204 protein-coding genes, 2 tRNA genes and 10 pseudogenes (2 of these 216 only partly in view) are annotated in these 230,686 nt (G+C 60.1%); 154 read left to right on the forward strand and 62 right to left on the reverse strand.

Features of this window, described 5'->3' with window-relative positions:
- Window positions 1-1,111: the 5' portion of an ATP-binding protein gene (locus tag DSC91_RS34245; RefSeq protein WP_115782905.1), read on the reverse strand. Its footprint begins 239 nt before the window's first position; 1,111 of the gene's 1,350 nt are visible here — the first part of the coding sequence; it begins with the start codon at window positions 1,109-1,111; its stop codon lies off the left edge, out of view.
- Window positions 1,112-1,253: 142 nt separating this feature from the next.
- A complete protein-coding gene (gene ompR, locus DSC91_RS34250; RefSeq protein ID WP_006048917.1) occupies window positions 1,254-1,988 on the reverse strand; it encodes an osmolarity response regulator transcription factor OmpR in 735 nt (244 codons plus the stop codon).
- 229 nt (window positions 1,989-2,217) lie between these two features.
- Between ompR and DSC91_RS38425 the strand changes: the two genes are divergently transcribed.
- From DSC91_RS38425 to DSC91_RS34265, 3 genes are all read left to right on the forward strand, one after another.
- A complete protein-coding gene (locus tag DSC91_RS38425) occupies window positions 2,218-2,544 on the forward strand; it encodes a hypothetical protein (RefSeq protein ID WP_115782906.1) in 327 nt (108 codons plus the stop codon).
- Between the two features lie 166 nt (window positions 2,545-2,710).
- Window positions 2,711-4,354: a DUF1800 domain-containing protein gene (locus tag DSC91_RS34260; RefSeq protein WP_115782907.1), complete on the forward strand. Its 1,644-nt coding sequence runs from the start codon at window positions 2,711-2,713 to the stop codon at window positions 4,352-4,354.
- A gap of 147 nt (window positions 4,355-4,501) precedes the next feature.
- Window positions 4,502-5,743: a DUF1501 domain-containing protein gene (locus tag DSC91_RS34265; RefSeq protein WP_115782908.1), complete on the forward strand. Its 1,242-nt coding sequence runs from the start codon at window positions 4,502-4,504 to the stop codon at window positions 5,741-5,743.
- 53 nt (window positions 5,744-5,796) lie between these two features.
- Here DSC91_RS34265 and DSC91_RS34270 read toward each other — a convergent pair whose 3' ends face one another.
- Window positions 5,797-6,621 (reverse strand): squalene/phytoene synthase family protein, encoded by an 825-nt coding sequence (locus DSC91_RS34270; RefSeq protein WP_115783612.1) that lies wholly within the window; start codon window positions 6,619-6,621, stop codon window positions 5,797-5,799.
- A 220-nt stretch (window positions 6,622-6,841) separates the two neighbouring features.
- Between DSC91_RS34270 and DSC91_RS34275 the strand changes: the two genes are divergently transcribed.
- Window positions 6,842-6,928 (forward strand) — tRNA-Leu (locus DSC91_RS34275).
- A 109-nt stretch (window positions 6,929-7,037) separates the two neighbouring features.
- Here the strand turns inward: DSC91_RS34275 and DSC91_RS34280 are convergent.
- Complete coding sequence (locus DSC91_RS34280; protein WP_115782909.1) at window positions 7,038-7,331, reverse strand: hypothetical protein; 294 nt, start codon at window positions 7,329-7,331, stop codon at window positions 7,038-7,040.
- A 395-nt stretch (window positions 7,332-7,726) separates the two neighbouring features.
- Between DSC91_RS34280 and DSC91_RS34285 the strand changes: the two genes are divergently transcribed.
- Window positions 7,727-11,170 (forward strand): DUF2339 domain-containing protein, encoded by a 3,444-nt coding sequence (locus tag DSC91_RS34285; RefSeq protein WP_115782910.1) that lies wholly within the window; start codon window positions 7,727-7,729, stop codon window positions 11,168-11,170.
- The gene (locus tag DSC91_RS34290; RefSeq protein ID WP_115782911.1) at window positions 11,167-12,717 is read left to right on the forward strand and encodes a DUF3999 domain-containing protein; all 1,551 of its coding nucleotides are present in this window, start codon (window positions 11,167-11,169) and stop codon (window positions 12,715-12,717) included. The genes DSC91_RS34285 and DSC91_RS34290 overlap by 4 nt, the downstream gene beginning before the upstream one ends.
- A 197-nt stretch (window positions 12,718-12,914) precedes the next feature.
- Here DSC91_RS34290 and DSC91_RS34295 read toward each other — a convergent pair whose 3' ends face one another.
- Both DSC91_RS34295 and DSC91_RS34300 read right to left on the reverse strand, forming a co-directional pair.
- On the reverse strand, window positions 12,915-13,367 hold the full coding sequence (locus DSC91_RS34295) for a MarR family winged helix-turn-helix transcriptional regulator (RefSeq protein WP_115782912.1): 453 nt from the start codon (window positions 13,365-13,367) through the stop codon (window positions 12,915-12,917).
- Window positions 13,368-13,430: 63 nt separating this feature from the next.
- Window positions 13,431-14,576 carry a glycerate kinase gene (locus tag DSC91_RS34300; RefSeq protein ID WP_115782913.1) on the reverse strand — a complete coding sequence of 382 codons (1,146 nt, stop codon included), beginning with the start codon at window positions 14,574-14,576 and terminating at the stop codon, window positions 13,431-13,433.
- Window positions 14,577-15,147: 571 nt separating this feature from the next.
- Here DSC91_RS34300 and tig point away from each other — a divergent pair.
- The 10 genes from tig to DSC91_RS38700 all read left to right on the forward strand — a co-directional run bounded on the left by tig (window position 15,148) and on the right by DSC91_RS38700 (window position 26,708).
- Window positions 15,148-16,494 (forward strand): trigger factor, encoded by a 1,347-nt coding sequence (gene tig, locus DSC91_RS34305; RefSeq protein ID WP_115782914.1) that lies wholly within the window; start codon window positions 15,148-15,150, stop codon window positions 16,492-16,494.
- A gap of 217 nt (window positions 16,495-16,711) precedes the next feature.
- Window positions 16,712-17,365, forward strand: coding sequence for an ATP-dependent Clp endopeptidase proteolytic subunit ClpP (gene clpP, locus DSC91_RS34310; protein WP_007182010.1), 654 nt, complete (start codon window positions 16,712-16,714; stop codon window positions 17,363-17,365).
- A 197-nt stretch (window positions 17,366-17,562) separates the two neighbouring features.
- Window positions 17,563-18,834 carry an ATP-dependent Clp protease ATP-binding subunit ClpX gene (clpX, locus tag DSC91_RS34315; protein ID WP_006048928.1) on the forward strand — a complete coding sequence of 424 codons (1,272 nt, stop codon included), beginning with the start codon at window positions 17,563-17,565 and terminating at the stop codon, window positions 18,832-18,834.
- 202 nt (window positions 18,835-19,036) lie between these two features.
- The gene (gene lon, locus DSC91_RS34320; protein WP_115782915.1) at window positions 19,037-21,463 is read left to right on the forward strand and encodes an endopeptidase La; all 2,427 of its coding nucleotides are present in this window, start codon (window positions 19,037-19,039) and stop codon (window positions 21,461-21,463) included.
- Between the two features lie 343 nt (window positions 21,464-21,806).
- Window positions 21,807-22,079, forward strand: coding sequence for an HU family DNA-binding protein (locus DSC91_RS34325; RefSeq protein ID WP_007585907.1), 273 nt, complete (start codon window positions 21,807-21,809; stop codon window positions 22,077-22,079).
- A 145-nt stretch (window positions 22,080-22,224) separates the two neighbouring features.
- Window positions 22,225-22,300: transfer RNA gene (locus DSC91_RS34330), tRNA-Val, on the forward strand.
- Between the two features lie 206 nt (window positions 22,301-22,506).
- Complete coding sequence (locus tag DSC91_RS34335; protein ID WP_115782916.1) at window positions 22,507-23,889, forward strand: tyrosine-type recombinase/integrase; 1,383 nt, start codon at window positions 22,507-22,509, stop codon at window positions 23,887-23,889.
- A 767-nt stretch (window positions 23,890-24,656) separates the two neighbouring features.
- Window positions 24,657-24,914: a hypothetical protein gene (locus DSC91_RS37735; RefSeq protein ID WP_162831499.1), complete on the forward strand. Its 258-nt coding sequence runs from the start codon at window positions 24,657-24,659 to the stop codon at window positions 24,912-24,914.
- 38 nt (window positions 24,915-24,952) lie between these two features.
- The gene (locus tag DSC91_RS34340; RefSeq protein ID WP_115782917.1) at window positions 24,953-25,693 is read left to right on the forward strand and encodes a helix-turn-helix transcriptional regulator; all 741 of its coding nucleotides are present in this window, start codon (window positions 24,953-24,955) and stop codon (window positions 25,691-25,693) included.
- A gap of 256 nt (window positions 25,694-25,949) precedes the next feature.
- Window positions 25,950-26,708: a fatty acid desaturase gene (locus DSC91_RS38700; RefSeq protein WP_162831500.1), complete on the forward strand. Its 759-nt coding sequence runs from the start codon at window positions 25,950-25,952 to the stop codon at window positions 26,706-26,708.
- Here DSC91_RS38700 and mnmH read toward each other — a convergent pair.
- Window positions 26,634-27,692 (reverse strand): tRNA 2-selenouridine(34) synthase MnmH, encoded by a 1,059-nt coding sequence (gene mnmH / locus DSC91_RS34350; protein WP_115782919.1) that lies wholly within the window; start codon window positions 27,690-27,692, stop codon window positions 26,634-26,636. The genes DSC91_RS38700 and mnmH overlap by 75 nt on opposite strands.
- Window positions 27,693-28,112: 420 nt before the next feature.
- Here mnmH and DSC91_RS34355 point away from each other — a divergent pair, with 420 nt between their 5' ends.
- The 21 genes from DSC91_RS34355 to DSC91_RS34460 all read left to right on the forward strand — a co-directional run bounded on the left by DSC91_RS34355 (window position 28,113) and on the right by DSC91_RS34460 (window position 48,014).
- Window positions 28,113-28,673 (forward strand): tropomyosin, encoded by a 561-nt coding sequence (locus tag DSC91_RS34355; RefSeq protein WP_229758097.1) that lies wholly within the window; start codon window positions 28,113-28,115, stop codon window positions 28,671-28,673.
- Between the two features lie 103 nt (window positions 28,674-28,776).
- Window positions 28,777-29,028, forward strand: a complete 252-nt coding sequence (locus DSC91_RS34360) for a helix-turn-helix transcriptional regulator (protein ID WP_115782920.1) — start codon at window positions 28,777-28,779, stop codon at window positions 29,026-29,028.
- Window positions 29,015-29,296, forward strand: coding sequence for a hypothetical protein (locus tag DSC91_RS34365; RefSeq protein WP_115782921.1), 282 nt, complete (start codon window positions 29,015-29,017; stop codon window positions 29,294-29,296). The genes DSC91_RS34360 and DSC91_RS34365 overlap by 14 nt, the downstream gene beginning before the upstream one ends.
- A gap of 373 nt (window positions 29,297-29,669) precedes the next feature.
- Window positions 29,670-30,491, forward strand: coding sequence for a ParA family protein (locus DSC91_RS34370; protein WP_115782922.1), 822 nt, complete (start codon window positions 29,670-29,672; stop codon window positions 30,489-30,491).
- Window position 30,492: 1 nt separating this feature from the next.
- Entirely contained in the window at window positions 30,493-31,038 is a 546-nt protein-coding gene (locus DSC91_RS34375; RefSeq protein WP_229758096.1) for a hypothetical protein, read from the forward strand.
- 2 nt (window positions 31,039-31,040) lie between these two features.
- Window positions 31,041-31,682, forward strand: coding sequence for a lytic transglycosylase domain-containing protein (locus tag DSC91_RS34380; protein WP_115782923.1), 642 nt, complete (start codon window positions 31,041-31,043; stop codon window positions 31,680-31,682).
- A 52-nt stretch (window positions 31,683-31,734) separates the two neighbouring features.
- A complete protein-coding gene (locus DSC91_RS34385) occupies window positions 31,735-32,076 on the forward strand; it encodes a TrbC/VirB2 family protein (RefSeq protein ID WP_115782924.1) in 342 nt (113 codons plus the stop codon).
- Window positions 32,077-32,093: 17 nt separating this feature from the next.
- Entirely contained in the window at window positions 32,094-32,414 is a 321-nt protein-coding gene (locus tag DSC91_RS34390) for a VirB3 family type IV secretion system protein (RefSeq protein ID WP_115782925.1), read from the forward strand.
- Window position 32,415: 1 nt separating this feature from the next.
- Complete coding sequence (locus tag DSC91_RS34395; protein WP_115782926.1) at window positions 32,416-34,884, forward strand: VirB4 family type IV secretion/conjugal transfer ATPase; 2,469 nt, start codon at window positions 32,416-32,418, stop codon at window positions 34,882-34,884.
- Complete coding sequence (locus DSC91_RS34400) at window positions 34,881-36,059, forward strand: TrbL/VirB6 family protein (RefSeq protein WP_115782927.1); 1,179 nt, start codon at window positions 34,881-34,883, stop codon at window positions 36,057-36,059. The genes DSC91_RS34395 and DSC91_RS34400 overlap by 4 nt, the downstream gene beginning before the upstream one ends.
- Before the next feature lie 16 nt (window positions 36,060-36,075).
- Entirely contained in the window at window positions 36,076-36,771 is a 696-nt protein-coding gene (gene virB5 / locus DSC91_RS34405; protein ID WP_115783614.1) for a P-type DNA transfer protein VirB5, read from the forward strand.
- Between the two features lie 228 nt (window positions 36,772-36,999).
- Entirely contained in the window at window positions 37,000-37,716 is a 717-nt protein-coding gene (locus DSC91_RS34415; RefSeq protein WP_115782929.1) for a VirB8 family type IV secretion system protein, read from the forward strand.
- On the forward strand, window positions 37,713-38,537 hold the full coding sequence (locus DSC91_RS34420; RefSeq protein ID WP_115782930.1) for a TrbG/VirB9 family P-type conjugative transfer protein: 825 nt from the start codon (window positions 37,713-37,715) through the stop codon (window positions 38,535-38,537). Before DSC91_RS34415 ends, DSC91_RS34420 begins: the two co-directional genes overlap by 4 nt.
- Window positions 38,530-39,762 (forward strand): type IV secretion system protein VirB10, encoded by a 1,233-nt coding sequence (gene virB10 / locus DSC91_RS34425; protein WP_115782931.1) that lies wholly within the window; start codon window positions 38,530-38,532, stop codon window positions 39,760-39,762. Before DSC91_RS34420 ends, virB10 begins: the two co-directional genes overlap by 8 nt.
- On the forward strand, window positions 39,759-40,877 hold the full coding sequence (virB11, locus tag DSC91_RS34430; protein ID WP_115782932.1) for a P-type DNA transfer ATPase VirB11: 1,119 nt from the start codon (window positions 39,759-39,761) through the stop codon (window positions 40,875-40,877). Before virB10 ends, virB11 begins: the two co-directional genes overlap by 4 nt.
- A 12-nt stretch (window positions 40,878-40,889) precedes the next feature.
- Window positions 40,890-41,264: a hypothetical protein gene (locus tag DSC91_RS34435; protein ID WP_115782933.1), complete on the forward strand. Its 375-nt coding sequence runs from the start codon at window positions 40,890-40,892 to the stop codon at window positions 41,262-41,264.
- A 14-nt stretch (window positions 41,265-41,278) separates the two neighbouring features.
- Window positions 41,279-43,000, forward strand: a complete 1,722-nt coding sequence (locus tag DSC91_RS34440; RefSeq protein ID WP_373291809.1) for a type IV secretory system conjugative DNA transfer family protein — start codon at window positions 41,279-41,281, stop codon at window positions 42,998-43,000.
- The gene (locus tag DSC91_RS34445) at window positions 42,997-44,868 is read left to right on the forward strand and encodes a PriCT-2 domain-containing protein (RefSeq protein ID WP_115782935.1); all 1,872 of its coding nucleotides are present in this window, start codon (window positions 42,997-42,999) and stop codon (window positions 44,866-44,868) included. Before DSC91_RS34440 ends, DSC91_RS34445 begins: the two co-directional genes overlap by 4 nt.
- Before the next feature lie 59 nt (window positions 44,869-44,927).
- Entirely contained in the window at window positions 44,928-46,457 is a 1,530-nt protein-coding gene (locus tag DSC91_RS34450; RefSeq protein ID WP_115782936.1) for an LPD7 domain-containing protein, read from the forward strand.
- A gap of 8 nt (window positions 46,458-46,465) precedes the next feature.
- Complete coding sequence (locus tag DSC91_RS34455) at window positions 46,466-46,999, forward strand: plasmid stabilization protein (protein ID WP_115782937.1); 534 nt, start codon at window positions 46,466-46,468, stop codon at window positions 46,997-46,999.
- Between the two features lies 1 nt (window position 47,000).
- Window positions 47,001-48,014 carry a relaxase/mobilization nuclease domain-containing protein gene (locus tag DSC91_RS34460; protein ID WP_115782938.1) on the forward strand — a complete coding sequence of 338 codons (1,014 nt, stop codon included), beginning with the start codon at window positions 47,001-47,003 and terminating at the stop codon, window positions 48,012-48,014.
- Between the two features lie 185 nt (window positions 48,015-48,199).
- Here the strand turns inward: DSC91_RS34460 and DSC91_RS34465 are convergent, their stop codons facing one another.
- A complete protein-coding gene (locus DSC91_RS34465) occupies window positions 48,200-48,628 on the reverse strand; it encodes a hypothetical protein (RefSeq protein ID WP_115782939.1) in 429 nt (142 codons plus the stop codon).
- Window positions 48,629-49,910: 1,282 nt separating this feature from the next.
- On the opposite strand from DSC91_RS34465, the gene DSC91_RS34470 reads away from it, so the two are divergent.
- The 3 genes from DSC91_RS34470 to DSC91_RS34480 all read left to right on the forward strand — a co-directional run bounded on the left by DSC91_RS34470 (window position 49,911) and on the right by DSC91_RS34480 (window position 51,130).
- Window positions 49,911-50,189 carry an HU family DNA-binding protein gene (locus DSC91_RS34470; RefSeq protein ID WP_115782940.1) on the forward strand — a complete coding sequence of 93 codons (279 nt, stop codon included), beginning with the start codon at window positions 49,911-49,913 and terminating at the stop codon, window positions 50,187-50,189.
- A gap of 286 nt (window positions 50,190-50,475) precedes the next feature.
- Window positions 50,476-50,916, forward strand: coding sequence for an SET domain-containing protein (locus DSC91_RS34475; protein ID WP_115782941.1), 441 nt, complete (start codon window positions 50,476-50,478; stop codon window positions 50,914-50,916).
- Window positions 50,917-50,935: 19 nt separating this feature from the next.
- Complete coding sequence (locus tag DSC91_RS34480) at window positions 50,936-51,130, forward strand: hypothetical protein (RefSeq protein ID WP_115782942.1); 195 nt, start codon at window positions 50,936-50,938, stop codon at window positions 51,128-51,130.
- Between the two features lie 1,358 nt (window positions 51,131-52,488).
- Here the strand turns inward: DSC91_RS34480 and DSC91_RS34485 are convergent.
- On the reverse strand, window positions 52,489-53,073 hold the full coding sequence (locus DSC91_RS34485) for a recombinase family protein (RefSeq protein WP_115782943.1): 585 nt from the start codon (window positions 53,071-53,073) through the stop codon (window positions 52,489-52,491).
- A gap of 294 nt (window positions 53,074-53,367) precedes the next feature.
- Between DSC91_RS34485 and DSC91_RS34490 the strand changes: the two genes are divergently transcribed.
- On the forward strand, window positions 53,368-54,102 hold the full coding sequence (locus DSC91_RS34490) for an SDR family oxidoreductase (protein WP_115782944.1): 735 nt from the start codon (window positions 53,368-53,370) through the stop codon (window positions 54,100-54,102).
- Here DSC91_RS34490 and DSC91_RS34495 read toward each other — a convergent pair.
- From DSC91_RS34495 to DSC91_RS34520, 5 genes and pseudogenes are all read right to left on the reverse strand, one after another.
- Window positions 54,037-54,990, reverse strand: coding sequence for a LysR family transcriptional regulator (locus DSC91_RS34495; protein ID WP_115782945.1), 954 nt, complete (start codon window positions 54,988-54,990; stop codon window positions 54,037-54,039). The two genes, DSC91_RS34490 and DSC91_RS34495, sit on opposite strands and share 66 nt — an antisense overlap.
- Before the next feature lie 259 nt (window positions 54,991-55,249).
- Window positions 55,250-55,717: pseudogene (locus tag DSC91_RS34500) on the reverse strand (MFS transporter); the annotation flags it as partial.
- An 87-nt stretch (window positions 55,718-55,804) separates the two neighbouring features.
- A complete protein-coding gene (locus tag DSC91_RS34505; RefSeq protein ID WP_115782946.1) occupies window positions 55,805-56,887 on the reverse strand; it encodes a porin in 1,083 nt (360 codons plus the stop codon).
- Window positions 56,888-56,917: 30 nt separating this feature from the next.
- Complete coding sequence (locus DSC91_RS34510) at window positions 56,918-59,719, reverse strand: glycoside hydrolase family 3 protein (protein ID WP_208645749.1); 2,802 nt, start codon at window positions 59,717-59,719, stop codon at window positions 56,918-56,920.
- Between the two features lie 1,031 nt (window positions 59,720-60,750).
- Window positions 60,751-61,536, reverse strand: coding sequence for an SDR family oxidoreductase (locus DSC91_RS34520; protein WP_115782948.1), 786 nt, complete (start codon window positions 61,534-61,536; stop codon window positions 60,751-60,753).
- A 271-nt stretch (window positions 61,537-61,807) separates the two neighbouring features.
- Between DSC91_RS34520 and DSC91_RS34525 the strand changes: the two genes are divergently transcribed.
- The 37 genes and pseudogenes from DSC91_RS34525 to DSC91_RS34700 all read left to right on the forward strand — a co-directional run bounded on the left by DSC91_RS34525 (window position 61,808) and on the right by DSC91_RS34700 (window position 102,633).
- Window positions 61,808-62,956, forward strand: coding sequence for a trans-sulfuration enzyme family protein (locus tag DSC91_RS34525; protein WP_115782949.1), 1,149 nt, complete (start codon window positions 61,808-61,810; stop codon window positions 62,954-62,956).
- Window positions 62,953-64,092: an NAD(P)/FAD-dependent oxidoreductase gene (locus tag DSC91_RS34530; RefSeq protein ID WP_115782950.1), complete on the forward strand. Its 1,140-nt coding sequence runs from the start codon at window positions 62,953-62,955 to the stop codon at window positions 64,090-64,092. Before DSC91_RS34525 ends, DSC91_RS34530 begins: the two co-directional genes overlap by 4 nt.
- A gap of 43 nt (window positions 64,093-64,135) precedes the next feature.
- Window positions 64,136-64,483, forward strand: a complete 348-nt coding sequence (locus tag DSC91_RS34535) for a RidA family protein (RefSeq protein WP_115782951.1) — start codon at window positions 64,136-64,138, stop codon at window positions 64,481-64,483.
- Between the two features lie 140 nt (window positions 64,484-64,623).
- Window positions 64,624-66,324 carry an ABC transporter substrate-binding protein gene (locus DSC91_RS34540; RefSeq protein ID WP_115782952.1) on the forward strand — a complete coding sequence of 567 codons (1,701 nt, stop codon included), beginning with the start codon at window positions 64,624-64,626 and terminating at the stop codon, window positions 66,322-66,324.
- Between the two features lie 102 nt (window positions 66,325-66,426).
- Window positions 66,427-67,377, forward strand: coding sequence for an ABC transporter permease (locus DSC91_RS34545; protein ID WP_115782953.1), 951 nt, complete (start codon window positions 66,427-66,429; stop codon window positions 67,375-67,377).
- Between the two features lie 10 nt (window positions 67,378-67,387).
- A complete protein-coding gene (locus tag DSC91_RS34550; RefSeq protein WP_208645750.1) occupies window positions 67,388-68,407 on the forward strand; it encodes an ABC transporter permease in 1,020 nt (339 codons plus the stop codon).
- Window positions 68,408-68,419: 12 nt separating this feature from the next.
- Window positions 68,420-70,519, forward strand: a complete 2,100-nt coding sequence (locus tag DSC91_RS34555) for an ABC transporter ATP-binding protein (RefSeq protein WP_115782954.1) — start codon at window positions 68,420-68,422, stop codon at window positions 70,517-70,519.
- A 95-nt stretch (window positions 70,520-70,614) separates the two neighbouring features.
- On the forward strand, window positions 70,615-71,541 hold the full coding sequence (locus DSC91_RS34560) for a nitrilase-related carbon-nitrogen hydrolase (protein WP_115782955.1): 927 nt from the start codon (window positions 70,615-70,617) through the stop codon (window positions 71,539-71,541).
- Window positions 71,542-71,545: 4 nt separating this feature from the next.
- A complete protein-coding gene (locus DSC91_RS34565; RefSeq protein ID WP_208645751.1) occupies window positions 71,546-72,832 on the forward strand; it encodes a hydantoinase/carbamoylase family amidase in 1,287 nt (428 codons plus the stop codon).
- Window positions 72,833-72,842: 10 nt separating this feature from the next.
- Window positions 72,843-73,508: a cysteine hydrolase family protein gene (locus DSC91_RS34570; protein WP_115782956.1), complete on the forward strand. Its 666-nt coding sequence runs from the start codon at window positions 72,843-72,845 to the stop codon at window positions 73,506-73,508.
- A 364-nt stretch (window positions 73,509-73,872) separates the two neighbouring features.
- A complete protein-coding gene (locus DSC91_RS34575) occupies window positions 73,873-75,024 on the forward strand; it encodes a porin (protein ID WP_115782957.1) in 1,152 nt (383 codons plus the stop codon).
- 247 nt (window positions 75,025-75,271) lie between these two features.
- Window positions 75,272-76,144: a LysR family transcriptional regulator gene (locus DSC91_RS34580; RefSeq protein WP_115782958.1), complete on the forward strand. Its 873-nt coding sequence runs from the start codon at window positions 75,272-75,274 to the stop codon at window positions 76,142-76,144.
- Window positions 76,145-76,158: 14 nt separating this feature from the next.
- Window positions 76,159-77,694: an N-acyl-D-amino-acid deacylase family protein gene (locus DSC91_RS34585; protein WP_115782959.1), complete on the forward strand. Its 1,536-nt coding sequence runs from the start codon at window positions 76,159-76,161 to the stop codon at window positions 77,692-77,694.
- 230 nt (window positions 77,695-77,924) lie between these two features.
- Window positions 77,925-78,674 carry an electron transfer flavoprotein subunit beta/FixA family protein gene (locus DSC91_RS34590; protein ID WP_115782960.1) on the forward strand — a complete coding sequence of 250 codons (750 nt, stop codon included), beginning with the start codon at window positions 77,925-77,927 and terminating at the stop codon, window positions 78,672-78,674.
- Window positions 78,675-78,687: 13 nt separating this feature from the next.
- Window positions 78,688-79,635, forward strand: a complete 948-nt coding sequence (locus DSC91_RS34595; RefSeq protein ID WP_115782961.1) for an electron transfer flavoprotein subunit alpha/FixB family protein — start codon at window positions 78,688-78,690, stop codon at window positions 79,633-79,635.
- 557 nt (window positions 79,636-80,192) lie between these two features.
- Entirely contained in the window at window positions 80,193-80,999 is an 807-nt protein-coding gene (locus DSC91_RS34600) for an SDR family oxidoreductase (RefSeq protein ID WP_162831501.1), read from the forward strand.
- A 136-nt stretch (window positions 81,000-81,135) separates the two neighbouring features.
- Window positions 81,136-82,524: a Rieske 2Fe-2S domain-containing protein gene (locus DSC91_RS34605; RefSeq protein WP_208645752.1), complete on the forward strand. Its 1,389-nt coding sequence runs from the start codon at window positions 81,136-81,138 to the stop codon at window positions 82,522-82,524.
- A gap of 51 nt (window positions 82,525-82,575) precedes the next feature.
- A complete protein-coding gene (locus DSC91_RS34610) occupies window positions 82,576-83,124 on the forward strand; it encodes a 3-phenylpropionate/cinnamic acid dioxygenase subunit beta (protein WP_229758095.1) in 549 nt (182 codons plus the stop codon).
- 170 nt (window positions 83,125-83,294) lie between these two features.
- The gene (locus DSC91_RS34615) at window positions 83,295-84,134 is read left to right on the forward strand and encodes a TetR/AcrR family transcriptional regulator (protein ID WP_115782964.1); all 840 of its coding nucleotides are present in this window, start codon (window positions 83,295-83,297) and stop codon (window positions 84,132-84,134) included.
- Window positions 84,135-84,525: 391 nt separating this feature from the next.
- Window positions 84,526-85,746: an acyl-CoA dehydrogenase family protein gene (locus DSC91_RS34620; RefSeq protein WP_115782965.1), complete on the forward strand. Its 1,221-nt coding sequence runs from the start codon at window positions 84,526-84,528 to the stop codon at window positions 85,744-85,746.
- Between the two features lie 76 nt (window positions 85,747-85,822).
- Window positions 85,823-86,680, forward strand: a complete 858-nt coding sequence (locus tag DSC91_RS34625) for a fumarylacetoacetate hydrolase family protein (protein ID WP_115782966.1) — start codon at window positions 85,823-85,825, stop codon at window positions 86,678-86,680.
- A 75-nt stretch (window positions 86,681-86,755) separates the two neighbouring features.
- Window positions 86,756-87,706, forward strand: a complete 951-nt coding sequence (locus DSC91_RS34630) for a VOC family protein (RefSeq protein WP_229758094.1) — start codon at window positions 86,756-86,758, stop codon at window positions 87,704-87,706.
- A gap of 39 nt (window positions 87,707-87,745) precedes the next feature.
- Entirely contained in the window at window positions 87,746-88,192 is a 447-nt protein-coding gene (locus tag DSC91_RS34635) for an ester cyclase (protein ID WP_115782968.1), read from the forward strand.
- Window positions 88,193-88,243: 51 nt separating this feature from the next.
- Window positions 88,244-88,966, forward strand: a complete 723-nt coding sequence (locus DSC91_RS34640) for an alpha/beta hydrolase (protein ID WP_115782969.1) — start codon at window positions 88,244-88,246, stop codon at window positions 88,964-88,966.
- Window positions 88,967-89,061: 95 nt separating this feature from the next.
- The gene (locus tag DSC91_RS34645) at window positions 89,062-90,768 is read left to right on the forward strand and encodes a DUF1302 domain-containing protein (protein ID WP_162831502.1); all 1,707 of its coding nucleotides are present in this window, start codon (window positions 89,062-89,064) and stop codon (window positions 90,766-90,768) included.
- Between the two features lie 21 nt (window positions 90,769-90,789).
- Window positions 90,790-92,154 (forward strand): DUF1329 domain-containing protein, encoded by a 1,365-nt coding sequence (locus tag DSC91_RS34650; protein ID WP_115782971.1) that lies wholly within the window; start codon window positions 90,790-90,792, stop codon window positions 92,152-92,154.
- 85 nt (window positions 92,155-92,239) lie between these two features.
- Entirely contained in the window at window positions 92,240-93,379 is a 1,140-nt protein-coding gene (locus DSC91_RS34655; protein ID WP_115782972.1) for a WD40/YVTN/BNR-like repeat-containing protein, read from the forward strand.
- Window positions 93,380-93,412: 33 nt separating this feature from the next.
- Complete coding sequence (locus tag DSC91_RS34660) at window positions 93,413-95,926, forward strand: efflux RND transporter permease subunit (protein ID WP_115782973.1); 2,514 nt, start codon at window positions 93,413-93,415, stop codon at window positions 95,924-95,926.
- The gene (locus DSC91_RS34665) at window positions 95,919-97,172 is read left to right on the forward strand and encodes an NAD(P)/FAD-dependent oxidoreductase (RefSeq protein WP_115782974.1); all 1,254 of its coding nucleotides are present in this window, start codon (window positions 95,919-95,921) and stop codon (window positions 97,170-97,172) included. The genes DSC91_RS34660 and DSC91_RS34665 overlap by 8 nt, the downstream gene beginning before the upstream one ends.
- A 108-nt stretch (window positions 97,173-97,280) precedes the next feature.
- Window positions 97,281-98,042, forward strand: coding sequence for an SDR family NAD(P)-dependent oxidoreductase (locus tag DSC91_RS34670; RefSeq protein ID WP_115782975.1), 762 nt, complete (start codon window positions 97,281-97,283; stop codon window positions 98,040-98,042).
- 141 nt (window positions 98,043-98,183) lie between these two features.
- Entirely contained in the window at window positions 98,184-99,347 is a 1,164-nt protein-coding gene (locus tag DSC91_RS34675) for an acyl-CoA dehydrogenase family protein (protein WP_115782976.1), read from the forward strand.
- Between the two features lie 42 nt (window positions 99,348-99,389).
- Window positions 99,390-99,851 carry a hypothetical protein gene (locus DSC91_RS38095; protein ID WP_208645753.1) on the forward strand — a complete coding sequence of 154 codons (462 nt, stop codon included), beginning with the start codon at window positions 99,390-99,392 and terminating at the stop codon, window positions 99,849-99,851.
- A complete protein-coding gene (locus DSC91_RS34685) occupies window positions 99,841-100,263 on the forward strand; it encodes a MaoC family dehydratase (RefSeq protein WP_115782977.1) in 423 nt (140 codons plus the stop codon). The genes DSC91_RS38095 and DSC91_RS34685 overlap by 11 nt, the downstream gene beginning before the upstream one ends.
- A gap of 26 nt (window positions 100,264-100,289) precedes the next feature.
- Window positions 100,290-100,799 (forward strand): VOC family protein, encoded by a 510-nt coding sequence (locus tag DSC91_RS34690; protein ID WP_115782978.1) that lies wholly within the window; start codon window positions 100,290-100,292, stop codon window positions 100,797-100,799.
- Window positions 100,800-100,807: 8 nt separating this feature from the next.
- Window positions 100,808-101,134 (forward strand): annotated as a pseudogene (locus DSC91_RS38705) (alcohol dehydrogenase catalytic domain-containing protein); the annotation flags it as partial.
- 66 nt (window positions 101,135-101,200) lie between these two features.
- Entirely contained in the window at window positions 101,201-101,809 is a 609-nt protein-coding gene (locus tag DSC91_RS38710; RefSeq protein WP_425272061.1) for a zinc-binding dehydrogenase, read from the forward strand.
- Between the two features lie 23 nt (window positions 101,810-101,832).
- Window positions 101,833-102,633 carry an SDR family oxidoreductase gene (locus DSC91_RS34700; RefSeq protein WP_208645755.1) on the forward strand — a complete coding sequence of 267 codons (801 nt, stop codon included), beginning with the start codon at window positions 101,833-101,835 and terminating at the stop codon, window positions 102,631-102,633.
- Here DSC91_RS34700 and DSC91_RS34705 read toward each other — a convergent pair.
- The gene (locus DSC91_RS34705) at window positions 102,630-105,359 is read right to left on the reverse strand and encodes a winged helix-turn-helix domain-containing protein (RefSeq protein WP_115782979.1); all 2,730 of its coding nucleotides are present in this window, start codon (window positions 105,357-105,359) and stop codon (window positions 102,630-102,632) included. The two genes, DSC91_RS34700 and DSC91_RS34705, sit on opposite strands and share 4 nt — an antisense overlap.
- A gap of 278 nt (window positions 105,360-105,637) precedes the next feature.
- Between DSC91_RS34705 and DSC91_RS34710 the strand changes: the two genes are divergently transcribed.
- On the forward strand, window positions 105,638-106,429 hold the full coding sequence (locus DSC91_RS34710; RefSeq protein ID WP_115782980.1) for an SDR family NAD(P)-dependent oxidoreductase: 792 nt from the start codon (window positions 105,638-105,640) through the stop codon (window positions 106,427-106,429).
- A 40-nt stretch (window positions 106,430-106,469) separates the two neighbouring features.
- Here the strand turns inward: DSC91_RS34710 and DSC91_RS34715 are convergent, their stop codons facing one another.
- Together DSC91_RS34715 and DSC91_RS34720 are read right to left on the reverse strand one after the other, a co-directional pair.
- Window positions 106,470-107,312: an alpha/beta fold hydrolase gene (locus DSC91_RS34715; protein WP_115782981.1), complete on the reverse strand. Its 843-nt coding sequence runs from the start codon at window positions 107,310-107,312 to the stop codon at window positions 106,470-106,472.
- Entirely contained in the window at window positions 107,309-109,033 is a 1,725-nt protein-coding gene (locus tag DSC91_RS34720; protein ID WP_115782982.1) for a class I adenylate-forming enzyme family protein, read from the reverse strand. The genes DSC91_RS34715 and DSC91_RS34720 overlap by 4 nt, the downstream gene beginning before the upstream one ends.
- Window positions 109,034-109,185: 152 nt before the next feature.
- On the opposite strand from DSC91_RS34720, the gene DSC91_RS34725 reads away from it, so the two are divergent.
- Genes DSC91_RS34725 through DSC91_RS34745 form a run of 5 tightly spaced genes read left to right on the forward strand, consistent with a single transcriptional unit; the run spans window position 109,186 to window position 116,171 of the window.
- The gene (locus DSC91_RS34725) at window positions 109,186-110,394 is read left to right on the forward strand and encodes an acetyl-CoA C-acetyltransferase (RefSeq protein ID WP_115782983.1); all 1,209 of its coding nucleotides are present in this window, start codon (window positions 109,186-109,188) and stop codon (window positions 110,392-110,394) included.
- Between the two features lie 34 nt (window positions 110,395-110,428).
- Window positions 110,429-112,603 (forward strand): 3-hydroxyacyl-CoA dehydrogenase NAD-binding domain-containing protein, encoded by a 2,175-nt coding sequence (locus DSC91_RS34730; protein WP_115782984.1) that lies wholly within the window; start codon window positions 110,429-110,431, stop codon window positions 112,601-112,603.
- 24 nt (window positions 112,604-112,627) lie between these two features.
- Complete coding sequence (locus DSC91_RS34735) at window positions 112,628-113,785, forward strand: acyl-CoA dehydrogenase family protein (protein ID WP_115782985.1); 1,158 nt, start codon at window positions 112,628-112,630, stop codon at window positions 113,783-113,785.
- A gap of 2 nt (window positions 113,786-113,787) precedes the next feature.
- Window positions 113,788-114,948 (forward strand): CaiB/BaiF CoA transferase family protein, encoded by a 1,161-nt coding sequence (locus DSC91_RS34740; RefSeq protein WP_279636331.1) that lies wholly within the window; start codon window positions 113,788-113,790, stop codon window positions 114,946-114,948.
- Window positions 114,945-116,171, forward strand: coding sequence for a cytochrome P450 (locus DSC91_RS34745; protein ID WP_115782986.1), 1,227 nt, complete (start codon window positions 114,945-114,947; stop codon window positions 116,169-116,171). The genes DSC91_RS34740 and DSC91_RS34745 overlap by 4 nt, the downstream gene beginning before the upstream one ends.
- Window positions 116,172-116,234: 63 nt before the next feature.
- Here the strand turns inward: DSC91_RS34745 and kce are convergent, their stop codons facing one another.
- From kce to DSC91_RS34770, 5 genes are all read right to left on the reverse strand, one after another.
- Window positions 116,235-117,167: a 3,5-dioxohexanoate:acetyl-CoA acetone transferase gene (gene kce / locus DSC91_RS34750; protein WP_115782987.1), complete on the reverse strand. Its 933-nt coding sequence runs from the start codon at window positions 117,165-117,167 to the stop codon at window positions 116,235-116,237.
- Window positions 117,168-117,246: 79 nt separating this feature from the next.
- On the reverse strand, window positions 117,247-118,020 hold the full coding sequence (locus DSC91_RS34755; RefSeq protein ID WP_115782988.1) for an SDR family oxidoreductase: 774 nt from the start codon (window positions 118,018-118,020) through the stop codon (window positions 117,247-117,249).
- Window positions 118,021-118,067: 47 nt separating this feature from the next.
- On the reverse strand, window positions 118,068-118,886 hold the full coding sequence (locus DSC91_RS34760) for an SDR family NAD(P)-dependent oxidoreductase (RefSeq protein ID WP_115782989.1): 819 nt from the start codon (window positions 118,884-118,886) through the stop codon (window positions 118,068-118,070).
- Between the two features lie 238 nt (window positions 118,887-119,124).
- Entirely contained in the window at window positions 119,125-120,120 is a 996-nt protein-coding gene (locus DSC91_RS34765) for a flavin reductase (RefSeq protein ID WP_115782990.1), read from the reverse strand.
- A gap of 33 nt (window positions 120,121-120,153) precedes the next feature.
- A complete protein-coding gene (locus tag DSC91_RS34770; protein ID WP_175171798.1) occupies window positions 120,154-120,399 on the reverse strand; it encodes a ferredoxin in 246 nt (81 codons plus the stop codon).
- A gap of 313 nt (window positions 120,400-120,712) precedes the next feature.
- Here DSC91_RS34770 and DSC91_RS34775 point away from each other — a divergent pair, with 313 nt between their 5' ends.
- Together DSC91_RS34775 and DSC91_RS34780 are read left to right on the forward strand one after the other, a co-directional pair.
- The gene (locus DSC91_RS34775) at window positions 120,713-121,360 is read left to right on the forward strand and encodes a TetR/AcrR family transcriptional regulator (RefSeq protein WP_162831503.1); all 648 of its coding nucleotides are present in this window, start codon (window positions 120,713-120,715) and stop codon (window positions 121,358-121,360) included.
- A 73-nt stretch (window positions 121,361-121,433) separates the two neighbouring features.
- A complete protein-coding gene (locus tag DSC91_RS34780; protein WP_115782992.1) occupies window positions 121,434-121,757 on the forward strand; it encodes a 2Fe-2S iron-sulfur cluster-binding protein in 324 nt (107 codons plus the stop codon).
- A 57-nt stretch (window positions 121,758-121,814) separates the two neighbouring features.
- Here the strand turns inward: DSC91_RS34780 and DSC91_RS34785 are convergent, their stop codons facing one another.
- Window positions 121,815-122,552, reverse strand: a complete 738-nt coding sequence (locus DSC91_RS34785) for a TetR/AcrR family transcriptional regulator (RefSeq protein ID WP_162831504.1) — start codon at window positions 122,550-122,552, stop codon at window positions 121,815-121,817.
- Window positions 122,553-122,739: 187 nt separating this feature from the next.
- Here DSC91_RS34785 and DSC91_RS34790 point away from each other — a divergent pair, with 187 nt between their 5' ends.
- Window positions 122,740-123,744, forward strand: a complete 1,005-nt coding sequence (locus DSC91_RS34790; RefSeq protein ID WP_167470539.1) for a Rieske 2Fe-2S domain-containing protein — start codon at window positions 122,740-122,742, stop codon at window positions 123,742-123,744.
- Window positions 123,745-123,763: 19 nt separating this feature from the next.
- Window positions 123,764-124,810: an oxygenase gene (locus tag DSC91_RS34795; RefSeq protein WP_229758093.1), complete on the forward strand. Its 1,047-nt coding sequence runs from the start codon at window positions 123,764-123,766 to the stop codon at window positions 124,808-124,810.
- Between the two features lie 295 nt (window positions 124,811-125,105).
- On the opposite strand, the gene DSC91_RS34800 is transcribed toward DSC91_RS34795, so the two are convergent.
- Window positions 125,106-125,531: a winged helix-turn-helix transcriptional regulator gene (locus DSC91_RS34800; RefSeq protein ID WP_229758092.1), complete on the reverse strand. Its 426-nt coding sequence runs from the start codon at window positions 125,529-125,531 to the stop codon at window positions 125,106-125,108.
- Window positions 125,532-125,662: 131 nt separating this feature from the next.
- On the opposite strand from DSC91_RS34800, the gene DSC91_RS34805 reads away from it, so the two are divergent.
- A complete protein-coding gene (locus tag DSC91_RS34805; RefSeq protein ID WP_115782996.1) occupies window positions 125,663-126,340 on the forward strand; it encodes an FMN-dependent NADH-azoreductase in 678 nt (225 codons plus the stop codon).
- A gap of 35 nt (window positions 126,341-126,375) precedes the next feature.
- A complete protein-coding gene (locus tag DSC91_RS34810; protein WP_115782997.1) occupies window positions 126,376-127,308 on the forward strand; it encodes an NAD(P)-dependent alcohol dehydrogenase in 933 nt (310 codons plus the stop codon).
- 270 nt (window positions 127,309-127,578) lie between these two features.
- On the opposite strand, the gene DSC91_RS34815 is transcribed toward DSC91_RS34810, so the two are convergent.
- Window positions 127,579-128,229, reverse strand: a complete 651-nt coding sequence (locus tag DSC91_RS34815; protein WP_115782998.1) for an enoyl-CoA hydratase/isomerase family protein — start codon at window positions 128,227-128,229, stop codon at window positions 127,579-127,581.
- A gap of 164 nt (window positions 128,230-128,393) precedes the next feature.
- Window positions 128,394-128,867: an MFS transporter gene (locus tag DSC91_RS34820; protein WP_162831505.1), complete on the reverse strand. Its 474-nt coding sequence runs from the start codon at window positions 128,865-128,867 to the stop codon at window positions 128,394-128,396.
- A gap of 59 nt (window positions 128,868-128,926) precedes the next feature.
- On the opposite strand from DSC91_RS34820, the gene DSC91_RS34825 reads away from it, so the two are divergent.
- Together DSC91_RS34825 and DSC91_RS34830 are read left to right on the forward strand one after the other, a co-directional pair.
- The gene (locus tag DSC91_RS34825; protein ID WP_115783000.1) at window positions 128,927-129,289 is read left to right on the forward strand and encodes a BON domain-containing protein; all 363 of its coding nucleotides are present in this window, start codon (window positions 128,927-128,929) and stop codon (window positions 129,287-129,289) included.
- A 77-nt stretch (window positions 129,290-129,366) separates the two neighbouring features.
- Window positions 129,367-130,014, forward strand: a complete 648-nt coding sequence (locus DSC91_RS34830; RefSeq protein WP_115783001.1) for a carboxymuconolactone decarboxylase family protein — start codon at window positions 129,367-129,369, stop codon at window positions 130,012-130,014.
- Window positions 130,015-130,261: 247 nt separating this feature from the next.
- On the opposite strand, the gene DSC91_RS34835 is transcribed toward DSC91_RS34830, so the two are convergent.
- A complete protein-coding gene (locus DSC91_RS34835; protein ID WP_115783002.1) occupies window positions 130,262-131,284 on the reverse strand; it encodes a LacI family DNA-binding transcriptional regulator in 1,023 nt (340 codons plus the stop codon).
- 206 nt (window positions 131,285-131,490) lie between these two features.
- Between DSC91_RS34835 and DSC91_RS34840 the strand changes: the two genes are divergently transcribed.
- The 6 genes from DSC91_RS34840 to mgrA all read left to right on the forward strand — a co-directional run bounded on the left by DSC91_RS34840 (window position 131,491) and on the right by mgrA (window position 138,952).
- Window positions 131,491-132,630 (forward strand): ABC transporter ATP-binding protein, encoded by a 1,140-nt coding sequence (locus DSC91_RS34840; protein ID WP_115783003.1) that lies wholly within the window; start codon window positions 131,491-131,493, stop codon window positions 132,628-132,630.
- Window positions 132,631-132,715: 85 nt separating this feature from the next.
- The gene (locus DSC91_RS34845) at window positions 132,716-133,969 is read left to right on the forward strand and encodes an ABC transporter substrate-binding protein (protein WP_115783004.1); all 1,254 of its coding nucleotides are present in this window, start codon (window positions 132,716-132,718) and stop codon (window positions 133,967-133,969) included.
- 67 nt (window positions 133,970-134,036) lie between these two features.
- Complete coding sequence (locus DSC91_RS34850) at window positions 134,037-134,942, forward strand: carbohydrate ABC transporter permease (RefSeq protein ID WP_115783005.1); 906 nt, start codon at window positions 134,037-134,039, stop codon at window positions 134,940-134,942.
- A 19-nt stretch (window positions 134,943-134,961) separates the two neighbouring features.
- The gene (locus DSC91_RS34855; RefSeq protein ID WP_115783006.1) at window positions 134,962-135,813 is read left to right on the forward strand and encodes a carbohydrate ABC transporter permease; all 852 of its coding nucleotides are present in this window, start codon (window positions 134,962-134,964) and stop codon (window positions 135,811-135,813) included.
- 37 nt (window positions 135,814-135,850) lie between these two features.
- Window positions 135,851-137,845 (forward strand): beta-galactosidase, encoded by a 1,995-nt coding sequence (locus DSC91_RS34860; protein WP_115783007.1) that lies wholly within the window; start codon window positions 135,851-135,853, stop codon window positions 137,843-137,845.
- 63 nt (window positions 137,846-137,908) lie between these two features.
- Window positions 137,909-138,952 (forward strand): L-glyceraldehyde 3-phosphate reductase, encoded by a 1,044-nt coding sequence (gene mgrA, locus DSC91_RS34865; RefSeq protein ID WP_115783008.1) that lies wholly within the window; start codon window positions 137,909-137,911, stop codon window positions 138,950-138,952.
- Between the two features lie 84 nt (window positions 138,953-139,036).
- Here mgrA and DSC91_RS34870 read toward each other — a convergent pair whose 3' ends face one another.
- Complete coding sequence (locus tag DSC91_RS34870) at window positions 139,037-140,233, reverse strand: CoA transferase (protein ID WP_115783009.1); 1,197 nt, start codon at window positions 140,231-140,233, stop codon at window positions 139,037-139,039.
- 147 nt (window positions 140,234-140,380) lie between these two features.
- Window positions 140,381-141,226, reverse strand: coding sequence for an enoyl-CoA hydratase/isomerase family protein (locus tag DSC91_RS34875; protein WP_162831506.1), 846 nt, complete (start codon window positions 141,224-141,226; stop codon window positions 140,381-140,383).
- Window positions 141,227-141,748: 522 nt separating this feature from the next.
- On the opposite strand from DSC91_RS34875, the gene DSC91_RS34880 reads away from it, so the two are divergent.
- Together DSC91_RS34880 and DSC91_RS34885 are read left to right on the forward strand one after the other, a co-directional pair.
- Window positions 141,749-142,699: an amidohydrolase family protein gene (locus tag DSC91_RS34880; RefSeq protein WP_115783011.1), complete on the forward strand. Its 951-nt coding sequence runs from the start codon at window positions 141,749-141,751 to the stop codon at window positions 142,697-142,699.
- Between the two features lie 127 nt (window positions 142,700-142,826).
- Window positions 142,827-144,182: an MFS transporter gene (locus DSC91_RS34885; protein ID WP_115783012.1), complete on the forward strand. Its 1,356-nt coding sequence runs from the start codon at window positions 142,827-142,829 to the stop codon at window positions 144,180-144,182.
- 461 nt (window positions 144,183-144,643) lie between these two features.
- On the opposite strand, the gene DSC91_RS37740 is transcribed toward DSC91_RS34885, so the two are convergent.
- Window positions 144,644-144,826 carry a hypothetical protein gene (locus tag DSC91_RS37740; RefSeq protein ID WP_162831507.1) on the reverse strand — a complete coding sequence of 61 codons (183 nt, stop codon included), beginning with the start codon at window positions 144,824-144,826 and terminating at the stop codon, window positions 144,644-144,646.
- Window positions 144,827-145,166: 340 nt separating this feature from the next.
- Here DSC91_RS37740 and DSC91_RS34890 point away from each other — a divergent pair, with 340 nt between their 5' ends.
- Together DSC91_RS34890 and cysC are read left to right on the forward strand one after the other, a co-directional pair.
- Window positions 145,167-147,362 (forward strand): LamG-like jellyroll fold domain-containing protein, encoded by a 2,196-nt coding sequence (locus tag DSC91_RS34890; protein ID WP_115783013.1) that lies wholly within the window; start codon window positions 145,167-145,169, stop codon window positions 147,360-147,362.
- Window positions 147,363-147,532: 170 nt separating this feature from the next.
- Window positions 147,533-148,171, forward strand: a complete 639-nt coding sequence (cysC, locus tag DSC91_RS34895) for an adenylyl-sulfate kinase (protein WP_115783014.1) — start codon at window positions 147,533-147,535, stop codon at window positions 148,169-148,171.
- A 137-nt stretch (window positions 148,172-148,308) separates the two neighbouring features.
- On the opposite strand, the gene DSC91_RS34900 is transcribed toward cysC, so the two are convergent.
- Window positions 148,309-149,364, reverse strand: coding sequence for an aldo/keto reductase (locus DSC91_RS34900; RefSeq protein ID WP_115783015.1), 1,056 nt, complete (start codon window positions 149,362-149,364; stop codon window positions 148,309-148,311).
- Between the two features lie 214 nt (window positions 149,365-149,578).
- On the opposite strand from DSC91_RS34900, the gene DSC91_RS34905 reads away from it, so the two are divergent.
- On the forward strand, window positions 149,579-150,493 hold the full coding sequence (locus tag DSC91_RS34905; protein WP_115783016.1) for a LysR family transcriptional regulator: 915 nt from the start codon (window positions 149,579-149,581) through the stop codon (window positions 150,491-150,493).
- Between the two features lie 260 nt (window positions 150,494-150,753).
- Here the strand turns inward: DSC91_RS34905 and DSC91_RS34910 are convergent, their stop codons facing one another.
- The 13 genes from DSC91_RS34910 to DSC91_RS34970 all read right to left on the reverse strand — a co-directional run bounded on the left by DSC91_RS34910 (window position 150,754) and on the right by DSC91_RS34970 (window position 163,372).
- A complete protein-coding gene (locus tag DSC91_RS34910; protein WP_115783017.1) occupies window positions 150,754-151,506 on the reverse strand; it encodes an SDR family NAD(P)-dependent oxidoreductase in 753 nt (250 codons plus the stop codon).
- A 115-nt stretch (window positions 151,507-151,621) separates the two neighbouring features.
- Entirely contained in the window at window positions 151,622-152,755 is a 1,134-nt protein-coding gene (locus tag DSC91_RS34915; RefSeq protein WP_115783018.1) for an FAD-dependent oxidoreductase, read from the reverse strand.
- Window positions 152,756-152,789: 34 nt separating this feature from the next.
- Window positions 152,790-153,953, reverse strand: a complete 1,164-nt coding sequence (locus DSC91_RS34920; RefSeq protein ID WP_115783019.1) for an alpha/beta hydrolase family protein — start codon at window positions 153,951-153,953, stop codon at window positions 152,790-152,792.
- 19 nt (window positions 153,954-153,972) lie between these two features.
- The gene (locus DSC91_RS34925) at window positions 153,973-154,332 is read right to left on the reverse strand and encodes a Rieske (2Fe-2S) protein (protein WP_208645757.1); all 360 of its coding nucleotides are present in this window, start codon (window positions 154,330-154,332) and stop codon (window positions 153,973-153,975) included.
- 6 nt (window positions 154,333-154,338) lie between these two features.
- Window positions 154,339-155,280: a VOC family protein gene (locus tag DSC91_RS34930; RefSeq protein WP_115783020.1), complete on the reverse strand. Its 942-nt coding sequence runs from the start codon at window positions 155,278-155,280 to the stop codon at window positions 154,339-154,341.
- A gap of 134 nt (window positions 155,281-155,414) precedes the next feature.
- Window positions 155,415-156,359, reverse strand: coding sequence for an NAD-dependent epimerase/dehydratase family protein (locus DSC91_RS34935; RefSeq protein WP_115783021.1), 945 nt, complete (start codon window positions 156,357-156,359; stop codon window positions 155,415-155,417).
- Window positions 156,356-158,215: a phytoene desaturase family protein gene (locus DSC91_RS34940; protein WP_115783022.1), complete on the reverse strand. Its 1,860-nt coding sequence runs from the start codon at window positions 158,213-158,215 to the stop codon at window positions 156,356-156,358. Before DSC91_RS34940 ends, DSC91_RS34935 begins: the two co-directional genes overlap by 4 nt.
- A complete protein-coding gene (locus DSC91_RS34945; protein ID WP_115783023.1) occupies window positions 158,212-159,219 on the reverse strand; it encodes a fumarylacetoacetate hydrolase family protein in 1,008 nt (335 codons plus the stop codon). Before DSC91_RS34945 ends, DSC91_RS34940 begins: the two co-directional genes overlap by 4 nt.
- A gap of 121 nt (window positions 159,220-159,340) precedes the next feature.
- Window positions 159,341-160,108 carry an SDR family NAD(P)-dependent oxidoreductase gene (locus tag DSC91_RS34950; RefSeq protein WP_208645758.1) on the reverse strand — a complete coding sequence of 256 codons (768 nt, stop codon included), beginning with the start codon at window positions 160,106-160,108 and terminating at the stop codon, window positions 159,341-159,343.
- A gap of 1 nt (window position 160,109) precedes the next feature.
- Window positions 160,110-161,393, reverse strand: coding sequence for a histidinol dehydrogenase (gene hisD / locus DSC91_RS34955; RefSeq protein ID WP_115783024.1), 1,284 nt, complete (start codon window positions 161,391-161,393; stop codon window positions 160,110-160,112).
- Window positions 161,394-161,446: 53 nt separating this feature from the next.
- Window positions 161,447-161,755 (reverse strand): antibiotic biosynthesis monooxygenase family protein, encoded by a 309-nt coding sequence (locus DSC91_RS34960; RefSeq protein WP_115783025.1) that lies wholly within the window; start codon window positions 161,753-161,755, stop codon window positions 161,447-161,449.
- Window positions 161,752-162,780: an SMP-30/gluconolactonase/LRE family protein gene (locus tag DSC91_RS34965; RefSeq protein WP_115783026.1), complete on the reverse strand. Its 1,029-nt coding sequence runs from the start codon at window positions 162,778-162,780 to the stop codon at window positions 161,752-161,754. The genes DSC91_RS34960 and DSC91_RS34965 overlap by 4 nt, the downstream gene beginning before the upstream one ends.
- Before the next feature lie 73 nt (window positions 162,781-162,853).
- Window positions 162,854-163,372: a VOC family protein gene (locus DSC91_RS34970; protein WP_229758090.1), complete on the reverse strand. Its 519-nt coding sequence runs from the start codon at window positions 163,370-163,372 to the stop codon at window positions 162,854-162,856.
- A 153-nt stretch (window positions 163,373-163,525) separates the two neighbouring features.
- On the opposite strand from DSC91_RS34970, the gene DSC91_RS34975 reads away from it, so the two are divergent.
- The 5 genes from DSC91_RS34975 to DSC91_RS35000 all read left to right on the forward strand — a co-directional run bounded on the left by DSC91_RS34975 (window position 163,526) and on the right by DSC91_RS35000 (window position 169,664).
- Window positions 163,526-164,458 carry a LysR family transcriptional regulator gene (locus tag DSC91_RS34975; protein ID WP_115783627.1) on the forward strand — a complete coding sequence of 311 codons (933 nt, stop codon included), beginning with the start codon at window positions 163,526-163,528 and terminating at the stop codon, window positions 164,456-164,458.
- A 188-nt stretch (window positions 164,459-164,646) separates the two neighbouring features.
- On the forward strand, window positions 164,647-165,876 hold the full coding sequence (locus tag DSC91_RS34980) for an MFS transporter (RefSeq protein ID WP_115783027.1): 1,230 nt from the start codon (window positions 164,647-164,649) through the stop codon (window positions 165,874-165,876).
- Between the two features lie 18 nt (window positions 165,877-165,894).
- Complete coding sequence (locus DSC91_RS34985; protein WP_115783028.1) at window positions 165,895-166,701, forward strand: SDR family NAD(P)-dependent oxidoreductase; 807 nt, start codon at window positions 165,895-165,897, stop codon at window positions 166,699-166,701.
- A 95-nt stretch (window positions 166,702-166,796) separates the two neighbouring features.
- The gene (locus tag DSC91_RS34990; protein ID WP_162831508.1) at window positions 166,797-168,497 is read left to right on the forward strand and encodes a carbohydrate porin; all 1,701 of its coding nucleotides are present in this window, start codon (window positions 166,797-166,799) and stop codon (window positions 168,495-168,497) included.
- A 24-nt stretch (window positions 168,498-168,521) separates the two neighbouring features.
- A complete protein-coding gene (locus DSC91_RS35000) occupies window positions 168,522-169,664 on the forward strand; it encodes a DUF8021 domain-containing protein (protein ID WP_162831509.1) in 1,143 nt (380 codons plus the stop codon).
- Between the two features lie 439 nt (window positions 169,665-170,103).
- Here the strand turns inward: DSC91_RS35000 and DSC91_RS35005 are convergent, their stop codons facing one another.
- Entirely contained in the window at window positions 170,104-171,066 is a 963-nt protein-coding gene (locus tag DSC91_RS35005; RefSeq protein WP_115783032.1) for a LysR family transcriptional regulator, read from the reverse strand.
- A gap of 118 nt (window positions 171,067-171,184) precedes the next feature.
- On the opposite strand from DSC91_RS35005, the gene DSC91_RS35010 reads away from it, so the two are divergent.
- A complete protein-coding gene (locus DSC91_RS35010; RefSeq protein WP_162831510.1) occupies window positions 171,185-171,433 on the forward strand; it encodes a DUF4148 domain-containing protein in 249 nt (82 codons plus the stop codon).
- Window positions 171,434-171,576: 143 nt separating this feature from the next.
- On the opposite strand, the gene DSC91_RS35015 is transcribed toward DSC91_RS35010, so the two are convergent.
- The 7 genes and pseudogenes from DSC91_RS35015 to DSC91_RS35045 all read right to left on the reverse strand — a co-directional run bounded on the left by DSC91_RS35015 (window position 171,577) and on the right by DSC91_RS35045 (window position 177,505).
- On the reverse strand, window positions 171,577-172,134 hold the full coding sequence (locus DSC91_RS35015) for a YceI family protein (RefSeq protein WP_115783034.1): 558 nt from the start codon (window positions 172,132-172,134) through the stop codon (window positions 171,577-171,579).
- Between the two features lie 48 nt (window positions 172,135-172,182).
- Complete coding sequence (locus tag DSC91_RS35020) at window positions 172,183-172,743, reverse strand: cytochrome b (protein WP_115783035.1); 561 nt, start codon at window positions 172,741-172,743, stop codon at window positions 172,183-172,185.
- Between the two features lie 39 nt (window positions 172,744-172,782).
- Window positions 172,783-173,191: pseudogene (locus tag DSC91_RS35025) on the reverse strand (enoyl-CoA hydratase-related protein); the annotation flags it as partial.
- 125 nt (window positions 173,192-173,316) lie between these two features.
- Window positions 173,317-174,369, reverse strand: a complete 1,053-nt coding sequence (locus DSC91_RS35030) for a porin (protein WP_115783036.1) — start codon at window positions 174,367-174,369, stop codon at window positions 173,317-173,319.
- 117 nt (window positions 174,370-174,486) lie between these two features.
- Window positions 174,487-175,704, reverse strand: a complete 1,218-nt coding sequence (locus DSC91_RS35035) for an MFS transporter (RefSeq protein WP_115783037.1) — start codon at window positions 175,702-175,704, stop codon at window positions 174,487-174,489.
- A gap of 11 nt (window positions 175,705-175,715) precedes the next feature.
- Window positions 175,716-176,711 (reverse strand): fumarylacetoacetate hydrolase family protein, encoded by a 996-nt coding sequence (locus DSC91_RS35040; RefSeq protein ID WP_115783038.1) that lies wholly within the window; start codon window positions 176,709-176,711, stop codon window positions 175,716-175,718.
- On the reverse strand, window positions 176,708-177,505 hold the full coding sequence (locus DSC91_RS35045; protein WP_115783039.1) for a cyclase family protein: 798 nt from the start codon (window positions 177,503-177,505) through the stop codon (window positions 176,708-176,710). The genes DSC91_RS35040 and DSC91_RS35045 overlap by 4 nt, the downstream gene beginning before the upstream one ends.
- 35 nt (window positions 177,506-177,540) lie before the next feature.
- Between DSC91_RS35045 and DSC91_RS35050 the strand changes: the two genes are divergently transcribed.
- Window positions 177,541-178,332, forward strand: a complete 792-nt coding sequence (locus DSC91_RS35050; protein WP_162831512.1) for a GntR family transcriptional regulator — start codon at window positions 177,541-177,543, stop codon at window positions 178,330-178,332.
- A gap of 580 nt (window positions 178,333-178,912) precedes the next feature.
- On the opposite strand, the pseudogene DSC91_RS38430 reads toward DSC91_RS35050, so the two are convergent.
- A pseudogene (locus DSC91_RS38430) lies at window positions 178,913-179,095 on the reverse strand (aminodeoxychorismate synthase component I); the annotation flags it as partial.
- 176 nt (window positions 179,096-179,271) lie between these two features.
- Between DSC91_RS38430 and DSC91_RS35055 the strand changes: the two are divergent.
- The 5 genes from DSC91_RS35055 (at window position 179,272) to DSC91_RS35075 (ending at window position 183,687) form a co-directional block, all read left to right on the forward strand.
- Entirely contained in the window at window positions 179,272-180,162 is an 891-nt protein-coding gene (locus DSC91_RS35055) for an amino acid ABC transporter substrate-binding protein (RefSeq protein ID WP_115783041.1), read from the forward strand.
- 43 nt (window positions 180,163-180,205) lie between these two features.
- Window positions 180,206-180,931 carry an amino acid ABC transporter permease gene (locus DSC91_RS35060; protein ID WP_115783042.1) on the forward strand — a complete coding sequence of 242 codons (726 nt, stop codon included), beginning with the start codon at window positions 180,206-180,208 and terminating at the stop codon, window positions 180,929-180,931.
- 8 nt (window positions 180,932-180,939) lie between these two features.
- Window positions 180,940-181,668, forward strand: a complete 729-nt coding sequence (locus DSC91_RS35065) for an amino acid ABC transporter permease (RefSeq protein ID WP_115783043.1) — start codon at window positions 180,940-180,942, stop codon at window positions 181,666-181,668.
- A gap of 32 nt (window positions 181,669-181,700) precedes the next feature.
- Window positions 181,701-182,453: an amino acid ABC transporter ATP-binding protein gene (locus DSC91_RS35070; protein ID WP_115783044.1), complete on the forward strand. Its 753-nt coding sequence runs from the start codon at window positions 181,701-181,703 to the stop codon at window positions 182,451-182,453.
- Window positions 182,454-182,553: 100 nt separating this feature from the next.
- Window positions 182,554-183,687 (forward strand): aminotransferase class V-fold PLP-dependent enzyme, encoded by a 1,134-nt coding sequence (locus DSC91_RS35075; protein WP_115783045.1) that lies wholly within the window; start codon window positions 182,554-182,556, stop codon window positions 183,685-183,687.
- 73 nt (window positions 183,688-183,760) lie between these two features.
- Here DSC91_RS35075 and DSC91_RS35080 read toward each other — a convergent pair whose 3' ends face one another.
- Entirely contained in the window at window positions 183,761-184,666 is a 906-nt protein-coding gene (locus DSC91_RS35080; protein ID WP_115783046.1) for a LysR family transcriptional regulator, read from the reverse strand.
- Window positions 184,667-184,882: 216 nt separating this feature from the next.
- Between DSC91_RS35080 and DSC91_RS35085 the strand changes: the two genes are divergently transcribed.
- The 8 genes and pseudogenes from DSC91_RS35085 (at window position 184,883) to DSC91_RS35125 (ending at window position 193,905) form a co-directional block, all read left to right on the forward strand.
- Window positions 184,883-185,773, forward strand: coding sequence for an NAD(P)-dependent oxidoreductase (locus DSC91_RS35085; protein ID WP_115783047.1), 891 nt, complete (start codon window positions 184,883-184,885; stop codon window positions 185,771-185,773).
- A 35-nt stretch (window positions 185,774-185,808) separates the two neighbouring features.
- Window positions 185,809-187,299, forward strand: a complete 1,491-nt coding sequence (locus tag DSC91_RS35090; RefSeq protein WP_115783048.1) for an aldehyde dehydrogenase family protein — start codon at window positions 185,809-185,811, stop codon at window positions 187,297-187,299.
- 77 nt (window positions 187,300-187,376) lie between these two features.
- On the forward strand, window positions 187,377-188,693 hold the full coding sequence (locus DSC91_RS35095) for an MFS transporter (RefSeq protein WP_115783049.1): 1,317 nt from the start codon (window positions 187,377-187,379) through the stop codon (window positions 188,691-188,693).
- Complete coding sequence (locus tag DSC91_RS35100) at window positions 188,674-189,702, forward strand: glutamate cyclase domain-containing protein (RefSeq protein ID WP_115783050.1); 1,029 nt, start codon at window positions 188,674-188,676, stop codon at window positions 189,700-189,702. Before DSC91_RS35095 ends, DSC91_RS35100 begins: the two co-directional genes overlap by 20 nt.
- Before the next feature lie 59 nt (window positions 189,703-189,761).
- On the forward strand, window positions 189,762-191,081 hold the full coding sequence (locus tag DSC91_RS35105; protein WP_115783051.1) for a PLP-dependent aminotransferase family protein: 1,320 nt from the start codon (window positions 189,762-189,764) through the stop codon (window positions 191,079-191,081).
- 2 nt (window positions 191,082-191,083) lie between these two features.
- Window positions 191,084-192,094, forward strand: coding sequence for a glutamate cyclase domain-containing protein (locus DSC91_RS35110; protein WP_115783052.1), 1,011 nt, complete (start codon window positions 191,084-191,086; stop codon window positions 192,092-192,094).
- Between the two features lie 867 nt (window positions 192,095-192,961).
- Window positions 192,962-193,388, forward strand: a pseudogene (locus tag DSC91_RS35120) (NAD(P)/FAD-dependent oxidoreductase); the annotation flags it as partial.
- Between the two features lie 103 nt (window positions 193,389-193,491).
- Window positions 193,492-193,905: a CoA transferase gene (locus DSC91_RS35125; protein ID WP_229758127.1), complete on the forward strand. Its 414-nt coding sequence runs from the start codon at window positions 193,492-193,494 to the stop codon at window positions 193,903-193,905.
- Between the two features lie 572 nt (window positions 193,906-194,477).
- On the opposite strand, the gene DSC91_RS35135 is transcribed toward DSC91_RS35125, so the two are convergent.
- Window positions 194,478-196,088 carry an IclR family transcriptional regulator domain-containing protein gene (locus tag DSC91_RS35135; protein ID WP_115783056.1) on the reverse strand — a complete coding sequence of 537 codons (1,611 nt, stop codon included), beginning with the start codon at window positions 196,086-196,088 and terminating at the stop codon, window positions 194,478-194,480.
- Between the two features lie 164 nt (window positions 196,089-196,252).
- Between DSC91_RS35135 and DSC91_RS35140 the strand changes: the two genes are divergently transcribed.
- The 18 genes from DSC91_RS35140 to DSC91_RS35225 all read left to right on the forward strand — a co-directional run bounded on the left by DSC91_RS35140 (window position 196,253) and on the right by DSC91_RS35225 (window position 213,321).
- Complete coding sequence (locus DSC91_RS35140; protein WP_229758087.1) at window positions 196,253-197,059, forward strand: RraA family protein; 807 nt, start codon at window positions 196,253-196,255, stop codon at window positions 197,057-197,059.
- Between the two features lie 4 nt (window positions 197,060-197,063).
- Window positions 197,064-197,516: a nuclear transport factor 2 family protein gene (locus DSC91_RS35145; RefSeq protein ID WP_167470540.1), complete on the forward strand. Its 453-nt coding sequence runs from the start codon at window positions 197,064-197,066 to the stop codon at window positions 197,514-197,516.
- Entirely contained in the window at window positions 197,513-198,976 is a 1,464-nt protein-coding gene (locus tag DSC91_RS35150; RefSeq protein WP_115783058.1) for an aldehyde dehydrogenase (NADP(+)), read from the forward strand. The genes DSC91_RS35145 and DSC91_RS35150 overlap by 4 nt, the downstream gene beginning before the upstream one ends.
- On the forward strand, window positions 198,973-199,269 hold the full coding sequence (locus DSC91_RS35155) for a Dabb family protein (RefSeq protein ID WP_115783059.1): 297 nt from the start codon (window positions 198,973-198,975) through the stop codon (window positions 199,267-199,269). The genes DSC91_RS35150 and DSC91_RS35155 overlap by 4 nt, the downstream gene beginning before the upstream one ends.
- Before the next feature lie 71 nt (window positions 199,270-199,340).
- The gene (locus DSC91_RS35160; RefSeq protein ID WP_115783060.1) at window positions 199,341-200,114 is read left to right on the forward strand and encodes an SDR family NAD(P)-dependent oxidoreductase; all 774 of its coding nucleotides are present in this window, start codon (window positions 199,341-199,343) and stop codon (window positions 200,112-200,114) included.
- Window positions 200,115-200,124: 10 nt separating this feature from the next.
- Window positions 200,125-200,823, forward strand: coding sequence for an SDR family oxidoreductase (locus DSC91_RS35165; RefSeq protein ID WP_115783061.1), 699 nt, complete (start codon window positions 200,125-200,127; stop codon window positions 200,821-200,823).
- A 55-nt stretch (window positions 200,824-200,878) separates the two neighbouring features.
- Entirely contained in the window at window positions 200,879-202,168 is a 1,290-nt protein-coding gene (locus DSC91_RS35170) for an MFS transporter (RefSeq protein WP_115783062.1), read from the forward strand.
- An 18-nt stretch (window positions 202,169-202,186) separates the two neighbouring features.
- Window positions 202,187-203,326: a mandelate racemase/muconate lactonizing enzyme family protein gene (locus DSC91_RS35175; protein WP_115783063.1), complete on the forward strand. Its 1,140-nt coding sequence runs from the start codon at window positions 202,187-202,189 to the stop codon at window positions 203,324-203,326.
- Complete coding sequence (locus tag DSC91_RS35180; RefSeq protein ID WP_115783064.1) at window positions 203,326-204,303, forward strand: aldose 1-epimerase; 978 nt, start codon at window positions 203,326-203,328, stop codon at window positions 204,301-204,303. The genes DSC91_RS35175 and DSC91_RS35180 overlap by 1 nt, the downstream gene beginning before the upstream one ends.
- 140 nt (window positions 204,304-204,443) lie before the next feature.
- A complete protein-coding gene (locus tag DSC91_RS35185; protein ID WP_115783065.1) occupies window positions 204,444-205,610 on the forward strand; it encodes a porin in 1,167 nt (388 codons plus the stop codon).
- 52 nt (window positions 205,611-205,662) lie between these two features.
- The gene (locus tag DSC91_RS35190) at window positions 205,663-206,988 is read left to right on the forward strand and encodes an MFS transporter (RefSeq protein ID WP_115783066.1); all 1,326 of its coding nucleotides are present in this window, start codon (window positions 205,663-205,665) and stop codon (window positions 206,986-206,988) included.
- A 415-nt stretch (window positions 206,989-207,403) separates the two neighbouring features.
- Complete coding sequence (locus DSC91_RS35195) at window positions 207,404-208,786, forward strand: MFS transporter (protein ID WP_373291804.1); 1,383 nt, start codon at window positions 207,404-207,406, stop codon at window positions 208,784-208,786.
- Between the two features lie 52 nt (window positions 208,787-208,838).
- Window positions 208,839-210,017 (forward strand): L-talarate/galactarate dehydratase, encoded by a 1,179-nt coding sequence (locus DSC91_RS35200; protein WP_229758085.1) that lies wholly within the window; start codon window positions 208,839-208,841, stop codon window positions 210,015-210,017.
- A gap of 74 nt (window positions 210,018-210,091) precedes the next feature.
- Entirely contained in the window at window positions 210,092-211,168 is a 1,077-nt protein-coding gene (gene uxuA / locus DSC91_RS35205; RefSeq protein ID WP_115783068.1) for a mannonate dehydratase, read from the forward strand.
- A 477-nt stretch (window positions 211,169-211,645) separates the two neighbouring features.
- A complete protein-coding gene (locus tag DSC91_RS35215; protein ID WP_115783070.1) occupies window positions 211,646-211,882 on the forward strand; it encodes a beta-propeller fold lactonase family protein in 237 nt (78 codons plus the stop codon).
- Window positions 211,883-211,967: 85 nt separating this feature from the next.
- Entirely contained in the window at window positions 211,968-212,261 is a 294-nt protein-coding gene (locus tag DSC91_RS35220) for a beta-propeller fold lactonase family protein (protein WP_115783071.1), read from the forward strand.
- A complete protein-coding gene (locus DSC91_RS37745) occupies window positions 212,261-212,554 on the forward strand; it encodes a hypothetical protein (protein ID WP_162831513.1) in 294 nt (97 codons plus the stop codon). The genes DSC91_RS35220 and DSC91_RS37745 overlap by 1 nt, the downstream gene beginning before the upstream one ends.
- Window positions 212,518-213,321 (forward strand): mandelate racemase/muconate lactonizing enzyme family protein, encoded by an 804-nt coding sequence (locus DSC91_RS35225; RefSeq protein WP_115783072.1) that lies wholly within the window; start codon window positions 212,518-212,520, stop codon window positions 213,319-213,321. The genes DSC91_RS37745 and DSC91_RS35225 overlap by 37 nt, the downstream gene beginning before the upstream one ends.
- Window positions 213,322-213,398: 77 nt before the next feature.
- Here DSC91_RS35225 and DSC91_RS35230 read toward each other — a convergent pair whose 3' ends face one another.
- From DSC91_RS35230 to DSC91_RS37750, 3 genes are all read right to left on the reverse strand, one after another.
- On the reverse strand, window positions 213,399-213,773 hold the full coding sequence (locus DSC91_RS35230; protein ID WP_115783073.1) for a hypothetical protein: 375 nt from the start codon (window positions 213,771-213,773) through the stop codon (window positions 213,399-213,401).
- 14 nt (window positions 213,774-213,787) lie between these two features.
- Window positions 213,788-215,515, reverse strand: coding sequence for a methyl-accepting chemotaxis protein (locus tag DSC91_RS35235; protein WP_229758084.1), 1,728 nt, complete (start codon window positions 215,513-215,515; stop codon window positions 213,788-213,790).
- A gap of 142 nt (window positions 215,516-215,657) precedes the next feature.
- A complete protein-coding gene (locus DSC91_RS37750; RefSeq protein ID WP_162831514.1) occupies window positions 215,658-216,035 on the reverse strand; it encodes a hypothetical protein in 378 nt (125 codons plus the stop codon).
- A 357-nt stretch (window positions 216,036-216,392) separates the two neighbouring features.
- On the opposite strand from DSC91_RS37750, the gene DSC91_RS35240 reads away from it, so the two are divergent.
- The 5 genes and pseudogenes from DSC91_RS35240 to DSC91_RS35260 all read left to right on the forward strand — a co-directional run bounded on the left by DSC91_RS35240 (window position 216,393) and on the right by DSC91_RS35260 (window position 218,803).
- Window positions 216,393-216,683, forward strand: a complete 291-nt coding sequence (locus tag DSC91_RS35240; RefSeq protein ID WP_115783074.1) for a hypothetical protein — start codon at window positions 216,393-216,395, stop codon at window positions 216,681-216,683.
- Window positions 216,684-216,778: 95 nt separating this feature from the next.
- Window positions 216,779-217,033 (forward strand): annotated as a pseudogene (locus tag DSC91_RS35245) (diguanylate cyclase domain-containing protein); the annotation flags it as partial.
- A 62-nt stretch (window positions 217,034-217,095) separates the two neighbouring features.
- Entirely contained in the window at window positions 217,096-217,245 is a 150-nt protein-coding gene (locus DSC91_RS35250; protein ID WP_162831515.1) for a hypothetical protein, read from the forward strand.
- Window positions 217,242-217,550, forward strand: coding sequence for a hypothetical protein (locus DSC91_RS37755; protein WP_162831516.1), 309 nt, complete (start codon window positions 217,242-217,244; stop codon window positions 217,548-217,550). Before DSC91_RS35250 ends, DSC91_RS37755 begins: the two co-directional genes overlap by 4 nt.
- 191 nt (window positions 217,551-217,741) lie before the next feature.
- Entirely contained in the window at window positions 217,742-218,803 is a 1,062-nt protein-coding gene (locus DSC91_RS35260) for a helix-turn-helix transcriptional regulator (protein ID WP_162831517.1), read from the forward strand.
- Between the two features lie 428 nt (window positions 218,804-219,231).
- Here the strand turns inward: DSC91_RS35260 and DSC91_RS38715 are convergent.
- Window positions 219,232-219,325: pseudogene (locus tag DSC91_RS38715) on the reverse strand (IS5/IS1182 family transposase); the annotation flags it as partial.
- A gap of 169 nt (window positions 219,326-219,494) precedes the next feature.
- Here DSC91_RS38715 and DSC91_RS35270 point away from each other — a divergent pair.
- The 4 genes and pseudogenes from DSC91_RS35270 to DSC91_RS35285 form a co-directional block, all read left to right on the forward strand.
- Window positions 219,495-219,978: pseudogene (locus DSC91_RS35270) on the forward strand (GNAT family N-acetyltransferase).
- Between the two features lie 40 nt (window positions 219,979-220,018).
- Entirely contained in the window at window positions 220,019-220,348 is a 330-nt protein-coding gene (locus tag DSC91_RS35275) for a low molecular weight protein tyrosine phosphatase family protein (RefSeq protein ID WP_115783080.1), read from the forward strand.
- Window positions 220,349-220,451: 103 nt separating this feature from the next.
- Window positions 220,452-221,101 (forward strand): annotated as a pseudogene (locus DSC91_RS35280) (transposase).
- Window positions 221,102-221,121: 20 nt separating this feature from the next.
- A pseudogene (locus tag DSC91_RS35285) lies at window positions 221,122-221,310 on the forward strand (porin); the annotation flags it as partial.
- A 417-nt stretch (window positions 221,311-221,727) separates the two neighbouring features.
- Here DSC91_RS35285 and DSC91_RS35290 read toward each other — a convergent pair.
- Entirely contained in the window at window positions 221,728-222,084 is a 357-nt protein-coding gene (locus tag DSC91_RS35290; protein ID WP_115783082.1) for a hypothetical protein, read from the reverse strand.
- A 32-nt stretch (window positions 222,085-222,116) separates the two neighbouring features.
- On the reverse strand, window positions 222,117-223,838 hold the full coding sequence (locus DSC91_RS35295) for a methyl-accepting chemotaxis protein (protein ID WP_115783083.1): 1,722 nt from the start codon (window positions 223,836-223,838) through the stop codon (window positions 222,117-222,119).
- Between the two features lie 462 nt (window positions 223,839-224,300).
- Between DSC91_RS35295 and DSC91_RS35300 the strand changes: the two genes are divergently transcribed.
- The 4 genes from DSC91_RS35300 (at window position 224,301) to DSC91_RS35315 (ending at window position 230,044) form a co-directional block, all read left to right on the forward strand.
- Window positions 224,301-225,578, forward strand: a complete 1,278-nt coding sequence (locus DSC91_RS35300) for a dicarboxylate/amino acid:cation symporter (RefSeq protein ID WP_115783084.1) — start codon at window positions 224,301-224,303, stop codon at window positions 225,576-225,578.
- Window positions 225,575-226,093 (forward strand): hypothetical protein, encoded by a 519-nt coding sequence (locus DSC91_RS35305; RefSeq protein WP_115783085.1) that lies wholly within the window; start codon window positions 225,575-225,577, stop codon window positions 226,091-226,093. The genes DSC91_RS35300 and DSC91_RS35305 overlap by 4 nt, the downstream gene beginning before the upstream one ends.
- An 86-nt stretch (window positions 226,094-226,179) precedes the next feature.
- Complete coding sequence (locus tag DSC91_RS35310) at window positions 226,180-227,769, forward strand: methyl-accepting chemotaxis protein (protein ID WP_229758081.1); 1,590 nt, start codon at window positions 226,180-226,182, stop codon at window positions 227,767-227,769.
- 1,054 nt (window positions 227,770-228,823) lie between these two features.
- Complete coding sequence (locus DSC91_RS35315; RefSeq protein WP_115783086.1) at window positions 228,824-230,044, forward strand: DNA-binding protein; 1,221 nt, start codon at window positions 228,824-228,826, stop codon at window positions 230,042-230,044.
- Window positions 230,045-230,435: 391 nt separating this feature from the next.
- Here the strand turns inward: DSC91_RS35315 and DSC91_RS35320 are convergent, their stop codons facing one another.
- A protein-coding gene (locus DSC91_RS35320; RefSeq protein ID WP_115783087.1) for a protein phosphatase CheZ crosses the window boundary here: on the reverse strand, window positions 230,436-230,686 show its 3' end. Its footprint extends 463 nt past the window's final position; only the last 251 of its 714 coding nucleotides appear in the window; the start codon falls outside the window, past its right edge; it ends in the stop codon at window positions 230,436-230,438.

Below are 230,686 nucleotides of genomic sequence, written 5' to 3' on the forward strand. Positions count from 1 at the left end.
GCGAGTGCGATACCCGCGTCTCCAGAATCACGTGCGGGATGCCGTCGCCGTCGCTCAAACCATACTTGCGCGCGTTCTCCAGCAGATTGCCGACCACCCGCCGCATATCGGTTTCATCCGCCTCGATCACCGCCGACGGCGCGAGGCGCGTAATCAGCCGCATGCTGTCCTCGCTCTGCATTCGCGCGGCGAGTTCGCCTGCGATCACCGACAGGTCGACGGGCTCCGGTACGCGCTGCACCGGCCGGGCGTAATCGAGGAACCGGCCGATGATCATGTCCATCTGCTCGATATCGTCGACCATCGCGTCTTTCGTGGTCTGGTCGGACGGGCTCATTTCGGTTTCGAGCCGCAGCCGCGCGAGCGGGGTGCGCAGATCGTGCGAAATACCGGCGAGCATCAGCGCGCGGTCGGCCTCGAGCTGTTCGAGGTCCTGCACCATCTGGTTGAAACTGCGATTGGTCTCGGCGGCCACGCCCATGCCGCGCTCGGGCAGCGGCTCAGGAGACTGGCCCGAGCCGACCTTGCGCGCGGCCATGGCGAGCCGGGCGAACGGACGGTTCACGAGACTGGTGATGAAGGCCGCGCCGAACAGCGACAGCGCCAGCGCGAACACGCCCCAGCCGGCCCATTGCAAGCCTGTCGCGTTGTCCAGTTGGTCGCGGTCGAGCGCCACCCAGTAATCGTCGTCGTCGATCTTGAAGCTGATCCAGACGCCGGGGATGTCGTTCACGCTCTGTGCAATGACCGTGTCGTCGCCGAGGCGGCCACGAATGTCGTGTTCGATCAGCCGGTTCAGCGACTCGTCCGGCTGGAGTTTGTACTTGTCGGTGGTTTCGCGCGGATACACGCGCACCCCTTCATTGCTTTCCAGGTCCTGCAGCAGGGCGCGCCGCAGGTCGGGATCGGAATAGAGGAGTGCGGTGCGCGTGAGCTTGACGATGGCGACCAGCTGCAACGCCACGCGCTGTGCGCGCGGCTCGCGTTCGATCACCCGAAAGCTCTGGAACCACGCGGCGAGACTGACTGCGATCAACAGCGCGATCAACAGAAAGGTCCGCCAGAAAAGGCCGCCGAACGCGAGCGTCAGGAGGCGCCGGTCGATCCGCATGGGCCCTTCTTATCTGGAACTATCTTTACGTGGGACCGGAGATAGGGCGCTAAAGCGCGAACTCCGGTCGACCGCTGTGCATGGGACCGGAGTAATCGCGCTAAAGCGCGAACTCCGGTCGACACTGGACGTGGGAGCAAACTCAGGCTGCACCGTCAGGAATGAACACGTAGCCGAGGCCCCAGACGGTTTGGATGAAACGCGGGCTGCCCGGATCAGGTTCGATCAGCTTGCGCAGACGCGAAATCTGCACGTCCAGACTGCGGTCGAACACTTCGTATTCACGGCCGCGCGCCAGCTCCATCAGCTTTTCACGCGACAGCGGCTGGCGCGGGTGACGCGCAAACACCTTCAGCACCGAGAACTCACCCGTGGTCAGCGGAATTTCCTGGCCGGCCTTGGTGAGCGTGCGGGTGGCGAGATTCAGCGCAAACTCGCCGAACTCGAACACCTCGGTGGTTTCGGACGGCGCGCCCGGCAACTCCGACGGCGATTGCCGGCGCAGCACCGCGTGAATCCGCGCGACCAGCTCGCGCGGGTTGAACGGCTTGGGCAGATAGTCGTCGGCGCCCATTTCGAGCCCGACGATACGGTCGACGTCCTCACCCTTGGCCGTCAGCATGATGATCGGCGTGCGGTCGTTGCTGCCGCGCAGGCGGCGGCAGATCGACAGGCCGTCCTCGCCGGGCAGCATCAGATCGAGCACCAGCAAGTCGAAGCGCTCACGCACCCAGAGCTTGTTCATGGACGGCGCGTTCTCGGCAACATAGACATTGAAGCCCTGTTCACCGAGGTAGCGGCGCAGCAGATCGCGCAGGCGTGGATCGTCGTCGACGACGAGGATTTTCGAAGGGTTTTTGGTTTCCATGGTCGGCATCTTAGCGCGATTAGAAAGTAGCGCGCGGTTGCATCATTTATCGGGTTACAGTCAGTTACAAAATTTACCCGCACTGTGGCACGACGTAAAGCACGGGCAGGTAGACTCCTTTACTGAATGCGGCTGTTCGGTGGATACTTCACTCGACTAAAACTCTCGCACCCGGCTCGCTACCGGGGTCTGTATACGCATTTGAGGTAGCCGGTTGCCGCGCCACGAAGGGAACAACATGAAGGGAGGGGTTTGGCCGAATGTGCGCCTAAGCGTAATTACACTGGCGGTAGCCGGGACGCTTGCAGGCACACTGGGACCAACGCTCGCCCACGCCCAGCCTTCGGCGGACAGAGCTGTGAGCGAACGCGCGCCAAAACCGGCCAGCTCCAGGGCGAATCGCCGCAACCCCAGTAACGACAACCCTGCGTCAGACGTGTTGTTGCGCACCGCAGTTCCCCCCGATCTCGATCAACGCCGTCGTGACGGCCATATGACGCCCGACGAACGGCGTCTGTTACGGCAGCACATCGAAGACGCTGTCCGCGAACTCTACAAGAGATAGCGATTCCCGTGCCTGCGCGAGGCACGGCGGCCGCGCTTTCTCCGCGCGTGAAAGATTTCGTTGCACTTCCCTCGTCAACTTCCCTGTTCCATCTGCCGTTGAGCCGCCAGAGCCAAGCACGTTTTGCGTGAATGTCTTTTCGTGACGCCTCGCAACAGGATGACCGATGATGAAAGTGCTGACAGGCGGTAAGGTTGGGCGCTGGCTAGCAGTGACTGCTGCCGCGCTTGCGGCCGTGACGTGGTGTGCGCCGGCACCGGCCGTCCAGCAGGGCGCTTCCCATGCGCCTCATAGCAGGCATCGCGCGCCGGCTGCTGCGTCGGCCGTGTCTCCCGCCGACGAGGACATTCTCGACGCCGACGACGCACGCTTCTTCCTGACGCGCGTCGGCTTTGCGCCCGATAGCGGCGAGCTCGCGCAATACGTTGGACTCACGCGCGAGCAGGCCGTCGACAAAGTGCTGGCGACAGTCCGAACCGAAGCCGTCACACCGCTGCCGGACTGGGTGCTCGAACCGATCCCGACGCGCGAGATTCGCAAGGCGTGGACGGACGATCAACGTCGCGACGAGCAGCGGCTGCGCGGCCAGCGTTACGAAGCATTACGTGCGTGGTGGCTGCGCGAGATGCTGGGCACACCGTCGCCGCTGACCGAGCGCATGACGCTCTTCTGGCACAACCACTTCACGTCCGGCCAGGACAAAGTCCAGTACCCGCAGCAGATGGCGCAACAGAACATGCTGTTGCGCCGCGACGCGCTCGGCAACTTCGGCGAACTGTTGCACGACGTCGCCAAAGATCCAGCGATGCTGCAATACCTGGATGGTGCGGGCAATCGCAAGGGCAAGCCTAATGAAAACTTCGCGCGTGAAGTGATGGAGTTGTTCACGCTAGGAGAGGGGCGTTACACGCAGCGCGACGTATCGGAAGCCGCGCGTGCCTACACGGGCTGGAGCCTCGATCCCGACACCCAGGCGTACGTGTGGCGCGCCAACCAGCACGACGATGGCGAGAAGACCGTGCTCGGTCAAGCTGGTCCGTTCGACGGCGATCAGGTACTCGACATCCTGCTTGCGCAGCCGGAAACCGCGACCTTCGTCACGGCCAAGCTGTGGCGCGAGTTCGTCTCCGATACGCCGGACCCCGCTCGCATCGCACCGATCGCCGCGCAGTTCCGCGCGAGTCACTACGATATCAAGGTCGCGCTACGCGGCCTTTTCATGAGCGACGCGTTCTGGGACGACGGCGATCGCGGCGTCCTCGTGAAATCGCCGGTTGAATTCGTGGTCGGGACGCTGCGCGCGTTCGACATCGGCTACGACAACACGGCGCCGTTCGCCGCGGAGGTTCGCACGCTCGGCGAGAACCTGTTCTACCCGCCCAACGTCAAAGGATGGCCGGGCGGCGCGATATGGATCAATAGTTCGACGCTGCTTGCGCGTAAGCAATTCGTCGAGCAACTGTTCCGCGCGACTGAAACCGCCGGACCGCGGCGCACGAACGACCCGATGAGCGCGAAGATCGCCGCGAGCGGCGTACCAGGCCATATGCAGGCGAATCCGCCGGTGCAGCGCGCAGCGGCGCGGGTCGGCCAGGCGGGCCCGGCGAATCAAGGTGGCGTACGCTTTGACATCGACACGTGGCTGGCGCGTTACAACACCGCGCCGACTGCGAAGCCGGGGCTGTCGGCGGAGCTTCAACTACAGCACGCGGTCTTGCCGCTCACGCCGGTCGACGCGATCGAAACCGATTCGACCGCCAGCGCTTATCTGGAGGCGTTGCTGATGGACCCTGCTTATCAATTGAAGTGAGAACAAGCGCAACCAGCGCAACCGGCACAGGCGACGGAATTGAGCCGCTGAGGAGCCGCTGAGCCGTGTCACGCCGACGAGCCGCTCAAATGAACGATCCGTCGACGGCGGCAAGACAGGCGCCATGCCAATCGAACGAGGTGCAGGATGAAACGACGCAGTTTTCTCTCGATGGGCGCCGCCGCCGGCGCGACGCTCTGGTTGCCCCGTGCGTTCGGTGCGCAGGCGGCGGCAGGCGGTCCAACGAATCGTGGCTACGGCAATCTGCTGATCCTCGTCGAACTGAAGGGCGGCAACGACGGTTTGAATACCGTGATTCCGTTTGCCGATCCCACTTACTATCAGCTGCGTAAAAACATCGGCATCAAGCGCGAGCAGGCGATTCAGCTCGACGAGCGCACCGCGCTGCATCCCTCGTTGCAACCGCTGATGCCGCTTTGGCAAAGCCAGCAACTGGCGATCGTGCAGGGTGTCAGCTACGCGCAACCGAACCTGTCGCATTTCCGCTCGATCGAGATCTGGGACACCGCATCGCGTTCGGATCAATATCTGCGCGAGGGCTGGCTCACCCGCACATTCGCGCAGGCGCCGGTGCCCGCCGGTTTTGCCGCCGACGGCGTGGTGATCGGCAGCGCCGAAATGGGGCCGCTCGCCAACGGCGCACGCGCGATCGCGCTGGTCAATCCGGCCCAGTTCGTCAAGGCTGCACGCCTCGTCACACCGGTGTCGCTGCACGAGCGTAATCCCGAACTGGCGCATATTCTCGACGTCGAGAACGACATCGTGAAAGCCGCCGATCGTCTGCGTCCCACGCAAGGACAGGCGCAATTGAAGACGGTGTTCCCCGGCGGCGCGTTTGGCGGCTCGATCAAGACGGCGATGCAGGTGCTCGCCGCGGGAGACACCCCGAACGAAGCCCCCTTGGGGGGCACGCCGCAACGACAGCCGAAGAGCGGGCAGGGCGTCGCGGTGATCCGTTTGACGCTGAACGGTTTCGATACGCATCAGAACCAGCCCGGTCAGCAGGCGGCGCTGCTCAAGCAACTTGCCGAAGGGTTTGCATCGATGAAGTCGGCGCTGGTGGAACTCGGCCGCTGGGACGAGACGCTGGTGATGACCTATGCCGAGTTCGGCCGGCGTCCGCGTGAGAATCAGAGCAACGGCACCGACCACGGCACCGTGGCGCCGCATTTCGTGATGGGCGGGCGAGTGCGGGGCGGTTTGTATGGCGTGCCGCCCGTGCTCGCGCGGCTCGACGGCAATGGCAACTTGCCGGTCGGGGTCGAATTCCAGCGGCTCTACGCGACCGTGCTCGGGCCGTGGTGGGGACTCGACGCGTCGGCGATCCTGCAGCAGCGGTTCGAGCCGCTGCCGTTGCTACGCGCCTGATGACGGACGGCGCTTCCTTCCTGGCATGAGGTGGCGCCCGTTGTGCCGCCCGCTTAGCGGGCGCGCCATGCGATCCAGAGTTTGCGGATCGGCGTCAACGCGATGCGCTGATGCAGCACGCGATAGTCATCACGTTCGATTTCATCCAGCAACGCGAGAGCGAGTGCCGCCTGGGCCACCAGCGTGCGCTGCGAGCGGCGTTCATTCGCGGGCATGGCGGCGAGCGCCGCATGCAACGCATCGCGGGCCCGCTTGGTCTCGAAGCGCATCAGCTCGGTAAACGCGTCGGAATATTTCCGATTGATCAGATCCGCAGCGGTGACGTTAAAGCGCTGCATTTCGTCGATCGGAATATAGATGCGGCCGTGGCGCGCATCATTGCCCGTTTCGACGACGAACTGCGCAAGCTGCAGCGCCTCGCCGAGCGGTGCGGACCAACTCGACGCCTGCGCGCCGTTTTTCGCGGAAGCGCGTGCGACCAGCGATGCGAAGGTGCCGCCGACGCCTTGCACATAGCGCCGCAGATTCGGGTAGTCGAGGTAGCGCGCCTGGTCGAGGTCCATTTCGAAACCGGCAAGCAACGCCTGCAACTCGGGATACTCAGCCTGCACGGCGGGCAGATAAGCCGCCAGCGCCTTGGAAACCGGATGCGACGGTGAGCCCGACGCCAGCGCGGCGAGTTCGTTTTGCCACCACGCGAGTTTGGTGCGGCCGATGGCCGGGTCGCTGGTTTCCTTGACCGTTTCCTCGAACTCGCGGCGCAGCGCGAACAGCGCGGTCAGGAGCGGCTGGCTTGCCGCGGGCGCCTGCCGAAGCGCATAGTAAATGCTCGATCCGGGCGGCGCCGCTTTCTGCTGGCAGTATTCGTCGAAATTCACGGGATAGTAATGTGGGGAAAAGCCGGCGAAGAGGGGCACGGTGTGCGTGCGTTTAGCCAAAAATTGTAGCATCGACGCCCCTCGGTCCGATGCATGCGCAAATGCAGACAAGCGCGAACCAATCGGTTAGAATCTCGCGCTTACGCTTTCGGGCGCGGGTTTTCGACGCGGCCGCGAGCATGCAGGACATCGGGCAGAACGCGCAGCGCTTTGCCCGGCTGCGAGGGTGGCGAAATTGGTAGACGCACCAGGTTTAGGTCCTGACGCCCGCAAGGGTGTAGGGGTTCGAGTCCCCTCCCTCGCACCATCCGTGTAGTAGAGATCCGGTTAGGCAGAGAACCCCGTTAAGTCTTTGGACTGGCGGGGTTTTTTGTTTTTCGCGTGCATGGCGCCGGGCCTCGCGTGCCCGGCAGCGCTCAGGCGCCAGGCGCTGGCGGTTGCGGTTCGCCTTGGGTGCCCGGCAATTCGGCTTGCACGGCGCCTTCGAGAAAGCGGCGGGTCGATTCGAACGCCTGCAGCATCTGATCGGGCCACGGTGTTTGCAGCATGACTGCCTGGTGGTTTTCGAATGCCGACGACAACAGTTTGGCCAGCTCAGGCGAGCGCAGATGACGCAGCAGCACACTGACGGCGATCGCCGTCGCCTGGCTCGCGCCGGCGGTTTGAAGTTCTGAGGCGGTGAGGGCCGCTACCTGTTTGTTGATGTCCACTGAAACTTCCCTGGATGAATGGGGGTGACTGAAAGCCTGACGGCTGGTGCCGAATTTTGACATGGTTGGCGGGCTGCCGCGAACGCGGCTGCCTGGCCGGGCTTGTTCTGCTCGACGTGCTTAGCCCACCCGCCCGCCTGCGGATTAACCCAGGGAAAATAAGCGGCGTAAAGTTGGGGAAACCCGGTTGGAAAAACCGGTTGGGAAAAACCGACATGCATCAGCAAATAAGCGCGACGATTCGACCACGCCCGCCCGATGGTTCACAAGCGCGATTTGTACGATTTGCGTGGTATTCTGCGCGCCGATTTTCGCTGTATTGCTGACACGATATTCGCGGATTAATCCGTGCGACAAATGGATCTCGCAACAGAAGACAATAAAAGAGGGATGCGATGAGCGTGATATTTGCCGTGATCGGCGCAGTGATCGGGATAATAGCCGCCGTGTCGAACGATTTCTCAATTGGCTTCGGCGCATTGATGGGGGGCGTGGGGGGCGTCGCGCTCGCGCGTCTGCTGCAAAAGAAGTCGCCGGGTACCGTGAGCGAATCCACGTCCAGACCGGTCGCGACCGATCGCTTGAGCCCATCCGGCACATCCGCCAGCCCATCCGGCGAACTGGCCGCGCGCGTCGAGCGACTCGAGCGCGAGATCGTCGCGCTGCGCGGCGAGATTCACGAATTGCGGACCGGCGTCGCCGGCGCATCGACTGAAAGCGCGGATGGCGGGCCTGCGACTTTCAAGCTGGGTCCGGCCGATGTCGTGCCGCGTCCATACGCGGTGCCGCCCGCGGCGGGGCAGACGGCGCGCCGTGAGTCCGAGACAACGTCGGCGCAGGCGGTAGCCGTACGCTCGACGGCGAGCGCCAGCGCGGTGACGCCGCCCGCGATGGCCGGTACGCCCGCATCAAGCGAACCGGGTGCATCGAGCACGCTCAATGTCGAGCCGATCGGCCCAATGGCGTTGCCACCGTCGGCCGGATCACTGCTGCCGCCACCGCTTTCCGCCGAACCACTACCGGCGAAAACCCCGTTCGCGCCACCGTCTCCGCCTGCACCGCCGCGCGGTCCCGGTCTCGCCGAGCGCCTCTTCAAAAGCGCCCGCGACTGGCTATTCGGCGGCAACACGGTCGTGCGGGTCGGCATCATCGTGCTGTTCTTCGGCATTGCGTTCCTGCTCAAATACGCGGCCGACAACAGCCTGCTGCCGATCGAATTCCGCCTCGCCGGCGTCGCGCTTGCCGCGACTGCCTTGCTCGGACTCGGCTGGCGCATCGGCGAGCGCCGCGGTGCGTACGGGCTGGTCCTGCAGGGCGGCGGCGTCGGCGCGCTCTATCTGACGGTGTTCGCCGCGACCCGGCTGTACCACCTGTTGCCGGCGGGCGCGGCCTTGCCGTTGATGATCGCGATCTGCGGCCTGAGCGCGTTTCTGGCGGTGCGGCAGAACGCGTCGTCGCTGGCCTTCATGGGCAGCGCGGGCGGCTTCCTCGCGCCGGTGCTCCTGTCGACGGGCGGCGGCAACCACGTGATGCTGTTCAGCTACTACGCGCTGCTCAACGCGGGCATTTTCGCGATCGCGTGGTTCAAGGCGTGGCGTCCGCTGAATCTGCTCGGCTTCGTGTTCACGTATTCGATCGGCGCCGCGTGGGGGGCGACGGCTTACCGGCCTGAGTTGCTTGCGAGCACCGAGCCGTTCCTGATCTTGTTTTTCCTGATGTATGTCGGCATTGCGTTGCTCTACGCGGTGCGCCGCGAAGTCGCGCTCAAGCATTACGTCGACGGCACGCTGGTGTTCGGCACGCCGCTCGTCGCGATCGGCCTGCAAGCGGCGCTGATGAAAGACACCGAATTCGGCCTCGCGTGGAGCGCGGTGGCGCTGGCCGCGTTCTACCTCGCCGTCGCTGGCGGGCTGGCGCGGCAGCGCGCGCGCCTCGGCATGATGTTCGAAGCCATGCTCGCGCTGGCCGTGATCTTTGCCACGCTCGCCGTGCCGCTCGCTTTCACCGGGCCGACCACGAGCGCGACCTGGGCAATCGAAGGCGCTGCGATCACCTGGCTCGCTGTGCGTCAGCGGCGCCTGATGGCGTTTGGCTTCGGCTTGCTGATGCAACTCGCCGCGGCGGGCGCGTATGGGGTCGGCATGTTCGCGCAGATCGATGGCGCGCACGCGTGGCCAATCCTCAACGGCGCGTACATCGCGAGCGTGCTGATCGCGGTCGCGGGCATCTTCACGGGATGGCGGTTGCATGGGCGCGGCGAGGCGGGCGCGTGGCACGCATGGATGCCGCAGATCGGACTCGTCGCCGGCGTGTGGGGGCTGTGTTGGTGGATCCTGGGCGGCCTTGGCGAAATTCACGCGTACGCGCAGACGCATCTTGCCTACGACCACGACCGTTTCGAGATTGCCGTCGCCGCGCTGTTCGCCGCCTTGACGGCGTGGCTCGCGCACGGCGCGCGGCGCAAGCTGCGTTGGCCGCTCGCCGAACTGCCTGCTCTGGCGCTCGTGCCGGTTCTCGCTCTGCTGACGTTGAATCTGTTCATGCTGGGCAGGGCGCCGGTCAGCGGTTACGGCTGGCTGGTTTGCGCGGTTGTCGCGGCGTCCGTCTACTTGCTGCTGTGGCGTCAGCAGCGTGATGTCGGTGACCGTGTGCTCGCGCCGTTGCATGCGCTGATGTTCTGGACAGCCGGCGCGCTCGCCGCGCTGGAAGGCTATTGGGGCCTGCGCGCCTACGTGCCGGAAGGCGCATGGAGCTGGAGTGCATGGGCCTATGGCTTTGGCACGCTGCTGCTGTTGGTGGCGGGTGTCGGGCACCGTTTGCGCTGGCCGGTCGCGCGCTTCGTAACGGCCTATCAGGTGTGGGCCGCGGCGCCGCTCGCCGCCTTGCTGTGGGGGTGGAGCATCGCAAGCGTGACGAGCGACGGCAGCGCCGCGCCGCTCTTCTGGCTGCCGATCGCGAATCCGTTGGATGTGGCGCAGATCCTCGCCTTCATCGCCTGCGCCGTGTGGCTTCGACGGCTTCGCGCACTAGGCGTGCACTGGCATCCACGGGCGTTCGACTACGCGGTGCTCGCGACGCTGTTCCTATGGTTCAACGCATTGCTGCTGCGCACGCTGCATCATCATTTCCACGCGGCGTACGATGTCGATGCGGTGTTGCAGTCGTTCAATTTCCAGCAGGTGTTTCTGGTCGGCTGGAGCGCGTTCGCATTTGCCGGACTGTGGCTCGCGCGTCGTGACAGCATCGTGCGCTTGTGCGCGATTGCGTCGACGCCGCTCGTGCTGGTGATGTGGGCATGGACGTTCTATGCGAACCTCACGCAAGACGGCGGTGTATGGGCACGGCTGCCGCTGCTCAATCCGCTCGACCTCGTGCAGGCGGTGATTTTTGCGCTGGCGGCGGTGTGGCTCGTCCGCATCAGCCGCCTGGGTGTGCCGGTTGGCGAATACCGTGTGCCGTTGCAGGTGGCGGTCGGCGTGACCGGATTCATCTGGCTCAACGCGATGCTGCTGCGCACGCTGCATCACTGGATCGGCGTGCCGTACCGGCTCGACGAGATGTCGCACTCGATGCTCGTGCAGGCGTCGGTATCGGTGTTCTGGACGGTGTGCGCGTTGGCCATGATGATCTGGGCGACCCGCCGGGCCAGCCGGATATTCTGGTTCATCGGCGGCGGACTGCTGACGGTGACCGTCGTCAAGCTGTTCCTGTTCGATTTGTCGCATGTGACGGGTATCGAGCGGATCGTGTCGTTCATCGGTATCGGCCTGATGTTGCTGCTGATCGGCTACTTCTCGCCGTTGCCGCCCAAGGCGGTAGTTCTGGAAACCAAGCAATGAAGCGTGTGCTGATAGCGACGGGGTGGTGTCTTGCGATCTCGTCCGTGTGGGTGTCGACGGCGGCTCTCGCCGCCGACCGTTTCGCGCAGCGTTTTGCGCTCGAACTCGAAAGCGGCGCGGCGTATTACAGCGTGACGCTTCCAGCCGCCGTCTACGCCGCGAGCCAGCGCAGCGATCTCGGCGACGTGCGCGTCTTCAACGGCGCCGGCGAACCTGTGCCTTATTCGCTCGACACGCCACGTGAATCGGCCCGCGCACCGGCCACATTGCGGCCGGTGCATTGGTTTCCCTTGCCGCCCGCCGCTTCCGGCGGTGCCGGCGCACCACTCGGCGTAACGATCGCGGCCGACGGGTCGCTGCGCGCGACCGCGGCCCCGCCGGCCCGCGCCGAACACAACGCGGATCTGATCGACGTCGGGCGCGAGGCGCGGGGAGAGGCGCGGGGCGAAGCCCGGGTCGAAGCGCGGGTCGAAGCATTGGTCATCCATGTGCGCGACGACAATTACCAGGGGCGCGTCAGCGTCGAAGCGAGTGACGATCTGCGCAACTGGCAGCCCGCCGGCGAGGCGCAACTGCTCAAGGTCAGCTACAACGGCAGCACGCTGAGCCAGGACCGCATCGAGCTCAATGGGATGCGCGCGCGTTACCTGCGCTTGCACTGGCTCGACGGCGCGCCGTACGTCGAGTCGATCGATGCTCAGCTGCGGGCGGCCGGCGCCGGTTCCGAGCAGCGCGCGGATACGCAACGGGCATGGCGCGAAGGCATCGTGGCCCACGCGGGGCCGAAAGCCGGCGAGTATTTCTTCGAGACCGGCGGTCCTTACCCGGTCGATCGTTTGCGTCTGAATCTCCCGCAGCCCAATACCGTGGCGCCGGCCGCCGTCTATTCGCGCACGGGTCTGGAGACCGCGTGGCGAGAGGTATCGAGCGCGACGCTGTTCCGGTTGCACAACGGCACGGTGGAACAAAGCAATCCATTGCTCGAACTGATGCCCGACACGGATCGTCAGTGGCGCGTGGTGGTCGACACGCGCAATGGCGGTTTGGGAAGCGGCACATTGACCGTCGCCGCGGGCTGGCGTCCTGCGACGCTTACTTTTGTCGCGCGCGGCGCCGCGCCGTTTACGCTGGCTGTGGGGAGTGCGGCCGCGGTGTCGTCGGCGGTGAGCCGGGCGGATCTGCTGATGGGGGCTTCGTCGGTTGCGGCGGCGGCGCGGCTGGGCGAGGAACTGCCCGCTGGCCAGGAGGCCGATGCGCAGTGGTCGAAAGACCCGGATGCGATGCGGCGCTATATGTTGTGGGCCGCTTTGCTGCTGGCCGTCGGCTCGCTCGGCGCGATCGCCTGGCGGCTGGCGCGCGGAGCCCAGGTCCAGGCCCAGGCCGGCGGCGTGGCTGGGGGCATGACTGGCGGCGGCAGTGGAGCTGACGGGGTGGGCGGCGCCGATGGGGCCGCGAGTGGTGTGCCCGGCGAATCAGGTGCGGCGAACGCTAAGGTGAAAGACGCAGGCACTGCCGATGCTGACGGTCAAAGCACCGGAAAGAACTGACTTCGGCGCGTGTGTATTTGCGGGGTGAAGGATTGCGCCGCTGATTGCACAGCGGGATTGCAGCGCTGAATGCGCACCGCTGATTGCACCGCTGATTGCACAGCGTGATTGCGCCGCTGATTGCGCAGCGGGATTGCACCGCTGGATTGCACGGCAGGACGTCACAGCGCAGACACCACGCGCGTGCACACTGCTGTTTACTCCTCGCGCTCCGACATCGTGTTGATCACCTTGTCCAGCGCCGCGCCGAACGCGAGCTTTTCCTGTTCGTCGAGGCAGTCGAACATGTCCCCGTTCCACTTGCGCGCGATCGGCATCACCTTGCGAAACAGCGCGCGGCCTTCAGGGGTCAGCGACACCAGCACGACGCGGCCGTCTTCGGCGCTCGGCTCGCGCTTCACGAGTCCCTGCTTGATCAACGCCTCGGCCGCACGGCTCGCCTGACTCTTGTCGAGGTTGGCGTGCCGCGCCAGTTCCATGATCGAAAACGGCCCGAACGAGCCCACCGACGCAACCACCCGTGCTTCAGGCAATGTCACGCCCAATTTGTCCTGATAGCGCTCGCTGATGCCACGCTCGGCGAGTTTGTTCAGGACGTGCAGACGGTACGTGAGGAACTGTTCGAGTCCGGTTCTGGCGGAGGCCTTCATGGTCTTCCCGTGATGAGTGGCGCGGTCGCGGCGCTGTGATTGTTGCCGCAACCGTTCCGCCGGTCAACGCGCGCCGTATTTCAGGCGCGTCAATTGTTCGGCTGCGTCCGCCAGCAAACGCGCCGCATCGCGAATCGCGACCTCGAGGGTGATCGGCCCCGGGGCCGGCGAGAAGCAGCCACTGAAGTATTCGGCGAGGCGCGGCAGCGCCGCGGAGTCGACCGCGCCGGAGAGCAGCGTGGCCGGCACGCCCGCTGCCTGCGCATGACGGCAGGCAATGAACGGCGCCTTGCCGTGCAGCGTTTGCACATCCGAGCGGCCTTCGCCGGTGATCAGCCAGTTTGCGCCCTCGAGCGCCGCGTCCAGGCCGATCTGGCGCGCGACGGTTTCCGCGCCTGGCTCGAAGCGCGCGCCCAGCATGTGCAGGGCAAAGCCGAGACCGCCGGCCGCACCCGCGCCGGCCTGGTCGCGTGCCGTGCGGCCCAGCGCCGCCTCGAGCAGATCGGCGAAGCGGGCGAGGGCGGCGTCGATCGGGGCGACCTGTTCCGGCTTCACGCCCTTTTGCGGACCGAACACCGCAGTCGCGCCATGGTCGCCGGTGAGCGGGTTATCCACGTCCGACATGCCGACGAACTGTGTGTCCTTGAGGCGCGCGTCCAGTTGCGACACGTCGAGGCGCGCCACGCGCGCGAGTTGTTCGGGGGTGGCGTCGAGTTCCTTGTCCTGTGCGTCGAAAAGTTTCAGCCCGAGGCCGGCCAGCAAGCCGGCGCCGCCGTCGTTCGTGCTACTGCCGCCGAGCGCGACGAAAAAGCGCCGCACGCCTGCGTCGAGCAACACGCGAATCGCTTCGCCCATGCCGCGCGTGCTGCGCGCCTCGACGGGCACGCCCATGCCGACCGGGTCGGTAATGCCGACGACTTCCGCCGTCTCGATGATCGCGCTGCCATCGGCAAGCAGGCCGGTGAGTGCCTCGCGCACCGGGCCGGCCGCGCCGCGCACGCTCAGCTTGCGGCGCTCGCCGCCGCTCGTGAGCATGGCGTCGAGCGTGCCTTCGCCGCCGTCGGCCATCGGACAGATGCGCACGCTGGCATCCGGCCGGGCGCGCTGGATGCCGGACGCAATCGCCTGCGCGACCTGTTCCGCGCTGAGCGAACCTTTGAAGGAATCGGGAGCAATGACGACGACAGGCGAGGACGGCAAATTCGGCATGGTGTCTCTGAATGGTTGGAGTCGTTGCGAGGGCGGATATGAACAGAGGGAGGCGCAGCCCCAAGCGCGTCCATTAGCTTATCAGCATGGGCGCGCCGACTGAATATGTCGAACGGCATAGCCGGGATTGTCCGTGGGGGCGCGTACGGGAATCATCGGTAGAAACGCGCGCAGCGAGCGGGGCGCCATTGGCCATGTTGACCTGTGTGGCGGAAGCGGCGCCGCTGAAAGGGACTGTTAGATTGCCGCAAGCAGGCTGAAACCGGCGGGGCATGGGCGCGAAATGAGCAGCGAGCAACCACGGGGCTACCTGCAAACAGGTCAAAAACAGCGTGGAAAGCGGCCCGAACACCGATAAAAACGCGCGCAATCATCGAATCCCGGCTAAGCGCGCAAATAGTTTGCTAAAATATTCGGCTCTTTGGACCCAACCGTGCTGCCGGCGGCCTGCAAGCCCGCGGCGCAGGCGCGCAATCGATGCCGAGCGACGCAAATGCGACATCGGCGACATCGACAAGCGGCACGGAGAAGATAACTGATTCGCTCGAATAATTTTAGGACGATTGAAGCCATGGCTAACGTTGTTGAGAACCTCGGCAAGCTCGAACGCCGCGTAACGATTTCCCTGCCGAAGGACGCCGTGCAGAAGGAAGTGGACTCGCGTATCCGTCAACTCGCGAAGAACGTGCGCATGCCGGGTTTCCGCCCGGGCAAGGTACCGCTCAAGATGGTGACGCAACAGTATTCGGGCCAGGTGGAAGCCGAAGTGCTGAGCGACAAGGTCGGCAAGGAATTTTTCGACATCAGCCGCGCCGAAAACCTGCGCGTCGCCGGTCAGCCGAGCTTCGCGCCGAAGGCCGACGCTGCTGAAGGCGACTACGCGTTCGACGCGACGTTCGAGGTGTATCCGGAAGTGAAGCTGGGCGACGTCGCCACGGCTGAAATCGAACGCACCACGACCACCATCAGCGAAGCGGAAATCGACCGCACGCTGGACATCCTGCGCAAGCAGCGCGTGCATTTCCACGCTCGCGGCGAATCCGGCGAGCACGGCGACGGCGGCGCGGACACGGCCGCTAAAGACGGCGACCGCGTGACGGTCGATTTCGTCGGCAAGATCGACGGTGAAGCGTTCCAGGGCGGCAGCGCCGAAGACTTCGCATTCGTGCTGGGCGAAGGCCGCATGCTGCCGGAATTCGAAAAGGCAGCGCTGGGCCTGAAGGTCGGCGAGTCGAAGGAATTCGATCTGGCTTTCCCGGCTGACTATCACGGCAAGGATGTCGCCGGTAAGACCGCGCAATTCACGATCACGATGAAGAAGATCGAATGGCCGCATCTGCCGGAAATCGACGCTGAATTCGCGAAGTCGCTCGGTATCGAAGACGGCGATCTGGTCAAGATGCGCGCTGAGATCAAAGACAATCTCGAACGCGAAGCGAAGCGCCGCACGCAAGCCATCGTCAAGAATCAGGTGATGGACGCACTGCTGAAGATTTCGGAACTCGACGTGCCGGCCGCATTGATCGCACAGGATCAGGAACGCCTGGTCGGCATGGCGCGTCAGGACCTCGAGCAACGTGGCGTGCCGAACGCCGCCGACGCACCGATCCCGGCTGAAATGTTCAAGGAACAGGCTGAGCGCCGCGTCAAGCTGGGCCTCGTGCTGGCCGAGCTGGTCAAGGCCAACGAACTGCAAGCCAAGCCGGAGCAGATTCGTGCCGAAGTCGACGAATTCGCGAAAAGCTACGAAGACCCGAAGGAAGTCGTCCGCTGGTATTATTCCAATCAGCAGCGCCTTGCAGAAATGGAAGCGTATGTCGTTGAAGCCAACGTCGTCGATTTCGTCCTCAGCAAGGCCAAGGTGACGGACAAGGAAGTAAGCTTCGAAGAACTGGCAAGCGCAACGGCGCAAGCGTAAGCGTCGCTGCAACGGCGTGCCGGCTGTCGGAGCGACGGCTCGCACGCCGTTTTTTTGTGCTGTGAAAGTGCGGTGCGTTTTGCATGGCGCGTTTACACCGTTTCACACCGTGTCGCACGCCGCGTTCGCACTGTGATCGGGCACTTGAATACGGGCTCGTCGACCACACCTGTCTAGCATCTAATATTTAGAATATTTCCAGACAAGGATCCATTGCATGACCTTTCGCGCCCAAATGCTGGACACGTTGACCTCCCAGTCGTCCCGGGATCTCGAAGCGCAGGCGCTCGGACTGGTGCCGATCGTCGTGGAAACGAGCGGCCGGGGCGAGCGCTCGTATGACATCTATTCGCGTCTGTTGAAGGAACGCATCGTGTTCCTGGTCGGCGAGGTGAACGACCAGACGGCTAACCTCGTCGTCGCGCAGATGTTGTTCCTTGAAAGTGAAAATCCGGACAAGGACATCAGCTTCTACATCAACAGTCCGGGCGGGTCGGTGTCGGCCGGGATGGCGATCTACGATACGATGCAGTTCATCAAGCCGGACGTGTCGACGTTGTGCATGGGGCTTGCGGCGAGCATGGGCGCGTTCCTGCTGGCGGCGGGCGCCAAGGGCAAGCGCTTTGCGCTGCCGAATTCGCGTGTGATGATCCACCAGCCGCTGGGCGGCGCGCGTGGCCAGGCGTCGGACATCGAAATCCAGGCGCGTGAGATCCTGTACCTGAAGGAGCGGCTGAATCATCTGCTCGCGCACCATACCGGCCAGCCAGTCGAGCGTATCGCACGCGACACCGACCGCGACAACTTCATGTCCGGCGACGACGCGCAAGCTTACGGTCTGGTTGACCAGGTGGCGCACAAGCGTCCTTGAAGTGTCCATGAATCGCCGATGCGGTCTTGCCCCAAAATGGGGTGAGGCCGTCGTCGGATCGGTTGTGAAATAATCAAGACTCGTCCGAGCGCCTGCGGCAAACGCCGTCACCTTGGCTCAAGCCCAGCCGCGCCCAAACTGCGAGGCCGGGGCAAACGGCGTATCATGTAATCGAGTGTCCGGAGGCTCACACATCTATGGCGGACAAGAAAGGTTCTAACAGCGAAAAGCTGTTGTATTGCTCGTTCTGCGGCAAGAGCCAGCATGAAGTCAAAAAACTGATTGCCGGCCCGTCGGTGTTCATCTGCGATGAATGTATCGACCTGTGCAACGAAATCATCCGCGATGAGGCTGCAGGGGCGGGCATCGAGGCGGGCTTGTCCAAGTCCGATCTGCCGAGTCCGCAGGAAATCCGTGAAATCCTCGACCAGTACGTGATCGGTCAGGAACGCGCGAAGAAGATTCTCGCGGTCGCGGTGTACAACCACTACAAGCGCCTCAAGCACCTCGACAAGAAGGATGAAATCGAGCTGTCCAAGAGCAACATCCTGCTGATCGGGCCGACCGGCTCCGGCAAGACCTTGCTCGCGCAGACGCTCGCACGCCTTCTGAACGTCCCGTTCGTCATTGCCGATGCAACGACGCTGACGGAAGCCGGCTACGTCGGCGAAGACGTCGAGAACATCATTCAGAAGCTGCTGCAGAACTGCAATTACGAAGTCGACAAGGCCCAGCGCGGCATTGTCTACATCGACGAAATCGACAAGATCAGCCGCAAGTCCGACAATCCGTCGATCACCCGCGACGTGTCGGGCGAAGGTGTGCAACAGGCCTTGCTGAAACTGGTCGAAGGCACGATGGCGTCGGTGCCGCCGCAGGGTGGCCGTAAGCATCCGAATCAGGACTTCATTCAGGTCGACACCACCAATATTCTGTTCATTTGCGGTGGCGCATTCGACGGCCTCGAGAAAGTCATCGTTGACCGTACCGAGAAGACCGGTATCGGCTTTGGCGCGAGCGTGAAGAGCAAGCAGGACCGCGACGCCGGCGAAGTGCTGCGCGAAGTGGAGCCGGAAGATCTGATCAAGTTCGGTTTGATTCCCGAACTGATCGGTCGTCTGCCGGTGGTGGCTACGCTCGGCAAGCTCGACGAAGCGGCGTTGATGAAGATCCTCGTCGAACCGAAGAATGCCTTGGTGAAGCAATACCACAAGCTGTTCAACATGGAACGCGTCGAGCTCGAGATTCGCCCGGCTGCGTTGCAGGCCGTTGCACGTAAGGCGATTCGTCGCAAGACGGGCGCTCGCGGCCTGCGCTCCATCCTGGAACAGGCGTTGCTTGACGTGATGTACGACTTGCCGCAGATGAAAGGCGTTAGCAAGGTCATCATCGACGACAACGTGATTGACGGTGACGGTAAACCCCTACTGATCTACGAAGATGCGCCCAAAGTGGCGGGTTCGAACTGATCGGCTTTCGGGTTATGCAAAAAAAGCCGTTCATGGCAACGTGAACGGCTTTTTTCGTTTATCGTGTGGTCAGGATGGTTGTTTTCACTATGGAGTCACTGAACCTTCGGAGTCACTGAACTTTTCCCACACGCGGAGGCTTGCAATCTTTTCTGCCGGCCTCACCTATCGAACGAACTGATTCCACTCATGGGGAAATGAAATGTCAGGAACCCAACTCCTTCCGCCGGAACGCATTACGCTCCCGCTGCTCCCGCTGCGTGACGTAGTCGTCTTCCCGCACATGGTGATTCCGCTCTTCGTAGGCCGCCCGAAGTCGATCAAGGCTCTCGAAGCAGCGATGGAAGGCGGCAAGCACATCATGCTCGTCGCCCAGAAAACGGCTGCGAAAGATGAGCCGACCGAAAAGGACATGTACGAAGTAGGGTGTGTTGCCAACATCCTGCAAATGCTGAAGCTGCCAGACGGCACGGTTAAGGTACTCGTCGAAGGCTTGCAGCGCGCAAAAACGCTTTCCATCGAAGAACAGGAAACGCAGTTTTCGTGCGAAGTCATGCCGCTCGAACCCGACCACGCCGACAGCGCTGAAACTGAAGCGCTGCGCCGCGCGATCGTGTCGCAGTTCGACCAGTATGTGAAGCTGAACAAGAAGATCCCGCCGGAGATCCTGACGTCGCTGTCGGGCATCGACGAGGCGGGTCGTCTGGCCGATACGATCGCGGCGCATCTGCCGCTCAAGCTCGACCAGAAGCAGCACATCCTCGAGATGTTCCCGGTCATCGAGCGCCTCGAGCATCTGCTCGCGCAACTCGAAGCCGAGATCGACATCCTGCAGGTCGAAAAGCGCATCCGCGGGCGTGTGAAACGCCAGATGGAGAAGAGTCAGCGCGAGTACTACCTGAACGAGCAGGTCAAGGCGATCCAGAAGGAACTGGGCGAAGGCGAAGAAGGTGCGGATCTCGAGGAACTCGAGAAGCGCATCACGGCTGCCCGTATGCCGAAGGAAGCCAAGAAGAAGGCCGACGCCGAGCTGAAGAAGCTCAAGCTGATGTCGCCGATGTCCGCTGAAGCGACCGTCGTGCGCAACTACATCGATACGCTGATCGGCTTGCCGTGGCGCAAGAAGAGCAAGGTCAACAACGACCTCTCGAATGCGGAACGCGTGCTCGACGAAGACCACTTCGGTCTCGAGAAAGTGAAGGAACGCATTCTCGAGTATCTCGCGGTCCAGCAACGTGTCGACAAGGTCAAAGCGCCGATTCTGTGCCTCGTTGGGCCTCCGGGTGTCGGTAAGACGTCGCTGGGTCAGTCGATCGCTCGCGCTACGAACCGCAAGTTCGTGCGCATGGCGCTCGGCGGCGTGCGCGACGAAGCCGAGATTCGCGGTCACCGTCGTACGTATATCGGTTCGATGCCCGGCAAGATTCTGCAAAGCCTGACCAAGGTCGGCGTGCGCAATCCGCTCTTCCTGCTCGACGAAGTCGACAAGATGGGCCAGGATTTCCGCGGCGATCCGTCGTCGGCATTGCTCGAAGTGCTCGATCCGGAGCAGAACCATACGTTCGCCGATCACTACGTCGAAGTCGACTTCGATCTGTCGGACGTGATGTTCGTGGCAACGTCGAACTCGCTGAACATTCCGCCGCCGTTGCTCGACCGCATGGAAGTGATCCGTCTGTCGGGTTACACGGAAGACGAGAAGGTCAGCATCGCGCAACGTTATCTTTTGCCCAAGCAGAAGAAGAACAACGGCCTCAAGGATGGCGAGGTCGATGTGACGGAAAGCGCGATCCGCGACATCATTCGTTACTACACGCGTGAAGCGGGCGTCCGTTCGCTCGAGCGTGAAATTTCGAAGATCTGCCGCAAGGTCGTGAAGATGCTTCTGCTGAAGAAGGCGGAAGGCGCGGTGAAGGTCGACGGCAGCAATATCGACACCTTCCTCGGCGTGCGCAAGTATGACTTCGGTCTGGCCGCCAAGGAAAATCAGGTCGGTCAGGTCACGGGTCTTGCGTGGACGGAAGTGGGCGGCGATCTGCTGACCATCGAAGCCGCGGTGATGCCGGGCAAGGGCAATGTGATCCGCACGGGTTCGCTTGGCGACGTAATGAAGGAATCCGTCGAAGCTGCGCGCTCAGTGGTCCGCTCGCGTTCGCGCCGTCTGGGGGTCAAGGACGAAGCGTTCGAGAAGCAGGATATTCACATCCACGTGCCGGAAGGCGCGACGCCGAAGGACGGTCCGTCGGCCGGCATCGCGATGACTACCGCGCTGGTGTCGGTGTTGACCGGTATTCCGGTTCGTGCCGATGTCGCGATGACGGGCGAAATCACGCTGCGTGGCGAAGTCCTGCCGATCGGCGGCTTGAAGGAAAAACTGCTGGCGGCGCATCGCGGCGGCATCAAGCTGGTGCTGATTCCGGAAGAAAACGTCAAGGACTTGACGGAGATTCCGGACAACGTGAAGAACGCGATCGAAATCATGCCGGTCCGCTGGATCGACAGGGTGCTCGAACTTGCGCTCGAACGTGTGCCGCAGGCGTTGCCGGAAGAAGAGTCCAAGCCTGCTGCGCCTGTCGCAGCGGCCGAGCCGGGCAAGGACGCCGGTGCCACGGAAGTCGTGAAGCACTAAGTTAGCCGGCGGCGAAAGCTGTTTGCCGTACAAAAACCCGCGACCCTGGTCGCGGGTTTTTTATTGCCGGCGAGATACCGGAAGTCACGCCAGGCGGGCATGCAATCCCATTTTTTGAGCAAAGAGCGCTCCCAGTCGTGGACTGGTTGCGCGCGCATCGATCTACGGCAGGATTTGGTGATAGGAGGCCGCCCTCCAGAAGCGCTTAAATCAGGCTCAACCCCGCTTGACACAAGGGTTTCGGCCAATTCTAATGAGTCGGCTCGGCGTTACCCGCCAGCCGCGTGATGCCAGGCGCTACAGAGCGCCGTCACGATTGCCATAAACATTCTCGGGGGTTGGAATGAATAAAACGGAATTGATCGATCACATTGCACAGCAAGCCGATATTTCGAAGGCCGCGGCCGGCCGTGCACTTGACGCAGTGATCGGCGGGGTCAAAGGTACGTTGAAGAAGGGCGGTTCGGTGACTTTGGTGGGGTTTGGCACCTTTGCCGTGGGCAAGCGCACCGCGCGTACGGGACGCAATCCGCGCACCGGCGCCGCTATCAAGATCAAGGCAGCGAAGGTTCCTAAATTTAGGCCTGGCAAAGCTCTGAAGGATGCGCTAAACTAATGGGCTTGCTGCTTGAGGAATTGCAGATTCGTCAGAGAGAAATGCGAAGAAGTGCGACGAATTCTGCGTGACTTGGTGTCACACTAGTTGATACGCAAGTTGCTCAGTCAGGCGGCAAAAGCGGAAGCACGCTGAATCGTGAAACGGGTGCTTAGCTCAGTTGGTAGAGCGGCGCCCTTACAAGGCGTAGGTCGGGAGTTCGAGCCTCTCAGCACCCACCATTTCCGTTTCACGAGGATGTCCAGAGGCGTCCATAGATGTCCGGTGCAATCCGCTGAAACCCGCATGGCTAATGGCTCTGCGGGTTTTTTATTGCTTGTCGCCAATCAAAAGACGTCCGACGAAGGCCAGCGAAAGCTGGCCTTTTATCGTTGTATTTTTCGTTGTATTTTGACTCCTGTGTCCGCGACTGCTCAGGTATACAACGATGGCTCGCTCCCCGCTTCACCAACTTACACGGCTCGAGATCGCCAACGCAAAGGCAGCTGCCAGGCCTTACGCTTTGTCGGATGGCGGGCGACTTTACATTCTGATCAAACCGGACGGGGCGAAGCTTTGGCGATGGAATTACGATTTCGCCGGCAAGACCAAAACGATGGCGCTGGGTGGGTGGCCAGAGGTGTCGGAAAAAGAGGCTCGCGCTGCTCATGCTGCGGGCCGTGAACTGCTTCGGCAGGGCATTGATCCGATGCAACGCAGGCGCGAGGCGAAGGCTCAAGCTAGGTTTAACGCCGACGCGACTTTTGAAGCGGTGGCAAAAGTCTGGATCGGGGAGCAGAAAGCGCACTGGTCTGCAGACTATCTGGACAAGATCCAGCGGCGGCTTGCTAAGAACGTCTATCCATGGCTCGGTAATCGCCCGATAGCCCAGATCGCTACGCCAGAGTATGTCGAAATAATCCATCGGGCTCGCGATCGTGGCGTGGTCGACACGGCGAGGCGAGTGCGCGAAACCTGCAATTGCGTATTTCGGCATGCAGTTGAGAATGGGCTGATCAAGTCATCGGAGAATCCGGCAATCGATCCTAAGGTGGGAGGCGTTAGAACGCCGCCCGTGCGGCACTATGCGGCAATTATCGACCCTGACGCGCTGGGTCAGCTGGTGCGTGCGATACGATCCTACAAGGGCACATCTATCGTTCGCGCTGCCTTGCAATTCACCCCGTTGGTATTTCAGAGGCCTGGCCAGGTGAGAGCCGCTCGATGGGAGCAGTTCGATCTGGACAAGGCGCTCTGGACATGTCCGGCAATGATGATGAAGGGAAAGCTGGAGCGTAAGAGAAGCGGGCCGCCGCATCTAGTACCGTTGTCGCGCCAGGCAGTTGAAATACTCCGGGAGTTGTATCCACTGACCGGACCGGAGGGCTACGTCTTCCCGAGCCGCAAGGCTGGCCTGCCGATGTCGGACGGCACTGTCAATGCTGCCTTGCGAACCTTGGGTTATTCGGGGCAGGAAATGACTGGTCACGGCTTTCGTGCAACTGGTCGTACCCTTATTCGAGAGCGCCTCGGGTATGCCAAAGAAATCGTCGAGCGCCATCTTGCGCACGGCAGTGACGAGGAGCTGGGGGATGCGTACGATCGAACTCAGTTCTTTGAGCAGCGGCAACGGATGAGCCAGGACTGGGCTGATTATCTTGATCGTCTTGCTGTCGACAAGACTATCAAAAACGATAGCTCGCCATCGGCCACGCCGGCGAGGAAAAGGGTATTGTCGGCGGACGGCGTCATGACTAGCGGCGAATTGCAACCCGCAGCTGCAAGTCTCGAGTCGACTGTTGATACTCCGAGTGCTGGAGCAGGCGTGTAATCGCACCCGGGCATCGAGCGATCATTTCTAGTTCGACTGCACCAGCACGGACACAGCAAGGCTGCTTCGCCTCGTCGTCATATTTTGCGCAGAGGGGGCTCGTCTGGACTGTAGCAGTCCCGTCGCCCTCCTCGGGCAGGCGATCGCCACCCAGCCGCCGACATATCGCAGCCATGATTTGGCCACGGCCAGATGTGGGGTCCCTGATTATTCGACTACCCAAGTGCACTGCGAGTGGCTGCTTGTTCATGCGCAAGGCAGGGGGACACGAGCCTATCCTATGCAGTTTTGGCATTCATCTGCGCCAGCTAATACGCTTTTTTTGTCGAGAGTTTTAAACGCACTGCGTACCTAGTCTACCGATTTGCCCCTGCAGGCCGTGCAGGCGGAGTTCAGCGTGATGGACGCTCGATTCGACGTGGCCCGCGTTATTTGCGCAGACGAAATAGGACAGTGCTAAGCTAAATCGTGGCTTGTCGTAAAGGGCTTTCGCTTCGGAAAGCTTTCGAACATGACAAACGTAATATCTGAGCTGGGCTTTCTTTGCCCCAAGTGTGGCGTCCCAATGGAGGACGGTTGGGAGATTCTCGCTGCGGGAGAGGTTCACCGCCTCACTTGCCAGTGCTGCGGCACCGAGTTCGACGGTTTGATTGTCGAATGTCTCGCTTGTGGATCCGAAGACTTTATTACGAGCGTCTCGGCAATCGATCCAGAGGAAATCGCCTGCTCTTCATGCGGTCATTGCAATCGTCCTAGCAGAGCTGACGATGAAGAGTCTTGTTTATGAGCGCGGGCTCAATATCGGCGGGGAACACATCGTGCTCAGTTTATTCAAGACAGCGCGCGGTTTTTCTCTCGAGCGACGGGTTATTGAAAGGGATCAAACGGCGTCCGTTCAGGTCCTTCCGATTACTGCCTTGCGGGACTTACATCGATTCGCAAGTGCGGATCCTTATTCGGCAGAACTGGCTCCGTTGTATTACGAAGTTCGGCGTCACCTTGTAGAAAATCGCGTGGCCGAATAGCTAGGCGAGCGCGTGAAGGGGTTGAGGAGGGTGAAGAAATGACTACCCAACAGACGTCCCCTGAAGTAAGCAGGTTTTTCGAAAAAATCATGGTCGCCAAGGACGAATCTGAATTAGCAGATTACGTAAGATCGCTCGTCATTGCGCTTGGCGGGGAGTCGTATGTGTTCGTTTCACTCCATCCCGGTGTTACAACGGCTAGCCGTGCCACACATCGCTTTCTCATTGGTTGCCGCCCCGAATGGTGCCAGATGTATAACGCCAATAAATGGTATATGACCGATCCATTTTTGGAGTATGCGCGAAGCAACACCGCACCGATCACTGGATCGGAGGTAGTCGTTGAAACGCAAGGCCAGCGCGAAATGCTCGCAGCGGCAAGCAAAAACGGGTTCAGAAGCGGGATCGTTGTGCCTGTTCATGCCAGCACGACAGAGCGTATGGGCGTTCTGTACATCGGATCCGACGATAGTCAGGCAGTAGGGGAAAAGAGGCTCACTGCGCAGCGATTGTATTTCAGGGCGCTTGCCATGGAATTGCTCGACTGGTCCATCCGAACGGCGAAACACGAGGTCCTTGAGGCGCATGGTATTACTGAGATGGATCTTCGCGTAGTGGGTTACCTTAAAAGTGGATTTACCGCAGAGGACATTGCTCGTGAGCTTGATGTCTCGGTCCAGACCGTCTACGGAAACTATAAAAAAATAAAGGATAAGCTTGGGGTTTCGCACATCTCAGAAGCGGTTAAGTTCGCGGAAGTGAATGACCTTCTGGCGTAATTCGGGCCGAGCGTTTTGGCTCTCACTCACTTTACCGACGATCGCAGGCGTCTCATTCTCTATCGGATACCCTTGGGCATTTGTGGTTGTGGTCCTGTGCGTTCTTCCTGCACTGGACGCGGCGATAGGGCGAGGTACCCCGCGACTGGGGCAAGCCACCGAGAAGACACACGAAGATCAGGTGCCTTGTTGGTTCGCTCTCACTTGGGCCTCAGCAGTCGCGATCGGCGCGTACCATGCATCAAACGCGTCTTGGATGAAATTGATCGGATTTGCCGTCGCGTGCGGAATGTTAAGCGCGATCGCAATGGCACACCTGCATGAGCTAACGCACCGACAAGCTAGAATATGGCAACAGGTTAGCGACCTGGCATTCGTCATCGCCGGCTATCCGCATTACCGGGTCGCGCACCGATTGCATCATCAGCACGTTGGAGATCCGCAGTTCGGCTCGACGGCGGCATTGGGTACGTCCGTCTGGCGCCATGTTGGACGCTCCTACGCAGCAGCTTTGATAGCGTCGTTTTCGCGGCATTCCTATCCGTGCGGCAGGGTACCGCATAGTGTCTTTCGAAATGCGCTCTTCTCAATACTGTTGCTGGGACTGGCAGCGTTTCTGCAATGGAGGATCGCTTTTTTCTACATCGGATACGCCATTGTCAGCGTGTTTGTCGTTGAGGCCGTCGGGTACATGCAGCACTACGGATTCGCACCGGACTTATCACGTACTGCTATCACCTCGTGGGACGTTGACTTCTGGTTGTCGAACTGCCTCTTGGTGAACAACGGATTCCATAACGCTCATCATCGGGACGGTGAAGTACCCTATCCGGGTCTTGCTGCACAACGAGTCACGCTACCCGGAGGCTACTTTCAGATGCTTTGGTTGACGCTTCTCCCACCGTTTTGGTTTTCGATAATGGACCGGCGAGTTAAAGTCTTACTCAGGCGGGTTCGACGTCAGAACTTCGGTCTCTGCAATCAGGTGTCTCGCGATGTTTGCAAGGTACGTTGAGTCAAGCGTTTCGAGTTGGATTTTGATGGAATACTCGGTATGCACATAATTTTTCTTTGTCGAACGAAGGTACGCGGGGTCATAGTAGTCCCGCATGATGCTCTCAAAGAGAGCGTCGATGTCCTGGCGTTCAGCCATTGATACCCATTTCTCCAGTGTCATACCGCTTAGGAGTGCTTTCAGATAACTAAGTTGGGCGACCAAAGCCACGGGGTCTCTCTCGAAGTGGGGATACTCGTGGCGCCACATGGCGATTCTTTCGGACATTGGGGTCTCGACGGCGAACAGACGTCCACCATGCATTCTGTGAAACAACGTCGCCGGTAGTTGAACGTGCCCAATTCTCTTGCTTTCATTTTCAATCCATACCGGCTTTGCCAGGTCTAGACGACCTATCTCTGCAAGCAGGAGGCTGTCGAACAATTTTTGACTTGGCTGCGCCCGGCCCGGAATCGCCCCGATGATTGACCCTCGGTGTGAGGCAAGAGCCTCCAGATCGATGACCTGCGCACCAGCTTCCCTTAACGCAAGTAGCAGGCGAGTTTTTCCACAACCGGTGGGACCAGAGAGCACATTGAATTGCAAGTGCTTAGGGACTTCGTCAAGGGTTTGACGCACCCAGTTTCGATATCCTTTCCAGCCCGCCGGAAGCCGCTCGACCTTGTAGCCGATTGTTTCGAGCGTGTCTGTCCAAAGCTTGCTTCGCTTCCCGCCACGAAAACAATAAACGAGAATTGACATCCGCCGACTGGTTCGAAAAAACGGAAGCTCGAGGTGCCGAGCGATGTTTTTCAGGGAGTAAGCGACACCGATCTGATACGCACGCATAGGGTCGATGCGGTGCATAGTACCGACTTCCGCATACTCATCGTCGAAGACGACCGGAAGGTTTATGGCTCCTGGCAAATGATCTTCGGCGAATTCGCGCGGGCTTCGAGCGTCGATAACCAGGTCAAATTTTCCCAGAGTATCCAAATCGTACATGTCGAGCTCCGACTATCACGGCATGATCGAAAAGTCAATGCCAAATGGCGTTGCCCCGATCCTAGGAATGCCGGACTAAACTTTCGCTTACTGGGCAGCCAACAGCCGCAACTCTCGCTTCGAGTTGGCAATACTTTCTGCACCGGCGGAATGACCGTTGCGGCTTCGCTCACCTATGTCCAGCGTACGGCGTTGGAAGTCGGAGCAATGGATATTCTGTTTGGAATATAGGCCGGTTTTATGCAGACGGGATCGAAGCATTAGAAAGAAGTTAGACATTGGATGCGTTGTCGCACGATGCGATAGGCCGGTGACCCGTCAACGAAGGCGGCAGCCGACGCGATCATTCCGTAATGGTACAGAGTGCAGCCGGGGGCAAAGATTGATGCAGCGTAACGCTGCAGGCAATGAGGACGTGTCATGGACCACGCACATAATGCATGCCAGCCACCTGTCGCTCGCGACGGAGCTGTCTCAGCGTCTGACACCAACGCGTTGCAGCGACGCTTTGATCAGGCCGAAGCGGATGTTCGTCGGCTAAAAGAGCGGTTAAGTGACAAGGACCGACAGTTAGCCGAAATGGGGAAGGCGCTCCTGCGCACGGTGGCTTTGCATCATGCAATCGAGGAACGGCAGGAGGAAGAACTTGAGTCTTTGCGTGCGATGGTTCCGGCGTGGAAAACCTGCCAGTGCGTATGCGACGGGCCGTCGGAGTATTCCGACGGGATTACGGTTCATCTGCCCTTTATTACCGAAATTCTTTCAGGGATGTTCGATGTGATGCACACTTTCTGGTCTGGTTATGACGAGAACAATCCGCCGAAATCGTCTGTGGTCGCACATGCGATTGACGAACGGTTAAACCTCAGAGCTCAACCCGATGGCGAAGCGTCGCGCAGCGGACAAACGTATGCGTCAGCGATTCGGCCAGACTGGCTCAAGGAAGCCGACAGTCGGCATCACGTGCGGCCGCGGACCTGACGGGGCACCTTGACGGTAAGACGGGTTTGCCCGTCGCTTGATCCCACTACTTGAATGAACCTTGTAGCCCGGTACCTTGCCGGCGACGACAACAGGGTTTGTCATGAGCGAAACAACACGCCATTCGCTTGCGATTCTTCGGCGCAAGCAGGTCGAACGTGAAGTGGGGCTATCGCGATCGACGATCTATCAACGCATCAAAGACGGAACATTTCCGCGACCTGTCCGGCTGGGTATGCGCGCCGTGGGGTGGCGTGCAGGGGACATCGATGACTTTTTGCGTGATCCTGCTGGCTACCGCTCGCCACTGGCATCTGACAGCGGCGGAGGGGAGATGGCCCATGAGCAACACTGACGGTGCAATCCGGCTCGACGAGCGTCTGCGCAACTGGGCCAATGCGGACAAGGCCTGGAGTGACGCCGCGGACGCGGCGTGTGTGGACGCTGCGTTGCGTCGGCTTTCATCGCACCACCAGGAATTGTTACGTATGGCGTACGTGTGGCGCGCTGATCGTGGTGTCATTTGCAGACGCCTGAAAATCCCTCAACGGCCGTGGTGTCGATACGAACTCGAGGTCACGCAAGCGAAGGCCGAGCTCGCGCGATTGCTAAATGATGAGTGAGCATAAAAATATTTTGGAATGCTTCGGAATGGTACAGAACAAATTGGAACTCAGAGAGAAATTAGTCGGGCGAGAAGGCCTTGAAGCACGGATAATTTCCTCCTAAAGTTGATCTCAACAATCTGTCCCGGTCAACGTGCATAGCACGACCGAGTACGCGTTAGCGGCCCCGAAGTACTGACCTATCTGCCAATGGCGTGACTGTCGGAATATGAAGAAAGCCTGCATTCGCAGGCTTTTTTGCGTTCTACCGCACCGGAGATCGAGGTTTCCCTTTGATCCGCGGTTTGTCTCCCGGCGCCACGGGCTTCTTGTCCGTCGTCTGAGATACAGGTTGGTGGTTCGGTGCATCACCTGAGGCGAGTGACTGACCATGAAAACGCTTCTGATCGCCACCGAACAGGGTGGCGCCGGCAAGACGGCGATGCTGTGCCAGTTCGCCCATTACCTGCATTGGGTGCGGCACCTACGGGTGCTCGTTATCGACGCGGCCGAGCCGCCATGCAGCACCGCCTCGCTGGTGCGGGCGTGTAAGGCTGTCGTGCTGCGTGGAGAAAAGTCGATCACACAATCCGAGCGGAGGGATATAGAGGCGCCGGGATTCTGGGTGTTGCCGACGAGTACCGTACCATCGTTGACGCTAGGGCCTGGCGACGACGGGGCGCGCTACTACGCAAATGTCCGGCATTTGCTCTTCGTTTTGGCGACGTTGGCGGATGTCTGCCTGATCGACAGTCCACCACTCCCGGATCTGCGCGCCATTTGTATCGAATCGACGGTCGACGCAATGTTGAGTCCGATCCAACTCAATCGGGAATCGCTTGACGGCGTCGCCGACCTGATCAATGGCCCGCACGGTATGCGGCAGATACGTGCAAAGCTGAACCCCGCACTGCAGTTCGTCGGCCTTCTACCGAACATGGTGGAAGCAACATCGCTGGGACGCGAGAACGCCCGTGCCATCGAGACCCGGTTCGGACCCTGGCTAATTGCTGACCCGGGGAGACCGGGCAGATATCTGCACATCCCACGTTTCGTCGCAATCCAGAGGGCACAAGCGGAAGGTGTGCCAGTTGTAGAGCTTGTCGGAAGGGAACCTACTGCGCGCAGGGCATGGCAGACCATGCTGGCTTGTTTCGAGGCGCTGACTGGGTACTTGCATCTCGATGAGGTCACCTACGATGCGGAGGCCTGACATGCGTGATGCTTTGACACGATACGCCGCAGGTCACTGGTCGTTCGTTGCGGTCGTGCTGGCTGCCGCTTGCGCGTTTGCGCCGGGGATCGCTCATGCTGGCGGCTGGGGTTGCCAGGTGATTCTGTGCCTGTCGAACCCTGGTGGCCCGGAGCAGTACAGCGAATGCGTGCCACCGATCGAAAAACTATGGAGGGCGTTGCGCCACGGCGATCCATTTCCGACCTGCGATTTCGGTGCTGGCAGCTCGCAAGGAACGTTTGCGGGCAACACCTTCGCGAGCAGCGGCTATTGCCGTGAAGACCTGCTCTACTGGGGTGGGGCGGAGCAGAGTGAACTGCTGTGCGGCGCTTCCGGTGCGATTAATGTCGACATCGACAATCAACTCTATACCCGTGTCTGGTGGGGCGTAAGAGGTCAGATGCCGACAATCACCGAATTCTACGGTGCCGGGAGTGCGCAGGTGCCTCACGACCCGACACAGTCCGCAACGCTTTTCCTGCAGCAGATGGAGCAGCAGGAGAACGGTTTCGGCGGAGGGCACTGAAAATGCCGCTCGACTTCATGGCGCTCGCGCAGCAGTGCGCGCCGCAAATCGCCCCGGTCACAATGGCGGCGCTTGTGCGCACTGAGTCTGGATTCAACCCCTACGCGATTGGCATCGTGCACGGCCGGCTGCTGCGGCAACCATCGAATGTGGTCGAAGCGATCGCCACAGCGCACGCACTCGAGGCTGCCGGCTGGAATTTCAGCACAGGACTCGCGCAGGTGAACCGCGCTAATTGGCTCGCGTACGGGTTGACGGAGCAAAATGCATTCGAGCCTTGCCGCAATCTGACCGTCGGCGCAACCATTCTCCAACGTTGCTTCATGTCCGCATATCGTGCACAAGCCGATACCCAAGCGGCGCTTCGGGCAAGTCTGTCCTGCTATGCGAGCGGCGATTTTTCGACGGGATATCGCACGGGTTACGTACAGCGCGTGGTGAAGAGCGCACAGCAGCCCGTTCCGACGTTCACGATCACCGTTCCGTCTATCGCGCCGATCCCGGTGTTGCCCGTCGAGTCCGGAATGCCTGCTAACCCCGGTCGATCGCATCCGGTGGCTCGTCGACCGCTACGGCTCGATCGAGACGATGCATCGTCGGATGGACAGGAAGGTGAACCGGACAATAGCGCAGTAGTGTTCTAATCGGCGATTCAGGTGGTGGCACGCGCAGATAGCAGACGCAAAGGAGTTAGTCATGTATTTAGGAATACGTATAAAAGTATCTAGTCAATGTTTGCAGTTGCTTCGTATCGTCTTGGACTGTCAGTTGGCGAAGAAGCTTGCCATATCGACCTCGACGCTACTGCTCTCGACGTCGGCGTGGGCACAACTCTCGCAAGTTAACACGCTACTGAACACGATCCAGACGACGCTGCTCGGTGTCGGGGGCGTGATCTGTTCGATTTCCATTATCTGGGCGGGTTTTCGGATGATGTTCCAGCACGCCCGGTTCGGCGACATCGCGAACGTCTTCATCGGCGGACTCTTCGTCGGCTGTGCGACGGTGATCGCCGGCATGCTGATCCCGACAAGCTGATTCCTGAGAGTCGAATCATGAATCCTTTCAAGGATCCCGTTTTTAAGGGCTGCACCCGTCCTGCGATGCTGTGGGGCGTGCCACTCGTGCCATTCCTGATGGTCGACGGTGGCATGCTGATTCCGGCCATCTGGGCGTTGCTGGCGAGTCCCTCGCTGGGCGTCGCCATCCTCTTTCTGATGATTCCGGTGTTCGTCGTGATGCGTGTGATCACGCGCCATGACGACCAGCGCTTCGCTCAGTACGCGCTGCGCCTTCGAATGATGCTCCGTCAGGGCAACCGTCGGTTCTGGGGGGCGCACGCCTACGTGCCCGTCCGCCTGAAAAGGAGGGCGTGACATGCCTGCCGAGCCCCAACTCGTCGCCGTGGCGAACAGGGAAGTCCCGCTTGCCGACTACATCCCATACTCGACGCATGTGACGGATTACGTCATCAAGACGCGCGAAGGCGACTACCTCCAGATCTGGAAGGTTGCGGGCATCGCGTTCGAAGCAGCGGATCCGGCCAACATCCTAACGCGTCACGACGGATTCAATCAACTCGTGCGCGGGCTCGCCGGTGGCCATGTGGCGCTGTGGTCGCACCGCATACGTCGGCGTGTGTCGGATCACTTCGCAACGCCCTACGGCAACCGCTTTTGCCAGGAACTGGCCACGCGCTATTACGCGAGCTTCTCCGGCTATCGCATGATGGCGAATGAGCTGTACTTGACGCTCGTATACCGCCCCAACCGGATGAAGCTCGGCCGCGTCTTCAGCCGTGCTGCCCGCCGCACGCGCGACGATATCCGGCGTGGCCAGCACGACGCGCTGAAGGTCATGGTCGAGCTGGCCGCCCAGGTCGAATCGAGTCTCAAACCCTACGATCCGGTCGCGCTGTGCGTTTATACCAGGCAGAGCCACCATGACAGACGTCCGCGCCGATATTCGTCAGCGCTTGAATTGCTTGGTTATCTGGTGAACGCCGCATGGGAGCTCGAGCCGGTTCCGGCTGGTCCGATCCGTGATGCGCTGCCAACGTCACGCTTGTTCGTCAGCGCCGAGAAGGTCGAGATCCGCATGCCAGCCGCGACCCGCTTTGCCGCGATGCTCGACCTCAAGGACTACCCGGAAGACACAGAGCCTGGCGTGCTCAACGGACTGCTATACGGTGATTTCGAGTACATCGAGACGCAGAGCTTCACGATCCTCGACAAGCCCAGCGCGAAAGATGCATTGGAGCGGCAGCGTAACCAGTTGATTGCCGGCGAGGATGTTGCAGTGTCTCAAGTAGAGGCGATGGAAGCGGCGCTTAACGACCTGATCAACGGAGACTTCGTCCTCGGCGAATACCATTATTCGCTCGCTGTGCTCGGCGACACGTCGGATGAAGTTTCCAAAAGCGTGGCGAAGGCGCGTACGCAGTTGGCCGACGCGGGTTTCCAGACGGCACTCATCGATCTCGTTGCGGATGCGGCGTGGTTCGCGCAACTGCCGGGCAACTGGCGTTACAGGCCGCGTGAGGCCAAGCTCACGTCGCGGAACTTCTGCGGACTGGCATGCCTGCATAACTTCGCGACCGGCAAGCGTGATGGTAATCCGTGGGGCGAGGCGATCACGATCGTCAAGACGCCTAGCGGCCAGCCGCTTTATCTGAACTTCCACGTCACGCCCGACAAGAAGGACTCTCTCGACGAGAAGGCGCTCGCCAACACCCAGATTATCGGTCAGGCCGGCGCGGGCAAGACGGTGCTTGAGCTGTTTCTGCTCGCGATGGCGATGAAGTACGGCATCACTGCCGTGCTGTATGACAAGGATCGCGGTACCGAGATTGCGATCCGCGCGATGGGCGGCATGTACACCGTGTTCCGCCGCGGGGAGCCGACCGGTTTGAACCCGTTCCAGATGGAACCAAACGAGGCTGTGCTCGACTTCTGGGAAAGGCTCGTGCGCAAGCTCGTCGATGTCGGCGTGCCGCTGCCCGCTAGGGACGAACTCGATATCTCGCGCGCCGTACGGGAAGTTGCCCGTATGGACAAGCCGCTGCGACGGCTTTCCATGGTGCGGCAACTCCTGCCGAACGTGGGCGAGAACAGCCTGCATGCTCGCCTCGCCAAATGGTGCGCGGGCGGGCGCCTCGGCTGGGCATTCGATAACCCGACCGACCGTATTGATCTCGCGTGCTCGGGACTGTTCGGATTCGACGATACCGAGTTGCTTGACGATGCGGAAGTCTCGACACCGGTCACGATGTACCTGCTGCACCTGACCGAAAATCTGATCGACGGTCGGCGCTTCATCTACGTGATGACCGAATTCTGGAAGCGTCTCTCCGATCCCGTCTTCACCGATTTCGCGAAGAACAAGCAGAAGACGATCCGCAAGCAGAACGGCCTCGGGATTTTCGATACGCAATCGCCTGCGGATGTGCTGCACAGCGAGATTGCCAGTGCGCTGATCGAGCAGAGCGCAACGATCTTCTTCCTGCCGAACCCACGGGCCGATTACGACGATTACGTTTGTGGATTCAAGCTGACCGAATCTGAATTCAACATCGTCCGCAATCTCGGCGAGAACAGTCGGCTGTTCCTGGTCAAGCAGGGCCATCGCTCGGCCATTGGACGGCTTGACCTAGCCGGCCTCGGAGACGTACTCGACGTGCTGTCGGGTACGACCGACAACGTAGAGCTTCTCGACACGATCCGCGCGCAGGTGGGCGATGCACCGGAAGACTGGTTGCCGGTTTTCCACGAGCAGCTTGCCCGGCGGCGCGCGGCGAATGGCGGCCTGCGTTTGCCGTTTCCCCAAGGGGTGGGAGGTGTGCGATGAGCGGCCTCTTTACCGCCGTCGGTGGCACTCTCGAAAACGGTATGTCCACCTACATCACGAACGTGTCATCGGCTTTGTCCAGCGCGCTCGTGCCCGTCGTGACCACGGCCGTTACGATCTGGGTCGTTGCCTACGGTCTGGCAGTGGTGCGGGGCGAGGCCCACGAAGCTGTCCCGGCGTTTGCCTGGCGGGGGCTAAAGGTCGCCATCACGCTCGCGTTCGCGTTGAGCGCCGGCATCTACCAGCAGCGGGTCGTAACGGCGATCAACGGTGCGACGGCCGGGCTCGCCCAGACGATCCAAAACGCAGCTAATACGTCGGGCGGTGGCAATTCAGGATGCGGGTCGGTCAATGGCGGTAGCGTGACAGGGCAGAGCGCGACGAGTATCTACCAGACGCTCGACTGCTACGACCAGCAGATCGACCTCGTGATGGATGCCTACTTCGACAAGGCGACACACGAGGGGATCAGTGTCAGCGGACTTGCCGCCGCCATCGGTGATTTCCTATGCGGGATCATCGCCGCACTCGGCGGTTCGATCTTCCTCATCGTCCTCGCCTTCGAAGTGGCGATGGCGAGGATGCTGCTCGACCTCGTGCTCGGGCTTGGTCCTATCTTCATTGCTTGCGCGGCATTTGCGCCAACCGCGCGCTTCTTCGAGGCATGGACCGCGAAGGTCGCCAATTACGCATTGTTGCAGGTGCTCGTCGCGGCCTTTCTCGGCATGGCGCTCACGGCATTTTCTGCCGATCTAACTCCCCTCAACGCCACTAGTGCGCCTCCCGACGCAGACCCATCGGCTGTGATGCAGGGCATTACCGCTGCTCTCAACGATGCCGCGGCGGGCGCTGCAGCGATCGGCCTGTTCGCAACCGGGGTCTTCCTCGCGATGGTCGGCTGGCAGTTGCCATCGGTTGCATCGGGACTTTCCGGTGGTGCCACGTTGTCCGGGTTTGGCGCGTTCGTGGCGGGTTTTGCCGCACGACGTGTGGCCAGTGCACTCGCGCAGGCGTTCTCTCGCAGCGGTGGTGGCTCATCGCCTGGCGGAAAGATTCGCAACCGTACCGGCTCAGGTGGTGGCAGCAGCGGATCAGGCGGAGGGGCTTCGGCGAACGGCCCCATGCCCGCTTACCAGCGCGCAGCGCGCGCGAATCTGGGTCGGCAGGGCGAATGAATGTGAGGTGATGACCATGACAGGACGAACCAGATTGGCGGGAGCCGCGATCGTGTGGGTGGTGCTCTGTTCCGGCGCTCATGCACAGGGCATTCCGGTGTTCGACGCGCAGAACGTGGTGCAGGCTATCGCGACGGTTGCCCGGCTTGAGCAGGAAGTGCAGCAGGAAATCCAGATCTATCAGTCGACGGTCGGCACGCGTGGCTTTGGCGCGCTGCTGGGCAATCCGGTCGTCGCCAGCTCGCTGCCGTCGAACTGGCAGAGCGTCTATACGGCGATCCAGAACGGTGGCTATGCGGGCTTGACCGGCAGCGCCCAGTCGTTGCGCTCGGCGAGCCAGCTCTACAACTGCCAGGACCAGACCGGCATTGACCAGCAGGTGTGCCAGCGTACGCTGAACAAGCCGTTTCAGGACAAGGCGTTCGGCCTTCAGGCGTACCAGACCGAACTGCATGAGCTGAACCAGATCCAGAGCTTGATGCAGCAGATCGACGTGACGCAGGACCCCAAGGGGGTGGCCGAGTTGCAGGCGCGTATCCAGGCAGAGACCACGACGGTCGGCAACGAAATGACGAAGCTGCAGCTCTTCCGGATGCTGGCCGATTCCGAGGACAAGCTTGTGGCCGAGCAACAAAATGAACTGGCGCTGAGTCGGGCTGGCAACACGGCCCGATTGCAGGACCAGATGGTGCCGGCTTCGTTCGGGAACTGAGGAGGATGCGATGCGTGCGCTTGCCTCCATCGTCCTCGCGGGGTGCTTAGCCTGGAGTCTGGCCGCCTGCAGTAGCGGCCCGTCGAAACCCGTGTTGCCGGACGGTCTGCACCGCGTGCCCGTCAACCGCATTCTGCCTGTGCCTGAAGTGCCAACTTCTGTGCTCCAGGCACCTGCAGCGCCGGCTTCCCAAGATCTGCCCGCGTCGTCGGGCGCAGGAGTCCGATCTTGAGCGCGCCGCACGACTATGGGCGCGTGCTCGATATCGAGGCATCGCTGACCCACCTGCAGGAGCGATCCGAGCGGCGCGCGTGGCATGTCGCCTATGCGGCGCTTGGGGTCGCCGTACTGAGTGCAGCGGCGCTTGCGCTGATGGTGCCGTTCTATCGGGTCGTGCCGCTGCCGATTGAGGTCGATCGCCTGACGGGTGAATCCCAGGTGATCGACGTGCTCGATGCTCGCCACGTACACACGAAGGACATCCAGGATAAGCACTGGGTCGAGGCATATGTGCGTTCGCGCGAGCGGTATGACTGGGGGTTGCTGCAGATGGACTACGACAGCGTGCTCGTCACGAGCGATGACGTGGTTGCGCGCGACTATCGCAGCATCTATGGCGGTCCGGATTCACTGGACCGGCAACTGGGGCCGGGCACCGAGCGGCGCATCCGCATTCTCTCGACCACGCTGCCGCCCGACGAACCTGGACACGCCGTCGTGCATATCGAGCGCACGTCCTTCAGGAACGGAGTGGCGAACGCGGAACCGACGCAACGCTTCGTGATCACGCTCGCCTACACCTACCGGCCACCGGTTTTCACGCGCGACAGCGTCGCGATCGCCAATCCGTTCGGTTTCAAGGTGACAGCCTACAGCCGTGATCCCGAATATACGCCGCCGGCTGCCCCTCTAGCTCCGGCCTCGACGGCGGGAGGCACCCCATGAAAACGCTCGCTCCTGGTGTCGTGCTGGTGGGCCTGCTGCTCACCTACACCGCGAGCGCTGCCGATTTGCCGGGTTGGTTCGGCGACTCGCGCGTGCGGCAGGTGGTGTACCAGCCGGACGATGTCGTGCGTATTCAGGCGCAGCGAGGTTTTGCCACGCATATCGCGCTCGACCCTCACGAACGGATCGAGGTGGTCGCACCTGGTGATCGAGATGGCTGGCAGGTTGTGGCGAACAAAGGCGATCACGACGTGTACCTGAAACCGCAACTCGCTGCGCACGATTCGAATCTGGAGATCCGTACCGACCGTCGCAGCTACAGCTTCGATCTGGTGGTATTGCCGCTCAAGGCGAAGTTCGGCAACCACGACGTGATGTACCGGGTGACCTTCACCTATCCGGATGAAGTGAAGGCGCTGGCACGCGCGAACACGGATGCTGCGCTGGTTGAGCAACGTCTCGCGCAGCCGCCCGTGGTGCGTAACGCCCACTACTCGATGGAGGTGATGCCGCACTCCGACGACATTGCGCCGACGGCGGCGTGGGATGACGGACGGTTCACCTACCTCCGTATCCCGAACAACCGGCGGATGCCGGCGGTTTTCCGGGTGGCCGATGATGACACGGAGAGCGTTGTGGACAAACACGTGCAGGGCGACACGATCGTCGTGCGCGAGGTTGCGAAGCGCTTCGTGCTGCGGCTCGCGGACGAAGTTGTCGGAATCTGGAACGACGCTTTCGACATGGATGGCGTCCCACCCCAAGGCGGGACGACTGCCAGCGGTGTGAAGCGTGTCTTGCGGAGTCAGGGCGATGAATGACGATGCGCCTCGCAATACGATTGAGCCCGATGGTCCGTCAGATCGTGCGCAGTCCGGGCGGGAAAGGGGCGATGCCGATTCGCCAGGGATGTTCGTGGATCGCGGTATGCCGGCGCTGGGCCAATACCGTAGCGCTCGCCCGCGTGCCTGGTGGCTGACGCCGATTGTGTTCGTTCTCATGGTCGGGGCCGGTGCGGTGTGGACCGTGCATGGCTTCCTTGCGCGTCATGACGCAGATGCGAAGGCGCACCGTGATGCCGTGGCCGATACCTCGACCCAGGGGCGTGTGTTCAAGGATGGTCCCGCCTCAGCGGTGGGTGTCGTCGCCTCCGCACCACTTGCCGCAAGCGCCATTGCCGTGCATCCCTTAAAGGTTGCGGGTCCGGGCGCAGCACCGGAGCCGGTCGGCGGCATGCACATTGAGGCACGCCGCAGCTATTACGATGCGCCGTTGCTCGCAGCGGGAGGCGCGGGCAATCAGGATGCGGCGGCGGCCGAGGTTTCGGGTGTTGCGTCGTCGGTCATGGCCACTGTGTCCGGTGGAATCGGGCTGTCTGGACAGAGACTGGCTCAGGCAGGCGGCGCATTGGCGCAGGCGCTGTCGCCGACCGCCACACCACGCGTGCGCGCTGGGACGTTGGGGAATCGCAGTCTCATGCTCGCGCAGGGCGCCAAGATCAATTGTGTGGGCGATACGGCGTTCGATTCCACCGAGGCGGGTATGTCAACCTGCACGGTGACGAAGAGCGTGTATTCCGACGATGGCCGGGTCGTGCTGATCGAACGAGGCTCGCAGATCAACAGCGAGTACCGCTCGAACCTTTCGCCAGGCCAGAAGCGTGTCTTCGTATTGTCTGCACGGATCAAGACGCCGAACGGCGTGACGGTCGAGATAGATTCGCCGGCTGCCGATGCGTTGGGGCGCATGGGTATCGATGGCTATATCAATAACCACTGGGGGCAACGCATCGGTGCGGCGCTGATGCTTGGCATCACTCAGGATGCGATCGGCTATCTAGCCACGCGCGGCGGGAACAGCAACGGGTCGGTCGTCTACGCGAACACGCAGCAGCAGGGCAATGACATGGCCACGCGCGTGCTCGACAGCACGATCAACATCCCGCCGACTCTGACCAAGAATCAGGGCGCGGAGTTCACGATTGTGATCGCGCGCGATCTGGATTTCGGGTCGGTCTATGCGCTGCAGCCAGAGTTCGCACCATGAATGCCTGTACGGGCAGACCGGATCAGGCAGATGACGCCGTGCTGGCGTGCCTGCCCGACGACGCGTCGGTCCGGGAGCTGATGCGGCCGTTCGCGCCGCTGCTCGACGACGCGGATGTGACCGAACTCGTCATCAACCGGCCGCAGCGCGTGCTGATCGAGACACATCGCGGCTGGCATGGACACGATTACCGCGAGCTCGATTTCGAGCGCCTGATGTCGTTTGCGGTGGCGGTGGCCACGCTCACGAACCAGGAGGTTTCAGCCCTGCATCCCGTGCTCTCGGCACTGCTGCCGGGAGACGCACGGATCCAGATCGTAGTGCCGCCGGTTGTGCCGCCGCGCACGGTCTCGATCACAATCCGTCGGCCGTCTGCGGACGAAAAGACCATCGACACGTACCGTGACGAGGGACTGTTCGACGAGACGGTATGGCATCGCCCGAATGGGCTCGACGCAGCGTTGCCCGCGCTACGGCCTAGGGATAGCAGACTCGTGCAGTGCCTGGAGGCACGGGATTGGGGCGCATTCTTTGAACTGGCCGTCACCGGGCGGCTGAACATAGCGATCGTCGGTAACACGGGTTCTGGCAAGACCAGTTTCATAAAAACCCTTACCCGGTTTATCCCGCGGACCGAACGGATCGTGACGATCGAGGATGTCCGCGAGCTTTTTATCCGGCACATCGAAAACTGTGTGCACCTGCTGTACAGCAAGGGCGGTCAAGGTCAGGCGCGCGTCACGCCTGCCGATCTGATCGCGAGCACGATGCGCATGCGCCCGGATCGCGTGCTGCTGGCCGAGCTGCGCGGCGCTGAAGCCTACGACTTCCTCAAGCTTCTGACGACAGGGCACACCGGTTCGATTACGAGCTATCACGCCTCGAATGCGACGGTCGCGATTGAACGCTTTGCACTGATGGCGAAGGAACACCCCGAGGCTGCGGCCTATGACGATGCCGCGCTGAAGCGTTTGCTTTTTCTCACCATCGATATCGTCGCGCACATGGAAGCGCAGCCGATTTTCAGCGGGGCAGGTGAGCAGACCGGCAAGCGTTGGGGCATGACCGAAATCTGGTTCGATCCGGTTCGTAGAGTCCGCACGGCGTTTGCGTAGGAGAGAACGGTCATGGTGAAGCTATCTCTTTTCATCGCCCAACAAGTGCGAACCGCCGTCGTCACGGTGACCGTACTGGCAATCCTACTCGGAGGTTTGGCCGCCGCTCTCTGGCTGGCGTCGTTCTTCCTGTACGCGAGCCTGCGGATGAATCCCTTGCATGCCGGTCTGTGGGGGTGGCTCGACGCGGCACTCGCGAGGCACGACGGTTTGATACCGAATGCCGGACGGCGATTGGCCGGTGCGGCGCTCTTCGGCGTTCTGCTGGCGTTCGGTGGGCCGGCTTTTGGCCTGTATGCCCTGTGGGAGCGGTCCGGCCAGCGACGTCTCTATGGCAGTGCGCGGTTTGCCAGCGACGCGGAAATCCGCGATGCGGGGCTGCTATGAGCACACTCGTAAGCATGGATTCGATGCCTGCCATTGTCGTTGGTGTTTGGCGTGGGCGTTATCTGCGCTTTACCGGTCAGCAGTTCGTCTTGCTGGCGGCGCCCGCGCGTTCGGGCAAGGGCGTTGGCATTGTGATCCCGAATCTGCTCAGTTTCCCCGATTCGGTGGTGGTGCTCGACGTCAAGCAGGAAAACTACGCCATTACCGCAGGCTTCAGGCATGCATACGGGCAGGACGTCTATCTGTTCAACCCGTTCGCGGAAGATGGTCGCACGCATCGGTACAACCCTCTTTCGGCGATCTCGGATGGATTGTTCCGAGTTGGTGAAATTCTCGCGATTGGTTACGCCCTCTATCCGCCGGGTGGACATGACGATTTCTGGAAGGATCAGGCGAGGAACCTGTTTCTTGGCATCGTGCTGCTGCTGTGCGAGTGGCGTGATGCGCGCCGCGCTGGCAAGGGAGCGTCGACTCCGGATTATCCGGTCACAATGGGAGAGGTGTTGCGGCAGTCTTCGGGTAATGGCATGCCAGTGAAAGCCTACCTTCAGCGGGCACTCGTTCAGCATCGTAGTCTGCTGACTGGGCCGTGTATCGATGCGCTGAATCGTTTTCTCTCGAACGACGAAAAGGTGCTGGCCAGCATTCTCGCGACTTTCAATGCGCCGCTGACGATCTGGGCCATTCCCATCGTCGACGCTGCGACGAGCGCCAACGACTTCGATCTGCGTGATGTGCGCAAACGCCGCATGTCGGTCTATATCGGCATCACGCCCGACCACCTGTCGGAGGCTGCGCTGCTCGTAAATCTCGTGTTTTCGCAACTCGTCAATCTCAATACGAAGCAGTTGCCCGAGTCTGATCCAACGCTGAAATTCCAGTGCTTGGTCCTGCTCGACGAAATGACGGCGATCGGGAAAATCCACATCATTGCGCGGGCGGTTGCCTACATGTCGGGCTATAACCTGCGCCTGCTGTCTATCGTCCAGTCGATCGCGCAACTCGAATCTGTCTACGGCCGGGCCGATGCACGCACCTTCGTCACCAATCACGCGATGCAGATTCTCTACGCGCCGCGTGAGCAGAAGGATGCGAACGACTATTCCGAGATGCTCGGCACGTTTACCGATCAGTCACGCAGCGTCAGCCGCTCGAACGCGATCTTCGGTGGTCGCGGTGGATCGAGCGAAAGCGTGTCCGAGCAGCGCCGGCCACTCCTGCTGCCGCAGGAACTGAAGGAACTGGGGCGCGAAAAGGAAATCATCGTGCTCGAAAACACCAAGCCGATCCTGGCCGACAAGATCTGCTACTGGCGCGATCCCGAGTTTGTCTCGCGCGTGATGGCGGCACCCTCGGTGCCAACCATGAATCTGGCGCGCTTCAGCATCGTGGTCGAACGACGGCTGCGCGAGCTGCGGACAGACGAGATCGATTCGGAAGGCACCGGGCTCATCAATCCAGCGGCCGAGTATCTGGAAGTGTTGCAGGCATGGGATCCTCGCGATCTCCCGCCGAGCCTCGATGACATCAGTGAAGACGATGCCGTGGCGTATGTGGAGCGGCATTTTATGCTGCTTGGTGTGCCCGAGGAAAGGGTCCGGAAGGCGACCCGCCGCCTGTCGGTTGCCGATCTCGATGCGGCGGAGCTTTCCTCAATTGAACCATCACGACCCTGCCGGACGTCTGCGCGGCGGGTACCCTCAAATGTTGTGCCGATCCAGGGAGGCGGGCGATGAACGCACCACATGTAGATGAGGCTGCGCGCGCACGCGCGGCGCTGGCGGTGATTCCTGCGGACGATTACGGCACATGGGTGGACATGGCGTTCGCGCTCAAGCAGGGATTCGGCGACGAGGGCTTCGAGATCTGGGATGAGTGGAGCCGCACCGCGGGTAACTATAACGAACGCGCGGCCCACACCACGTGGCGCTCAGCCGATGCGTCGGGCGGCAAGACCCTTGCTTCGTTGTTCTGGCTCGCGCGCCAGCACGGTTTCGATCTGAAGCGCTCGCACTACCCGGACCGGATGGCAACTGCGCCTGTGCTTTCCACTGAAGTGCTCGAGCGGCGCACGCGCGAAGAAGAACGCAGGCGCGCCCGTCATGTCGCGGTGGCCCGCGAGGCGGACGCACTCTGGCAGTGGTCGCGTCCAGTGGGGCCGCAGCATCCTTACTTGACGCGCAAGCGTCTCGATCCGGTCGAGACCTTACGTGAGCTGGATGCGCACGAGTTGCGCGCGCTCCTTGGATACGCACCAATGAGCGAGGAAGAGCCGCTGGTGGGGCGCGTCCTGATTGTGCCGGTCTGGATCGATGCGATCTCCACGCTGGAACTGATCGACGAGCACGGCCGGAAATCATCGCTGGCGGGGGGCGTGAAGAAGGGTGGGTACTGGACCACTGGATCGGTGCCGACACCGGACGAGGCATCTGCGCCGATCCTGATCGGTGAGGGCATGGCGACGGCTCTGTCCACATACCGTGCGACGGGCTGGTTTGCAGCAGCGGCACTTTCGAGTGGGAATCTGGGCCAGGTGGCCGCCTCCTTGCGCGAGCGGTTTCCCGATAGCGATCTGATAGTGCTTGGCGAACTGGGGCGGGGTGACGCGGATGCGCGGCGGGCGGCAGAAGACGCAATGGCGCATCTGGCCTGGCCAGTATTTGCCAAAGACACGTGTATCAACGGGAAGGTGCCGAACGATTTCAGCGACATGGCGATACTGTCGGGTTTCGATGCCGTGGGCGACCATCTGCGTGAAGTGGCCTTGCAGTCCCTTGGGAGAGCGAACAGATTGCGGGATACGGGTGTCGTGTCCGACGTGCAGGTGAGTGAGATGGATGAACGGATTAAGGAGGGAGAAATGGGGCGCTCTAAAGAGAACCCGGTGGACGACACCGAAGGCAGTCATCGTCATCAGTCATCGGAGCGCAGCGTGCCGAAACAGGCGGTGCCCGAATCTACTGAACCGCCTGCGTCCGATGGGCCGACTGTGCCGATCGTCCCCACGGCCGCTGAATCTCTGGGCATGGACTCTTCTGCGAAGACTCCGCCCCCTGCCGCTTCGCCACGGTTTGCGCCGACGCGTGCGCCGGTCGGCGAGCCATTGTTTGGATTGGGTGACGTTCCCAATGAGATGAAGGCACTGGCCGGGCAACGGTTCGGCATACCGCTCAGGATGGGAACGCCGCGCGAGAACGGCGGGCCGTACCGTGGTGAAGTGTTCAACACCGAGCACTACCTGATCCAGGAGGTCGCGACGCGCAGCGTCGTGTTCCACCGGAAGGACCAGATGGCGTTCATCTCCGAGCGTCTGAAATGGATGGACGGGAACGCACGGTTGAACGGCTCCGAGGTGCAGGTCGGGTATGACGGCGATCGACCGAAGGTCTATCCGTGGGATCGTGCGCGCGATCTGCTGGAACGGACGGTCGGTTCGCTGAAGAAGTCTGCACGTGAACTGAATTTCAGTCCGAATCTCGAGACGATGCTCGATCAGCTGCAGGCGAGATCGTGGGCACGGATTAGAGAGGCACGCGCCGCTGCACTGGAGAAGTCGAAGGAACACACATCGTCGCTTGAACCGGCTGCAGACCCTGATCGGTAGCCTATCGCGGTCGCGGTGTTCATTTGCAAAACCTGCCCTGAACAGTATGAGGTTGCATCATGTCACAGACATCTTCGGCGCAGTATTCTGATCCGGTTATCAATGTGATCGAGGAGGATGTGCCGGGCGTGAGTAACGCAGCAGCTCCGTCAAGCGGTAATGGCCGTGATGAGGCATTGAATTCGGCCGCAATGGAAGCGTTGTCGGCACGGCGTCGACGAGAGTTCGATGCGGCGCGGACGAGGCTGCGTGATCAGGCGACTCGCGTCGACGCCGGGGCATTGCGGCAACCCGGAGTAAGAGCGGTCGCTGATGTGCCGCTGCGGCATACCGGTACGGGCCGGGTGCCGATCGAACAACCACCGGAGCGTGTCCGCAAACGGTATCTGCGCGCGGGCAACCAGTACTTCCTGAAGGAGGCACCGTATCAGCTCGCTTTCGAGGATCTGGGGCCATACCTTGTTACCGAGCACAACCGGCCGGACGTGGTGGAGTCGATGGTCGATATGGCGCATGCCAAATCGTGGCAACGCATCCGCGTTTCGGGACACGAGGTGTTCCGTAGCGAGGTGTGGCTGCAGGCCACACTGCTCGGGATCGAGGTGAGCGGCTACGAGCCAAAGGCGGCGGATCTGGCTCGCCTCGCCGACGCCCGGCAGGCGCGGCTGAACAATCGCATTGAAGCTGGTCTGAAGGTAGAGCCAACAGCTGTCGCTGGCTCGAGAGGGAGCGCAGATGAACGTTATGCAGAGTCGCCATCGTCGCAGGCGCGTGCGCGCGCCGCTTCGGATGACGCTCCTGCTGGGCCTGCGCGTAAGGAGAGCCCAGCTCTGCCGCCTGTTCCGGTAAGCCGGAATACTACGAATGACGAGCCGGACGCGCCACGGCGGTACACCGGGGAACTGCGCGAACATGGAGGCGCGCCGTATCAGCACAACCCGGCGCGCAGCGACTCTTACTACGTGGTGTTCCGCGACGAGGCGGGCGCCGATCATGTGGTGTGGGGCGTGGATCTCGAGCGCGCTGTTCTTGAATCGCAGGCCGCGATCGGACAGCAGGTGACGCTAGAAAACCTCGGCAAGCGCCTCGTGACGGTCAAGGTGCCGATTCTGGACGGTGACGGTGTCGTGGTGGGCGAGGAAGAGAAAGACGTGCACCGGAACACGTGGCAGGTGGATGTCGTGCAGCGTGGACGAGTGGCTTCTCAGGCTACCTCGCGAGCCGAAACGCTGTCGGGCGATGGGGCTCAACCGCATGCAGGCCAGCATGTTCAGCCCGCCGCAGAGTCTGTGTCGCAGCGTCATCGTGGCGCGCAGCGGGGAAATGATGGGGGCGTGCTACACCTAGCTGTCCTGACCGCTGCGATGCGGGAACAAGGTTTTAGCGAGCGGTCCATTTCCCGTGTGCAGCAGCATGCCGCACGCATGCTGGATGCTTTCGGGAAGGAGGATATCCCGGTGCCGGCGCCAAAAGTCTTTGATGCAAAAGCGCCTTCGGGCCGTGATCGTCGGATGCGCGCGGTTGCTGAGTGTACATCTGCTCGCGAAGTCGAGCGGGTGCCGGCCGACCCGTCAGTTCCGGCACGTTAGGGTGTGTCGTGAGAGTCCGTGAGCGCCTGTGTGTCGAGCTGGGCGCGATCAGGCCGCGCTGGGATGCCTGGTGCACGCGCCGTGGCGTGACGGCTGGCGACGGCGTGCGACAGTTGATTGCTGCCGCGGTCAACGCAGGGCTTGGCGATCAACCTGTCGCGATCGAATCTGCACTCGTCCAGGCGATAGTCGGAGAATCGCGCAGTAGGATCGAAATCCGGTTGACCGTCGCAGAGCGGAATGCCGTGGAGTTGCGCGCCGCAACGTGGGGCCTGAACAGCAATCGGTGGATCGTGGCGCTGGTCCGTGCGCAGTTGTCGCGGGAGCCGCAATTGGGCGAACAGGAGATGAATTTGCTGTCAGCGTCGAACCTGCAACTCGCTGCCATCAGCCGGACGTTGGGCCAACTTATGCGCGGTGGTGGAGCGGAACTCACGTTCCAGGATCGAGCTGATTTTGGGGGCATCCGGGAACAGATTGACGCGCATCTGCGTGCTGTCGCTGGTGTGATTCGCGCGAATCTCGACCGATGGAGCCGGTGACATGCCCTATCCGAAAATCTACGTCGACGCGATGCTCCTGAACTGGGGTGATCGGCTATTTCACGAACCTTTCTGGCATGCAAAGGCGTCCCGGCGCTCACGGGCGGCCATGCGGGATGAGGCAGCGCGCATGCGCTGCCAACTGGCCCGAACGCTAAAGCGTACCCCGGAGGTGATGGTCAAGATCACCAACAAGGCGTCCAGTGCCCAAGGAATAAGAGCTGTACGTCGGCATCTTCGTTACATCTCGCGTAACGGCCGGGTCGATCTGGAAGATCAGAACGGCGACAAAATTGTCGGCATCGATGCGCTACGCGACCTCACGAAAACCTGGCAGCTTGGCGGATGGGGAATACCGGACAACAGTACTCGCCGCGAAGTATTCAATATCCTTCTGTCGATGCCGCCGGAAACGAATCGGCAGGCCGTGCGCGATGCGGCGCGTGATTTTGCGGCGCTAGAGTTTGGCGATGGACGCGCGTATGTCTTTGCTGCGCACGATGATGAGGCCCATCCGCATGTGCATTTGAGTGTGCAGGTGCGGGGACCGGACGGGCGTCGGTTGAATCCACGTCACAAGGATCTTCAGCGATGGCGTGAATACTTCGCCGAGCAACTTCGGGCGCATGGTGTTGACGCGAACGCCACCTCTCGGCGAACCCGAGGCGTCACACAAAGGTATCCCAAACCTGCAGTCGTGCACATGATGGAACGCGGCGAGACGCCGAGTTTCTGGCGGCTCCTTCCTACCGATGTGCAACGCGAGGCGGGTTGGGTTGCACACGGTGGGGTGTTTGCCGCATGGCGCGAGGTTGCCTACGCGATGGCGACGTCTGGCGCGCGCGGGGATCGTGAGATGGCAGTTGAGATGGCTTATTTCGTTGGCGCCATGCCGGTACAGCGGGACAGGCCTGTGGCGGAACGAGAGCGAATTACCGGACCAGAGCGGCTGGATCGCAGGGTACGGGGAAGCGACGGTCGTTCGAACCAAGTCGAGCCGGATGTGGAACGCTGATCAGCGGAGATGATGATGGGCATCCTGTATACGGACAGAGGCGCAGACAGCACCGATTCGCATAGGGAACTGATCCTCCTCCGTGGGAACCAGTCAGATGACTCGAGGACCTTGTTTCAAGGTGTGGTGCGTGGACTGCGGGGCGGCGCGAATATAGGACGCCGGTGCGGAAGGCTAACCGCCGCTTAGCGATCGGCGAGCCACGCCGGCCCAGCTTTGAAGGACGCGAACAGCACAATTGCCATAGCAATCAGGAGGACCGGGAGGGTGTAAAGTGCCACGGGAAAGAACAATGCCAGCTGCAATGCTGAACCGCCTAGTCCGTGGACAAGGTCCGTTTCACGGATGTTTTCATAGACCATCCAGACAATGAGGACGATGCTTAAAACGACGAGAACGAGTCCATCATTAATGGAAGCATGATTGCGTACGCCGCTTGCATAGAAATAGAATCCCAGCCAAATGAGGTTGATCGCGAGTGCCGCCAGCCAGAATGCGCGAAGCGTGAAAAAGCGATGTCCAAAACGGCGACGGCAGTGGCGGCTGAATAACTGGATACATTTCACAAGGCCAATCAAGGCGCCTACTGTAACGGCACATTTCAGGATTTCCACTACCTCACTCCTCGATCGTTGGACTGTGGAGATATACGGACGACTGCCGATGAGGGGCGTGATTCGGTGCACGCTGTCCTTGCGTTGCTTTTTATCCAATATAGACGGTCGGGTTGGCTCGGACAAAGGCAGTTTGTATCAGTCGCGAAGACGATGGGTATTGCGAACGCGCTGCTAGGGGCTGCCTGAGTGTCGCTATCGACGCACAACAAAGTCTCTACCAATCGGTGACGGTGCGCTCGGTCATGAGCGCACCGGGAAAACCGTGACGCGGAAACAATTGTGCGGATGTGACATTGGTTTTTCGGCTTCGCGCTGATTCAGACGATTAAGAGCCTTGAGAGGCTACGGGCGCCAGCCGTAAGATCTCCGCGGGACTCGCTCGGGCCACATGGGTTGCAGTGACATGCGGGTTATCACCGTTCAGATACGCCATTAAACGCAACTCTGATACGTGGAGTTATCAGGGTTATAAGCATGCAAAAAAATGGCCCGCATCTTCGCGGACCCGGTTCTGGCGGAGCAAGGACGGGCGGCCAGTCTCCCGCCAGCCCCGCCTTGCCCCGTTTTGCGGTCGCATGTCGCTAGCACGGACCACATCTACATCATAGTCACTGCACCGGCACACGGCGGGGTTTTGCAGCAGCGCCGCGGGCAGGCGCCGACTCCACGCGTTCCTTAGGGCGAGGCCTTGCGAAGTATAAGAAATTGAGAAAAACGCAAAAAATGGTGTAAATGAAGGCCCGGAAAGTTGCAGCTATCCGACCCTTCGTTTCTGGACACTGGCCCCAATTCGACCTTTTTCGTTCGGGTATAGCTTACGTCTTTGCGATGGGCGTATCTCACCTGATGACTCACAGGCAATGGCGCGCAACCGGACCCGGCTGTAGGCGGAGAAGTCTTTGGGCGCGTGACCGGACTGGCGCGATGTGACCAAAAGGTCACGCGGCACGCGAGGTCTAGGCAGCAGAAGACGCGGTAGGCCCACCAAGGCGTGTCGGAATGTCGACGGCCTGCGCCGGTCGGAGACTTTGGCGGATCGCTGAGGCTTCGGCACAGAACCATGGACGCTGATCTCTCTCGGCAAGCGGTTCAGTCTTTGCACGTGCAAAGTCGCCCAACATGTATCAGCGGCCGGGCATTGGACACGACATCAATTATGGGCCGGCATCGGTTGGGCGATCTGGCGTGGGTGAATCGGTGCGACGGAGGGCCGATTGCGCAAAGCGGCACGGATCGGGTAGGGTGGCGACATCTTCACAACCTCAACAGGGAAAACGGAATGAACAAGCAGGAACTGGTGGATGCTGTCGCCGCGAAGACCGGCGACAGCAAGGTCGCCACGGGCGAGATGATCGACGCGGTGATCGAGGCCATCACAGGCGAACTGACGAAGGGCAAAACGGTACAGCTGATTGGATTCGGCTCGTTCTCGACGGGGGCGCGCGCCGCACGGGTCGGCCGGAATCCGGCAACCGGCGCCGAGATCCAGATTCCGGCCGCGAAGACGGTGAAGTTCACGGCAGGCAAGGCGTTCAAGGATGCGGTGAAAGGCGCCTGAAACCGAGGCAGGCGGTCGGTCAGATTGCTGCTGACGGCATCCCCGTCGAATCGCCGCGACCGGTGCGCGGCGGTGGCAGTGGAACGTAGTGATCAGGCAGGGGGCCTGCGTCGCTGGGGCGACCGGCGCGCATCCCTGACTGTCGCGGATCAGAGTTTCCTGACGCCCCGGATACAAATGCGGCCGCCAGGCGCGGAACGTGGTGGTAACCGTAGGTTCCTTCCATCAATCGCGATTGAAATTAGCCGCTTTATACTTCCACATCTACCATACTCAGGGCAACAGAATGCGTCGCGTGATCGTCCGGAGATCGCCAGTGCACGGCAACGGTGTATTTGCGATGCGCCCGCTTGCAGCGGGCGAGCGCGTGCTTGAGTACAAAGGTGAAATCACGACCTGGCGGGACGCGTTGCGCCGGCACCGGCGTGAAGGCGTCGCGGGACACACCTTCCTGTTCGGCCTGTCGGACGGACGCGTCATTGATGGCAGCCGGGACGGCAACAGTGCCCGCTGGCTGAACCACGCGTGTGCGCCGAACTGCGAAACCATTGAGGATGATGGTCGGATTTTCATTCACACGCTCCGACCGATCCACGTGGGTGAAGAACTGTTCATTGATTATCTGCTGGCTACCGACGATCCTTCAGATCAGGAGGTTCGGGCCCAGTACGCGTGTGCCTGCTCGGCTGCGGATTGTCGTCGGTCGATGCTGGCCGACGCGGCCTGAACAGGGGGCGGAGGAGCTAGTGGGCAGCATCGCTATCCCGAAAATCGCCGAGAGCCCGAAGCAGGAGAATGATGGATTTGTCCGGCTCGGCGTGGATTTGGTTTTCCACCTCGATGTGCTGAAGCCATGGATGCCAAAGGCAGCAGTATCCGACGGTGCTTCTGGCGCAAACACGAAGAAACAGATGTCGCTGGAGCTTGACGATTGGTGGTGACCTCGACGCCAGGGCGTATCTCTACAGATGCAGGGGAGCAGCTTTATGCAGAAGCGGAAGTTCGCATGAAAGCGAGCAGGGGGAGTGAGTCTGCCGGAGCTGCTGGACTGGCTTGAACTGGCACTGACGAGGGCACCCGCTAGCATGTCCGTCTGTCGGGCGATGTCGGCTCTGAATCGGCGGCTCGGCTCGACCGGCGAGAAAACTGCTGCACGGACCAGTCGGTCCACGTCCCCGCAACGTCGGCGCTAAACCGCCGTCGAATCTTTGCCACTGTTTTCGTGAGCATCGCCCGGGCGCGCAATTGGCACGTCCAACTGAATCGGCTAGGAACATCGAGCGGTTTTCGAAAATTTCTGGTTTGTCGACGTCGTGCGGAGTTCAGCCCAATGATCGCGCCGCGTCCTTCCCCGCTTTGCGGTCTTTCCGGATAAGGCTCACCCAATGATCGCCCCGACGTCGGTCTCGATGTCGCCGAGACAGGCACGGACCAGTTCGCTCACGCGCAGGGCGGCCGCATACGCGATGTCCACGAAACTCCGGCGTTGCGCCGCCGGCGACTCCTAGCCATAAGACAATTCAAGTCTGCGACAATGGAGTGGACGGGCGTCCACTCGCCCTCTGCAAAAGTGTGGGATGTGTCGAGCACGGTTGCGAGACGGGCTCCGCGCACCTTGACGCCAGCGAATGGATTGGCCAGCAGAAAACGCTGCTTCATCAGCCAGCGGAGCATCGGGCCAGGTACCGACACCGTGTAGGCGGCTGTGCGCGCAGCACATTCTCTGCCACCAGGCTGGGCGGGGGGCTTGTACCCCCGAACTGTTGCGTATGGTCCGTGCACTCAAAAAAACGCCTGGCATTGCCAGGCAAAAGGCTCGCGAATTCGAAGCAACTGTTGATGTTCGTTAATTCTGCTTGCCATGTTCACGGCTTTCGCTAGCGAAAGAAGGGCAGCAGCCCGCTCCCGATAAGACTGGAAGGCCAGATTGCCGGTTTTGCCACCCGTTGCGTTTCAGCAACGGGCGAACGGCTGTGTGTCCGCCAATTTTTCTAGCGAGTTCAACGTGTCCTTTAATTCCGCTAATGCGGCTGCTGAGCGACGCAACAGGGTAAACCGGGTAAGGGCAGCGGCGGACGGAAATGTCGACACTTGTTCCTGCGATCATACGGTGCCGCTGGTATCCAGGCGCAGACGAAAAGCAGTGTACTGCAGGGCACTATAGGAGTTACCCGGCGGTCTTCTAGGGGTCGTCTCAGAATTCGGAAAAAATCGCGTGCTAAGCTACTTGCGCGTGGGCGTAGCTGTGATCTTCGGCGATAAATGCTGGGAAATCTCCAGCGCTATTTGACTCATAACGTCAGATCGGCTCAGCCTTTCGCCTTACTCGCATGATGGAATACCGCGTTGTGGCGTAATCGCGCGCGAACTGAGAGATGGATTCGCCCGCTGCCAACCGCTGTATGACTTCGGCCTGCTGCATAGCCGTCAACGCCGGAGGGCGTCCCATTACCGTTCCTTCTGCACGGGCGCGCACGATCCCGGTGTGAGTGCGTTCGATCAGCAAGTCACGCTCGAACTCTGCAACCGCGATGAGAACGCCCATCGTCATCTTCCCGGCGGTACTTGTTAGATCCACGCCTCCAAGCGCGAGGCAATGGACGCGAACGTCATCAATCGCGAGGCGCTCTACCGTCGAGCGTACGTCCATCGCATTGCGGCCGAGGCGATCAAGCTTTGTGACGATGAGCACATCGCCGGGTTCAAGTCGGTTCAGCATGCGAGCGAATTGTGGACGCTCGCTGGCCGTGACGCTGCCACTAATGTTTTCGGTGACGATGCGTCGCTTATCTACCGCAAAGCCTGCGGCCGCCATTTCGCGTACTTGGTTTTCGGTGTTTTGATCTGCGGTGCTGACGCGGGCATAAATGAAATTTCGCGACATCCGGCTCTCCAATGTGTACGAAACCAACGTACGACTATTGAATACCGTTCGATACTGCGAAACACTTACTTTCGTACATACGTGGCGGGGGCTGTACCGAACCGATCGGTTTCGTACATGTGTGTGAGGCCCAGTTCGGCCGAGACGGAATGTACGAATGCTTCGAGCAATGCTCTACCAACCGATGCGTTGCATCGGAAACACCGATGCGACGATCAAAAATTCCTGCTGGTGCGCGAAAGTGTGTCGCGCCAACATAGCTCACTTCAAGTATGGGTTTGAAGGAAGGTGAGCATGGGTAACAGTCTCGAAGGACAACAGATCGTGGTCGTTGGCGGCAACTCGGGCATGGGGTTAGCACTCTGCGCGCAGCTGATGAAAATGCGCTGTGAGGTTCTGATCGTCGGCCGATCAAAAGACAAGCTCGAAGCGGCACGCGAGCAGCTGTGCGAATTCGGCAAGCCACGTCTGCACCAGGCCGATGTGACGCGCGAAGAGGAGGTGCGGCGTCTTTTCGAGGAGGCGGGGACGGTGGACCACCTGGTTTGTACTGCCGCCGACGTCCGCGGCGCATACGAGTTGCTACCGCTACTCGAGTTAGATGCGCTGGATCGCGCAATCCGCTCGAAGGTCGTCGCGCCGATCCTGCTGGCCAAGCACAGCGCGCAGCGAATGCCGGCTCACGGCTCGATCACGCTGACTTCCGGCATCGCGGCCTACCGACCGAGACCGAAGGGTATCGCCGTGGCGGCAATCAATGCTGCACTAGAAGGCGCCGTGCGCGCGATGGCCGTCGAGCTCGCGCCGTTGCGGATCAACGCAGTTTCGCCGGGCTGGGTACACACACCGATCTGGAACAACGTCGCCGGCGCAGACAGTGAACGGCTATTGGCCTCGATGGCGGAGCGACTGCCGGTGGGCAGGATTGGAACTGGCGACGACATTGCCGATGCCATTGTCTTCCTACTTGGTAACGGCTACACGACCGGCACGGTTCTTCACGTCGACGGTGGACATCGGCTCGTCTGATCTTGCTACGGCGAGACGAATCATCTCGATAAATGCTGCCACGTGGCGCGTTGGCTCTCGACCCACGGTGAGAAGACAGATGGGTAGACCTTCGCCAATCGTTGACAGCGCGCGCAACTCGACACGCAGCGCCGTTTCAGCGGTGTCTACGGCCATCCTCGGCAGGATCGATACACCGAGGCCCGCGGACACCATCTGTACCAAGGCTTGCACGCTGTCGGCCACGCCGCGGATACAAGGGCGCACGGGGGCTTCCTGCAACAGGGCATCTAGGTATTCGCGATACCGGCAGCCCTCCATGGTGACGATTAACGGGAATGCCGCCAGCGCATCGGGCTTTACGTCAGCGGCCCTACTGAGTGGATGGCCTGGGGGCATCACGACAACTGGCATGTCCCGTGCGACGAGGTCGGCCTGAAGGTTGGCGTCGTTCGCCGGCCATCCGTGCACCAGACCGAGGTCGGCTGTCCCGCCGAGCACCGCCTGAGCGGTCTCTGAGGAGTTTCTTTCCCGAATCTCGACCCGGGTTCTTGGATGCAGTTCGACAAAGCGGGTGAGCACCGGAATAAGCAAACAGGTGCACAAGGTTTGCGGTGCTGCGACGCGGATCGTGCCCCCTTTCTCGTCGGGATTGTCTCGAACCACCCGGAAGGTATCGTCGGCCATTGCGAGCAACTCGCGTGCACGACCTGCCAGCCTTTCGCCGGCCGCAGTGAGCATCAGGCGGTTGTTTTTGCGAATGAACAGCGGCTGTCCGACACTCTGCTCGAGTGCCCGTACCTGTTCCGTAACGCTTGGTTGCGACAGGTGTACCTGTTTGGCAGCTCTCGTAAAGCTCAAGGTCTCGGCTGCCGCGAGGAAGATTTTCAGTTGCCATAGCTGGAACATGTAGGTCGGGAAGGCGGTTCGCTGACTCAGCTAGCCACAGGCCAGGGCCAAAGCAGTGAACTCCTCGCCCCATGCAAGACCACTGCGTCAAACAGATGGCCACCAAATATTTTATCAAATTTAACGTCAACGGCCCATTCGATGACCGCTTTCCGCAGTCAAGCAGAAATCACCGAAGTCACCCGAAATCCGTCCTAGGCTTTCTGACGGATGCTCTTTGCTGCCGTCCTTCCGCCTCAACCTCGACAAGTTGACAAAGCCCGATGAACGAGCCGAGCGAGTAGAAACCCGCTGCGCGTCTCAGTTTCGACTTTGGGAAAAGGTCCGTGAGCATCGAATAGGTTCCAGGCGACAATGCCGCTTCGCCGACACCCACGCTCATGCGAGCGACGAACATTTGCGTGAAGTTTTGGCCGACTCCGCAAGCCGTGGTGGCGAGACTCCATAGCGCTATGCCGCAAGCAATGATGCGCGGCCGCGCGAAGCGGTCCGTGAGATGCGCGATCGGCATGCCCATCACCGCATAGAGGAGTGAGAAAGCGAACCGGTGCAGAAGGCTGAATTACGCGTCGGTAAGATGGAGGTCGTGCTTGATCGGCTCGATCATAGGCGCAAGCACCTGACGATCGATGAAGGAAAAGACGTAAGCCAGCATGCAGATGGCGACGACGTACCATTCGTACGTATAGCGTTTGCCCGCACGCGTATTTGTGATCGACGGGTTCATCCTGTATCTCCGGTATGTGTGTGCATAAGCATTCGCGCCGGCACGCGCGGCGCGCGGATTCAGAGTAAGGAGTCTACAGACAGGTTATTAAAAGACATGTTCGATGCCCACATAGGCACCCGACTGTGTATGTCCAGGTAGCGGGTTATCGGAGCTTGTCGTCGAGTTCGCTTCGAGGCTGAATTTTGCATTCGCACTGTTTCGTACACTTGCCAACTGGGCGTGCAGTTGCGTCCGTTTCGAGAGGTAGTACACGGTGCCCACGGCGTACATCGTCGCGTTCCCGCCGCCCCCATTGGCATTCACATGGAACACGGCGGCCTTCAGGTCAATGTCGGGCTGTGCCCTCCAGTTGATCGCCGCCCATTCCTGCTGAAGGGTTGTCGTGCTGCCCGAGTCGGCGTGCAGCGTCTGGAAAACGCCCTGCACCTTGAACTGGCCGAGGTACAGATTGGCGCCGACGAAATATTCCCGCGAGTATGAGTAGATATTGTCGAACTTGCCATTCGCCGGGTCCCGGATTTCGTCATAAATGCCCCGCACCAGCATCCACGCCGACGCATATGAAATCTGCAGACCCGCCATGCGGCCTTGGGACGTGGTGCCGTTGCCGTTCCAGTTGGTGGCGTTCGACAACGCATATTGTCCGTATACGTCGATGCCATCTATCTTCGGCGACTGGTACGACACGGCGTTGCTCGCCTTGATCCAGCTTCTGCCACGTGTCAGGGACGTCGATGCCCATGACCCGAGCAGGAACGGATCGAAGCTGACGATGTTGTTGGCGATGAAGAGTTGGCGCCCGATCTGGAACGCTCCGTAGTGGTCGTTCTTCAGTCCGACGCTTGCCCATCGGTTGAACAGCCCGTCAGGCGAACCCTGTCCGGTGGTAGCGAGAAACGCACTTTCCAGATGGAAGGTAGCCTTTGTTCCCCCGCCAATGTCTTCTGAGCCCTCCATGGCGAAATAGCTTCCGCCCCAATTGCCGCTCTCGGCGCGCACGCGTGATGTCGTGCCGCCGCTCGCAGTCGGGATGCCCGACATATATTCGATGCCGTTATCGATCCGGCCATAGAGCGTGACGCTGCTTTGCGCATGGGCGGTGGTTCCGGCGATTGTGCCGGCCGCGGCAGCGATGCACTGTACCGCGAGGAATTTTGCTTTATGCATGGTCTTTTCGTTGAATAACTATCGTCCGAATCAGCCACGCGGTAGCGGGGCGTTCAATCGCAGATCGCGGGAGGAAGTCCCAACAAACACCTGACGTCCATCACGCATGGTCACCCAGCCATCCTGCTTGGTGGACCAGTACTGCAGGCGTCGCGGAGCAACGTGCATCACAACCCGCCTTTGTTCGCCAGGCTTCAGGGCGATGCGGTCGAAAGCCACCAGCGCACGGACCGGGAACTGGGCGTCCTCAGATGTCTCTTGCGGCGCGCCGAGATAGACCTGCGGTACTTCATCGCCCGCCACCAGACCGGTATTGCGGATGTCGACGCCGACATCGATCCCACCGTCCTTCGAATTGCGGACGGTGAGCGACGAGTATTTGAAGCTGGTGTAGGAAAGCCCGTAGCCGAATGCATAGAGGGGCTCGATCTTTTGCCTGTCGAACCACCGATAGCCCACATCGACGCCCTCGGAGAACACGGTCTTGCCGTTTACGCCCTGTCCGGAGCGTTCGGGATGGGCCGGGTCCGTGGCGGCATAGTCCTCCAGGCGACTGGCCCAGGTGAATGGCAGACGGCCCGCAGGGTTACGCTTGCCGAGCAGCACGTTCGCCGTCGCCACGCCACCGAGGTCGCCCGACCACCACATCTCGACCACGGCGCGCGTCTTGTCCAGCCACGGCATTGCGATCGGCTGGCTGGTGTTGAGCACGACGATCGTGTTCGGGTTCACCGCCGCCACTTCCTCGACGAGCGTGTCCTGGTCGGCCGGCAGTCCGAATGCGGGAGCGCCACGGCTCCACAAGAACACCACGGCAGTCTTCGCCTGTTTCGCCGCCGCGATCGCCGCTGCGCGATTGGCCTCGCGTACCTCCGGTGTCACCCAGTTCAGCCGGACCTGTTGAGGCTGGTTGGACGTATCCCCGGAGATCGACACAGTGATTTCATGTGCGCCGGCGGTGAGGTCGACCGCTGCACGTACGTTGTCCAGACCATCGGTAGTCGGCAGAAGGCTATCGAGGTTGGCATGCACGGTGTCGCCATGAAGCGCGCCTGTCATCGAGCCGGTGCCGGAGACGCGCTTGCCGTCGATGAACAGGGTGCCCCGTGCGCCGAGAATCTGCAGATAGAGCCAGTACGGACCCGCCGAAGGCACCGTGAGCGTGCCCTTCCAGGTGACATTGCCGTTTGCAGGCAACGCATTTCCGCCCCGGGTGGTGAAATCGATGGACGGGTCGAGCGTTGTGCCCGCGTTGTCGGCGGCTGTGCGAACAAGGCCCGGTTGGCCGTCGTGAGACAGCAGCGAGGCGGGCACTGGCGAACCCGTCATGTCGTCGTCGACGGCATATGCGATGTTTGCGCCGCGCACATTCGCCGCCAGTTTTCTGATCGCGTCGAGTGGTCCGACCTGATTCGCCAAAATGCCGACGGAACGCTCGCCCGCCTTGCCGATCGCAACAACCTGTCCCGCGCCCGGGCCGATCAACGCCAGCGATTGCAGGTCGCTTGCCTTCAGAGGCAATGCACCGTTCTCGTTGCGCAGCAGTACCGCAGAATCCTCGCTGGTCTTCTGAATGACTGCGTTGACGGGCAGATCCGAGGCTTTCTGCGCGTTGTCGCGGGCTCTGGCGCGCGCGCCGCCGAGGTAGCCGAACCGATCCATCTGGTTCAACACGCGGCCCGCCGCCCGAGTTACCATCGCTTCGTCGGTCGTACCGTCTTTCATTGCGTTCCAGAGGTTCTGCGGATTTTGATCAGCCGGGAACTCGGCCGCCCAATTGACGGGAGGGCGCTTCGGTTCTTCAGGGATGCTTCCTTCGAACAGCGCTGCCAGCACACCGAACGTCGGGTCCATCGCGGCCTGTTTTCCGCTGGCAATGTCGAAGTAAGAGTTCATCATGCCGGCGAACGGGCTCGACGCGGGCACGATGCCGGGCATCTCCATGTCCAGGCCGTTTTTCAGGTAGTCGTTGCCGTGCACGGCGCCCCAGTCGGAAGTGACGAAACCCTTGAAACCCATTTCCTGCTTCAGTACCTTGTTAAGCACCGCGTCGTTGCCGCATGCGAACGCACCATTGATCTTGTTGTAGGAGCACATGATCGACGAGACGCGAACCTTGATGGCGTCGGCAAACGGGGCGAGATAGATCTCGTGCAGCGCTTGTGCGCCGATGGTTACGTCGTGCGCGTTAGTATCGAAGCCGACGAAGTGCTTCGCCTGAGCCATCACGCCCCGGTCCTGGGTCCCGCTGATTTGTGCGGCGCCGATCTCTCCGATGAGAACGGGATCCTCGCCGAACGTGTTGTAGCCGCGCCGGAACGTTATGTCGCGGTCGACATTGATGAACGGTTCGAGTACCACGTCGATGCCGAGGCGCCTGGCTTCCTGCGCAATGACTTCGCCGTTTTTGCGAGCGTCGTTTTTGCTGAAGGTGGCCGCCAGGCCCATGGTCGCGGTCAGCGCGGGCGAGGGAGTGCGGGTCAGGATGCCCGGAGGACCATCGGCGAGACGCAGCGGTGGAATGCCGAGGCGCGGGATGCCCGGCAGATAGCCCGCCTGTCCTTGGTTCGTTGCCGCCGGCTCCGCGATACCACGAATCATGGCTATCTTCTCGCCCAGCGTCATTTGCCCGAGCAAAGCATCGACCTTCGGATTACCCGTGCCGGAAAACGATGTTGCGTCGGTGGCTGCGGCGCAATAGGAGGAAGTCAGCAACATACCTATTACGACCGCGGAACTCTTGATTCTAGTGATTTTCCTTACCGGCGATTCGTAAATATTTTTAGGTATGCGAAATATTATGTTCTGTGCATCGATTTTCGGATTGGTCATTGCGGCTTCCTGTGAATTAGGGGGCGGGGCTGCTACATGCGAAGATAACGGTCGGCCTTGGATCCTCAATGCAGAGGCGGCTTAAATTCTGAAGCGAATTCTGGTGGGATGGCACTCGTGATGGTGAACACCGGGGCATCTCCTTGAAAAGTACTCATGCTGAGTAGTCTAGAAACGCCAAAATTCGTGAACAATTAGGGGATGGCCATGTCGTCTAGGTAGCGCGCAGGGGAAGAGTAAAGAATTCTTTATGGAGGCCCGGGTTCATGCATGCCGTCAATTCGTCGACGTCTCACCAAGCGCGCTTTTTGGCATGATATGGTCCAAGTACCCGGGCGCGTCGGGCTGCGCCTGTTCAGGAAACCACCGCGTACTTCGCCAGGGAGTCGATGTGAGGTATGAGCTTCCCTCGATTTTTCACCTGCAAGTGGTTTCGAACTATGCGGCCGCATCCTTGGTATGCTGAGTTTTGATCCAGTCTTGCAGGAACTGCTTCCGGCGAGCGCTGGTTGGCGAGTGGATCCCGCTGGAAGCGGACGCTTGCGTTATTCGCTTCTGCGAGTGAACCGGCTGATTTCGATTGGATGGATGGCGGTCTCTTGCCGACTTTTGGGTCGAGTCTGCTAGTCACCATTAATTAGTTATCGAGAATGATAGTCAAAACTATGAGGATAGCAGAACGTCGGGTCGCAGGGTCGAGGAGGTCGGGTTTTCGATCCGGCGGGTCACCCCCGCCGACCTTGACGCCGTGCGGATCTGGATCAATAACTGGTAGCGGGCGCTGCCGTACGTCGTGGCCAACCGAGGGCGCGTCCCGGCCTCCCTGCTATCGTTGACGATTCGGTATCCTTATTGATGCAAAACGGACGAACCGAATAACCTCGTCTCTTCAACGACGCAATCGCGTTGGTCTTTGCCCCCGGTGTTTTCCAGATGACCTTGTCGACACGGGGGTGTTCTTGTCTTTATTTTTAGTCACCCGCTTGACGGCTAATGTACGGCCGCTGAACGAGTGGGCGATGTCTGGCACCTCAGCAGCTTGCAATCAAGCCACCGTCCACACGGAACGTCGAGCCAGTCATATAGCTTGCCCGCTCGCTCGCAAGGAATGTAACAACATCCGCATATTCCTGAGGCTCGCCGTAACGTCCCAGTGGAATGGAGGACGTGCTTTCCTCCGACACTGACTCGACGCTCCGCTGTTCGCGTTGAGCCTTCGCGTTGTCAAGGAACCGGATGCGGTCCGTGGCAATACGGCCCGGAACGATGATATTGGTGGTGATCCCATCGCGCGCAACTTCGCGCGATAGCGTCTTGGACCAACCAACGAGCGACATTCTTAACGCGTTCGAAATCCCGAGGTTGGGGATAGGCGCGAGCACGCCCGACGATGCGCTCGTGATCACTCGTCCCCATCCTTTTGCGCGCATTCCCGGCAACACCCTGTCAGTAATCGAGATCACTGACAGGACCATGGACTGGAATGCCTTCTGCCACGTCTCAGGGGACTGTCCCGACGCGGGCGTGGGTGGGGGGCCGCCCGTATTGTTCACAAGTATGTCCACTGAGCCGAAGTGTTCTTCGATCGCGGCAAGTCGCGGCTCGACCAACGTCAGATCGGCCAGGTCCCATATCAACGAAAGCGCTCGCCCACCGGCTTCCTTTACTGCTTCAGCAGTCTTTTGCAGCGCCACTGCATCAATGTCTGCAACCGCAACATTGACGCCTTCACGTGCAAGTGAGACTGCAATCGCACTTCCGAGTCCGCCGCCGCCGCCGAGAACAAGTGCGGTCTTGCCTTCTATCCCTAGCTTCATTGCATGTCCGTGTTGATTTGTATGATGAAAGTTACCAGCGTGGGGGCCTCACGGTCACGCTGATCTGCCTTGCCGCTCACCGCGCCGTTGTTGCCGGCGGCCCGTGCCATTCGCCTCGTCAAAAACGCGTCAGAGGTACGCAAAAGTGCCCGACTTCGCCATCCGTCGCACCATGTCGGTTAAATTCGAATAATCGATAGCATAGTGTTGACAAATGCATTTTGCAAATTTACCTTTGTTGGTAACGGCACGCACACTTGGAGTGGAAACAATGTCGCTGAACGCGTCAGTCGCAAGGCAAACCCTTCTGGCCCAAGCCTTAGGTTGGGTTGATAAACAATCGGATAGCCTCGGGCCATCCATCCACCCCGCGACTTCATTCCTGCGCGATCCGGCCGATCTTCACCGCGCCAGCCGCACCTACAGGCGGGACGACAATCCCACCTTTCTACAGGCTGAGGTGCTGTTGGCAACGCTGGAAGGCGGGGAGGGGTGCCTTCTGTTTTCATCGGGCATGGCAGCGGCAACTGCGGTGATGTCCATGCTTTCGCCCGGTGCGCATGTGGTGGTGTCGACGCGGCTTTACTCGGGGCTGCGGAATTGGCTTTTCTCTCACGGGCGCCGCTGGGGCATCGACATATCCGAGGCTGACTATGAAGACGTCCATGGGTTGAGGGCGATTCTTGAGGCGCGTCCTGCACAGATTGTCTGGATAGAGACCCCGGCCAATCCGCTTTGGCATGTCTCCGATATCCGCGCCATCACTGAACTGGCTCACGAGTGCGGCGCGTTGGTGGTCGCCGACAACACCGTCTCAACGCCGATTCTGACGAGGCCACTCGAACACGGGGTTGATGTCGTGCTTCATTCAGGCAGCAAGTACTTAAATGGCCACGCCGACGTGGTGGCGGGAGCGCTGATCGTTGGACCGCGAAGAGCCGAGCTTCTGCAGCGACTCGCCGACATCCGCAATGACTACGGCGCTGTTCTGGGGCCATTCGAAGCGTGGCTTCTGCTGCGTGGCATGCGCACACTCGAACTGCGAATGAACGCCATTTGCCGGAATGCATTCGAGATTGCGTGTTTTCTGCAGGAACACGAAAGGGTCGTCGAAGTTCTCTATCCCGGGCTCGCTTCGCATCCTGGCCACGTGCTGTCCCGCAAACAGATGCAGGGCGGGTTTGGAGGAATGTTGTCCTTCCGTGTCAAAGGCGGAGAAGAGGTCTCGCGTCGACTGGCAGCATCAACAAAAGTTATTCGTCAGGCTATTTCCTTCGGAGGACTTGAGACAGTCATAGAGATTCGCCGGGGAATGGAGGGGCCTGAAAGCCGAACGCCACCCGATCTTCTTCGTTTATCGGTCGGTACCGAGGCTGTAAAGGATCTCATCGCCGATCTTTCCCAGGCGCTTTCAGCATGAACCAGTCAAAGTCTACTCATGTCGACGTACTCATCATCGGCGGTGGAATTGCCGGTGCAGGCGCCGCCTATGAAATCGCGGCCTTTGCGTCGGTGATCGTCCTGGAGGGCGAGAGCCAGTGTGGATATCATTCGACCGGGCGCTCGGCTGCCAGTTTTACCGAGAACTATGGGAATGCGATCGTTCGGCGACTCGCCATCGGCAGCCGTTCGTTCCTGTCCGATCCGCCCGCCGGGTTTTGCGATCATCCGATCCTCATGCCGCGCGGCATGATCACGGTTGCACGCGGTGACCAGTTGGGCATGCTCGAAAGAGAACTTGAGCGGGCGCGTGCGCTGGTCCCGGCGATCAGGGCGATGACGCCGTCTGAAGCCATTACGCGCGTGCCAATTTTGCGCGCCGATTACGTTGCAGGCGCTTTTTTTGAACCCGACTCCATGGAAGTCGACGTGCACGGCCTTCATCATGGTTTCCTGAAGGCTGCGCGCCAACGTGGCGCTCAAGTGGTCACCGATGCCCGTGTGAGTTCTATTGAGCGCATGAATGGCCAGTGGTCGGTCAAAACTGGAGCGGGCGATTTCTGCGCGCCGGTCATCGTCAACGCGGCGGGCGCATGGGGTGACGAGATAGCGGCGATGGCGGGTGTCGCTCCCCTTGGTCTGATGCCGAAACGCCGCACCGCGTTCAACATCCCGGTTCCCAAAGACATCGACATGTCCGGCTGGCCGTTGATCAACGATGCCGGAGATGAATTTTATTTCAAACCCGACGCCGGTCAGCTTTTTGTCTCTCCTTCGGATGCAACCCCTTCCGTAGCAATGGATGCTTACCCGGACGATATGGATGTCGCCGTAGGAGTCGAGCGCCTCGAGCAGGCGACCACGCTGACGGTGCACCGGGTTTCGCATTCGTGGGCGGGCCTCAGGACCTTCGCGCCAGACTCGTCGCCCGTTGTCGGACCCGATGCTACGGCTGAAGGCTTCTTCTGGCTGGTCGGGCAAGGCGGCTACGGCATCAAGACATCACCTGCGTTATCTCGTATCTGTGCTGCGCTCGTGAGGCAGGAAGGTCTTCCCGAGGACCTGTTGCAGCTTGGAATCACCGAGGCTGATCTTCTGCCGGTGCGCCTGCGTTAGCCCCTCTCGTTATTTTTGGCATCAACAAACAGGACGAAACACCATGACTATTCAACGCTTCGAAAATGGCCAACGCTATTGCCGTGCCCTCAGCCACAACGGAACCGTCTATTTGTCCGGCATGACGGCGGGCGATACGTCCGGAGATGTCGTGGAGCAGACGCGACTCACCTTGGCAAAGATCGACCACTACCTGGAAATGGCAGGATCGGACAAGTCCAAACTGCTCAGCGCCGTGATCTGGCTGCGAGATATCGCCGACTTCGAACTTATGAACAGCGTGTGGGACAACTGGATCGATCTGTCGGCCATGCCTGTGCGCGCCACGGTCGAGGGCCGCCTGGCTGGTGACAGCTATCGGGTGGAAATTATGGTGACCGCGGCGGTCTGAGTCTGACGCTTCAGACGCACGGCGGGCGTCCCGAACGGCACGTCAACCGCGTTGGCCGTGAGAACGAAATCGCATTTGCCTGGGCTGCCCACAGTTCGTTACCAGCACCATGCAGGCAACAACACAAACAGAGGTTCCAGATGACTGAGCGTAAAGACCATCCGTTGTTATCGAATTTACTGGACCAACGGAAAAACGGGAAGACGGACCGCAGAGAGTTCATCCGGCTCGCGGCCCTGCTGGGCGTCACTGCCGGCCTCGCCTGCAAAATGGCGGGGCTGCCGGCATTTGCTGCGGGGAAGGACGCCACGCCGTTTCCCCCGGACGATCCGCAGGCCAGGACGGGCGGCAAGCTTCGCATTGCGCAGTCCGTTGCGAGCATGACGGATCCCGCGACCTATAGCTGGAACGAAATGTCCAACCAGTCGCGTCCGATCATCGAGCACATGATGCTTGTCGGCCCAGACAACATTGTGCGGCCCATGCTGATCGAATCCTGGGAGCCGTCGGTCGATCTCAAGACGTGGACACTGCATGTGCGAAAGGGTGTGATGTGGCACAACGGCGAAGAGTTGACCGCCGACCATATCGCCTGGAATATCCGGCGCTGGACCAACTCGTCGCTAGGCTCGTCCAATCTCGGACTGTCCACCTTTGCCGCACTGGCGCAAGATACCGGGGAGAAGGACGTCAAGGGAAAGCCAGTTCGTGTTCCTGCACAAAATGGCGTCCAGATCATCGATTCGCATACTTTGCGGCTTAACCTGTCGAGGCCGGTGCTGTCGGTTGCGGAGGATTGCGCCGAATATCCGACTCTAATCGTGCACCCGTCGTTCAAGCCGCCATTCTCCGCCGCACCGATTGGTACGGGACCCTATACCTTGGTCGAGTTGAAGGTGGGCGAACGGTGCATTCTCAAGCGCGTCACGAAAATGAGCAATGGCAAGGATTTCCAATATTGGGGCGGAAAGGTTTATCTTGACGAGATTCACTTCTACAACTTTGACCAGGAGAACCAGACGGCAGCTCTCGCATCGGGAACGGTGGACGCCACTTATGAGCTAACCGCAGATCAGCTCGACCTGGCTCATTCGATCGACGGTGCGCAGATCAATTCAGTAGTGTCAGCACAGACCCTGTGCTGCCGGATGCAGGTCGACGTCAAACCTTTCAATGATATCCGCGTGCGCAAGGCAATCGTGATGGCAGCTGACAATGCGGCCACCCAGGCTTTGGTGTTTCCCGCGGGCGGGCGCGTCGCCGAGAACTATCACGTCGCACCCGTGCACCCGGATTACTTCCCGCTGGCTGGCGCGCCGAGAGACGTCAAAGGCGCGAGGCAGCTTCTGAAAGAAGCCGGCTATCCAAACGGTCTGTCTCTCACGATCGACGTAGGCAACACCGATGGGTCATGGGAGCAGGCGGTCTGCGAAGCGTTACGCGACCAGCTGAGCGAGGCTGGTATCAAACTCTCGGTCAATGTGATGCCTAAGACGAAATACTGGGACGTCTGGAACAAGACGCCCTTCGGCGCTACGTCCTGGGCCCACCGACCACTTGGCACCATGGCATTGACGCAGGCGTACCGCACAGGCGTGCCGTGGAATGAAACCCATTTCTCCGATCCGCACTTTGATGAAGCGCTTTCGGATGCCGAAGCAACGCTCGATGTGCGGCAACGCAAGGCGAAGATGGAAAAGGTCGAACGCATATTGCGGGACGCAGCTGTCATGGTTCAGCCAGTATGGCGGCCCGTCTATAACCTGGCGTCCTCCAAAGTGCGCGGCTATAAACCTCATCCGTCGCGCCAGTTACAGCTGACGAAAGTATGGATTGGCTAACGGCAGCGTAGTGCAAGACGCAGCTCCTCGGAAGAACGAGCTGCCCGGTTGCCGTGACTTCTATTGTTGCGTCGGTCCTTTGTGAGCACAGGGTGGTGTTACATGCAAAAACTCATTTTTCGCCGGCTGATGCAGATGCTTCTAATCATGGCAACCGTGTCCTTACTGCTGTTTGCCATCTTCAGTACGGATCAGTTCAGGAAGAGGGTGGCTGTGTCGGAGCTTGGTGGATTCGGAGTGGCCACGCTTTCCGACGGCGACTATAAAGCCTGGCTGGAAAAGAAAGGTCTGAACGAGCCGTTCCCCAAGCTGTACGCGCAGTGGGTCGGTAACGTCTTCGAAGGAAACCTTGGGCACTCGATTGAAAAAAACGAAGACGTCTCGGTCCTGCTCGGCAGCCGGTTGTCACATACGGCTGCACTTGCTTTCTTCGTGTTTCTTTTCATGGTGCCGATTTCTCTCACGTTTGGCGTGCTTGCCGGGATGAACGAGGGAGGACTGCTTGACCGCATCGTTTCTACGCTGGCGGTCTTCACCACGTCCATTCCACAGATCGCCACGGCCGTGCTGCTGACCGTGGTGCTCAGTCTCGGACTCAAATGGGTTCCAACAAAGTCCGCCATGGTTGACGGTTGGTCATTTCGTGAACTGCTGCTGCCGCTGCTCACGCTGCTGCTTTACGACATTGGTTACGTGGTCCGCATGACACGGGCTTCCATGGCGGACGTCATGGGCTCTCACTATATCCGGACCGCCACACTCAAAGGTATGCCTTACCGGCGCGTCATTCTCAAGCATGCGCTGCGCAACGCACTGATTGTTCCCTTCACCCTCATTTTTCTCCAGTTGAACTGGCTTCTGTCGCAAGTCGTCGTCGTGGAGGTCTTCTTTCAGTATGACGGCTTCGGACGGATGCTTTATGACGCATCGGTGTTCGGTGATATCGCCGTGCTGCAGGCCGCAACCCTGGTCGCCGTGGCGGTTGCAGTTACGTCGCAACTGCTTTCCGACGTCGCCTACGTCCTTCTCAATCCGCGCGTACGGTTCCAATAGGAGACTCGCCGTGACTCAACTTGCGGTATTTCGCACCGTGCGCCGCTCTCTACAGATTTCGAGCGTCTGGACCGTTGCGCTGCTGGTCGTCCTGATCTGGGTGGCGCTATGCGCTTACGTGATGTTCCCAAGACAGCTCGGCACCCTCGAAAACTATGTCCTGCTGCCCGCGATCCCGGCCGTTTTGCTGCTTTATTTCATGGCCGTGCGGGCGTGGCGGCAATCCACTATTGCCATCATAGGCGTCACTCTCGTTCTGTTCTGGATACTGATCGCAGTAGCAGTCCCCTATCTGCCACTCCTCGATCCTAACAAACCTGTTGCGCCTTATGCCCCACCGGGAGCGATGAGGCACGGCGTCACCTTCCTGCTTGGTGCCGACATGCGCGGCCGCGATGTTCTCTCGAGGACGTTGTGGGGGTGTCAGCGCGTCATCGTCTGGGGCATCACAGCTACTTCGGTCGCTTACGTCGTCGGTGCTGCGTTTGGCCTGGTTGCAGGTTACGTCGGCGGCTGGTGGGATGAAATTGTTTCATTCATCGGAAACGTGTTGCTATCTTTTCCGGTCATCGTACTTTTCATTCTGGTATTGAACTACCTCGGCCAAAGCGGCTTTAACATCATCATCGCGGTCACCTGTTCCTCCGCGCCGGCGATCATGCGCATTGTTAGAGGTCTCGCGCTCGATGCGAGGACACGTGACTACATCCAGGCCGCGCAAACGCGTGGCGAACACGCGGTATGGATCATGATTATTGAACTGCTTCCCAATGTACGGGGGCCAGTCATTGTCGACGCGTGTCTGCGGCTTGGCTACACCACCGTCGCGATCACCACGCTTACCTTCCTTGGCCTTGGCCTCCAGCCACCGGACCCTGACTGGGGACTGATGATCAAGGAAGCCTCGACCGCAGCACTTCTGTGGAAATACTCCTACATGCTGGTTGTTCCGGCACTTTCCGTCAGCAGTCTGATACTGGGTTTCAACCTGATGGCCGACGGCCTGCGCGAAATGAGTTTGCGCGACTGACAGGAGACTTCGATGGACACGACATATGCCTCAGGCGCCGTACCCGTTCTCGAATGCAGGAACGTATCAATCTCCTACATGACCAGGGCGGGCGAAGTTCCCGCGGTGATTGATTTCAACCTTCGCTTGATGCCAGGCGAGGCGCATGGGCTCGTGGGCGAATCCGGTTGCGGCAAGTCGACCATAGCGCTTGCCATCATGCGCTATCTCGGCAAGAACGGGCGTGTGGTCGGAGGTCAGATCCTGTTCAACGGGCGCGACCTGCTGACCATGAGTGCGGCTGAATTGCGACGGATTCGCGGCGCCCAGATCGCTATGATCTATCAGGAGCCGATGGCCTCTCTCAATCCTTCGATGGTAGTGGGGGAGCAGCTTGCAGAAGTCCCCGTATTTCACGACGGTGTCGGACGTGCCGAAGCGTGGTCAAGGGCGCATGCGATGCTCGAGCGGGTGCGTCTTGCGGACTGCTCGCGCATCATGAGCTCGTACCCGCATCAGCTTTCAGGAGGCCAGCAGCAACGTATTGTCATTGCGATGGCATTGCTTTCCAGTCCAAAGCTGCTGCTGCTCGACGAACCCACGACGGCGCTGGATGTGACCGTGGAAGCCGGTATCGTCGACCTGATCCGGGATCTTTCGGCCCAGTTCGGCATGTCAATGCTGTATATCTCGCACAATCTGGGACTGGTACTGGATACCTGCGAACGTATGACAGTGATGTATTCGGGTGAGGCTGTGGAGGTCGGTCCGGTTCAAACTGTGTTCGACGGCACGCGGCATCCTTATACAAAGGGCCTGTTTTCCTCCATCCCGGTTCCCGGTGCGGACAAGAACAGCCGGCCGCTTGTCCCGATACGCGGGCAATTACCCGCGCCTCATGACCGGCCGCCCGGCTGCAATTTTGGACCGCGCTGCGATTTCTTCGTCTCCGGACAGTGCGATGCGGCGCCTGTTCCCATGGTTCCCATCGTCAATCATCATGCCTCCCGGTGTATCAGGGTGAACGAAATCGGCTGGAACGACATGACGTCTGCGGGTGCGGAGCGAAACCGGGCGCCGCTCGGAGAGGTTGTCCTGCAGGTCAATGATCTGAACAAGCGATACGGAAATATTCGCGCAAACCAGGGCCTGAGCTTCGATGCCCGTCATTCGGAAACGGTCGCCATAGTCGGCGAATCGGGCTGCGGAAAATCAACCTTTGCCCGCATCGCAATGGGACTTGAACGCGCAACGTCAGGTTCCGTCAAGCTGGGGCAGATGGAACTCGGCAACCTGCCCGTCACTCGCCGCAAGAGCGATACGGTCAGAAAGCTGCAGATGATCTTCCAGAATCCGTTCGACACTCTCAACCCAAGTCACACCGTAGGGTTTCAGATCGCCCGCGTGATCCGAAAATTTGGCGTCGAGAAGGACGAAGCGAAGGTTCGGCAACGGGTTCTTGAACTGCTGGATATCGTCAAACTGCCCCGGGAATTCGCCGAACGATTGCCACGCCAGCTCTCGGGTGGGCAGAAGCAGCGTATCGGCATTGCCCGCGCGTTTGCGGGAAATCCATCCGTGGTCGTCGCTGACGAACCAGTCTCGGCTCTCGATGTATCGGTGCAGGCAGCGGTGACCGAGCTTCTGATGGATATCCAGCGGCAACAGGGCACCACGATTCTCTTCATCAGTCACGATCTTTCCGTGGTGCGATATTTGGCTGATCGAGTCGTGGTGATGTATCTCGGGAAGGTGATGGAACAGGGGAGCACCAATGATGTCTTTTCGCCGCCCTATCACCCGTACACCGAAGCGCTTCTCGCCTCGGTGCCGATCGCCGACCTTCGCGCAAAAAAGCGCAAGGTGTCGCTAAACGGCGAGATGCCGTCGCCCAGCGAGCCGCCCCAGGGGTGTCCGTTTTCGACGCGCTGTTCGTACATGATTGCCGGGACCTGTGATCGGATCGAGCCGCCCACTCAGGATTTTGAATCCGGCCATCAGATTGCCTGTCATCTGCCACGCGAACAGTTGCTTGCAATGGAGCCCGTCATCACCTTTGACGAGGCGCTCGCACCCGATCGCGCCTTGTTGAACATGCGTGAACACGCGGTCGATCCACAACCAAGTCACTAAGCGTGCCTGTCGCCGCGGAGTTTACCTGCCATGCCAACACGCATCACTGCGCCGCACCCGCATCTAACTGAACAACTGATGGAGACGATCGCATCGTGACTCGATATCTGACGCTGGCGGCCTGCCAGACCGGCCCCGTTCAACGGAGTACATCCCGGGTGGAAGCCGTTGATCGGCTTATCCACCTCCTGGAGCAGGCGGCGGCGCGCGGCGCCGAACTGGCTGTCTTTCCGGAGATGGCGCTGACGACGTTCTTTCCGCGCTGGAATCTGAACGATGATGCGGAAATCGCGGGCTATTACGAATCGCAATTTCCGGGGCCGCAGACTCAATTGCTATGCGATGCCGCACGCAAGCTGAAAACTGGTTTCGCGCTCGGTTACTCGGAGAGCGTGGAGGAGGGCGGCCGTGTGCGGCGCTTCAACACGATGGCGCTGGTCGGCCAGGATGGCGAGTTGATTGGCCGTTATCGGAAGATGCACATTCCTGGCTCTGAGTCTCCGGAGGAAGGCACGACGGTTCATCTGGAGAGGCGCTATTTCGAACCGGGCAACCTGGGCTTTCCGGTTTTTGCGTATCGCGGGGTTCGGGTTGGACTCGCACTTTGCAACGACCGCAGGTGGCCGGAAACCTGGCGAATGCTCTGCCTTAACGGGGCGCAGGTGGTCCTTGTTGGTTACAACACACCTGTGCTGCTTGACGAAGCGCCGGCGCTAGCTCATCTGCGCATGTTCCACAATCATTTGCCGATGCAGGCAGGGGCTTACCAGAATACCGTGTGGATTGCAGCCTCGGCCAAAGCGGGCCTCGAGGAAGGGCAGGCGTTGCTTGGCGGCTCGTGCATCATCGCGCCGAGCGGCGAGATTGCGTCACTGGCGAGCTCAGTAGGTGATGAGGTAATCACCCATCGTGCTGACCTGGACCTGATCGCCACCTGTCAACGTGTCAACTTCGACTTCGCTCGCTATAGGCGCCCCAGTGAATACGCACTGATATCCGAACGTGCAGGCCCCCTGGAGTGACCTCATGATGACATCAGGTAGTGTCCCGACCCGGCCAACCAGCGGTGGAGTCCTCGCACGCCGGGTTTTGTCGCAACTCAGGCAGGCAACCTTGACACCGCCCGGCGTGACGCGTGCTTCATATGGCGCTGGCGAACATTACGCGCACGATCTGGTGCGCCAGGAAGCCGAGGCGCTAGGCGCGATTGCGCAGGTCGATGCAGCAGGTAACCTCTACCTCACGTTGCCGGGCCGCAATCGATCCCTGCCACGGATCGTGATGGGCTCCCATCTGGATACTGTGCCGCACGGTGGAAACTACGACGGTGCCGCCGGCGTTGTCGCGGGCATTGCGGTCATGGCCGATCTCGTCGAGCAGGGTGCAGTGCCTTCGCGGGACCTTGTCGTCATGGCAATCAGAGCCGAGGAAGCTGCATGGTTTCCGCTGTCCTATCCGGGCAGTCAGGCCGCACTTGGCTTGCTGCATCCGACAGCGCTGCAAGCGCGAAGATCGGACACGGGGAAAACGCTGGCCGAACACATGGAGCTGGCGGGGTTCGATCCTGAAGCGGTGCGTCGGGGCACTACCCTGATCAATGCCAGAGATATCGCCGCTTTCGTTGAAGTACATATCGAACAAGGGCCGCGTTTGCTAGCCCTCGACGCGCCGATCGCTATCGTATCGGCAATTGCAGGCGGGTTTCGTTACGTCGACGCGCGCTGTTTTGGCGCCTACGCGCATTCCGGCGCCGAGCCCCGATTTTCGCGGCGCGATAGCGTGCTGGGCTTCACTGATCTGGTTCAGGGCCTCGAGACGGAGTGGGACTTGCTTGAGCGGGACGGACTGGAGGCGACCATCACTTTCGGACGGGTCGAATCGGATCGGACTCAGCATGGGGGCAGCCGGGTCTTGGGGGAGTTGGGCTTTACGCTCGACGTCCGTAGTGAAGAGCAGGCGGTGCTTGATCATCTCCACCAGCGAATACATACGCTTCAGGCAGACATCGCTGCAAAGCGTAACGTTCGGTTCGAGATGGGACAGAAGTCCGTATGGTCGCCCGCGCGCATGGATGCCGGAGTGATCCAGCGGCTCGAAGCCTCGGCTGCCCAGCTTCAGATGCAACCCCATCGCATGCCAAGTGGGGCAGGCCACGATGCCGCCGCTTTCGCGGCCGCGGGTATCCCGGGCGCGATGGTTTTCGTTCGCAACGAGCATGGCAGTCACAACCCTCACGAAAGCATGCGACCCGAGGATCTGGATCAGGCCATCCACCTGCTCGTGAATTTTGTCACGTCCTTTGACGAACGTTGAGAACACCACAATGGATATAAAGACGTCAGCAATTCTGGTCATCGATCTTCAGAACGAATATCGCAGCGAGGGTGCTTATCCTGTTTCGGATTATGAAGATATTCTTGCTAATGCTGCGGCGATCATCGCTGCTGCACGCCATGGCGCCGTACCCATCATTCATGTTCAGGCCTGGGTCGAGGAAAGCGAGCGCAGTCACTATTCGCTTCTCAATGAGGCACTGGCAGACAACTTAAGGTCCGCGGTCGCGGGCAGTGCCGGTGCCGATATCTGTTCCGAGGTTAGCCCCGAAAGAGATGAGATTGTAATCCGCAAGCGCTGGCCGAGTGCTTTTCAGGATACTGCACTGCACGCTCGCCTGAACGCGCTTGGCGTTAAGGAAATCTTCGCTCTCGGCGTCTGGACTGACAGTTGCGTGAGGGCAACCGTTTTCGATGCTATCTACAAGGGATACCGCGTCTGGTTGGTAAAAGATGCATGTGGTAGCGCTACGGAGACCATGCACCGCGCTGGCATTCTGGATATGGCTAACCGGCTTTATGGGGGCGGCGTGCTACGAAGCGAAGAGGCCGTCAAAGCCTTACGAGGCGAGCCTCATCACTCCTGGCACTGTTCAAGGCCTATAGAGTTTCCCTACACGCTCTCCTCATTGAACCGGCTTTACTGCGACTTGTGAGATCTGTTTGAGGTGTCTTCAGGATTCGGGGCTGTTTCAGCATGGTGGCCGCAAGTTTCAATCAACAGAATCAAAAGCCTATCGTTTCCGAGAGAGCGTAGATGCTATTTCCTGGGCGATACAGCTTCTGTTCAATTGGGTATTTCCGGAAGCCAGTGTAATTCCCGGCCGAGTCCTGAGTGCACCTTCCGGTTCGACGTATTGAATGGTTTTTGCCGCGATCCGGCAACTGCGCATAACCGAGGCTTCCAGCCTGACCCCACGAGGGACCTGACTCGATAAGTTTGTCGGCCCGGTTTTCGACGGTCGTACATATCAGTAAATTTTTCTAAAAAAATACACCTCAATTAATTTGGATAGCTAAATGAAAAATCATATCTCAACAACTGCCTTACTGTTCACGACAATCTCGGTTCCCGTGTTTGCGCAGAATAGTGTCACGCTGTATGGCCTGATTGACGAAGGGTTCAACTACACGAGCAACGTAGGTGGCCACAATGTATACGAGTTGAAGAGTGGCTACGCTCAAGGTAGCCGATGGGGCTTAAGAGGTTCGGAAGATCTTGGCGGTGGCCTGAAGGCTGTATTCCGGCTCGAAAATGGCTTTAACGCCACCAACGGCAAGCTCGGGCAGGGCGGCCTCGAATTCGGTCGGCAAGCTTACGTTGGTGTTTCAGACAGCAGATTCGGTGCTGTTACGCTAGGCCGTCAATATGATTCCCTTGTCGACTATCTCGCACAGACAACGGCCAACGGAAATTGGGCGGGATACCTGTTTTCGCATCCGTACGACAACGACAACACGGACAACACGTTCCGGGTGAACAACACGATCAAGTATACGAGCCCAGATTTTGCCGGGCTGCAGTTCGGCGGCACGTACAGCTTCAGCAACGACACCAACTTCGCGAACAATCGCCAATACAGCTTCGGCGCCCAGTATGCGAATGGTGGCCTGCTGCTGGCGGCAGCTTATCTGCAGGCGAACAATCCGTCGTCGAATGCTGGCGGCGCGATCAATAACGGTGGGGATGAGAATTTCCTTGCGAGCCGGCTGCGGGTATTCGGGGCGGGTATCAACTATACGTTCGGTAGCGCAGCACTCGGCTTCGCATACACGAACACGAACGTCTCTCAGCCGCTTAGCTCGGGCTATGTTGGTGCGATCACCCCGCTCGCAGGCGCGACCCTCTCGTCGCTGAAGTTTGACAACTTCGAAGTCAACGCAAAGTACCAGTTCACGCCGGCATTCTTTGTTGGTGGGCAGTATGTCTACACGCGTACCAGCTTTAATGCCTCAAGCGGAAAGCGTCATCCAAACTACCAGTCCGTCGGATTGATGGCGGACTATAACCTGTCCAAGCGTACCGACGTCTACCTGCAAGGCGCATATCAGCACGCGGGTGGAGACCGGACAGGAACTGTGCTCGATTACGCCTACGTGCCTGGCGCGGACGGCGTGTCCTCCACTGGAAACCAACTCGTCGTGCGCGCAGCAATTCGCCACAAATTCTAAGTTTCCAGGGGCGAGGGGCAAAGTTGCTTTCTTCGGCCGGCGCGGCGTGACAGGTTTTTGGACGTTGCTTGCCGAGAAGGGGTGTTTCTTGTTCATGGAGGCGGGACGTAGTCTTCGCTCGGATCGTGCGTGTACGCTGTGACGCTCAGTGAAATGAAAGTACGGCAGCTTCCGTCACTAGCGTTGCCGTTCCATTTGACATTCCGATTCAAAAGAGTTTTAATATGCAAAAAGGCGATTGATTAATATGAACCTCGATGCTGTTCGCAGTTTTCTCGACGTAGCCGAAACCGGCAGTTTCAGCTTGGCGGCGGCGCGCGTAAACGTCATGCAGTCCACTGTCTCGGGTCGCATCCAGTCCCTGGAGGACGAGCTCGGCGGTCTCCTGTTTAGTCGCGGCAGAAGTGGTGCTGAACTCACTCCTGCCGGTCAGGAATTTCGCGCTTACGCTGAAAAAATTGTGCAGACGTGGGATCAGGCTCGTCAGCAGGTAGCACTTCCGCCCGGGTATTCGGGCATCTTCCGTTTTGGTGGTCCCGTTGCGCTCCAGGATCGGCTCAGTGTTGCCTGGGTGTTGTGGATGAAAGAACATGCCCCAGGAATCGCGCTTCAGCTAGAGGGTGGCTACTCGGACGTTCTGACTGAAAATCTTTCTTCAGGGATTCTGGACGCTGCGGTCATGTATTTGCCGCGGCGGCGCTCGGGGCTGGTCATTGAAGAACTGCTGCAAGAAAATCTGGTGCTGGTACAGCACCCGGAGCTTTCGGGGTCATGGCATGAACACTTTGTTTTTGTAGATTGGGGACACGATTTCCGGGCCAGCTACAGTCAGGCATTTCCGGGCGCTCCTGCGCCAGCGCTTTCAGTGGGACTGGGCGCACTTGGCCTGCAGTACGTGCTTGCGTTAAAGGGAGCCGCTTATCTTCCCTTGGGTTTGGTTGCGCCGCTTCTTGCCGACGGACGGTTGAGCGAAGTCCCCGACGCCCCTGTCTTCCGCCGGCCCATCTACCTGGTCTATCCGTCGCGGAGCCGCAGTCCGGAACTCCTGGAAGTCGCTCTTTCAGGGCTTCGTCATCTGGCGACGATAGTCGATTTGCCCAAACTCGCTTCGATTTACTAACCGATGAATCGACCATGAAATACGACTTCCTGCTTCGCAACGCGACCCTTATAAGCGGTGACGGTTCGCCGCGCTTTTCCGGTGACTTAGCGATCGACGGAGACAGGATTGCCGCAATCGGTGATTTGTCGCTGGCCACGGGAAGCCACGAAATCGACCTTCAAGGCAAAGTCGTGGCGCCTGGCTTTATCGATGTCCATACTCATGATGACGCGGCGCTCCTTGCTGAAGACGGCATGGTTCCCAAGATCAGCCAGGGAGTCACCACGGTCATCACTGGCAATTGCGGCATCAGCCTCGCGCCAGTCACATTCCGAGCATCCCCGCCGCCTCCGTTCACCCTGCTGGGTGGAAATGAAAACTTCCGCTTTGGACGATTCGGTGATTACGTTGCCGAGTTGCGTCGACTAGGTACAGTTACCAATGCCGCGCTGCTGGTGGGCCATACGACGTTGCGGCAGCAGACGATGCCTGTGACCAACCGGGCCGCCAACGATGAAGAAGTGCAGCAGATGCAGGTCGAGTTGGAGCGCGCTATGACCGAGGGCGCGTTTGGCATGAGTACCGGGCTCGACTACCCGCCTGCAATCGCTTCGTCGACAGAAGAGGTCAAAGCGCTTGCTGATACGGCGGCGCGATTGGGTGGCCCTTACGTCACGCACACGCGGAATTATTTCGAGAAGCTGGAAGAGGCCATTGAAGAGGCCATTGACATTGCTGGGCATGCCGGCGGGAAGCTCGTCATTTCTCATCATCAGGTCACCGGCCGCGCCAATTTCGGCAAGAGCAAGCCGACGCTTGAGCGTATTGACAAGGCGCGGGAAAGTCTTGATATCGGCCTCGATGTTTATCCCTACTCTGCCAGTTCAACCGTCCTACGACTGGAGCGCTGCGATACGGGATTGCGCATTTTGATCACCTGGTCGGAGCCTCATCCGGAAATGGCCAACCGGGAATTGAGCGACATCGCTCGTGAGTGGGCGTGCACGGAACGGGCCGCGGCCGAACGCCTCTTGCCAGCGGGCGCGGTCTATTTTCAACTGGACGAGGCTGATGTCCGCCATATTCTTTCTCATCCAAGAACCATGGTCGGCTCTGACGGGTTGCCGCACGACAAGCATCCACATCCTCGTTTGTGGGGAACCTTCCCTCGCGTGCTTGGCCACTACGCGCGGGATGAGAATCTGTTCAGCTTTGAGGAAGCCGTGTTTCGCATGACTGGTCTCCCGGCGCAGGAGTTCGGGTTTGTCGATCGAGGGCTTCTGATGCCCGGAAATTTTGCGGATATCGTCGTGTTCGATCCGGAAACGGTACTCGACCGCGCAACATTCGAGCACCCACAGCAACCCGCGGCCGGCATCGACCAGGTGTTCGTCAATGGCGTTGTTGTGTGGCAGGACGGGGCCTCAACCGGAGCGCGCCCCGGGTCTGTATTGCGGCCAAAGCCGATTGTCCAGAATCACAGCTCGATCGTTTCCGGGCATGGCGCGAATTGTCCGGGGTGCAATCGGGGCGCACTTGGGTATTCAGATGAAAAATACGCCACCTGACTGCAAGGCTGATCGTGAAGGGATTCGCTCGCGCGCGGAGCTGCGTCGACAGCCTGGTACGCGGCCCGACGAGAGGTTAGTGGCCGGATAGTGCGTCCCGATGTCGATGCGAAGAAGGCCGGAGCGGTCAATACCCGACCCGGCACCTCATTTCGTGAGACTGACGCCGGCATGAATCGCCCGCGCGCGCACTTGGTTCGGTGTAGGGCAGTTGCAAATAGGAGCTTGAATTGAAAATCCTGGTGCCAGTCAAGAGAGTGGTCGATTACAACGTGAAGGTCCGGGTGAAGTCGGACGGCACGGGCGTCGACATCGCGAACGTGAAGATGTCGATGAATCCGTTCGACGAAATCGCGGTTGAAGAAGCTGTTCGTCTGCGTGAAGCGGGCGTGGCGACCGAAGTGATTGCTGTGTCGGCCGGTGTGACGCAGGCGCAGGAGACGCTGCGCACGGCGCTGGCGATTGGCGCGGACCGCGCGATCCTGATCGAGTCGGGCGAAGACCTGCAGCCGCTGGCGGTCGCCAAGCTGCTCAAGGCGCTGGTCGACAAGGAACAGCCGCAACTGGTGATCCTCGGCAAGCAGGCCATCGACGACGATTCGAACCAGACTGGCCAGATGCTGGCTGCGCTGGCTAACCTGCCGCAAGCTACCTTCGCCTCGAAGGTTGTCGTGGCGGACGGCAAGGCGACGGTGTCGCGTGAAGTGGACGGCGGTGCGGAAACGCTGTCACTGAGCCTGCCGGCCGTGATCACCACCGACCTGCGCCTGAACGAGCCGCGCTATGTGACGCTGCCGAACATCATGAAGGCGAAGAAGAAGCCGCTGGAAGTCGTCAAGCCGGAAGACCTGGGTGTCGACGTCACGCCGCGCCTGAAGACGTTGAAGGTTGTCGAGCCGCCGAAGCGCTCCGCCGGTGTGAAGGTGCCGGATGTGAAGACGCTGGTCGAGAAGCTGAAGACCGAAGCCAAGGTGCTGTAAGGAGACGGACGAAATGACGAATCTGGTAATTGCTGAACACGACAACGCGTCGATCAAGGCCGCAACGCTGAACACGATTGCAGCGGCGCAGAAGATTGGTGGTGATATTCACGTGCTGGTCGCAGGTCACAACGCACAAGCCGCAGCGGATGCCGCAGCGAAGATCGCAGGCGTTAGCAAAGTGCTGTTGGCCGACGCGCCGCAACTCGCAGCGGGTCTCGCAGAAAACGTCGAATCGACGGTGTTGACGCTTGTGCAAGACCCGGCGAAAAACTACACGCACGTCCTCACGCCGGCGACCGCCTACGGCAAGAATATCGCGCCGCGTATCGCTGCGAAGCTCGACGTCGCGCAGATCAGCGACATCACCGCAGTGGACAGCGCCGATACGTTCGAGCGCCCGATCTATGCCGGTAACGCGATCGCAACGGTTCAGTCTCAAGACCCGATCAAGGTCATCACGGTTCGCACAACCGGTTTCGACCCGGTTGCGGCCGAAGGCGGCAGCGCAACGGTCGAGAAGATCGAAGCCGCAGCCGACACGGGCCTGTCGCAGTTCGTGAGCCGCGAAGTGACGAAGCTGGACCGTCCGGAACTGACCGCGGCGAAGATCATCGTCTCGGGTGGCCGCGGTCTGGGCAACGGCGAGAACTACACCAAGGTTCTGGAGCCGCTGGCGGACAAGCTGAACGCAGCGCTGGGCGCGTCGCGCGCAGCAGTCGATGCCGGCTTCGTGCCGAACGACTACCAGGTGGGCCAGACCGGCAAAATCGTCGCGCCGCAATTGTACGTGGCGGTCGGTATCTCGGGTGCGATCCAGCATCTTGCCGGCATGAAAGACTCGAAGGTGATCGTCGCGATCAATAAAGACGAAGAAGCGCCGATCTTCAGCGTCGCCGATTACGGTCTGGTGGGCGATCTGTTCACAGTCGTGCCGGACCTCGGGGCGACGCTGACTTAAGAAGCAGTCGCGGCGGGAGGCCTAGATTTCGCACTTAGGGAGTGCTGGAACAAAACATCATTGAAATTCGACCTCCAATGCAGGGACAAACAGTGCCATTCCAACGGTAACACGCCGAATATCTCCCGCTCGAACAGATCGAAGGCGCTGGCAGCATTGACTACTGTCGATGTTCGACTCCTGGCATTACAAAAGGCTCACGTGCTGACTGTGCGTGAGCCTTTTTTCATATTTTGCCTCATACATTGGATCAATTTAACTACGACGTCACTATTGGCGGCGAAAGCCCGATCATTGGTCGATGGCTGACTCCTTGGGGCGACGCTTCTCCTTGTCAATTGGAGATAGTCTCCTGACTCTCGAGAGGCAGGAAAGGCGATCCGCTACCCTGATTTGTCGCGACCTGTGCCGATCCAGAGAGGCTACCGATTTCGAGGGCCGATACTCACCGGCTAGCCATGTTGTTCGAGTGACTGCTCTCCAGCCTATCTTCGGATAGTTTTCTCGTCGCCGGAATCCATGGAAAGTGGAACCGCTCAATTGGACGAGGAGACGGTGTGGAACTTGGCATAGCCGGAAAAATAGCGCTGGTCACGGGTGGCAGTAAAGGGATAGGCCGCGAAACCAGCCTGGAGTTGGCACGCGCTGGTTGCCAGGTGCTGGTCGCGGCGCGCGGCAAGGAAGCCATCGACGAAACGGTTGCGGTTATTCGGGGAGTGGGCGGTGTCGCGGCAGGTTTCTCCGGTGACTTCACGGACGTGGAGAACTATCGCCTCGCCGTCGCAGCGGCTAAAGCGGCTTTTGGCTCAGATCCAGACATTGCAGTGTTCAATCTGCAGGCGCCGAAGCCAGGCAGCTTCGAAGAACTCAACGATGACGATTTCCGCTGGGCTTACCACCTCGTGGTTACGTGCTATATGAACCTGGTCCGTGCCGTCGTGCCGTCTATGAAGGAAAGGCGCTGGGGCCGGATTGTCACCATAGGTTCCGGCACGGCCAGAATGGCACTGCGTAGCACGCCGTATTTTTCGTACGTTCTTGCCAATACACATCGCGTGTCGGCCGTGGGTCTGATCAAAACGCTGATGGGTGACTACGGCCCTTTCGGCATCACTTTCAACACCATCGGCGTCGGTTCGATAGAGACTGAGCAGTTCAAAGCCTGGATGCAGAAACGCGCCGACGAAAGCGGAGTTCCGTACGACGACGTTATTCGCGGCTTCGCCGCGGACAATCCTCTGCGCCGGGTGGGCAGGCCGGTTGAGGTCGCGAAGCTGTGTACGTTTCTCTGTTCCGAATACGCCGGCTTCACTACGGGCGAAACCGTGCTGTGCGACGGCGGACAGGTGATCTGCCTGCCCTGAAACGTCGCCTGAATCGACGTAAACCCTGGCTAGGGTAGGCGAGAATACGGCGCATATTGAACAAAATATGACTATATTGTACTTTATGTACTAATGTCATGGCGACCCATGCTGCGTAATAACAAGGAGACAGACTGTGTTGACTAAAGCCAAAGATGTCCTGGCAGACGGCGTTCGCATCGAAGATCTCATTGACGTGGAGCGCAGGGAAGTTGCGCTGCGCGTGATGTCGGATCGCGAGGTCTACGACGTCGAGATGGAGCGAGTGTTCGCCAGAACTTGGGTGCTGCTAGGGCACGAGAGCGAGATTCCCAGCGTCGGCGACTACATGGTCCGATGGATCGGGGAAGACGCGGTCATCGTCGCGCGTGACCGGGAAAACGCGATCCATGTGTCGCTGAATGTCTGCCCGCACCGTGGCATGCGAGTCGCGCTCGGCGAGTACGGCAACGCGCAGACGCACCGCTGTATCTACCACGGCTGGGCATTCAAGCCGAACGGCGATTTCATCGGCGCACCGGTCGAGCGTGAGCAAATGCACGGCGACGTATGCAGTAAGGCGGAGCTTGGCCTCAAGCAGGCGCGCGTCACCGTGTACGGCGGCCTGGTGTTCGCCACTTGGAATATCGACGGCCCCTCGCTGGAAGAGCACCTCGGCGACATCAAGTGGTACCTCGACATGCTGTTCTGCCGGACCGACGCGGGGCTCGAAGTTCTCGGTCCGCCGCAACGGATGCTAATGCGGGCCAACTGGAAAACCGCCGGTGAACAATCCGCATGTGACGGCTTCCATACGCTGACGCTGCATCGCTCGCTGCTCGAGATGGGGCAGATCGGCGGCGACAGCGACACGATATACGACAAGGCACCCGCGATGTATGGCATCAATGTGAGCGCCAATGGCCATTCGCTTCGTTGTATTCCGGCGGAAGTGACGTTCTCGATGGTGATGGGCATGTCCGTCGAAGGACTGGGCGTCGAAGAACGGCTGAAGATTCTGCCACCGCCAGGTATCACCCAGGAACTTCTCCCGCAGGTGAAGGCGCATCTCAGCGTAAGTCAGGTCGAGTTGCTCGCGAAAGCGCCGCCGCAAGTCGGTGGCCTGTTCCCAAACGTGACAATCGCCTTTCTGTACATGCCGCTCGACGACGGCACGATGGGGAGCGCACTGGTGCTTCACACGTTCGTACCGAAGGGACCGGACAGTTTCGAGAACTACAACTGGATCTTCGCCGAGAAGGATGTATCGCCCGAAATCAAGCGCAAGATGCTGGCCACATCGATTCGCGCGACCGGTACCTCCGGCACCATCGAACAGGACGACGCCGATACCTGGCCGCAGATTTCGCTCAACGCGCGTGGCGCGATGGGACGGCACAACACGCTGAAGTATCAGGCGTTGCTTGGCGAGAAAAAACCGGAAAACTGGCCGGGCGGGGGTAAGGTCTATGACGGGTTTTCGAAAGACGATGCGCAATGGGAGTGGTGGCTTGCATATCGCCGTCTGATGAACGCTGGCGCTTGACTGTCCAGCTAATCGTCCCACTAACTGTGCATGCTCTAACGGAGACCGATTGTGAACGACCTGACCCAGCCTGTTGAAACGCGCCGCGTGCCGCATGGTTCGCCGATCCATAACGAAGCAGCCGGTTTCCTGATAGACGAAGCTGCGCTACTCGACCACTTCCGTCTCGCCGAGTGGCTCGAATGCCTGACCGAAGATATCAGTTACAGCGCACCGTTGCGCGTGACGCGGATGAGGGGGGACCCGGGCGAGACTACTGTGCGCTCGGTCCAGCATTTCGACGATAGTTATCGATCGTTGCAAGGACGCGTGTACCGCCTGCTGAACACGAAGAGTGCGTGGGCCGAGGATCCGGTTTCGCGAACGCGCCGCTTCGTCACTAATGTCGCTGTCAGTGAAACTGACCAGCCCGACGAGTACGACGTTGTCAGCTATTTCCTGCTGCTGCGTAACCGTTTCGAGGAAACGTCGATGGGGCAGCTCAGCGGCGAGCGTCATGATCGACTGCGCCGGGTCGATGGCCGTTTCAAACTCGCCCGGCGCGAAATCATTGTCGATATGTCGGTATTGGGGATGTCCAACCTGGCTGTGTTTCTCTGACGGTTATGGTGCAGGGGGTGACCGGGCAGGTCGGAGCAACGCGGCGCTGCCGCCACCGCGTTGCCTCAGGCGGTACAATGCGTGGTGATTGTCGGACCCGGGCTGCAGGACGTGGGGGGTCCGTCGCTGCCAACCCATTGCTGTCTTAACCCTATGCTGGGCATCACTGAATGAGCCTCGACACGACGAAGACCCCGAGAAGGCGGCCGCCCGCTGCGAAGACGTCTACGACCACAAAGAAGACTTCGCCAGCAAAGAAGGCCGTCCCGGCAAAGAAGGTGGCGCCGGCCAGAAAAGGAGCAGCTGCAACGCCACCTGTCGCGCAAAAACGCCCGGTCGCCGCACGCGAGAAAGTCCTTCCCGTCGAAAACAGCGAGGCCGTCGTCGCCGGAAGCTCCGGCCGGTTGCGCCGCAATGGTCCGCGCATGCGTTCCTCGGGACCCGAGCAGAGCGTCGAGCGCATTCTGGCTGCGACGTTCGATGCAATTTCGCGGCACGGCCTGCTGCGTCTGTCGCTAAGCGATGTGTGCCGCGCCGCGGGCGTCGCGCGTGGCACGCTGTACCGGTACTTTCCGACTAAAGAGGATTTGCTCGACGGTCTCGGCGCTCGCACGCGAGAGCGTTTCGAGAGCGCTTTGCGTGATCTGAGGGCGAGCACCGACACGCCCGACGAGCGTCTCGAAGGGGTGCTCCGTATTCTGATCGAGCAGGAGGAAGAGGCGGCGGGCGACCGCATGCTGCAGATTGAACCGCTCTTTGTGCTGGATTTTTTCGGGCGCCTGTTGCCGTACTATTCGGAACTCGTGGCGGCGACGCTGGAACCTTTTTTCGATCAGGTCGAGCGCCAGTTCGACATGAAGATCGACAGGCTTCTGATGTCGGAAGTCCTGCTGCGTGTCCGCCTTTCGCTAATCCTGATGCCACCGCAGGATAATCTCTTCGGCACCCGTTTGCGGGCCGCTTGGAACGCGACGGTCGAACGCCAGATAAAGCGTTCGTCCGGCCGCTGACGCCGCCACATTCCTGTCAATGAACCCCGCTGCGTAGCGGGGTTTTTTCTATTTCCAGCGGCTCTCCCATCACCCTGAAGTCGAGCGATCGCTCATCCGTGCTTCTACGCCGTCTGATCCACGAACTGCTCACTGGCCTCAGCGGCACTCGTTCGCACGCGGTTGTCTGAACGCTTCGAACGTGGTCCGTCGGTAGTTAACCCGTTCGGGAAAATCCTGGTCTTTTTTTCTCCAACGCATTCGATCGTCCAGGACTAAACTGCACACATTGAACAAATTAACCGCTATTTGACTAATATGTGCTTTTCGAGGCAAGGCTTAGTCAGCCGCGTGGATTCCTCCACTGCCTGCGAAGACGCTCGAAACCGATCCTTCCCGAACGAGGTAGCCAATGTTGACGAAAGTAAATCCCGACGCGGGATATAACGACGCCGTTGAGGGCGAACTGCTCGAGCGCGCCCGCGAGATGCGTCCGTTGCTGCTGCGCAATGCGCCGTTGCACGAACGTGAGCGACGTCTGTCGGCGGAAGTGATCGAAGCGATGAGCGCGGCGGGCTTCTGGGCGATGGCCGCGCCGCGTCGCTGGGGTGGCACCGGCACTTCGGCGACCACGATGGCGCGTGTCGGCAAGGAACTCGCGAAGGGCTGCTCGTCGACTGCATGGGTCTACAACATCCTTCACGGCACAACGTGGGTGGCGAGCCTTGGTCCGGATGCGTTGCAGGAAGCGATCTTCGGCGCTAACGCGGACACGCCGCGCATTTGCGGCGCGGTCAATCCGCCGGGAACCGCTATCGCAACGGACGGTGGTTACATTGTCAACGGGCGGTGGCCGTACTCATCCGGTTCACGGCACGCCAACTGGGGGCAATTCGGCTGCAACCTGCACAAGCCGGATGGTACGGTCGAGCCGGGCGGTTTCATGTATTTGCGCATGAGCGAGCTCACGATCGAAGACACGTGGTTCGTTGCCGGCATGAAGGGAACCGGCTCCGAGACCTGTGTGGCGCAAGATGTGTTTGTGCCGACCGAGCGCTTTTTCCATGTCGCAAAGCTGGGCGTCGGCAAGCACGGCGCGGACAAGAAGCATGTCGGCGAACCGTCCGACTTCTGGCCGTTCATGCCTTTTCTGCGTGCAACGGGTCACGGCATTCTGCTCGGCATTGCCGACGCGGTTCTTGAACGCGTCAAGACGGCCACAGGTAAGCCGATTATCTATACGTCATACACGCATCAACGGGATTCGTCAGTGGCACAGCGCGAGATCGGCGAGGCCGCTGCGAAAATTCGCGCCGCCGAACTGCTGATCGAAAGCAACACGCAACTCGTCGACCGGGCGGGCCTGTCGAGAATCCCACTGACAGCCGAAGAGCGGGCTCGCAGCAAAGGCGAAGGCGCGCTGACGGTCGATCTGCTCACCAGCGCGGTCGACAAACTGATGTTCATCGCGGGGGCTGGAGCATTTGCTGAATCGAACGACCTGCAGCGCATGTGGCGCGACCTGAATGTCGGCGCGCGCCACACGGCTAATCTGCCTTATGTCGGATACGAGATATTTGGCCGCTCACAACTCGGCTTCGAGACGAATATCTCGCCGCCGGACTTTATCTGATTGAACGTGCAGCAGCGTGCGGCATGCACGCCTTCGAATAGAACCCCATTCAGCTCCAAGGTATCGAGGACCCGTCATGCGTTTTTTCGAATTCATTCGCGATGGCAAGTTAGGTTTGGCAATTGGACAGGCCGACAGCGAACTTATCGGTTTGTGTGTCGGCGATGCTGGCTACCCAGGCTCGCTTGCAAGTCTCATCGAGGCGGGACCCGAGTCGCTCGCCGCGGCCGCGAGGACTTTGCGCAACGGCGCGCCGATTGCGCTCGACAAGGTTCTGCTACTGCCGCCGGTGCGCGAGCCGGGCAAGATCATCTGCCTCGGCCTGAACTATGCCGACCACGCGAAGGAGGGCGGCTTCGACATTCCCGCGTATCCGACGATCTTCGCGCGCTTCGCATCAAGCTTGATCGGGCATGGCGCGCCGATCGTCCGACCCAAGGTATCCACGCTGCTCGACTACGAAGCCGAACTGGTGGCGATCGTCGGTAAGGGAGGCCGAAATATCCCGAAAGAGCGTGCACTTGAGCACGTGGCGGGCTACTCGATCTTCAACGATGCGTCGATTCGCGACTATCAGTTGCGGACGCCTCAATGGACCGTCGGGAAGAACTTTGATGGCACAGGTGCGTTCGGCCCGTGTTTCGTAACCGCAGATGAATTGCCGCCTGGCGCGAGCGGCCTGAAGATCACGGCCCGGCTCAATGGCGAAGTAGTGCAGCGGTCGTCCACGGATCAGTTGATTTTCGACGTTGCGTCGATCGTCGCGCTGCTCAGCGAAGCGATGACGCTTGAAAGCGGCGATGTGATCGTCACCGGCACGCCTTCCGGCGTCGGCCACGCGCGCTCGCCTGCGCTTTACATGAAAGCGGGCGACGTGTGCGAGGTGGAGATCGAACAGATCGGCGTGTTGCGAAATCCTGTCGTAGACGCTTAGACGAATCCCATATCGCCCTCAGGGACCGACTGGCCAGGATCAGGCCAGCGGTTTCGCAACATGGTGGAGACGGCCGTGACAACTGCCTTGCACGAAGAATGTCCGCTGCGACGCGAAGGCGCGCTTGGGGTTCATTCGCTCGATCATTTTAGACTTGCCGTGCCGGATCTCGGCGAGGCGCGAGATTTTTTTTCGGCATTCGGTCTCGACGTGCGCGCTACCGGAGGCGGCCTCGATCTGCATGCGGAAGGTGGGCCACACAGGTGGGCGACGCTTGTCGAAGGATCGCACAAACGCCTGCATTCGGTTTCGTTCGGTGCCTTCGCAGAGGACCTTCACGCGTTGCGCGCGCGGCTCGTGTCGCTCGATATCGAATGGCAGGGCGCATCATCGGAAGACAGCATCTGGCTGCGCGACCCTGCGGGCAACCTGATCGAAATCCGGGCTGCCGGGCGCGCCGCGCCGCGTGAAAAATCATCGTATTCCGAATGGCCAGCAGCATCCGCATTGCGCGGCGCGACGAGCCGCAGTCTCGCGCCGAAAGTCCGGCCGCGACGCCTCGCCCACCTCGCGCTGTTCACGCCGGACGTGAGCCGCACGATCGCTTTCTACGAAGCCGCACTCGGCCTGCGTCTGTCCGACCGCTCGGCGGACGCTGTTGCGTTCATGCATGCACCGCATGGTAGCGAACATCACCTGATCGCACTCGTGCGTTCCGACGGTCCGGGCCTGCATCACTCGAGTTGGGATACCGGTTCGGTTCAGGAGATAGGCCTTGGGGCGATGCAGATGGCCGACGCGGGTTACCGGCTGGGCTGGGGGCTTGGGCGTCACGTGCTCGGCTCGAACTATTTCCACTACGTGCGTGATCCGTGGGGAAGCTACGCCGAGTATTCCGCGGGCATGGACTACATCCCCGCGGACGTCGAATGGGTTGGCACCGATCAGCCAGTGCACGACTCGATGTATCTGTGGGGACCTTCCGTACCCGAAGACTTTGTCACGAACTACGAAACGGCACGCTGAGACGCCCGCCATCGACGATCTATTCCAACAGGAGTCAGCATGACGCAGCAAGAAAAGAATATGCAGACGTGGCGCGACATTCAGGCGTGCTGCAACCGTGGCGATTGGGAGGCGCTGGCGACGTATTTCGATCCGGACTTCCGCTATATCAACGCGTCGCGCCCGGATCTCGGCACTTACGATGAATGGATCAAGTCGCCGATGGCAAACTTCACAACGTTTCCGCCGTGCCGCTACACGATCAAGGAAATGACCGCGACTGACGACAAGGTGTGGGCGTATTGCCACCACTACGGCGTTCACAGCGGCGGCCCGTACATGGGCATCCAACCGACCGGCAACGAGGTCAACGTCGAGTGGATCTCGATCGTGACCTTCAACGGCGACAAGGTCATCCGCATTTTCAGCATTGCCGACGTGCTCGGCATGTTCATCCAGCTCGGTGTGATCGACAGGTCACAGCTTCCCGTCAATCCGAACCGCTGAGCGGTGACACGCAGCCTCTTTGATACTGATTCATCCAATAAGGAGCGTTTGATGTCGACATTCGTTTTATTGCACGGCGGCGCGGCTGGGTCATGGATCTGGAAGCCGGTTCGCAAACTGCTTGAGCAACGCGGGCACGATGTGTACGCGCTGACATTTACGGGTTTTGGCGACAGGCGCCATCTGGTTGCGCACGGCATCACGCCCGAAACGCACGTGGCGGACGTGGTTAATGCGCTGCACTTCGAGGATATCGAGGATTGCATTCTGGTGGCGCATAGTTACTCAGGCGCTGTGGTGCCCGGCGTGCTGGCTGCGGCCGGTGCGCGGGTGCGCCGGACGGTGTACCTCGACGCGCTGGTGTTGAAGCAGGGCGAATCGGTTGCGCAGGCGATGGGATACATGACGTACGAACAGGCATGCGGGATTGCGGCAGCTGTGCGTCGTGGCGACGTGCCGCTTTACTCCGATGTCGCCGGTCAGCAGCGCGAGATGGCGAAAGATGCGCCGTTCCGGATGAGCGCCGAGCGTCAGGCGTGGATGCTCGAGCATTTGTCTGACATGCCGATGATGTGCGTGGTCGGCGGCGTCCAGATAGGTGCGGAATCGGTGTCGAAACCGGTGGATTACATCGCCTGCACCGATACGAACATGACCCAGCAGCACGCGCGCGCAGCCGAACTCGGCTGGCAGGTCCACTCACTCGAAGGCGACCATGCAGTGTTGGTCGGCGACCCGGAGAGCACGGCGCGTTTGCTTGAGACCTTTGCATAAAAGGCCCGTATTCTTACCAGACAATAAGCCTCGTCTATGACGCGAGGCATGGAGACACGACAATGCGAAGAGTTTGCAGGTCGGCAGTACCGCGCATGAAATCGGTAGCAGCAGCCATAGTGGCGCTGGCATCGGCGGGAAGCGCGTCGGCGTTCCAGTTTTCGACTGGATCGGACTGGAATGTGCATTGGGACAACACGGTGCAGGCCAATTTGGGTATGCGCGCGCAGAGTCTCGATCCCGATATCGCCAACAATCCGGCGAATCAGGCGTCGGATGGCAAATTTTCCAAGGCGGGGGATCTTGTCACTGAGCGTTTCTCACTGCTTTCGGAATTTGACGCGGTCTACCAGAACACCGTCGGCGTGCGCGTGAGCGCCTCAGGCTGGAAAGATTTTGCGTACAACAGCAATGCGCTGACCGGCCCGGGATATACTGGCCAGAGCAACTACTACAACAGCACATACTCACCCTATACGAAGCGATTCTACGAACAGGGCGCGCAGCTGCTCGACGCGTTTGTCTTCTCGAACTTCGATCTCGCTGGTCATCAGACATCGTTGAAGGTTGGGCGGCTCAACCAGTATTGGGGCAATTCGCTGTTTCTTTCCGGCATGGGTATCGCCTATTCGCAGAGTGCACTCGACCTGATCAAGGCCGCGAACTCGCCAGGCACCACCGCAAAGGAACTGTCGATTCCGCGTGCGCAAATCAATTTCAGCACGCAGATCACGCCGACATGGCAACTCGGCGGTCAGTACTTTCTCGAGTTTCAGGGCAACCGTCTGCCCGAAGGCGGCACCTTCACCGGGCCGGCGGATCTTGGCTTCGATGGTCCGCAGCAGTGGTTTCCGATCGGCGGCGTGCCGTACAGCCTGCAACGTCTGGATACGAATAAGCCTTCTAACGTGAGCAACAACTTCGGCGTGACGACACACTGGTCGCCGGCGTGGCTCGACGGCACGGCGGGCCTCTACTATCGCCGCTTCGATGAAACGCAGACGGCCGGCCCGGTACTCGGAGGTTACGGTGCCAACGGCCCGCTGAGTAACGTGATTGGCTCGTTCTATCGCTTTGTCTATCCGACAGACACCCAGTTGATCGGCTTCAGCCTGGACAAGGAAATCGGCGGCATCAGTACCGGGCTGGAGGTGTCGTATCGCAAGAACACGGGACTGAAGACCAATGGTGGTGTGCCGGTTGCAAGCGACAACTCCAACGCGTCGCTGATTGCGCGCGGCAACACGCTGAACGTGCTGGCCAATGCGGTGGTTGGCTTGACGCCCACGCCGTTTTATCAGGCCGGCACGGCGCTCTTCGAAGTCGGATACACGCACTTGCTGTCGGTTACCAATAACGCTGGCGGACGCTTTCAGAGTGTGAACAATTCGCAGGCGTGCACGGTGGCACTCGCGAACGGTTCGGTCGTGCCGGGCGACGAGAACAACGGTTGCGTTACGCGCAACTCGGTGGTGGTGGCGTTTCTGTTCTCGCCGCAATGGTTGCAGGTGTTCCCGGGTGTCGATCTGTCGATGCCAATCTTCGCGGAATACGGTCTCATCGGCAGTACGGCCAGCCTTGGCGTGCCGGTCGCGCATCGCGACCTCACGTACAGCATCGGCGTATCGGCGACCATTCAGCAGCGTTACTTCGTGACCCTTGCCTACAACGGCAATCACGGGAACCTCGGCACGCTGAGCACCAATCCCGCGAACGGGCTTTCTTACTATTCCGGCGGCAATAACGTGGGGATGTTCAATGACCGCAATTGGGTGTCGCTGACGTTCTCCACAACATTCTAGGCATACAGGCAGGAGACGAAAATGAATTGTCTGAGAACGCTGACAGCAGTTTTGTTGATGTCGATTTTCGCGACGCAGGCGCAGGCGGCCGTGTCGCAGGAACAGGCTAAAGAACTCGGGGGCAAGCTCACGGAGTTCGGTGCGGAGCAGGCCGGCAATGCCGACGGCTCCATCCCCGCGTATGACGGCGGCGTCACAAAGCTGGCGATGCCGGCGGATTTCAAGCCGGGCAGTGGCCGCTATCCGGATCCGTTCAAGGAGGACAAGCCGCTCTATACGATCACCGCACAGAATCTGGCGCAATACGCGGATCAGTTGACGCCGGGCACAAAGGCACTCTTCCAGCGCTTTCCCGACTATCGCGTCGAGGTGTACAAAACTCGCCGAACCATGGCGTATCCGGACTGGGTTCTCAAGAATACAGTGCGCAATGCGACCGCAGCGAAACTGAGTGGGCAGACCAGAGGCGATGCGGTGGCCGGTGCATACGGCGGCCTGCCGTTTCCGATTCCCCAGGACGGCTACGAGGTGATGTGGAATCAGTTGCTGCGTTATCAGGGGCCACGCACGGACTTCCGGTTCTCGACGATCTTCGTCGACCGGTCGGGGCATCAGACGCTGGTCGGGGATCAGGAATGCAAGTTCATGTACCCATACTACGACGAGAAGCAGAGCAAGCTGAACGACGACTTCTATTTCGCCGGTTATACCAGCTACTTCGGGCCGCCGTCACAGGTTGGACAACTGTTTCTGCAACGCTTTTCGATCAACCATGGCGACAAGGACGACACGACCTGGGTGTACACGCCGGGCCAGCGCAGGGTGCGCGTTGCACCGGAGTTGAAGTACGACACGCCGGCAGCGTCGATCGGCGGGACGCTGCTGTTCGACGAACTGGGCGGCTTCACCGGCCGGATGGACCGCTTCGACTTCAAGCTGGTCGGCAAGAAGGAGATGATCGTTCCATACAACAATTACCGCGCGTACGAAGCGACCGATCTGGTCGGCGATAAACACGAAAACACGAGCGCTGTCCGGTGGGAGAAGCATCGCGTGTGGGTGGTCGACGCGACGTTACTGCCAGGCAAGCGTCACGCATACAGCCGCCGCACGTACTACATCGATGAAGACACGTGGCTCATCGTCGCGTACGAAGCCTACGACGAAGGCGGTGCGCTGTATCGCGTGGCTCACACGATCAACATCGTGCCTTACGACAAGCCGCGCGTCGGGCAGCCGAGCCAGATCTCCTATGACTTGACGAAGGGAAATTATGTGATCACCGCTGTCCAGGGCGGACCGTCGATGTACATGAAGACTTTCGATGCGCTGCCGAACCAGTCGGCGTACACGCCACAAGCGATGGAAGGCAATGGCGTGCGTTAGGTTGCGCCATGGCCGGCACGTAGTGAGGTCGCTGTCGAGCGGACCCGGAAGGGCCGCTCCCTGTCTCGTGGCACACGGGTGACATATGAATGATCCGAAGGAATTGCGCAATATTGCAATGCGCCTGGGCCTCACCGCAGCCCTGGTGTTGTGTGTGAGCACGGCGACGCTGGTGCTTGCCGCAAGGGAAACCGCAGTGGGTTTCGTCGATCCACTCGACTCGCCGGCGACGCACGTATCCTCGCCGGCGACACAGCCGGTCACGGCAGTCGCGGCGGTTCAGCAACGGCTGATCGGGGTCGGCATGCGTGGCGTGATCGTCGTGTCCGATGATCACGGCGTATCGTGGCGTCAGGTGGCGAGCCCGGTGCAAAGCGATCTGACCGCGGTGATGTTCGCGACCGCACGCGACGGCTGGGCGGTTGGCCACGACGGCGTGATCCTGCACAGTGCGGATGGCGGCAACAGTTGGGTCAAGCAGTTCGACGGGCGGATGGCCGCGCAGCAGTTCGCGCGGCGGTACCGCGCAGCGATTGCGGCCGGCGACATGTCGGTTCAGCCCGCGCTCCAGGAAGTTGAGCGCAACAGTAAGGCGGGCCCGGCGCTGCCGTGGCTCGACGTCTGGTTCGAGGACGCGACGCACGGCTACGCCGTGGGCTCGTTCGGTACGTTTGCGATGACCTCGGATGGCGGCAAGACCTGGCTGCCGGCGCTTGAGCACATCGACAATCCGTCGTTCCTTAATCTGAACGCGATTCGTGCGATTGCCGGGCAGCTCTACATCGCCGGCGAGCGTGGCATGGTCTATCGACTCGACCGGGTCAGCGGACGTTTCGAGCAGATAGCCACCGGTTATGGCGGCAGCTACTTCGGCATCGCGGGCACGGCGGGACGCGTCTTTGCGTTTGGGCTGCGCGGCAACGTCTATCGCAGCAGCGATGGCGGCACCTCATGGACGCGGGTCGAAACCGGTACCGACGCGACACTGAACGCCGCGAGCGTCCTCGCGGATGGCTCGGTCGTGCTAGCGGGCACGGGTACGGTTCTGATCAACCGACCGGGCGAGGCAGGTTTCAGTCGCGTACCCGTTGGTTCGCCGATGCTCTTCGCGGGTATCGCACCGGATGGCGATGACGCGATCGCGCTGTGTGGACCGTTCGGCATCTGGGCGCAGGCGCTACCAGGTCGTGCTGCGGCGCAACCAGTCGTACCGAAAAAAAGCTGAGTCTTTTGTCCTGAACGAAACCGGAAATCCACCATGTTGAACAGCAATAAGGGCGAAGGCGTACCCATCGATGCGGGTTCCCCGGCGCGTTTCGATCGACGTTCCGGCAGCTGGCTCGAACGGCTGATCTTCAATCATCGCGCGACGATTGTTACGATCTGTGCCTTGCTCACTGCGCTGCTCGGCTGGCGCGCGACGCAATTGCAGGTAAATGCGAACTTCCAGAACATGATGCCGCAGTCGCATCCGTACATTCAGAATTACCTGAACAATGCGGATTCGCTGAGGGCGCTTGGCAACTCGCTGCGTGTCGTGGTTGAAAACACCAGCGGCGATATTTACGATCCGCAGTATTTGCGCACGCTGCAGCAGGCGAACGACCGGATCTTCCTGATGCCCGGCGTCGACCGCAGTTTTGTCAAGTCGCTCTGGACGCCGACCGTTCGCTGGACTGAAATCACCGAAGACGGTTTTCGTGGCGGCCCGGTGATGCCGGACGACTACGACGGCTCGCCGAAGGCCGTCGGTAAACTGCGGCGCAATATCGATCGCGCCGGAATCGTCGGTTCGGTGGTTGCGAATGACCAGAGGTCGTCGATGATCTTTGTACCACTACTCGATGCCGACGCCGCCACCGGCAAGAAAATCGACTACCGGGAGCTGTCTCATCGGCTCGAAAAGCAGGTGCGTTCGTTACAGTCAAAGTCGGTCAAGGTGCATATCGTCGGCTTTGCCAAGCTGGCGGGAGATCTCATCGATGGCCTGACTCAGGTCATTACTTATTTTGGTGTCGCGGCGGCGATTGCCGCGCTGGCGCTGTTCGCGTATACGCGCTGCGTGCGCAGCACGGTGCTGGTGCTTGTCTGTTCCGTCGCCGCGGTCATCTGGCAATTAGGCGTAGTCCAGTGGCTCGGCTTCGTGCTCGATCCGTATTCGATGCTGGTGCCGTTCCTGGTGTTTGCGATTGGTGTCTCGCACGGTGCGCAAAAGATGAACGGCATCACCCAGGACGTCGCGCGCGGCGCGCACCGTTATGTTGCCGCCCGTTACACATTTCGCCGCCTGTTTATAGCGGGACTGACGGCACTGCTAGCCGACGCTGTCGGGTTCGCCGTGTTGATGCTGATCGACGTGCCGGTGATTCGCGACCTGGCATTGACCGCGAGCATTGGCGTCGCGGTGTTGATCTTTACCAATCTCGTGCTGCTTCCGGTCCTGTTGTCGTTTATCGGCGTCAGTTCGACGGCGGCGCGCCGCAGCCTGAACAGTCAGAAGGCATCGGCGCAAATGGCAGGGTCCGGGGCGAAGATGTTCGCTGCGCTCGAAATCTTTGCGACGCGTCGCTGGGCTATCGGTGCGATTGCGGCTTCCGTCGTATTGTTCGCTGCTGGTCTGTCGATCAGCGCCCATTTACAGGTGGGTGACCTGAATGCGGGTGCGCCCGAATTGCGCCCGCACTCGACCTACAACCGGGACAACGCATTCATCAATGCCCACTACGGGTTGTCGAGCGACGTGTTCGCCGTCATCGTCAAGACACCGTCGGGTGGCGTCGCGCAATTCCCGACGCTGGTCGAAATGGATCGTCTCGAAGCTCAGTTGCGCGAGGTCGAAGGCGTCCGTGGCACATCGTCTGCAGCCGGCGTGATGCGCATGTACACCGCAGGAAATTTCGAAGGTTCGCCAAAGTGGATGACGATCAATCGCGACCCCTTCGTTTCGCAGGATGCGTTCTCCAACGTAGTGGTGGCGATGCCCGAGCTGACCAATCAGGATAGGTCGGTTGCGCCAGTGCAGGCCTTCCTCGCCGATCACAAGGCAGCGACCTTGACGCGAGTCGCGTCGGCCGTCGAGCGTTTTGCCGCCGCTCACGATACGCCGGAGCGACACTTTCTGCTGGCCGCCGGTTCGGCGGGTATTGATGCTGCGACGAACATCGTTGTTGAAAAGGCGAACCGGCAAATGCTTATGCTGGTCTACGCGGCGGTCGCGGTCCTGAGCTTTATCACGTTTCGCAGTTGGCAGGCCGTGATTGTCGCGTTGCTGCCGCTGATGTTGACATCGGTGCTGTGCGAAGCGCTGATGGTAATGCTTGGTATCGGCGTCAAGGTGTCGACCTTGCCGGTCATCGCACTCGGCGTGGGCATCGGCGTCGACTATGCGCTGTACCTGCTGTCAGTGTTGCTTGCGCGGCTGCGCGCAGGGGCCACGCTGGTCGAAGCGTATCGTGAAGCGCTCCAGTTCACCGGCAAGGTGGTTGCGCTGGTCGGCTTCACTCTGGCGGGTGGCGTCGTCTCCTGGGCGTGGTCGCCAATCCGGTTTCAGGCGGACATGGGTATCCTGCTGACGTTCATGTTCCTCTGGAACATGGTTGGAGCGCTGGTGCTGATCCCCGCGCTGTCGTACTTTTTGCTGCGACCGCGAACCGCCGCCATGTCTGCTGAGCCAACGCAGCCTGCCGGTTCGCAGACGCCAGCGCGGCGCAAGTCGTCGTGGGTCGGCATGACAGCAATCGACGACGGCAAGGGAGGAATCGCACATGAGTAAGCATCCGGTTGTGATCGTCGGTACCGGGCTCGCCGGTTTCCAGGCGGCTTCTGCTTTACGCGACGAAGGCTATGCTGGGCGGATCGTGTTGATCGGCGACGAGGTTCATCTACCGTATCACCGACCACCACTCTCGAAGGGGTATTTGCTCGACGGTGTGGACGAGGCCAGATTGCGGATGCGTCCGGAAACGTTCTACGCGGACAAACAGATCCATCTGCTGGGCGGCCGCCGCGCGGTCGCTATCGATCGCGCGAACCGCCGTCTGAGGCTCGACGACGGTGCGGTCCTCGATTACGCACATCTGGTGCTTGCAGTGGGCGCCAGCAACCGGCGGCTGACAGTGCCCGGTTCGACGTTGGGCAACGTGCTATCGCTGCGCACGCTAGGCGATGCGCATGCGATTCGCGAACGTTTGCGCGATGTCAGGCGTCTTGTCGTGATCGGTGCGGGTTTCATCGGGCTCGAAATTGCGGCGGCGGCCCTCAAGTCGAAGGTAGAGGTCACCGTGATCGACGTCGCGGATCGTCCAATGGCGCGGGCGGTATCGCCCGCGACGTCTGCGGTTTTTGCGCTCGAACACAGCCGCAACGGCGTGCGCTTCATGTTCAATGCTCAGGTGCAACAGATCGCCGGTGAACAGGATCGAGCAACCGGCGTGGATCTGGCAGACGGAACGCATGTGGCCGGCGACCTGATCGTGGTCGGGATCGGCGTGCAGCCGAACATTGAGCTGGCCATGACAGCGGATCTTGCCGTGCGCAACGGTATTGTCGTCGATTGCTTCATGCGCACCGCCGACCCGCACATCAGTGCGATCGGTGATTGCGCCGCGCATCCAAACAGCTTCGCGCAGGATCAGGAAGTCCGTCTGGAATCGGTGCAGAACGCGACGGATCAGGCGCGCTGTGTCGCCGCCGGCATCGTCGGCCGGGCGATTCCCTATCGCACCGTGCCGTGGTTCTGGAGCGATCAGGGGGGACTCAAGCTGCAGATCGCCGGACTGATACACGGTTACGACCAGACAGTCGTGCGTAACGATCCGCAAGGGATCGGATGCACCGTCTTTTGCTTTCGCCAAGGTAGGCTCGTGGGCGTCGAGACGGTCAACCAGCCAGCTAATCACATGGCGGCCAGACGCGTCATGGCAAGCGTGCTGGCGGGCGGTCAGGGCATCACGCCGCAACAGGCCGCGGATTCGCAGTTCGATCTCAGGGAGGCGGCGGCGCCTGTCCATCCTGCATGACCTGCCGGTCGCCGGCGATGTGCGCAGCGACCGGTTATCCCAATTCTTCGAAACGCTGCCCACGCCGCACCCCTTAGGCGCGCGGATGGCGTCACCCAGGAGCAAACCATGCAACTGACAGGCAAGACAATCGCAGTGACGGGGGCCGCACAGGGCATCGGTCGCGCGATTGCGCTCGCGCTCGCGTCCGAAGGCGTGAGCGTGGCGCTGATCGATGTGAATCGCGATGAGCTGGAGCAGACGGCGGCGCAGTGTGAAGCGGAGGGCGGCAAGGTGCGTACGTACCTTGCAAACGTCGCCGACGAATCCGATGTGGACCGTGTGATGCAACAGGTCGGCATCGATTACGCGCGCTTCGACGGTTTGGTGAACAACGCCGGTATCGTGCGCGATTCGATGCTGGTGCGCGTGAAGGATGGCGAAGTCGTCGCACGGATGAGCATGCAGCAATGGCAGGCGGTGCTCGACGTCAACCTGACGGGCACGTTTCTTTGCGCGCGTGCAGCGGCAGAACAGATGGTGCGCTTCGGTAATGGAGGTGTGATCGTCAACATGTCAAGTCTTGCGCGCGATGGCAATGTCGGTCAAAGCAATTACAGTGCGGCGAAGGCGGGCGTGGTGGCGCTGACGACGGTCTGGGCGCGCGAACTCGCGCGTTATCGCATTCGAGTAGGCGCGATTGCGCCGGGTTTTACCGCAACGGACATCCTGTCACAAATGAGACGCGAGATGCTCGACAAGCTGCTTGCGCCAGTGCCGCTCAAGAGGCTGGGCGCTGTGCATGAAATCGCGGCGGCCGCGCGCTTCATCTTCGAGAATGATTTCTTTACGGGCCGCTGCATTGATGTGGATGGTGGCATGCGCTTCTGATGCACGCGCCGCGCCTGTTCTGCTCCCGCGCCTTTCCGCTTCGACCGCTATCTTTCGATAGTTGAGCGCCTGTCCCTGTCAGTTCACAGTGACTGCCATGCTGACGAGATCGGCTGGGTGAATAATTACCGGAGACACGGAATGGATTTTGAGTTGTCGGAAGATCAGCGCGCGTTTCAGGATTCGGTGCGTAAGTGGGTCGACAAGGAAACGCCCAAGTCGTGGGCGCGCGAACTCGAACGCAACGAGCACGACTATCCGTTTGCACTGTGGGACAAATTCACTGCCGCCGGTTTTCATGGCATCGGCATCGACGAGGAATATGGCGGGCAGGGCGGCGATGTTGTGACACAGATGATTCTCGGCCGTGAGCTGGCGCGCACACTCGGTGGCCTCGCGTGGATCTGGGGCATTACGTCGTTCGCCGGCGGGAAGTCGATTGGCGTTTACGGCTCTGAAGAGCAGAAGCAGCGTTTTCTTCCGCAGATTGCTGAAGGCAAGCTCCGTGCGGCTATCGGCTTCACGGAACCAGGCGGCGGCACTGATGTGCTCGGCGCATTGCGTACAGAGGCGGTGAGAGGCGACAACGGCTGGATTCTTAGTGGCGAAAAGATATGGAGTTCGTCCGCACATGTCGCCGACTATATTCTGGTCCTTGCGCGGACGGACAAGAATGTCGAAAAGCGCCACCAGGGCGTGACCCTGTTCTTCGTTCCGGCAAAGTCGCCAGGCATCAGCATTACGCCGTTGCCGAAGCTCGGCATGCGATCGATGGGATCGTGCACGGTTCACTTCGATAACGTGTTCGTGCCGGATGATCTGGTGTTGGGAGAGCCTGGCAAGGCTTGGTACATGCTGCTACCGACTCTGAACAACGAACGGATCATGGTGGCCGCATTCTGTACTGGCGTGCTGGACGGCGTGCTCGAAGACGCACTCGATTACATGAAGCAACGCCGCGCGTTCGGCAAGCTGATCGGTGAGTTCCAGGCGCTGCAGCACTACGTTGCCGATATCGCGACGTGGCGACACTCAGTCGAGCTGATGCTGTACCACACCGCCTGGCTGCAATCCAGCGGTCGTCCCTGTCACATCGAATCGAGCATGCTGAAAGTAACCGCCTCGGAATATGCGGTGCGCGCAGCCGATCTCGGTATTCAGATTCTCGGCGGCATGGGCTATTCCGCCGAAACCGACATGCAGCGTTATTGGCGCGACGCGCGCTTGTGGCGTATCGGGCCGATCACGAACGAAATGGCGCGCAACGGTATCGCCGAGGCGCTTGGTTTGCCGCGCTCGTTCTGAGCGTCGCGATGCGCGAGCGGATCGTGCGACAAGGAGAAATTCATGGTGACCAACGTTCAGACATCTGAGGGCGTCCCCGATGTTGCCGGGTACAGCCTGCCAGGCGGTACCTATCGGATCGCAGCAGAAGAGAATCGCCGCCTGTGCAATGCCGTCGCGGCGCAAGTGGCCGGCGACGGTACTGCGCATCCCATCTATTGCTATATCGCGACCCAGGCTGGCATGGGACTGAGCGTCGACGGGCTGCTCGAGAAGTGCCAATTCGACGCGGCGGACGGCCCGTTGCTGGGCTCGACCGAAGTTACGTTCAGCGGCGTGCTAATGACCGACGTGACCTACGGAGTCGGCGGCGAAATCGTCGATCTGACACGCAAGACGAGCAAGAAAATTGGTGTGGTCGATATGCTGCGCTACCGTCTCAGGATGACCACGCCAGGCGGCGAGTCCGTGCTCGAATGTGTGAATACATGGATACTGCCGAGGAGAAATCTTCATGTCGATTAAGCACGGCGACGAGCTGCAGCCCTGGAGGCTAATCCACGTCAGCGCGGATCATATGAAAGCGCTCGCACAGGTGCTTGGCGACCCGAATCCAATCCACCTCGACCCGGCGGCGGTCGCGCGTATGGGTCTCGGCGACCGAGTGATCAATCAGGGGCCAGCGAATCTTGCCTACGTGATGAACATGCTTGCCGAAGCGTTGCCGCAGGCGCGACTTGTCAAGCTGGATTGTCGGTTCGTGGCTAACGTCTTCGCGGAGGATAGTGTCGAAGCGGGCGGTAAGGTCACCGCAATCGAAGCGTCGCCTGCCGGCGAAACGGTCGACTGCGACGTCTGGCTCAAAGTCAATCAGCAAAGCGTTGCCATTTCCGGCACAGCGCGCCTCTATATCGCTGCCTCGAGCGACGCGCCCTGACCGTGTCGCGGTAATTGGAGAACATCATGCCAAGCGGACCGCTTGCTCATATCTGTCTACTAGTCAAAAACCTGGATCAGGCAATCGACGACTGGACAAAAATCCTCGGTGTGCTGGACCCGGCGCAACTTGCCGAACCGGTTGTGCAATACGAGGAATTCGTTGGCGGCGCGGATCGCATGCGCTGGGCGACGTTCGTCTCGAATCACGGTGCGGAGGTCCAGTTGATCGAACCCGCGCCGAACACGCCGCTGGGTCGACGACTGGAAAAGCGCGGCGAGCATGTTCATCACCTTTGCTTTACGTCGCACGATCTCGAGGGATCGGTGCGGGCGCTGCGGGAGCGGGGCGTCAAGATGGCATCGGAGCACCTGAATACCGATCCGTCAATGCCGTGGCAGAAATGGACGTGGGTGTCAGCGGAGAGCGCACACGGCGTATTGCTTGAACTGGCCGCGCCGTATGAAAGCCACGGCGACGGCAAATGGCATCCGGCAGCGGTGAGCGCATCGCAGGTCAGCGGAGACCCGGTATGACGCGAACGATGAAGGCACTCGTGCTGACAGTTGCCGACGGCCCGACCAGCGCGCGAGTCGAGCAGGTTGCCGTGCCGGAGCCGGGTGCTGGCGAGGTGCGGATTGCGCTCAGAGCGGCTTCGCTGAATCACCGCGAGCTCTGGATCAGTCGTGGCCAGTATCCGGGGATGCGGCTGCCCTGCATACTCGGCGCGGATGGCGCAGGCATCATCGATGCGGTCGGTCTGGGCATCGATCGGAACCAGGTGGGGCGCGAAGTCGTGCTCTATCCGGGCCGCGACTGGGGTGACAACAAGGCTTATCCATCGAAGCAGTTCAGCGTGCTCGGTATGCCGACGGCAGGCACTATCGCCGAATACGTTTGCGTTCCCGCTGCGCATGCATTTGCGAAACCCGCGTCGTTGAGCTTCGAGGAAGCGGCTTGCCTGCCGACGGGCGGTGTGACCGCATGGCGTGCGTTGGTGACCAAGGCTCAAATCCGGCGGGGTGAAAAGGTGCTGGTGACAGGCATCGGCGGCGGCGTGGCGACGCTCGCCTTGCGGCTCGCGGCAGCAATGGGCGCAATTGTGTACGTGACGAGCGGCTCGACCGAAAAGCTGACGATTGGCGAAAGTCTGGGTGCCTCGGGTGGTGTTTGCTATCGACAGGACAAATGGGGCAAGGCGCTGCAGGCGTTATCGGGCGGCATCGACGTTGTCATCGACGGCGCGCCGGGAAGTTCGTTCGGTCAATACGTGCGCGCGTTGAATTTCGGCGCACGCGTGCTGATTTATGGCTCGACCGGCGGCACGGCCGTCGAGTTTTCCGCACCGGATCTCTTTCTGCGCCACGCGAGCGTGATCGGCACAGCAATGGGAACCACCGACGACTTCCGGAATATGCTTGCGTTCGTCGAAGCGCAGGAAGTGAAACCGGTGATTGACCGAGCGTTCCCGCTCGAGCAGGCAGGCGAAGCGCTGCACTACCTGGAGGCAGGTCATCAGATAGGCAAGGTCACGATCAGGATTTGAGCCGCGCGAATGAAGAATGAACCATGAACGATGAAAAGGGACTACCGGTGACCGACCTGTTCGATATCCGTGGAAAGGTCGCGCTGGTGACGGGGGGCGCGAACGGCATGGGGCGCATGATTGCGGAAGGCTTCGTGCGTGCCGGCGCAAAGGTCTACATCACGTCGCGCAAGCCTGAAGACGCCGAACGGACGGCGCATGAGTTCGGTGCGCTCGGCGAGTGTCACGGCATCGTGGCCGATCTTTCGACGCCCGCCGCTGCTGTAGAGCTGGCGCAGACGATGGCGGTGCGCGAGAGCGGCTTGCATATTCTCGTCAATAACGCTGGCAAGACTTGGGGCGCGCCGCTCGAACAGTTTCCGGACAAGGCATGGCCCTCGGTGTTCGCGGTCAACGTACAGGGACCATTTACGCTCGTACGCGAGTTATTGCCGTTGTTGAGGTGCGCGGCGATGCCCGACGATCCCGCCCGGGTGATCAACATCGGCTCGCTTGCCGGCGCGGTCGTCGAGCCGATCGATGCGTATTCCTATGCTGCCAGCAAGGCCGCGATTCACCATCTTTCACGGGTGCTCGCAAAGGATCTCGCAGGGGCATCCATCACCGTCAACACGGTGATGCCCGGCTATTTCCCGACGCCAATGACCGCGCATATTCGCGCGGACGAGCAACGTACCAACGGACTACAACAAAGAATTCCGCTGCGCCGGCTCGGTTCGCCGCAGGACATCGCCGGCATGTGCATCTTCCTGGCCTCGCGAGCCGGCGCGTATGTCACGGGCGCTGAGTTGCCTGTCGATGGCGGGCTATCCGGCTGCCGCTAGTGAATAAGGCCAAGCGCGCGCGCCCGCTCGATCGCCTGCAGGCGCCGTCGGGTGCCGATCTTGTCATACACCTGCTGCATATGCCACTTGACCGAGCCTTCGGTCGTGCCGAGTTTCAGTGCGACTTCCCGGTTGCGTAACCCGGATGCGACCAGGGTCAGCACTTCGAGTTCCTTTGAACTCAGCGCGCCGTACAGACCTTCGAGCGGTTCGGCAGGCGAAATGGATGGCAGGCGTTGAGCGCCGGATTCATCGAATGCGGTGAGCACGTGTGCGGCAAAGACGTCGGTGGGATGAGCGGACTGTGGCGTGACGGCGTCGCCGTCACTGAGCAACGTACGAAGCCATGGGCCTTCGTCGATGAAGCTGCGGATCAGCCCTTGTGGGGCGGCCAACGCAAGCGCTTCGCGCAACGCACGGCGGGCAGCGCGAGGGTCGCCTTCGCGCAGCAGAATCTTTGCGAGAAGGATCGTCCAGCGCAGCAGCGAGCGTACCGCGCCGGCGGCGTGGCAAAAGCTGCGCCATTGTTTGACGAGCGCGAACGCATCGGACAAGTGATCCTGCACGATAGCCGTTTGCGCCCACGCAAAGGCGCGGGATTCGTCGACCGAAGTCACATTGGCCAGCGGCCGCAGCCCTTCTGCGCTAGACGGAACCTCGCTACTGCGAGCGTATTCCGCCAACTGCCGGGGTTCTGTTCCGGCGAGCACAAGGAGACGGATCTTCTCGGCGACCAGCCCGAGGCGCAGTCGCGGCAGGTTCCGATCGAGCGCAATGCAAATACCCTGATCGAGTGCACGCATCGCTCCATCATGATCGCCCTGGGCGGCCCGAATGCGTGCGAGCGTCGAGTAGCCTGGCATCAACTGGTCGACAAAACCGAACTCGGTGACGAGCGGCAGACCGCTTGCGAGCAGCTGTGACGCTCGCTCGATTTCATTGCGGTCGTACAGGATCTCGGCGAGCGGCATGGCCGGTAGCGCGACCAGTGCCGAATCTATACCGCCATAGGCTGTGGCCTGTTCGAGCCCTTCCTCGAGTGCACGCAAGGCCGCATCGGTCTTACCGGCGAAAAATAGCGATGGTCCGATACTGGCCTGTGCGGAAATCAGCGCGAAATCGAAGCCCGAGCGCGCCAGCACGCCATGAGCGAGCGCCGCGTAGCGCTCAACGTCTGTCAGTTTGTAGCGTTCGCGTTGCGAATAGGCCAGTTGGGCATAGATCGTACCGGTGAGATATGGATGAGTTTCTTCACGGTACTCGGCCAGCAACACCGTACATTTTTCCTCGACGCGCATTGCATCATCCTGGGCGGCGGCGAGCGTCATCTCGCGATGTTGCAACAGGTACATCACCGGGCGCGCTTCGGTTGCGCTCAGCTTTCCGTTGCCAAGCTGTTGTTCGAGATGAGCGCGGACCGTGTCGAGCATCTGCTGCGCTTCGTCGAATGACAGATGACGCGTCAGCAGCCATGCCCACGTCAACAGGATCGTGGGATAGCGAGTCAGGATATCGCGCGGTATCTGAGCGGCAAACTTTGCTACCAACCGGATGCGTCCGGAGTACGCCCAGTCCTGGCAGCACGCTTCGAGGATCGCCGCGGCGCGCGTCGGTTCGCCAGCCTGCAATGCATGTTCGACGGCATCAGTGTATTGAGCATGCTGGAAAAACCAGTCGCTGGCGCGCAGCAGCAGCTCGCGGCTGAGTTGGGGGTCCCGACTGGTCAGGTGGCGGCGCAGGAATTCAGCGAACAATAGGTGATAGCGATACCACTCGCGTTCCTCGTCGAGCGCCGCGAGAAACAGGCCGGCCGCTTCGACCCGGTCGAGCATGTCGCGGGCATTGGCCGTGCCGGTGAGCGCATCGCAGAGCGCGGGTGACATCCGCTCGAGCACGGACGTTTTCAGCAGGAAGTCACGGACTGGCGCATCGAGCGACGCCAGAACTTCCTCCGCGAAGAAATCGGAAATTGCGCGGCGCGTACCGGTGAACGATGATGCGAAGGCAATTGGTGCAGCGTCGCGCTGCAATGCGAGTGCAGCGAGCTTGAGTGCGGTGATCCAGCCTTCGGCGCGCTCGGTCAATGCTCTCAGCAATTCTTCGCCCCGTCTTTGATGGCCCACGCTGGCGAGGTATTGCAGCGCTTCCTTATCGCGAAAGCGCAGGTCATCGACGCCAATCTCGATTAGTTGACCTTGCGCGCGCAACCGGCTGAGCGGCACCGCCGGCACCGTGCGTGAGGCCACGATGAAATGGGTATTGGCCGGTAACTGGTCGAGCAACCGGCGCAGCGCGTCAAGCGCGCCTGGATCGAGCAGATGAGTGTCGTCGATAAACAGGAATACCGCGCTGTCCACATCGCACAAAAGGTTCGATATCGACGTCGCGAGCAGTGAAGGGGGCAGATAGCGTTCTGTGTCGATGAGGCGGAGGAACTCCCCTTCGCGCGACGGAGCGGCTTTCGCAAGCGCCGCGGCGACATAGCTGAGAAAGCCCGACGCGTCGCAGCCGGAGCCGTCGACCGTAATCCATCCAGCGGCCTTGCCCATCATCGTGATGGCTTTGAGCCACTGCGTGAGGAGGCTGGTCTTGCCGTATCCGGCGGGGGCTTGCACGACCGTCAGGCGGGCGTGTTCGATATGGTTGAGCCGTGCAATCAGGCGTGGCCGTGCGATCGGCTCGACCGCCTCGACTGGCGAAGCCAGACGGGTTCGCGTCACTTCCATGCCGTGTCTCCTGATTTTGTCGTCCCACGCAATCGCCGTGGTGTCGTTTATCGAGACCCGCCATGCGAAGCTGTCGAACGTGGCGTCTTGTGACGCTATTTGCAAAAATTATAAGTCAAGATAGTGAACAAAATATACGTTTATTGAGCATATTGTATAAATCTTGTGCGACTATCTTCCGATAGTTGAAGCAGGTGACTCACGAGTCCAAAGTCCAGGTTGAAGTACGCCCAAGTCGCGACGCAGTCGCGTGGCAGCCACAAGAAGACGGAGATTCGATGAGAGCCATCATTACAGGCGCAGCGAGCGGCATTGGCCGTGCGGTGGCCGAACGCTTCACCGCGGATGCGAAGGGGCGCGGAGGGCGCGCTGCGCAATTGCTGCTGGTTGATCTGAACGAGGCCGCGCTCGAAGATGCCGCCGGTCGTTTGCAGGAAGATGGGGCACAGGTGCTGACGTTCGTCGGCGATCTGTCCGACGCGGGCGTACCCACGCGGATCGTCGAGACCGCCGCCCGCGCATGGGACGGCCTTGACGCGCTGATCAGCAACGCGGGCATCATCCAGCGCGCGAGCCTGCTTGAATTGTCGGTCGATGACTTCGACAGGTCATTTGCGATCAATACGCGTGCGACGTGGCTGCTGGCGAAAACCGCGCATCCGATGCTCGCCGCGTCGAAAGGCTGCGTGGTCGCCACCGCGTCCGTTTCCGCGCAACAGCCGACGCCGCCTCTGGGCGCTTACAGCGCCAGCAAGGCCGCGCTAGTGATGCTGATCCGACAGATGTCGTGCGAGTGGGGGCCGGACGGGATTCGCTGCAACAGCGTATCTCCTGGTTCGACGCACACTGCCATGACCGACGCGCGGTATTCGGACCCGCAGCAGCGTGCGGCCGCGGCAAAACGCAACCCATTGCAGATGGTCGGCTCGCCCGCGCAGCAGGCCGCCGTCATCGCCTTTCTGGCAGGGCCGGATGCGAGCTATATCACCGGTGAAAACGTAATCGTCGACGGCGGTCTGCAGAACATGCTGATGCTCGCGTCGGCAATGGGCGACCCGTGGACGCGGTGATCTTGCCCGCGGGCGCTGTCATAGCCACCGGTTCGTAGCGTCAATTCTGCAACTGGCGTTCGATGAAGGCGAGCAATGCGGCGCTGAACGCGTCGTTTCGGTCGCCAGCCACCATGTGTCCTGCGCTTGCCACGTCGACCGATTCCGCGTGCGGTATCACAGTCTTCAGATGGCTAACGCTCTCATGGGTCACGAGCTCGCTGCGTGCGCCGCGCACCAGCAACGTCGGTACCCGTACGTTGCGCGCAGCGGCGTCGTAGCGTGCGGCGAGCCGGTTCGGACTGGCGTCGAGCGAATTGATGAGCGCCGGGTCCCAATGCCAGTAGTAACGGCCATGCTGGAGCCGCAGGCTGTGTTTCAGGCCGGATGTGTCCGCAGGACGCGGCCGGTGCGGAAGATAGGCCGCCACTGCCTCAGCTGCTTCTTCGATACTCGCAAATCCGTCGCCATGCTGTCGCATGAAGTGTTGGATTCGCGCTTCGCCGACCGCATCGACGCGCGGTGCGACATCCACCAGAACCAGGCTTCGCGCGATTACAGCCGCTTCGCCGACCGCGGCGAGCGCAATCAAACCACCGAGTGATGCGCCAACGAGCATCGGCGATTCGGGCAGCGCATTCGCCAGCGCGCGTAGATCCTGGATCTGCGCGTCGAGACTGTAGTCGCCGTCGGGGGCCCAGTCGCTTTCGCCATGTCCGCGCAGGTCGACCGAGACGACGCGCAGTCCGCGCAGGCTCAGCGCATTGGCGGTATGGCGCCACGCGCGGCGCGTCTGTCCGCCTCCATGCAGCAGGATCACCAGTGGCGCCGCCGCGTCGCCGGCGAGATCGGATGCGAGCGTGACGCCGCCATGTGCCGAAAAACGTCGTGTCACGCGCGTCATTGAAGGCCCAGTTCGCTTAGAAGTGTGTCGCGCAACTGGAATTTCTGGATCTTCGACGTCGACATCGGCCATTCTGTGACGAAACGCACGACTCGCGGCACCTTGAACGACGATATTTCGCCACGGCAGAACTCGATGAGATCCTCAGCCGATGCGTTGGCGCCCGGTTTCAGTTCGACGAACGCGGCGGGAACTTCACTGTATTTTTCGTCCGGTATACCCACCACCTGCGCGAGCTTGACGCCCGGATGGCGACCGAGCAGAGTCTCGATCTCGGCGGCTGCCACGTTTTCGCCGCCAACCTTGAGCATTTCCTTCAACCGCCCGTAAAACATCACGTGCTGCCGCGCGTCGATCGAGCCGATGTCTCCGGTATGGAACCAGCCTTCGTCATCCAGCGCCTGCGAGGTTTTCTCGGCGTCGCGGTAGTAGCCGTCGAACATGCTGTAGCCACGCAGCCAGACTTCGCCGCGCTCGCCGGCCGGGACATCGGCGCCGCTCACCATGTCGGCGATTCGGACTTCGAGCCCGACAAGCGGAATGCCGAGCTTCGTGAAGCCGTCTTCTGGATCCATCGTCCAGGTGCCGGTCGAGACGATTCCCGATGCCTCTGTCATTCCGTACGTGCCGACCTGCAGCGTATCCGGCATGCCCTCCCGGAACGCGTCTCCCACACTCTTCGGCTGCACGGCGAAACAGCTGTTCATCAACTTGACCCGGGATAGGTCTGTCCGTGCGAAGTCCGGATGGTAAGCGAGCGCTTGCAGGAATGTGACAAACGGTACGAACGCCATCGTTGCGCGGTGCGTTTCGATCATTTTTAATGCCAGCCCGGCGTCGAAATATTCCATGCCGATGTAGGCGCCACCGACTTCGAAGATCGACAGCATCGGCAGCACCGCGGCGATGTGGAAGAGTGGCAGAGGCGACCAGATGCGGTCGTCAGCGGTGAGCTGGAAGCGATGGCGACCCAGCACGCTGCTGTTGCGCGCCATGGCCTCATGCGTGATCAGGCAGCCTTTCGGATTCGAGGTCGTGCCCGACGTGTACAGGATCATCCCAGTGTCGCGCACACGCGTCCTCACGCGGCTGCGATGCACGTCGATTTCATCGATGCGTTCGGCGGCCTCCTCGAAGCTCTGTTGCGAAACGAAGCCTCGCGCGGACGTGTCGCCGAGCAACACGATATTGCGCAGGCGGGGCGTGCCCGGCAACGTCAGTGCGTGAGAGTCGGCCGCGTCGGACAGGCCGGGCAATGCAGTGTTAAGCCGGTCCACGTAGTTGACGTGATCCGCGATCGCATCGGTCGTCACCAGCGTGACGAGGTCTGCGTTCTCGATCACGTACGCCAGTTCGCTAGAACGGTATCGGCCGTTGATCAGCACGGATACGGCCCCGCAGAACGCCACTGCGAAGAATACTTCGACTAGTTCCGGCGAGGTCGACATCAGGATGCCCACGTGTTGCTTTGGCTTGACGCCCATCGCCTGGAGACCGCGCGCTGTGCGCAACGCCCGTGTGACGAGTTCCGCGTAGGACCAGGTCTTGTCCGGAAAGATGAGCGCCGCGGCGTTGGGATATCGATCGTATGCCTTGAGAAGCAGATCGCCGATCGTGGTGACGTCGATACGGCTGCGCACGAGGTCTTCGCCGATATACGGTTCGAATGCACTGATCAGTTCGGATTCGTCTTGCGTGTTTGAGTAAATCACTGCGCTCATTGCCAGTCTCCTGAATGGACGACGCCACTATCGCAAATGCTTGACCTGGGTTCTTCTATCTTTGGATAGTTGCCGGCGCAGCGGCGCGCTGCGACGCTGCATGTCATGAACCCGCAGACCCGCGGCCCTGAACACTCTCCGATCTGTTCAACATGACTCAAGCATTCATCTATGATCACGTGCGCACGCCGCGCGGGCGTGGGCGGCCTGACGGCGCGCTACACGAAGTGTCGGCGGCGAAACTGGCGGCCACCGCATTGCGCGCTCTAGCTGAGCGCAATGCGCTCGACACCTCTTTGGTAGACGACGTCATTCTCGGCTGTGCGCAGCCGGTCGGCGAGCAGGGCGGTAATATCGCCCGCGCCGCGCTGCTGGCCGCCGGCTACGCACAGAGCGTCGCGGGCCAGCAGGTACACCGCTTTTGCGCGTCGGCGCTCGAAGCGGTCAACAATGCCGCGGCGCAGATTATGTCGGGACAATCGGAGGCTGCCATTGGCGGTGGCGTCGAGTCGATGTCGCGAACGGTCATTGGCGCGGACTCAGGCGCATGGAGCGCTGACCCATGGGTCGCCTACCACAACTATTTCGCGCCGCAGGGAATCGGTGCGGATCTGATTGCGTCGATTGACGGATACACGCGTGCCGATGTCGACACGTTCGCGCTCGAAAGTCAGCGCCGGGCGGCACACGCGTGGAAGAACGGTTACTTCACGAATTCGATCGTGCCGGTACGCGACCTGCTCGACGAAGTGATCCTCGATCGCGACGAGTACATTCGCCCTGATACGACGCTCGAAGGGTTGGCCAACCTGAAACCGGCGTTTACGGCGCTCGGGATCACGGCGGGTTTCGACACAGTCGCGTTGCAACGCTATCCACAGGTTGAAGCGATTGAGCACGTGCATACCGGCGGTAACTCGAGCGGCATCGTGGACGGTGCGGCTGCTGTACTACTTGGGAGCGAAACATTTGGTACTGCGACTGGCCTGAGCGCGAGGGCGCGAATCAAAGGTTTCGCATCGATGGGCAGCGAGCCGACGATTATGCTGACCGGCCCTGCGCCGGTCACGCAGAAGCTGCTGAAGCGCCTCGGCATGACGGTTGCCGATATCGACCTGTTCGAAATCAACGAAGCGTTCGCGTCGGTCGTGCTTCGCTTTATTCGCGCGATGCAACTTGATCCTGAACGGGTCAACGTCAATGGCGGCGCGATTGCGATGGGCCACCCACTCGGCGCCACGGGCGCGATGATTCTTGGCACTGTGCTTGACGAACTCGAACGCCGCGATCTGAACACCGCGCTCATTACGCTTTGCGCGGGCAACGGTCTTGCCACCGCGACCGTTATTGAGCGTGTCTGAGCCGCCTGACTATCGAATACATGGAATTTCGAGCATGCAAACACTGACTATGCATGTCGATGCGCAAGGCATCGCACTGATTACGCTGAACGATCCGGCACGACCGATGAACGTCGTCGGTCCAGCGTTTATTGACGATTTCATCGAGGCAATCGAACGAGTGGCGACCGATCCGTCGATCGTTGGCGCGATCGTCACATCCGCGAAGCCGGCTTTCATGGCTGGCGCCGACCTCAAGCATCTGATGAGCCTTTTTGATGCCGGCGTGTCGCGGCAGCAGGCATTTGCGCTGAGCCGGCGCGCTTCCGTTGAGATGCATCGGCGGCTCGAGACATGCGGCAAGCCGTTCGTGTCGGCGATCAATGGACTGGCGCTCGGTGGTGGGTTCGAGCTCTGCCTCGCCTGTCACTGGCGTGTGATTGTCGACGATCCGAAAGCCGTAGTCGGTTTGCCGGAGGTCAACGTTGGCCTGCTGGCCGGCTCGGGCGGAACACAGCGACTGCTGCGCATGATCGGGGTCGACAAGGCGCTGCCTTTGCTGTTAGACGGCAAGTCCGTGACGCCGCAGGAAGCACTCGCGCTAGGCATGGTCGACGCAGTGGTTCCCGCAACCGAGTTACTCCCAACCGCGCGCAGATGGTTGATCGAGACGCCCAACCCGGTGCGCAAGTGGGACACGAAGAACTATCGGCTGCCTGAAGGGGCGGGGCTGCTCAGTTCGTCGCTGGCGACAACGTACTCGATGAACGTTGCGAAAGTCGGCGCGAAAACCTTTCACAACTATCCTGCACCCATTGCGATTCTCGATTGCGTGTTCGAAGGTGCGTTGATGCCGTTCGACAAGGCGCTGACTGTGGAATCGAAGCACTTCGCGCGGCTGATGTCGGGTCCTGTCGCGCGCAATATCGTCCGGACCAACTTCGTGAACAAGGGGTTGGCCGATCGACTGGCACGCCGTCCGGAAGGGGTGCCAAAGTTCGATGCCCGCAAGATCGGCGTACTGGGCGCGGGAATGATGGGCTCAGGCATTGCGTACGTCGCGGCACTGGCGGCCATTGACGTGGTGCTGCTGGATGCGACGCAGGAACAGGCGGAACGCGGCCGCGACTACTCGCGCAAGCTGCTGGCCGGCGCGGTCGAGCGCGGACGGCGCGACCAGGCCAGCGCCGACGCGATCCTCGCGCGCATCACTGCGACGTCCAGTTATAGCGCGCTCGCCGATTGCGATCTCGTCATCGAAGCGGTGTTCGAAGACAAGTCGGTAAAAGCAGATGTAACGCGCCAGGCGGAGGCAGTGTTGCAGAAGTCGGCATTCTTTGCCAGCAACACGTCAACGCTCCCGATCTCCGAGCTTGCCCGGCAGTCGGACCGGCCTGAGCGCTATATCGGTCTACATTTCTTTTCGCCGGTCGACAGGATGCCGCTGGTCGAAATCATAGTCGGCAAGCAGACCAGCGAGACGACTGTCGCACAGGCGCTCGATCTGGTCGCTCAACTGCGGATGACACCCATCGTTGTCAACGACAGCCGCGGCTTCTACACGAGCCGGGTGTTCCAGACGTTCATTCACGAAGGCATGCGCATGCTTGAAGAGGGCGTTGAGCCGGCCTTGATCGAGAACGCCGCGCGCTTCGCCGGGATGCCTGTAGGCCCGCTTGCGGTGCTTGACGAAGTCTCGATTGAACTGCCGTGGAAGATCGTGATGCAGTCACGCGAGGCACTCGGCGACGCATATGACCTACCCTGTTCGTATGACGTCATGCGGCGGATGCTCGACGAATTCAAACGACCGGGCCGGCGCGGCGGTGGTGGTTTTTACGACTATCCGGAAGGAGGTAAAAAGCGCCTTTGGAGCGAGCTAAAGTCGGCGTTTCCGCCGGTCGCGCCGCAACCTTCCGTCGATGAAGCCGGTAAGCGGATTCTCTATATCCAGGCGCTAGAAACGGCGCGCTGTCTGGAAGAGGGCGTGCTCACGCATGCCGCCGACGCTGATATCGGCTCGGTGCTCGCCTGGGGTTTCCCGTCGTACACAGGCGGCACACTGTCATTGATCGACGCCGTTGGGCTAAGCACGTTTATTGAAGAGTGTGAACGCATGGCAGCTGCTTACGGCCCGCGCTTCAAACCCTCGGCATGGCTGCGCGAGCGGGCGATTCGAGGCCACCTCTTTCACGCGGTGGCCGGGCATGCGTCCGAAGCCGTCGCGTAACTGCATAGCGTCGAGGGATACCCCATGCGGCGACTGATTTTCGAGGCAGAACACGAGCAGTTTCGCGATTCGGTGCGGCGTTTTTTTCAGCGCGAGATCGAACCCCATGCCGCGCGCTGGCGCGAGCAGGGCATCGTCGACCGTTGGGCCTATGAGAAGGCTGGGCAGCAGGGCTATTTGCTGATGTGGGCCGACGAGCAATACGGCGGCGCTGGCGTGTGCGATTTCCGCTACGAACAGATCGTCTATGAGGAGAACATCCGTCATGGCGAGCCCGGCTTCTACATCAATCTGCACTCCGGTCTCGTCGCGCCATACATCGGCAAACTCGGCAATGACGAGCAGAAGCAACGGATACTGCCTGGCTGCATCGACGGCACGACGATTCTCGGCATTGCGATGACTGAGCCCGGCTCGGGCAGCGATCTGGCCGGGATGAAGGCGCACGCGAAAGACTGCGGTGATCACTGGCTGCTGAACGGATCCAAGACCTACATCTCGAACGGTCAACTCGGTGATCTGTTCATCGTGGCGGCGCGTACGGTGCCGGAACAGCGTTACGGTATCGGGCTTTTTCTTGTCGAAGCGGACCGGCCCGGCTTTCGGCGCGGCAACCGGCTGCACAAGATGGGGCTGGCTGCTCAGGATACGTCGGAACTGTTCTTCGACGACGTCAAGGTGCCGAAGTCGAACGTGCTCGGCGATCCGACGAAGGGCTTCGGCTATCTTGCGCGGTCTTTGAGCGGTGAACGGCTGATCGCGGCGGTCGGCTCGATGGCGGCGGCGCAGACTGCATTTGACCTCACGCTTGACTTCATCAAGGACCGCCATGCCTTCGGCCGCGCGATCGGTACGTTTCAGAACAGCCGGTTCACGATGGCGTCGCTGCGCGCACAACTCGATGCGATCCAGACTTTCGTCGACCAGTGTGTGATCGCGTACAACGCCGACGAACTGACTGCGGAGATCGCCGCCGAGGCCAAGCTGCTGTCGAGCGAACTGGAGAATCGCGTGATCGACGACTGTGTGCAGCTGCACGGCGGCGCGGGCTATATGGAGGAATACCGCATCTGCCGGATGTATACCGACGCGCGCGTGACGCGCATTTTCGCGGGCTCGTCCGAGATCATGAAGGAGATCATCGGGCGCGGTCTGGGACTCGACGAACGCAGGGGGAGCTGATCATGGGTCCGTTGCACGGAGTTCGTGTCGTCGAGATTGCGGGGTTGGGCGCGGCACCTTATGGCGCGATGATGCTGGCTGATATGGGCGCTGACGTGGTGCGCATCGACCGCCCAGACGGTGACCAACACACGCCGGACACTTCGCCGCTGTTGCGCAACCGGCGCTCGATTGCGCTCGACCTGAAGCAGCCGGAGGGCGTTGCGAGCGCGCTCGCGCTGATCGACAAGGCCGAAGTGCTGATCGAAGCGTTTCGCCCGGGTGTTGCCGAGCGGCTTGGCATCGGTCCGGAGATCTGTCTGGAGCGTAACGCGAGGCTCGTCTATGCGCGCATGACCGGATGGGGACAGCAAGGGCCGCTCTCGCAGCGTGCGGGGCATGACCTGAATTACATCGGCATCAGCGGGTTGCTCAATCAGATCGGACCGACGGGCGGCAAGCCGGCGGTGCCGCTCAATGTGATCGGTGACTTCGGCGGCGGCGGTCTGCTGCTAGCCTACGGCGTAACGTGCGCGTTGCTGGAGGCTCGTGTTTCGGGACTTGGGCAGGTGGTCGACGCGGCGATGCTCGATGGGGCGGCTTCGTTTCTCGGCATGTTTTTTGGCTATCGCGCGGACGGAAAATTCATTGATGGCGTGGGCCGCAATTTCCTTGGCGGAGGCGCTCACTACTACGACACCTATCAAACCCAGGACGGCAAGTTTCTGTCTGTCGCGCCAATCGAGCCGCAGTTCTATGCGGCGTTTCTCGAGCGGCTCGGGGTGGACACCGAGCGCTTCATGTCAGCGGGTTATCCGTCGCATACTGCGCGCAACATCGAACACGACTGGCCCGAGCTGAAAGCCGAACTCGCGGCGATCTTCGTTACCCGGCCACGCGACGAATGGTGTCGCGTGTTCGAAGGTGCAGATGTTTGTGTCACGCCGGTGTTGAGTCTGCAGGAGGCGCTTCAGCATCCTCACAACGTGGCCCGCGAAACCTTCGTCGAGGTCGATGGAGTTGCCCAAAATGCGCCGGCGCCGCGCTTCAGCCGTACGCCGGCCGGCCTGCCGCGTGGACCTCGCCCGGCAGGTGCCGACGTCGATGCGATTGTGGCCGACTGGGACCTTGATCGCACCCTGTTTGAACGAGCCAGTCGAGCTAACCATCAAGGAACTCAATGATGAACGCGAATGACTTACCGTCGCTGCTCTCGACGAGCGATACCGATCCCCATACGTTCTATGACGCGATGCGCGAACGCACTCCAGTGCTGTGGGACGAGCGGATGAAAGGCTGGCTCGTACTGTCGTACGATCTGTGCAAACAGGTCCTTTCCGATGAAGGGCACTTCCGCCATCCATATGCTGACGCGGACGCCACAATGATCGAAGTGAAGGGCGGCCGGCGCAACGTCACGGTCTTGCAAGGTGCGGAGCATGACCGGATGCATCGCTATGTGGTGCAATTGTTCAAGCCGGCGAATATTGCTGTCTACACTGAGCATCACATTCGCCCCGTCACAAAGTTTCTGATCGATCGCTTTGTGCAGCGGGGCAGCGCAGAACTGTTCAGCGAGCTCGCGTTGCAACTGCCTTGCAGGGCGTTCATGTCGCTGTTCGGGATGGATGCACTCGACGACGCGTTCTTGCACCGGGTCATGCGGCTTCACGACGACATCATGGTCTGGGCAGGTGGCCGGCACTTTCTCGGCGAGGACGCGACCCAGCGCGCGCTCGATGCGTCGCACCAACTCAATGCGATCTTGCTGCCGTATGTGCGTAGTCGGCGTGACAATCCGACCAACGATCTGATCAGCCGGCTCTGGGCGGAAGCCCCCGAAGTGTTGGCAGATGCAACCGAGGAGGACGTGCTGGCCACCTGCCGCGAACTGTATCTGGCCGGCAGCGACACGACGGTTCATGCGTTGTCGAACGCAATCTATGTGTTGCTCACGGAGCGTGCGGTATTCGAACGGGTTAGCGGAGACCGTGGCGAGGCGCTGACGAGCTTTATTGAGGAAGTGATGCGGGTCTGGGGTTCTGTCCAGTACCGCTATCGTGTCGCAAACGAGGACATCGAACTGGGCGGCATGCCGGTCCGCAAGGATCAGGTTATCTTTACGATCAACGCGGCGGCTAACCGCGACCCGGCGCATTATTCTGCGTGTCCGGCTCATGTCGATCTCGATCGACCGGCGGTGCGCGACCACCTCGCGTTCAATGTCGGACCGCGCAGTTGCGCGGGCGCGCAACTCGCGCGCGCGGAAATGCGGTTGGCGCTGAATGCTCTGCTGGACCGACTACCGGATCTGCGGCTCGATCCCGCTGCGGAACCGCCTCGTTTCCAGGGAATGTTCACGCGCTCGTTCAGGCCATTGAACGTCGTGTTCGCTCCGCAACGATGAGTTGCGGAGCGGCTCCCTTCATTACGGATGCGTGAGGGGAGCAGACGATGTACGCCTCGCGTTTCAGAACTCGACGTTAGCCGCACCCTTCAGGCACAAGATCTCGCGTGCTTCCTCCGGTGTAGCGGGTTCGAGTCCCAGACCACGCAATAACTCCTTTGCCTTTTCGACCTGCTCGGCATTCGAACTTGCCAGCTTGCCCTTGCCGATCCACAGACTGTCCTCGAGACCGACGCGCAGATTGCCCCCCATCGAGGCGGCCATCGCGGCGATCGGCATCTGGTTGCGTCCGGCACCCAGCACCGACCACCGATAGTCGGTGCCGAACAGTCTGTCGGCGGTGCGCTTCATATGCATCACGTCGTCGGGATGCGCACCGATGCCGCCGAGTATGCCGAAGACGGTCTGCACGAAGAAGGGCGGCTTGACGAGGCCGAGATCGACGAAGTGTGCAAGGTTGTACAGATGCGCAGTGTCATAACATTCGAACTCGTAGCGCGTGCCGCTCGCCGACAGTTCGCGCAACGCGTATTCGATGTCGCGATAAGTGTTGCGGAAGATCAGGTCCTTACTGTTCTCCAGATAGGGTCGTTCCCAGTCGTGTTTGAACTCGGTGAAACGTTGCAGCATCGGAAAGAGGCCGAAGTTCATCGAGCCCATGTTCATCGAGGCGACTTCGGGCTTGAATACAATGGCAGGCTTGATACGCTCGTGGACGGGCATGTACGGCGAACCACCGGTCGTCAGGTTGACGATCGCGTCGCAGGCCGCCTTGATCGTCGACAGGAACGGTGCGAAGGCTTCTGGCCGCTGATCCGGCCGGCCATCTTTCGGATCGCGCGCATGTAGATGCACGATCGCCGCGCCGGCTTGCGCCGCTGCGATCGCCGCAGTGGCAATCTCAGCCGGTGTGACGGGCAGATGCGGTGACATCGACGGCGTATGGATCGCGCCGGTGATGGCGCACGTGATGATGACTTTTTTCGATTCGGCCATGGTTACTCCTGTTCTGTTGCAGCTTGAGTCCTGGCAAGCCGTGCCTCTTGGAAAGAGCGTATCAGGCACATCAGGTGTTCTAGGTCGCACCGACACTGCCGCCGTCAAGCGGCAGCACGGCGCCGGTTACGTAGGCGGATGCGCGGGATGCGAGGTAGATGGCCGTGCCGGCGACGTCGTCGGGTTCCCCGAAGCGCCCGCACGGAATGCGTTCGCACACGGCTTGCTTGACCGAGTCCGGCACGCCTTCGGTGAGCTTCGATGGAAACGGGCCGGGCGCGATCGCATTGACGTTGACGTGCTCAGCGCCGAGACGGCGCGCGAGTGCTCGCGTCAGGTGATGCAGACCGGCCTTGGACGCCACGTAAGAATAGTTTTCGCGTCCGGAAATCCGCAGTCCGCCGATCGAGCCCACGTTAATTATCCGCGCGGGCGCGTCGGCGCTTGCTCCGTTGCGTAGTGCCGGCAGCAGCTTTTGCGTCAGAAAGAAGACCGCCTTCAGGTTCAGCCCCATTACGGCGTCCCAGCTTTCTTCCGAAAACGTGTCGATGGATTCGTCGGCGAGCGCACCAGCATTGTTGACGAGGATGTCGAGCCGCGAATGGCGGCTCATCACGGTGTCGGCAATCCGCGAACGGTCGGCGGCGGATGACAGATCGGCCGGCAACGCGATACAGCGGCCTGTGCCGCCCAGGTCGGCTGCGACCTGCGCACAGGCCGTCTGGTTGCGCGCGACCACGTACACGTGCGCGCCGTGCTCGACAAAACCGCGCGCGATCATCAGGCCGATGCCGCTCGTCGCGCCGGTCACGAGCGCTATCTTGCCGTGGATGGAGAAGAGATTGTCTTTCATCGTTCGTCGATGGGTCGATGGATCGTCGATAGGTAGTCGAGTAGTGCTTACGCAGCAGAGGACTGGGCGATCATGCGTGCAACGTCCGCGTATTGAGGGACGTGCGCCGAAAAGCCGCCGTCGACGGGAATGGTCTGGCCAGTGATAAAGCGTCCCGCGTCGGACGCGAGAAACACGACCGTCGCGGCGATATCGCTGGGTTCGCCGAGTGACGGGCTCAGTTGATGCTCGAGTAGAAAATCGAGTTCCTGCCGGCTGAGATTTGTCTTGACCGCGTCGGTGCCGATCAGTCCGGCAGCGATCGTATTGGCGCGCACGCCCTGCTTGCCGTACTGCGTCGCAATGAAACGTGTCAGGCCGATCAGCGCCGCTTTCGAAGTTCCGTATGCCGTGCGGGTGAGATCCCCGAACAGGCCGAGACCCGAGGCCATGTTGATGACAGCACCACCGCCGCGCTCCAGCATCTGCGGGATCGCATACTTGCAGCACAGCATTGCGCCACGCACGTTGATGTTCATTGTCCGGTCCCAGGTTTCGACATCCATCTGGATCACGTCGAGGTCGCGCGCGAAGTGCGCCGCCGATGTCACCGCGGCATTGTTGAACAGCAGATCGATGCCGCCGAACCTTTGACGTGCTGCCTCGGTCATGGCGCGAATTTGCGCCTCATCGGCGATGTCGGTGCGTATGGCGATGGCCTGTCCGTCACGCGCGGCAATCGCAACGGCAACCCGGTGTGCGGCTTCGCCGTCGAGATCGGCGATGACCACCGCCGCACCTTCTTCGGCCAACCGGTGCGCAGTGGCTTCCCCAATGCCGGAGCCTGCTCCGGTGATGACCGCAATCTTTTTCTCGAGTACTTTCATGACGTCGTGGACTCCAGTGTATGAATGTTTGCCGGCTTGCTTTGATAGCGTGTCAGGTGCTGACAGTCGTCTACATGGTTCGTCTCGCTTCGGTGATTTCGACGGTGCCTGCGGTCGCGCCCGATGCATCCGCCCGAACCGGTAACGATCCCGACTATTCCGTCTAGTGCGCCCTTCCGGTTTCCATCGGTTGTCGGTCTGAAGCAGAGTGCTGGTTTACCGTCTGGCGGTCCGGATATCAGGCTGGCGCGGCCCACATCGCAGGCAGCCCGATATCGGTCATAGCGACTACCTGCCTGAGTAACAGCTTCAGGCAAACCGATTCCCAGTAGCCGAGCTGTGCAAAGATTTCCGCCTCGATTGCCTTCGCGGCGGCCATGACCCGCAGCGTCGTTTCGCGCCCTTCAGGCGTCAGCGTGAGGCGGGCTGCCATCGCGTCGGTGGCCGGTGTCGTGTAATGGACCAGGTGTCGCCCGGCTAGTGACTGGACGGTGTCGGACGTGACGCAATGCCCGGTGACTGAAAACATCGCGTCGATCTCGCTGAGCGTTCGTCCGTCCTGCGCGACGAGACTGCTGAGCACGAAGAACTCCGAATCCGACAGTCCATGAGACGCATGAGCGGCCCGAATGCGTGAATAGATCTGATAGTGGGCACGCGGTAGCAGATAGTCGAGGAAGTCTTCCTTGAAGCTCGCCGGTCCTTCTGCCGACGTTTCGTCCGTGTCGCGTGGCGGCAACTTCAGGTTTTTCAACGCCAGACCGTAGCTGCCGCCATGGAAGACGAGCGGCGGATGCTCGCTGCGGTCGAAGTCGAGCACCTCGCCGACAAGGATCAGATGGTCGCCGCCGTCGTAGCGAAACGATGTCCTGCATTGCAGACGCGACGCACAGCCACGCAACAGCGGCACACCGCCTGTGCCCGCATCAGTTTCCACGCCGGCGAATTTGTCGTGGCCGCTCTTTGCGAAGCGATTGGACAGGTCCTGCTGGTCGGCAGCGAGAATGTGGACGGCCCAGTGTCCGGCCCGACTGAAAGCGTCGATATTGCGTGACGTTTTCGCCAGACTCCATAGCACTAGCGGGGGCGACAGCGAAACCGTATTGAAGCTATTGGCCGTCAGTCCGACGCGTTCGCCGCTTTCGGTGCAGGTCGTGATGATCGTCACGCCTGTCACGAAAGTGGCGAGCGTTTTGCGGAATTCGGTTGTGTCGAAAGAAGAGAGTTCAGCCATCGTCCATTCCATTTGCTATCGCCGCTGCGAGATTCAGCGTTGTGCGCCGGTCTTTTCTTCCGTCGCGATCGCACCCTGCGGACATGCGGCTGCGGCTTCTTTCGCGGCTTTCTCCAGACCCGCCGGCACAAGATCGCTCTCGACATAGACGATACCGTTGTCATCGAGCTTGTAAACGCTGGGGCAGATTTCGGCGCATACGCCGTAGCCGCAGCACGCGGCGCGGTCGACGATCACCGTGAGCTGCAACGGCACGGGCGAGGATGGCGAGGGTCGCATACGGTGTCTCCTGTTTTTGTGCTTGTCGCTACATTGGCGTGTATGCACATATTGAACAGAATAGTATCTATGTGTTCATTTTGACAAGTGCAAGTAAACCCTGCTCTATGCCTTGTGAATTCATGGCGACTTACCGGTGCTTTCCAATTAATAGACAAAAAGTAATATTGTTGTATTATTTGTTCAAGAATTGGACAGGATCCCGACGACTGTCGAGAAGGCGCTATGGGTGGTTGCCTGTAGCGTGGGACGGGTGTCGGTGGAGATCAACGGTTCTGGAAAGACAAGGCATTCAATGGCGCGGGCGTCGGGTGTGAAGAGAACGGATGGGCGCGTCGCAACGCCGCCCAAGCGGAACACAAGGGCGAGTGAGCGGCGCCTGCGTTCATTCGGGCGTGAGGAAAGTGTCGACCGGATTCTCGACGCGACCGTCGAAGCGATCGGCCGGCGCGGGTTGCTGCGTTTGTCGCTGAGTGACGTCTGCCGTGTCGCTGGGGTGGCGCGCGGCACGCTCTATCGATACTTCTCGACCAAAGAAGCGTTGCTCGAAGGACTCGGCGCGCGTGAACGCCATCGCCTGGCGGCGTCCGTCAGCGCTTTGATGGAGCGAAGTGGCGATCCCGAAGAGCGTAAGAATGGTGTCCTCGCGATCCTGGTCGAGCAGGAAGCGAACACTGAACTCGCGCGGCTGCTCGAGATGGAGCCGGCGTTCGTGTTCGATTTCTTCGCACGGTCACTCCCGCTCTATGCGGAGCAGATCGGCGAAGCGCTCGGACCTTATCTGCGCGACGTCGATGCGTTGTTGGGAATTACGGGCGACCCGGCGATGCTAGCCGAACTGGTCCTGCGCGTGCGGCTTTCGCTGCTGGTCATGCCGGCATCGGGACGATCGTCGGATTTGCCGGCGCGCCTGAAAAAAATGTGGGACGGAATGATCGACCAGGCAGCGTCGCCGGTCTGAATCTCGCTTGCCTGTCACTGGCAGGACGGCACGAATAGCTTGGGAAGCTAACCCTCTGGAGCAATTGTCGAGCATGCCAAAAATCACCTTCGTCGGGGCCGACGGCACCCGTACGAGTATCGAGGAGTCTGTGGGCGTAAGCCTGATGCAGGCCGCTATCAATCACGGTGTGCCGGGGATCGTAGGAGAATGCGGCGGAGCATGTTCATGCGCGACCTGCCATATCTTCGTCGATGAGCCGTGGGCGAGCCGGCTTGCTCCACCCGGTGATATGGAGGACGCGATGCTGGAGGCGACGGTCGAGCCGCGCTCGCCTGCTAGCCGCCTGGGCTGTCAGATCGAGATTGCCAACGAGATCGACGGATTGCAGGTGCGCCTGCCAAACCGGCAGATCTGAACGGGCCGCGGCCGGATTCGCGGCGCGCGCGTCACGGCAAGGCATGGCTCAGGCGGGTCACGTTGACTTACGCTGTTCGCGCCTGCGCGTGCGGACTTCACGGACCGGTATGTTCTCCTCGCCGAGCACGGTGCTGAGCAGCACGTTTGCGATCGTGGCCGCGTCGCGTTTTGCATCCGCGGGCGTGCGCCGACCTTCGGGCGCGAGCCGTTGCATCAGTGGACCCAACGCAAGGAAGTTGCCGACGCCCTGGACCAGCAGCACCATGAAAGTAGCGCTGGAGATCGGGCGCACGTGCCGTTTTCGTGCAATGCGCGCCAGCAGACGATCCAGTTGCAGGTGAAATGGACTTACGTAAGCGTTGTACAGGTAGTCGAGCCGCCAGGACTCGCAGCGCGCTTCGGTATTGACCAGGCTGATCGAATCGGGATTGGTCGCTGCCCAGTCGATGAAACGCAACACCAGGTCGCGTAGACGGTCCGCGTCGGTTTCGTATTGCGCGTCGAAAATCGCATTCATCGCCGACATCGAATCGGCAATGCCGAAATCAACGGCGCGGCGCCACAGGTTTTCTTTCGAGCCGAACCGCGACGGAATCAGGTTGTGACTCACCTTTAGGCGCCGGCTCAGATCCCGGATCGACGCGCCTTCGTAGCCGATCTCCGCGAACGCCTTAATGGCCAATGCGAGCAGATGCTCGTCGGGAGCGACCGGATCGGCGCTGGCGGCTGGGCGACCGCGCTTGCGGCGCGCAGGTGCGATGGTTTCGGGATGAGCGGCTTGGGTGTCTTTCATGAACGCAAGAAACAAGGGTGCGGGTGAGCAGTATCTCATGGCAAACACCTACGGACGTTTATTTGACGGTTGACAAAATATGGCCGCAAAATGAAGTCCTCGTTGTGTCACATCATCTGGGACCACCCAACGAATCCATCGCATCGCGCGTGATCGGGAAGAGAGGTCCCTCGCCAGGAAGAACCGTATGAATACGTCGAACGAAGCAGTCGTGTTGCCAATGCGCTTTTGGGACCACCGTGCTCGCGGGCGCTGGTGGCCGCTGGCGCTATCGGAGCAGGTGTCCGGCGAGAAGCCGATCGGTCGGATGTGCGCGGGAGAGCCAGTCGTGCTGTTCCGCGACAGGACCGGAACGGCCCGCGCGCTGGAGGACCGTTGCCCGCATCGCCGTGCGCCGCTGTCGCTGGGCCGCATGACGCCGGAAGGCCGCTTGCAGTGCGGCTATCATGGTTGGACATACGAAGGAGAGACGGGCGCGTGTACGGCGATTCCGAATCTGTCGGACACCGAACGGGTGCCGGCACGCTATGGCGCGCGGACGTGGCAGGTCATCGAACGTGATGGCTTCGTGTTCGTGCGAGCTGGCGATGCTACCGGGTTCGAGGCTTCGACCGTCGTCGAGCGCGCGCCGGAACAATGCGCACATCCGTTCTTCGGCTCGGCAATCGTTAGCCTGCACCATGAAGATTACGTCGCTGCGCTCGCAGATGCGCCGCATCTGCTGATGAGTATCGCCGGCCTGCGCGTCACCGACTACGTGACGAGCGACCCAAGGTTGCGCAGCGGCCGCGTCACGATGGAGCGCGGCGTCGTACCGTCGCGCCGCAGGGTGAACCATCGCTTCGTGACCGACTATCCGTTCTCGCTGCAACTGGCGACAACGCCAGGCGCCACGACAACGACAGTCGAGCTTCGTTCGAACACGGAGCAACTTGTGCTGTGGGCGACGCTTGCAACCGCTCCAGCGGCTCGCGGGACAACGGCGGTTCACTGGCGCGGTGGCATTGCCGTCAAGGCACGCGGTGCCCGCACGACACTGTTGCGGCTCCGATCCCGCCTGGGCCGGTCGCCTCTGACGCTGCTAAACCACATCGACGGCACCGCGCTGTCGACACTTGCAATCGGCTGTTCCCGCGATTGGGTCCCCCTGGCTGCCGCGCTCCCGTCGTCGGGTGCCGCGGGCGCTGCGTGAAATAACAGAGGTGCTACGCATGACTACCACGACGCTATCCGAAGAGCCTTCCTTAACCAGTCGTGCGGCGGACCGTCCCGCCGTGCAAGACTGGGTCCCCGGTGTTCTGCAGTTGCGCGATGCATGGTTCCCGGTTGCGCATGTGACCGACGTTCATGAGACCGTTTCCCGACGTCAGGTTCACTCCCAGCCGTACTACCTGTGGCGCGCCAAAGGCGATCTGCATGCGTCTGAACACCGGCCCGACATCGCGGCGGCGAAGCGGCTTCCTTCTACCGCGTTCACGATGGGGACAGGCGATTACCCGGTCATGGAGCGCTACGGCTATGTCTGGGTGTGGTACGGGAACCCCGAGAAGGCCGACGAATCGCTCGTGCCCGACGTTCCGTTTCTGCCGCGCGAGGGTGGCCTGCCCTGGTACACCCGTGGCACGCTGCGCTTTGACTGCTGCTCGGCGTTATCGCTCGAAAACCTGCTCGACCTCACGCACGCCGACTTCCTGCACGCGAATGTGGTCGGCGACGAATATTCCGAGGACGACCGGATCGAAGTGCAGTCTACTTCCGAGACGGTGACGATGATCCGCCACTGCAAGAGCAAATCCGTTGCGCCCATCATGCGTTGGGTCGGCGGTGTGAGGGCGAAGTACCAGGACGTTCGGGCGGTCATTCACGTCCATGTGCGCAATTCCGTGGCAATTGCATACGGTCGCTATACGCCGGGCTTCCATGTGCCGTTGTTTCATCCGTGCGTACCGGAATCGCAGGACCGCTGCCGGCTCAACTTTGCTATGAATACAACTGCCGCACCGGGACCGTTTCGAATCCTGATGCCGCGTGCTGCTTATATCGTCGGCCCGCAGGACAACATCATGGTAGGGCCGCAAAGCGCCCGTTACGCCGAACCGGCAGACCGGCGCGATCTGCACTCGCGTTTCGACGGCGCTGGAACGCGCTATCGCTTCCTGATGCAGCAGATCGCGAGACGCCAACAGCAGGGTGACTTTTCGTTCGGGGCGGACCCGGGACGAGATGTGCGTGAACTTCTCGGCATGCCGGTCCTGTAGCCCGCACGGTGAGCCTGCCCGCTTTTCCCTGCAGAGGTCAAATCGGGCGGTGTCGCTTAAAGCAGCCGCGTCTCGATTGCGCCGGAGAAACTGTTGCAGGGTTTTACTCGGTGCGCAGCGAACGAGTGGTAGGAGGATGGGTGGCCTCCTGATCGGATGGCGTCGCATTGGACAGCGACGCTGCGTTGTTTGAGGCTGCGTCCATCCGTGGCTGGCCCGGCGAGCGAACACAGCTTCCCTGGAAATACCGTAGACCCTTTGTCGATTGTCGCCATACACTCAAGCTGGCAAATCGTTATTTCGATGTGCTGATGCTTGCGGGGCGCAACGCGGCCCGCAACTCCCTTTCCGCGAATTTTTCCCGTGCGGCCAACATGGCGGGCCGATGTTCGAGCGCCCAGTCGTACAGCGCCTGCAGCGGCACGATCAACATCCGTCCAAGTTCGGTTAGCTCATAGTCCACACGCGGCGGAATGGTCGGATACATCGTCCGTTCGACAAGTCCGTCCTGTTCCAGTCCTTTAAGGGTCAGCGTGAGCATGCGTTGCGAGATTCCCTCAACTACTCGACCGATTTGGTTATAACGCATCGGCCCCTGTGACAGGGCGCCGACCACCATCACCGTCCATTTGTCGCCGATGCGGGCGAGGGTGTCGGCGACCGCCCGGCATTCATCGTGGGACGCATCGATTGTGCGAACAAAAGTGTGCGTATCGCTCAAAAAAGTGCCTCCTTGTGCGAACTTTTGCGAACTGTACCATGGCGTAACGAACAAATTGTTCCTGCGAACAGAAAGTTCCTGTTGACCGCGGCAGCGGTCACCTTTGTCCACACAGCTTCGGGGAAGTAAGCATGCAACTCCTGCACATCGATTCCAGCATCTCGGGCACTCAGTCCATCAGCCGGCAGATTTCGGCCAATATTGTTAGCCAACTGAAGCTGGCTAACCCGCTGGTTGAAGTCAACTACCGGGATCTTGCCGCCGTTCCGGTGCCGCAGCATTCGACGGCACTCCAGAATCTCAAGCTGGACGCGCTATCCCAAAGCGGGGCCCTTAACGCCGATTCGGCGCAGTTCGACGTAAGCGACGCGAGAGGCGATCACGCTGCCAGGCTGACACTTCAGCACGACTTCGCTGCAATCCAATCGGTACTCGACGAATTCCTTGCGGCCGAGATCGTTGTAATCGGCGCGCCGATGTACAACTTCGGCATCCCGAGCCAGCTGAAATCCTGGATTGACTGCCTCGCTGTGCCCGGAAAGACTTTCCGCTACACGGAAACCGCCGTGGAGGGTCTCTGTGGTGGCAAGCAGATCATAGTTGCTTCGTCGCGCGGTGGTTTTTACAGCGGACAGTCACCGATGGCGGTACTCGATCATCAGGAAAGCTACCTGACTGGTTTCTTCAGGTTTATCGGCGTGACGAACATCGAGTTCATTCGTGCAGAAGGCGTCAATTATGGTGCCGAGTCCCGGCAGCGCGCTATCGATGCCGCGCTGGCCGAGGCCGCCACGGTGAAAGCTGGGTGAGATGCCATGTCGCAATCGTTAATACAGAGGCGTCAATGAAAAGAATTCAGTATCACCGCTACGGTGGCCCCGAAGAGATGCAGTTGGAAACCTATGAGCTGCCTGCTCCAGCCAGCGACGAGATCCTAGTGCGGGTCAAAGCCAGTTCCGTTAATCCAGCCGACTGGAAAATCCGGCAAGGAGCCATGAAATTCATGACCGGGCGGCGGCTCCCGCGCGCGATGGGCACTGACTTTTCGGGCGTCGTGGAAAGCGTCGGCGGTGGGGTGACGCGCTTTCGCGCAGGCGACGAAGTGTTCGGCACGGTTCCGGTGAAGCCGTCCGGAGCTTTCGCAGAAAAGCTCATTACGAAGGAAAAACTGGCCGTCAAAAAACCGACGTCTCTCACTCATGAGGAAGCGGCAACGTTGCCCGCGGTCGGCGTAACCGCATGGCGAGCGCTTGTCCAAAAGGGGCGTCTGAAGGCTGGACAGGCTGTGTTTGTCAACGGGGCGTATGGCGGAGTCGGACAGGCTGCGGTGCGCATCGCCAAAGCGTTCGGTGCATCAGTAACCGGACGCGTCGGACCGGGCGCGCTCGCCGATGCGAAAACACTCGGGATCGATTCGGTTCTGGACTACACCTTGGAAATCCCGGTTGACCTGACTCGGAAATTCGACATTGTGTTCGATTGCAACGGCAGTCTTTCTCCAGGCGAGGGGGATGCGCTGATCAAACGCCGCGGCGTCGTGGTCGATACCAACCCCTCGTTCTATAAGTTGATGCGCAGTCTGTTTTCGTTGCGACACAAGTTTGTCTTCGGCAGTCCGGACACGGAAATCCTGCAGAAGATCGCGGACCTCGCCGGTGGCGGAAAGCTAAAAATTTCGATCGGTCGCACTGAAAAGCTGGACGACGCTATCGCGCTCATTAGCGATCTGGAGTCTGGTCGGCGCACAAAAGGCAAGGCCATCATCGTCATGACCTAATGGCGCTGAACCTCAGCGTATTCGTGCACTGGAGACTCAGGCAGCCATCGCATGAATTTCGGCGGGTATGGAAAGAGTTGTCCTTTCAGCTACCTGGCTCATCACCGTGCTTCGTAGCTGAGCAGCTAATTTGCACGTAAACTGGTTCGAGCAAATCGTCACGTCATCTTGTCAGATGGATGGTACTTGTACTAACCATCCAAATTGACCGCCCGGCGAGCCCGACGTCGTAACAGTCGACGGCGAGTCTGTGTCCTCACTCCTTTCCCGTTAATTATTAGAGAAGTTGGCGCGGATCACCGATCTATCCAGGGACAGGTTACGGGCGCGCCGCGGCGGAGTTCCGTTCGCGATGAGCTCGTGCGCAAGTTTGAATGCCGCTTCCCTAAGCCCATCTTCAACGACGACGTCGACAATCCCCAACTCCTGGGCCTTGCATGCGGAAATAGGCGTGCCACCCGTTGTTCTATCCAGCGCATCGCGTATCCCCGCAATCCGCGGAAGATGTTGCGTACCGCCGGTTCCTTGCGAGATATCCAGCTTCACGTCCGGCAACCTGAACGTAGCTGACGCAACGGCGATCCGATAGTGAGCAGAAAGCGCGAGTTCCAACCTGCCACCGAGCACGGTTCCGTGCAGTACCGCTACAACCGGACGGGCCAGACCTTCGATGGTGTCGAAGATGTCGTTCGAATCCGAGTGAGATATTCCCTCCAGGTCTAACCCGGTGATCTCCGCGTCAGCCTCGCAAGGGTGATTCGTTGCGCACAGGATTACCGCTTCAATAGTCGCGTCTGCTCGAGCGGCAAGGAGTCCTTCTATCAACTCCTGACAGACCGTTTGTGCGGAGGCGGCAGGCGGGTTGTCTATTTCAATCACGAGGACGGCCCCGTCCCTGGAGAGATGTACGAAATATGTCATTGTTTGCTCTGTATAGAGAAATACCAGGCGCAGCGTTCATGCATTGCGATAGGGTTGCGCGTTGTAGACCGGGTGCGACCCGCGCCTGGATGCGGGGATCTTCTCGCTCGCGCGGCGAGACTCGTCCGCTCTGGTCGGTGGATCACGTTGAGGCTCGTCTGTAATCAGACGGCTGGAGCCGGCACCGGCTGCGTTCTGCGCAGCATGAATAACACCAGCACGGCTGCTGCAGCGACAAATTCGGGTACCGCAGCGATCAGAAGTATCGGCGTGAGATCCCATTGCGCGGCGATCAGTACACCACCGATGACCGGGCCGATCATCCCGCCGACCTTGCCGGCTCCGATCGAACAGGCGACGCCGGTCGCCCGCATCTCCGGGGGGTACATGATCGAACACAGTGCGTTCAGTGCGCCCCATCCGCTGTTGTAGAGAAATCCGAGTGCCGCAAAGGCCAGCGGCGTCCAGACAGAATCCAGATCCATCGTTGCAATCACCGTGATCGCGGCAGCAGCTCCCGCCAGATAGACCGGCAGAACCCAGGTGGCGCCGAAGCGGTCCATGACGAAACCGCTGCTCGCCGTGCCGACTATGCCGGCGACCGCGCTCATGGCCATCAGGCCGGCGATCTGCGGCATCGGCATCTGCCGCGCGACATGCAGCAGTGTCGTTGATTTGAGATTTCAGGAGAAACACTATGAAAAGAATTCACGGTTTCGGAATTGCAATTTTCATGACAATCGTGACGGCGCCTTGCGCAGTCTTTGCACAGGGCAGCGCGGGCATGGTGGCGCAAGCGTCGTCTTCGCTGGTTCTCGCTCCGACCGCAAAGGAAATAAGAAAGGCGAACCATCAATTGGAGAACAAGATTCGTTCTGCACTTGATAAGGCAAAGATTAGTCCTGTCAACCTGGCTGTTATAGCGAAGAACGGGGCAGTGACCTTGCTGGGCGAGGTGGCGTCGGCTACAGAAGTGACTCGCGCCGGTGACGTGGCAAGGAGCGTTGCGGGAGTCTCGTCAGTCAACAACAAGCTCAGCGTGTCGAATGAATACAGGTAGAAGACCGGCGCGGAAGCTGCGGTTTCCCGCCACGCGTATGTTTGACCACGTGCAAAGGTGGGGGGCGGGAGGAGGTTATGTTTAAACGGGTTCTCGCGGCTACACTGATGGCCGTTCTGTGGGGCACTGTCAGCGCGGACTTCGTCACCGCGACAGACCAACTGGTCTCGCGGATTCCGCTCGTCGGCGATGACACTAGCGACTTCATGGTGCAGAAGTCCTTTTCTGATGTGAGGGCGAAGGGGAGCCAGCCACTCAATCTTCACCGGACCATGGCCAATGCACCGAAAATGATGCTGGCTGCCGGTGTGATGGCACATGCGATTCGCTTCGATGCGAGCGTGCCGCGGGTCTATCGCGAGCTGGCGATTATTCGCAGCGTCCAGCTGAATGGCGGGCACTACGAGGAGATGCAGCACCGGCCAATGGCGATGAGTTGTGGGCTGCGCCGTGATCAGGTCGACGCGATCGCTGACTGGCGCAACAGCAACCTGTTCAACGCCCGGCAGCGTGCCGTTCTTGATTGGTCGGAGGGCTTGTTCCGCCGGAATGGCCCATCCGATACGCAATTTGCCGCACTGAAGAAGCAGTTTTCCGATCAGGAAATCGTCGAATTGACGATGACGGCGACCACATACGCCGGGACCGCGATGTTCACGCGGGCGATGCATACGCCGCTCGAGCCGAATGCAGGCAACCCGAAAGATGCTTACGGTAACTGCTGAGTATTCATCCTGCTCTGGTGGAGGAAGCTATGGCCGGGTCACCTGCTCGATCCACCCAGGCTAAGCGTGCCTGCCGCGCCGGAACTCAATCTGTGAGAAACACTTGACGCGAGGCCACCTTCGCGCGGTCGCCAGCCCTCCTGTGTCGGTTGGGGACTCTCGCCGTGCGTCTCTGCGTGGCTATGTTCTTTGCAACGCGGAAGCATTCTGTGGCGGGGCTGGTGGTCGGTGCGACAAAAGACTGAACTCACCTCGATTCTGTTCGCCGCGGACCTGTCGAAGCGCGCACGACAAGTTCAGGCGGCGGAGCAATCACCATCGAGGGCTGTTGCGCAGGCGCCTGGATGAGGCGGATGAGTCTGTCGACCGACAACTCCGCAACGGCCGCCGTCTGGATCGCAACCGTCGTCAACGCCGGATGCACCTGGTGCGCCAGTTGAATGTCCGTAATGCCGATGACCGACACGTCGTTCGGCACGGCGCGGCCAAGCGTGATCAGGGCCTGTGCCGCGCCGATCGCGAGCAGGTCGTTGGTCGCGAAAATCGCCGTGAGGTGAGAGCGGTTCGCCATCAGCTGCATGCAGGCGGCGTAGCCGGCGTCGATAGAATCGCGGATTTGCAGCACCGCGGCCGCGTCTGCTTCGATTCCGGCCTCGCGCATCACCGTGCGAAATCCGTTTGAGCGTGCATCCTGCAAGCCGCCGCAGCCGTCGCCGATCAGGAGACCGATCTCGCGGTGACCCAGTTCGAGCAGGTGGCGCGCGGCAAGCGCACCCGCATGGGCAAAATCCACGGCGATGCAGGGCAGTGCGGGCGGCGATTCGGGGTGTTCCCACATCGCCAGTAAGATCGGCGCGCTGTGCGTGGCCGATGCGCACAATTCGTTGAACTTGATGTCCGTGTTCATCACGAGGACACCGTCCGCGAGTGTGCCGGCGATCTGGTTCAGATACGCACGGCCGACCTCCGCATCATCGTCAGTATTGCAAACCATCAGGAAGTACCCGGCTTTGCGTGCCGCTCGCTCGGCGGCCAACACGAACTCGGGGTAGAACGGGTTCGAGATGTTCGACAGCATCAAGGCCAGGGTCGACGAGTGGCCCTCCGCCAGCGCGCGGGCGTTCAGATTGGGCCGGTAGCCGAGATCGGCGATCGCCTTCAGCACGCGTTCGGCAGTCTCCGGGCGGACCTTCTCGCGGTTACGCAGGACATTGGAAACGGTGGCGGCGGTGACGTGTGCGCGCTTTGCGACTTCGGAAAGGGTGACCATGTTCTGTTTATCCCATATTCAGGGAGCGTGATTCAAATGTTGCAAGCAACCGCCGACGTTGATAACTTGCTGGAAAACACCAAAGGAGACACCCACCATGGCTTTTCCCCTCGAACTCGAATTTAAGCGATTAAATGCCTGCTGCACAAGAGCTGGCCGTTTATTTTTCACAAAAATTTAAGCGGTTAAATCCAGGAGGCAGCAGTATGGCTACGATTCGTCTTACGAACGTGCAGAAGTCGTACGGAGACCATCCGCCGGTGATCCGGCGCGTGAATCTCGAGATCGCGCAGCACGAGTTCTGTGTGTTTCTCGGACCCTCGGGTTGCGGCAAGTCGACCCTGCTGAGAATGATCGCCGGCCTCGAAGACCTGAGCGAAGGCGAGCTGCATATAGGCGGCCGCCTCATGAACGATGTGCCCGCCGCAGGGCGCGGCGTGGCAATGGTGTTCCAGAGTTACGCGCTGTTTCCGCACATGACCGTGTTCGACAACATGGCGTTCGGCCTGAAACTCGCGAAGCAACCGAAAGACGTCATCGACCGGAAGGTGCGCGAAGCCGCACGCATTCTGCAACTGGACGCCTTCCTTGATCGCCATCCGAAAGCGCTTTCGGGCGGGCAACGCCAGCGTGTGGCGATCGGCCGGGCGATCGTGCGCGAACCTGGCGTGTTCCTGTTCGATGAACCACTGTCGAATCTCGATGCCGCGCTGCGCGGTCAGACGCGTGTCGAAATCGCCCGCCTGCATCAACGCTTCGCGAACGCCAGCGTGGTCTATGTGACGCACGATCAGGTCGAAGCGATGACGCTTGCCGACAGGATCGTGTTGCTGCACGCGGGAGCGGACGCGGAGCGCTTCGGCAGCATCGCGCAGACCGGTGCGCCGCTCGAGTTGTATCACCATCCGAAGTCGCGCTTTGTGGCGGGCTTCATTGGTTCGCCGCGAATGAATTTCATCGATGCCGTGGTCGATTCGATCGAAGTGGGCAAGGTGGCCGTCACGCTGACGAAAAGCGGCGAACGGCTGGTCGCTCACGTGGACGGCCACCGTCTTCAGCGCGGCCAGCCCGTCACGCTCGGCGTGCGCCCGGAACATCTGCGTCTCTCCGGCGACGAGCAGTTCATTCAGTGCGTCACGGTGCTATCCGAACGGCTCGGCGAACACAGCTATATCCATGCGGATCATGCGGCCGGCACGCTCATCGCCAAGGCCGCGGGCGATACGCCGATCGGATCGGGCGAGCGCATCTGCATTCATGTTCCGCCTTCGGCGTGTCATCTGTTCGATGCCGACGGTATCGCGCTGCGGCGCAACATGCCCGAGCCTGAGCGAATCGCCGCTTGAGAAAATTCAAACTCCGCCATAGAGCGGTTTTCATCGCCTGACAGCAACCCGCTGTCAGCCAACAAGGTAGTCAAGGAGACAAAAGATGATTGCTTATCGCCTTCGCCGTCTGGCCCACATGTCAACCGTCGCTGTTCTGGTTGCCGCCGCACTTTCATGCGCCGCGGCCGATGCCGCCACGCTCACGGTCAATGTATCGTCACGCGGAAATCAGCGTGCGACCTGGCAGGATGCTTTCGACAAGTTCAAGAAAGCCAACCCTGACGTCGACCTCAAGGTGACCTACATCGCCGATGATGCTTATAAGGTGCAGATCGGCGGCTGGCTTGCCACCGATCCGCCCGATGTCGTTTCCTGGAACGCCGGCGAGCGCATGGCGTATTACGCGCAACGCGGCCTGCTCGAAGACCTGTCGTCCGACTGGAGCAAGAACGGCTGGTCGCAGCAGTATGCATCGGTGAAGGACGCCTCGACGTATAAGGGCAAGCAGTACGCCGCGCCGCTCGGTTACGACGCGTACGGCTTCTTCTATCGCAAGGACCTGTTCGAGAAGGCCGGCATCAAGGGCGAACCGAAAACGTGGGATGAATTCCTCGACGCCTGCAAAAAACTCAAGGCAAGCGGCGTTGCACCGATTGCCGTTGCCGCACGCGACAGCTGGACGCTTGCCGCGTGGTTCGACTATCTTGACCTGCGCATCAACGGCTACGCGTTTCACCAGCAGTTGATGTCTGGCGAAGTTCCGTACACGGACGCACGAGTGAAAAAAGTCTACGCCGCGTGGAAAACGCTGATTGACAATCATTATTTCATCGATAACGCACTGTCCTACGATCTTGATGCGATTACACCGATTCTCGTGAATGGCAAGGCGTCGATGATGCTGATGGGCACTTTCTTTTCGGCGATCATCCCGGCCTCCATCAGACCTGAGACGGGCTACTTCCGCTTCCCGGTGATCGATGCCAATGTGCCGATGGCGGAAGACGGTCCGGTGAATGTGCTGTTGATTCCGGCAAAAGCGAAGAACAAAGGCGACGCGCGCAGGCTGCTGGCGTTTATGGAGCAGCCGCAAATCAACGCGGATCTTGCGAAGGGCTGGGGCCAGTTGTCCTCCAACAGCCAGTCGGCCGAACCTGATGATTCGATTGCGAAGATCGGATTCCAGACGCTTGCGAACACCAAAGGCGGTATCGCGCAGTTCTACGATCGCGACATGACGAAGGAAATGGCCGACGAAGGGATGAAGGCGATGCAGCAATTTTATAACGATCCATCGCAGGTCGATGCGGTGCTCGCGCGCCTCGAAGCGACACGCCAACGCATCTATAAGAAGTAAGCCGCGAGCGTCGGCGATGTTTATTTCGACGACCGACGCTTGCCTTCGATCCCAGAAGAGGCCCACCATGTCTTATCCCGCAGCGCGCCGCCTCCCGGCGGCCAAGCACCGGCACGTCTCTACGACGCGCCGTCATCAGCACCGCGCGGCGCTTTTCTTCCTGTTGCCGGGTTGCGTGTTGTTTTGTCTGTGCGTGGTCTATCCGATCATCAGCAGCATTTCGCTCAGCTTTTACAACTGGGATGGAATGACGCCGAAGACCTTTGCCGGTCTCGACAACTACGTCGAGCTGTTCCACTCGGACACCTTCTATACGGCGCTCAGGAACAACCTGATCTGGCTCGCGCTGTTCCTGCTGGCGCCGCCGCTCGGACTGCTGTTCGCGTTGTATCTGAACCAGCATATTCGTGGCATGCGCGTCGTGAAGTCGCTGTTTTTCGCGCCGTTCGTGCTGTCGGGCGTGGTGGTCGGCCTCGTGTTCAGCTGGTTTTACGATCCTGGCTTCGGCCTGTTGCGACTGATTGTCGGCCACGGCATTCCCGTGCTCGGCGATCCGCACACGGTCACCTTCGGCATTATTTTCGCCGCGCTGTGGCCACAGACACCGTTCTGCATGGTGCTGTATCTCACCGGCCTGACGGGCATCAATCCGGAAGTGGTCGAGGCGGCGCGCATGGAAGGCGCAAAGGGCGTGCGTCTGCTGTGGCACGTGATTCTTCCGCAGCTTAGACCGGCCACTGTAATGGCCGTGGTGCTCACGGTGATCGGCGCGCTGCGCAGCTTCGATCTGATCGCGGTGATGAGCGGCGGCGGTCCATTCGACAGTTCCACCGTGCTGGCCTATTACATGTACGACCAGGCGATCAAGTACTACCGCGAAGGCTATTCCGCGGCGATCGCCGTCGTGCTGTTTGCCATCATGCTCGTCTACATCGTGTTCCATCTGCGCCGCATGCTGCGCGAAGAACGCTGATTTCCAGGAGTCACGTGTCATGTATCCGCTTCCCGTCGAACGCTGGAAACCGTTCAATCGCGCGCTGTACAAAGCGTCGCTGCCGCTTGCGCTGCTGATCTGGCTGCTGCCGATGCTGGCCGTGCTCGTCACGTCGATCCGCTCGTCGGACGAGTTATCGCAAGGCGAGTACTGGGGCTGGCCGAAGCATTTTGCGCTAATCGAAAACTATGGCACGGCGCTCACACAAACGCCGATGCTGCATTACTTCGCCAACAGCCTTCTGATCACCGTGCCTTCGGTGATCGGCGCGATCGTGCTCGCTTCGATGGCGGGTTTTGCGTTGGCAACTTACCGGTTCCCGGGCAATACCGCTGTGCTGTTCACCTTTGTCGCGGGCAATTTCGTACCGATCCAGATCCTGATGATCCCGGTGCGCGAAATGGCGCTGAAAGTGGGGCTCTTCAACAGCGTGTGGGCTCTGGTGATTTTTCATGTGTCGTTCCAGACCGGTTTTTGCACGCTTTTTCTGCGCAACTTCATCAAGCAGCTGCCGTTCGAACTGATCGAGGCAGCTCGGGTCGAGGGCGCGAGCGAATGGACGATCTACTGGCGCATCGTGCTGCCGCTGATCCGGCCCGCGCTCGCCGCACTCGGCATCCTCGTATTCACGTTTGTCTGGAACGACTACTTCTGGGCGCTGTGCCTCACGCAAGGCGACGAGGCCGCGCCGATCACCGTGGGCGTCGCGGCGCTTAAAGGCCAGTGGACCACGGCGTGGAATCTGGTCGCCGCCGGCTCGGTGCTTGCCGCCTTGCCCTCGGTTCTGATGTTCTTCCTGATGCAGAAGCATTTCGTCGCCGGCCTGACTTTCGGCGCAAGCAAGGGCTGATCGCCCGTTTGCCGTCATCTAACAAAGAGACTCTCTCATGCGACTTGGTGTTTGCTACTACCCTGAACAATGGCCGCGTTCGATGTGGGCCGACGATGCAAAACGTATGGTCGATCTCGGCATCACACATGTGCGGATCGCGGAATTCGCGTGGAGCCGGATGGAGCCGCGCGCCGGCGAATTCGAGTGGGGCTGGCTCGACGAAGCCGTCGAGACGCTGGCCTCTGCAGGACTGAAACTCGTGCTGGGCACACCGACCGCGTCGCCGCCGAAATGGCTGATCGATGCGTACCCGGACGTGTTGCCGGTGCGTGCGGACGGTACGCGCTGGAATTTCGGCTCGCGTCGCCATTACGATATTTCCAGCGAGATATATCGGCGTGAGTGCGTGCGTATCGTTGCCGCGATGGCCGAGCGCTATGGGCCGCATCCGTCTATCGTCGCGTGGCAGACCGATAACGAACTCGGTTGCCATGAGACCGTGCCGAGCTATTCGAGCGCGGCACTGACGCGTTTTCAGGCGTGGCTGCGGCATCGTTACGAGCGCGTCGAGGCGTTGAACGACGCATGGGGCAACGTATTCTGGAGCATGGAGTATCCGTCGTTCGAGGCGATCGGTTTGCCTAACCTCACGCCCACCGACGCCAATCCGATCCACCTGCTCGATTTTCGCCGCTTCATGTCCGACGAGGTGGCCAGCTTCCATCGCGAGCAGATTGACGTGCTGCGTGAGCATGCGCCTGAGGCGGATCTACTGCACAACTTCATGGGTTTCTTCACGACCTTCGATCATTACCGTTTCGCAGAAGACAACGCGCTCGACGTGGCAGCGTGGGACAGCTATCCGATCGCGCGCACGGAATCGATCGCACTGCCTGAAGAGCAGAAGGCGCGTTATGCACGCACCGCCCACCCGGACGTCTCCGCGTTCGATCACGACCGCTATCGCGCGATCGGCGCCGGCCGGTTCTGGGTAATGGAGCAACAGGCAGGCCCGGTGAACTGGGCGCCGTGGAATCCGGTGCCCGCGAAGGGCATGGTCCGGCTGTGGGCGTACGAAGCATTCGCACATGGCGCGGAACTGGTGTCGTATTTCCGCTGGCGTCAGTGTCCGTATGCGCAGGAACAGATGCATTCGGGTCTCAACTTGCCGAACAACGAACTGTCGCCTGGCGGCCTCGAAGTCCAGCAGGCGGCGCGTGAAATTGCCTCGTCTGAAGCGCTGTCCGGACTCGGTGCACCGTCGCGCGCGGCCACCGCAGTCGTGTTCGACTACGAGACGCAGTGGATGTTCGAGATTCAGCGTCATGGCAAAACCTTCGACTATCAGACGCTGGCGTTCGACTACTACGAGGCGCTGCGTGAACTCGGTCTCGACGTCGATATCGTGTCGAGCAGGGCTGATCTTTCGCAGTACCGGTTGGTGGTGGTGCCGAGCATCGCGGTGATCGATGACGCATTGGTCGATCAGATCGAAAGGAGTTCGGCGCAATGGGTATTCGGTCCGAGGAGTGGCTCAAAGACCGCGACCTTCGCCATTCCTTCGAGCCTGCCACCCGGCGCGTTGCAACGCGTTCTGCCGATGCAGGTGCTCGAAGTCGAAACGCTACGCCCGACGCTCACGCCAGCGCTTTCGATCGGAGACACGCAAGGTGTCGCGCTGCATTGGCGCGAACACGTTCGCGCCAATGGCGAGACGACCGTCGATGCGCAGTTCGACGATTCATGGCCGGCGGTTCTTACTCATGGAAACGTTCGCTATGTGGCGGGTTGGTTGTCGCACGCATTGCATCGCGAGGTTTTGCAACAGGCAGCGAAGGATGCCGGCATCGAGACACAGTTGCTGCCTGACGGCTTGCGTCTACGTCGGCGTGGAGATCTGACCTTCGCGTTCAACTTCGGCCCGGCCCAGGTAGAGGCGCCGGCGCCGGCCAACGCAACTGTCGTGCTCGGACAACTGAAGCTTGAAACCGGCGATGTCTGCGCGTGGAAGACGGTAGAAACCAGCACATTGAAATCGCTTTCGTTATGACCCCCTTCGATCAAACATCGAATCTAACGCCGCCTCGCGGCACGCGATACAAGGAAACTAGCAATGACTTACGAAGCAGCTTCAGAACGCTATTCGGACATGCAATACCGCGTCTGCGGCAAGTCGGGTCTCAAACTGCCGGCGCTGTCGCTGGGCCTGTGGCACAACTTCGGCGATACCACGCCGATTTCCACGCAGCGCGATATCCTGCGCACGGCCTTCGACCTGGGCATCACGCACTTCGACCTCGCCAACAACTACGGCCCCCCGTACGGCAGCGCCGAAACCAATTTCGGCCGGCTCTTCAAGGATGACTTCAAGCCGTATCGCGACGAATTGCTGATCTCGTCGAAAGTGGGTTGGGACATGTGGCCGGGGCCGTACGGACAGGGCGGTGGCTCGCGTAAATACGTACTCGCGAGTCTTGATCAGAGCCTGCAGCGCATGGGTCTCGACTACGTCGATATCTTCTATTCGCATCGTTTCGATGCCGATACGCCGCTCGAAGAAACCGCCGGTGCATTGGCGAGTGCCGTGCAGCAGGGCAAGGCGCTGTACATCGGAATTTCGTCATACTCGCCAACCAAGACGCTCGAAATGGCCAGGCTGCTTGCCGAGTACAAGGTGCCGCTGCTGATCCATCAGCCGGCGTACAACATGCTCAACCGCTGGATCGAACGCGAACTGCTGGACACGCTCGAGCAAGTTGGCGCGGGCGCCATCGCGTTCACGCCGCTCGCGCAGGGCTTGCTCACCGGCAAGTATCTGAACGGCGTGCCGGACGACGCGCGCGTCAACAAGCCGGGTGGCGGTTCGTTAAAGCAGGAGCATCTGAGCCCGCAAAACATCGAACACGTGCGCAAGCTCAACGACATCGCGCAGCGTCGCGGACAAAGCCTTGCGCAGATGGCGCTCGCCTGGGCGCTGCGCGATCCGCGTGTCACATCCGTGCTGATCGGCGCAAGCCGCGCGGAACAGGTGCGCGAGAACGTTGGTGCGCTGAAGAATCTCGCGTTCTCGAGGGAAGAGCTGGCGGAGATCGACCGCTACGCAACCGAAGGCGGGATCATCCTGCCGGAAAAACCGTCGACCGATAGGGTAATCTGAATACAGGGCGAGCGTCGCTGAATCGCCGCCTGCCGACTCTCACAAACTGTACGCGAGGGGGCGTCGCGAATCGATCTCGCCGGCTTAAACGATACCGCGCTCGTGAAAGCGGCGAACGCTTTCGGCGTCGTACCCGAGTTCGGCGAGAATGGTATCCGTGTGTTCGCCGAGCACGGGAGGTGCGATGACCTGAGGTGATGGCGTGTCGCTCAAGGTCACCGGATAGCCGACCATATCGACGCGCCCATGTTTGGGGTGGTCCGCAAAGATCCGCATGCCGGTTTCCCATACCTGAGGGTCGTCAAGCGCTTCGTTAACCTGATGGATCGGCGCAGCCGGCACATCCGCGGCGGCGAATCGTTCCAGCCAGTAGGCACGGTCCTGCGCGGCGAGCAATGGCTTGAGCTCAGCATGGATTGTTTTCCAGTGCTGACGCCGCGCACCATGCGTCTTGTAGCGCGCGTCTGCGGCGAGATCGGTCCGATCGAGTGCGGCGACGAAACCTTGCCAGAACTTATCGGGGGAGGACAGATGAACCACGAGCGGTAATCCGTCGCGGCAAACAAAGGCATAGACCTGCGACGCCTGCGGTCGAGAATAGGCATTGGGGACGTGGCCCGTTTTGAAGAACACCGCATAAGCTTCGTGCATGAACCGCATCGTTGCCTGCAGTAAACTGGTATTGACGCGCTGGCCGAGATGCGTGGTAGCGCGTGCGTTGAGTGCCGCGAGAACCCCATAGGCGGCGAACAGGCCAGTCAGCGTATCGGAGAACGTGGGGCCGACGGGTTGCGGATCCTCGCGATCGATGAGCAGGCTCAGAAGTCCGCTTAAGCCCTGGCCAACGGCGTCGTAGCATGCTCGGCCCGCGTAGCATCCGGTGGTGCCGACGCCGGTGATGGCACAGTAGACCAGTTTTGGATTGCGGGACTTGAGCATGTCGTAGTCGATGCCGAGTTTGGCAGCGCCGCCAGGGCGGAAATTCTCTATCAGCACGTCCGCGCCGTCGATGAGACTGAACAGGATGTCCCGGCTTTCTGGCGCACGCAGATCGAGCGTCAGGCTGCGTTTATTGCGGTTGAACGCAACGAACGGGGCACCGTAGCCATCCGATTCGACGCTCCAGCCCCGAAACGGATCGCCTCCGTTGGTATCCTCGATCTTGATAACGTCAGCCCCGAGATCGCCAAGCAATTGTCCACAAAATGGTCCGGTAACGAAGCGGGCGACTTCGATGACTTTGATCCCTTTGAGCGGACCTGCGGAATTAGCGATGCCAATTGCTCTTCAATGTGTTGGGTGTGTCACAAGGGGGTTCGAGACGCGGCCGCCTCAGGCGGCCGGTCCGGCGAAAATCATCGATCGGATGTCTCGACGTGTCGGGTAAGGGGACGTTTCGTCCGGCACAGGATGCGACCCCTTCTCGAACTAGGCGTCCTGGATGACGTCTGGTCTTTGGTAATTAGTGTTTGTACCTCCTTTCTGAGAACTTAGATACTCCTCCAGATTGGCGGTCGGATCAACGGACAGACGCTGACGCCAGCCGATGAGGCGGTCGACATCGAGCGCCTGGGAGAGCGGCAATTCGCGGCCCAATTGGACGGCAAGTTTCGCGTTCTCCAGCGGGGCCGAGTGTCGCGATGAGAGTTCGGCGGCGATGTCGTTGGTCGTTGTTTCCAATGAAGACTCAGCGACCGACAACGAGACGAGACCCAACCTATCGGCTTCCGTTCCTGAGAGGTTGCGCCCCAGCAACTGGATGAACACGGCTTTCTTGACCGGGATCTGGGCGTGCAGCAACGTGCTGGTGGCGATCTGGCCGAAGCTGCCGCGAACCAGTTCGGGCATGCCGATCTGTGCGGTATCGGCAGCAATCACGAGGTCGTGCACGTTCATGAGCGCGAACGCACCGCCCAGACAGTAGCCGTGCACCTGCGCAATCATGATGCGAGGAAAGTCGCGCAGTGCCTTGGTGAGTGCGATCGTGGGCCCCGGGCGATCCCAGTCGGCAACCCGACCATTCGCCACACCGCGAAGGTAGTGCAGATCCAGCCCCGAACTGAAGGAAGAGCCGGCACCTTTGGTAATGACAATCTTGAGATCGCGATCCGCCCTAATAATTTCGAGCGATTCAAAAAATGCGTCAACGAGAGTGGGGTTCAGGCAATTTCGCTTTTCCGGCCGATTCAGCACAATTCGGGCTACCCCCGCATCGTGCATCCGTTCAAGCTTAAGCTCCGGCCATTCTTTGAGTGTCGTCCACGTGGTTGTCATTGTCATCTCCATGAGTTGTCGTTTCGATTGATCGGACTTTGTCGACGTCGATCGTATTCTGGGCGGAGCACTGTAGCCATGGGCGCAGAACCTATGGGGTAATAGACGCGACGCTATGACCAACGCATCGACCGTCGGGATATGAACACCACACATAACGCAACAGCTATGAACCCATAGCGCCTTGGCCAATTGTCGGGGCGCGAAAGGACACGCTACATTGCGCTGACCCGCGTTGTTCCAGACCGTTTCGTTGCCGTCACCAGCACTGCAATTGCGCACGCCGGGCTGGATACAGGAAATTTCAAATAGCCGACTTGAACGCCAATCCTCGCGCTCTCACGGATTCTGATCATGGCGACACACACGAAGCGTAGCCACGGGGCGAGGGCAAACAGACGCGCGGTGTTTAGTGGCAGATTCATCTGCTCCGAAGCAGTCCGCGACACGAACAAACATAAAGGAGACTGATCATGCGCATTCTCGATTCTCATTTTCACTGGTGGCCTCGGTCGACCTTCGATGAGCTCTGCAAGCGGAAAGGCTATCCGAGAGCCGAAAGTAACGGCAAAGGCGGCTATACCTACTGGCGGCAGGAGGGAGGGCGCGGCCCGCTTCAATCTCGGCGCCGAGTGGTTCGATCTGGACAAGCAGTTGGCGTACATGGACACCCTGGAACACGACGTCGACGTGATCTGCTCCATCGGACCATTCTCGCGACACTTTTCGGATCTGCCCGTCGACGAGGGGCGTGCTGCGGCAATGTCGTGGAACGAGGAAATGGCGGCCGCTCAGCGCCGCTATCCCGGACGGCTTTGGGCCAGTGCGGCAGTACCCTTGCGCGATACCGACGTTGCCATCGAAGTGGTCGATCATGCGATCGGCACGCTTGGTCTGATTGGCGTCAATCTGCCGGGCACTGTCGGCTCGCTCGACCGGATCGACGCCGAGCGGCTCGAACCGTTCTATGCCCATGTCGAAAAGCTTGGCGTCCCGATTTTCCTGCATCCGACCGACTCGATCTTTCCTGACATTCTCGACGGATACAACGGAGCGCTGTATCTGAGTCTGGGGCGTGTAGTTGATATCTCCGTGTCGGCTTGCAGACTCGTGCTCTCCGGGATCATGGAACGTCATCCCGGTCTGAAGATCATCATGTCGCATACGGGAGGCGCATTGCCTTATCAGGCCGGTCGCATGGATAAAAATGCCAAGGCTGCCGGCTTGCCGCTGCCGCCAAGTACGTACATCAAGCGCATGTACACCGATACAGTCTCGCCGCACGAATTGGGCATGCGTTTTGCGGTTGAATTTTATGGCGCCGACCATGTGATGTATGGCAGCGACTACCCGTGTTGGAGTCCGGCGACGGCCTTGGAGTTATTCGGGCAAGTGGGGCTGTCCAGCGCAGACCAGCAGAAGATCTTTTACGGCAACGCGCGGCGCCTCTTCGGTTTGCCCGACACCGACTAAGGGCGTCTGTACGAACTGCACGGACCAGACGGCGGCACCACAGCTCGGCCGGATGTGAAAAACCAGTTGGCCGTCCGCGGTAATGCGCCATTCGTAACTGCAAAAAACTCGACAGGAGACAATTCAAATGCCCGGAAAGTATTCGGTCGATATCGAACAGTTGATCGACCAGCACAAGCTCAGTCCGTTCCAGATTTTTGTGGCTGTCTTGTGTGCATGTGCGCTCCTGGTGGACGGCTTCGATACGATGGCGATCGGCTATGTCGCGCCGGCACTCATCAAGGCATGGGGCATCAACCGCGCGGCCATGACGCCCGCTTTCGCAGCTGGCCAGATTGGCCTGATGATTGGCTCGCTGGTCGTCGGCCCGCTGGCGGACCGGATAGGACGTCGTCCCGTCATGATTCTTTGCAGCGCTACGTTCGGTGTGCTGTCGTTACTGACAATGTCTGTATCGTCCGTTCCGGAACTGGTTGCTGTCCGGTTTCTGACCGGTCTAGGGCTGGGAGGTGCGATGCCTAACGCGCTGGCGCTCACGAGCGAATATGTGCCGTCGCGGATCCGCATCACGGCGATGATGGTCATGTTTTGCGGTTTCTCGATAGGAGCCGCGCTGGGTGGACTAGTCGTGGCCAAGTTGATAGCGGTGCATGGTTGGCAAGTGGTTTTCTTGATTGGCGGCATCCTTCCTCTGGCGTTTGCAGTCGTGCTGATATTTTTTCTGCCCGAATCACTGCGCTACCTGGCGGTGACCGGCAAGCATCCGAAACGCCTCGCGAAGCACGTGAACCGTATTGTCCCGGATGCCGATTCGACCTGCGGCGATGCTATCTATGTTGTGGCCGAGAAAATCGTGAAGGGATCTGTTGTACGCGAGTTATTCGCTGGCGGCCGGAAGAGGATCACGTTGCTGTTGTGGACCATCACGTTCATGAATCTGCTCGATCTGAATTTGCTGTCGAGCTGGTTGCCGGCGATGTTGCGGGATGGCGGGCTGCATATCGAGATGGCCGCGTTGATCACAATCGGGTACCAGGCGGGAGGAACCGTCGGGACGCTGACGCTGGGACGCTTTGTCGATCGCTTTCCACCGTTTCTGATACTGGTCATGACGTATGTATTCGCATTCCTGAGCATTTTTTTCGTCGGACTTGTTAGCGGAAATACTTGGCTGCTCGGTGTACTCGTTTTCGCCGCCGGCTTTTGCGTGATCGGCGGTACGGGGGCATGCGATGCGCTGGTGGCGACCTGCTATCCGACGGAGACTCGGGTGACGGGACTCGGCTGGGCGATTCGGGTTGGGAGAATCGGCGCCATTCTGGGACCCACCATCGGTGGCATTGCGCTTGGCATGGATTGGTCTACTGCAAGTTTTTTCGCAATGGGCGCGGTGCCGATGCTCGGGGCCGCAGCGGCCGCTGGTACGATTCACATGACGCGGCGCAAGGCCGCTTTCAGAGAAGTCACGGTGCTGGGTTCGTGAGCGTCACGCCGCGATCTAACACGGATTGTGGCAATACAACGCGCTGAATCGTTGTTCGACGTTTGACGGACGTCACGCGCATAGCGTCAAAAACAGCATGACGCCATTCAGAATCTCTTGACGTCCCTCAGTTACCCTATCGAGTACAACAATACGCTCAGCCGGAAATTCAAATGTCAGCCCGCCGGGTGACTAACGACGGCTGCCGGAGCCCGACAGGCGCAATGGAGCAATCTCGATCTCTTCAACAGGCGCTTTGCGCTGCTGACAATCCAACCTGACAACGGCCCTGGCACTCGTCGCCGCGCATAACAATGTCCAAACTATGAGATTTTTAATTTTCCAATAATTAAATCCTGATTTTCATATAAGGATTTCCTTATTTTTATTGAAGAATTTTTTTAATTTGTATCTCTTTTAATAAATTATCTTTACCTAATAAAATAACCACTTTTTGCCCTTCAGCCTGACCGAAAGCGGCCGTATACCTTGAGGAAGCAGGGATCATCAGCATGTTTCACGATCGCGGCTGAACCAATCGCGTGGCACAGGCGCACCGTGATCCTCACGGCATCTGGGTTGTCATGCAGCGTAATTGGTGACATAGGAATGGTGGCGTCGCCGATACAAATTTCGTTCCGCATTTTTAGTCATCGTTGGTCAAAATTAATCACGCTGCCACGACGTGCGTGTCTCGAGGCGCGTTAAGTCTTCAATTGCATTCATTGAGGTGCAGCAGGGAAAGAGGCCGCGATGATGTTGTTTGCCGGTGGGTATCGATGGCGCACATCGCGCCCGCGAAGGCAAACGTTTGCCAACTATCGACGGCACCCGGAATGGTTTCATGAATCAACTGCCGGGACCGTCTCATCAGGAGTGGAGAAGCGCATGACGGGATCGAAATCAAACAAGATCGATGCACGACCAGAACACGTGAATTCAGGCGCTCCTGAAATACAGTCTGGACAATCCGATGCGTTTGCGATGCAGGCGCAAATTGCTGAAGGCATTTCGCGTCGCACATTTCTATACAGCCTCGGAGCATTGGCTCTATCCGCCTGCGGCGGCGGAGGAGGAACTTCGTCGGCTCAGGCGTCCCAGTCATCGCAATCGGTGGCCGCATCGCGCGCTGCAGTGCAGAGCAGTTCGTCGTCGAGCGCGTTTGTGCATCCAGGTTTGTTGCATACCCAGGCGGACTTCGATCGGATGAGCCAGAAGGTCGCGGCGCAAGCGTCCCCCTGGATCGATAGCTGGAACATCCTGATCTTGAATAGTCACGCAAGCCTGTCGTGGACGCCTAACCCGCAGGAGGTTGTCTATCGGGGTGATGACGGGGTTCATACGCAGAACTACGGCTCGCTGTTCAATGACATCGCTGCGGCTTACGCGTGCGCGTTGCGCTGGAAAGTCACGGGCAACACAGCTTATGCCGACAAGGCGGTGCAGATCATGAACGCCTGGTCGTCCAAGTTGACTGGGTTGGGCGGCGATTCGAACGTCGATCTCGCGGCAGGCATCTACGGCTATGAATTCGCCAATGTCGGTGAAATCATGCGCGCCTATTCAGGTTGGGCAGCCGCCGACTTCGCCAGCTTCCAGAACATGATGCGCAGCTACTTCTATCCGATCAACCACGATTTCATCAATCGGCACAACAACACCGAGGTGACGCACTATTGGGCCAACTGGGATCTGTGCAACGTGGCATCGATCATGGCTATCGGTGTGCTGTGCGACGACCAGTCGCTATTCGACGAGGCTGTCACGTACTTCAAGAGGGGCGCGGGCAACGGCGCGATTCTGCAGGCCGTCTACTACGTCCATCCGGGCTATCTGGGTCAATGGCAGGAGTCGGGGCGTGACCAGGGACACGCCACGCTCGGCATCGCACTCGGGGGAGCGATCTGCGAAATGGCCTGGAATCAGGGTGTCGATCTGTACGGTTACGATAACAACCGGTTCCTCATGGGGGCGGAATACGTTGCGAAAAGCAACCTGATCGAGTCGGGTACGACCTTTTACACCGTGCCCTACATCCGCTACAACAATGTAGACAACGTGAACCAGGCCGTGTTTTCGACTTCGGCTCAAGGTACGGCGCGCCCTTGCTGGGCGCTGGTTTACAACCACTACGTCAACCGCAAGGGCTTGGCCGCGCCTTATACGCAGAAGTTCGCGACGCTGGTCCAGCCTGAAGGTGGCGGAGGCAACTATGGACCGAACAGCGGCGGCTACGACCAACTAGGCTACGGAACGTTGACCTGCACGCTCGACGCGATCGGGAGCGGCGTGGCGCCGAGCGTGCTCGTCGCGATTGCGAGCGCAGGGCAGGTCATCCTGTCGTGGTGGGGCACCGCGTACGCGACGAGCTATAACGTCAAACGCGGCACCACGTCCGGCGGACCCTACACATCCATCGCGAGTGGTGTTACCGATCTGCTCAGTTATACGGACAGCGGTCTCGCGGCCGGGACCTATTACTACGTCGTGACCGCGGTGACACCGTCCGGTGAAACGGCTGCGTCAAACGAGGCCGTTGTGACCACTGCGGTGCAACTGCAGACCTACCTGGCATTCGACGAAAGCAGTGGCGCCAGTGCGGCGGATTCGAGCGGAAACGGACATTCCGGCACGCTGGTTGGCGGTGCGAGCCGGGCGGTTGGCAAGAAGGGCAATGCCGTGTCGCTCGACGGCAGCACGGGTTATGTCAGCCTGCCAGACAACATCGTGGCCGACGTGTCGGACTTTACGATCGCGGCGTGGGTGTATTGGAACGCGGCGAAGACCTGGGAGCGTGTATTTGACTTCGGTTCCGGCACGGGTCGCTACATGATGCTGACCCCGCGCGCCAATAGCGGGTTCGCACGCTTTGCCATCACGCTCAACGGTGGCGCGGGCGAGCAGGACATCAACGGCAATGTCGCCCTGCCGACCGGGCAGTGGGTGCACGTCGCGGTGACGTTATCGGGCAGCGTCGGTACGCTGTATCTGAATGGCGGGGAGATCGGCTCCAGCACGGCGATGTCGTTTTCACCGTTCCATCTGGAAAGCACCAGCCAGAACTGGATCGGACGATCGCAGTTCTCAGGCGATCCGTACTTCAACGGATTGATCGACGAGTTCCGCATCTACCGTAACGCGCTCAGTGCGGAACAGATCGCGGCATTGATTTCGGCGTAGTGACAGGCTGGCGGACGTCGGCGCCCTCTGAACGTGTCGGCATCCGCGCACCATTCGCGAACATATGCAGAACTGATTTCATATTGTGATTGCGGGTCCACGCATAACGCGAGGCCGCGGAAGCTGGCAACAATTTGGGCATCGTCCCTGACAATCAAGGATCTTTCGTAATGGGACATTCCCAGGACTTCCTGCAGCGATTCAGTGGGACAATCACGAGTCGTGACCGGGCCATAATGTTTCGTCAAAGACCAGTCACAGTCTGGTTGACAGGGTTATCCGGGGCGGGAAAATCGACCATCGCTTTCGAACTCGAACGGCAACTGGTGTCGTCAGGCCACGCGTGCTATGTCCTCGACGGTGACAACATCCGCCATGGATTGACATGTGATCTCGGCTTCGGCCACGTCGACCGGCGCGAGAATATCCGCAGGGTCGCACACGTAGCCCAATTGATGAACGACGCCGGCCTGATCGTCATTGCGGCGTTGATTTCGCCCTTGCGCGAAGATCGAGAAGCGGCGCGCAAGATCATTGAGCAGGACAAATTTGTCGAGACCTATGTTTGTACATCCGTCGACACGTGCGAGCGTCGCGACCCAAAAGGTCTGTATGCCAAGGCGCGTTCCGGGGAAATTGCTTCGTTTACGGGCGTGTCGGCACCCTATGAATCGCCGCAGAATCCTGATCTGCGAGTGGACACTGCGACATCGACCGTGGACGAATGCGTATCGGGCATTCTCGATTACTTGCGCAATACGAGTCTTGTGGATTCCCGATGGCCTGATGGTGTTCGGTCGAGAAAGTAAGATCGCGTGACGACGAATGCCAATTAACGGTGGCACAAACCGATAACGTCATGATGCCTCCGCCATGCGCGGTTGCCGGGGAACCAGTGTGAATCTGGCGGACGCGCGTCAAACGGAACGGCGCCCACCGGACCAGCTCATGCCGTCAGATGTGGCCCAAGCAGTGACAGGTCGGCACCGCCGAGGCGGTCGCTCGCGGTCTGCAACTGATGCCAGTATGGGTAAAGCAGAGGAGGCGCACTGACCTTGTCCAGCCGTGCGCGCTGATCTGCGCTCAGGGTGACGTTCGCCGCGCCGAGGTTGTCCTGCAACTGCGCCTCATTGCGTCCGCCGATGATGACCGAGGTGACGGCGGGTCGCGCCAGCGTCCACGCCAGCGTGACCTGTGCAGCGGACGCCTTATGCTCCTCGGCAATCTCAACAAGCGTGTCGACGATCGACCACAGACGTTCCTCGTCGCGAATCGGTGGCTCAGTCCAGCCGGCTAACTGGCGCGTGCCTTCCGCTGAGGCATTGCGGCGATGCTTGCCGGACAGCAGGCCGCCTGCAAGCGGACTCCAGACCAGAATGCCGAGCCCCTGGTCGAGCGCGATTGGCGCGAGTTCGTATTCGGCTTCGCGCGCTTCGAGCGTGTAGTGGATCTGCTGGCTGATGAAACGCGGCAGACGGTCACGTTCGCTCACATGCCGCGCCTTCATCAAGTGCCAGCCCGAGTAGTTCGAACAACCGACATACCGGATTTTGCCGTGCCGCACGAGCAGGTCGAGTGCTTCGAGCGTTTCCTCGAGCGGCGTCAGCCCGTCCCACTGATGGACCTGATATAGATCAATTACGTCGGTTTTGAGCCGCCGCAGGCTCGCCTCGCAGGCCTGGATCAAATGGTGCCGCGACAGGCCGCGATCGTTCGGGCCGTTGCCCATAGGGAAGCGGGCCTTCGTTGCGATCAGCACACCGCCCTTGCGCTTGCCGCCAAGTGCCTCGCCGACGATTTCTTCGGACGCGCCGTCCGAATAGACGTCCGCTGTATCGATCAGGTTGACGCCCGCGTCGATGCACATGTCGATCTGCCGGCGTGCTTCGTCAAGGCCGACCTCGCCGACCTTCGCGAATTTCCCCTTGCCGCCCATAGTCATGGTGCCCAGCGTGATGGTCGATACTTTGAGGCCTGAGCGGCCGAGTTGACGATATTCCAAGGTGAAACCCTCCTGTTATGTGGACAGTATCTTGAGCGTCTGGATGGCCCCAGGCCGGACGCACTGGGGTGGGTCGTGCCATGCAGTTTTTTTGCAGCAAATGCGTCAATGCCCTCGACAATAAAGTAGTTTGACTTATCGTTCCAACGGAAATATGTGATTAAATTGTGCGTTATTGGTGATGAATCTGATGGTGTCTTTAACGAGGCGGCAAGTGGACCTGAAACAACTTGAGCATTTCGTGGCGGTCGCCGAAGAACGGCATTTCACGCGCGCGTCGCGGCGCCTCAATCTCGTTCAGTCGGGGCTGTCGGCGTCGATTCGTTCGCTGGAGGAAGACCTTGGCGGGCCGTTGTTCATTCGCAGCACGCGGCGTGTCGACCTGACTCCGGCCGGCGAAGTGCTGTTCGACGAAGCGCGACGTGTGCTCGCGGCCGCGCGCGACGCGCGCCATGCCGTGACGCAGGTTCATGGGCTTGCGCGGGGCCGGCTCAGCATCGGTGCGATCCACAGTCTCGCGCCGTTCGTCGATCTGCCGGCTTCATTGGCGCTGTTCCGGGCCGCGTTCAGCGGGATCGATATCCAGCTGACGCTCGACGGCTCGCGCGCGCTGCTTGATCAGGTACGCGAAGGGCGCCTCGATCTCGCGTTCACGCAGCCGCCGGATGCGCTGTCCGACGATCTCGCCTTGCGGATGTTCGCGTGCGAAGGGATGGTCGTCGCCTGCGCGACGCGTCATCGACTTGCGGGTGCGAGTGAACTCACGTTGTCTGATCTCGGCGAAGAAACGTTCGCTGATCTGCGTCCGGACTGGAGCGTGCGGCGGCTTGTCGATCGCAGTTTTGCGGCTGCGGGGCTGCAGCGCTCAATCGCCTTCGAGGTCAACGACATACCCATGTTGCTCGAACTGGTAGCGGAGGGCCTGGCGATCGCGATGGTGCCGGAATCTGTCGCAGCAGAACGCGTTCGCGACACGCGTGGCACGCCGATCGCGACGGCAACATTTCGCGAAAGGGAGGAACCTTGCTGGGAGCTTGCGGCAGTCTTCAAGGGCAGCGCCAGCGAACCGGTCGCACCGATCGCGCGAGCCTTCCTTGATCTGCTCGGGTTGCCGGACGCGGCGGTCTGATGGAGCAGCCGTTGCTGCACCGGTGGCGGCAGAAGTTGGTTAAGTTCCGCACGGCGCAGTATGCTCACAGACTTGCAGCCGACCGCCGGTATCGAACAACCCTCAACGACTACGGAAGGACGCTGGGGGACTGCGTTCACCCAGAAAGCTAGTGCGCTCATCTGCTGATGAACGGACAAGAGGCATTGCCAACACCCATCACGCGATGGACTGCGATGCGGATGCGATGGTATCCCGCGCAGTGATCCGGAGATCAAGCGTTAGAAACCGAAGCCGCCTCCGTCGACGTTCAGCACCTGCCCGGTGATAAACCTCGCATCGTCCGATGCGAGGAACGCCAGTGCGCCGGTCAGGTCGTCAGGAAGCTCGGTACGCGGAATAAACTGGCGGGCGCACACGGCATTGAAGGCTTCGGCCGGCAGATTTGCCGCGCTGCCCGCGTGGCGTGTCAGACCCGGGGAAATTGCGTTGACGGTGATCCCATGCGCGCCGAGTTCGGCCGCGAGGGCACGCGTCAATCCGATTACCGCCATCTTGCTGCTGGCATACGCAGACATGCCCGGCGGCGGCCCCCAGACCGTGCTGGACGCCAGATTGATGATGCGTCCCCAGCGCCGCTCGGCCATGCCGACCGAGAACGCCTGAGCGAGCAGAAACGGCGCGTCGACGTTGACGGTCATGATCTGCCGCCACAGCGTGGCCGTAATCGACGCCAGCGGCGCCATCGGCATGAAGGCCGCGTTATTGACCAGCACGTCGACCTTGCCGACCTGTTCGAGGACCTGCGCCGCAAAGCGCTCGACATGAGCGGGATCGGCAAGATCGCAGGCGAACGTCGTAGCGCGAGCGCCGGCCGCGTTGATCTGCGAGGCCAGCGTGTCGCACGGTTCGCGGTCGGTCAAGACCAGTTCATGGCCGCTTGCCGCGAGGCGCAGCGCGAACGCCTCGCCCAGTCCGCCGGCTGCGCCTGTAACGACGGCCACGCGACCGTTGGGTTGATTCGATGTGGTCATTTCAATGTGTCTCCTGTCGACCTGAGTTGGCGCTTTAGCTGTCGATCAGAGTTCGCGCTCTAGTGCGTTACTCGGATCCCATGCAAAGCCGTATGTATTGTGAAAGCGTGGAAGGTCAAAGCGGTTCGCGCAGGGCTTGCTGAGCCTCGACCATCACGCGTGTGTGTTCTTCCCGCGAGCCACCGTCCTGCTCGATCTGCCCCATGCGGCCCGAGGCCGTGACCACCAGCCGTGCGCGGTCATAGTGGCGGCCCGCGTAAGCGATCAATGCGCCTTCTAGTGAATGGCGGCGCTGCAGTTCCTCAGCCAGCACGATGGCGCCCTCGACGGCGATCCCGGCGCCCGATGCCAGGTGCGGCGTGGTGGCGTGCACTGCGTCGCCGAGCAGCACGATACGCCCTTTGTGCCACGGCGCAGCGATCATATGACCGGCGAGCGGCCGGTACAGCACCCGGTGATTCCTGAGCGAACCGTCCAGCAACGCGGCGCGGAATTCTCCGATCGCTCCGCCGAACTCCTCCAGCAATCCCGCGAGCATCAACGGCCATTGTTCCGGCGCGATGAAGTCCGTTCCGTCGCGCTTGTCGAGCACGAACAGATAGCATTCGGTCGCGCTGATCGGGTTCATCCCCGCCTTGGTGGTCTTGCCCATGTAGATCGTCGAGTTCTCTCGCAGGCGCGGCACCACCGCGCGCCACGATCCCTGGCCGGTGAACTGCGGACCGGCTATGTCCGGCATCACAAGCTTGCGCACGGTTGAATTGACGCCGTCCGCGCCGATCACCAGATCGTAGCGGTCGCGACTGCCATCGGTGAAGAGGACGTCGACGCCGTCTTCATCCTGCGCGATATTTTTGAAACTCAAGCCAAGCCGGACGTTCGCGCCGGCATCCTGGGTGGCGTTGCCCAGGATATCGGCCAGCACCGTGCGCATGATGCCTGCGCCGCCCGGCAGATCGTCTGCGCCCACTGCGGGCGTGATCGGCACGCTGACGTTGACGTTGCCGTTCGCATCGCAGATATCGACGGCTGTCCAGGAGCCGCCGCGGCGCAATACCTCGTCGACCACGCCGACTTCGCGCAGGCTGCGTAGCGTTGGGCCGCTGATCGTGATGCCGGCGCCGTCCGGCGCCCATTGCGGATTGACTTCGACGAGATCGACGGCGATGCCCTGCCTGCGCAGCATGATCGCGGCACACATGCCGCCGATGCCGCCGCCAACGATCAGGACTTTCTTGACCAGTGCCATAGTATGTCTCTGTATGCGTGGTGGAATCGTCCGGTCAGGCGACCGAACCGCCGAGCTGTTCGGCCAGCCAGTCGGCAATCTGATTGCCGGCGTTCAATGGGTTGTCGAGCGAACTGTGTTCGACGCCGCCTTCGCGGGCCGTGAAAACAAACAGATCTTTCTTCGGACTATTGACGAGTTGCTCAAAGGTCTGATGCGCATACTTCAACGGGATCTGACGGTCGTTCTCGCCGTGCGTGACGAGAAAGGGCACGCGAATGCGGTCCAGCACGCCGTTCAGGTGCATGTGTTCGGCCCTGGCAAAGAACTGGTCCATATCCTGCACGCCGAATACCCACTGCACGTGTTTCCAGTAGTGAGGCACCGGATTTTCGCCTTCACGCTTCAGGCGGGCCTGCTGCACTTCGCGCCAGTCGTGGTTCGCGCCCCAGACTGCGCCGCACGCGAAGCGCGGTTCGAACGCCACCGCGCGCGGGCAGTAGTAGCCGCCCAGCGAGACGCCCAGTGCACCGATACGCTGCGGGTCGACTTCATGGTGCTGTTGCAGCCAGTCCACGATCGGTGTGGCCCAGACTTCGGTGTTATGCACGGCCGGCAGGTTGGCGAGGCGCAATGCCTCACCGGTGCCCGGCTGATCGACAAACAGCGCGGACAGCCCGCGCCGCGCGAACATCGTGCCCATCACGCTTTTCTGCAGCATCTCCTTGGTCGAATCTAGACCGTTCATCACGACCACGATCGGCGTGCGTTGTCCGGGCTGGAGACCTTCGGCGCGTACGTAGAGCGCGGACAGGTGCGTGTCACGATAAGGGATCTCCACGCGCACGCAATTTTCGCGGCTCAGCTTTCGGCCCTGCTCGAACAGTTCCAGCGAGCGCTTGTAGATCGCGAGGCGGGCCTCGAAACCATGTGCCTGCATTCGCTCGGCGATGCAGTAATAGAGACCGGCGCGGCCCAGCTTTTCGCCTGCAGACAGGGTGTGGCCGCGCGCCAGATCGTCGTCGGCTAGTGCGATCAGTTTGTCCGCGCCGCCTTTCCATGCTTCGTAGAAGGCCAGCGTGCCGGGGTCGTCGCCGGCGCGGGCCGCCTCCAGCAGGGGCGCACACATTGCATCCACCTCTCCGATGTTGCCGCCGTGGGTGAGGGCGATCATCGTCGAGAGGCTCCAGACGTAGTTGGTAGGGAAGTACTGGAACATGGTGTAGTCGTGTCAGGTATCAGTCGAAGATCGAAGGCAGCTTGGCGGGAATCCAGACCTTGCCGTTCTCAAGCCGTGCCGGCACCCTGGTGAGGTGCTGGCCGGCGCAGGGGCCGGCGAAGCAGTGGCCCGTGCGGATGTCGAAATGCGCCGAGTGCGCGTAACAGACGATGTGGCTTCCGTCGCCCGAGAGGAATCGGTCCTGCCGGTACTCCATCGGCCGATGCTCGTGCGGACAGTCGTTGAGCCAGACGAACACCTCGTCGCCTTGCCGCACGACGCATAACTGGTCATCGAGCCCCTGCCGCAGCAGGCCGCGCGAGCCGCCGTCAGGCAGATAGTCCAGCGCGCAGAGCACGCGTTCAGCGAACATCGTCATGGCGCTTTACTCGCCCGGCGCCCACTTGCCGCGAGCGTCGAACAGGAAAATCTGCGAATTGTCCGAGCCGGGATCGCAGGCGCGCGGCGTCCAGTTGTCGTCATGCAGGTCCATATCGGCGTCGAACTCGATGGTCGCGCCAAACGGGCTGTTGAAGTACCAGAAGTAGTTGCTGCCGAGAATGTGGCGGCCCGGCCCCCAGAAGCTCTTGTAGCCCTTTCTGACGAAGTTCCAGCCGTGCTGCAGCACTTCACTTGCCGAACCGAGGTGGAACGTGAAGTGGTTGCAGCCGATCATGTGATCGTTCTGACTTTCGATCATGAACAGCGTGTGGTGATCCTGTGTGCCGGCCGGGCGCATGAACGGACCCAGATGATTGAAGCGGTCGGTGACGATAAAGCCGAGGCGAGCGTAGAAGGCTTCGGCCTTCTGCGCGTCTTCGACGAAATAGACCACGTGCGAGAGCGTGCGCGGTTTGATCACGGCGTCGGGGTCGACGGCGCAGTCGTTGAGTGGGCGGCCGGGTGGCTGTCCCGGCACGTTGAAGCCGAGATAGCGCGCCTCGTACTTGTGGCGGCGCGTGACCATGAACGCGACGCCGAAGCCGGCGTCGTCGATGCAGTGCAGCGTGCCGTCGGCATCGACGCTAACCTCGCGGTCGGCTTCGAGGTTGGCCTTGATCGACGCGAGCGTATCGGCGTTGTCCACGCCATAGACGGTCTCGCGCAGGCTGGGTGTGGCGGCCTTCGGCGGCAACGGCGGCAGGCTTGGGTCATCGGCTGCGCGCATGATGAGGCCGGTGCCGTCGAGCGCGGTGAAGATGCCACCGCGCACCGGATCGTAGTCGACTTCGTCAAGGCCGTAGTCGAGCAGATACTGGCGCGCGCCGGCCATGTCGTCGATGCCGTCGATGCCGAAGACGAGGAATTCGAGTCCGACAATGTTCATGATGCCTCCCGCTGGGCCACCCCGAGGGAGGCATCGGCCCCCTCGGGGGGCAGCGAACGATAGTGAGCGTGGGGGTAGTTCATGAGTGGGTTCCTTTGTGATGTCTCAGCGTCAGGCGAACCGGTTAGTCCGCTTCAGTCCGCCATTGCTCGCGTAATGAGTTGATCGACGCTGCCGTCGTGGCGCAGTCCGAGACGCTCGGCTTCGGGCGTCAGCAGCGGCGGATAGGTTGCGAAGAGTCGCTCGATGAAGGGATCGGGCGCATAGGTCACGAGCGCTGTGCGGTCGGCGCCGAAGCGCGCGGCTAGCGCGTCGACGAGCTCGCCCACGGTCAGGCGCAGCACCGGCATCTGGTAGCTGCGGCGCGCGTTGAAGCGGTCGGGGTCGACCGTGGCCGCGTGCAGCAGGTTGTCGACGCAGGTGCTCACGGAAATCCACCAGGCCACGCCTTCGGCTGAAACCGGCACGGTGAGGGGAACACCCGCAGCCAGTTTCCAGAACAGCAGGCTCATGAACGCGGACATCATGCCCGTGCCATCGCCCGGTCGCGCGACGACTCCTGGCAGACGCAACGAGCAGCCCTGCACCCAGCCGAGTCGCGATGCGTCGGCGACGAGCGCTTCTCCCATCAGCTTGTGCGCGCCGTAGCTCAATGCCGGCGCGGGCAGGGTCTGTTCATCGACGGTCGCAGGCAAATGCTCGCCATAGACCGCTACGGTGCTGGCGAACACAAAACGTGGTGCGTGTGCCTGGCTGCGCAGATCTTCCAGCAACCCGAGTGTTGCATCGAGGTTGATCGAACGGCCGAGCGCGTAGTTCTTTTCCGCAGCGCCACCGGGGATGCTCGCAAGATGGAACACTGCATCGACAGGGGCCGCGTTGGCATTCGCGCGAACTGCAGCGTCGGCGATACTGCCAGGCAGTTGCACGACGCGTGAATCGGCGGGCGGGGCATCGAAGCCGACGTCCATCAACGTGAGCCGCGAGACAGGCTTTCCGCCGAGGCCCTCGGACAGCAGACGCCTGACCAGCACCCGCCCGACGAAGCCTTGCGCTCCGGTCACGACAACATGAGTCATTTGGCGCCTCCCTTGCGGAACGGCAGCGAGGCGAGGAACGCGAGACGCGACGCCCCAAGCATCTTCAGTCCAGCTCGCGCCGATGAGGCATCGAGACGGGCTTCCATCGGCATCGTGCCGAAGCTCTTGCCCTTGATGACGAGTTCGTCGCCGACCCGTTCGAGCGATTCGACGTGCATCAGTTCTTCATCGGCGGGGCCGCGCAGCACCATACCGGTCTTCTTCGCGGCCGCCACCGTAGCGGGCACGCCCGTGTCCTGCCGCGCGCCTGCCGCGACACTGCTGAAGTCCATGCCGAGCTGTTCGAACATCCTGATCGCCGTGGCGCGGCCCGCGCCGTAGACTCCGCCGCCGGGGTGCTGGAACGGGCCTGCGAGGTACAGGCGCTCCACGCCCGGCACCGTGAACTGGCCCAGATCCGGCGTCGGTCGATGCCCGGCACTCTGATAAAAATACGGCGCCACGCCGTGCAGATCGCCGCGCATCATGCTGTTCGGACTGGACCGTTCGAGATCCACCGGGCTGACGATGCTGCGGGCGACAATGTTCTCGCTCGTCAGGTTCGAGACGAACTTGCGATAGTGGGCGAGCGACAGATCGCCGATTTCTTCCTTGAATTCGTCCCAATGCTGACCTGCCCAGCGCTTGTCCTTCACGTTGTACGGCGCGAACGTGATGCCATGGAACATGCCGGCGCCAGCCGGTACGCGGGTCTTGTCACCGATGCTTTCGTCGCCGCCGGCGCACAGGCGCCGCTCGGTAATCAGGCCGCGCTTCAGGTCGTCGAAGTCGGCCAGCATCTCGTCGAGACTGTCGGTCGCCATGAACTCCAGCATCGTCGCGTAACCCACCTCTTCGCCGGCGTGGTAGCGCGCGTTCTCCTTCAGGTCGTAGTGGCTGACCATGATCGAGAAAGGCGCGAGCGTCGCCCGCTCGGCACGCTGCAAGACGGGCTCCGGCACGCCTTCGACAAACTTGCGGATCACATGCGGATGGATTGCGCCGATCACCGCATCCTTCGCGATGATCTGCTCGCCGCTCGCCAGTTGCACGCCCGTGGCACGGCCCGCGCTCGTGAGGATTTTCGCGACTTCGGCGTTGCAACGCACTTCGCCGCCATACGATTCGATACAGCGCACGAGCGATTCGGTCAGCTTGCCGCTACCGCCGACGGGCTGCGAGACCCCATAGGTGTGGATGATGCCGGGCATCAGCAGCACGCCCATGCCGGTGCCCAGTTCATTGGGCGCCTGCAGGTTCTCGCTGACGAGCCGCAGCAGGTGAATCTTGATCTTGTCGCTTTCATAGAGCTGGTTCACGAGGTCCAGGCAATCCCGGTTCATGTAATCCAGCATCAGCCGCCCTTCGTCGCTGCGGTCGAGCATCGCGACGAGTTCGCCGAGCGGCGGCGGGGGAGAGTAGAGCCCCGGCATGAAAACCTGCAGGATCTGCTGGCTCATCTTGACGAAGTTGCGATAGGTCTCCGCATCCTTCGGCGACACCTTGGCAAAGCATTCGCAGGTCTTGTCGATGTCCTTGTAAGTGAAGAGCGCCGACTGGTCCGGGAAGATCGTTGCGTGCGGCACGGGCGAGTAGTGGTAGTTCAAGCCGTGTTTCGAGAGCAGCCCCAGTTCGTCCTGGCGCAGCATCGGATTGCCCTGAATCATGATGTGCACGCTCGAGTGCTCGTCATGCCAGTAGCCTGGCGTGTTCAGCTCGCGTGTGCTGACGCCGCCGCCCGGCCACGCCTTGCGTTCGAGCACCAGCACTTTCTTGCCTGCTTTCGCGAGATACGCGGCGGCGACGAGGCCGTTATGGCCCGCGCCCATCGCGACGATGTCGTAAGTCTGGCTCATGTGCGTACTCCTGCCTGAACGGTCTGCACTGCCTGCACGAACCGATGATCGATCGCTCCGAATAGGGATTGGCCGTCGCGGTCCAGCATCTCGAAGCGCAGACGCTCGCCGAAGCGCAGCCACGGTGTTGACGACTCACCGGTTTCGATCGCTTCGATCGCGCGCTGTTCGGCGAGGCACGCGGACCCGGCGCTGCGGTAGTCGAGGTTCGAAAAAGTCCCTGAGCCGATAATCGTGCCGGCGCGCAGGTTACGGTTGTAAGTGATGTATTCGATCAGCTCGTGAAAGCCAAAACTCATTTCGCGGCCGTTCGGGTGACCGAAGGGTTCGCCGTTGCGCTGGACATTCATGTCGAGATGCACGCGTCCGTCCTGCCATGCATCGCCGAGCTCGTCCGGCGTGAGCGCAACGGGAGCAAAGGCCGTCGCCGGCTTCGCGAGAATGAAGCCGAAACCCATCCCGAGTTCGCGGAACAGATGCTTGCGCATGCTGACGTCGTTGAAGAGCACGAGTAGCCGGATGTGCGAAAGCGCGTCGTTTGCCCGCGTGCCGATCGGCGTGTCGCCGAGTACGACACCGACCTCTCCCTCGAAGTCGCAGTTATCCGCTTCGTTGGGGAACGGGTAATCGTCGTGCGGCCCGGCGAAATCGTCGCCCTGACGCTGGATCAGAATGGGAATCGAGGCGTCCGACTTCTTCTCGGGATGGTAAGCCTGCGTCATGATCCGGCCGTGGTTCAGGAAGGCCGAAGCGTCGATGAACTGATGGGTGCGGGGCAGCGGGGCAGTGCACGCGTACGGGTCGAAGCTGAACGCTTCGGGTGCGCGCCCGCCGTTCAACGCGTCGTACAGCGCAGCTAATGCAGGCTGGGTGCGCTCCCAGTCGTCCAGCGCGGTGCGCAGATTCGGTACAATGGCGCCAGCGCTGACCGCGAGACGCAGATCGCGCGACACGACGATTAGCACTCCGTCAGGATGTTTGCCTCTAAGCGATGCGAGTTTCATTGTGTCTGTCTCCTTTGTCGACCGGAGTTAGCGCTTTAGCGCTTAGTCCGGTCCCATGCAAAGCGGTCGACCGGAGTTAGCGCCTACTCTGGTCCCATAGCGCTTACTCCAGTCCCACGTGTTATCTAAGCGGACGGCCGCCGTCGACGGGCAGCACACATCCGGTGGTGAAGCGCAGGTCGCGTATCGCGGCGAGCACGGCGAACGCGATCTCTTCGGGCTGCGCCAGGCGGCCGAGCGGCGTGCGGCTCGCCTGCTCGTCGCGCCAGGCCTGGTCCATCGATTTGACGAATTCGGTATCGACCAGACCAGGCGAAACGGACACCACGCGGATCGCCGGCGAGAGTGCACGCGCGAGCGACTTCGTCAGGTTATCGAGCGCGGCTTTCGACGCGCAATAGATCACGTTGCTGCCCATCGCGGTCTGCGCGGCGATCGACGAGATGTTGACCACCACAGCGCCGCCTGGCAGGTCGCTGCATTTGAGCAGACGCGCCAACGCGCGCACCATCGCGAAGGGACCGCGCACGTTGGTGGCGAGGACATCGTCGATTAGCGCGTCATCCAGACCGTCGAGATCGTCGTGCGCGACGAAGCGGGTCGTGCCTGCACAGTTCACCAACACGTCGCAACGCCCGTAGCGAGACTCGATGTCGTCAGCGAGACGGGCTAGCGCGGCACTGTCGGTGACGGGCGCCGCTAGCGCGCAGTGCCCCGTTCCGGGTAGTTGTTCGACCAGCGCCTGGGCTGTGCCGGTCGAGCTGCGATAACCGGCGGCGACGCGAAAGCCCGCTTGCGCAAGCGCGTGGCAGATCTGCGCGCCAAGGCCGCCGGTTGCGCCGGTGACGACGGCGACCGGGTGTGCGTCGGGAGCGGTGGTCGGCATCATGTCAACCCTGCTTGCCGAGACGCCGCACGCGGATGTCGGCCTGTTCCTTGTGGCCGGAGAAGTGCTCGAGCGCACAGAGCCGCGAGCAGACTTCGCCGATCTTCACCGAGGCTTCATCGGTCAGGATGCGCTGGTAGCTATGCGTCTTGATGAACTTGCCGACCCACAGGCCCCCCGTGTAACGGCCCGCGCCCATCGTCGGCAGCGTATGGTTCGTGCCGATCACCTTGTCGCCGTACGAGACGTTGGTGCGGTGGCCGAGGAACAGCGCGCCGTAGTTGGTCATGCGATGCAGGAACCAGTCGGGGTCGCGCGTCATCACTTGCACGTGCTCGGAGCAAAGACGTTCGGCTTCCTGCAGCATTTCTTCGTCCGTTTCGCACAGAATGATTTCGCCATAGTCGCGCCATGCGACGCTGGCAACCGGCGCCGTGTCGAGGCGGGCCAGCACCGTTTCGATTGCGGCCGGCAACTCCGCGGCGATTTTTTTGCTCGTGGTGATGCAGTAGGCCGGCGAGGTCGGACCGTGTTCGGCTTGGCCGAGCAGATCGACGGCAACCAGTTCCGCGTCGACCGAGTCGTCGCAGATCACGAGTGTTTCGGTCGGGCCGGCAAACAGGTCGATGCCGACGCGGCCGTACAACTGACGCTTGGCCTCCGCGACAAACGCGTTGCCGGGGCCAACGATCATATCGACCGGCGCGATGTGTTCCGTACCGATCGCCATCGCTGCGACACCCTGCACGCCGCCCATCACATAGATCTCGTCGGCGCCCGCGAGCGCCATGGCGGCGATGATTTCCGGCGAAGGTTTGCCATCGAACGGCGGCGCGCAGGCGATCACGCGTTTTACGCCCGCGACTTTTGCTGTCAGCACGCTCATGTGCGCCGACGCGAGCAGCGGATACTTGCCACCGGGAATGTAACAACCCACTGAATTGACGGGGATGTTCTTGTGACCCAGCACGACCCCCGGCAGCGTTTCCACTTCGACATCGCGCAGCGACAGCAACTGGACCTGCGCGAAGCGGCGGATCTGAGCCTGCGCGAACTTGATGTCTTCAATGGCCTGCGGGCTAAGCGAATCGATGCAGGCCTGAATTTCCGCGTTGGTGAGGCGTAGCGACGGCGGATTCCATTTGTCGAAGCGTTCCGAATACTCACGTACGGCCGCTTCGCCGCGCTGTTCGATGTCAGCGATGATCTTTTCGACCGTCGCGCGCACTTGCGCCTGGTTGTCTGCTTTCACCTGGGCGCTCTGGCCGGCCTTGATGTAGTCGATCATGTCGGTTTCCCAATCAGTTTGGACGTAGAGGGGGGCGGCGTTGGCCGCGAGTTTTAGCTTGTTGCGCGGTTCGCGAACACGAGTTGATAGTGCGCGGCGCTGGGCGGCGCGGCAAAAAACGGCTGCAGCAGCGCGCGCCATTCGCCGAAACGAGGCGACTCGCGAAAGCCCTGCATATGATCTTCAACCGTATTCCAGTGGACCAGCAGCCGGTATTCGCAGCCATCCTCGATGCAGCGATGCAACGCATGATCGAGGTAGCCGGGCATGCTGGCGAGAATGGTTTGCGCGGTTGCGAATGCGGCTTCGAAGCCGGTATCGCTGCCGGGCGCGATGCGGAAATGGGCGAGTTCGAGAATCATGCGGCTCTCCAGTGCGCGAGCGGCAAGCCGGCCACCGGCGAGCGGAAGCTGGCGAGCGTCGTACCGGCGAGGCTGCCCAGATAGACCGTGCGTAGATCGGGTCCGCCGAACGTGATGCTCGCCATCATCGGCGCGAGTGTGCCTCGGCACGCCCCCATCAGTTCGGGGGTCGTGGTGCCTCGCGCGTAATGCGCTTCGTAATGGGCGAATGCTTCAGGGTTGCCGTCGTCGAGCAGCGTCAGTACTTCGCCTTCGGGCGTGAGCGCGATCAGCTTTTCGTTGAGGATCAGCGTGATCCATAGATTGCCGTACGCATCGAAAGCGAAGCCGTCAGGAAAACCACCCAGATCGTGCGGACCGTAGATTTCCCGGTTACTGAGCGAACCGTCTTCGGCGACGCGCAGCCGCGAAATGCGGCGTGCGTTTGTCTCCACGACGTAGAGCCATTCTTCGTTCGCGTCGAGCCGGATTTCGTTGGTGCCGACAAAGCCGTCCGCGACGATGCGAATGCCGTTGGCGTCGATCAGGCCGACGTAGCCGTCAGCGGTTTTTTCGTTGATCGAGCGGGTCCAGGGTACCTGGCGTGTCGTGACCGTGAACCAGATGCGCCCCTTCGAGTCGGTCAGGACGAAGTTGGTCTTGCCCAACGACGTGCCGTCGATGCGGTCGTACAGCGTGCGCGACGAGCCATCCCGCGTCATCAGTTCGATCGCATCGGTGCCGAAGTTCGCGATCACGATGTTGCCTTCGCGGTCGAATGCGAGTCCGTTGGGCAAAGTCTTGCCATTCACGAGCTGTTCGGCGTCGTTCGCGGCAGGCGCGCTAGCCGCATCGTTCTGCTGTGCGATCAGTGTCTGCGTGCCGTCGGCATCGATACGCATGACGCCGCCGCGGGCATCCGCAGTCCATAGCGTGCCGTCGGGCTCGGCGAGAATGCATTCGGGGCGCAGCAGATCGCGGCCGACCATGTGGATCGCGTCGCGGCTCACCTGCCAGCCGCGCAAGGGATTGGATGATGAAGTCATTGAAGAATGGCGTGTGATGGATTGATCCGGTTGAGGCGCAGCGCGGTGTGTTGTGCGTGTCGCATGAAGCCCGTTACGCAGCGCTGCGGTCAGCAGCAAACGGTTCGAGCAGCTCGATCAGGTTGCCGCACACATCGCGAATGAACGCGGTCGGATTGCCGTCGACCACCAGTTCGAACGCGATATCGGCACCCTGTGCGCGTAACGCGGCGACCGCTTGCGGGACACATGGCACCTCGAAGCACATGTGCTTGTTGCCGTGCGTGCGCAGATCCAGATTCGGGATGCGGCGCGTTTCCGGCAGGGGGGCCGCGCCCGGCACTTCGAAGATTTCGATCCGATAACTGTCACGGCGTACGAAAGCGATCTGCGCCGGAATCTTGTCGATCGTCATGCGCGATTCGAGTGAGAAGCCGAGCATGCGCCCGTACCAGTCAATCGCGGCGTCAAGGTCGGGCACGCTGATGCCGAAGTGATGAGGGCGCAGGACGGGCAAAAGCGGCACGTCGGCTTGCATTTGATCCGGTACGGCGGTGTATCCACTGTCGCGGGTTGGCGCGCTCTCAGGCAGCGTCACGGGCGCTGTTGTCATGGTTCGTGTCTCCGTATTGCTCGCGTCCGGCGCAGTGCCAGGCGGAATCTCGTTTGCATGGCCGTACTGTAGAGCGGTTTATTTGTCGAGACTATCAATTCCCAGTGGAAACACGCATTGATCGCATCGGATGATTGCGAGATACTGGCGACCATGAGACTGGGTCACTTCGACATGAATCTGCTGGTCGCGCTCGATGCGCTGCTCGATACGCGCAGCGTCACGCGCGCGAGCGAGCGTCTGCATATCGGTGCGTCCGCGACGAGCAGTGCGCTTGGGCGGCTGCGGGAATATTTCGGCGACGAACTGCTGATGCAGGTGGGGCGGCGCATGGAATTGACGCCGCTTGGGCGCAGCCTCGCACAACCGGTGCGGGAGATCCTGCTTACCGTGCAATCCACGGTGGTGGCGCGGCTCGAATTCGATCCCGCGCAGGCACGCCGCAACTTCGTGATCCGCGCCTCCGACTATCTGACCACGGTGCTGCTGATCGACGTGGTGCAGCGGCTGCAGCGCGAGGCGCCGGGCATTACGCTGCATATCGCCAACATGGCCGACGATGTGCCGGACCGGCTCGATCGCGGCGAAGTCGATTTCGTCATTTATCCGAGCGTGTCGGTCAATCCTGAGCACCCATCGCAGACGCTGTTCGAGGAGACATACAGTTGCGTCGTGTGGACCGGCAACACGCTCGTCGGCGAGACCCTGAGCCTCGAACAGTACCGGCAGATGGGTCACGTCGCGGCGACGTTCGGCGACAGCCGCAGCGTCAGCTTCGAAAGCCTTGTGATGGCCAATCTCGGTGTGTCGCGCTCGATCGAGGTGACCACCACCAATTTCAATACCTTGCCCCAGCTCGTCATCGGCACGACGCGCATTGCGACGGTCCATACGCGGCTTGCGCAGATCTACGCGCATTACCTTCCCTTACGGCTGTTGCCGCCGCCAATGGATTTTCCGCCGCTGGTCGAGGTGATGCAGTGGCATGCGATCAACAACAGCGATCCCGCCCATGTCTGGATGCGTCGCGTGCTGCTGGAGCAGGCGCAGATGCGCTCGGGCGTACCCGCCGTCAGCCTCACGTGATGCCAACCTGCGCTGCGTTCGTTTGACGCAGTCAAATGGTCCTGTCAACGCAATCTGATTGTGTCGTACGTTGTCTGCCGGAATCATTCGTCTCACACAAACGGGAACCTTGTCTTGTTGTTCAGGCGGCGCTGCACGCCGCAGGTTGAACGGCCGGGGTATACCCCTTCATAAACGGAGACGAACTCATGCATGTGCAGAACAACCGGCGCGATGCCGCGCTGGCCCCCCGCGAAGCAACCTTCTTTCATGCGCTGATTCTGCTAAGCACGGTGATCTGCGGAACACTCGCGCCGACCGTGATCGGACCTGTGCTTCCCGCAATGCAGCGGCATTTCGCGAGCGTACCGGGAATCGAAACCCTGGTTCCGGTCGTCGTCACGATGCCGATGCTGATACTCGGCGCGCTGGCGATGGCGATCGGCGCCGTCAGCGACCGGGTTGGCCGCAAGCGCGTGCTGGTCAGCGCGCTTGTTCTTTACGCTGTGGCGGGCACTGCGCCGCTTTACCTCGATTCGATCTACGCGATTCTTGCGAGCCGTGCGCTCGTCGGGTTTGCCGAGGCGGCGGTAATGACCATCAGCACCTCGTTCATCGGCGACTATTTCAGCGGGACGCAGCGCGATCGCTATGCGTCGCTGCAGATCACGGTGGCGTCGACATCGGCGTTCATCTTCAACCTGATGGGCGGCGCACTCGGCGCATACGGCTGGCGTATGCCGTTCACGGCGTACGCGTTGCCGTTGCTGCTGGCGCCACTCGTGCAGATATTCATCTGGGAAACGCGCAGCGCGGCAGGCACGCCAGTAGCGGGCGGTCACGCTGCTTCCGACGAACCGGTATTCAATCCGTTGCTGCTCACGCGGATCTGCGCGGTCGCGTTCGCTGTCGGTCTTGTCTTCATGGTGGTGCCGGTTCACTTGTCGTTCATGCTGGTCGATCTCGGGGTTCGTTCGACCAATGAGATCGGCCTCGCCTATGCGCTGAACAGCGTGGGTATCATTGCCGGTACGCTGGCGTTCGGATGGTTCCTTGCGAGCCGGCTCGCGGTGCTGCAACAGCTCGCGATCGGCACGCTGGTCTGCGGCCTCGGCTTCCTGATCATGGGCGTGGCGCACGATTTCACGTTGCTCACGCTCGGCGGCGCGATCAACGGCGTGGGCTGTGGCGTTGTCCTGCCCGCGCTGGTCAGCTGGGGTCTGCGTTCGCTGCCCTTTGCACGCCGCGGATTTGGCACCGGAGCATTCACCGCGAGCCAGTTCATCGGCTACTTCTGCAGTCCGCTGATCGTGATGCCGCTGGTCGGTCACTGGGGCTCGCGCTTCTCGGTCGTTGAAGGCTGGGGCATAGGGCTCCTTCTCATCGCCGCGCTCGCATTCGCCGGGGCGCTGCGCACACACCGGCTGAAGCTCAGCTGATCCGTCTCGAGGCTCCTCATGAAATCTGTTTTCAAACATGCACGCCCGGTGCAGGAAGGCCAGCGCCTGCAAGGCAAGGTGGCGCTGGTCACCGGGATCGGCAGCGGCATCGGAAAAACGTGTGCGTTGCTGTTCGCTGCACAGGGCGCACACGTCGTCGGCTGCGATATCGACGTATCAGCGGCAGAACAAACGGTCAAGGAAGCCGGCGCGCGTGGTCTTTCGCTCGACAGCCTGCATCCGTGCGACCTGACCGATCCGACCGGGGCAGCGCGCCTGGTCGAGTTTGCGCTGGCGCGGCACGATGGTTTCGACGTGGTCGTCAACGCGGCAGCGTTTGGCGCGTTCGCGTGGCTGCAGGACATGGACTACGAGACGCAATGGCGCAGAACGCTCACCGGCGAACTCGACATCGTATTCCTGCTGTGCAAGGCGGCGTGGCCAGCGCTGATTGCGCGCGGCGGCGGGGCGGTCATTAACTTCGCTTCGGCCAACGCGACTGTCGCTCTTGCGGGATCGCCTGCGCTTGCGCATTGCGCGGGTAAGGGTGGTGTGCTCGCGATGACCCGCCAGCTCGCGATGGAGGGCGGTCCACACGGTATTCGTGTCAACAGCATCTCGCCCGGGCTGGTAGAGACCGCCGCGACTCGCGCGCACATGCTGCGTCAGCCGGAATTTCTTGAGCGTGCACTTGCCAAGTCGATGACCGGGCGGATTGGTCAACCGGAAGACATCGCATGGTGCGCGGTGTTCCTCGCATCGGACGAAGCGAGCTGGATAACAGCCGCTGACTTTTCTGTCGACGGTGGCGCTACGGCCTGGTAGCGCTCCCCCGCAAAGCTTTCCATTTTAAGAGCCAGACCGCGCCTTCAACGGCGTGGGTGGCCGCGTGCTGCCATAAAAAAATCAAGGAGATGAAAATGAGATCGAACAGGTTTGGAATTTGGCCCAGCGGGACACCGGCTTCGTGGCACATTTCGGCCATCGCATTGGCGACCGTGCTGGCGAGCAGCGCAGCCGTCGCGCAGACAGCTACGGATTCGCCGAGCACGGTCGAGGTCGCCGGGCCTAAAGAAGGGGCCGCGAAAGGCGTGCCTAACAATGGCGTGCGCAAGTCGGGCCGGGTCGCCCGGGATTCAACGAAAGAGAAGCTGGCACGCAACAGGACCGGTACGTCGGCATCTGGAACGCACGGTCGAGATACGGACGCCAACAGAGAGGCCACTACTGCCCATCTGATGGTTGCATCCTCAACAGCCGGAAGCCGTGAAACACCCTTGGTTCTGTCCGAAGATGGCGGCGTCAACAACCCGGCGCCATACAACAGTGAGGGTGTCCCGACCGTAAAGGGACCGAGGCCCGCGTCCGCCTCGAACGGTCCCTTTGCAACCCTTGGAGACTCTCTGGCTGAGCACGGGATCAATTACCAGGGGATTTTCCTGGCTGCTACATTTAATAACCTGAGTACTGGCGTAGCGCCTGGCCACTTCGGCGCCCAGGGGATCTTCATTAATGGCGTGGATCTGGACCTCGACAAGATTGCAAGCGTGAAGGAGGCGAAAATCCATATCGAGGGTGTGATTTTTCCCTTCACGTACCCAACGAAGAACATGGTCAACTTTGGTACGTTTTCCAGCAGCTATTTGGGATCGGATCAATTTCCGTCGCATTCGACCGGAGCACCCTGGCTCTCATTGCTTACCTACGAACAGACGGTTTTCAACGATCGCCTCAATTTCGAATTCGGGAAAACCAATCTGCTGCGGTACTTTTTCGCTCCAAATTGCGGGCTGGATTTCGAGTGTACCGATTCGCTGGTCAAATGGGATAGCGGCGTTCCGGACGCGAGCCTTGGGACGTTGGGGGGGCGAGTTAAATATAACGTAACGCCACAAATCTGGTTCGAGGGCGGGGTTCAACAGCTTCGCAACTATACCGATCAGATAAAGGCAAATGGCTGGGATATCTTTTCGACTGATGGCGGTCAGGGCGCGTTCATGGTTGGCGGGGCCGGTTACCACACCGACTTCACGACGTCTGCCCATCCGTCGGACTATCACCTCGATTATTACTATGCGAACACGAAGGTGACCGATCCTTATTACCTTACGTCTCATCAGGGTAGTTCAGGTGTCATCTTCAAGATGCAGCAAACGATTTGGTCGGAAACCGGCACAACGGTCTCCTCACCGGCTGATATCCCTCGCAGTCTTGCGTTCTTTTCGTCGGTTGAGCGATCGTTCGACGCTGCCCGTCCAATCGGCTGGGGTCTCACCGCTGGGTTGACCTTAACAAAACCGTTCAATTACAGGTCGAGCTGGTTCGGCGTCGACCAGATAAATGTCAAAGCGATGTATGACCGAATCAACAAGTCGACTTTGCTGGCTCAGCGGGATACGCGAATGCTGGCGGGTGGCAGTGCTGAAATGACGTCGCCCAATGAATATCGCTTTGAGTTGAGCAGCACGTTCAGCTTGACCCGGTATGCAAAGCTGGAGCCAGTGGTCGAATACATCCTCAATCCAGATAGCGCATTTGCGTTTGGCTATCCAAATGTGCCAAGAAGTGGTTGGCTTGCGGGGGTGACCCTGGCGATCACAATTGGCAACACTCATCTGTAATCAACCGCTTTTCATGAGCGGAAAATGCAGTTGTTAATGCGGCCGCTTTGCGACGAATTGAACGCAAAAAATTTCCGTCCCTTCGGCGGACCAATTTATGGAGACTTTGCTGTGAAAAGAAAAACCCGATTCATTGCATCACTCGCCAGCACGCTGGCTGCCGCTCTTTTTTCGCAGTACGCGGCGGCAACCACCACATGCGACAGAGCCTGTCTTACCCATGTCGCAGACGGACTACTCGGCTCGATGGTCGCGCATGATCCATCGGCGCTTCCCCTGTCTACCGGATACAAAGCGACTGAAAATGCCGTACCGGCTGCCCTGAGTATGATGACCATCTGGCGTACGGCGACTGGCATCAAGCACAAATACTATGTAATCGACCCAAAGTCGGAGCAGCTATTTCTGGTTGTCACCATTAGCGAAGGAGCGGGTAACGCTCTACTATTCGGACGACTCAAGGTTCGCGATCAGAGCATATCGGAAATTGAACTTTACACCGATCGATCGCGTAGCGATGGTGGTTTCCAGTTCGACGCGGATGGTCTTGGCAAGCTCCCTGACGCGTGGACGATCGACCTCGCGCCGCAGCGACGGGCATCCCGGGCCCAACTCATTTCGGCGGGACGCAGTATCTTCGACACCGACCCTGCGCTTACGAGTCCACCATTCGCGGCGAGTTGCGTCATGATGGAAAACGGAAAGGTAGTCGCAGAAAATCCCGACGTTCTGAAGGAGGTCATGCCGCCGCCCGATAAGTCACAACCGTCGCTCCCACCGCTGCATCAGAATGCGGACGGAACCGTCTCGATTCCTTGCGGATCGCCGCCTTTTCGCCCCACCGACAGACACGCACGCACGGATATCGTTGATGAGGAACAAAGCGTCGTGGTCAGCCTCGCAACTGTCCCCGGGGTTGTCGAACCCTATGTGATCACGAAACCAACCGAATCGGCCTTCGTGCCGGATGCAATGCTGAAACCTTATGTCGATATGCTGACAAAACAGCAAGCATCTGGGCGATTCGTCCTGGCGGCGCTGAAACCGACGCGTGCGTCCGTGACGGTTGCACAGATGCACAGGATCTATGACGGCAAAGTACAGGGCATGCACCTGCTTGAAAAACTGGGGCCGCCGGAAGCCATGTCGCCGTGGGTCGAAAAATAAATAGATGTCGTCGTGCCACATTACTACGAGCTTTGTGGGCGTGTGGCACGGACCCGAGGAGCACTGGCGGAGTGCATCCGGTCGCGCTAACGGCTCAAAGTAAGTTGGGAGGTTGGTGGATGTCGAGGGTTGTCCGAGTAGTCGAGCCGCGGATGATTGCCGCAAGAGGGCAATACAGGTCTCGAAACGCGGGCAGACTGACGTGGTGTACGTGCTGCCGCTCTGAAAGGGCTCTGTATTCTGAATCGAAGGTGACTCACACGGCATTCGCATGAACAGCACTTCGCCTGCGCTCTTCGAAACAGCCGCCACTCGCGCATGCAGGCACGGCCAGAATTTCTGGAGCAGGCACTCGGCAAGATGATGATCAGGCGCATCGGCCAGTACGAAGACGTTGCTTGGTGCGCGTTTTTTTTGCCTCCGATGAGGCGATCTGGATTCAACCTTGCACGTAATCGTCGTCGAGGTAGCGCGCAAGGCAACGGCGTACATAGGCGTGTGCGTCATCGCGATCGGAACGACGATGCCAGGCTACGTACACGCGCAAACTCAGGCTATCGTCGCCGAACGGCTCGACGGCGAGTTGCGCGCTCTGCGGAAATGAGCGGGCGACAAGCGCCGGCAGGATCGCGACCAACGGTCGTGCCGCCACCATGCGCGCCACCGACGCTGCCCCCGCGCACCCGGCGGCGATCCGACGCGTGAGGCCGTGACGCTCGAAATAGCCATCTACAACAATATTCCGCGCCGGTTCATAGCTAACCTTAAGATGCGGCAGCAAAGCAATGCACTCAAGCTTCAACGGCCGCGCTCCATTGATTAGCCGTGGATCGTAGACCTGTACGAATGATGTCTCGCACGCGAGCACCGCCACGTGCCACGGCTTGAATTCGGCATCGCCGATCGCTATGGCGAGATCGATCTGCCCAGCATCCAGTGCGTCAAGCGTCTCACCAAGCGGCAACGGCGTGACGAAGATTTCAATGTCCGGTGCCACGTCGAAAAGATGTTCCATCAGAGGCGGCATCACCATCCTCTCGATCTGTTCGGGCACGGAAACCACTAGCCGGGAATGCGCATGTCGCAGGTCGAATGGCTGCGCGGTAATGAGCACCCGCTCCGCACCTTCGATCCATTCATAGATCATCGGCTTGAGTCGCATCGCGAAAGCCGTAGGCACCATCCGTGGTCCCGCCCTGACGAAGAGTTCGTCGCGAAAGACTTCTCGCAAACGACTGAGCGCATGGCTCGCCGCGGATTGACTGATGGCGAGCCGGTCCGCCGTGCGCGTCACGTTACCGTCTTCCGCAAAAAGTGCGTCGAGCGTGACCAGCAGATTCAGATCGCAGCGCCTGAAGCGGCGGTGAAATGCCGCTGGACGCGGCGCATCGATATGGCTCATGGCGCTTATTCGGGGTATTCATTTGTCTTGCGGGCGTACTGCTCGCACACTGCATATATGCGGGCGCCAGAGAATCGGAGATCGCCCATCCACTCGAACCGATACTGGAGCATGCACAGTGAACAAGATCTTGACCGTCACGCTGACGGTTGCCCTAGTTACCGCGACTGCTCCCCTAATGGCGCAGGTCGAAATTCAGGTACCTAGCCGTCAGCAGGTTCGCGACGAATTGGTCAATCTTGAGAGGCATGGTTACAGCCCACAGTCCTATTACTGGCGCGAAAGCCTCGCCGCAGCGGAGCACCAGATCGAAGAGGAGAACCGTCAAAGACAGAAAGATCTCGCGATAACCAGCGTGCGTAAATGATTGAACGATGAAAGCGGGCGCGGCACGCGCGTCCCGCGGCGTTCGTTATTGCTTGATACCCTCGACCTGAATTTGAAGCTTCGTCACCGTACTAAAGCCATACTTCTTGCCCCAATCCATGCCGAAGTTGCCAGGTTTCGGCGTTATTGGCTGGTGTTGACGATGTGGAACTGGACCTTGACCGTGTCGGAGACCACGGACGAGTCGGCCCACTCACCGGTTCCGAGTTTGAACTGCGAACGACGGATCGGTAACGTTCCGTCGAACACTTCATCGTTACCTTGGTGCGAGAAGGTCACCCGCACGACGACGTTGACCATCGCACCCTTGACCGTCAGTTGCCCGGCGACGTCGACAGCATTCTTGCCCGCACCCTTGACGCTGGTGGACCGAAACGTTGCTCGTGGATAAACAGCCGATTCGAACCATTCCTTGTTGCGAGCCTCCGAGTTGAAGCTGTCGTCGCCGAGGTCGTAACTCGCGGTGTTGACGTCGATTGACGCGGCTGCCGCTTCCGGATGCGCCGGATCGAACGCGATGTTCGCATCGAACCTCCTGAACCTGCCGTCCACCGGCACATTCATCTGTGTCAGCGTCGCCGTCACCGAACTGCGCGCGATATCGACATGGGCCTGAGCAGCAACGCTGCCGACACCACAGCATGTAGCGACCGCTATATGAGGAAGCAATGCCTTGAGCATCGATAGATTTCAAAAAATGAAGAAAGCAGGTGATAGCATCACCCGGCGCTATTTCTCAAATGGCAACATGCGAGTCAACAGGCGGTCGCGATCTATGAAGTGATGCTTCAATGCCGCTAGCACATGCATCGCGATGGGCGCGAGCAGCATGTAATTCAGGTAGATGTGTGTGTATCTGAATAGCGGGCGCAGTACCGGGTCCGGTCCGATGATGCGCGGCAGCGGAATCAAGCCGAGATAGACCACCTGTATGTTCGCCGCGGAGCTATATAGATAGCCCGACACCGGTATTGCGAACATCAGCGCGTATAGCATCCAATGGGTCGCCTCCGCGGCGACGCGTTGCCAATGCGTGGTGGATTGCGGTAATGGTGGCGCGGTATGCAGCGTTCGCCAAACCAGTCGGACGACAGCGAGAACGAGCACGGTACAGCCAATCCATTTGTGCCATGAAAAGTAGCGCAGCTTGGTTGGCGTGAAACCTGGAATGTCGGTCATGAACCAGCCAATTACAAAGCCACCGATCATCAAAGTCGCGACGACCCAGTGGAGCGTCATCGCAGTTCGGGTGTATTTCCAAGCGGGTAGAGACGGGAAAGCGTGCTGCATGGGGTCCTCGGCGTGAGCGCATTGCGCGAATTAGGTAGGGATCGTCTGACGCGTCGTGATCGCGAGGCCGCGGGCGATCAGTGGCGAGAAGCCACCGCCAAAGCACCAGCCATTGACTATCGCAATGGGTCGGCTTCGCGTACATGCACAAAAGCTGCCACTGCCGCCGGCATGCGTCACGCCGGATCTTTTCCTGCAGCACCTCTGGACCGGCGTCGACCTCGCGGAAATAATCCTTCAAGCCCATACCGCCGGTCCGTGCGTCGCCTTCGTCGGCCAGGGCTAGCACGGCCGCTTCGCGATCGAGTTCGATCGCATCCAGCACTTCGATCGTTTCCGCGTTGAGCGTCGGACTCATAGCGTTGCGCTTTTCCGGACGATTGAGCGCGACGCACGCAATGCTGTCCTCGACCTCGACTTCGACTTCGACCCTCAAGGTTTCCGGCATCCTTCGTATGCCATTCATTCTCTCCAGAAAAATCGCCCCAGGGTAGGGCGCGTGTTATCGATCTAGTGTCAAGTAACTCGACACTACAGATCTGCATCCGCAACCTCTGCTCGGCCTGGCGCGCATCAGAACTTCGTCCGTATGCCAACGCCCAGCGTATCGCCGGTCGATTTCCCGGTCAGGTGATCGGACAGATAGGCGGCGTACACGTCGGTACGCTTTGAAAGCGGATAGTCATAGCCGACCGCCCACGTCTTGCGCACCACGCCGTCGACCGGGCCGTTGCTCTTCGAGTAGGCATACGAACCGAGAATCGAGCCGACACCAAGCGGAATCGAAAAACCGGCCTGTCCCCTGTTGACGATGACTGTGCCGTTGTTCGTCCTGTCATTGGTGCGCAGATATTGCGCGTATAGCTTGACCAGCCTGAAGTCATAAGTTGCGGCGAGCTCGCTTGTACTCTGGCTGCTCAGGCCCGGCACGCCGGCAAGCGCAGTGCTGATGTCGCCGGCCGCGAAGCTGTAGTTTTCGTACTGGTAGACGCCCGTTGCTGCGAACGGTCCATGAAAGTAGAAGAATTGGGCACTCCATTTACGTTGCCCTGCAGCTCCAGCCGAATTGCCAAACGAATACATTGCCGCGCCGGAGAGCCCGCCAAACCGCGGGGTGCTGTACTGGACCGCATTGTTCCAGCCTGTATCGCCGATTACGCTCTGGCCGCCGAGACCCAGATAGGTTTGCAGCACCACAGGCGAAAACGTAAATGAATCGACAAAGGGGTTGAACAGGATCGTCGAGATGAAGAGGTTAGTACTTTGGCGACCCGCGGTGAATGTGCCATATGGCGATTCAATGCCGACATACGCGTTTCGTGAGAAGAAGACATCATTCGGGAAGCGGCCGATCTGCCCGTTTTGCGGCTGGAAGAAGCCTTCCAGCGCGAAAATGGCCTTCGTGTCCGCACCGAGATCCTCAGCGCCTTTCATGCCGAAATAGGACGTGGATAAGCCGCCGCTTGATTCCTGCCACGCCGTTCGACCGCCAATGGACTTTGTCGCTCCGGCAAAAACGTCGATTTGCCCGTACAGGCTGACGCTGGTTTGTGCAAGGCATGGACTGCCGAGCATGGCGCAGGCAATCCACAGTGGGTAAGCATTTTTTCCTCCTGGAATATGCATGTTCTCCTCCATTTATATAATTAGATATCCGAAATAATAAATATCAACGAAGCAGGATGACGAAAGACTGCTTCACCAGTCGCCAGGTTGGGTTTCGTTGCGCCGGATTCGCTTCTGTCAGGCAGCGTCCGTCTGAATATGGCCCACGATGCCGCGGCGCCGCGACGGTGTCGGCGCAATCAGTCCGAAGGCGGTAAAGGCAATCGATACGATGCCGAGGTAAGGCAGCCCCGCGTCAAACCCGTAGCTGGCAACAATTCGGCCGAATCCAAGCGGCACCGCAAAGCCTCCAACCGCCGCAAGCGAGAGCATCAGACCGGAGGCCGCGGGCACGTCATGCAGCGGGATACGGTCGGGATACATCGCAGGCACGCTGAACCACGGTGTGAGTCCGATCATAGTGATCAACCCGATCGCTGCGGCAGCAAGATGCAACGATCCCCCGTCGAGACGAGGCAGCATCACGGTCACGATTCCACTCACGACGAACGCGCCGCAGATAAGCAGCTTGATCCGGCCGAAGCGGTCCGACAACCAGCCGCCCAACATCGCAGCCGGAATGCCGCTCAGCAACAGCAATGCACTAAGGCGTCCGCCTTCGGTCGGTGAGAAGCGCAGGACGCGCTCCGCGTAGATCGGCAGGAACTGCGCAAGGGTAAAGAACGAGCCGTACGAGCCGACGATACTCAGTCCCCACCACCAGAGCGCCCCATTGCACAGCACGCGGCGAACGGCACGTGTATCAAGGTGACCGCCGTCGAGCGTCGCCGCAGCCGCGCGCGGAACGATCGGTGCGATCCAGGCGAGTAGCAGTACCCCAAATCCGATGAACCCAGCGATGACAATAGCGGTATGCCAGCCAACGGCTGTCACAACCATTGACCACAGGAACAGTCCCGTCGCCGCACCGAGCGCGAAGGCGACGCCAGTTGTCAGTCCCATCGCGAACGACAATTCGCGGTCGCGGAACCAGGCGCTGACGAGTCCCACCACCGCACCAAGACAGCAGGCCCCACCGGCACCTGCGATCAGTCGGGTGACCAGCATCGCCGGATACGACGACACCAGCGCGCCACTGAGCGATGCGCAAGCTTCGAGCGCAATGCCGATGAGCAGCGCGCAGCGCATGCCGAATCGGGCGGACAGCCAACCCGCCGGCAGATGGCAAATACCGTACCCCCCGACAAACGCTGCAACGAGCGCCGCGACCTGCGGAATCGATAGTCCGTATTCGTGCGCGATCGCCGGAAAAGCCGGAACGACGCAGAACCAGTTGAGGGTGAACTGAAAGACGCCAAGGCAAAGCACCGCGAGTGCAATCCAACGATTGTTCATGATCCGCTTCCTTAATGTTCGTCCGGATGCGCAACGACCCGGTTGCGTAACACGCCGATTTTTTCGACTTCGATCTCGATCATGTCGCCGTCCTTGATCCACCGGTTCAGCTCGAGACCACTGCCGCTGCCGACCGTGCCCGATCCGAGGAATTCGCCAACATGCAAAGTTTCGTCCGCAGACACGTGTTCGATCATTCGTTCGAAGCTATAACGCATGTCTTTTGTCGATCCATGCGACCACTGCTCGCCATTCACGCGCACTGTGACGGTCAGATCATAGGGATCCTCAATTTCATCGGCAGTCACGATCCATGGGCCCATCGCATTGCCGGTATCGAAGTCCTTACCTTTTGCCGGGCCGAACGGTCCTTCCATCTCGTGTTCCTGAAGATCGCGTGCCGAAAAATCGTTGAAGATCGTAAAACCGAATATGTGCTGGCGCGCGTTGCGGCTATCGATATCCCGTCCGGTGCGCCCGATATACACCCCCAGTTCTGCTTCATAGTCCAGCAGCCTGGCGCGCCGCGGCCAGCGCACGTCGTGCTCATGACCGATCACGTTGAGGCGGTTGGCCTTGTAGTAGATCGGCTGTTCGTAATACACCGGTGGCAATACGATGTCTTGTGGCTCCGGCAGGGCAACCTGGTCGCCGCCGCGTCGATCCGCGCGCAGGCGGGCAATCGCTGCCCCGGCCTGTTGCATATGCAGGTCAAAGGTCGAGAAGTCCCGAATCTGTTCCGGTATCGGGACGGGCGCAAGAAGCCGTACCGAATCGAAGGTGTACACGAATGGCTCGTCGCCGTGCGCGCGCGCCATTAACTCGAAGGCGGCGTCAAGCGCGCGCGGGCCGCTGCGCATCAACGCCAGCATGTCGGCGAAGGCCGGCAGGACTGTGCCGTGATGCGCGAGAAACGCATCGGACAGCCCGACCACACGCTGTTGGGCCGGCAACACGACGCCGATGCGCGCAACATGGTCACGGGTCTCGAAGGTGGCGAGTTTCACGAGCAGGACTCCGGGTCGATGATGGCGACTGCACGCGTGAAGCCGGCGGACGCGCCCTTGATCTTGTAGGGGAAACAGCAGACCGTGAAGCCGAACGGCGGCAGCAGATCCAGGTTGGTCAGTTTCTCGAGTTGGCCGTAGCCGATCTCTCTGCCTGCCTTGTGGCCCTCCCAGATAATCGACGGATCGCCGCTCCGGAGGTATTCCTCACGGGTATAACGGAATGGCGCATCCCAGCTCCACGCGTCCGTGCCGACCACACGCACGCCGCGCTCAAGCAGGTAAAGGGTCGCGGCACGTCCCATTCCGCAGCCGCTGTCCACATAGGCGGGCGTGCCGTACGCGCGGGCGGCGGCGGTGTTGACCAGCACGATGTCACGCGGCTTGAGGACGTGTCCGATTCGGGCCAATTCCGCCTCGACTTCATCTGCGCGCACAACATGTCCATCCGGCCGCGCGCGAAAGTCCAGCTTCACGCCGGGTGCCATGCACCAGTCAAGCGGCAGTTCGTCGATGCCGATCGCGCGTTCGCCACGGTTCATGGTCGACGCATAGTGCAGCGGCGCATCCATGTGGGTGCCACTATGCGTGTGCAGGATCAGGTCTTCGACCGCCCATCCCTCACCATCGGGCAGTTCGTTCGGTGAAAGGCCGGGGAACATCGCGGCGATCTGCTCAGCGCCGCGGTGGTGATCGGTGTAGTGGATTTGTGGACGCAGGCCTGGCGGATCGGCCGGCACGTCGTTCTCCAGCGCGACCGACAGGTCGATAAAGCGTAAATGCTCGGTGTTCATGGAACTCCTCCTATGGTCCGCATAGTGGATGACGTGTGTCGGCCTTTCCATCGGTAAATACCATTATTATCGATAAAATAGACTTTATTGACAAAAAGAAGGTCGTAGCGCAGGATCACGCTATCCATCTCAAGCATGTCCCACCCATGGAAATACTCGTCAAGGAAACGCTGACCGAGGCAATTCTCGAGCGTCTCGTCGAAGACATCGTGTCCGGCGTGCTGCCGCCTGAGCACAACCTGCGCATCGAGCAATTGAAGGAGCAGTACGGCATCGGTGCTTCGCCATTGCGCGAGGCACTCGCGCGGCTGACCTCGCTGGGTTTCGTGACCAATGAGACGCGGCGCGGCTTCCGTGTCGCGCCCCTGTCGCAAGCCGACCTTTCAGACCTGACTCGCATGCGTCAGTTGGTCGAGACGGAGGCGCTGCGTGAAGCGATCGCGGCAGGCAATGCCAACTGGGAGATGGAGATCGCCGGCAGCTTCGCGAAGCTGTCACTCGCCGTGACGCGCCATTACGATGCGCCGGCGGAGGCGCGGCGCACGATTGAAATCGCTCACAAGAGCTTCCACACCGCCTTGCTCGGGGCTTGCCGCTCGCAACGGCTGATGGAACTGCAGTCCACCTTCTACGATCAGGCGAGTCGCTACCGTCATGTGATCCTCGCCGACGCACAGGAACTTGACGGTTTCGTCGAGCGGCATGAGACGCTCATGCGCACCGTGCTTGGCAGGGACGCGGAGGCGGCAGCAGCAGCGCTGTCAGAACATCTGGCGATTACGCCTCAGGAGGTTTATGGGCTTGATTCGCGGATGACGGAAAGATAACCGGCGTCTGGCTCCACGAATGGACGAAGTCGGAGAGTCGGGCTATGCACAATCGCTCGGAAGGCCAGTTCACAACGCCCTCGACAATTTCGCCCTTAGCTAGGGCGACGCGTCAGGCATTGTCACTGCGCGACTTTCGGGCAGGGAACGAGTCCCCGGGGACAGCCGTTATTGGTCGAACTGCCACGGGGAGGCGCCGGCGCAGTAACGAGCCGCTGCTGCCCGACCGCTACCACCGCCCCCTTATCCAGAGGAGTCTTGGCGCGAATTTTCCATCGGCACCTTCGCCTCGCGCGCGTCCGTTAATGGACGGCGGTGGGCGGTAGGCGGCTTCGGCTGTGATCCGGTCGATTCGCCGTCGAGGGTGCCATTAGGATGGCGACCTGTCGATGCCGGTAAGTGCTGGCGTTGCGGTCTGCCGGCTGGCAAGCATCGGTCACCTGCGACAGGCCGAAGAGTTTGGCCTACGAGAGTCGAGAAAGACGCCTTCCAAAAGTCTCCGTAGGATGGACCATGTATCGCCGATGCATCGCCGGGTGCACTTTAGCCGCTATATCTCTGGCTAGCTTACCCAAGCCATCGGCTCGGCGACGGTAAGAAATTTCGCCTTGAACAACGTCTCTGCGCATTCGTCGTTGGCATGACTGTCGAGTACGACTCCGCCGCCGACGCCGACGCCCAAGCGGACTCTGTGCGTGTTCGATGGACTAGGGGCAGAGACCGTGAGCGTGCGAATCGCTTCCGAAAGACAGAAATCCCCACACTCACACGACACTTTTTCTTTCCTATTTGGAAAGAAAAGGTCGTCTTTTTTTATTATTTTTGGGTACCTACAGTTTTCCTGCACCCAGTCGTTCAGTGCGCATAAATCCACCTACGAATGCCAGCGCCGGGAGACCTCGCTGCGTCAGTGAATAAGCGACAACACAGGAGTTCGGAATGCTGTTCAGACTTTTCGTTCCAGCGGTTCTTCTCGTTGCGGGCAGTACGATGTTTTCGGTGCATGCCAACGCCGCAGACACGCTCGCCAAAATCAAAAGCACTGGCGAAATACGGCTGGGAGTGCGGGATGCTTCCGTGCCGTTTTCGTACCTCGACCAGAACCAGAACTACGTCGGGTTCTCGGTCGACCTGTGCCACGCAGTGGTCGACAAACTGAAGCAGACCATGCCGACGTTGAAGGTGACGAATGTTCCGGTCACTTCGGCCAATCGCATCGCGCTCGTGAACAACGGAAACGTCGACATTGAATGCGCGAGTACGGCGAACAGCCTCGACCGCCAAAAGCAGGTTGGTTTCTCGGTCGGTACGTTTGTCAGCCATACCCGCTGGCTGGTGAAAGCAGACTCGGGCATCAAGTCTGCGGCTGACCTCAAGGGGAAGACCGTGGTCTACACCCAAGGCTCAAATGCTTTGGGTTTCGCGAAGGAAATCAGTGAGAAGAACAACCTCGACCTGAAGTTCATCCCGGCACATGACCATGGCGAGTCAATGCTCGTTCTGGAAAGCGGCCGCGCGGCTGCCTTCATCGAAGACGACATTCTCCTGGCCGCAAAGAAAGCGGACTCCAAGGACCCGGCTACCTTCACGTTCCTGCCGGAATCCTATAACTCGCTCGTCTACGGTTTGATGTTCGCGAAGGACGACCCCGGCTTCAAGAAGACGGTCGACGATACATTGAAGTCGCTGATGGCATCAGGTGAATTCAACAAAATCTACGCGAAATGGTTCGAAGGTCAGATTCCGCCCCGCGGCATCAAACTGAACTTTCCGATGAGCGATGACCTGAAGGAGCGCGTCAAGGCTCCGAGCGACAAGTTGCCTTCGTAAATCTGTCCGGGGCAACGGCACTGTTCATTAACTGGGGGCAACCATGCAACTCCTGTTCGAAACAACAGTCGATGGAAATCACTACATCAACTGGTTGCTCTCAGGCCTTTATTGGACTGTGCTGCTGTGGCTTGGCGCCGCCGTCATCTCGGCGGTGCTCGGAGTGGTGGTTGGTTCGGGTCGGACGTCGCGCAGCAAGGTGCTCCGCACGTTAAGTCGCGCGTACGTTCAAGTATTCAGGAATATCCCTCTGCTGCTTCAGGCGTTTCTCTGGTACTTCGTCTTCCCGGAGATTCTGCCTGCCGCATTGGGAAGTGCAATCAAGCAAATACCTCCACCGTGGGCCAGTTTCGTACCTGCATTGATTGCGGTCGGCCTGTACACGGGAGCGCGCGTCGCCGAGCAGATTCGTGCAGGCATTCAGTCATTGCCGAAAGGACAGCGTGAGGCAGCACACGCGCTGGGGCTGTCTAGCTTTACCACGTACGCATGCATCCTGGTACCCCAGTCGCTGCGAACAATGGCGCCCTCACTTACAAGTGAAGCATTGGCATTGCTCAAAAACACATCGGTCGCAATGACAATCGGCCTGCTCGACCTGACAGCGCAGGCACAGCAGATGAATGAGTTCACGTTCCGGACCTTCGAGTCGTTCAGCGTGGTCACAGTGACGTACTTCGCCCTCTCGATTGTCATCTATGGTGCGGCCGAAATTATGACGCGGCGGTTCTCCATGAAATCGAATGTCCCAACGGTCAGCAAGGCATAGAGGCAAGCATGACTACGTATGACCTTGGAGCCATCCAGCGCGCGCTCCCGTATCTCGGCGAGGGCATGGTGTTCACCCTCAAGCTCACTGTCTTCGCGTTTCTCGGCGGCCTGGCTATCGGGGTTGTCCTGGCCGTGATTCGTCACATCCGGGTCCCGGTGCTCGACCGTATCGTCTGGGCGTACGTGACGGTCATGCGGTCAATTCCGCTCATCATGGTGCTGTTCTGGTTCTTCTTTCTTGTCCCGCTAGCGCTTCGCCATTTCTCTCCGGCGGGAATCTCGGTCTCGGTAAGTCCGCAACTGACGGCCTTCGTTACGTACACGCTTTTTGAGGCAGCCTACTTCTGCGAAATCATCCGCTCGGGCCTGCTGTCCGTGCCGAGAGGTCAATATGAGGGAGCGAAAGCTTTGGGCTTTTCTACCTGGCATGCGTATTCACTCGTCATCGTTCCACAGGCACTCAAGGCGGTGATCCCAATCATGGTTACGCAGGCAATCATTCTGTTCCAGGACACGTCTCTCGTGTACGTCCTGTCGCTGACTGACTTTGTCGGGGCGGCCTCGAAGATTGCCCAGCGTGACGGCAAGCTTGTCGAGTTTTACACCTTCGCGGCTGTCGTCTACTTCGTAATCTGCTCCGGCGTCTCGGAGCTTGCTGACTACCTTCGGGCACGTCGCCAGGCAAAGGGCGAAACACGTACTCCGGCTCCAGTTGGTGTCACCGCAGCCAGTTGACTCCACCCAATCACCCGTTACAGGGAGCAGAAATGAATGCAACCGAAATCCCGGTCGTCGAACTCGTATCGCTAACCAAGCGCTTCGGCGCGCACACTGTTCTCAACGACGTCAACCTGAAGATAGGTGTGGGACAGAAAGTGGTGATTTGCGGACCATCAGGGTCTGGGAAGTCGACCCTTATCCGTTGTATCAACGGGCTGGAGGACATTGATAGCGGAGAGGTCGTCGTCCGCAATCCACAAACTGGCGAGCGATACCAGAAACCAGCAGATGTACGTCGCCATGTAGGCATGGTGTTCCAGAGTTTCAATCTGTTTCCGCACTACACGGTGCTCCAAAACTGCATGCTCGCACCCGTGAAAGTGAACGGCGCAGGCAAAGATGAGGCGAGGGAAATTGCGACACGGTTGCTCACCAAGGTCCGCGTTGCAAATCAGGCGGAAAAGTATCCTCCGCAACTGTCAGGAGGTCAGCAACAACGAGTGGCCATCGCAAGAGCGTTATGCATGAGTCCGAGCGTTATGCTCTTTGACGAGCCAACTTCGGCATTGGACCCGGAGATGGTTAAGGAGGTCCTCGACACAATGGTTGCGTTGGCGACCGAGGGCATGACGATGCTCTGCGTGACCCACGAAATGTCGTTTGCGCGGCGGGTCGCCGACCGAATCATCTTTGTAGACGCCGGCCGCATCCTTGTCGACGCCTCGCCGGACGAATTCTTCAGCGACGCAGCCCATCCGCGTGTGCGCGAGTTTCTTGGTCAGGTGCTGGCACACGCCTGAATGAAAGACCGCCCACCGACGAGCACACTCGCGGCGCGGCACTTCCCCCTACCATCTTCCATTTTGCAGCGCCCGTTCGGGCGCGCAGCAACTAATGCACATGACAAGACTCCTCGATAACGCGGCAATCAGGGCGGATTTTCCCGTGGCCAGCAAAATGCTCTATCTGGACTCGGCACACCAGACGCCGCTAGGCGTGACCGCGAAGTTGGCAATCGAAGACTTTCTCGCGGAAAGCTTTGAGATGGCGGGTCCAAAGCCAAAATGGCTGGCCCGGGTTGAGCATGTGCGGGGGGGCCTGGCGTCATTCATTGGAGCATCTCCTGACGAAATCGCATACACGAAGAACACGTCGGAAGGCCTCAACATCGCTGCCAATGCGATTGATTTCAACGCTGGCGACAACGTCCTGCTGATTGAAGGCGACCATCCCAACAACGCCTATACGTGGCTGAATTTGCGTCGTAAAGGCGTCGAGGTGCGGTTCGTCAAATTATCTGGAGAGGTTGCGAATGCCCAGACTTTCGCTCCCTACGTCGACTGCAAAACGCGAGCGATATCGCTTTCGCACGTGACCTTTCACGCCGGGCAGCGACACGACATCCGGTCTATTGGCCAGCTTTGCAAAAAGAAGGCTCTTTATCTCGTTGTCGATGCAATGCAGTCGGTCGGAGTCTTGCCGCTTGACGTCAAAGACCTGGGGATTTCGATTCTGGCGGCAGGATGCCACAAAGGACTGCTGGTGCCCCAAGGGCTCGGATTCCTTTACGTCAATTCAAGCCTCGAAAGCCTTGAGCCCGTGTATCTCGCCACGGCTGGGCTCGCGAATCCGCCGGCCGATTTCATAGCACGTCCCGATGATGTCACTTTGCGAGCAGGGGCTGGTCGATTCGAGCTCGGTAACTTCAACCTGCCAGGGATTCATGCGCTGGGCGCTACGTTGGGATTGCTCGAGAACATCGGCGTCGACAACATTGAGGCGCACGTCCTCAGACTCGGGGACAGACTTATCGAGCATCTCGATGACCTTCGCATCCGACTTGTCGGGCCACGGGATGCGACTGAGCGTGCGCACATTTACACGATGGCGCTCTCGCCTGACTGGTTGGCGTATTTCTCAGAGAACAATGTCCGCGTATCGCCAGAGCGCGATGGCATCAGAATTTCGTTCGGCATTTTCAACAACGAAACAGATGTTGACGCTGTCGCAGACCTTATCCGAAAACGCCTTTAAGCCCCAGAAAGACTTCGTTCGAGAGCGAACGCGCTCAACTGGCCGCTGCGGCCGACCAGCCTCAGCCTAGCCTTCATTCCGATGGTTCGGCGGCCAGCGTTAGTGCATCGAGAACCGCCGCGATAGCGGGTCGTTTTGCGGTTCCGCGGGGCAAGACCATGAATACGCGCCGGTTCAACACGGGGTCAATTGGAATGACCGAGAATTCGGGGTCTTTCTCTGCCAGCCGCAGCGCGAGCCGTGGCAACACAGCGACGGCACAGCCGGTCCGGACCATTTCCAGCGTGACTGCCGTGTTGCGGCTGCTTGTCGTCACTTTCGGGGTGAACCCGCCTGCATAGCAGGCGTTCAGAAGGAACGTGTGGTAGGTCGCCGCCGACTGATTCAACGCCCAGCGTTCGTGCGCGAGGTCCGATAGCGCAATGGATTTTCGTCCAGCAAGCTTGTGCTTCGACGATACAACCGCATCAAAGTGGTCAACACATAAAGGATGAAACTCAAGTGCACTTGCGAGTGCTTCGGCGCTCACGAGGTCATCCACGATGGCGAGGTCGGTCTGCTTGGCCGCGGCCGCTCTCAGGCCTTCGGATGGTTCCAGTTCGGTAAATATGACGTTCAACTGAGGGTGCTGCTCAAGTAGTCGGCTGATGGCGACCGGCACGACACTGCTCGCCAGCGACCCGAATGCCGACATTCGCACCTCGCCACTGACTTCCACATTCGCGGCAGCGACCTCGGACTCAATATCCGCGACCATTTCGAACAAGCCAGTCGCTCTTGCCACCAGACGCCGTCCGGCAGGCGTCAGTTGGACGCCGCGACCTGACCGCTCGATTAGAACCGTCTCGAGTTCCTCTTCCAGTTGGGCGAGCTGTTGAGAAACGGCTGGCCGCGTGAGACGGACCGCTTCCGCGACCGCCGAAATCGTTCCAAGGACCGACAACTCGTGCAACAGATGAAGGCGGCTGAGGTTGAGCATCCCGCACTCCTACAAGGATATGGAGCAAATGGTAAGCGAAACTTACTCATAGGGTCAAAAAGTGTCGTCTTTTTTTTCTAAATTTGTCTTCCTATAGTCACATCACCGGCACGCAATTTCTGGTCGAAACAAGGGAAAACCCTTGTCTGACAATGACTTAGGTGTTGCGCGTTTTGCCCGGCTTAACCAATCAGATTCCAGTTGGAGGAAGCTCAAATGAAGGTTGCATTTATCGGAGTGGGACGCATGGGTGGCCGTATGGCAGCCCGTCTGGTCGCAGCGGGTCATCAGGTGCGCGTGTTCGACCCTAGCCAGGCAGCCGTTGACGCTCTCGCATCGAAGGGTGCAATCGCCGCGAAGAGCCCTGCTGAGGCAGCGCAGGATGCGGAACGCATTCTCCTCAGCCTGCCGAGCCCGAAGACGCTGCGCGATGCGGTGACTGGCGAAACCGGTGTTCTGCAGACGGCGGCAGAAGGCGCAATCATTGTCGACTTCAGCACCGTCGACCCGGCGACGACCAAAGAGATTGCTGCTGCAGCCGCAGCAAAGAAAGTCAGCTTCGTCGATTCGCCCGTGAGCGGTGGGGTTGCAGGCGCCGAGAACGGCAAGCTCGTTCTGATGGTCGGTGGCTCGCCCGAAGTAATCGAAAAACTGAACTCGATTTTTGAAGTTCTGGCCGGCCGCGTCGTGCATTGCGGAGATACGGGCGCGGGTCAGCTCACGAAACTGAGCCACAACCTGCTCACGGCAATCAACACCGTCGCGCTCGGCGAAGTCCTGACCGCGAGCGTCAAGGCAGGCGCGAAACTCGACGTGCTGTGCGACGTCCTGACCGCTGGCCTCGCTGGCAGCAAGATGCTCGACTACCTGCCGAAGACCCTGTTCACAGAGCAGCGCCCGGCCAACTTCGCCATTGACCTGATGCACAAAGACATCAAGTTGTGCCTCGACGAATTCTCGAATCTTCCGATGCCGCTCGGCCAGCTCGTGCTGCAAACCTACAACGCGGCTCGCGCAAAGGGTCTCGGCGGTAAGGATTCGACCAGCGTGAATGAAATCTACGAAGAGCTGCTTGGCGTGCGCCTTAGCCTGCCCGTCGCCCAGTAAGTCAATTGAACACCAAAGGAAATAACGTGAATTCCATGACCGACAACGTATCCGCCGAAATCGTCGTTCCGAAGGCGGGCATTACCGGCCTGCTGATTAACAACGAGTGGCGCACCCCCGCAAAGGGCAAGACCCTTGATGTCGAAAATCCGTCGCGCCGCACGAAGATTGTCTCCATCGGTGCGAGCGACGAAGAAGACGTCAAGGCGGCCGTTGCCGCAGCGAGCGCTGCTTTCCCTGCATGGCGTCGTATGGCATCACGTGCACGCGGCGCACTTCTGATTGAACTGGGCAATCGCGTCACCGCCAACGCTGAAGAAATCGCTCGTGTTCTCGCTGCCGAAAGCGGCAATGCACTGCGCACGCAGAGCCGCCCGGAAGTTCTGGGCGCCGCAGAAGTTCTGCGTTACTACGGCGGTGTCATCGCCGAACAAAAGGGCGAAACGCTCCCGCTCGGTCCGGGTCTCTTCAGCTACACGACGCGTGAGCCGCTCGGCGTCGTCGGCGCCATCATCCCGTGGAATTCGCCGGTCGTCCTGGCGGCCGTAAAAATCGGCATGGCGCTTGGCACTGGCAATACGCTGGTTCTGAAGCCGGCAGAAGACGCGCCCCTCGCCGTTATCAAAATCGCAGAACTCGCAACCGGGCTGTTCCCCGCGGGCGTATTCAACGTCGTGACGGGCACGGGTATCGGTGCCGGCGCTCCTCTCGCGGCGCATCCGAATGTCGCGAAGGTTTCGTTTACCGGCTCGCTGGAAGTCGGAAAACTGGTTGGTCACGCGGTTGCTGACCGCATTGGCCACGCAACGCTGGAGCTCGGTGGCAAGAGCCCGTGCATCGTCTATCCCGATGCAGCGACCCCGGAACATATCGACTCGACGGTCACCGGCATCATCAATGCGATGCGCTTCGCCCGCCAAGGTCAGTCGTGTACCGCCGGCTCGCGTCTCTACGTCCATGAAAGCGTCTGGGACCAGGTGATGACCCAAGTGGTCGCCAAGGTGAAGGAGCTGAAAATCGGCGACTCACTGGACGAATCGAGCGACATCGGCGCAATCATCAGCGCTGAGCGCTACTCGGAAGTTCGCGCGTTCATCGAAGAAGCCATCAACAACGGCGCGAAGGTCCTGACGGGCTCGCTGCCGCCAACAGTCGATGAAGCGAAAGGCTTCTTCCCTGAGCCGGTGATTTTCACCGGCGTCGACAACAACTGGCGCGTGTGCCGTGAAGAAGTCTTTGGCCCGGTTCTGGTGGCATTGCCCTGGAAGGACGAAGAGGAAGTGTTGCAATGGGCGAACGACTCCGTCTACGGCCTTGCTGCTTATGTCTTCACGAATGACCTGACCACGGCGCTGCGCGTCACGGAAAAAATTGACGCGGGCTGGTTGCAGGTCAATCGCGCTGGCGGCCAGATTCCGGGTATGTCGTACGGTGGCGCGAAGCAAAGCGGCATCGGTGCCGAGTATTCCATTGAAGGCGCACTGGAAGCGTACACGTCGCGAAAGAGCGTAACCATCAACGTGTAACCGCTGCAGATAAGGTAGCCCGGCGACCGACCGGGTTACCACCACACCTTTACCGGGCAATAGGTTGGGAGTTAATCATGAGCGCAAATCTGGCAGCAACGGCTTCGGACGAAGCTAAGGAGGCTCGAAGCGTTTCGACGCGAGCAGCATTCAGTTCGTTCATCGGCACGACGGTCGAATGGTACGACTATTTTCTGTACGGTACAGCCGCAGCACTGGTATTTCCGAAAGTCTTCTTTAATGACTTAACCCCGGAGCTGGCAACGCTTGCTTCGATGGCCTCCTTCGCCGTTGCATTCGTGCTGCGCCCGCTCGGAGGTATGGTCATCGGTCACTTCGGTGACCAGATGGGCCGCAAAAAGATGCTGGTCTTCACCCTGCTTGTGATGGGAATTTGCACCGCCGGCATCGGCTTTCTGCCCTCGTACAACTCAGCGGGTCACTGGAGCCCAGCGCTTCTGATTCTCCTGCGCGTCATCCAGGGTTTCGCTTTGGGTGGCGAATGGGGTGGTGCAGCACTGATGTCAGTCGAGCACGCGCCAGAGGGTCGCAGAGGTCTTTTCGGAAGCACCATGCAAATGGGTGTACCGGCCGGCTTGCTGGTGTCTACCGGAGCATTCGCTCTCGTTTCTGCGTTGCCGGACCAGCAGTTCTTCGCATGGGGATGGCGTTTGCCGTTCATCTTCAGCCTCGCCCTGCTGGCAGTCGGGATGTACATCCGCCTGCAGGTGTCGGAGCCGCCAGCTTTTGAGAAGGTCAAAGAGTCCGGCAATGTATCGCGCGCCCCGCTGCTTGAAGTATGGCAAAACGAAAAGAAGAAGACCGTCATCATGGTGTTCTTCCAGACCGTGGCGAATGTCGGCTACTTCCTCATCACCGTTTATGCGCTGACGTACATCACCGGAACATTGCATCTGCCGCGGAGCGTTGCATCGACAGGCCTCCTCGTTGCAGCCGCAGTCGACCTCTTCATGCAACCGGTTTTCGGATGGCTTTCCGACAAGGTTGGCCGGCGAGTCGTCTACGGGTTTGGTGCCATTTTCTTCGCACTCTATGCATTTCCGCTGTTCTGGCTTCTCGATACTGCGAACCCGGCACTTATCACGGTCGGACTTGCTCTTGGCCTCGGTATCGGCCACGCGTCCACCGGCTCGCTGCATGGCGTTATTTACGCTGAGCAGTACCCGACTCGTTACCGGTTCAGCGGCTCGTCGACCGCGTACCAGCTCTCCGGGATTATCTCCAGTGCGCCAACGCCGCTAATTGCCGCGTGGCTCGTGGCGCGAAGTGGCAACTCGATGTCCGTCTCCTGGTACGTGGTGGTGGCGGCAATCATTTCACTGGTCTGCGTCCTTCTTGTGAAGGAGACCTATCGTGAACCTATCGACCGTTAAGAAGAGCGTAACAATGACTTCGGTTAACGACCAGATTACAGGTGAGCGGATTGACCGTCTTATGACAGTAGAAATCCGTCCGCTAAACGGCGGTCTTCCAGCAGGCTACGTAGTGCCAATGTACAACGTGTGCCGCGCTCACCATGGAGAGCCACTCAGTTCACTCGCAGCACGAAAGCTCACCGACACATTGTCCCGCGGTGACGTCGTTTTCATTGCCACGGGGGCCGGGACACCACCCAATCTGCCGCAAGGTGAAACAGATGGCCCGGTTGGCGCCGCGGTTCTGGCCCGTGCGCTTGTAGTCGCCTTCGGGGTGCGCGTAGTCCTTGTCACCGAAGATGCACATGCTGCCCCGGTGATGGCGGTTGCTGCAACCATCAATGCCGAATTGGGCGGCCCCGCCGCAATTTCGACAGTGTGCTTCCCGCTGGGTCTTGAGCCTGGCCGCAGTATCGCGCAAACATTGATGGAAGAGTACCGACCGAGCGCGGTCGTCTTCGTTGAACGCGATGGCCCGAACAAGGAAGGTTACTTCCACGGGGTACGAGGTGATTGTCGTAACCCTGAAGATGTCGGTCACGTTTACCTGCTCGCCGATTTTGCGCGCAAGCGCGGGGTGCTGACGATTGGCGTTGGCGACGGTGGCAATGAAGTTGGGTTTGGCGCGGTTCGCGATGCCATTACTGCTGTGCACCCGCTGGGAGGCAAATCGCTAGCTGGGCATGAATCCGGCGTTGTCACGGTGACGGTGACCGACGTGGTTGTCAGTGCGTCGGTCTCGAACTGGGGTGCGTATGCAATCGCCGCAGCGCTTGCCGCGAAGACTGGAAACATCGACGTGCTTCATAGCCAGACCCTCGAACACGAGCTGATTGAGGCAACAGTGAGAGCCGGTGCCAGAGACGGTGCGACGTCTAAAGCTGAGGTCGCAGTGGACGGCATCAACTGGCAGGGCCACACCTCGTTTGTCGAACTATTACGAAGCATTGTCATTGTGTCGCTATGAACGACAGGCACCGGCAAATCTCTCGCAGCAGCACCCAACTGAATTAACAGGTGTAAGTCATGAATGACGTGAAGGACGTTAGCAATGCAGCAAAAGCTGCAAGTGTTAGTCCCGTAAAAACGGACAGTTTCGGAAACCCCATCGACCCAACCGTCGGCTTTGCCAGAGGCTCCATCATTCGCTCCAGCATCGACGAGGCACTTCGGCTTCGCCATGGACAGGCCGTCGCGGCGAAACGGGTGAAAACACTTGGCGCAGAGTCGATAGGTGTATTCACTGGCAATCAGCGCGATTTCCCGATTAAGGCTGATGACATCGCCACGCTTTGCGAGGAGTGGGTCGGCCCGGGACTCGAAGCGGAGTCGCTGCGCCAGGTCGCAATCGGTCACATGGGTGGGAAAACTGACGATGCGGTTGCTACGTTCAATCGAACCAGCGCTGGCATCATCGCCACAATCGCAGCGCTCGCCGGCGGCAAGCCGGTCGTGTCCGTGGTCCCGCCTGGCGGACGCTCGCACGCCTCCGTGGTCCGCGGTTCGAAAATCGCGGGCGTCGCCGTGGTCGAGGTGCAGGGCGACAAGGAGTGGCTGACGGCAATTCAGAAAAACGCGCCCGCTCTGGTGGTCATTACCACGGTCACGAGCAGTCTCGAGCGTCTGGACGACCACATCACGACCCAGGTCACGGAATACGCTCACGCACTCGGCGCGACTGTCTTTCTGGACGAAGCTTATGGCGCACGTCTTCGCACCGTGTTGCACGGCGGTCAACTGAGTCTTCAGATGGGGGCGGATATCTCCATCACGAACTGCGATAAGGCGGGGTTGTCGGGCCCGCGTGCAGGCGTCCTTGTGGGGCGCCCAGAGCTGGTTACAGCAGCAGCTGCAAAGGGCGCTGAGTTTGGTATGGAGGCACGGGCTCCGATAGCAGCCGCTGTATTCCGGTCGCTTCAGAAATATGAGCCCGAAGACCTGCGCAAGGAGTCTGCCGCGGGTCAACAGCTTGCCACCGTACTCGAAGCGAAGTTGGGCAAGGAGCTTGTCCAACGGAGCGACCTCGGACCGATGGTCGACGAAGACGCGGTGCTCCGTGTGCTCCTGGAGCTCGCGGGCAAGACAGGTTCGAAGCCGGTCGTCGTTCCGTGCGAAGCCACATCGGCGCTCGGCATGGTTCTGCTTCAGGACTACGGCGTATTGACCGTGAACACCCACGGGCAACCGGGTGCACGCGTATCGCTGCGTCTCAAACCGACGCTCGATGCACTGGGTCGCGTCGGGGGCTTCGATGCTGTTGTGACGGCGGTTATGGAGTCTCTCGATAAGGTCGCGAAGATTATCGATAACCCCGACGCAATCAAGCGCCTTATCGTAGGGAGTTAAATATGGCTTCAAGTATTTTCAGTGCCGTCGATGATAGGCTGGATGCACTTATCTCGTTGGACCTGGGCGGACGCGGCGTCGAGCATCTCTATCTGGCTGCCCGGGAGCGACAAGGCGGCTCCCTCGTGGGTGCCGCAGCCGATGCGCTCGCAGCCATCCCTGAAAAAGCGAACGTCTTTGTGACCACCGGTTCGGTGTCACGCGCGTGGATTTCGCCATCCATTGGCGAGAACGATGGTCCAGCCGGACTTGCGGCAGTCGTGCGCGCGCTCTCACTGGCGAAGAAGGCGCTTTGCATCACCTTCGTCGAAGAGACGCTTATCGAAACTACTTCGGCGATTCTGACGACGGCAGGTCTGACTGTTCTTCCCTATGAACAGGCCGTAATCGCGCGCGACGATGGCAGCCTGGCCGTTGTGTGTGTCGAGCCTTTCCCTGTCGAGGACTCGGCGGCAAGAGACGCTTCGAAATCGCTTCTCGACAAATACGACCCGGCACTGTTCTTCTCTACGGAGCGCGTCGGTCGCAACGTCGACGGCATTTACTGCAGCATGCGTGGTATCGACTACGGAATGGGACGGGCTCGCATCGATTTCCTCTTCGATGAGGCTATCGTGCGGAAAATCCCGACGGTGGCTGTCGGCGATGGTGGTAACGAGATTGGTATGGGCGTCGTCATGGACGCCGTTCAGAAGCACGTCAAATTTGGCGACAAGCGACCTGATGGCAGCAAGGGTATCGGCGCGGTGACCGGAACCGACGTGCTCGTGACAGCAGCATGTTCCAACTGGGGCTGCTATGCCATCGCGGGCGCCTTCGCGGCTCGCCAGGGCAAGGCATCGCTGGCACACACGCCGGCGTTAGAGGCTTCTCTCCTCAGGCGCGGCGTGGATGTCGGTCTAATCAACTCGGTAGCAAATATCGTCGACCCTAACGTCGACGGGATTCCCGAGGCGACGCATCTGGCCGTTGTGCAACTCATCTCGACGATTATCAGTCCAGCGTTCAAGTAGTATTTGTTGAACGGTATCGAGCACCGTGTCTCAGACAGAGCGCACAAAGCTAGGCCAAACCCCCGTTCTTCGGAGCGTGGAGTATTTGTTTTTTTGGGCGAAGCAACTCCGGGCAGCGCCATATTACGGACATGGCGCTGTTCTTTCGAGACAGCTCGAGTTGCGCCCACATTCAGACTCACCTCATCGCCGTCCTCGTCGCATTCGCGGGCTCAAGCGGCACTCCGGGCGTGCCGCGCTCCAGTTGAAAACCTGCACAGGAACAAACCGCCATTCAAAGTCGTGAGGGTTCTTGTGCGAGCCGCCGATGATGCCGCACCTACGCACGGGTTGTTCAAGCGCCCCGGTCGCCTTAAACCTCTCCTGACGCGGCAGGTCGCCGTTTCCTGGGCCGCACTCAAGAAGACGATAACTAGAAAGAAAAATCTTCCTATAGAGTCAAAAAGTGTCGTCTTTTTTTTCTTAATTTGACTTCCTATAGTTGCGACATGGGCTTGCAACTGACTGTGATTTTCGGGAAAAACCTGCCGATAAATCAGGTGGTTGTGGTGGCTCTGAAAACGTTGGCTCATCGCCTGTTGTCGTTCGGTCAAATTTCCCGGGTGGGCCGGTAGCCACGCAAATCGTCCTAACCATCAAGCTACTGGTGCGCAAATGAACTCGTTCGAAACCCCTGTAATCGCCTTATCCCCATATCTCGTAACTCGCAGCACCGAGGCTGCCGTGTGCGTTAGCGCAGGTAAGAAGGCTTCGCTTTACGTAGTCATGCTGCAGGCTCCAATGAACGCACTTGCCAGCAATGTTTCCGACCGCGCTGACGTTTCGTCTGTCGCAATTCTCGGCTACAACTAAGTACAGGAGCTTGTGATGCATCGCATCGTAATCGTGGGCGGTGGCGCCGGCAGCCTTGAATTAGCTACGCGTCTTGGCAACAAGCTCGGGAAATCGAAGCGAACTCACATTACGCTGGTTGACCGCTGCCCGACTCATGTCTGGAAGCCGCTGTTGGATGAAGTGGCAGCAGGAAGTCTCGATGCGCATGCACATCAGATTGATGTATGCAGCACAAGCTCATTGGCATCACTTCGAATTTGTCCGCGGCGAAATGGTCGGACTGGAGCGCGCGTCGCAGTTTCTACGTCTTGCCCCCATATTCGACACGGAATACGATAACGAGGAAATCTTGCCTGCGCGAAGCATCGGGTACGACGCGCTCGTTCTTGCCTTGGGCAGTCAAACACACTTTTTCGGGGTGCCGGGCGCGCAGTCGAATGCGATACCTCTTGATACCTTGCCGTAGGCCGAACGATTGAGGTGTAGTCTTCTCCAGACTTGAGTCAAGAAGGCCGCCCTCAATGCCTCAGGTACCGAGGCGGCAGTGAACGCGGCAATCATTGGTGGCGGCTACGGGCGTCGATCTGGCCACCGAAGGCGGGCGCTTCCAGGCGCGTCATGCGATTGCGGCGGTGCTGGAGCCGTGGTTTGCTGGACGCACCGTGGCAGAGATCGGTGAACGCTTCGATGGCAGCGGTGTGCTATGGGGCGTATATCGCGATTTTCAGCAACTGATCGAAGAGGACTGGCGCTGCTCCAACGATAACCCCATGTTTGCGCCAGTCGACCAGCCAGGCGTCGGACGGGTGCTGACGCCGCGTGTGTCCTTGTCGTTCGCCGAAACACCGGCGCCTGCGCCATCTGTTGCGCCGATGCTGGGAGAAAATACGGGCGATGTGCCTGGGCGTTTGCTCGGGCTTACACCCGAACGAGTCAATGACCTGACTGCGCGTGGAATTGTTGAAAGGATGATTTGACTGGTGGGTTCGCGCTCGATCGCGATTGCTTCGGGCGAAATTGCGCAAGTGGTCGTTCAGCGCAATATCTGGTCGTGACGCCGGCTGCTGAACCGGTAGGAGCCAGCGGCGCTGCAGTCGTATGGCCGGTTGTCGGTCTCATGCCGGGCTTTTCGTATGGCCGAAAACTGGACGTCCGTGGCACGTAAGCGCTATCCACGAGCAGCCGTCAAAAGCCGTGCGGCAGACCGGTCGCTTGCCTGGTGTATTTTTCCCTATCCCGTCTCCGGTTGACATGTCTTCCGGGTGTGATCAGACATCTCGAACGACATTGCTTGGTTATGGAGCGTCCCCGAACAGCGCCTGTACTGGAGTGATGTTCGGCGGCCCTAAGCTCACTGAGCTGTACGTCACGTACGATGGGGCGTCCGATATGAGGTATTCGGCAGAAGGAGGATAAGGGCGGGCTTTTTGCTGTCGTCGGACTTGGTTTGCGTGGTTTGCGGGAGCCGCGATACACCGGCGATTCCGTGCCGATCCAACGGGCGCACGCGGCCTTGCAATGCTCGCAGGGGCGAGTCTGGATGAACGAATCACGCCTGCACCCTTGCCGGCGCGGCGCCGGGGCGCACTTTCAGCAGTCGCCCTGACCATGGGGCACTCGTCAGCGATTCGAGCGACTGCAGATGCCGGTCGCTCGTCACGTACAACGCTGGACCGTCCGCATCAGGCACAAAGGCGAGGCCAGTCGGCGCCGCCACCGGCAGACTGACAAGCCGGTCCACGCTGCCATCGGCCGCGAACCGCACGAGGGTCCAGCCATCTTTTAGCGCGGTCCAGAGGCCGCCGTCTTCGTCAAGGGCAATCCCAGACAGACGCCCTGAACCCTTTGGCATCGAAGCCAGCCGACGCACGGTCGGCGATCCTTTGCGCAGCATGAACAGGGTCCCGGAATCAGGGGCGACGGCGTAGGCCGTGACGCCGTCGTGAGCCCAGGTCATTGCTTCGATCCGCTCGCTAAAGCGCCAATGCGGTCTGACGCGGCCCTCGTCATCCACGACGCCGAGGCTGCACTCCGTATCGCCTTCGGCGCACAAGGCGACCCAACAGCCACCCTGAGGATCGACACAAAGCGCGTTTATCGCAGGGTCGGTCCACACCGAGGCGTCGCTTATCCGCGTGACGTGGCCGTCTGCTTCGAGCCGCACGTAATGTCCGTCATGAACGACAATCAGCGTGTCGCCGCGTAACAGCATGGCTGTGATCGGCGCGTCGAGACGCGCGATGATGCGATCCTGTTTGCCGTCGAAGCAATGCACGGCCGGCGCGAGCGCGTCGGCCCAGTAGAGGCAACGGCTCATGCCAGACCACACGGGAAACGCACCGTGAAACGCCCAACCGTCGCTGACCGGTTCGACTTCTTCCACGCCGGACTGATACCTGCTCACGGTCAATTGCGAACCGACGCGCCGTGCGGCGTCGGCGAGTTCCGGACCGAGCAGTTCGAGCCTTGTGAGGCTTAGCCTGTAGGCAGGACCTGCGACACTCAATGCACCGCGCACCTCGCCCGCGGTATCGACAATTGGCGCGGCTACGCAGCGCACGCCGAGCACGATTTCCTCGTCGTCGATCGCGTAGCCGCGTGAGCGCGTAATGCCGAGTTCTATCTGCAGGCGCCGGCGATCCGTGATCGTGTGCGGCGTCAGCGCGTCCAGCGTGATGCTTTTGACGAGCGCCTCGCACTGGTCTTTCGGCAGCCGCGACAGGATTGCCTTGCCCTGACCCGTGCAATGCAGCGGCTTGCTTTGTCCGAGCGTGGCGGCCGAGCGTTGCGAATGCGCGCCGTCGCATCGTTCGAGCGACAGCACCGTACCGCCGTCCAGCACCGCGAGGTACGACGTTTCTCCAGTCAGATCGCGCAGCGTGCGCAATTCCACGCTGGCTGCGGCGACCAGATCCGGCATCAGGTACGCGTTGCGCACAAGTTCGAGGTAGCGAAAGCCGAGCCGGTAAACCCGCCGCACCTGATCGCGCCGGACCAGCCCGCGTTCGACGAGGGTCGCGAGGATGCGATACAGCGTGGTCTTTGGCAAGCCGGCCTGGTCGAGTAATTCGGCGTTGCTCATGCCATTGGGCGCCGCGCCGATCAGATCGAGCACGCCCAGCGCCTTATCCAGTGATGCAGTTCCTTCTCCTACGCTCATATTCCCATCCTCTGGAACTCACGAATGAAAACGAGGATAGCACCCGGTTTCATCTGAAGGAGTCGCGAGCTAGCATTCTCCTCACGATGACGCACCAAACAGCAGATTCAGTTCCAGAGTGTGGAACTGAAGATTCGCGAATTCCCACTGAACAGGAAACGCCAGTGAAGATCCACCACTATTCAGATTCCCTCGAAACCGACGTCGCGCGCGATGTGGAGGTGAGTGACGAAGTACTTGCGAAACTCGCCCGGGTGAGCAGCGGTTCGCTAACGACGCAACTCTTCAAGCACGGCTACAAGCAGCCGTCGCTGGTCGGCTTGCGGCCGCTCAACCAGGACGTCGAGCCATTTGCGGGCCGCGCGTTCACGATGCGCTTCATTCCGGCGCGCGAAGGTATCGACACCTACGGCACGATGACCACCAAGCCGAACATGGACAACCTGCAATGGCAGGGCGTTGAACAGGTGAAGCCGGGCGACGTGCTGGTGATCGATAGCCAGAACGATCCGCGTGCGGCGTCGGCGGGCAACATCCTGGTCACGCGCCTGCTCGCGCGTGGTGCGAAGGCGATCATCACCGACGGCGCGCTGCGCGATGGCACCGAGATCGCGAGGCTGCCACTGCCGGCCTACGCCCGTGAAGTCACGGCGACGACGCGCATCGCCTATCACCACGTGGCGGATCTGCAGGTGCCGATCGGTTGTGCGGGTGTCGCGATCTATCCGGGCGACATCATCGTCGGCGATTCGGATGGGATCACGGTCGTGCCGCCGCATCTGGCCGCCGAGCTGGCTGATTTCTGCACGCAACAGGACGATCTCGAGGGTTACCTGGCGATGCGTATCGCCGCGGGCGAAGCGCTGTGGGGTGTGTACCCGCCAAGTGCGCAAGCCTACGAGGACTACGACAGGTGGGTCGCGGCCGGGCGTCCGCAGATTCCCGCGGTGTTCGACAAGAAGGGGGCCTGAAACGATGGGCGCTATCGACCACGCAAAGTACGCCGCACTGATTCGCCGCTATTTCGACGCCTGCAACGAAGCCGACTACGACAAGCTCGTCTCGTGCTTCACGCCCGATGCCGTGCATTACTTTCCGGCTGGCTTGCCGGACATTCCGTGGCGCACGGCGGACACGATCGCGCGTAAATGGCAATGGTGCGTGGAGAATCTCGGCTCGCAATGGACCATCGAGAAAATTCTGGTGAGCCATGACAGCCATGAAGCGGTGATCGAGTGGACTCACTGGAAGGGCAAGCTCGGCACCGCGCTGCGCGGCGACGAATGGTACGTCTTTGACGAAGCCACGGGCCTGATTCGCGAAATCCGCGCGTACTACGCGGCGCCAGCGGACAAGGAAGTGAAAATCAACGAACTGGTTGCGTTCGATTACGAAGCGCGCGGCTATCACTTGAGGGCTGGGTCATGAGCGAAGCGAATCCCGCGTTTGCCGCCATCGACCACGCCACCGCACAAGCGCACGAGGCGTCATCGCACTGGGCCGCGTCGACGGCAAGCGAACGCGCTCGCTTGCTGCGCGGTCTCGCAGATGTGCTTGAGCAGAACGCCACCGCACTGATCGCGCTGGCTAACGACGAAAGCGCTCTTGGCGAACCCCGTCTTACCGGTGAACTGGCTCGCACTGCATTTCAGTTGCGTGGTTTCGCGTCCGCAGCGGAAGCGGGCGTGCCGTACTTGCAGATCGACGATGCCGCGGCGCCTGGTGCGCCGCCCGCAGGCCGGCCACGCCTGACGCTGGTTCAGGTGCCACTTGGCCCGGTCGCGATGTTCTCGGCGAGCAATTTCCCGTTCGCGTTCTCGGTGCTCGGCGGCGATACGGCATCGGCGCTCGCTGCCGGTTGTCCGGTGATCGTCAAGGCGCACAGCGGGCATCCGGCGTTGTCGCGCAAAGTGTTCGAGCTGGCCGTGGCTGTCGTGGCGCAGCAGGGCCTACCGGTGGGTGTGCTGACGCTCGTGGAAGGCGCATCGCGCGAAGCGGGCGCGTACCTGGTGCGTCATCCGAACATTGCTGCAGTTGCGTTTACCGGTTCGTATCAGGGCGGCGTCGCATTGTGGCGTGTCGCGAATGAGCGTCCGCGGCCAATTCCATTTTTCGGTGAACTTGGTTCGATCAATCCGCTTGTTGTGCTGCCGGGCGCGCTGGCGAATGGCGTGGCCGAAGTGGCGAAATCTCTGGCAGGTTCGATCGCGCTGGGTTGCGGGCAATTCTGCACGAGCCCTGGCTTGATCCTTGTCTTCGACGATGCCGATGGCAGGAGTTTTACGGCTGCGTTGGCCGATGCGCTGAGCACGCAGTCGCCGCATCGAATGTTGACGGACAGTATCCGGTACGGCTTTGACCATGCAGTCGGGAAGATGGCGAGTCACGCCGCGGTGCGCTCACTAATCGAAATGCGCGAACCCCGCGAGCTGCACGAAGCGGGCGATGACAGCTGTGCCGGTCCGTGGCCGCGTCTGTTCGAAGTCGAGGCCGCGGCGTTTATCGCCAATTCGGACCTGCATGAGGAAATGTTCGGACCCGCCGCGCTGGTCGTGAAGGTTCGCTCGGTTGCCGAGGTGCTCCAGGTGCTGCAGGCCGTGGAAGGGTCGCTTACCGTCACGTTGTGGGGTGTTCAACAGAATACCGCCGACAACCTCGCACTCATTCGCGCCGCGGAGCAGATCGCGGGTCGCGTGCTGTTTGGCGGTGTGCCAACCGGCGTGGCAGTTACGCGTGCCCAGCAGCACGGCGGTCCGTGGCCCGCCTCGACGCAACCGCAAACCACATCGGTCGGCTATGGAGCGCTTGCACGCTTTCTACGGCCGGTCGCGCTGCAGGATGCACCGGATTGGCTCATCGCGGCAAAGCGCGGAGGGACGCTGTCATGATGAAGCACATTGTGATGTTCCGCCGCCTGGCGACGGTCGATCGTCAACCTGAATTCGAAGCGCAACTGGTGGAGCGCATGCGTGGTCTGGACAGGGAGATTCCATTCGTACGCGCATGGAAAGTGTCGGCCAACGAACTCGAGCGCGCGATCTGCTGGGACTATCTGCTCGAATCGGCATTCGACGATCGCGATGCGCTCGACCGGTATCTGCCGCATCCAGCGCATGTCGCGTTGATTACTGACCTCAAGCGCTATTTCGAATGGGCTGCGTGTGACTACAGCGAGACCTGAGGTGTCACTATCCGGTCACGCATCGTTGTTACGAAGCGCTGCGCAATCCATTGTCTGAAGGGAGTTTTCATATGCATACCGCGAGGGTGGCGCTCGTGACGGGCGCGGGCAATCTCAAGGGAATCGGGCGTGGCGTGGTTCAGCGTTTGAGCGAAGCGGGAATCGACGTGGTCGTCAATTACCTGAGCGAGGATGATGACCATGTGCAAGTTGTAGAGGACGCGCGAGCCTTGGGCCGGCGCGCGTTTGCGGTGCGCGCGGACCTGACGTCGAAAGAGCAGATCAGGTCGATGTTCCGCGAAATACAGAGCACGTTCGGCCGTCTCGACATTCTCGTGAACAACGCGGGACGGTGTGTGTGGGAGAAGGCGGTCGACATCACACCGGCGGGCATGAGCCAGATCATCGACGTCAATGTGCGTGGGACCATGGAGTGCTCGCGTGAGGCGGCACGCCTGATGATTGCGAACGGACGTGGCGGGCGCATCGTCAATATCTGCTCGCTTCAGTCGAAGCGGCCGACGCCGTCGATGTCGGTGTATTCGGCCAGCAAGGCGGGTATCGACCATCTGACGCAATGCCTCGCGCTCGCGCTTGCGCACCACCGGATCACGGTCAATCAGGTATGGCCTGGGTTCGTGGACACCGACATTAACGGTTCCAAGCCCGAACTGAACACCAGCGACGCACGAGAAAAGTTTCTCCAGACCATTCCCGCTGGACGATGCGCGACGCCGAAAGATCTCGGCGAGGCGGTGACTTACTTCTGCCGCGAAGAAGCGGATGTCGTCACGGGCGCGACGTTGAAGGTCGACGGCGGAGCCTTTATCCGCTGTCTGCAATGAGGTCCGGCAAATGAAACAAAACATTCTGATCGCCTGCGGTGATCGCAATCCCTCGCTCGACGAGGCCCTCGAAGCAAACTTCGCGCGCGAGGCAGCAGTAGTTCTGCGCAGTCAGGCGACCACGCGCAACGAGATCTTCACCGAACTGGCCGCGCTCGAACAGCTCCACGGCGGCATCGACGCGTTGGTGTATGTGTCGCCCGATCCGGTGGAGATTGATTTTCTCGACGACGCCGATGCACATCTGCTGGACGGCCGCCTGGAAAGCGACTTTGCTGCGGGCGCATGGTGGTTGCAGGCGGTGGCGCGTTCGATGGTCGAGCGAAGGGGGCCAGGCAGTTTGGCCTTCGTCTCGCATGTCAGCGCAATCGTGCCGACACAGCGCTTTTCGTTCAGCGCGATGAGTCAGGCGATGTTGATGAACCTCGCCCGTACGGCGTTGCTCGAGTTGGATCACGTGGGAATTCGATTTAATTTCATCGTGCGCGGCTGGGCTGAGCGCGGCGCTGAGAAAGCGTTTTTCGAAGCGTTGCAGAAGGTCCATGGCGAAGACCATTATCCGCCGCTGCATTACGCAAGCGACGCAGACGTTGCGAGCGCCTGCACGCTGGTGAGCGGTGCGAACGCGCGCGCCATCAACGGCGCAACCGTGACTATCGATGGCGGTTTTTCCGTCAGTCGTCTGATCCGGCGGATTCCAGCCGACTGATGCATGCGCCGTCCGATGACGGTGGGCGACATATAAAAAAGACGAAGGAGACACGATGTTTTTAGCCAACCGCTACCGTGGCACGATACTGACCATGCTGTTTCTCGCGATGGTCATTAACTACATCGACCGGGCCGCGCTCGCTATCGCGATGCCATTCATCACAAAAGATTTTCATTTGAGCGTAGCCGAAAAGGGTTTGATCTTCAGCAGTTTCTCGATCGGCTACGCGATCTTTAATTTTGTCGGCGGATATCTCGCCGACCGGTTCGGTGGCAAGCGTGTATTCACCTGGGCCATGACGGTCTGGTCGGTGTTGTGCGGACTGACGGCGGGCGTATTCAGCTTCAGCACGTTGCTAGTGGTGCGCGTGCTGTTCGGGGCGGGCGAGGGGCCGATTTCCACCACGGCGAACAAGGTCGTCAACAACTGGTTTCCGGTCAAGGAGCGGGCGCGCGCGATCGGTATCAATCAGGCGGGCGGTCCGCTCGGCGGCGCGCTTGCCGGACCGGTGGTGGGCTTGCTGGCGCTGTGGCTCGGCTGGCGCGTGGCGTTTGTCGTGATCGCCGCGCTTGGACTGACATGGGCGTTCTGCTGGCGCAAGCTGGCAACGGAATATCCTGCCCAGCATCCGAGGGTCACGCCGGCCGAACTCGAACTGATCGGCCGGCACGATGATGAAGATGTCGTCGAAGCATCGTCCGCACGGCCGATGCTCACGCATGTCATCTTCCAGCGCGCGGTGCTGGTGACCGGCATCTCGCTCTTTTGCTACAACTACATCCTGTTTTTCTTTATGAGCTGGTTTCCGAGCTACCTGATCGACGCCAAGGGAATCAGCCTGAAGAACATGAGCTTCGTTTCGGCACTGCCGTGGCTGATCGGCGCGCTGGGCTATATGAGCGGCGGCGCGTTGATTGATGCGATCTACAAGCGAACCGGCAAGCTGTTGCTCTCGCGCAAATGCGTACTGGTGACGTGTCTGCTGGTCGCCTCGTTGTGTATCGGGCTGACGGGACTCGTCGACGACGTGAGAGTTGCCGTCGGCGTGATGACCGTGGCCATCGGCTTTCTGATGCTGACCGCGCCGGCCTACTGGTCGATCATTCAGGACAGCGTGCCGCGCAATCAGGTTGGCACTGCGGGCGGCTTCATGCACGGTCTCGCGAACGTGTCCGGCATCGTCGGTCCCGCGCTGACCGGTTTGCTGATCCAGCGCTCGGGCAGCTATGCGACAGGCTTCGTGCTGGCCGGCACGCTCGGTATCGCCGGTGCGCTGATCGTTGCGTTGTTCCTCAAGAAACCCCGCCCGTCGCTGGTTACGGAATACCCGGCGACGGTCTGAACTCTAGGTTGACTCACCATGAAAATCGCCTCTTTCGAATCGGAAATTTATCGTGTCCCGCTGACCGAAGCATGGGGTTCGTCGAATTACTCGTTCACGTCGCTCGAATTCGTGATCGTTTCGCTGAAGAGCGACAACGGTCTGATCGGCACCGGCTGGACTTTCAGTGTCGGGAACGGTGGGGCAGCGTTCAAGAGTATGATCGACTATTACCTCGCGCCGAAGGTGCTGGGTCAGGATGTATTTCAGGTCGAGCGGCTGTGGAGCAGGATGTGGCTCGAAACGCACGATGTCGGTTCCAGCGGCGTCACCACGCACGCGATCGCCGCCATCGACATTGCTATCTGGGACTTGCTTGGCCAGGCATTGCGGCAGCCGCTGCACCGTCTGCTTGGCGGGTATCGCGACAGTCTGCCGGGTTATGGCAGCGGCGTGAACCTGCATCTCGATCAGGACGCATTGCTCGCACAGATGGAGTCGTTCCAGGCGCAAGGCTACCGAGCGTTCAAGATGAAGATCGGCAAGGACGATCCCCACGAAGATCTCGAACGTGTTATGGCGGTGCGTGCGATGGTCGGCAATACAGCGCGCCTGATGGTGGACGCGAATCAGAAGTGGCATCCATCGGAGGTGATCCGCCGCGTGGACATGCTCAAACCGGCGAATCTGTTCTGGCTCGAGGAGCCGACGTTGAGCGACGACGTGGACGGCCACGCGCTGATTCGGAGCAAACTTGTGACGCCGGTGGCCGTCGGCGAAAGCCTCTATACGAAGCACCAGTTTGCGCATCAGATTACACGCGGCGCATGTGACATCGTGCAGCCGGATGTCTATCGCGTAGGCGGTATCACCGAGTTCATGAAGATCGTCAAAATGGCGGAGAGCCATAACATCCCGGTGGCGCCGCACTTCGGCATGGAACTCGTCGCGCACATCGGCTGCGCGGTGCCGAACATCCTGTGCTTCGAGGGATTGCGCGGAGCGGGCTTGTCCGAGATGGGCATTATCGAGCGTCCGCTGACGGTGACCGACGGCACGATCCAGCCCGACGATACGCCGGGGCACGGCGTCAGGTTCGACATGGGCGTGCTGGCGCAATACCGGCAGACGCCCGAACGTCTCGCCCGCGAGCAGGTCACGACACGTACTGACGTGTGATGCAGGACACGACCGGTGAAGCACCTCGACCCACTGCGTCCTCCCTCGCATTGCCGATGGCGCACGTGAGCGCCTCGAGCGAGTCGCGTGTGCGTCTTGCAAGCGAATCGCTCGAAGCGGAACTGGTTCCGGGCTGGGGTGGCCGGCTCGCGCGGCTTCGCTCCATCGTAGAAGGTTACGACCTGGTCGCGCCACTCGAGCAATGGACTGCGGAGCCGTTCGGCTGGCCCAGGCGCGGCGCGTATCCGCTGATTCCATATTCCAATCGTATTGCCCACGCAAGGCTTGCCGTTCTGGATCAGATGTATGCGTTACCGCCGCACCCGCCGAGCGTGCCGCATACGTTGCACGGTGTTTGTCAGACCTTGCCGTGGCAATGCGTGGCGCAGACGCAGCGTCATGCAACGCTCTGCGTCGACTATGTGGGCGCGGAGTGGCCGTGGCCGATTCACGCAGAACAGACGTTCGAACTGGAGGGTTCCGAGTTGACACTGCGGCTTGCGGTGGAAAACCGCGCGGATACGCCGATGCCGGCGGGGCTCGGCTGGCATCCGTACTTCTGTGTGAAGGGTGACTGTGTGGTGAGCTTCGAAGCCGGACAGAAGTGGGCCATTGGGACGGACTACCTTCCTGACGGCGTGCGGACCCGGTCGGATCGTCCGGTAGTCGTGAGAAGCGACGATTGGAGCACTAATGAATATGCGGGTTACTTCTCCGAATGGTCAGGACGGGCCGTGTTGTCGGTTGCGGGCGGCTCGCTCGAAATGCACGTGTCGGAACTGTTAAGTCATCTCGTCGTGTTCGCACCGGCCGGAGCGAATTTCGTTTGCATCGAACCCGTCAGCCATGTCGCGAACGCATTCAATCTCGCGCATGGTGGCGTGCAGGGAACAGGCTGCCGGATGCTTGAGCCGGGCGAGTCGATGCAAGCGATGATCCGTCTTCGCTGGAAACCAAAGGACAGCGTGAGCGGATAAGAATTAGCGGCCGAGGGACCGTGTGGATACGCATCCGAATATTTTAGTGAATGTGAATTCACGATATTTTGGATAACGAAATATAAAAACAAACAAAAAAACAAACGCAAAGAACTGAATAATACTGAATGGAGATGACAATGAAAAAATCGTGGCTTGCGGCTGCCTGCGTGATCCCGTTTGCGAGCGCGGCTCATGCGCAGAGCAGCGTGACGTTGTACGGGCTCATTGATGTTGGTCTTGTCTACGCGAATAATGCTGGAGGCGCGAAGCAATATGCGATGGCCGTAGGTGCGCTGAACGGAAACCGTTGGGGATTGACAGGAGCGGAGGATCTGGGTGATGGCTACAAGGCAATTTTCAAGCTGGAGAATGGCTTTTCTGTTGCCACCGGTGCGCTGGGGCAGGGCGGTGCGGAATTCGGCCGTCAGGCTTTTGTGGGGCTGTCGGGGCCATTCGGAACGATGACGCTTGGGCGTCAATATGATTCGGTAGTCGACTACGTGGGCGTTCTGAAAGCCGGTGGCGATACCGCAGGCGGCTACGCGAATCATCCGGCCGACCTCGATAACACCGGCAACAACTATCGTGTCAATAACGCGCTCAAGTATGCGAGCCGCGACTATAAGGGCTTCAGATTCGGTGGTGTTTTCAGCCTCGGGGGCGTCGCCGGAAATTTCCAGCAGAACCGCGTGTATTCGCTCGGAGCGGGTTACAAGCAGGGACCGCTGGCGCTAGGCGTGGCCTACCTCAACGCCCGCAACCCCAATTTTTCCTATTATGGCAACAACCCGACATCGAGCACGACCGCGTCGAACATGTCCTCCATTCCGGTGTACTCGGGTTATGCGTCTGCGCAAACGCTGCAAACCATCGCCGCCGCAGCCGCCTATACGATAGGGACGGCAACAGCAGGCGTGGTCTATTCCAATGTTCAGTTCCTCAACCTTGGGGCGACGGCGAGCCTCAATCCCGGTGGATACAGCGGTAACGCCGTGTTCAATACCGTCGAACTGAATTTTCGCGTCTGGGTCGCCCCCGATTTTCTGATCGGAACGTCTTATGCGTACACGCGTGGCGCGCAGGTTAGCGGCGGCGCAGCGGGTGGCGTGACATACAACCAGTTGAACCTCGGGGTGGACTACTACCTGTCCAAACGTACCGATATCTATGCGGTTGTGTTCGGCCAGCACGCATCCGGAAAGGATTCGACTGGTAAAGACGCACGAGCCGCGATTTACGGATTGACGGCTTCGTCAAACGGGACGCAGATCGCCGCAACCGTCGGCCTGCGGCACAAGTTCTGACGACCAAGGGGGCCGCGCGGTCTCAGTGATTCAAAACGATACGGAGGATCCAATGTCCACGCGTTTCCGCGGGGTTGTCCTTACCCTGCTGTTTCTGGCAATGCTGATCAACTATATGGATCGTGCGGCACTTTCCATCGCGATGCCGTTCATTTCGAAAACGTTCAGCCTTTCGCCGTCGGAGAAGGGCATCGTTTTCAGCAGCTTCTTTGTGGGCTATGCGCTGTTCAACGTGATTGGAGGCTATCTGTCCGATCGTATCGGCCCGAAGCGCGTTTTCACGTGGGCGATGCTCTGCTGGTCTGGATGTTGCGCGCTGACGGCGGCGGCATCGGGCTTTGTCTCGTTGCTGATGTTCCGTACGGCATTTGGGATGGGTGAGGGCCCCATCTCGGCGACCGCAAATCGCACGGTGGCAAACTGGTTTCCAACTGGCGAGCGTGCTCGTGCCGTGGGACTGAACCAGGCGGGTGGCCCGCTAGGCGGCGCGCTCGCTGGCCCTGTGGTGGGTTTCATGGCGATCCAGTTTGGATGGCGGCTGGCGTTTGTCGTGGTCGGATGCCTGGGTATGCTGTGGGTGCTGGCGTGGGTGCGTCTGGCGACTGACCATCCCCTGCAGAACGCGCGCGTGTCGAGCGAAGAAGCGGCGCTCATTGGCCCGGAAACAGCGACGGGCGTAGCCGGCCGCGCGCAGGCAGCCATTGAAGCGTCATCCGGCACCGCGCGTACCGTCTTTCGCAATCCCGCTGTGTATGTGATGGCGTTCTCGCTATTTTGTTGCAGCTACAACCAGTTTTTCTTCCTGACCTGGTTTCCGACGTATCTCGTCGAACAGAAGCATCTGTCGCTGGCCGAGATGAGCGTGGTGTCGTCGTTTCCGTGGCTGGCCGGTGCGCTCGGCTACGTGCTGGGCGGGCTTGCGATCGACGCTATATATCGTTTGACCGGAAAAGTCCTGCTGTCACGCAAGGTTGTGCTGGTTGTGTGTCTTGCATTGGGTGGCGCTTGTGTTGCCCTGACCGGACAAATCGAGTCGGCGCGGGGGGCCGTGTCGGTCATGTCGATCGGTGTCGGTTTTGTCATGTTGACGTCGACAGCGTATTGGGCGCTGATTCAGACCATTGCACCGCGCGACGCGGTGGGTGGCGCAAGCGGGCTGATGCATGGACTCGGCAATATATCGGGGATCGTGGCGCCGACATTGACCGGCTTCGTGATACAGAGCACGCGAAGCTATTCGATGGCGTTTACGATCGCTGGCGCGTTGGCGTTGCTTGGGGCTGTGGCGGTCGCGTTTTTGATCCGGGACCCGGCCCCGCGCTGGCGAAGCGGCGGTGAGAGAGCCGGGTGGGCGCTTGCCTCGAAACGAAGGCCGTAGCGTCACGAGCGGCAACCCAGGCACCTGCTAAATTTTGTCATAGCAAACCCCGACGACTTTCGAACTCCTGCAGCCATATTCCCATGGATTGGAACTCGCGAGCGGAACACGAGGACAGCCTAGTTTCATCATCTGCAGCGTCGGACTAGCATTTGACTCACGATGATGTGCCGAATAACGGATTCAGTTCCAGTTTATGGAACCTCACGGCTGCGAACGCCTACTGAACAGGCAACGCCCGCCACGCGAGCCAGCGTCGCGCTGCGCCCCAGTCGACTACAGTCTGACAGACTGACGAACGGCTGGAAAATTCGCGAACGCGGTATCACGAGAAGCGGGACAGCTTCATCGCATTCGCTCAATGGCATAACGGTGCGCCGGTTTGTCGGCCCGCGCATCAGACAGGAGACAGACAATGAACGACCACCCGTCATCCGCTAACGCGGAACTGGCGATGCCATCCGTCACCAACGCGCGGAGCGCCGCTGCCGCTACAACCCGCACACGTTACCGGTTCGTGACACTGGCGCTCATCACCATCGTCCTTGCGCTCAGTTCGGGCGATCGGGCGGCGATGTCCGTCGCGGGCTCCGCGATGGCGAAAGAGCTTCACATCACATCGGTCGAGCTCGGCTATATCTTCTCCGCTTTTAGCTGGGCCTATGTGATCTTCCTGATTCCGGCGGGCTGGCTGACGGATCGCATCGGCTCGAAGAAAGCGATGTTCAGCGCGATCGTGGTGTGGTCCGCGTTCACCGTTTGCATGGGTCTCGTGCATTTTATCGGCCTCGTCGTGCCGCTGTTGCTCGCCTTGCGGTTTCTGCTTGGCGTCGCCGAGTCGCCGGTCGGTCCTGCGTCCGGCCGGATCATTGCGGCCTGGTTCCCCGCTTCTGAGCGCGGTGTGGCCGGCGCAATCTTCAACAGCGCCCAGTATGTCTCTCTCGCACTCTTCACGCCGTTCATGGGCTGGCTGTGCCATGCGTTCGGTTGGGAATACGTATTCATCGCGATGGGCGGCGTGGGGCTGGTGATTGCGACGATCTGGTGGAAGAACTACTACCTGCCGGTCAGGCACCCGTCGATGAGCGCAAGCGAACTCGAACACATTCGTGCGGGTGAGGGCCTGGTTGATCTCGAAGCGTCACAGAGGCAGGATAAAACCGGACCGGAGCGCTCCCAGTTGCGCGATATCGGTTCGTTGTTCAAAAGCAGGATGCTGGTCGGCATCTTTATCGGCCAGTACTGTATCAGCGCCATTACGTGGTTCTTCGTGACGTGGTTTCCGATCTACCTTGTGAAGGATCGTGGCTTCGACATTCTTCAGGCCGGTTTCGTGGCATCGATTCCCGCGCTCGCCGGATTGATCGGCGGTGTCGCGAGCGGTTTCGTATCCGACGGCCTGCTGAAGAAAACCGGCTCGCTCAGCATTGCCCGCAAAGGGCCGGTGATCGTCGGCTTCCTGTTGAGCGCGAGCATGATCCTGTGTAACTACGTGAATTCCCAATGGCTGGTGGTCGGCCTGATGAGCCTGGCATTTTTCGGCAAGGGATTTGGTGCGCTGAGCTGGACGATTCTCGCCGATACGGCGCCGCGCGAAATCATCGGTACGACCGGCGGTGTGTTCAACGCGCTCGGCAACAGCGCGGGCATCGTCACGCCGGTGGTCATCGGCTACCTGCTGCAAAGCACGGGATCCTTTAGCGCGGCGCTGGTTTATGTCGGCGCGCACGGTCTGGTCGCCGTATTGAGCTATGGGCTGATTGTCGGAAAGATCCAGCGCTATCAGCTGAAAGCGTGATCCTGCGACCTGCATGGACATCGACACTATTCATTTTTTGAACGGAGAAGTTGTGAACACATCGTCTACCCAAACACTCGCGCATCTGTCACGCGGCGCGGCAAGTACGGATCGCATCACGGGCGTGAAGGTTTCGCTGACTTATCTGCCGCTCGCGGCGCCCATCAGCGATGCGAAGGTGCTGACTGGCCGTCAGAAGCCGCTTACGGAAATCGCCTTTATCTTCGCCGAGATCAGCACTGAAAGCGGCCACCGGGGCATCGGCTTCGGCTACTCGAAGCGCGCAGGCGGTCCAGGTATGTTCGCGCATGCGAACGAAATCGCGCCTGAACTGATCGGCGAAGATCCGAACGACATCGCGCGCATCTGGAACAAGTTGTGTTGGGCGGGTGCCTCGATGGGCCGCAGCGGCTTGACCACCCAGGCCATCGCACCTTTCGACATCGCGCTATGGGACCTCAAGGCAAAGCGTGCCGGCTTACCGCTGGCGAAGCTGCTCGGCGCACATCGTGACTCGGTGCGCTGCTACAACACGTCGGGCGGCTATCTATCGATGCCACTCGATCGCGTGCTCGAGAACATCGACGCTTCTCGTGAGCGGGGGATTGGCGGCATCAAGATCAAGGTCGGCCAGCCGGACACGGCAGTCGATCTGCAGCGCGTCACAGCGGTACGCAAACATCTCGGCGACAGTTTCCCTTTTATGGTCGACGCGAATCAGCAATGGGACCGCGCGACCGCTCAACGTTTCGGTCGTGTGCTCGAACAGTTCGATCTGACATGGATCGAAGAGCCGCTCGACGCGTACGATGTCGAAGGCCATGCGGCGCTGACGGCGTCGCTCGATACGCCGATCGCCACCGGCGAAATGCTGACGAGCTTCGGTGAACACGCGCAACTGATTACGGCGCACGCGTCTGACTTCATTCAGCCGGATGCGCCTCGCGTCGGCGGAATTACACCTTTTCTGCAGATCATGAGTCTGGCGGATTTCAAGGGGTTCAGCCTCGCGCCGCACTTCGCGATGGAAATTCACCTGCATCTCGCTGCGGCTTATCCGCGCGAACCGTGGCTTGAACATTTCGAGTGGCTGGAGCCGATGTTCAACGAGCGGCTCGAACTTCGTGACGGCCGGATGCATGTGCCGAATCGTCCGGGCCTGGGTTTCAGCCTCAGCGATCAGGCACGTGCGTGGACTACCGAGTCTGCTTCGTTTGGCACGGGGGCCTAAGTAGCAGATGTAGCCAGCGCTCGTAGCACGAGCGCCGGGAGCTTTTTTTACCATTCAGACAGAGTGTTGACATCATGAAGATGATCTTTCGCTGGCACGGTCCGAAGGACCCGATCAGCCTGCAGTACATCCGCCAGATTCCGGGCCTCTACGGCATTGTGTCGTCGCTTTACGACCTGCCGCTCGGCGAAGTGTGGCCGGGCGAGCGGATTCAGGTGCTGACCGGCGCTGCGGCGGCGCACGGCCTCAGGATGGAGGTCGTCGACAGCTTCCGCGTGCATGAGGAGATCAAGCTCGGCCGGCCGGGCCGCGAAAAACTGATGCCGCAGTACATCTCCACCCTGAAGAATCTTGCGGCGAGCGGCATAAAAGTGGTTTGCTACAACTTCATGCCGGTGTTCGACTGGACGCGCACGCAGATGGAATTTCCGCTGTCGGATGGTTCGAACACGCTTTCGTTCGAAGCAGAGCGGGTGGAGCAGCTGGATGTGTCGAAGGGCATTCCACTGCCCGGCTGGGGCACACGCTATACGCCGGAAAAGCTGCAGGCACTGCTGGACGAATACGCCTCGGTGACCACCGAGCAGATGTGGAGCAACCTCGAATATTTCCTGTCGCAACTTGTTCCGGTCGCCGAAGAACTCGGTCTCAAGCTCGCGCTGCATGCAGACGATCCTCCGCGTCCGGTGTTCGGCCTGCCACGCATCATCAAGAACATCGACGATCACCGGCGCGTGCTCGATATCGTCGATTCGACAGCGAACGGCCTGACGCTGTGCAGCGGCACGCTCGGTTCCGATCTGCGCAACGACGTGCCGTCGTTCATCAACGAATTCGCGGCGCGTAAACGCGTGCACTTCGTGCATCTGCGCAACGTCAAGGTTGGCGAAAACGGAGATTTCTACGAATCGGCGCATCTGACCCAATGCGGTTCCCTCGACATGGCCGAGATTGTCAAGGCGCTGCACGACGCCGATTTCCAGGGCTACGCGCGGCCCGACCACGGCCGCATGATCTGGGGCGAAACCGGCGTGCCGGGCTACGGCCTGTACGATCGCGCGCTCGGCATCATGTATCTGCAGGGTTTGTGGGAAGGTATCGGTAAGGAAAAAACTCGCGCACTCGCACAGCGCCCGCGTGTGGCGGCTTGAGCATGCCGGCAACGCTCGGGCAGAATAAAATCGGAGACGATGGATGAAGAGAAACGGCAACGGTAAACCTACGGTGTCCGGCCGCCGCCGCTTTTGCAAGTTGGCAGCGGGCGTGGCGTTGACACCGTCGGTGAGCTGGGCGGCGAGCGACGCGATGCAAGCGCATGGAAAGGGCGCCGCGCACGCGGCGTTTCATGTCGCGGTGGGTGCGACGCTCACGGTTTATCGGCCTTTATCTGGTCGTCGCATACAACGCGCCTAGCGGTCTGACCGTGCATCCGCTCGCGGAAGACGGATCGATTGGCGACGCCGTATCACAGCGTGAGCATGTCGATGCAGGTGTCTACGCGCATCAGGTGCGTGTCGCGCCGGACAACCGCACGGTCGTATTGCCGACTCGCGGCAATGACGCTACCGCGACCAGGCCCGAAGATCCGGGTGCGTTGAAGGTGCCAGTTGCAGGACGGATAAGGGCAATTGACGGACGAGCAATCGGTAGCGCCGCACGACGGCTATGGTTTCGGTCCACGCCACGTCGATTTTCATCCGTCGAAACCGTGGATGTATGTGTCGATGGAGCGCGAGAACCAGTTGCAGATGTTCGACATGAAAGCGGGGCGGCTGGCCCCGCAGCCCAGCTTCGTGAAGACGACGCTTTCGAAACCCGCGGAGGTGCATCCGCAACAGATTGTCGGACCCATTTATATCGCGTGATGGCCGATTCATCTATCTTGCGAACCGTGCGAACGGGACAACCGGGTTCGACGGGTAGAAAGTTTTCTCCGGCGGCGAGAATAGCATTGCGGTATTTCGCGTCGATTCTTCTACCGGTGAGCCTGTCCTGATCCAGACCGTGGCGACGGAGAGCTTCCATCCGCGCACCTTCTCGATTCGTTCGGATGGGCGCATGCTGGTGTCGGCGGCGGTCGAGCCGCTGCGAGTGCGCGAGGGCGACACGGTCCGCGATGTTCCCGCTGCGCTGACGGTGTTTCGCATCGCTGCTGACGGCCGCCTCACGCGCATCCGCAAATACCATGTCGAGACGGGCAACGACTGGATGTTCTGGTGCGGCATGGTGCCATTGGAAGTGTGATGACGACGATCGTACAAATCGAGGTCATGCGCGTAGCGATCGGTTTCGACGCCGGCCGACGCTTAACCGAAGACTCAGGGGCACGAGCAGGCGACGCATTCGACGCCGCGTCCAAGCAACTCGCGCGGATGGAATCCCTGCTCGTTAAGGTGGCACTTTCCGATGGACACATCGGCTGGGGTGAAGGATTCGGTCATGCCTGCAATCCCGCGACGTTCGCGATGCTCGCGGGCGCGGCCGGACGTTTTTTATCGGCATGTCGTTCGATGCGGCGGCGCAACCTGAAGTGTTGAACGTGGCAGCGCAGCGCGCCTTCCATTCGTACGGCAGCACGGGGCCGACGATGTACGCGCTGTCCGCCGTCGATATCGCGCTGTGGAATCTCGCCGGCCAGGCAGCAGGCGTTCCACTATGCCGGATGCTGGGCGCGAGCCGCGCATGCGTGGACGGCTATGCGAGCCTCGTCAGCTACGACAATGATCCCGCAGAAGTGGCGCGACCGGTGCATCGCGTGCACGCCGAGGGATTCACGCAAATCAAGCTGCACGAAACATCGGCCGACGCAATTCGGGCGGCGCGCGAAGCGCTACCTGCCGAGGTTGAATTGATGGTGGACGTGAATTGTCCCTGGTCGGTTGAGGAAGCCGCGCCGCAAGCTGCTCGCCTGCATTCGCAGGGACTCGCCTGGCTCGAGGAACCGGTCTGGCCGCCGGATGACTACGCCAGACTGACGCGGGTGCGCCGCAGCGGCGTGCCAATAGCGGCTGGCGAGAACGCCGCGGGCATCGCGGGCATCCGGCAATATCTGGAAAGCGGCGCAGTGGACGTGCTGCAACCGCGCGTCACGAAGCTTGGCGGCGTCACCGCCGTCCGGGAGGTGATGACGCTGGCGAACCGGCACGGTGTGCGCGTCGTGCCTCACTGCTTCTTCTACGGCCCCGGACTGCTCGCGACTGCGCTCATTGTCGCGAGCCTACCGGATACGGTCGCGCTGGAGATGCCGGGTGTGCATTTCGAAGCGGCTACCTATGAAGGCCATGAGCTGGAAAACCGTGGATAAGTCACTCTGGTTTTCTTTCGCGTCGGCCAGAGCGCGACATCATCACGTTGGACGATTATCCCGCACCAAGGGTCCCGCTATGGCAGGAGTGAAGCGTGTGCATTCAGGTAACGGTTGACCTCGCTCAGGAGAGCCGAGTGATAACTTTCCGGTAGGCTCCAGTCGTCACTCAGGGACATCAGCTCTTCAATCCTGTCACGGAACGATTTGACAATATCTGCCCGCATCGAGACTGGAAGGTGCGCCAACACGGAAACCAGCAATTCGCCAACGACTGCAAGACGCGCACCGAGTTGAACAACGTTGATACCGTTTGCCTTGGATAGGATCACGACCGCATCGAGCAACAATACGTTGCTAGTCTTTTCAGATTCGTTGGCTGGTACTGCCGACGAATCAGGTAGGGTCTCAATGTCTGAGTCGGGTATCTGCATTTTGGAGATTCTGGACATGATGGATTTCGCGATCAGAAAGTTTTCCAGTCCACTTTCCCTGCATCGGCTGCGATGGCGGGCTTGTCTGCGATAGCGGCCGGAACGATCCCCGGCTGTGCGGACTCCGTGCGGCGTGTGGTGGAAATCCTGGAGACAGGCAAGCGGCGTTTGCTTTGCGGGATCGCCATGCGTGACGTAGATTGCCCCGTGTCGGCGACCTTGAACACTGCAACGGCATTCTTAAGATGTGTGGCCTGTTCTTCAAGTGACTGCGCGGCAGCTGCCGCCTGTTCAACGAGCGCCGCATTCTGTTGCGTCACTTCGTCCATCTGGCCGACTGCCAGATTCACCTGCTCAATGCCACGGCTCTGCTCTTCAGACGCAGCAGCAATTTCACCGACGATATCGGAGACCTGTTTGATTGACTGCTTGACCTGCCCCATGGTGGCGCTGACTTCTGCCGCCTGCTTCACGCCGTCCTGAATCGTTGTCACGGACGAACTGATCAGTTCCTTTATTTCCTTGGCTGCCGCGGCGGAACGCTGGGCCAGACTGCGGACCTCGCTGGCAACCACAGCAAAGCCTCGCCCCTGTTCGCCGGCACGCGCGGCTTCGACGGCTGCGTTCAACGCGAGAATGTTCGTCTGGAAAGCAATGCCTTCGATTACGCCGGTGATATCGGAAATCTTGCTTGAGCTGCCGCTGATCTTCTCAATCGTGCCTACCATGGATTGAACAGCATCGTTGCCTGTATCGGCCATCTCTGTCGCGCTTGTTGCCAGTGCGCTTGCCTGGCGGGCATTGTCGGCGTTCTGCTTTACCGTTTCCGTCAACTGCGTCATGCTGGCTGCGGTTTCCTCAAGGGACGCCGCCTGTTCCCCGGTGCGCGCCGAGAGGTCCTGATTTCCCGCTGCGATCTGGGTTGAAGCTCCTGCGATAGCGTCTGTACCCGTGCGCACGCCACGGATTATATTGACCAGGCTACCATTCATCCTTCCAAGCGCTGCCATCAACTGACCGGTTTCGTCGTGAGTCGTCGCTTCAATGAGCGTTGTCAGGTCACCCTCGGCTACGGTGTTTGCTGTCTGGATGGCCTTGTTCAAAGGGCGCGAGATGGCTTTTGCGAGAAGTAGCGCAATGCCAAGGTTCAGTGCGACAACAGCCGCAAGCAGTGCGATAACCTTGTATCGTCCGCTCTCGTAGATGGCATTACCACGCTGACTCGCGTCCTTGCCGCCCTGCACATTCATATCTACGATCTTCTGGAGGTCGTCGCCGGCCTCGTCGTATCGTTGCTGCGATATTCCACGTATCAGATCTCTCGCTTCGTTGTTCTTGTTCGATCGGGATAGATCGAGCACCTTCTGGTGTTGAATCAGGTATTCATTCCACTCGGCCTTGAATTTTTCATAGAGCTTCCGTTCTTCTGGTGAAGAGGTCAGATTTTCATACCCGGTGCGATTTTTCTCAAAATCCGACACCACTTCCTGCATATCCTTTTCGTATTTCTTCATATCGTTGTCGTCGGTGGACAGGATATGCTGCAACTCAGCGATGCGGAAATCTGAGGCGTTGGTATTCATCGCGGAAGAAAAGCGAGCGCCAGGCAACCAGTTGACTGCCATATCGGTAGAGAGCTGGTTGACGGTCTCTAGCTCGACGATAGAAATTCCACCCAATACGATCGTGAGAAATATGCCAATAAAAAAAGAAACGATGAGTTTTGCTGAAATACTCAGATTTAGAAAGCGTTGAATCACTGGAAATCCTCGGAAGACGTGAGCGGGCAAGCTTGTAAGTGCGGTGAACATCGTTGCAAGGATTGCCTGACAACCAATTGCGGATAGGCTTACCTTAACTATTCGATTCGCTTGTAGCGGAATGGCACGGGCGTATGTCCGGTCATGCCATCGGATTTAGACGCATATCAATCGCTGTGCGTGCGAGTTGTCTGCAAACCCTGAGTCTTTGGCTCGATGCAGCGGGGAGAGTGTTGGTCTGTTCGAGCAGCATCGAGTGAAATGCGGGTGGAAGAGAAACGTCGCCCATCAGCGACTTCGCATCACCAACCCTGCATCGAAACAATTTCGTCACGGCCGCGCACGGTGCCGCCGTGAGGTGCCACAGCACCGGACCGACAAACTCGCTCACAACCACGAGCCGTGCGCCGGGATGAGAAACTGCTGCGCCGTTTGTCCTCTCGAGCGTGGTCAGCGAATTCAGTAACGCTTCAGGGGTGTCCGACTTCCCACCCTGTTCAGAACTTCTGCCAGTCAGCATCGGCAGCCTCCATTGTGGTGATGGCGTTTCCTTTGGCGCCCCTGGCCGGCGTCGCTCGGCTCTACCCGTGCAACGAAAACGGCGACCCAATCCAGATAATGCATATTAGAACGGTCTGAGCGTGCAGTTCTTCCCCCGGATGCAGTGGGAATGTTCGGGATGAAGCGTGCAACCATGTCCTGAACCCGAGATCGAGTGGGGAGGAGGGGGCACTTTTGCGCGCTGCTGGCCGTAGACCAGACGTCGCATGACTCCGGCTCCAGCCGTTCCCACGACAACGAAGACTAATATGCGATATGGACATGAACCGGATTGGCGCAGGCGCGGCTCGGCAAAGCGAAGCGGTGGAGCTCCCCTATGACGGGCTTCACGCAGAGCGATCTGGTCAGCTTGATGACGAGCATCGGAGCCACCCTTGAAACGCACGCCGACGGCATTGTGCAGCAAAGCGCCCGGATCTCCGCGATCGACCTGATTCTGCGTGTGCTGATGTCCAATATGGTTGCACCGACGAAAGCGGAGATCAGGCGAGCATCTTTTGAAAGAATCGAAGAAGCCATGCGCGCTATGGACAGTGCAGCGCTTCCCGCCGGTTACGCCACGGCCTGGCTGAGTGAGGTCGATGCCCTTTTGGCGGCATTGGCGTGATGAGAACATGGGGCGATTCATGAACGACACCGGGCGCCGCATCGGGTATATGGGGATGCTTGACGGCCTGACCGGACAAGTCCTTTTCCTGTCAGCTTTGCGAGGCCGTGCAGTCGGCGCAGCATAGGGTGCGCAAGGTCGCGGTGCTGCTTGTCGATCTGGACCGGTTCGGGCGGGTAAACACGATGCTCGGCCCCGTTGTCGGCGACCAGATGCTCAAGACGCTGTCCCGGCGGCTGGTGGAATGCGTAACAGACGACAAGCTGGTTGCCCGCCTGGAGGACGACGAATTTGCAATTATTCTGCGGGAACCCGATGGAATTGACGGCGCCTGCGCAACCGCGGGTTGAATACTGACGGCCCTCGGCCAGTCTATCGTCGTCAGTGGGCACGAATGCCGCGCCACGCGAGCATGGGCATATCGATTTGCCCGTCCGATGCGGATAGCTGGCAATCGCTGATCAAGCATGCCGATGTCGCGATGCGCGTGGCGAAGCAGGAAGAGGGCAACGCGTTCAGGTCCCAATGCAACCGCATGCCCCCGGCTGGCGCACGCGTTTGAACTGGACGCTCATCTGCGAAGCGCGCTGGAGCGCTGCGAATTCCGTTCGCAATACCAACTCAAGCTGGACCTGCGAAATCGCGCCATCTGCGGCCCCCATATCGGATCTGCTCAATGAGACGGAAATGAGAGCCGATCTGCTGGGATCTGAAATCATGGAAAGCGCGGTGATGTCCGGCCCAGCAAGGGCCATCGACATACTTCGTGCGATCAGGAGCATGGGCGTGCATGGTTGCGGCCAGATCCAGAGGAGCCACGTCAGCCGGCCATTGAGCGCGGACCGCTTCGCGACGCTGTTGCGGTGATGCATGCACACGCGGAGAGACGTCAAAGCCGCAACGTGAATCCTGCGCCCCCCTCAAGATATCGACACTCAGAGCCGTATACAAGAGAAAGACAATGTACGCACCGTCCTCGCAACTCCAAATACGAAAGTGGCCGCCGTTAGATGCATCAAAAAAATGCAAGAGCCAGGGCAAACCTTCGGCAGATCTGTTTGCTGAACCTCGGTTGGGAGATGTTGCTTCCTGACTTTACACACGCGCTTCGGCATACCGTTGGTTTCAACGTCTGCGTCTTTCTCTGGTTGTCGCCCACCGAGCCAAGAATCCAGCACGTCTGGTCGAATACCATCGTGCCGGACCGTATCGCGAACGATTTCCTCGTTCACTTCGCTCACCTCGAGGCCGAATCGCCGCACGCTGGCGGCTTAGCGTCGTTTTACGAGCGTGGGCCGAGCGTGCGGCTTACGCCGGAATGGGCCGGCTTCTCTCGGACGGAGATGTGCAACTACATCTGGAAGGAGACCGGGATACATTACGGGCTCTCGACTGTGATCCCGGCCGCCGACGGCCGCTGTCTCGGACACCTGATGCTGCATCGCGAGCGCACGGCACGTAACTTTTCCAAGGCCGATATCGGGTTCATGGAAGGCTTGATACCCTACATTTCTCATGCGCTCTCGGTCGACCCGTCGTCCGAGATCGAATTTGCCGATAGCATCGACAGCGGCATGCTTCTGATGGATCGGGAAGGAAGGATTCAATACAGAAGCGCATCGGCTTTAACGCTTGCATCGATGATCGAGAACACCGGGTACGTCGATTTGATTGGGAGGTTTGGCGTACCGGGATTCATTGAACTCGTGTTCAGACGCCTGATAGACGTCGGACGGCCAGCGACCACGCTTCCCCCTCGGCTCCAGTTGACCAATCGCTGGGGTCAATTTGACATCCACGCTTATTGGCTGGATTCGATGAACCCAGGCGACGGCTTGATCGCAATCCGGCTGGATCGTAAGGAGCCGAAAGTTTTGCGTCTTGCATCCGCGATGCAAGACGCGCAGTTTTCCGCGGCGCAGCAGCGCGCTAGTCTGCTACTGTTGCAAGGCAAGACGAATCGGGAAATTGCCGATGCGCTGCAGATCACAATCAACTCGGCACGTGATCACGTGAAAGCCGTACTCGAAAAGGCAAACTGCGACACGCGACACGATCTGTCGTCCTTTCTTCTTTCCTTGCCGCGGCGGAACACGCCGTCGACGAGATCGCATGGGTGATTCCACAAAGCAAGCCTCGCCTGCCTGCCCCCAAGCCCCCCCCGACGCGTCATGTAGACGCTATCGTTGACAAGCCAACCGGGGCCGCAGCCGATACGACTAGCCTGAACTAGCAAACATTCCGACCTTGGCCCAACACATGCACAATTCCTTCAACATGTAGGGTAATGCGCCGGCATTGCAAGCCCAACCGACTTCGCCCGAGAAATCGGTGCTCGCCGCCCTTGCTCAAGTTCAGAAGATCAGCACCGATACGTTGATCGATTCGCTCGCGACCCTATCCACAATAAACGGCACTGCTGTTGTTCAGCATGGCGCTCGCCTCGCGGTTATTGGCGAACTGTTGACTTACATGCTGACGCACCTGCCTTATTCGATGCGGGTGGCCTGGAGAGCAACAGAGTCGGTGGCGCACCCAGTAGAGCGTGTTAGGAACGTTGAAGGACTGGCACCGCGTGCGAGCATAAGCATCGCAAAGACCACGAAATGAAGCCCGGCGAGGATTACGGGTGGCCGTTCATAAAATGATGGGCGTGGATACGGCGCCGCTGGCGAGTTGGGGCAGGTTGTTCACCGACGTCACTTAGCGAAACCCCTGCCATCGTGTATCCACCACAGATGCTGACGCAGCCAACGCATCTTCGTTAAACTTCGATCCACTATCCAACCCGCCGAGCACATCATCTTGACCATCCACATCCACATCCGCCCCGCCCACGCGCCCGACGCAGCCTTGATTCTCCGCTTCATCAGCGAACTCGCCGCAAAAAAAGGCTGAGCGTGAAGTTGTCGCGACCGTTAGCGATATCGAAGCGAGCCTGTTCTCCACTGCGTCCACCGCGAAGGCTTTGATCTGCGAAATGAACGGCGAGCCGATTGGCTTCTGCGTTTATTTCTTTTCTTATTCGACGTGGCTCGGCAAACAAAGGCTTTATCTGGAAGACCTGTACATATCGCCGACTTCGCACGGCAGTGGCGCGGGCAAACAGATGCTTCGCCACCTCGCACAAATCGCATGCGAAACAGACTGTGGGCGCTTCGAATGGAGGGTGCTCGACTGGAACGAGCCAGCAATCGGTTTCTATGAATCGATCGGTGCGAGTGCGCAAAGCGAATGGGTTCGCTACCGTCTGGCGGGCGATGCACTCACGGCGTTTGCCGATGGCAATGTGTGAGGCACGCTTGCCCCCGAACAGAAACGTAGCCGGCTAATCTGTGATACGCGCCTTGTTTGTCTGCAGCAAGAACCGCCTGCGTAGCCCAACGGCCGAACAGGTATTCGCCGCGTGGCCTAATGTCGAAACCGATTCGGCCGGGCTGGGTGCGGATGCCGAAGTGCCGCTTTCGCCCGAGCAGCTTCGCTGGGCCGACATCGTCTTCGTCATGGAGAAAACGTATCGAGCGAGGCTGTCGGAAAAATTCCACGCGTATCTGAATGGCAAAAAAATGATTTGCCTCGACATCCCCGACGATTATGCGGTCATGCAACCCGAACTCGTCGCGCTGCTGGAACAGAAGGCCGACAAGTTTCTGCGGCAGAAATAGCGGGCACCGCGAGTAAGAAGCTGTTGCGAAATTAAGTTTTCGGGTCTGTTAACTTTTCCGACTTGGCGTTAACTTCCTGTCTTGTTTTGCCCGACAGGAAGCGATGCCTAAAGAACTCATCGACGACGAATTGTGGTTACTCATCGAACCGCTTTTACCTGCGCGAGCCCCCCGCAATCGACAGTATGCGGGCCGCAAGCCGGCACCCGACCGCGCCGTACTGACGGGCATCGTGTTCGTGCTGCGCTCGGGCATCGTGTGGAATCTGCTGCCGCAGGAGATGGGTTGCGGTTCAGGAACTGCCTGTTGGCGACGGCTAGTGGCATGGCAGCAAGCAGGCGTCTGGCAACGTATCCACGAAACGCTGCTGGCCGAATTGCGTCGCCGCGGCGAAATCGATTTGTCGCGAGCGCTCGTCGACAGCTGGTCGAGGCTATTCCGCACATTCTTGGCAAGCGGGGACGCCGCCTGCATCGACCGCAGATCGTTCAGGGCGACCGGGGCTACAGCTCTGAACTCCATCGACAACGTTTGAAAGACCGCAGCATCACGCCGATGCTCGCAAAAATCGGTTCGCCCCACGGAAGTGGCCTCGGCAAAACGCGTTGGCCAGTCGAGCGCTCGATTGCTTGGCTTCACTCGCTTCGACGCCTGAAGATTCGCTACGAACGCTACGCTCATGTTCACGAGGCCTTCCTGTCTCTGGCTTGCGCCTTGATTTGCTGGACGTGTCTCAAGTCACGGTTTAACTAATTTCGCAACAGCTTCTTATAGTGAAGAAGACTGTCCTTGCAGCCGCAGCGGTATGCAGCACGGTTGGAGGCGCTGCGCACGCGCAAAGTAGCGTTACCCTCTACGGCATTGTCGATCAGGGCATCAACTACAACAGCAACATGACCGGCAAGCGATCATACGCGCTGCAAAGCGGTGTTCTGCAGGGTAACCGCAGGGGTTTGCGCGGCGCGTTTCGCGCGCTGGCCGCGCGCCGCTACTTCGAGAAAGCCATCGCAAGATAGCCTTGCTTCGCCACCCCTTCTTATTGCCGCACAACCCGAACAGATCCTCCATACACTTGAGCTTGCTCACCGTTGACTCTCAAATTGGTCTGCCTGACGCGTTAGTCGAGTCACTTTCGCTATTTGCACGACAGCCAGTGTGCGACCTTTACCTGGCGATCTACATGCCAAACTGATTCCAATCCGGGATGCGTCCACATAGGCGCCTCTTATCATGCGGAGTCGGTATGTGGTATGTTTTTCATACTATGGGAATAAAAGGATTGCTTATAATATAAAACTGAAAAACATCTCCTGTAAACACAACACCAAAGGTTCTAGCTGACATGGCTAGAACCGTGCACAAAAGGATCCTGTCACAGATTACCGAAGTACGTTCAGGTAACGGTTGACCTCTGTTAACAGCGCCGAGTGATACTTTTCATGTAAACACCTGTCGTCGCCCAGTGACATCACACTCTCAATCCTGTCGCGGAATGATTTCGCAATATCTGCCCTCATTGAAAGAGGCAGGTGCGTCAGTATGGAAGCTAGCAGTTCACCAATAACCGCGAGACGTGCGCCTTGCTGAACAACGGCAATGCCGTTTATTTTAGATAGGGTCGTGATCGAATCGATCAACGTGTCGTCGCTCAATTCTTCAGATTGTGTGGGCGAGACGAGAGTCGTTGGGACTGACGAAGCCGTTTGGGTCTCAGGGTGTGCGTTGTCGCTCTGCATGTTGAAGACTCTATGCCTGATTCAGGTCACTATTAGAATGTTTGCCAATCCCTTCCAGCGGTGTCAACGACGGTGGCAGGCTTGTCAGCCATGGTGGCCGAGGCAACCCGCGACTTTGCCGGCTCTGCCCGACGCGTCGTGGGCATCGTCGACGCAGCCGGCCGGGGCTTGCTTTGCGGAATGGTTGCCTGGTACGAGGACGAACGCGCATCAGCGAGCTTGAATACCGAAACAGCGTCTTTCAGCCTGGTCGCCTGCTCTTCGAGAGACTGAGCTGCCGCCGCCGCCTGCTCGACCAGCGCCGCGTTCTGTTGCGTTACTTCGTCCATTTGACCGACAGCCTGATTCACCTGCTCAATGCCGCGGCTCTGTTCTTCTGCCGCAGCAGCGATCTCGCTGACGATATCGGACACCTGCTTGATAGCCTGCTTGACCTGCCCCATGGTTGAACCGACCTCTGCCGCCTGCGTCGAGCCGTCCTGAATCGTTGCAACGGATGAGCTGATCAGCTCCTTGATCTCCTTGGCGGCAGCGGCCGAACGCTGCGCCAGGCTACGAACCTCGCTGGCAACTACGGCGAAGCCTCGCCCCTGTTCACCCGCGCGGGCCGCTTCCACGGCAGCGTTCAGCGCGAGAATGTTGGTCTGGAAGGCAATGGCTTCGATCACGCCGGTGATTTCTGAAATCTTGCTTGAACTGCTGCTGATCTGGCGGATTGTCCCGACCATGGCCTGAACCGAGTCATTGCCCGTATCAGCCATGTCCGTGGCGCTCGTGGCCAGTACGTTCGCCTGCCGGGCATTGTCAGCGTTCTGCTTTACCGTTTCGGTCAACTGCGTCATGCTCGCCGCAGTTTCTTCGAGCGACGCGGCCTGTTCCTCGGTGCGAGCAGAGAGGTCGGTATTGCCGCTTGCAATTTCGCGCGATGCCACGGTAACTGACTCGGTGGACGCTTTGATCCCGCGAACTGTATCGCTGAGTTGCTGATCCATTGTCTTCAGTGCTTCGAGAAGCTGACCGAACTCCCCTCCTGAGTCAACTACGATCTGATTCTCCAGCTTGCCTCCTGCAATATGGTTCGCTATATCAACCGCCTTGTTGAGCGGTTTCGAGATCACACGCAGCAGGTAGGCCGATGCACCAAGGGCAACCACAACACCCATGCCGAGAAGAACAATGGCAACCCAGAGGATAGTTTTGAACGTCGACGCGCTGTCGTCGGTGAATTGCTTGGCTTGAGCCAGATTGAGGGTGGAGTTTTCATTAAGTGCGTCCCTCAAGGCAAGGCCGGGCACCGATACTTTCTCAACCAGCGGTGCAGCCGCACCGTAGTCGCCAGCGCGCAACGCGACGAGAGCTTCGTCAGTTGTCGCCTTGAGCTGAGTCAAAGCGGTTTTTATCTTCTCTGCGACCTCACGTTCCTTGTCACTGGATATGCCATCCCGATAGTAGTGATTCCACGCTTTATCAACACGCTCCAGATCGCTGCGGATTGTCTCAATTTCGGTGGTCGTTTCTTTTTGATCGTGAAGCACCTGAATTCGCCTCAACTGAAGACGAATATCCAGGCTTGCCTCCCGCAGGTCCGATAGATCGGCAATCGGAACGGTATTGCCAGAGTACCCATCGGCTATGTTCGAATTGAGTCTGGAGAGACCGAATGCTCCAAACAATCCGATTGCAGTCGTGAGTATCACGCAGGCGCCAAACGCAAGAATGATTTTGAATTTGATCGTTTGTACAAAATTGCCCATGTAACGTCCGTCCAAGAGGTGGTGTTCGGAATTTGTAGACTCCACGAAGCAAAAAATCGCAGATGCTCACATAGTATTTACGGCAATACGCCTAAAAAGCAACAGTGAGACTTTGGTAGGGAAACCCTGAAACTTTCGTAGGAATGTGCTTTTGCGCAAGTGTCAGCAGATCTGATCCCGGGTGGCAAATGCCGCTGCTCAGGGACATCTGGGCGTATCTGGAGTCCCGTGCGCAAACCTGAAACAGCGCTGACGTGCTATGCCTCTCGTGGAGTTATGCGGAAGCCGCATAACCTCATGTCAAGCCCGCATCACCGTTATTTTTTTCGGCCTCTAGTATTCGTTCATGTCTTCTGCGTGCCGTTGTCCGGCTACGTGGACAAGTGACGCGTACACACGTCCACACGCCTCGAATACGCGTCGGAAGAACGCCCGTACTAGTCGACGAACAAAAGGATCAACATGAAAAACCGCCTCACGTTTTATATCGCCGCCGGCATGGTGCTCGGCGTCGCAGTGGGATACGCATGCCACACCGGTGCAGCGGATGTCGCTGCGGCGAAAGTTATCGCAGGGTATTTCTCGATCATCACCGATATTTTTCTGCGGCTCATCAAGATGATCATTGCGCCGCTGGTGTTCGCGACGCTGGTTGCCGGACTTGCTGGCATGGACAGCGGTCGTGACGTCGGCCGCATCGGCCTGCGCACCATGGGTTGGTTCGTCTGCGCCTCGCTGGTTTCTCTCGCGCTCGGCCTCCTGCTGGCCAACGTCACACAGCCAGGTGCCGGTCTGCACATGGTTGCGGGTGCCGGCGACGTGAACACCGGCCTCAACACTGCCGGTCTGAACTTCAAGGACATCGTCACACATGCAATTCCTGTCAACCTGCTTGATGCGATGGCACGCAACGACATCCTGCAGATATTGGTGTTTTCGATATTCTTCGGCCTGGGGCTGGGCGCGCTCAAACACGATCCGCGCGTCAACGCATTGATTCAGGCGATCGACGGGCTGGTCCCGGTCATGCTCCGGTTGACCACCTACGTTATGCGCGCCGCACCGTTGGGTGTCTTTGGTGCGATCGCGTCGGCCGTGACGCTGCGCGGCCTGGACGTGTTGTTCACATATGGCAAGCTGATCGGCTCGTTCTACCTCGGGCTGGCGCTACTATGGGCGCTCCTGATTGGCGTCGGTTATCTTTTCCTCGGCCGGGAGATCGGTCCGCTGCTCAAGGCGGTCCGCGAGCCGGCCATGCTTGCGTTTTCGACCGCCAGCAGCGAAGCCGCCTATCCACGACTGACTGAACAACTGGAGAAATTCGGCGTTGACAAGAAAGTGGTGGGTTTCACATTACCGCTTGGCTATGCGTTCAATCTGGACGGCTCCATGATGTATCAGTCGTTCGCGGCGATTTTCATCGCGCAGGCTTTTGGTGTGGATATGCCGTTGTCGCAACAAATCCTCATGCTGCTGGTGCTGATGCTCAGTAGCAAAGGTATGGCCAGTGTGCCGCGCGGCTCGGTCGTGGTGGTGGCGGCAGTGGCGCCGCTTTTCCACTTGCCCGCCGAGGGAGTAGTCCTGGTGCTCGCTATTGACCAGATTCTCGACATGGCCCGTACGATGACGAATGTGATCGGCAACAGCGTGGCGACCGCAGTTATCGCGAAATGGGAGGCGCGACGCAGCGGCGCACGTGCCGGCATGCATTTCGAGGGACTTAGGGGCGAAGTGCAATGACGGCGCCGATGGTGCAGACCCGGAGATCATTCGGCATCCTAATCGCTGACTATATTCACAGTGAGAAACTTTTCGAACGTTATTTCGCCGCGCCGGAATTCCAGGTTCTTCATTCGCGTCTGTGCGCGCCAGGCGAAGTCGATCCGGTCGTCTGTGCCGTCTACGGCGAAGACGGTATCAGGTGCGGCAACCTCGGGGGAACACCGGTCGAACTACTGCCCAAAACCCGTGCCGATCCGATCGTGCAGGGCGCCGATGTGATCTTGTCACGCCTGACGGAAATCAGTCTCGTGATGGACCGGATCGGGCCGCTGGAAGTGCCCTTGGTTGACTCAAACCTGGTGTACGCGCATTACGTGGTGGCGGTTGGCTACGCTTGTCGCGGTCGCGTCTTCAAGGTCGGCGTGGTGGGTGGCGTTGGGCTGGCAGCAACCGTGGACTCTCGCAAAGCGCTGCATCGAGTAAGCGCGTGGAGACGCGGTTCCCGAAGCCACAGTTGCACAATGATGACGTGAGACCAACCGACCTCGCTGCAGTCTGGACGGGGGATGGTGCGCGCGACCAACCGCCTGTCCTCCAGCGAAGCGACAAACAAATACGAATGAACGTGCAGATCATAATCGTGAGCGCGTTGAAGGAGTTCGGGATTATGTTTTCAAGTATCAAACTGTCTTCCTTTATGCTGGCACTGCTAGCCACGTTTGTTCTTTTTCAGATCATCGTGCAGGGGCTCGGTTTCTCGTCGATGGGGGGAACCCGGGACGACATTGCGCGCCTGACAAACCTATCGATCAGGCAGGGCGGGGCGCTCAACGCGACTACACGCGACCTGATGGACGCTCGCATCAATCTGGCCCGTGCTGCCACGCGCGTGGCACATGGCAGCGCGGAGCCGGTCGAGATCGTGAAACATGCAAAAGAGCAACTCACCCAGGCCGACGGCGATTTTGCGAGCTTCGTATCCGAAGCCTCGGGTGATGGAGAAAGCCAGTCCAGATCGGTAGCGTTGCAACAACAGTTTCGAACGCTGCGCCAGGCCCTTGGAGAACTCGTGGGGTTTCTGGATGCCAACAACCTTCAGGCCTATCTCGATCAGCCGACGCAAAAATATCAGGATGCGTTCATAACGGAGCAGCACCGATATGCAGATTTTGTTGCGCACGAGGCCGACGCATCCCTGAAGTCGCTCGATTTGCGGTATGGCAGGTTCAGAGTCACCGGTTTTTTGATGCTGGCGATCATGCTTCTTCTTTCGGTTCTAGTGAGTGTCGTGCTTGGACGCGCCATGTCGAAACCGCTTCGCGAGACGGAGAGACTGTTTCAGGCGATTTCGAACGGTCGCTTGAACAATCAGGTCACCACGTCCGGATTCAAGGAAATCAGCCGTCTCCAGGTCGATCTTGGCGTTATGCAATCCAGTGTGGCGAAGATGGTCGCTTCTGTTCGCGAAGCTTCGGATTCGATTCATCTCGGTACCAATGAAATCGCGACCGGAAACACGGAGCTGTCAGCACGAACGGAGGAACAGGCTGCGTCACTGCAGCAAACCGCAGCAAGTATGGACGAGCTGACATCGACAGTGCGGCAAACCGCTGAACATGCAGCCGAGGTAAGCCGGCTCGCTGCTGTCGCGTTGCAGGAGGCGGAAGCGGGAAACGATGTAGTCGGCGCAGTGGTAGAGCGAATGAACGGAATCGCAGGTAGCTCCCACCGCATTGTCGAGATCATCACGGTCATCGACGGCATTGCGTTTCAGACGAATATCCTCGCCTTGAATGCGGCGGTGGAGGCGGCTCGCGCGGGCGACCAGGGTCGGGGGTTTGCTGTGGTCGCCAGTGAGGTTCGCGGGCTTGCCCAGCGTACGGCTGTTGCGGCCAGGGAGATCAAACAATTGATTGAAGGTTCGGTGGAACAGGCTCGAGGGGGTGTAGATCTCGTAGAACGCGCTGGAGTGGCGATAGGGGCAGTCTCGAAATCGATTTCCCGTGTCACAACGATGATTGGCGAGATCAGCGGGGCAACGGGCGAGCAGAGTGCGGGAATCGCGCAGATCAATCGTGCGGTGACGGAGATGGATCGCATGACCCAGAAAAACGCTGCCCTCGTCGAGCAGGCGGCAGCTGCAGCACAGGAATTGCACGAACAGACGCGTCATCTGGCGTCCGCCGTCGCTACGTTCGAATTGCTTTGAATCAGGTGTGACAACCGGAACGGGATCCGGCGGTTAGTCGGGATGAGAAGTAAGGCTATCTCAAGCGTTCGGCCCGAAGGGCAGCTTCCCGATACTGCTGATACCCGGGGTGCGGATGCCGGACATCTACCTCTTGAAGCGCCGACCGCACGCGACCTGACGAAAGTCGGTGATCGGGCGTCGAAATCCGTGGGAGTGACAGGGCAGGTGTTGAGCCGGACTGAGGTGGTGCGATATGGCTTCGATGCTTCCTCGTGATGCGCGGAAGGTGGCACGGTCGTGCAAAGATTCTGGCCGCAGGGAGCATAAGACCAGAACCTGAGAGCTGGATAAATGCGGATTTGCAGGTTGCAAAGGCGCAGCGGGAAACGTCAACGAACGAGCTCCTCAGGGTTACCCGAAGGAGCACCGCGAGCGCATTGCCCTTTGATGCTGGATTTTCCGACGCATAGCGAATGAATCTGGCGACCACTGCGTCGCATGAGTCGCGATACCACGTCATCCTTCCACACAAAACACTCGGCTCGCCAGCACATTCTCAAATTTTGTATATGATCCGATTCGAGAATGAAGAGTCGTGGACAAAAAAACAAAAACGTTTCTGGACCGAATGCCTACGACAAAATCAGGAAATCCTTATCACTATCTAGTCGATAAAATGAATACCATCACAGGACGGGTCTAACTGCGTGGCCTGTGGTCGTTGACCATTCGACTTCCTGGCGCGACGCTCGGAGCTAGACCTCGATCTGACAGGCACACAACCCGGGAAGTGCCCCGAACGCTAATGGCAGAATATTTTGTACTGCGAGTTAGACCATCCACACGGCAAACGGGTGGCTTCATTTGCGTCGGCGCTACATTGGCATGCGTGCCCAAAGATTTTTGTTACCTACTAAAGTATCGGCCAAGCCAGCCGTTTACCTTGATACGCTTGGTTCTATTGATTACTTCTTCTGTTTTTCTCAATACGAGCACATGGCCAGGCAGCACGGTGTTCTTCGGACAGGTGCGCCAGCTAGGCAGCCGTATCGGCGTCTGATCAAAAGGATATATGAAAAGGGATGACGTACTTGAGATTGCGAACCGTCTAAAGAGTGAAGGTCGTGCAATCTCTCCTGTAACTGTTTGTCTGGAAGCATATGGCCAGTCATTGCCGGAAATCGCGGCAACGCTTCAGCAATGGCGCGAAGAAAGGATCGCGCCCGTGGATTCGGCGCTCGCGGCCTTGCCAACACCAGAAGATTTTGGCGATGTGATGCGCGACGCCATCGAGCGTTGCTGGGCGGTGGCGCAGAAAAGTGTGCGTGGACAGGTCGATGCGGAAATACGCGCGTTGAAGGAGCGAGCCGAACAGGCCGAGCGGGAAACCGGTATGTTGTACATCGACCTGACGCGTACGCTAAATGAATTGGAGAGCTGCAAGCTTAAGGTGGCGGAGCTTCAGCATTCCGCCACGGGAGCGACTCGCATGATCGCTGCGCGCGACGCTGACACAGTTCTCCCGATTGCCGACCGTTCGACAGCCACATCGAATGAAGCGCCAACAGAACCAGAAATCAATCCGGCAGCATTCGACGAACAGGCGCCGGTCGTCGAGGAGCTTGCATACCAGCCCCACCTTGACAGTGCCGCCATCGACAAGCATCCGATGACAGATTCGTCTCTTGGCGCTCCCCGACCCTTCGACGAGACGGGCACCGGGCCAGCGCTTGAGGAAACCGCGCAAACGCCTGCACCTGAGCCGGATCTTACCGTCGAGCCGGCCGAACGATTTAATGAGTTCGCACCACAAGTTTTGCTCCCCGAGCTGGACAGCGTCGATGGACTTGCCGAAGAGCTTGCTCTAGCTGAAACGCGTGCTTTGGCCGCCGAGGCTCGAGTGCAGGATCTCGAAGCGCAATTGGCAAATGCCGCTCAATCCGCCAATTCGCCGGCCAATGACTCCACCGGTGTGCAGGCGGCGCAAGAAGCGGCGCAGCGTATCGCCGAGATGGAGGCCACGTTCGCCCAGGAGCGACAAACGCTTCAGACGAGGCTCGACGAAGCCAATCTTGAGAGCACGCAATGGAAGCAGCGTGCCGGGCAATTGCGCATTGAGTTCGCGCCGCTCAAGGAGCATGCCGCCTGGTTGAGCGCTCAGTCGGTTGGTCGCAGTGCCCTGTGCAGCAGACTGATTGTCGAGTTGGCCCGGGTGAGTCCCGGCAACCTGCTACTGCGGAAAGAAGTCCAGCAACAAATCGTCGACCAGGCAGCCCAAAACCATACTGGTTAGTTCTGCGGTCGCGAACGAGTTCGCCAGGATGGATGCTCAGATGGGCGTCCATTTTTATTTGACGCCCACCCGCTGGCGCAAATATGGATAGAGTGACCAAAGTCAGCGACGCAAACGGCGACCGTAAGCACAGGCGATGTATGTTGGACGGGATGCGCCAAAGCGTCGAAGCAATGCTATCCGACATACCGATTGCCCACGATCCTCGCGGCGATGTCGAACGGCGGAATTGGACGCTCATAAACCGGATGACGATCGCCTCAGGTCGAACTCATCAGTCATTCGAGGCGCTGACAGCGCACACCTGCACGCCCGCAACTATCAACGATCGAGTTGCTGTAGAGCCTACGGTAGCCACTCACTTGCGCGCACGCAGCAGCCAACTATTCGTCTAAAAACCTAAACTCGATAGCAGGTCGTCCACTGCCTCCTGGTCCGGCATCGCAATCGAGTCCGGGACAGGGGGGCTCTCGGACTGTTGCGCTCGGGAGCTCTCCGAAAATTCTCTCATCACCCGTTCAGCAAACATCGTGCGTCGCTCAGGAGAGATACGCTCCATTAGCAAGTCCGCCAGTTGCCGTTCCAGCGACAGAACGATTTCCGTCACCTTGCGCAGCACCTGACCGGTTAGATCCTGAAAGC

The sequence above is a fragment of the Paraburkholderia caffeinilytica genome, assembly GCF_003368325.1.
Classification (GTDB): domain Bacteria; phylum Pseudomonadota; class Gammaproteobacteria; order Burkholderiales; family Burkholderiaceae; genus Paraburkholderia; species Paraburkholderia caffeinilytica.

Excerpts from the sequence above, each read along its gene's own strand:
- DSC91_RS35155 (WP_115783059.1), top strand. The coding sequence starts at position 198,973 with ATGATGAAGCACATTGTGATGTTCCGCCGCCTGGCGACGGTCGATCGT.
- clpX (WP_006048928.1), top strand. The coding sequence starts at position 17,563 with ATGGCGGACAAGAAAGGTTCTAACAGCGAAAAGCTGTTGTATTGCTCG.
- DSC91_RS35170 (WP_115783062.1), top strand. The coding sequence starts at position 200,879 with ATGTTTTTAGCCAACCGCTACCGTGGCACGATACTGACCATGCTGTTT.
- DSC91_RS34545 (WP_115782953.1), top strand. The coding sequence starts at position 66,427 with ATGCAAAAACTCATTTTTCGCCGGCTGATGCAGATGCTTCTAATCATG.
- DSC91_RS35300 (WP_115783084.1), top strand. The coding sequence starts at position 224,301 with ATGAAAAACCGCCTCACGTTTTATATCGCCGCCGGCATGGTGCTCGGC.
- DSC91_RS35250 (WP_162831515.1), top strand. The coding sequence starts at position 217,096 with ATGGGCATATCGATTTGCCCGTCCGATGCGGATAGCTGGCAATCGCTG.
- DSC91_RS34565 (WP_208645751.1), top strand. The coding sequence starts at position 71,546 with ATGATGACATCAGGTAGTGTCCCGACCCGGCCAACCAGCGGTGGAGTC.
- DSC91_RS34420 (WP_115782930.1), top strand. The coding sequence starts at position 37,713 with ATGAAAACGCTCGCTCCTGGTGTCGTGCTGGTGGGCCTGCTGCTCACC.
- virB10 (WP_115782931.1), top strand. The coding sequence starts at position 38,530 with ATGAATGACGATGCGCCTCGCAATACGATTGAGCCCGATGGTCCGTCA.
- DSC91_RS34645 (WP_162831502.1), top strand. The coding sequence starts at position 89,062 with ATGAAATCGGTAGCAGCAGCCATAGTGGCGCTGGCATCGGCGGGAAGC.
- DSC91_RS34880 (WP_115783011.1), top strand. The coding sequence starts at position 141,749 with ATGAGCTCTGCAAGCGGAAAGGCTATCCGAGAGCCGAAAGTAACGGCA.
- DSC91_RS35190 (WP_115783066.1), top strand. The coding sequence starts at position 205,663 with ATGTCCACGCGTTTCCGCGGGGTTGTCCTTACCCTGCTGTTTCTGGCA.
- DSC91_RS34670 (WP_115782975.1), top strand. The coding sequence starts at position 97,281 with ATGCAACTGACAGGCAAGACAATCGCAGTGACGGGGGCCGCACAGGGC.
- DSC91_RS35305 (WP_115783085.1), top strand. The coding sequence starts at position 225,575 with ATGACGGCGCCGATGGTGCAGACCCGGAGATCATTCGGCATCCTAATC.
- DSC91_RS34490 (WP_115782944.1), top strand. The coding sequence starts at position 53,368 with ATGGGTAACAGTCTCGAAGGACAACAGATCGTGGTCGTTGGCGGCAAC.
- DSC91_RS34935 (WP_115783021.1), bottom strand. The coding sequence starts at position 156,359 with ATGACTCATGTTGTCGTGACCGGAGCGCAAGGCTTCGTCGGGCGGGTG.
- DSC91_RS35145 (WP_167470540.1), top strand. The coding sequence starts at position 197,064 with ATGGGCGCTATCGACCACGCAAAGTACGCCGCACTGATTCGCCGCTAT.
- DSC91_RS34930 (WP_115783020.1), bottom strand. The coding sequence starts at position 155,280 with ATGAACATTGTCGGACTCGAATTCCTCGTCTTCGGCATCGACGGCATC.
- DSC91_RS35165 (WP_115783061.1), top strand. The coding sequence starts at position 200,125 with ATGAAACAAAACATTCTGATCGCCTGCGGTGATCGCAATCCCTCGCTC.
- DSC91_RS34715 (WP_115782981.1), bottom strand. The coding sequence starts at position 107,312 with ATGACGCGCGTGACACGACGTTTTTCGGCACATGGCGGCGTCACGCTC.
- DSC91_RS34335 (WP_115782916.1), top strand. The coding sequence starts at position 22,507 with ATGGCTCGCTCCCCGCTTCACCAACTTACACGGCTCGAGATCGCCAAC.
- DSC91_RS34445 (WP_115782935.1), top strand. The coding sequence starts at position 42,997 with ATGAACGCACCACATGTAGATGAGGCTGCGCGCGCACGCGCGGCGCTG.
- DSC91_RS34980 (WP_115783027.1), top strand. The coding sequence starts at position 164,647 with ATGCATGTGCAGAACAACCGGCGCGATGCCGCGCTGGCCCCCCGCGAA.
- DSC91_RS34260 (WP_115782907.1), top strand. The coding sequence starts at position 2,711 with ATGATGAAAGTGCTGACAGGCGGTAAGGTTGGGCGCTGGCTAGCAGTG.
- DSC91_RS34595 (WP_115782961.1), top strand. The coding sequence starts at position 78,688 with ATGACGAATCTGGTAATTGCTGAACACGACAACGCGTCGATCAAGGCC.
- DSC91_RS34585 (WP_115782959.1), top strand. The coding sequence starts at position 76,159 with ATGAAATACGACTTCCTGCTTCGCAACGCGACCCTTATAAGCGGTGAC.
- DSC91_RS35055 (WP_115783041.1), top strand. The coding sequence starts at position 179,272 with ATGCTGTTCAGACTTTTCGTTCCAGCGGTTCTTCTCGTTGCGGGCAGT.
- DSC91_RS34700 (WP_208645755.1), top strand. The coding sequence starts at position 101,833 with ATGAACGATGAAAAGGGACTACCGGTGACCGACCTGTTCGATATCCGT.
- DSC91_RS34975 (WP_115783627.1), top strand. The coding sequence starts at position 163,526 with ATGAGACTGGGTCACTTCGACATGAATCTGCTGGTCGCGCTCGATGCG.
- DSC91_RS35180 (WP_115783064.1), top strand. The coding sequence starts at position 203,326 with ATGCAGGACACGACCGGTGAAGCACCTCGACCCACTGCGTCCTCCCTC.
- DSC91_RS34855 (WP_115783006.1), top strand. The coding sequence starts at position 134,962 with ATGTATCCGCTTCCCGTCGAACGCTGGAAACCGTTCAATCGCGCGCTG.
- DSC91_RS34835 (WP_115783002.1), bottom strand. The coding sequence starts at position 131,284 with ATGGTCACCCTTTCCGAAGTCGCAAAGCGCGCACACGTCACCGCCGCC.
- DSC91_RS34650 (WP_115782971.1), top strand. The coding sequence starts at position 90,790 with ATGAATTGTCTGAGAACGCTGACAGCAGTTTTGTTGATGTCGATTTTC.
- hisD (WP_115783024.1), bottom strand. The coding sequence starts at position 161,393 with ATGATCGACTACATCAAGGCCGGCCAGAGCGCCCAGGTGAAAGCAGAC.
- DSC91_RS34795 (WP_229758093.1), top strand. The coding sequence starts at position 123,764 with ATGACTACCACGACGCTATCCGAAGAGCCTTCCTTAACCAGTCGTGCG.
- mgrA (WP_115783008.1), top strand. The coding sequence starts at position 137,909 with ATGACTTACGAAGCAGCTTCAGAACGCTATTCGGACATGCAATACCGC.
- DSC91_RS34360 (WP_115782920.1), top strand. The coding sequence starts at position 28,777 with ATGAGCGAAACAACACGCCATTCGCTTGCGATTCTTCGGCGCAAGCAG.
- DSC91_RS34675 (WP_115782976.1), top strand. The coding sequence starts at position 98,184 with ATGGATTTTGAGTTGTCGGAAGATCAGCGCGCGTTTCAGGATTCGGTG.
- DSC91_RS34845 (WP_115783004.1), top strand. The coding sequence starts at position 132,716 with ATGATTGCTTATCGCCTTCGCCGTCTGGCCCACATGTCAACCGTCGCT.
- DSC91_RS34665 (WP_115782974.1), top strand. The coding sequence starts at position 95,919 with ATGAGTAAGCATCCGGTTGTGATCGTCGGTACCGGGCTCGCCGGTTTC.
- DSC91_RS34540 (WP_115782952.1), top strand. The coding sequence starts at position 64,624 with ATGACTGAGCGTAAAGACCATCCGTTGTTATCGAATTTACTGGACCAA.
- DSC91_RS34525 (WP_115782949.1), top strand. The coding sequence starts at position 61,808 with ATGTCGCTGAACGCGTCAGTCGCAAGGCAAACCCTTCTGGCCCAAGCC.
- virB5 (WP_115783614.1), top strand. The coding sequence starts at position 36,076 with ATGACAGGACGAACCAGATTGGCGGGAGCCGCGATCGTGTGGGTGGTG.
- DSC91_RS35310 (WP_229758081.1), top strand. The coding sequence starts at position 226,180 with ATGAACGTGCAGATCATAATCGTGAGCGCGTTGAAGGAGTTCGGGATT.
- DSC91_RS35160 (WP_115783060.1), top strand. The coding sequence starts at position 199,341 with ATGCATACCGCGAGGGTGGCGCTCGTGACGGGCGCGGGCAATCTCAAG.
- DSC91_RS34840 (WP_115783003.1), top strand. The coding sequence starts at position 131,491 with ATGGCTACGATTCGTCTTACGAACGTGCAGAAGTCGTACGGAGACCAT.
- DSC91_RS35085 (WP_115783047.1), top strand. The coding sequence starts at position 184,883 with ATGAAGGTTGCATTTATCGGAGTGGGACGCATGGGTGGCCGTATGGCA.
- DSC91_RS34960 (WP_115783025.1), bottom strand. The coding sequence starts at position 161,755 with ATGATTCTCGAACTCGCCCATTTCCGCATCGCGCCCGGCAGCGATACC.
- DSC91_RS35090 (WP_115783048.1), top strand. The coding sequence starts at position 185,809 with ATGACCGACAACGTATCCGCCGAAATCGTCGTTCCGAAGGCGGGCATT.
- DSC91_RS34615 (WP_115782964.1), top strand. The coding sequence starts at position 83,295 with ATGAGCCTCGACACGACGAAGACCCCGAGAAGGCGGCCGCCCGCTGCG.
- kce (WP_115782987.1), bottom strand. The coding sequence starts at position 117,167 with ATGGCCGAATCGAAAAAAGTCATCATCACGTGCGCCATCACCGGCGCG.
- uxuA (WP_115783068.1), top strand. The coding sequence starts at position 210,092 with ATGAAGATGATCTTTCGCTGGCACGGTCCGAAGGACCCGATCAGCCTG.
- DSC91_RS34770 (WP_175171798.1), bottom strand. The coding sequence starts at position 120,399 with ATGCGACCCTCGCCATCCTCGCCCGTGCCGTTGCAGCTCACGGTGATC.
- DSC91_RS34390 (WP_115782925.1), top strand. The coding sequence starts at position 32,094 with ATGAATCCTTTCAAGGATCCCGTTTTTAAGGGCTGCACCCGTCCTGCG.
- ompR (WP_006048917.1), bottom strand. The coding sequence starts at position 1,988 with ATGCCGACCATGGAAACCAAAAACCCTTCGAAAATCCTCGTCGTCGAC.
- DSC91_RS34365 (WP_115782921.1), top strand. The coding sequence starts at position 29,015 with ATGAGCAACACTGACGGTGCAATCCGGCTCGACGAGCGTCTGCGCAAC.
- DSC91_RS35020 (WP_115783035.1), bottom strand. The coding sequence starts at position 172,743 with ATGCAGCACGCTTTCCCGTCTCTACCCGCTTGGAAATACACCCGAACT.
- DSC91_RS34690 (WP_115782978.1), top strand. The coding sequence starts at position 100,290 with ATGCCAAGCGGACCGCTTGCTCATATCTGTCTACTAGTCAAAAACCTG.
- DSC91_RS35315 (WP_115783086.1), top strand. The coding sequence starts at position 228,824 with ATGAAAAGGGATGACGTACTTGAGATTGCGAACCGTCTAAAGAGTGAA.
- DSC91_RS34875 (WP_162831506.1), bottom strand. The coding sequence starts at position 141,226 with ATGACAACCACGTGGACGACACTCAAAGAATGGCCGGAGCTTAAGCTT.
- DSC91_RS35225 (WP_115783072.1), top strand. The coding sequence starts at position 212,518 with ATGTCGTTCGATGCGGCGGCGCAACCTGAAGTGTTGAACGTGGCAGCG.
- DSC91_RS34950 (WP_208645758.1), bottom strand. The coding sequence starts at position 160,108 with ATGATGCCGACCACCGCTCCCGACGCACACCCGGTCGCCGTCGTCACC.
- DSC91_RS34400 (WP_115782927.1), top strand. The coding sequence starts at position 34,881 with ATGAGCGGCCTCTTTACCGCCGTCGGTGGCACTCTCGAAAACGGTATG.
- DSC91_RS35080 (WP_115783046.1), bottom strand. The coding sequence starts at position 184,666 with ATGCTCAACCTCAGCCGCCTTCATCTGTTGCACGAGTTGTCGGTCCTT.
- DSC91_RS35095 (WP_115783049.1), top strand. The coding sequence starts at position 187,377 with ATGAGCGCAAATCTGGCAGCAACGGCTTCGGACGAAGCTAAGGAGGCT.
- DSC91_RS34295 (WP_115782912.1), bottom strand. The coding sequence starts at position 13,367 with ATGAAGGCCTCCGCCAGAACCGGACTCGAACAGTTCCTCACGTACCGT.
- DSC91_RS34395 (WP_115782926.1), top strand. The coding sequence starts at position 32,416 with ATGCCTGCCGAGCCCCAACTCGTCGCCGTGGCGAACAGGGAAGTCCCG.
- DSC91_RS34375 (WP_229758096.1), top strand. The coding sequence starts at position 30,493 with ATGCGTGATGCTTTGACACGATACGCCGCAGGTCACTGGTCGTTCGTT.
- DSC91_RS34920 (WP_115783019.1), bottom strand. The coding sequence starts at position 153,953 with ATGTTCCAGTACTTCCCTACCAACTACGTCTGGAGCCTCTCGACGATG.
- DSC91_RS38700 (WP_162831500.1), top strand. The coding sequence starts at position 25,950 with ATGAAATTGATCGGATTTGCCGTCGCGTGCGGAATGTTAAGCGCGATC.
- DSC91_RS34265 (WP_115782908.1), top strand. The coding sequence starts at position 4,502 with ATGAAACGACGCAGTTTTCTCTCGATGGGCGCCGCCGCCGGCGCGACG.
- DSC91_RS34530 (WP_115782950.1), top strand. The coding sequence starts at position 62,953 with ATGAACCAGTCAAAGTCTACTCATGTCGACGTACTCATCATCGGCGGT.
- DSC91_RS34765 (WP_115782990.1), bottom strand. The coding sequence starts at position 120,120 with ATGGCTGAACTCTCTTCTTTCGACACAACCGAATTCCGCAAAACGCTC.
- DSC91_RS34885 (WP_115783012.1), top strand. The coding sequence starts at position 142,827 with ATGCCCGGAAAGTATTCGGTCGATATCGAACAGTTGATCGACCAGCAC.
- DSC91_RS34780 (WP_115782992.1), top strand. The coding sequence starts at position 121,434 with ATGCCAAAAATCACCTTCGTCGGGGCCGACGGCACCCGTACGAGTATC.
- DSC91_RS34535 (WP_115782951.1), top strand. The coding sequence starts at position 64,136 with ATGACTATTCAACGCTTCGAAAATGGCCAACGCTATTGCCGTGCCCTC.
- tig (WP_115782914.1), top strand. The coding sequence starts at position 15,148 with ATGGCTAACGTTGTTGAGAACCTCGGCAAGCTCGAACGCCGCGTAACG.
- DSC91_RS34910 (WP_115783017.1), bottom strand. The coding sequence starts at position 151,506 with ATGACCACATCGAATCAACCCAACGGTCGCGTGGCCGTCGTTACAGGC.
- DSC91_RS37750 (WP_162831514.1), bottom strand. The coding sequence starts at position 216,035 with ATGCTGACTGGCAGAAGTTCTGAACAGGGTGGGAAGTCGGACACCCCT.
- DSC91_RS34720 (WP_115782982.1), bottom strand. The coding sequence starts at position 109,033 with ATGAGCGCAGTGATTTACTCAAACACGCAAGACGAATCCGAACTGATC.
- DSC91_RS34735 (WP_115782985.1), top strand. The coding sequence starts at position 112,628 with ATGCGGCGACTGATTTTCGAGGCAGAACACGAGCAGTTTCGCGATTCG.
- DSC91_RS34580 (WP_115782958.1), top strand. The coding sequence starts at position 75,272 with ATGAACCTCGATGCTGTTCGCAGTTTTCTCGACGTAGCCGAAACCGGC.
- DSC91_RS34810 (WP_115782997.1), top strand. The coding sequence starts at position 126,376 with ATGAAAAGAATTCAGTATCACCGCTACGGTGGCCCCGAAGAGATGCAG.
- DSC91_RS34285 (WP_115782910.1), top strand. The coding sequence starts at position 7,727 with ATGAGCGTGATATTTGCCGTGATCGGCGCAGTGATCGGGATAATAGCC.
- DSC91_RS34970 (WP_229758090.1), bottom strand. The coding sequence starts at position 163,372 with ATGACAACAGCGCCCGTGACGCTGCCTGAGAGCGCGCCAACCCGCGAC.
- DSC91_RS34945 (WP_115783023.1), bottom strand. The coding sequence starts at position 159,219 with ATGAAACTCGCATCGCTTAGAGGCAAACATCCTGACGGAGTGCTAATC.
- DSC91_RS34505 (WP_115782946.1), bottom strand. The coding sequence starts at position 56,887 with ATGCATAAAGCAAAATTCCTCGCGGTACAGTGCATCGCTGCCGCGGCC.
- DSC91_RS34300 (WP_115782913.1), bottom strand. The coding sequence starts at position 14,576 with ATGCCGAATTTGCCGTCCTCGCCTGTCGTCGTCATTGCTCCCGATTCC.
- DSC91_RS34655 (WP_115782972.1), top strand. The coding sequence starts at position 92,240 with ATGAATGATCCGAAGGAATTGCGCAATATTGCAATGCGCCTGGGCCTC.
- DSC91_RS34985 (WP_115783028.1), top strand. The coding sequence starts at position 165,895 with ATGAAATCTGTTTTCAAACATGCACGCCCGGTGCAGGAAGGCCAGCGC.
- DSC91_RS35185 (WP_115783065.1), top strand. The coding sequence starts at position 204,444 with ATGAAAAAATCGTGGCTTGCGGCTGCCTGCGTGATCCCGTTTGCGAGC.
- DSC91_RS35195 (WP_373291804.1), top strand. The coding sequence starts at position 207,404 with ATGAACGACCACCCGTCATCCGCTAACGCGGAACTGGCGATGCCATCC.
- DSC91_RS34485 (WP_115782943.1), bottom strand. The coding sequence starts at position 53,073 with ATGTCGCGAAATTTCATTTATGCCCGCGTCAGCACCGCAGATCAAAAC.
- DSC91_RS35175 (WP_115783063.1), top strand. The coding sequence starts at position 202,187 with ATGAAAATCGCCTCTTTCGAATCGGAAATTTATCGTGTCCCGCTGACC.
- DSC91_RS34825 (WP_115783000.1), top strand. The coding sequence starts at position 128,927 with ATGAAAAGAATTCACGGTTTCGGAATTGCAATTTTCATGACAATCGTG.
- DSC91_RS35060 (WP_115783042.1), top strand. The coding sequence starts at position 180,206 with ATGCAACTCCTGTTCGAAACAACAGTCGATGGAAATCACTACATCAAC.
- DSC91_RS34340 (WP_115782917.1), top strand. The coding sequence starts at position 24,953 with ATGACTACCCAACAGACGTCCCCTGAAGTAAGCAGGTTTTTCGAAAAA.
- DSC91_RS35015 (WP_115783034.1), bottom strand. The coding sequence starts at position 172,134 with ATGCTCAAGGCATTGCTTCCTCATATAGCGGTCGCTACATGCTGTGGT.
- virB11 (WP_115782932.1), top strand. The coding sequence starts at position 39,759 with ATGAATGCCTGTACGGGCAGACCGGATCAGGCAGATGACGCCGTGCTG.
- DSC91_RS35045 (WP_115783039.1), bottom strand. The coding sequence starts at position 177,505 with ATGAACACCGAGCATTTACGCTTTATCGACCTGTCGGTCGCGCTGGAG.
- DSC91_RS34915 (WP_115783018.1), bottom strand. The coding sequence starts at position 152,755 with ATGGCACTGGTCAAGAAAGTCCTGATCGTTGGCGGCGGCATCGGCGGC.
- cysC (WP_115783014.1), top strand. The coding sequence starts at position 147,533 with ATGGGACATTCCCAGGACTTCCTGCAGCGATTCAGTGGGACAATCACG.
- DSC91_RS34570 (WP_115782956.1), top strand. The coding sequence starts at position 72,843 with ATGGATATAAAGACGTCAGCAATTCTGGTCATCGATCTTCAGAACGAA.
- DSC91_RS34435 (WP_115782933.1), top strand. The coding sequence starts at position 40,890 with ATGGTGAAGCTATCTCTTTTCATCGCCCAACAAGTGCGAACCGCCGTC.
- DSC91_RS34355 (WP_229758097.1), top strand. The coding sequence starts at position 28,113 with ATGGACCACGCACATAATGCATGCCAGCCACCTGTCGCTCGCGACGGA.
- DSC91_RS35070 (WP_115783044.1), top strand. The coding sequence starts at position 181,701 with ATGAATGCAACCGAAATCCCGGTCGTCGAACTCGTATCGCTAACCAAG.
- DSC91_RS37745 (WP_162831513.1), top strand. The coding sequence starts at position 212,261 with ATGACGACGATCGTACAAATCGAGGTCATGCGCGTAGCGATCGGTTTC.
- DSC91_RS34440 (WP_373291809.1), top strand. The coding sequence starts at position 41,279 with ATGGATTCGATGCCTGCCATTGTCGTTGGTGTTTGGCGTGGGCGTTAT.
- DSC91_RS35110 (WP_115783052.1), top strand. The coding sequence starts at position 191,084 with ATGGCTTCAAGTATTTTCAGTGCCGTCGATGATAGGCTGGATGCACTT.
- DSC91_RS34370 (WP_115782922.1), top strand. The coding sequence starts at position 29,670 with ATGAAAACGCTTCTGATCGCCACCGAACAGGGTGGCGCCGGCAAGACG.
- DSC91_RS34725 (WP_115782983.1), top strand. The coding sequence starts at position 109,186 with ATGACTCAAGCATTCATCTATGATCACGTGCGCACGCCGCGCGGGCGT.
- DSC91_RS34685 (WP_115782977.1), top strand. The coding sequence starts at position 99,841 with ATGTCGATTAAGCACGGCGACGAGCTGCAGCCCTGGAGGCTAATCCAC.
- DSC91_RS34730 (WP_115782984.1), top strand. The coding sequence starts at position 110,429 with ATGCAAACACTGACTATGCATGTCGATGCGCAAGGCATCGCACTGATT.
- DSC91_RS34520 (WP_115782948.1), bottom strand. The coding sequence starts at position 61,536 with ATGAAGCTAGGGATAGAAGGCAAGACCGCACTTGTTCTCGGCGGCGGC.
- DSC91_RS34850 (WP_115783005.1), top strand. The coding sequence starts at position 134,037 with ATGTCTTATCCCGCAGCGCGCCGCCTCCCGGCGGCCAAGCACCGGCAC.
- DSC91_RS34475 (WP_115782941.1), top strand. The coding sequence starts at position 50,476 with ATGCGTCGCGTGATCGTCCGGAGATCGCCAGTGCACGGCAACGGTGTA.
- DSC91_RS34790 (WP_167470539.1), top strand. The coding sequence starts at position 122,740 with ATGAATACGTCGAACGAAGCAGTCGTGTTGCCAATGCGCTTTTGGGAC.
- DSC91_RS35035 (WP_115783037.1), bottom strand. The coding sequence starts at position 175,704 with ATGAACAATCGTTGGATTGCACTCGCGGTGCTTTGCCTTGGCGTCTTT.
- DSC91_RS34495 (WP_115782945.1), bottom strand. The coding sequence starts at position 54,990 with ATGTTCCAGCTATGGCAACTGAAAATCTTCCTCGCGGCAGCCGAGACC.
- DSC91_RS34755 (WP_115782988.1), bottom strand. The coding sequence starts at position 118,020 with ATGAAAGACAATCTCTTCTCCATCCACGGCAAGATAGCGCTCGTGACC.
- DSC91_RS34620 (WP_115782965.1), top strand. The coding sequence starts at position 84,526 with ATGTTGACGAAAGTAAATCCCGACGCGGGATATAACGACGCCGTTGAG.
- DSC91_RS34380 (WP_115782923.1), top strand. The coding sequence starts at position 31,041 with ATGCCGCTCGACTTCATGGCGCTCGCGCAGCAGTGCGCGCCGCAAATC.
- DSC91_RS38095 (WP_208645753.1), top strand. The coding sequence starts at position 99,390 with ATGGTGACCAACGTTCAGACATCTGAGGGCGTCCCCGATGTTGCCGGG.
- DSC91_RS34965 (WP_115783026.1), bottom strand. The coding sequence starts at position 162,780 with ATGACTTCATCATCCAATCCCTTGCGCGGCTGGCAGGTGAGCCGCGAC.
- lon (WP_115782915.1), top strand. The coding sequence starts at position 19,037 with ATGTCAGGAACCCAACTCCTTCCGCCGGAACGCATTACGCTCCCGCTG.
- DSC91_RS34815 (WP_115782998.1), bottom strand. The coding sequence starts at position 128,229 with ATGACATATTTCGTACATCTCTCCAGGGACGGGGCCGTCCTCGTGATT.
- DSC91_RS35075 (WP_115783045.1), top strand. The coding sequence starts at position 182,554 with ATGACAAGACTCCTCGATAACGCGGCAATCAGGGCGGATTTTCCCGTG.
- DSC91_RS34705 (WP_115782979.1), bottom strand. The coding sequence starts at position 105,359 with ATGGAAGTGACGCGAACCCGTCTGGCTTCGCCAGTCGAGGCGGTCGAG.
- mnmH (WP_115782919.1), bottom strand. The coding sequence starts at position 27,692 with ATGTACGATTTGGATACTCTGGGAAAATTTGACCTGGTTATCGACGCT.
- DSC91_RS34325 (WP_007585907.1), top strand. The coding sequence starts at position 21,807 with ATGAATAAAACGGAATTGATCGATCACATTGCACAGCAAGCCGATATT.
- DSC91_RS34890 (WP_115783013.1), top strand. The coding sequence starts at position 145,167 with ATGCAGGCGCAAATTGCTGAAGGCATTTCGCGTCGCACATTTCTATAC.
- DSC91_RS37735 (WP_162831499.1), top strand. The coding sequence starts at position 24,657 with ATGAAGAGTCTTGTTTATGAGCGCGGGCTCAATATCGGCGGGGAACAC.
- DSC91_RS34555 (WP_115782954.1), top strand. The coding sequence starts at position 68,420 with ATGGACACGACATATGCCTCAGGCGCCGTACCCGTTCTCGAATGCAGG.
- DSC91_RS35150 (WP_115783058.1), top strand. The coding sequence starts at position 197,513 with ATGAGCGAAGCGAATCCCGCGTTTGCCGCCATCGACCACGCCACCGCA.
- DSC91_RS34385 (WP_115782924.1), top strand. The coding sequence starts at position 31,735 with ATGTATTTAGGAATACGTATAAAAGTATCTAGTCAATGTTTGCAGTTG.
- DSC91_RS34290 (WP_115782911.1), top strand. The coding sequence starts at position 11,167 with ATGAAGCGTGTGCTGATAGCGACGGGGTGGTGTCTTGCGATCTCGTCC.
- DSC91_RS34450 (WP_115782936.1), top strand. The coding sequence starts at position 44,928 with ATGTCACAGACATCTTCGGCGCAGTATTCTGATCCGGTTATCAATGTG.
- DSC91_RS35295 (WP_115783083.1), bottom strand. The coding sequence starts at position 223,838 with ATGGGCAATTTTGTACAAACGATCAAATTCAAAATCATTCTTGCGTTT.
- DSC91_RS37740 (WP_162831507.1), bottom strand. The coding sequence starts at position 144,826 with ATGCGGAACGAAATTTGTATCGGCGACGCCACCATTCCTATGTCACCA.
- DSC91_RS34625 (WP_115782966.1), top strand. The coding sequence starts at position 85,823 with ATGCGTTTTTTCGAATTCATTCGCGATGGCAAGTTAGGTTTGGCAATT.
- DSC91_RS34575 (WP_115782957.1), top strand. The coding sequence starts at position 73,873 with ATGAAAAATCATATCTCAACAACTGCCTTACTGTTCACGACAATCTCG.
- DSC91_RS35065 (WP_115783043.1), top strand. The coding sequence starts at position 180,940 with ATGACTACGTATGACCTTGGAGCCATCCAGCGCGCGCTCCCGTATCTC.
- DSC91_RS34660 (WP_115782973.1), top strand. The coding sequence starts at position 93,413 with ATGTTGAACAGCAATAAGGGCGAAGGCGTACCCATCGATGCGGGTTCC.
- DSC91_RS34785 (WP_162831504.1), bottom strand. The coding sequence starts at position 122,552 with ATGAAAGACACCCAAGCCGCTCATCCCGAAACCATCGCACCTGCGCGC.
- DSC91_RS34740 (WP_279636331.1), top strand. The coding sequence starts at position 113,788 with ATGGGTCCGTTGCACGGAGTTCGTGTCGTCGAGATTGCGGGGTTGGGC.
- DSC91_RS34745 (WP_115782986.1), top strand. The coding sequence starts at position 114,945 with ATGATGAACGCGAATGACTTACCGTCGCTGCTCTCGACGAGCGATACC.
- DSC91_RS34710 (WP_115782980.1), top strand. The coding sequence starts at position 105,638 with ATGAGAGCCATCATTACAGGCGCAGCGAGCGGCATTGGCCGTGCGGTG.
- DSC91_RS35230 (WP_115783073.1), bottom strand. The coding sequence starts at position 213,773 with ATGTCCAGAATCTCCAAAATGCAGATACCCGACTCAGACATTGAGACC.
- DSC91_RS34640 (WP_115782969.1), top strand. The coding sequence starts at position 88,244 with ATGTCGACATTCGTTTTATTGCACGGCGGCGCGGCTGGGTCATGGATC.
- DSC91_RS34635 (WP_115782968.1), top strand. The coding sequence starts at position 87,746 with ATGACGCAGCAAGAAAAGAATATGCAGACGTGGCGCGACATTCAGGCG.
- DSC91_RS35105 (WP_115783051.1), top strand. The coding sequence starts at position 189,762 with ATGAATGACGTGAAGGACGTTAGCAATGCAGCAAAAGCTGCAAGTGTT.
- DSC91_RS34940 (WP_115783022.1), bottom strand. The coding sequence starts at position 158,215 with ATGAGCCAGACTTACGACATCGTCGCGATGGGCGCGGGCCATAACGGC.
- DSC91_RS38425 (WP_115782906.1), top strand. The coding sequence starts at position 2,218 with ATGAAGGGAGGGGTTTGGCCGAATGTGCGCCTAAGCGTAATTACACTG.
- DSC91_RS35000 (WP_162831509.1), top strand. The coding sequence starts at position 168,522 with ATGCAGTTGTTAATGCGGCCGCTTTGCGACGAATTGAACGCAAAAAAT.
- DSC91_RS35290 (WP_115783082.1), bottom strand. The coding sequence starts at position 222,084 with ATGCAGAGCGACAACGCACACCCTGAGACCCAAACGGCTTCGTCAGTC.
- clpP (WP_007182010.1), top strand. The coding sequence starts at position 16,712 with ATGACCTTTCGCGCCCAAATGCTGGACACGTTGACCTCCCAGTCGTCC.
- DSC91_RS35135 (WP_115783056.1), bottom strand. The coding sequence starts at position 196,088 with ATGAGCGTAGGAGAAGGAACTGCATCACTGGATAAGGCGCTGGGCGTG.
- DSC91_RS34510 (WP_208645749.1), bottom strand. The coding sequence starts at position 59,719 with ATGACCAATCCGAAAATCGATGCACAGAACATAATATTTCGCATACCT.
- DSC91_RS34925 (WP_208645757.1), bottom strand. The coding sequence starts at position 154,332 with ATGACGATGTTCGCTGAACGCGTGCTCTGCGCGCTGGACTATCTGCCT.
- DSC91_RS35005 (WP_115783032.1), bottom strand. The coding sequence starts at position 171,066 with ATGAGCCATATCGATGCGCCGCGTCCAGCGGCATTTCACCGCCGCTTC.
- DSC91_RS34830 (WP_115783001.1), top strand. The coding sequence starts at position 129,367 with ATGTTTAAACGGGTTCTCGCGGCTACACTGATGGCCGTTCTGTGGGGC.
- DSC91_RS34860 (WP_115783007.1), top strand. The coding sequence starts at position 135,851 with ATGCGACTTGGTGTTTGCTACTACCCTGAACAATGGCCGCGTTCGATG.
- DSC91_RS35240 (WP_115783074.1), top strand. The coding sequence starts at position 216,393 with ATGACGGGCTTCACGCAGAGCGATCTGGTCAGCTTGATGACGAGCATC.
- DSC91_RS34460 (WP_115782938.1), top strand. The coding sequence starts at position 47,001 with ATGCCCTATCCGAAAATCTACGTCGACGCGATGCTCCTGAACTGGGGT.
- DSC91_RS34820 (WP_162831505.1), bottom strand. The coding sequence starts at position 128,867 with ATGCCGCAGATCGCCGGCCTGATGGCCATGAGCGCGGTCGCCGGCATA.
- DSC91_RS35030 (WP_115783036.1), bottom strand. The coding sequence starts at position 174,369 with ATGCATATTCCAGGAGGAAAAAATGCTTACCCACTGTGGATTGCCTGC.
- DSC91_RS34805 (WP_115782996.1), top strand. The coding sequence starts at position 125,663 with ATGCAACTCCTGCACATCGATTCCAGCATCTCGGGCACTCAGTCCATC.
- DSC91_RS34470 (WP_115782940.1), top strand. The coding sequence starts at position 49,911 with ATGAACAAGCAGGAACTGGTGGATGCTGTCGCCGCGAAGACCGGCGAC.
- DSC91_RS34760 (WP_115782989.1), bottom strand. The coding sequence starts at position 118,886 with ATGAAAGTACTCGAGAAAAAGATTGCGGTCATCACCGGAGCAGGCTCC.
- DSC91_RS34990 (WP_162831508.1), top strand. The coding sequence starts at position 166,797 with ATGAGATCGAACAGGTTTGGAATTTGGCCCAGCGGGACACCGGCTTCG.